This is a genomic window from Pantoea vagans (assembly GCF_001506165.1).
Taxonomy (GTDB): Bacteria; Pseudomonadota; Gammaproteobacteria; order Enterobacterales; family Enterobacteriaceae; genus Pantoea; species Pantoea vagans_C.
On sequence record NZ_CP011427.1, the window covers coordinates 3,160,056 to 3,390,741 of the forward strand.

A 230,686-nucleotide genomic window follows, 5' to 3' on the forward strand; every position below is an offset into this window, starting at 1 on the left:
GATTTTCGATCCAAATCTTCGTCGTGATAAAGAGCTCAGCACGATCAATAGCGCTTTCTGCGATAGCCTGACCAACAGCAGCCTCATTTTCATAGATTTGAGCCGTGTCGATCGCACGATATCCCAGTTCCAACGCGGTCTTAACCGAATGGATTACTACATCATCTTGCAGGCGGAAGGTGCCTAAACCAAAGGCAGGAATAGTCATAATGTCCTCATCGTAGAATGTAATGTTTCGATGGGATGCATTGTGGCAGTTTTACTATTGCTGAAAAATCCGCTTATAAGCACAAGAATATTGCATTTCCGTCAACAATAGGGCGGGAATTTTGGACATGAAAAAGCCCTGACTTATTAAGTCAGGGCTTATCAATTAAGTGGCGGAACGGACGGGGCTCGAACCCGCGACCCCCTGCGTGACAGGCAGGTATTCTAACCAACTGAACTACCGCTCCACCGATACTGTACTGAAGTCAGAAAAACGTTCTGATTTCAGGTGTTTCGCCCTTTCAGTGTCAATTGAAAGGTCACGACCCGATAACGAGTCTTAAATTAATGCCTGGCAGTTCCCTACTCTCGCATGGGGAGACCCCACACTACCATCGGCGCTACGGCGTTTCACTTCTGAGTTCGGCATGGGGTCAGGTGGGACCACCGCGCTAAAGCCGCCAGGCAAATCTTGGTGTTCTGTCCTGTGTCTTTTGCACTGCTGCTGCGTTGGCTGCGTTCGCGCTGCTCAGTCACATACTCATGTATGCTCCTTCACATCGTCTCGCTTGCCGCCTTGCTTCAGCGCAAAATCCTTCGGACTCATGTCCGCAGAACAAAACTAAATCTAAAATCCGGTGAATCAAGCTGAAAATCTACTTTGCGTCTCTTCAAAAACGCCTCTGGCGTTGTAAGGTTAAGCCTCACGGGTCATTAGTACCGGTTAGCTCAATGCATCGCTGCACTTACACATCCGGCCTATCAACGTCGTCGTCTTCAACGTCCCTTCAGGAGCATCAAGTGCTCAGGGAGAACTCATCTTGGGGCAAGTTTCGTGCTTAGATGCTTTCAGCACTTATCTTTTCCGCACTTAGCTACCGGGCAATGCCATTGGCATGACAACCCGAACACCAGTGGTGCGTTCACTCCGGTCCTCTCGTACTAGGAGCAACCCCCCTCAATTCTCCAGCGCCCACGGCAGATAGGGACCGAACTGTCTCACGACGTTCTAAACCCAGCTCGCGTACCACTTTAAACGGCGAACAGCCGTACCCTTGGGACCTACTTCAGCCCCAGGATGTGATGAGCCGACATCGAGGTGCCAAACACCGCCGTCGATATGAACTCTTGGGCGGTATCAGCCTGTTATCCCCGGAGTACCTTTTATCCGTTGAGCGATGGCCCTTCCATTCAGAACCACCGGATCACTATGACCTGCTTTCGCACCTGCTCGAGCCGTCACTCTCGCAGTCAAGCTGGCTTATGCCATTGCACTAACCTCCTGATGTCCGACCAGGATTAGCCAACCTTCGTGCTCCTCCGTTACTCTTTGGGAGGAGACCGCCCCAGTCAAACTACCCACCAGACACTGTCCGCAACCCGGATTACGGGTCTACGTTAGAACATCAAACATTAAAGGGTGGTATTTCAAGGATGGCTCCACGCAGACTGGCGTCCACGCTTCAAAGCCTCCCACCTATCCTACACATCAAGGCTCAATGTTCAGTGTCAAGCTATAGTAAAGGTTCACGGGGTCTTTCCGTCTTGCCGCGGGTACACTGCATCTTCACAGCGATTTCAATTTCACTGAGTCTCGGGTGGAGACAGCCTGGCCATCATTACGCCATTCGTGCAGGTCGGAACTTACCCGACAAGGAATTTCGCTACCTTAGGACCGTTATAGTTACGGCCGCCGTTTACCGGGGCTTCGATCAAGAGCTTCTCCTTGCGGATAACCCCATCAATTAACCTTCCGGCACCGGGCAGGCGTCACACCGTATACGTCCACTTTCGTGTTTGCACAGTGCTGTGTTTTTAATAAACAGTTGCAGCCAGCTGGTATCTTCGACTGCCTTCAGCTCCGTCCGCGAGGGACTTCACCTACCGACAGCGTGCCTTCTCCCGAAGTTACGGCACCATTTTGCCTAGTTCCTTCACCCGAGTTCTCTCAAGCGCCTTGGTATTCTCTACCTGACCACCTGTGTCGGTTTGGGGTACGATTTCGTGTTACCTGGAGCTTAGAGGCTTTTCCTGGAAGCAGGGCATCAGTTACTTCATCACCGTAGTGACTCGTCATCACACCTCAGCGTTAAAAGAGTTCCGGATTTACCTAAAACTCCCGCCTACATGCTTAAACCGGGACAACCGTCGCCCGGATAACCTAGCCTTCTCCGTCCCCCCTTCGCAGTAACACCAAGTGCAGGAATATTAACCTGCTTCCCATCGACTACGCTTTTCAGCCTCGCCTTAGGGGTCGACTCACCCTGCTCCGATTAACGTTGAACAGGAACCCTTGGTCTTCCGGCGAGCGGGCTTTTCACCCGCTTTATCGTTACTTATGTCAGCATTCGCACTTCTGATACCTCCAGCAACCCTCACAGGCCACCTTCAACGGCTTACAGAACGCTCCCCTACCCAACAACGCCTAAGCGTCGCTGCCGCAGCTTCGGTGCATGGTTTAGCCCCGTTACATCTTCCGCGCAGGCCGACTCGACCAGTGAGCTATTACGCTTTCTTTAAATGATGGCTGCTTCTAAGCCAACATCCTGGCTGTCTGTGCCTTCCCACATCGTTTCCCACTTAACCATGACTTTGGGACCTTAGCTGGCGGTCTGGGTTGTTTCCCTCTTCACGACGGACGTTAGCACCCGCCGTGTGTCTCCCGTGATAACATTCTTCGGTATTCGCAGTTTGCATCGGGTTGGTAAGCCGGGATGGCCCCCTAGCCGAAACAGTGCTCTACCCCCGAAGATGAGTTCACGAGGCGCTACCTAAATAGCTTTCGGGGAGAACCAGCTATCTCCCGGTTTGATTGGCCTTTCACCCCCAGCCACAAGTCATCCGCTAATTTTTCAACATTAGTCGGTTCGGTCCTCCAGTTAGTGTTACCCAACCTTCAACCTGCCCATGGCTAGATCACCGGGTTTCGGGTCTATACCCTGCAACTTAACGCCCAGTTAAGACTCGGTTTCCCTGCGGCTCCCCTATACGGTTAACCTTGCTACAGAATATAAGTCGCTGACCCATTATACAAAAGGTACGCAGTCACCTAACAAGTAGGCTCCCACTGCTTGTACGTACACGGTTTCAGGTTCTGTTTCACTCCCCTCGCCGGGGTTCTTTTCGCCTTTCCCTCACGGTACTGGTTCACTATCGGTCAGTCAGGAGTATTTAGCCTTGGAGGATGGTCCCCCCATATTCAGACAGGATACCACGTGTCCCGCCCTACTCTTCGAACTCACAGAAGGTGTGCTTTTGTGTACGGGAGTATCACCCTGTACCCTGCGACTTTCCAGACGCTTCCACTAACACACCAGCTGATTCAGGTTCTGGGCTGCTCCCCGTTCGCTCGCCGCTACTGGGGGAATCTCGGTTGATTTCTTTTCCTCTGGGTACTTAGATGTTTCAGTTCCCCAGGTTCGCCTCGTAACACTATGTATTCATGTTACGATGATGCACAGAGTGCACCGGGTTTCCCCATTCGGACATCGTCGGCTGTAGCGGTTCATATCACCTTACCGACGCTTTACGCAGATTAGCACGTCCTTCATCGCCTCTGACTGCCAGGGCATCCACCGTGTACGCTTAGTCGCTTAACCTCACAACCCACAGGCGTTTTACAACGCATGCAAGCTGCAAGCATTTGAGAGACTCGAACATGTCATCATTCATTTCTTATTACGGAGAAATGAACCGACACGTCGTTTCAATTTTCAGCTTGTTCCGGATTGTTAAAGAGCAATATCTCAAACTCGACGTTACCGTCAGTTTTGAGATATTTCGTGGAGACACCTTTCACCTGTCACCAAGCAAGTGGCGTCCCCTAGGGGATTCGAACCCCTGTTGCCGCCGTGAAAGGGCGGAGTCCTAACCGCTAGACGAAGGGGACACATACATGTCACGACTTCGCAGCCGTCTTGCTCATTACTTTTCTATCAGACAATCTGTGTGAGCACTGCGCGGGAAGGTATCTTCAGGTAAGGAGGTGATCCAACCGCAGGTTCCCCTACGGTTACCTTGTTACGACTTCACCCCAGTCATGAATCACAAAGTGGTAAGCGCCCTCCCGAAGGTTAAGCTACCTACTTCTTTTGCAACCCACTCCCATGGTGTGACGGGCGGTGTGTACAAGGCCCGGGAACGTATTCACCGTAGCATTCTGATCTACGATTACTAGCGATTCCGACTTCATGGAGTCGAGTTGCAGACTCCAATCCGGACTACGACGCACTTTATGAGGTCCGCTTGCTCTCGCGAGGTCGCTTCTCTTTGTATGCGCCATTGTAGCACGTGTGTAGCCCTACTCGTAAGGGCCATGATGACTTGACGTCATCCCCACCTTCCTCCAGTTTATCACTGGCAGTCTCCTTTGAGTTCCCGGCCGAACCGCTGGCAACAAAGGATAAGGGTTGCGCTCGTTGCGGGACTTAACCCAACATTTCACAACACGAGCTGACGACAGCCATGCAGCACCTGTCTCAGAGTTCCCGAAGGCACCAAAGCATCTCTGCTAAGTTCTCTGGATGTCAAGAGTAGGTAAGGTTCTTCGCGTTGCATCGAATTAAACCACATGCTCCACCGCTTGTGCGGGCCCCCGTCAATTCATTTGAGTTTTAACCTTGCGGCCGTACTCCCCAGGCGGTCGACTTAACGCGTTAGCTCCGGAAGCCACTCCTCAAGGGAACAACCTCCAAGTCGACATCGTTTACGGCGTGGACTACCAGGGTATCTAATCCTGTTTGCTCCCCACGCTTTCGCACCTGAGCGTCAGTCTCTGTCCAGGGGGCCGCCTTCGCCACCGGTATTCCTCCAGATCTCTACGCATTTCACCGCTACACCTGGAATTCTACCCCCCTCTACAAGACTCTAGCCTGCCAGTTTCGAATGCAGTTCCCAGGTTAAGCCCGGGGATTTCACATCCGACTTGACAGACCGCCTGCGTGCGCTTTACGCCCAGTAATTCCGATTAACGCTTGCACCCTCCGTATTACCGCGGCTGCTGGCACGGAGTTAGCCGGTGCTTCTTCTGCGGGTAACGTCAATCGATGAAGCTATTAACTTCACCGCCTTCCTCCCCGCTGAAAGTACTTTACAACCCGAAGGCCTTCTTCATACACGCGGCATGGCTGCATCAGGCTTGCGCCCATTGTGCAATATTCCCCACTGCTGCCTCCCGTAGGAGTCTGGACCGTGTCTCAGTTCCAGTGTGGCTGGTCATCCTCTCAGACCAGCTAGGGATCGTCGCCTAGGTGAGCCATTACCCCACCTACTAGCTAATCCCACCTGGGCACATCCGATGGTGTGAGGCCCGAAGGTCCCCCACTTTGGTCCGAAGACGTTATGCGGTATTAGCTACCGTTTCCAGTAGTTATCCCCCTCCATCGGGCAGTTTCCCAGGCATTACTCACCCGTCCGCCACTCGTCACCCGAGAGCAAGCTCTCTGTGCTACCGTTCGACTTGCATGTGTTAGGCCTGCCGCCAGCGTTCAATCTGAGCCATGATCAAACTCTTCAATTTAAAGCTTGATTTGCTGCAACAAGTGCAGCGATGCTCATCTGTAAAACGTCATAATGAATTTCATTATGTGTTCACTCGTGAGACTTGATATTTTTTACGTCCGGAGACGTTGATATCAATCCTGCGAGTGCCCACACAGATTGTCTGATAAATTGTTAAAGAGCGGTGCAATCAGCGCCTTAAGCTGCTGTTGCGAGGTGGCGTATATTACGCTTTCCTCCTTCAGAGTCAAACACTTTTTTCAGCGTTTTTCATCTGGCGGGGTGAATCACTTCACTCCCTGCTGAGCCGTCTGCGTTGCCGCTTTGCCGTCTCAGTGGTGGCGCATTATAGGCAGACTCTGAGGAAGCGCAAGCGTAAATTTCAACTTTTTTACTGTTCGATTAAGTTTTGTGCAAAAGGCCCGTTTTTAGGCCTTTTTCAGTCGTCCAGGTAACTCTGCCAGACTATTAAGCACCCAATCGGCCGCAGCCTCACCTTCGGCAGTTACCGGTTTTCCGCTGCGCACCAGCACTTTTGTACCCACACCCGCCGCCTGCGCAGCCTGCATATCTTCTATTTTGTCACCTACCATATAAGAAGCAGCCATATCGATGTTCAGATGCTTCTGTGCAGACAGCAGCATGCCGGGTTGCGGCTTACGACAATCACACGCCTGGCGATACTCTTCTACTTTTGCATCGGGGAGATGCGGACAGAAATAGATACCGTCGAGATCGACATCGCGATCCGCCAGCGACCAATCCATCCATTCGGTGAGCTGCATAAACTGGTCTTCAGTAAACATGCCGCGCGCAATACCAGATTGGTTGGTCACCAGCACCAATGCGTAACCCATCTTTTTAAGCGCCTGTAACGCTTCAATGGTGCCATCAATAAATTCAAAATTATCGATTTCATGGACATAGCCGTGATCGACATTCAGGGTGCCATCACGATCAAGGAAAATAGCCGGGACTTTGTTCGTCACGTAGAAACTCCTGCTGCAAATAGTGCCGCTCAGTATCGCATGATTGCGTATAGCGAGAGAATGGCAGATTGAATGACTTCGATTGATTTAGCCGTCTGGATGCCTTAACATCCATCCAAATTTCACGCTGCACAACAGCATGAAACCCGATACACCACGGACAACGCAACACGATAACTATTAAACTAATGATTAAACTCGAAAATATTACCAAAGTGTTCCAGCAAGGTTCACGCACTATTCAGGCGCTGTCAAACGTCAGCCTGCATGTGCCTGCTGGGCAGATTTATGGCGTCATCGGTTCTTCCGGTGCCGGTAAAAGCACGCTCATTCGCTGCGTTAACTTATTAGAACGTCCAACTTCTGGCCGCGTATTGGTTGATGGCCAAGAGTTAACCGCCCTCTCCTCCGGGCAACTCACGCTGGCTCGCCGCCAAATTGGCATGATCTTCCAGCATTTTAATCTCATGAACTCACGTACTGTATCTGGCAACGTCGCACTCCCGCTTGAGTTGGGCAATCTGTCACGTGACCAGATTAAAAAACGTGTGACTGAGCTGTTAGAGTTAGTTGGACTGGCGGATAAACACGACAGCTGGCCAGCCAATCTCTCTGGCGGTCAAAAGCAGCGTGTCGCCATTGCGCGTGCACTGGCAAGTAACCCGAAAGTTCTGCTGTGTGACGAAGCCACCAGTGCACTGGACCCGGCCACCACGCGTTCAATCCTCGAACTGCTGAAAGACATCAACCGCCGTCTTGGTATTACCATTCTGTTGATCACGCACGAAATGGACGTGGTAAAACGCATCTGCGATCAGGTTGCGGTAATCAGTAATGGTGAGTTGATTGAGAAAGACAGCGTCAGCGAAGTGTTCTCGCACCCTAAAACTCCGCTGGCTCAGCAATTCATTCAGTCCACGCTCCATCTGGATATCCCGGACGATTATCAGCAGCGTATGACACCACAAGCCACCGCCGAGAGTGTGCCTCTGCTGCGCCTGGAATTCACCGGCAAATCGGTAGATGCGCCGCTGCTTTCTGAAGCCGCTCGCCGTTTTAATGTGAATAACAACATCATCAGTGCCCAAATGGATTACGCCGGTGGCGTGAAGTTCGGCATCATGCTGGCCGAAATGGATGGCAGTGAAACAGATACACAGGCAGCGATCGCCTGGCTGCAAGAAAATCATGTGAAAGTAGAGGTACTGGGTTATGTCTGAAGCGATGATGTGGTTACTGACGCGTGGCGTCTGGGAAACGCTGATGATGACCTTTGTCTCCGGTTTCTTTGGTTTTGTTCTTGGCCTGCCAGTAGGCGTGTTGCTGTACGTTACGCGCCCAGGACAGATTCTGGCGAATGGTGCGCTTTATCGCGTGTTGTCTGCGCTGGTGAATATCTTCCGCTCAATTCCCTTCATTATTCTGCTGGTATGGATGATTCCGTTCACGCGCGCCATTGTGGGCACCTCGATTGGTCTACAGGCCGCCATTGTGCCACTGACGGTCGGCGCGGCTCCCTTTATTGCACGTATGGTTGAGAACGCCTTGCTGGAGCTGCCTACCGGTTTGATTGAAGCCTCACGCGCCATGGGCGCCACCCCGCTGCAAATCGTGCGTAAGGTGTTGCTGCCGGAAGCCCTGCCGGGTCTGGTGAATGCCGCTACAATTACCCTGATTACGCTGGTCGGCTATTCCGCCATGGGCGGTGCCGTGGGTGCTGGCGGTCTGGGTCAGATTGGTTATCAGTACGGTTACATTGGCTATAACGCCACCGTGATGAATACCGTACTGATTTTACTGGTTGTTCTGGTGTACTTAATTCAGTTCTGTGGCGACCGCATTGTACGTGCTGTGTCCCATAAATAAGCAAACAACATCAATAGTCCTCTATTAAGGAAAGGATATGTCTTTCACATTTAAAAAGATTGCCGCTGTGGGTGCTCTGATTGGCGCAATTGCGCTGGCAGGATGCGATCAGAAAGCTAAAGATCCAAACCACATCAAAGTGGGTGTGATTGTCGGTGCTGAGCAGCAGGTTGCAGAAACCGCTGTTAAAGTTGCCAAAGAGAAATATGGCCTGGATGTCGAACTCGTGACGTTCAACGACTATGTGCTGCCAAACGAAGCACTGAGCAAAGGCGATATTGATGTTAATGCCTTCCAGCACAAACCGTACCTGGACCAGCAGATCAAAGATCGTGGTTATAAGCTGGTTCCAGTCGGCAACACCTTTGTTTACCCGATTGCTGGCTACTCGAAAAAAATCAAATCTCTGGATGAACTGCAAAACGGTGCGCAGATTGCTATCCCTAACGATCCAACCAACCTTGGTCGTTCTCTGCTGCTGCTGCAGAAAGTGGGCCTGATCAAACTGAAGGATGGCGTTGGCCTGCTGCCAACCTCACTGGATATCGTTGAGAACCCGAAAAACCTGAAGATTGTTGAGCTGGAAGCGCCGCAGCTGCCACGTTCACTGGACGACCAACAAATCGCCCTGGCCGTGATCAATACCACCTACGCTAGCCAGATTGGCCTGACGCCAGCGAAAGATGGCATCTTTGTGGAAGATAAAGATTCTCCATACGTCAACCTGATCGTCAGCCGTGAAGATAATAAAGATGCGGAGAACGTGAAGAAATTTGTTCAGGCTTATCAGTCTGATGAAGTTTCAGAAGCCGCGAATAAAATCTTCAACGGCGGTGCAGTGAAAGGCTGGTAATTTTCTCCTTTCATGCCATGCAGGGCGGCTTCGGCCGCCCTTTCTTTTTGCTGACTTGTTATTTAATCCGGTCCTTGATTCAATAACGCCACTTTTTATTTATGAGGATGTTGATATGCGTTTTTTACCGCTCTGCTTGTTGGCATTAATGCTAACAGGGTGTGTACGTGAATATCACCCGATAAGCAGCGCCCCAGTTCGTCCACAGGCGTCATCCAGCGAACCTGAACGCAAACCCACTCCACGCCCTGCGCCGGTGAAAATTTATACCGACGCTACCGATCTGGTCAGCAACCCGTTCCGCGATCTGGGTGAAGTTTCCGCTGATGATTGCCAGAGCAGCAGCCAGGATTCGCCACCCAACATCAACACCGCGCGCAAGCGTCTGCAGATCAAAGCGGCGAACATGAAAGCCAATGCGGTATTGCTGCACAAGTGCGAAATCGTCACCAGCACGCCGGGCTGCTATCGCCAGGCGATTTGCCAAGGCTCTGCACTGAAAGTTTCCAATCAATGAGTGATTTTGCCTTTGCGCAAATCGGCGTTATTCGTTCGCCGTGGAAAGAGAAATTTGCCGTGCCACGCCAGCCCGGCTTAGTGCAGGATGGTAGCGGCGAATTGCACTTGCTGCCGCCCTATAATCAGCCGGAGGCGGTGCGCGGGCTTGAAGACTTTAGTCACCTCTGGGTGCTGTTTGTCTTCCACCAAACCATGGAAGGTGGCTGGCGTCCAACCGTGCGCCCACCTCGCTTAGGCGGCAACGCCCGCATGGGAGTATTTGCCACGCGCTCAACGTTTCGCCCCAATCCCATCGGCATGTCGCTGGTCGAGTTAAAAGGCATCCGGTGTGAAAAGCAGCAGGTGATTTTGCAGCTTGGCAGTCTGGACTTAGTTGATGGCACACCCGTAGTGGATATCAAACCCTACTTGCCATTTGCTGAAGCCCTTCCCGATGCACGCGCAGGATTTGCCCAAAGCGCTCCGGATGCGAACATGCCGGTGCGCTTCTCCGCGTTAGCGCAAAGCCAAATCCAGCAGCAGAAAAAGCACCCACAGCTGGCGCGATTTATTGCTGAAGTATTGGCGCAAGATCCCCGCCCTGCCTATCGAAAAGGTGAAGCGGAAGATCGTGAGTATGCCGCCTGGCTACTCGACTTTAATGTGCGTTGGCGTATTGATGAGGCCGGCACCGAAGTGATCGCCCTCGATCCGCGCTAAAACAAGCTTTTGAGTGATTGGTCTCGCTGGTACACTAGCCGCCAGAAAAATTTTTGTCAGTGTCCTTCCGTACAACTGGAATCGTAATCAATGCGTACTACTCAATATCTGCTCTCTACTCAGAAAGAGACGCCTTCCGATGCGGAAGTGATCAGCCACCAGCTGATGCTGCGCGCCGGGATGATCCGTAAACTCGCTTCTGGCCTTTACACCTGGTTGCCGACCGGTGTCCGCGTCTTGCGAAAAGTTGAAAACATCGTACGCGAAGAGATGAACAATGCGGGCGCGATTGAGATCTCGATGCCGGTGGTTCAGCCTGCCGATTTGTGGGAAGAGAGCGGTCGTTGGGAGCAGTACGGCCCGGAACTGCTGCGCATTAAAGATCGCCACGACCGTCCATTCGTATTGGGTCCAACCCATGAAGAAGTAGTGACCGATCTGATCCGCAACGAGCTGAGCTCCTACAAACAGCTGCCGCTGAACCTGTATCAGATCCAGACCAAATTCCGTGATGAAGTTCGCCCGCGCTTTGGTGTGATGCGCTCGCGCGAGTTCATCATGAAAGATGCGTATTCGTTCCATACCTCGCAGGAATCGCTGCAGGAAACCTATGACGCGATGTACCGCGCATACAGCCAGAGCTTCAGCCGTATGGGTCTGGATTTCCGTGCGGTTCAGGCTGACACCGGCTCCATTGGCGGTAGCGGCTCTCACGAATTCCAGGTTCTGGCACAGAGCGGTGAAGATGATGTGATCTTCTCGAGCGAGTCCGATTATGCTGCCAACATTGAAAAAGCAGAAGCGGTTGCGCCAGCAGGCGATCGTCCAGCTGCTACGCAGGAACTGACGCAGTTCGCGACGCCAAATGCCAAGACCATTGCAGAGCTGGTTGAGCAGCATCAGATCCCGGTTGAAAAAACCGTGAAGACGCTGATTGTCAAAGCAACTGAAGAGAGTGGCCATTCGCTGGTTGCGCTGTTGGTGCGCGGCGATCATGAACTTAATGAGATCAAAGCAGAACATCTGGATATCGTTGCCTCTCCACTTGAAATGGGCAGCGAAGAAGCCATTCGTGCCGCAATCGGTGCCGGTTTCGGTTCTCTCGGCCCTGTTGGCCTGAACATGCCCGTGATTGCTGACCGCACCGTGGCCAAAATGAGCGACTTCTCAGCGGGCGCTAACATTGATGGTCAGCACTTTGCCGGCATCAACTGGGTCCGTGATTTACCAGAAGCACGCGTGGAAGATATTCGTAACGTGGTGGAAGGCGATCCAAGCCCAGATGGCAAAGGCACGCTGCAGATCAAACGCGGTATCGAAGTTGGTCACATCTTCCAGTTGGGTACCAAGTACTCAGATGCGATGAAAGCGGCAGTACAAGGTGAAGATGGCCGTAACCAGATTATGACCATGGGTTGCTATGGTATCGGCATCACCCGTGTTGTGGCGGCAGCCATTGAGCAGAACCATGACGAGCGCGGTATCATCTGGCCAGCCGCACTGGCACCGTTCGAAGTCGCGATTCTGCCAATGAACATGCACAAATCTTTCCGCGTGAAAGAACTGGCGGAAGAGCTGTACAACGAACTGCGTGCTAAAGGCATCGATGTGATTCTGGACGATCGCAAAGAGCGCCCTGGCGTGATGTTCGCTGATATGGAACTGATTGGCGTGCCGCACACCATCGTGATTGGCGATCGTAACCTTGATAATCAAGAGATCGAGTACAAATCGCGTTCAGCCAGCGAGAAGCAGATGATTAAGCAACACGACATCGTCAACTTCCTGGCAACAGCCCTGAATAAGTAACAGTGAGCGCCTCCTTTGGGAGGCGTTTTTTATTGCACCTTCCCACGCATCGCCTTCACATTACTGCGTCGTGTTTTACTCTCCAGCCTGCGCTCTTTTGATGCGCGTGTCGGACGCGTTGCCCGCCGAGCCTTTTCAACCGTAGTAAGTTCACGAATCAGATTGATTAACCGCTGCAGGGCCGCCTCGCGGTTCATTTCCTGGCTGCGGTATTCCTGTGCTTTGATAATCACCACGCCTTCTGCAGTGATCAAATGGTGGCTTGCCGCAAGGAGTCTCTCCTTGTAAAACGGCGGCAACGACGATGCGTGAATGTCGAAACGTAGATGAATGGCGGTGGATGTTTTATTCACATGCTGGCCGCCCGCGCCCTGTGCGCGGATGGCACTGAGCTCGACTTCATTATCGGCAAGTGAAACCGTTCGAAACAGCACGATCATCTGTCACCTGCCGTTAGGTACGACGTTGTGTCGTGTAATAAGCTATTCATCAACTTAACCTTTTGTGCGCCGTCTAAATGCTTAAGACCAGCGCTATCTGTCACTTTTACACTTTTCTTTGCAAACATCCCGCGCCCCCCTGGCTGATTTCCATGAAAATCCTGTGATATAGTCGCGTATCAACCAGAGTATTTAAGCTCTGCTGAGGAGGTGTATGTGCAAAAGTATTGTGAGTTAGTTCGCCAGAAGTATGCCGAAATTGGTAGTGGCGACCTGGGGTATGTGCCAGACGCGATAGGTTGCGCGCTAAACGCACTCAACGATATTGCCGCTAATTCTGCGCTAAACTCTTCTGTCAGGGAACAAGCAGCTTACGCTGCTGCAAACTTATTGGTGAGCGACTATGTTGACGAATGAAGCCTACAAACCCATCAACTGCGATGACTACGATAGCCTCGAACTCGCCTGCACCAAACACTGGACGCTGTCTTTGGAGTTAAAAAGCGGCGATCAGCTCAAGGCGAAAGCCGTGGACATGGTCTCACGTAAAAACGTGGAGTACCTGACAGTCGATCTTTCCGGTGAAATCCGCGAACTTCGGCTGGATCACATCGCCAGCTTTAGCCATCCCGAACTGGGCACCGTCATCGTCAGCGAAGACGAATAGTCCCCTGCATCTGGGCGGGAGCCCTTCCCGCCCTCCTCATTTAAGGCTTTAACGACCCATAGTAAGCCGCCAAATCTTCCATATCCTGATCGCTCAGTCCCGCAACAAAAGCTTTCATCACTTCGGCCTGTCCGCCACTGCGCTCGCCCTTTTTATAGGCTTGCAACGAATGCAGTAGATAGGGCGCATGTTGTCCCGCGAGATTAGGATACAGTGGCACCGCACTTTTCCCTTCCGCGCCATGGCACGCCAGACAAGTGGCCGCTTTCTGCGCCCCCGCATTCACATCGCCGTCGGCAAAAACCGGCAACGCAGCAGCCAGCAACGCGGTTGCCATCCAGTATTTCATCATTGCTCTCCATCTTATTGTTGTTTTGACCAGATCGCCTGCCAGCCTCGCTCATTGCTGGCAGCACCTTCACGGGTAACAAAGATTCCCGGTGCGCAAATCAGCGTCTGGTTGTAATAAATCAAGGGGATACGCTCACGTTGCCACGGCGGCACACCTAATTCCTGCCACAGTTTTTTCATGTCGCGGCCACCTGCACGCCCTTGCAGATGATAATAGCCGCGCGCCTGAAAACGAATGTTGATCGATTCGCCTGCGGAAGGTTGTCGTAAAAGGGCCATTGCCGTATCGGCCTGCAATTCTCCTATACCACCGGGTAATGGCAGCGAGTAGCTGCGGTCATGCCAGGTTAGCGAGTGCTGACTTAGCGATGGCTGTGAAGTGAGCCAATAGAGTCGTTCACGATAACGATGAAGTTCAAACAGGCCAAAACGCAGGCAAGGATTCGCATCTCCACGGCTGAGCATTACCTCGTCGGTAATACGTTTTAACGCTGAACGTGAAGGCATTGTGCCCCCCTGCAATGCAATCCAGCGCCGCAGCAGCGCATGCCGTCGCGCTTCGCTCATCGCTAACAGCGGAGTAAAATGCAGTGCGTCTTGGCCGTCGGTAAGTTGTGTTAACTGCTCCGCCAGCAATTCATCCAGCAACTGCTCTTGCTCGCCACAAAGGGCGGCACTGCGCGCGCTGGCTGCACTGAAATGCGGCCAGCGCGCCTGCAACAACGGCAGAATCTGCTGACGCAAAAAGTTGCGGTCATAACGGCTGTCGGCGTTACTTTCGTCTTCAATCCAGCTTAACTGCTGTTCTGCCGCATAGGCTTCAAGCTGTTCACGGCTTACATCCAGTAGCGGGCGCAGATGGAGATGCCCCTCAATTTCGCGCTGCACCGGCATCGCGGCTAATCCAGCCGGACCACTGCCACGTTTGAGTGCCAGCAGCAGCGTTTCGCATTGATCGTCGAGGTGCTGAGCAGTCAGTAAGCACTCACCGGGTTGCAGCTGTTGAAACAGGATTTGATAGCGCGCCTCACGCGCTGCAGCCTCGATACCCTTAGCGGAACCGTCAACCTGTACATGCAGCACTTCGCAGGGAATGCGCCACTGCTGACAGATCTGCAGGCAGTGCGCGGCCCAACTATCGGCATTCGGGCTTAATCCGTGGTGAACATGTAACGCACGCACGTAAAGCTGCGGCAGTTGGCGTTGCCAACTGACCAACTGATGCAGCAAGACCGTGGAGTCCAGTCCGCCACTGAACGCCAGCACACAGCGGGCGTCGGGTGTCAGCAACGAAGCAAGATGGGAAAAAGACATAGCGCGTTCCATCAAAGCGGGCCGCCTGATTGCGACCCACAGCGGACGCTAGTTTACGCCTGATACAGCTCCAGCGGCAAACCGTCTGGATCGGGGAAGAACGTGCAGGCTTTACCGGTTAAGGCATCAATACGGATCGGTTCGCACACCACGCCTTTCTCCGCAAGGGCGGCAATCGACAGCTCCACGTCATCAACACAAAAAGCCAGATGGCGCAGACCACAGGCTTCCGGGCCACTGACGCGCGCAGGAGGAGTGGGGAACGAGAACAGTTCAATGGTGTATACGCCATTCAGCCCCAGGTCCCCTTTCCACGAGTCGCGCTCGGCTCGGTAGTATTCGCCCAACAATTCAAAGCCTAACACGTCACAGTAAAACGCCTTACTGCGCTGGTAGTCGGTGGCAATAATGGCAATGTGGTGGATCTGTTTTATCTGCAGCATAGCGGCTCCGGTTTTCACGTTAGCCGCATACCCTACGTGCTCTGCGCGGCGCTGAAAAGAGGCAATTATCCGAACTTAGTCAACGTTCTCCTCCCGTAGCACACGAACCAGGTAACGGCCATCTTCGGTGAGCGTTGCCCCATGAATATCGGTTTCAAATCCAGGATAGTGCCGCCCGATAGTGCAGAGCATCAACAGGAAATCGAGTACGGCCCGGCTCTCCTCGGTGACCATTTCCCCTGGCATCACCAGCGGCACGCCCGGAGGATAAGGCAGAATCATATTGGCGGAAATGCGTCCCACCAACTCGCGGATATCCACCGTTTCAACGAATCCCTGCACCTGACGTTGAAATGCCTGGTGAGGTGTCATCTTCGATTCTGGCAACACATCGAAGGCTTTAAGCATCAGGCGCGGCAGATCGTGTTGTAGGATCAGTTGGTGAATGCCCTGCGCCAGGGTCTGAATGCGCATATTACGGTAGAAGTCGGGATCTTCCGCATACAGATCCGGCAACATGTTTTTTACCCGCAGGTTGAGATCGTAGGCGCGTTTAAACTCGGTCAAACCGCGCAGTACGCTCATGGCCTTGGTTTTATCGATGCCAATACTGAACAGGAACAATAAATTGTATGGTCCCGTTTTCTCGACCACTACCCCACGTTGATCGAGGAATTTCGCCACCAGCGAGGCCGGAATGCCCTCTTCCGCCATGTGGCCCAGTTCACTCATGCCCGGTGTCAGAATGGTGACTTTAATCGGATCGAGATACATGTGATCGCGATCGGCATGCGTAAAGCCGTGCCACTCCTCTTCGCCCGGCTGGATCGGCCAACACTCGGCTTCATCAATCTGTTCCGGTTGCCAGATATCAAAGAACCAGCCGTCACACTCTTCGCGTAGACGCTGTATTTCACGCCGGAAATGCAGGGCTCGCTCTACCGAGCGATTAATCAGCCGTTTGCCCGGATTGCCACGCAGCATCGCCGCGGCGGTTTCGATGGATGAGACTATCGCGTAACTCGGCGATGTCGTGGTGTGCATCATGTAGGCTTCGTTAAAGGTGTCATGATCGTAATCGCCTTTGATGTGAATCAGCGAAGCCTGTGAGAAAGCGGCCAGCAGTTTGTGTGTTGATTGGGTCTCATAAATCACCTTACCGGGAATGCGATCCCCGCTCATGCCACTTTTACCGGCGTAAATCGGATGGAAATTGGTATAGGGCACCCACGCAGAGTCGAAGTGGATCGATGGGACATCCAGCGTTTGTTTGATGTACTGCGTGTTGTACAGCAGCCCATCATAAGTAGAGTTGGTGATCACCGCATGCACCGGCCAGTTGGCGCGTGGCGTGTTGTTTACCTTTTGCTGAATGCTGTCACGGGTGAACTCACGCTGTGGAATGCCGCCGAGAATACCGAGCGCATTGCGGGTCGGTTTGAGCCAAATCGGAATGATGTCGCTCATCATCAGCAAATGCGTGAGTGATTTATGGCAGTTGCGGTCAATGAGTACTGTGCTACCCGCTGGCGCGGCATACATCCCCACAATTTTGTTCGACGTCGATGTACCGTTGGTCACCATGTAGCTTTGTTCTGCGCCGAAAGTTCGCGCCACATACTCTTCTGCTTCAAGATGCGGACCGGTGTGGTCGAGCAGCGAACCGAGTTCCGTTACCGAGATCGACACATCCGCCTTGAGGGTATTGGCACCAAAGAAATCATAAAACAGACTGCCCACCGGGCTTTTCTGGAACGCGGTACCGCCCATGTGGCCAGGTGTGCAAAAGGTGTATTTGCCCTCTTTCACATAGGTGAACAGCGCCTTGGTCAGCGGCGGCATGATTTTGTCGATGTATTCATCGGTGTATTGGCGGATATGCAAGGCGATATCGTCAGCCGCATTGAGCGCGTACTCGAAGAACTGCAACGCCATGCGCATTTCATTAATGCTGACATCCATTTGCGAATGGGTGTTGATGAAGGCGTAGAGCGGCAAATATTCATTGAGCTGATTGATGTCGCTACACAGCGCCAGACTGTAATCGTCCCAGTCAAAAATCACGCCACAGATGCGCGGATTGTGTTCAATAAGCTTGAGCAGGTCGCTGGCATTGTTGGGATAAACGGTCTGGAAGCCTTGTAATTTGAGCGCTGCGTCCAGTTCGCGAATCGGTTCATCTTTGTAGAACGCGCCGTGCGGTCCCATGATCGCAATAATATTCAATGCTCACCTCCTGTGGTGTTATGGCACTGAATAAGGATAGCGAAAACTGGCGGGTGAATGTTCTGGAAAGGTGTGCTGTTAATGAGAGGTTTCGCTGTAAGTCGTGTGCAAGGTCCAGAGTAGGCCAGCCCGATCGCAAAGGAAACACGCATCCATGCAGATCTGCCGGGCCGTCCATGGCCCGGACGCTTTGCTATTCGGGCTGGCCTTCTCTGGCCGGTTAGATTGTTATTGCTGCCCAATCCACAGTCGTCTGTTTGAGCCCCTCATCATTTAGGACAGTTCAAGGAGTAAATGGACGCCTTGCACTTCGGACTGGCCTTTACTGGACCACGCAATGAGCGCATAGCAACGACACCTAAACTAAAGACATAAAAAAAGCGGACCTCAGTCCGCTTCTCTTCACTCATTACAGCTTGCTTTATGCGTAGCCGTAGCTCATCAGACGCTGATAGCGACGGTTAAGCAACTCTTCGGTGCTCAGCACGTCGAGATCGGCCAGATCGGCTAACAGCTGTTTCTTCAACGCCCCAGCCATGTCGACTGGATGACGATGCGCGCCGCCCAGTGGCTCTGGAATGATTGAGTCAATCAGCTTCAACTCTTTCAGACGATCGGCAGTGATGCCCATCGCTTCCGCAGCCAGTGGCGCTTTATCGGCGCTTTTCCACAGAATCGACGCACAACCTTCCGGTGAGATCACCGAGTAGGTGCTGTACTGCAGCATGTTCACTTTATCGCCCACGCCAATCGCCAGCGCACCACCGGAACCGCCTTCACCAATCACGGTACAGATGACCGGGATTTTCAGGCCAGACATCTCACGCAGATTACGCGCGATAGCTTCGGACTGACCGCGCTCTTCTGCGCCCACGCCCGGATATGCACCCGGCGTGTCGATGAAGGTAATCAGTGGCATCTTGAAGCGTTCAGCCATCTCCATCAGTCGCAACGCTTTACGATAGCCTTCTGGAGCGGGCATACCAAAGTTACGACGGATCTTCTCTTTGGTTTCACGACCTTTCTGATGGCCAATCACCATCACTGGACGACCATCAAGACGGGCAATACCGCCGACAATCGCTTTGTCATCGGCATAGGCGCGGTCGCCTGCCAACTCATCGAAATCATCAAACGCGTTGCGGACATAGTCCAGCGTGTAAGGGCGCAGCGGGTGACGCGCGAGCTGCGCAACCTGCCAGGCACCTAAATCGGAGAAGATTTTACGGGTCAGCTCAACGCTTTTTTCACGTAGACGCTGCACTTCTTCATCCAGATTAATATCGTGTTTCTCATCTGAACGGCCAATTGACTTCAGCGAGTCGATTTTCGCTTCCAGTTCTGCGATTGGCTGTTCAAAATCCAGGTAATTAAGACTCATAATGTTCCTGTTTTAGTCAAACTCCAGTTCCACCTGCTCCGATCCTACTAACGACCGCAAATCGTTGAGTAAACGATCGCTGGGCGAAATTCGCCACGCTGCACCAAAGCGCAGCTTCGCCCGCGCATCTGCTCTCTGATAATAGAGATGCACCGGAATGGTCCCGGAACGATGAGGCTCCAGAGACTGGCGGAGACGGTTTAAAAGCTGGTCATCAATTTGCCTGTCCGTCAGCGAGATAGCAAGTCCGCGCGCGTATTTTTCCCGCGCTTCGTCGATGTCCATCACTTCTCGAGCGGTCATTTTAAGGCCACCGCTAAAGTCATCAAAGCTGACCTGTCCACTGACGATCAGGATACGGTCTTTCTCCAGCAACTGCTGGTATTTATCTAACGCATCGGTAAATAACATCACTTCCAGACGACCAGAACGATCGTCGAGAGTACAAATACCAATTCGGTTGCCGCGCTTGGTGACCATCACGCGGGCGGCAATCACCAGCCCCGCGGCGATGGTTACTTTACCACGATCCGTTGGATGCATGTCCTTCAGGCGCATGCCGCCAACGTAGCGATCGATCTCTTTCAAATACTGATTGATGGGATGACCCGTGAGGTACAGCCCGAGCGTCTCACGTTCGCCATCCAACTGAATTTGTTCAGGCCAGGGCGTAATATTGGTATAGGACTTCTCAACCTGCTCTGGCTCTTCTGCCAGCACGCCAAACATATCCGCCTGACCTGTGGCTTCCGCTTTCGCGTGCTGGTCCGCCGCTTTCAGCGCATCGCTGAGCGCACTCATCAAGGCGGCACGATGCGGGCCCAGACGATCGAATGCGCCCGACATGATCAGCTTTTCCATCACACGTCGGTTGATCTTCTTGGTATCGGTGCGCGCACAGAGATCAAACAGCTCTTTGAAGTAGCCGCCTTCGTTTCGCGCTTCAATAATCGCTTCGATCGGACCTTCACCTACGCCTTTAATCGCGCCGATGCCGTAAACGATCTCACCTTCATCATTGACGTGGAACGGATACAAGCCGGAGTTAATGTCTGGCGGCAACACTTTCAACCCCATGCGCCAGCACTCATCCACCAGACCAACCACCTTCTCGGTGTTATCCATATCCGCGGTCATCACCGCCGCCATAAACTCGGCGGGATAGTGCGCTTTTAGCCATAGCGTTTGATATGACACCAAAGCATAGGCTGCCGAGTGCGACTTGTTAAAGCCATAACCGGCGAATTTCTCTACCAGATCGAAGATCTTCATCGAGAGTTCGCCATCAACACCCATGCTCTCGGCACCGTCCTGGAACACTGAACGCTGCTTGGCCATCTCTTCGGGTTTCTTTTTACCCATAGCACGGCGCAGCATATCCGCACCGCCCAGGGTATAACCCGACAGCACCTGAGCGATCTGCATCACCTGTTCCTGATACAGAATGATGCCGTAGGTCGGTTCCAGCACCGGCTTCAGGGTTTCGTGCTGCCACTGAATATCCGGATAGGATATCTCTTCACGACCGTGCTTACGGTCAATGAAGTTATCTACCATGCCTGATTGCAGCGGCCCCGGACGGAACAGCGCCACCAGTGCGATCATATCTTCAAAGCAGTCCGGCTTAAGACGTTTGATCAAGTCTTTCATGCCGCGCGATTCAAGCTGGAATACCGCCGTGGTTTCCGAACGCTGCAGCATATCGAAGCTTTTCTTGTCATCCAGCGGGATGGCGGCGATATCGATCGGCTCCAGCCCCTCTTTGGCGCGGCGCGGGTTAATCATCTTCAGCGCCCAGTCAATGATGGTGAGCGTGCGTAGGCCAAGGAAGTCAAACTTCACCAGCCCGGCATATTCCACATCATTCTTATCAAACTGGGTGACCGGGAACTGGCCGTTTTCATCGCAGTAAAGCGGGGCGAAGTCGGTGATTTTGGTTGGCGCGATCACCACACCACCGGCGTGTTTACCGGCGTTACGCGTGACACCTTCCAGCTTACGCGCCATATCAATCAGCGCTTTGACCTCTTCATCTGCCTCGTAGATTTCCGGCAGTTGCGGTTCCGCTTCAAAGGCTTTTTCCAGCGTCATGCCGGGATCGGGCGGGATCAGCTTGGAGATACGATCGACAAAACCATACGGATGACCGAGCACGCGCCCCACGTCGCGGATAACCGCTTTCGCCGCCATGGTTCCGAAGGTGATGATCTGTGATACCGCTTCACGGCCATACATCTCAGCAACGTGATCGATGACCTGGTCGCGCTTCTCCATGCAGAAATCGACGTCGAAGTCAGGCATCGACACACGCTCTGGGTTGAGGAAACGTTCGAACAGCAGGTCAAACTCCAGCGGATCAAGGTCAGTGATTTTCAGCGCATAGGCCACCAATGATCCTGCACCTGAACCACGGCCCGGCCCAACCGGAATGCCGTTATCCTTCGACCACTGGATAAACTCCATCACGATCAGGAAGTAGCCCGGAAATCCCATCTGGTTGATAACGTTAAGTTCAATCTCCAGACGTTCATCGTATTCTGGTCGCTTTTCAGCACGCAGTTTGTCATCCGGGAACAGGAATTCCAGACGTTCTTCCAGCCCCTCGCGCGATTTCATCACCAGGAAGTCTTCGGTACTCATTTCACCGGTGGGGAACTGTGGCAAGAAGTACTCACCAAGGCGAACCGTGACGTTACAACGCTTAGCAATCTCTACGCTGTTTTCCAGTGCTTCTGGGATGTCCGAGAACAGCTCGCACATCTCCTCTTCACTGCGCATATATTGCTGAGGACTGTAATTGCGCGGACGCTTGGGATCGTCCAGCGTATAGCCATCGTGGATGGCAACGCGAATTTCATGCGCGTCAAAGTCTTCCTCGTTGAGGAAACAGACTTCATTGGTCGCCACCACCGGCACGCCCTCGGCAATCGCCAACTCAACGGCGGCATGCAGATAGGTCTCTTCATCGGCACGCCCGGTGCGCGTCAATTCAAGGTAGTAGCGGTTTGGGAAATGTTCCTGATAAAAACTGAGACATTGCGCCACCAGCGCGCTGTTACCACGTAGCAGACTCCGGCCAACATCACCACGGCGTCCACCGGAAAGCAAGATGAGCCCTTCGCCTAATTCAACCAGCCAGTCACGATCGATAATCGGCCCTGCGATGCCATAGCCACGTTGATAGGCTCGTGAAATCAGCAGCGTCAGATTTTGGTAACCGGTGTTATTGGCGGCGAGTACCGTCAGTTGGGTCAGCTCATCACCCATCAATTCACTGGCAACGTGGAAGTCCGCACCGACGATCGGTTTTACCCCTGCATCGTGCGCGCTACCGTAGAATCGCACCAAACCACAGAGGTTGATGTAATCGGTGATGGCAATCGCCGGCATGCCGAGCGCAGCCGCCTTTTTGACCAGCGGCTTGGTTTTCGCCAGGCCATCCACCATGGAGTAGTCGCTATGGACGCGCAGATGTATAAAACGAGGATCAGCCATATCAGTTTCCGGTTAAAACAGCGTCAGGCTATTAAAGCGTAGTTGGCTGACGCGCGGCCAGCACATCAGCATCAATCAAAGCATTACGCACCGGCGCAAAGCTGCGACGGTGATGAGGCGTGGCACCAAACTGCGCCAGTTTTTCCATGTGCAACGCGGTCGGATAGCCTTTATGTTGGGCAAACCCATATTCCGGAAACAGCAGATCCAACTCTGCCATTTCACGGTCACGCGTCACTTTGGCGATAATCGATGCAGCGCTGATCTCTTGCACCAGGCTATCGCCCTTCACCACTGCCTGAGAGGGCATCGGCAGCGCCGGGCAACGGTTACCATCGATCAACACAAAATCTGGCGTGACAGACAAGCCCGCAACGGCACGCTGCATCGCCAGCATGGTAGCGTGCAAAATATTCAGCTGATCAATCTCTTCAGGCTCGGCACGGCCAAGACTCCAGGCCAGCGCCTTTTCTTTGATCTCGTCATACAAAGCCAGACGACGTTTCTCAGAAAGCTTTTTTGAATCGGCCAAACCCACGATTGGATTAGCGGGATCGAGGATCACGGCAGCCGTAACCACCGCACCAACCAGTGGACCGCGTCCGACTTCATCAACGCCCGCAATACATTGTGCGTTGGGATAGATAAACTCAGCCATTGGCGATCTCCAGCACGGCATCCGCGGCCTGCTCATCGGCGTTCCAGCGAATCTGTTGGTGTAATTCATTGAAGGTGTGCATCAGTGCATCACGCTCTGGCCCTGCATGAAGCAGAGGTTCCAGTGCTGCGGCCAGCGATTTCGGCTGACACTCATCCTGCAGCAACTCTTTGACCAGCTCACGGCCCGCCAGCAGATTAGGCAATGATACGTAGGGTGTTTTTACCAACCGCTTTGCCAACCAGAAGGTGAACGGCTTCATGCGATAGCCCACCACCATCGGACACTTCGCCAGCATGCACTCCAGGGCGGCCGTCCCCGATGCCAAAATTGCAGCATCGCTGGCGATCATCGCCTGGCGACCTTTGCCATCCAGCAAATGCATCGGTAGCTCTGGCGCAACCTCGGCTTTGATATGCTCAAACTGCTCACGACGCTTGGCATTCACCAGCGGCACGACAATTTCCAACGTCGGATATCGTTGGCGCAGCAACTGCGCCGCACGCAGGAAATCAGCGCTGAGCATTTCCACTTCCGCACCGCGGCTACCAGGCAGCAAACCAAGGCAAATAGCATCATCAGCAATACCTAACTCACGGCGTGCTGCAGACTTATCGGGCTGCAGTGGCATCGCATCCGCCATGGTGTGGCCAATAAACCGGCACGGTACGTTGAAGCGATCGTAAAACGCTTTTTCGAACGGCAGGAACGCCAGCACCAGATTGGTGTTGCGACCAATCTTGAATACACGTTTTTGACGCCATGCCCAAACTGACGGACTGACGTAATGAATGGTGCGAATACCCGCGCGCTTGAGGCTACCTTCCAACGTAATGTTGAAATCCGGTGCATCAATGCCGACGAACACATCTGGTTTGAGTTCGGTTAAGCGCTGCGTTAAATCTTTGCGAATTTTTAGCAAGCGGCGCAAACGGCCGAGCACTTCGACAATGCCCATGACCGCCAGCTCTTCCATCTCATACCAGGCTTCACAGCCTTCGGCTTGCATCAATGGGCCGGCAACGCCGACAAAGCGGGCATCGGGATGGCGCGCTTTCAACGCACGAATAAGACCTGCACCAAGAATATCGCCGGAGGTTTCTCCGGCGACCAAGGCAATCGTTAAGGGACGCACTGACATGGATTAACGAATCAATCCACGCGTTGAACGAGCAAAGAAGTCGTAGAAAGGCTGCACTTCGCTGTGTTGTTTCGCCAGTTCTTCGATCTCTGGTTTCACTTCATCCAGCGTTTTGCCGCTGCGGTACAGTAATTTGTACGCATTACGAATCGCGTGCAGGGCTTCTTTGCTAAAGCCACGACGCTTAAGCCCTTCGATATTAATGCCGAACGGTGTCGCGTGGTTACCCTGCGCGATAACATACGGCGGGACATCCTGCGCCACGCCTGAACAACCGCCCACCATCACGTGCGCACCAATGGTGCACCACTGATGCACTGCCGTCATGCCGCCGATAATCGCAAAATCATCAACCGTCACGTGGCCGCCCAGGGTCGCGTTGTTGGCGAAGATGCAGCGATTACCAATCACGCAGTCATGGGCAATGTGCGCATTGACCATCAGCAGATTGTCACTGCCAATTTTAGTCAGGTTGCCACCTTGCGTGGTGCCACGATGAATGGTGACGCTTTCACGAATACGGTTGCGTTCGCCGATTTCAACACGCGTTGGCTCACCGGCATATTTCAGGTCCTGATTCACTTCGCCAATTGAAGCAAACTGATAGATCTGATTGTCTTTACCGATACGCGTATGGCCATTCACCACCACGTGCGATTTGAGCACCGTACCTTCACCAATCTCCACGTTAGCACCGATAAAGCAAAACGGGCCGATGTGAACATTGGCGCCAATAACGGCACCCTCTTCAATAACAGAACTGGGATGAATACTGGCGGTTGAATCAATCACTAATTATGCCTCCCGGCTACGGGCACACATCATGGTCGCTTCACAGACAATCTTGCCGTCTACTGTTGCCACGCCTTTGAAGCGTGTCAGACCACGACGAGTTTTCTCGAAGGTCACTTCCATGATCATCTGATCGCCCGGTACTACCGGACGCTTGAAGCGGGCTTCGTCGATACCAGCGAAGTAATACAGCTCACCGGGTTCCAGTTTCCCAACGCTTTTAAACGCCAGAATACCTGTTGCCTGCGCCATAGCTTCCAGAATCAGAACGCCTGGGAAAATCGGCTTACCAGGGAAATGTCCCTGGAAAAACGGTTCATTAACAGAAACGTTCTTCACCGCACGCAGGTATTTATGCTCTTCAAATTCCAGCACGCGGTCAACCAGCAAGAATGGATAGCGGTGCGGCAGCAGTTCTAAAATCTCTTCGATTTTCAGAGTATGCGTTTCAGTTGTCAAAATACTCTTCCTGTCCTAAAAAATCTGATGGCAATAATAACACGGCCTGCACAGATCAAAATGATCCTCCGCAGGCCGCAAATCAGTTCGTTGGCGTAACGCTTTCTTGAGAGACTTGTTGCTTCGTTCGGGTTAAGCCGATGAAGAGACAAAGTACGCTGCTTTATTATGAAAGCGGGTCGCGGAGATGCGTTTAGTCGTCTTTGCCGACCTTACGTTCGATGGCTTTTAAGCGTTTGCTCATTTCATCGATGTTCATCACCAGCGCTGCCGTTTTACGCCAGGTTTTGTTGGGTTGCAGTGGAATACCCGAAGAGTAAACCCCTGGTTCTGTGATTGGGCGCATCACCATGCCCATACCGGTAACGGTCACTTTGTCACAGATTTCCATATGGCCGTTAATGACGCTGGCGCCGCCAATCATACAATAACGACCAATCTTCAGACTACCCGCCATGATCACACCACCAGCAACGGCAGTGTTATCACCAATCACAACGTTGTGTGCAATCTGACACTGGTTATCTATGATAACACCATTGCCGATCAGAGTGTTATCCAGAGCGCCGCGATCAATGGTAGTACAGGCACCAATTTCTACCCGATCACCTATCACAACGGTACCCAACTGCGGAATTTTAACCCAATTACCACGGTCGTTAGCATAACCGAAACCATCAGCACCGATCACGGTACCGGACTGAATCAGACAATCCTGACCGATCTGGATCTCATGGTAAATCGTGACGTTAGCCCACAAACGGGAGCCACGGCCGATACGCGTCTGCTTACCAACAAAACATCCTGCGCCAATCACGACGTCGTCACCCAGCTCAACGCCGGATTCGATCACCGCATTTGCACCCACCGACACGTTCTTACCCAGCTTCGCAGTGGGATCGATTACCGCACTAGGCGCGATATTTTGCGCGGGCTGCGGCGTTGTGTCCAGCAGTTGTGCCATACGGGCATAGGTCAGGTAAGGATTTTTCACCACCAGGGCGGCCGTTTTACACCACTCCAGATCCGCTTCCGTCAGCACCACGGCTGAAGCCTGGACAAGAGCGAGCTGCTCGCGGTAGCGGCTGTTTGCAAGAAAAGTGATTTGACCAGTGGTGGCGGATTGCATAGAAGCAATGCCGGAGATGGCGATATCGCCATCTCCGTGCAATTCTGCATCCAACTGCTGGGCTAAATCAGCCAGTCGAATTGAAGACATCAATTATTTAACCTGTTTTACAACGTCAGCAGTGATGTCTTTAGCATCAGCAGAAGAGTACAGCACAGCCTGAGAGTCCAGCACCAGGTCGTAACCTTCGCTTTTCGCTACAGACTGAACAGCGGTCTGGATTTTAGCCAGCAGCTTGTTACGCTCCTGCATCTGACGAGACTGGTTGTCTTTGTCGAAAGCCTGCGCTTTCTGTTCAAAGGCAGCACGCTCAGAAGCAATCTGCTTCTCTTTCTTGGTACGGTCGCTTGCCTTCATGGTTGACGCATTACGCTGCAGATCCTGGATTTCGCCCTGGATTTTCTGCTGTTGCGCCTGGAGGTCAGAAGCACGGCCTGAGAACTCACCCTCAAGCTGCTTAGCAACAGCGGCACGCTGCGGAGACTGCTGGAAAACCTGGCTCAGGTTCACAACGGCGATTTTATCGGCCGCTTGGGCACCCGCAGAAGCAGCTAATGCAACACCCAGAGCAGCAGCACAGAACAACTTTTTCACTATAAACTCCTTACCTCAACGTGTGTGTTTGCAGCGTGTCACGCGTCAGCGCGACACGGGTGCAAGACGATATTTTCACTTCCTTGTTCAGAACTTTACCAGGTTTTACCAATGTTAAACTGGAACTGCTCTGACTTGTCTCCCTCGACTTTCTTCATCGGCTGGGCATATGAGAATACCAGCGGACCTAACGGCGACATCCATTGCAGGGCAACACCTGCAGAGACGCGAATATTATTCGGATCGCTGTAGTCCGGAATGCCAGCCGCACGTGTTTCTGCGGTATTCTGCCATTTCGTATCCCAGACCGTACCGGCATCCATAAACACCGAGGTACGTACTGAGTTAGCATACTTCTCGCTCAGGAACGGCGTAGGCGTGATCAGCTCGAGGCTGGCAATCGCCATGGCGTTACCGCCCACCGCATCATCTGACTTACAGATACCGTTAGGATCCGTCAGATTACAGGTGGATGAGTGATCGTTCAGGTACGCAGCTTTAGGACCAATGGTGTTGGACTGGAAGCCACGAACCGTACTTGAACCACCGCCGTAGAAGTTCTCATAGAACGGCATCTCTTTTCCACCGAGTCCGTCACCATATCCGACACGGCCACGGCCCAGCACTACCCAGGTACCGTCACGGTTCAACGGCACGTACTGCTGAGAATCCAACGTTGCTTTGTAGAAGGCGTTATCAGAACCCGGAATCGTCACTTTGCCGTTCAGGTTGGTGCGGTTACCCTTGGTAGGGAAGAAGCCGCGGTCCAACGTGTTGTACGTCCAACCGTAGTTGAAGGTGAAGTCATCTGCTGAGAAATCACCGTCATCATTCAGACCCTGATGACGACCTACCGAGTCAAGATAACGCCACATCGCAACCTGCGGCTGCATATTGGACAGATCGTTATGTACATATCCTAAGCCAACACGCAAGGTGTTGTTTTCGTTAACTGGGAAGCCCAGCGTACCGTCTACACCATAACTTCTGTTGGTGTAGTCTGACAGGTCCGCATCATCGGCTTTAAAGTCGTTATAGAATACGCGGCCACCCAGGCTGACACCGTCGACCGTAAAGTACGGATCGGTCAGTGAGAATTCAGCATAGGTTTGGTAATCGTTCTTCGTCCCGCTGATGCCAACGGTATTACCGGTGCCCAGCCAGTTTTCCTGGGTCACACCCACCTGGAAGCTGACGCCACTTTCCGTACCGTAACCGACACCAAAGTTGAACGTACCGGTGTTACGCTCTTTGACCTTGTAGACCACATCAACCTGGTCCGGAGAACCTGGTACACGCTGGGTGTCTACATCGACCGTTTCAAAGTAACCGGTTCGGTTCAGACGCTCTTTACCCTGGTCAACCAAGTCGCTGCCTAACCACGCACCTTCCATCTGACGCATTTCACGGCGCAGAACCGCATCTTTGGAGGTGTCATTACCTTCAAAGCGAACTTTGCGCACGTAGTAACGGTTACCTGCATCAACATTGATGTGCAGCTTGACAGTTTTGTCCGCATCGTTAATTTCTGGCTGTGTCACCACACGCGGATAGGCGTAACCGTAGCGACCCAACAATTTTTTGATGTCATCTTCCATCTGGGTCACTTTGGTGCCGTTATACAGCTCACCCGATGGAATACGCGTCATTTTTTCGATTTCAGCCGAATGACCCGCCATGCTGCCGTTAACAATCACGCCAGCAATTTTGTACTGATCGCCTTCAGTCACGTTCACGGTGATATAGATGCCTTTTTTATCTGGCGTCAGGCTCACTTGCGTTGAATCGATATTGAAGCGCGCATAGCCGCGATCCAGATAGAAGCTGCGTAAGGTCTCAAGATCCCCAGCCAACTTCTGTTTCTGGTATTTGCGATCGCCCACTACGTTCCACCACGGCACTTCATCACGCAATGAGAAGCGCGAGATCAATTCGTCGGAGCTAAATGCTTTGTTACCGACAATATTGATCTGCTGGATCTGTGCAGATACGCCTTCCTGGAAGACAAATTTCAAGTCCACGCGGTTACGTGGCAGCGGCGTCGCAATGGCTTTGACGCTGGCGGTGTATTTACCGACGCTGTAGTAGAAATCTTCCAGACCCTTCTCAATAGAAGAGAGCGTCGTGCGGTCAAGTGCTTCGCCGACACGCACACCGGAGGCTTCAAGGTTCTGCTTCAGCTGATCTTCTTTCACCGCTTTGTTACCGGAGAAAGTGATGCTGGCAATGGTCGGACGCTCTTTCACCTGAACAATCAGGGTATTTCCGTCACGCAGAACCTGGACATCTTCAAAGTTGCCGGTGGCGAACAGTGAACGAATGGTGTTTCTGACATCGTCATCAGAAACCGTATCACCGACACGTACCGGCATGCTGAGCAGAGCCGCGCCGACGGCGACTCGCTGGAGACCTTCGAAATGAATGTCCTTCACTACGAAATCGTCTGCACCGTACACGGTGGCGCTGCTAAACAGCAGCGACGCTATGAGCAACTTTTTCATCGCCATCGTTGTTATGCGTTTTCCTAACACATCCCGCGCCTGTCTGCGTTCCAGCTATTACAGGCGTGAGAAATCATTGAAAAGTGCAAGCCCCATTAATAACACCAGCAGTATTGAGCCAATGCGATAACTGAAGTCCTGAACTCGCTCGGACACCGGTCCACCTTTGATCTTTTCGATCGCCAGAAAGAGCAGATGTCCACCATCTAATACCGGCAGAGGGAACAGGTTGATGATGCCCAGGTTGACGCTGATCAGCGCCAGGAACATCAGATAGTAAATCACCCCGTACTCAGCGGATAACCCAGCACCTTGCGCAATCGAGATTGGCCCGCTCAGGTTATTCAGCTTCACATCCCCGGTTATCAACTTGCCCAGCATTGAGACCGTTAACTTCATCAGCTGCCAGGTTTTGACACTGGCTTCACCGATGGCGGCAAAAGGTCCATACTGCCTTACCGTTTTGTACTCGTCTGGCAGCGGAATCACGCGTGGAATGACCCCCGCAAAGCCTTCCGCATCATTTCCCGGTTTCGCTTCCGGCGTTAACGTCAACGCCACCGATTCGCCGTTTCGTTCGACTTCCAGCGCCATGTTTTTGCGCGGATTGTCGCGTACCTGTGCCGCGAAAGCCTGCCATTGCGTTAACGGCTGACCATCGACTTTAACGATCCTGTCGCCTGCTTGCAAACCGGCAACGCTTGCCGGTGAGTTTGCCTGAACTTCCGCTAAGGTCGTTTCAATCTGCGGCCCACGTGGACGAATACCTAACGCCACGACCGGGTCCTGCTTATCGGGCTCAAATTGCCAGTCGCGCAAATCCAACTGCTTTTGCTGCGTGGCATCTTCACCAAATTGCGAGACGGTAAGCGTGGCATTGTTGTCGCCGATTTTACCGATCAGCGCCATACGCACAGCATCCCAATCAGGCGTTTCGATACCATCTACTGCTTTAAGTTCCATCCCGGAGGTAATTTGCGCTTCTGCAGCCACCGAACCGTTCAGAATTTCGCCAACAACAGGACGTACGCCAGGTACACCGTGGATGAATACCACCCAGTAGGCGAAAACGGCAAAGATGAAGTTGGCGACAGGACCGGCGGCAATAATGGAAGCGCGTTGCAGCACGGTTTTGTTGTTGAAAGCCTGATGACGTAGCTCGGCAGGGACGCTCTCGACACGTTCGTCGAGCATTTTGACATAGCCGCCAAGTGGGATAAGCGCAATGACGTATTCCGTTCCCTGGCGATCACTGCGGCGCCATAGCGCCTTACCAAAGCCAATAGAGAAGCGTTCGACTTTCACGCCGCAGCGGCGGGCCACCCAAAAATGGCCGAATTCGTGAACGGTAATCAGCACGCCAAGCGCCACGATAAAGGCGACAAAACTCCAGAGTATGCTCAACATGGTTGCTAATCCTCAGAGGGTGCGGAACACCAGCAGCAGCAAGCAGGCAAACACCGGCACCGCAGCTGTCAGGCTATCGATACGATCGAGGATACCACCGTGCCCCGGAATCAAGTTACCGCTGTCTTTGATACCCGCTTCACGTTTAAACATGCTTTCGGTCAGGTCACCCAATACCGAAGCCAGCGTGGCAATCACGGCGCAGATGACCAGCGTGCCTGGCGCCACCGTCAGCGGCGCTAGCATCGCAAACAGCCAGGCAATAATAGCGGAGGAGAGCAGGCCACCAAAGAAGCCTTCCCAGGTTTTTCCCGGTGAGACTTTCGGTGCCAGTTTGTGTTTGCCGAACAGACGCCCAAACATGTAGGCGCCGGAATCAGCCCCCCATACGATGAACATCACGAACAGCAGCCACCATGCACCCGCGAAGTGGTCAGTATCATAGTGATATTGACGCAACGCCATCATGCCCCAGAAGAAGGGGATAACCGTGAGGAGACCAAAGATGAGGCGCAGCGGGCGCGAATGGCGCCACAGTGCAGCCGAAGCAGGATAGAAAAGCACCAGAACCAAGGCGACGATCCACCAGCCCAGAGAAACCCATAGCGAGCCTTCCATCTGGTATTGATGCAGATTACGTTGGTAGGGTTGCAGGGTAAACAGCATCGCCGCCAATAACAGGCCGCAAAGCACCGCCAGCCAGATACGTTGCTGACGCGATGCCATACCGGCAAACTGCCCCCATTCCCAGGCGGCCAGCATGCAGATGATGATCGTTATAATCGCAAAACCAGACAGCGGTAACCAAAACAGTGCAGCGATCACCAGCGGAATTAAAATAAACGCGGTAATCAGACGAGACTTCAGCAAAGGTTACCCCCAGATTGCTCAGGCGCCACCTGGTGCAGCGCCGCCGTAGCGTCGCTCCCGCGTAGAGAATGCATTCAGTGCACCTTCAAAAACGTGTTCATCAAAATCAGGCCAAAGAACATCGGTAAACCAAAACTCAGCATAGGCGATCTGCCACAGCAGGAAGTTGCTAATCCGATGCTCTCCCCCGGTCCTTATCACTAAATCCACCGGCGCCAACTCCTGCATACACAGATAAGGAGCTAAGCTTTCTTCGGTTATTTGGTCAGGACGTAACAAACCTTCCTGAACCTGTTCAGCCAGTTTTCTGGCACCCTGGATAATATCCCAACGTCCACCATAGTTGGCAGCAATGTTGAGGGTCAGTCCATTATTTTGCTGAGTCAGTTCTTCGGCGCGGCGAATGCGTTCCTGAATACGATTGTTAAAACGACTGATATCGCCAATGACGCGCAGACGCACGTTGTGTTTGTGCAGGCTTTTGACTTCGCTGTCGAGCGCCCAAACAAACAACTCCATTAATGCCGTCACTTCCTGTACTGGTCGGCTCCAGTTTTCACTGCTAAACGCATAAAGCGTGAGCGCTTCCAGCTTGTGGCTAACCGCAAAGCTGACAGCCCGGCGTACTGATTTTACCCCGGCTTTGTGGCCTGAAATACGCAGTTTGCCCTGATTTTTTGCCCAGCGACCATTACCATCCATAATGATGGCCACGTGACGTGGCGTACAGTACGACTCGTCATCGATTGTGTTGTGATTGTTGGACGACATAACGCGTAATAATTCCTTTCATCAGAAATGCTGTGGTTTCTGAATACATTGCGCCTGCGGCAAACTCCAGCCATTCTGCCGGATGACATCGAAACAATGTCGGGCCATGAAACGCGAGCGAGCGACTATACCATTTTCACCTTGAGCGAACAAATAGCGGTAAGTATCAACCTGCTAAACGAAAGCGTGGTAGCAATTCATTGGCACAGATTCGGGCTAACCGATCGATTTCCATCACATCATCAATGTTGCTCGGTTCCTGGCACTGCAGAGAGGCCAGCACTTCGCTATTCATGGCTGCAATATCGGTAAAACGAATCTGATGCTGTAAAAATGCCGCCACGGCCACTTCATTCGCCGCGTTCAGCGTTGTCGTCGCCGCCTGCCCTGTTGAGCACGCATCAATGGCCAGCTTCAGGCAGGGGTAGCGCGCATAATCCGGTTCATCAAACGTCAACGCCTTCATTCGGGTGAAATCAAGCGGCGTGACACCGGCTGAGATACGCGCTGGCCATGCCATGCTGTGCGCTATCGGCGTTCGCATATCGGGCGAACCTAACTGCGCCAGCACACTGCCATCGCAGTAACGCACCATAGAGTGAATCACCGATTGCGGATGCAGGATAACTTCCATTTGTGCGTCAGTGGCATTAAACAGCCAGCGGGCTTCAATGTATTCAAGACCTTTATTCATCATGGTGGCCGAATCAACAGAGATTTTACGCCCCATTGACCAGTTCGGATGTGCACATGCCTGGTCTGGCGTCATGGCCGCCAAATCGGCTAATGGAGTGTCACGAAAAGGACCACCCGATCCCGTAAGGAGAATGGAATCAATGCCATTTCCCCGCAGATCAGCGTACCCCAACTGATGCTGTATGGAAGCGGGTAAACTCTGAAAAATGGCGTTGTGCTCGCTGTCGACCGGCAGCAATTGAGCCTGATGATGGCGCACCGCCTCCATAAACAGACGGCCGCATGTGACAAGGGATTCTTTATTGGCAAGCAGCACCGTTTTGCTGGCACGAATCGCGGCCAGTGTCGGCTGGAGACCCGAGGCGCCAACAATCGCCGCCATCACCTGATCGACCTCATCCAACGCAGCCAGTTCGCAGGCTGCCTGAACGCCGGAGAGCACTTCAGTTTGAAGGTTCAGTGCTCTCAGTCGCTCACGCAGGGCCTGTGCCGAGGTCTCATCCGACATCGCGGCATAACGCGGCTTAAATTGCTGACACTGTTCTGCCATCAGCGCCACATTCTGGCCGGCAACCAGCGCGGTGACCTGATACAGGTCTGGATTTGCCGCCACCACTGCCAGCGTGCTGGTGCCAATCGAACCCGTGGAACCCAGCAAAGTTAATCGCTTCATCATGCTATCCCTGTGAGGTTGTGAACCGTGCCCGCAACTGCGCCGGGCACAATGTAAAACGCCGCCAGAGTCGCACAACGTCTCTGAACGGCGTTTTATACCCGTCATAGTAAAAATCACATCCAGATTGGCTGCGACTCATACCATTTCGGGTATAGATAACTTGATGGAATTAGAAATCCATCAGTTCCTTTTCTTTGTCGGCCAGTGCTGCATCAACGTGTTTGATGTATGCATCGGTCATTTTCTGGATCTCATCCTGCGAGCGACGTTCGTCGTCTTCGCTGATCTCTTTGTCTTTCAGTAGTGCTTTGATCTTATCGTTGGCATCACGGCGCACATTACGGACAGAAACACGGCCCTGCTCCGCTTCACCGCGCACGATCTTGATCAGATCTTTACGACGCTCTTCCGTCAGCGCTGGCAGTGGCACACGAATATCGCTGCCTGCTGAGCTCGGGTTAAGCCCCAAGTCAGATGCCATAATGGCTTTCTCAACGGCTGCGCCCAATGAACGATCAAACACGTTGATTTTCAGCGTACGAGAATCTTCTACCGTGACGCTCGCCAGCTGACGCAGTGGCGTAGGAGTACCGTAGTAAGGCACCATAATGCCGTCGAGCAGTGAAGGCGAAGCACGACCGGTGCGTACTTTGCTGATTTGGTTTTTAAATGCATCCACACATTTTTCCATGCGCGTGTCAGCATCTTTTTTAATGTCGTTAATCACGTTAAAACCCTTGGATTCGGTTTGACCTGGCCACATCCGGCGTTCCAGAAGTGGTATCGATAAACATCGATCATCCTGTTACCCACCATAATTCGAGCTGCAAACGCATTGTTGACACTGAAATTATGTGAAGTAATGGCGCGGTGACCCAGCATCGCGCCCACAGAATATACCTTATTTTATCCTGCGTCGGGTATTAATGCGTAATCAGGGTGCCTTCTTTTTCACCCATCACCACGCGACGCAGCGCGCCAGGCTTGTTCATATTGAAGACACGGATCGGCAGCTGATGGTCGCGCGCCAGTGTAAAGGCGGCCAGATCCATCACTTTCAGCTCTTTATCCAGTACTTCGCCATAAGACAGCTGCTCGTACAGCGTAGCATCCGGGTTTTTCACCGGATCATCCGAGTAAACACCATCGACTTTAGTGGCTTTCAACACCACATCCGCTTCGATTTCAATGCCGCGCAGGCAAGCAGCAGAGTCGGTAGTAAAGAACGGGTTGCCCGTACCCGCGGCGAAGATCACCACACGGTTGTTACGCAACAGGCTGATGGCTTCTGCCCAGCTGTAGTTATCACACACGCCATTCAGCGGAATCGCGGACATCAGTCGTGCGTTCACATACGCACGGTGCAATGCATCACGCATTGCCAGGCCGTTCATCACGGTTGCCAGCATACCCATATGGTCACCGACCACACGGTTCATACCTGCCTGTGCCAGGCCAGCGCCACGGAACAGGTTACCGCCACCAATAACCACACCCACCTGGATGCCCAGCTCAACCAGCTCTTTCACCTCTTGCGCCATACGGTCAAGCACGCTCGCGTCAATACCAAAACCTTCGGCACCTTGCAGTGCTTCGCCACTCAGTTTTAGCAGGATACGTTGATATACAGGTTTTGCGTTGGTCGCCATGGTCAATTCTTCCTGGAAGATATGATGAATGAGAAGTTAAATCTGATCGATCATCCGCTTAGCAAGCGAGAAAAGCTATTGGGATGAGACTGAAAAGTGGTCCACGCAAAACGCAGACAAAAAAGAACCGCCTTCCGGCGGTTCTTTCGGAACATTAAGACTGTTTGGACATTGCAGCAACTTCTGCTGCGAAGTCAGCTTCAACTTTTTCAATGCCTTCACCCACTTCGAAGCGGATGAAGTTGATGACGTCTGCGCCTTTCTCTTTCAGAGCCTGGCCAACGGTTTTGCTTGGATCGATAACGAAAGCCTGACCGGTCAGAGACACTTCGCCGGTGAATTTCTTCATACGGCCATCAACCATTTTCTCTGCGATTTCTTTTGGCTTGCCAGACTGCATGGCGATGTCCAGCTGTACCTGGTACTCTTTCTCTACCACGTCAGCAGACACGTCTTCTGGCTTAACGAACTCTGGCTTGCTTGCAGCAACGTGCATAGCAACTTGCTTGCTCAGCTCTTCATCAGCACCGGTGGTTGAAACCACAACGCCGATACGTGCACCGTGCTGGTAGCTGTTCAGCTGAGCACCTTCCAGGATAGCAACACGACGGATGTTGATGTTCTCACCGATTTTAGTAACCAGCGCTACGCGTTCTTCTTCGAACTGCGCTTTCAGAGCTTCAACATCAGTCACTTTACCTGCAGTGGCTGCATCCAGTACTTTGTCAGCGAAAGCCTGGAAACCAGCATCTTTAGCAACGAAGTCAGTCTGGCAGTTAACTTCCAGAATCATCGCGTAACCGTCAGCGATTTTAGTTTTGATCACGCCATCAGCAGCAACGTTGCCTGCTTTCTTAGCGGCTTTGATCGCGCCAGATTTACGCATGTTCTCAATCGCCAGCTCGATGTCGCCGTTTGCTTCGGTCAGCGCTTTTTTGCAATCCATCATGCCTGCGCCAGTACGCTCACGCAGTTCTTTTACCAATGCAGCGGTAATTTCAGCCATTCCAGAATCCTCGATTCGTCTCTGTGTGCGTTCACACTGTCAGAAACTTGTTGCGGAAAATTTACTCTGCCCCGCTTACCCAAAGGAAGCGTGACAAACTTAGATAAATAAAAGGGGCCTGTGCGGCCCCCTTAACAGATATATCCAGCATATTTCGCATGGCAGATGCGTTGGCTGCTCTCGTTCACCCACATCACTGACTCAAGTCAGCTCAGTGGGCTTCTCTCGGTTGCCGCCTTCCTGCAACGCGAACTATTTTGGATAAAACATCTGATGTCTAAGGGCTCTCAGAAAGAGCGAACCTTATTAAGCTTCAGCAGCTTCTTCTGCCTGCTCAGCCAGATCCTGTGAACGGCCTTCGCGCACGGTAGTCGCAACAGCAGTCAGGTACAGGCTTACAGCACGGATTGCATCGTCGTTACCTGGGATAACGAAATCAACGCCGTCTGGATCAGAGTTGGTATCAACGATAGCAAATACTGGGATACCCAGGTTGTTTGCTTCTTTGATAGCAATGTGTTCGTGATCAGCGTCAACGACGAACAGTGCATCCGGCAGACCGCCCATATCTTTGATACCGCCCAGGCTGTTTTCCAGCTTGGCCAGTTCACGAGCACGCATCAGTGCTTCTTTCTTGGTCAGTTTGTCGAAAGTACCGTCCTGAGACTGAGTTTCCAGGTCTTTCAGACGTTTGATTGACTGGCGAACAGTTTTCCAGTTAGTCAGCATGCCACCCAACCAGCGGTGGTTAACGAAGAACTGGTCGCAGCTCAGAGCTGACTCTTTTACCGCTTCGGCAGCAGCGCGCTTAGTACCAACGAAAAGGATTTTGCCTTTACGTGAAGAGATCTTCTGCAACTCAGCCAGAGCTTCGTTGAACATTGGTACAGTTTTCTCAAGGTTGATGATGTGAACTTTGTTACGAGCGCCGAAGATGAATGGCTTCATTTTCGGGTTCCAGTAACGGGTTTGGTGACCAAAGTGAACACCAGCCTTGAGCATGTCGCGCATTGAAACAGTTGCCATGATTACCTCTAAAGTATGATTGGGGTTGGGCCTCCATGTATCCCATACAACCGACCTCTTTCAAGGCACCCCGGCGTATGTGTCGATACATGTGTGTTTTAGTACACAAAGTGAGTTTTATGCGTTTCTCGCCAACCACGAAGGTGACAGAGAATCGTCGGCGCGCTTTATACCATAATGCGCAGGAATACGCCAACAGAAGTTCGCGGCGTCAGGCGTGAACAATCCCGATTTGGCAGCCTAATTGCTGGCTGCTAACATGACTGCCACAGAACTCATTATTGTCGAAAATTTCGGCGATTGCGGATTATTTAATGGCCATTTCAATCAAAACCCCTGAAGAAATCGAAAAAATGCGTGTGGCAGGCCGTCTGGCAGCTGAGGTGCTGGAAATGATCGCACCGCACGTTGTGCCTGGCGTGACCACCGGTGAACTCGACCGCATCTGCCACGATCACATCACCAATAAGCAGCAGGCCATCTCGGCTTGTCTGGGCTATCACGGCTTCCCGAAATCGGTATGTATTTCGGTTAACGAAGTGGTATGCCACGGTATCCCCAGTGACGATCGCGTATTGAAAGATGGCGACGTAGTGAACGTTGATGTCACAGTGATCAAAGACGAGTATCACGGCGACACCTCGAAAATGTTCATTGTGGGCAAACCCACCATCCAGGGTGAGCGTCTGTGTCGTGTGACCCAGGAAAGCCTGTATATCGCCTTGCGCCTGGTGAAGCCGGGCATTCGCTTACGCGAGCTGGGCCGTGCGATTCAACAGTACGTTGAAGCACAGGATTTCTCCGTGGTGCGTGAATATTGCGGACACGGCATCGGTAAAGGCTTCCATGAAGAGCCACAGGTGCTGCACTACGATGCGGATGACGGCGGCGTGGTGTTGCAGGCTGGTATGACCTTTACCGTTGAGCCGATGGTGAATGCGGGTGATTACCGCATCCGTACCATGAAGGACGGCTGGACCGTAAAAACCAAAGATCGCAGCTTGTCCGCGCAGTATGAGCATACTATTGTGGTGACAGAAAACGGCTGTGAGATTCTAACGCTGCGTAGCGATGACACCCTTCCTGCGGTGCTTGAAAACAACGCGTAAAATTCTCCAACACAGTACCAAGCCGGCCAATAGCCTGTTACCCCTCGCGCAAGTGATGGGTATCAGGTTTAGAGTCGGCTTTTTTTATGGCGCAGATTGAGGCATGTCGATGAGTGGTAGCGTGACCGAAGCAGTACACAAAGGCCTGACCGATTCCCCCGCCAGCTGGCCAGATGAAGCCCTGACCCGTGACAAACTAAAACTCTATCTTGAGCAATTCCAGCAGCATCTGGGCGTGGCCTTTGATGCGGGAACGGATGTGGAATCGCTGATTGATGTCCGTACGCTGTTTATCGATCGCTTGCTACGCCGACTGTGGCGCTTCTATGGATTCGATAAATTAAAAGAGATCGCCCTGGTCGCGGTGGGTGGCTATGGTCGCGGCGAACTGCATCCGCTCTCCGACATTGATGTGTTGATCCTCAGTCGTCAGCCATTAGATGACGCCACCGCGCAGCGCACCAGCGAGCTGTTAACGCTGATGTGGGATTTAAAGCTCGAAGTCGGTCACAGCGTGCGCACGCTGGAAGAGTGTTTGCTGGAAGGCTTATCAGACCTGACGGTAGCGACCAATCTGATTGAATCGCGCATGCTCACCGGCGATGTAGCGCTGTTCCTTGAACTGCAAAAGAACATTTTCAGTGATGGCTTCTGGCCATCTGCGCGCTTCTTCGCGGCCAAAATAGAAGAGCAGCAAGAGCGCCATCATCGCTATCACGGCACCAGTTATAACCTCGAACCGGATATCAAAAGCAGCCCCGGCGGCCTGCGCGACATTCATACCTTGCAGTGGGTGGCGCGGCGCCATTTCGGTGCCACCACTATGGATGAGATGGTCGGATTTGGCTTTATCACCGAAGCCGAACGCAACGAAATCAATGAGTGTCAGACATTCCTCTGGCGCATTCGCTTCGCCCTTCATCTGACCCTGACGCGCTACGACAATCGCCTGCTGTTTGATCGCCAGCTCACCGTTGCCCAACGGCTCAACTATCTGGGCGAAGGCAATGAGCCGGTTGAGCGCATGATGAAGGATTTCTACCGTGTAACGCGTCGTATCGGCGAACTCAATCAGATGCTCCTGCAGCTGTTTGACGAAGCGATTCTTGCCCTCTCCACCACCGAAAAACCGCGCAGTATTGACGATGATTTTCAACTGCGCGGGAATTTGATCGACCTGCGCGATGCCACCCTGTTTGAGCGCGAACCGCAGGCAATTCTGCGAATGTTTTATGTGATGGTGCGCAACGAAAACATCACCGGCATCTATTCCACCACGCTGCGCCAGTTGCGCTACGCGCGACGCCACCTGAAACAACCGCTGTGTCAAATTCCGGAAGCACGCGAAACCTTTATGGCGATCCTGCGACACCCCGGCGCGGTGAAACGCGCGCTGGTGCCGATGCATCGCCATAGCGTTCTGTGGGCCTATACGCCGCTGTGGGGCAATATTGTCGGCCAGATGCAATTTGACCTGTTCCACGCCTATACCGTTGATGAACACACCATCCGCGTGCTGCAAAAGCTTGAGAGCTTTGCCAATGAAGCCACGCGCCCGATGCACCCGCTGTGTGTGGAACTCTGGCCGCGCCTGCCACAACCTGAGTTACTGCTGATGGCGGCCTTACTGCACGATATCGCCAAAGGACGCGGTGGCGATCACTCCATCCTCGGCGCGCAAGATGCGCTGGAGTTTGCCGAACTGCATGGCCTTAATTCTCGTGAAATGCAGTTGGTGGCTTGGCTGGTACGCCATCATCTGCTGATGTCGGTGACGGCTCAGCGCCGCGACATTCAGGACCCGACGGTGATCCAGCAATTCGCGGAAGTGATGCAAAATGAAAATCGCCTGCGTTATTTGGTGTGTCTGACCGTTGCTGACATCTGCGCCACCAACGAGAGTTTGTGGAACAGCTGGAAACAGAGTCTGCTGCGTGAGTTGTTCTTTGCCACCGAAAAACAGCTGCGTCGTGGTATGGAAAACAGTCCCGATTTGCGCGAGCGAGTCCGCCATCACCGCTTGCAGGCGCTGGCGCTATTGCGCATGGAAAACCTCGACGAAGAGCGTTTGCATCATATCTGGAGCCGCTGCCGTGCAGATTACTTCCTGCGTCATACGCCGAATCAGCTGGCATGGCATGCGCGCCATTTAATCGATCATGACCTCAGTAAACCGATGGTGCTGGTCAGCCCGCAGGCCACACGCGGGGGCACTGAAATCTTTATCTGGAGTCCAGATCGCCCTCATCTGTTTGCCGCGGTGGCAGGCGAACTCGATCGCCGTAATTTAAGCGTGCATGACGCACAAATCTTCACCAGTCGTGATGGCATGGCCATGGACACCTTTATTGTTTTAGAGCCCGACGGCAGCCCGCTGGCCGCCGACCGCCATCCGATGATCATGCAGGCGCTGGAGCAGGCGATCACCCAAACCGAATGGGTACCACCGCGCACACGCCGCCAGTCGGCACGCCTCAAACACTTCAGTGTGGATACCGAAGTGAATTTCCTGCCAACGCACACCGACCGGCGGAGTTATCTGGAATTGGTGGCGCTGGATCAGCCAGGTTTGCTGGCGCGTGTGGGTGAAGTGTTTGCCGATCTGGGCGTGTCACTGCACGGTGCGCGCATCAGTACGATTGGCGAACGGGTTGAGGATCTTTTCATCCTGGCGGACAGCGAGCGACGCGCACTTGATGTAGAAATGCGCAATGTGCTGAAAGAGAGGTTGACAGAGGCCCTTAATCCAAACGATAAACTGTGACCTACCCGTCATCATTCAAACTGTAGGCGCGTTGGCTCTCCTCGCTCGGCCTGGTCACATACTGATGTATGCTCCCAGGCACTCGCTGCGTGGCCGCCTTCCTACAGCCTGAATGATTTAGGGTAGGCAATAAATTACTCATGTCCGAATTTACGGACATTCCGCTATGACAGACTCAGGAATTAAATATGCAACAGTTACAGAGCGTTATCGAATCTGCCTTTGAGCGCCGCGCCGACATCACGCCTGCCAGCGTAGACAGCGCGACCCGTGAAGCCATCGAACAGGTTATCGGCCTGCTGGATAGCGGTGAGCTGCGCGTGTCTGAAAAGATCAACGGCGAGTGGGTAACGCATCAGTGGCTGAAGAAAGCAGTGCTGCTGTCTTTCCGCATCAATGACAACCAGGTCATTGATGGCGCTGAAACCCGTTTCTACGACAAAGTGCCAATGAAGTTTGCCAACTGGGATGAAGCTCGCTTCAAAAATGCCGGCTTCCGTGTTGTTCCTCCAGCAGCCGTGCGTCAGGGCGCATTCATTACACGTAACACCGTACTGATGCCTTCGTACGTCAACATCGGCGCTTACGTTGATGAAGGCACCATGGTGGATACATGGGCAACCGTGGGTTCCTGTGCACAGATCGGTAAAAACGTCCACCTGTCTGGCGGCGTGGGCATCGGCGGCGTACTGGAGCCACTGCAGGCTAACCCAACCATCATCGAAGATAACTGCTTCATCGGTGCACGCTCTGAAATCGTTGAAGGCGTTATCGTCGAAGAAGGTTCAGTGATCTCAATGGGCGTCTACATCGGCCAGAGCACCAAAATCTACGATCGCGAAACCGGCGAAGTGCATTACGGTCGCGTACCAGCAGGTTCTGTGGTGGTTTCAGGTAACCTGCCATCAAAAGACGGCAGCTACAGTCTGTACTGCGCCGTGATCGTGAAGAAAGTGGACGCGAAAACCCTGGCAAAAACCGGCATCAACGAGTTGCTGCGTACCATCGACTAAACTTTCGCACAGGTATAACCTCCTGCCAACGGGTCCGTATTCGGGCCCGTAATTTTTTGTTTACACTCAGATGACAATTACCTGTTTCGCGCCGCGAATTAACAGGTGCGTTTATTTTTCAAACAGTTCATAATCCGCGCCAGTTAACTCCGGTCGCGCACTGTTCATCCCGGTTTTTGTGTCTACAGTTGATTAAGTATGCCGTAAGCGTTCCGGTTGCCGCGTTTTTTGCTGCATCCCGAATGATGATGATAGTCCTGCGCGCTCACCCACTCTTAGATGGAATATAAACGCTATGTACGACAACCTGAAAAGCTTAGGTATCAGCAACCCTGACGACATCGACCGTTACAGCCTGCGTCAGGAAGCCAGCAACGACATTCTGAAAATCTACTTCCGCAAAGACAAAGGTGAGTTCTTCGCCAAAAGCGTGAAATTCAAATATCCACGTCAACGTAAAACCGTTGTCGCTGACCACACCAGCCAGGGTTATAAAGAAGTTCAGGAAATCAGCCCGAACCTGCGCTATGTGATCGACGAGTTGGATCAGATTTGCCAGCGTGACCAGGTTGAAGTGGATCTGAAACGCAAAATTCTCGCGGATCTGCGCCACCTGGAAAACGTGGTGTCGAATAAAATCGCTGAAATCGAGTCAGATCTTGATGAATTAACCCGTAACGGTCGTTAATTCCTGCCACGATTATCAAGGCCAGCCTATGCTGGCCTTTTTGTTTGCTGAAATCAGTCTCTTCTTAGTCTCCCCGCGCTTTCTGAATCCCTGATGCCTGGTTACTATTGGTCTATGTCTGACTTCCGGTATGACTATGACAATGCAATTTGCAGCTATCACCTCCGGCCAACGCGGCCTTGATATCCATATTGCCAGTGACCTCGCGCGCAAAATCTTGTCTGGAACACTGAAAGTCGGTGATGTCCTTCCCAGCGAAGTCGAGTTATGCGGTCGGTTTGGCGTTAGCCGCACTGCGCTGCGTGAAGCACTTAAACTGCTCTCGTCCAAAGGTTTACTGGAATCTCGCCCCAAACTCGGCACGCGTGTGCGTGAGCGCGCCCATTGGAATTTACTCGATGTGCAGTTGCTGGAGTGGATGGAAGGGATTGAATCGACGGAAGAGATGTATCAGCAATTTTTGGCATTTCGCCAGGTTATCGAACCGCAGGCAACGCGGCTGGCCGCCCTGCACGCTACGCATGATCAACGTGTTGAGTTATCGCATTTGTTCCGCGAAATGAGCGCGGTTTGCGCCGCCCAACCTTTTGACCTGGTGCGCTGGCTGGAAGCAGACAGTGCCTTTCATCGTCTTATTTTCCACGCCACGGATAACTGCTTCTTTACGCCGTTCGGCAATTTGCTGGCGACCACCTTTAAATGTTTCTTCACCTGGCCGACCAGCGCACAAGAGATCTTTCTCGACGAGCACCGCAAAATCTATGAGGCGATCATGATGGGTGATGCTGATGCCGCCCAGCAGGCGTCCACCGTTTTAATGCTTCACAGCCCACGCACGCCCACCTCTTAAGGCTGCCGCGGCAACGACAATAGCCAGGTGTCACGCTGCGCCTGCATCACCGCACCCTTGAAGTGGATGTTTCGGGAAGCGACCAGCTTGCGTGGTCGATCCAGCGTTGGTAACGATGGCTCTTCAGACTGTTATCCGCCAGCGACAACAGCGGAATCATCCTGACGCTCACCCGGTCACGATTTTTCCACGGCCAGGGTTTACGGTCATCGCTGTAGGGTGCCATGTAATCCAGTGCATCGATCAGTGAACCGCCCTGCTGATGGTAATGCCACAAATCTCCCGCCCCACTTCGCTGCACCAGCTGCGCCACACTGGTCAACGCTTGCAGATTGAAATAGCTGTAATGGAAAGAGCGCGTGCGCGCCAGTTCAAATGGCTGGGTGCCGTCCGCACGGATCTGCCCATCAATTTTTTGCCGTGTCAGTGCAGCCATCTGCTTAATCACCTCAGGCTGCTGCAAATACCAGGCAATACCGGCGACCTGCGCAGCGTACCAACTTCCGTGATTGTTGGGCGCATCGCGTTCGCCCTGTGCCAGTTTGCTGTGCTGCAGCCAGTGCAGATAATCACGAAACCAGGCGTGCAGTGCGGCCTGATCCTGCGCTCGCCAGCCGGGGGAATCTTGCAGCAGCAACAGCGCATCCACCACGCGCGTGGCGAAATAGCGCCCATCCAGCACGCCGGTGTGCCTGCCTTGCGCTTTGCCCGGCACACCCTGCGCATAATTGAGGTTGGGGTTCATGCGGGTTGCAGGATCGATAAACCATGTCCGCGCCATGGATTGGGCTTTTGCCGCATAGCGTGTTTCACCGGAAAAATACCAGGCCAGGGTGAGGGTCTGCAGATCGGCAGTAAAGCGCGCCAGACGCACACCATCGCTTTGATCGTTTTTACTGGCAGGATTCACCTCTCCGTCATGGCGAATCCACGGTAAGCCCGCCTCCTTCGCCTTATCCGGCCACCAGTAAGCACTCAGGCTGAGATAATCATGTCGCGATCCGCTGGGCGGCAACATCCCTTTTTGCGTAACGGACGGGTTTGGCTGGTGCAGGGCGCGGTCGGCCGCGTGCTGCAACTGCTGCCACGCGGCGAAAGTCTGAGGAGCCGCGCTTTTGCTGTGCAGTGCATCTCGCGCCTGCTGCAGCTGCTCGCCTGATAAGAATGCCAGCACCGGCGTCTGTGCCCGGCAAGACACCGCGATCGTCAAACCCAGCAGTAACCAAAGCGTCCGCGACATCAATGCATGCATCACCCTCTCCCAACCGCTGCTATTACTTAACTTTGCTCATCCAGTTGCAATGCAACGTACAGCAATAAACGATCGTCGAAATTACCCAGATTCAACCCGGTCAGCTCGGAAATACGGTTGAGGCGATATTCCAGCGTGTTGCGATGAATAAACAGCGCCCGCGCAGTGGCACTGGGTTGCACATTATGGTTGAACCACGCCACCAGGGTGCGGCGCAGCAATCCATTGTTGTCATTGGTTTTCAGCTTCGCCAGCGGCCGCGCCAGTTCGTTAGCTTGCCATCCGCCACGTAAACTATCCAACAACACGGGTAATACCAAATCCTGATAGAAAAAGCTGCGCTGTTCCGGCATACGCTGCTTGCCCACCATCATGGTGGTGCGCGCGGTGCGGTAGGATCGTGCGATGCTGCCAGGACCAGTGAAAAAATTACCCAGCGCGATGCGCATCCGCACCTGGCCGCTCTCTTTCATACGTTGCAGCAGTTGGTCGACACGCCGCCGATGATCGTCCTGATCGTAACGCCCATGCGCATTTAGAGCCGGTTTCAGCACCACCATCTCGGTGAGTGAGACGATGGCAATGAGATTGTCACGATCGGGCGTGGTGAGCAGCGTTTGCAACTGCTGCAATTCAGACATCGCACTATCAACGCCGAGTTGGCCGCTGTCCACTTCCACCACCGCCACCACGCGCGGTTGATTGAGATCGATCCCCAAACGCTGCGCCCACTCGTTTAACGCGGGCGAGAGCGTCTCACTGCGAATCAGGTTGAGCACTAACTCCTCACGCAGGCGGCTATCTTGCGCCAGCATATGCAGCAATCGCGCTTGTTCCAGCATCATTTCTGCCGTCATACACACCAGTTCACCGTAGTGACGTAGCGCCGCGGGTTGCCCGGTCAAACCAATCACGCCGACAATGCCGCCATCGATACGCAGAGGCAGATTAATACCCGGCCGCACGCCGTGCAGATGTTTAGCCACGGCTTCGTCGATGTCCACCACCCTTCCCTGTGATAGCACCAGCAGCGCACCTTCGTGCAATTCGCCAATACGCTCGCGATCGCCGCTGCCAATAATGCGGCCGCGCGCGTCCATCACATTGACATTGCTGTCAATAATTTGCATGGTGCGGGCAACAATATCCTGAGCCAGTCGCGCATCGAGATGATAGGTGGCCATCAATAGCTCCATAGATAAAGAGGAACTGACAGAATACGCATCCCCACCACGCCTGACATTGTGCAACTGCACATAGCCGGATGGATAATGCGGGAATTGAGGCGAGCGTCACATTGCGACACGGACATCTGCACAATTTGATACAAAGCATCGTGGTACTAATGCTAACCGCGGGGCGGGATCATAACGAAAAAAGGCGAGCCGAAGCTCGCCTGTGATTAACAACGTAAAACCTTACTGCATCAGCAGATAAAGGCTGCTGTCGCCGCGCTGCACGTTCAATGCCAGCACGGATGGCTTGGTATCGAGGATTTTGCGCAGTTCACCGAGGTTCGCGATGGCCTGCTGGTTGACGCCCATGATCACGTCACCTTTCTTCAGACCAATTCGCGCCGCCGCACTGCCCGCCTTCACGTTATCGACTCGCACGCCCTTCTGACCATTGCTATCGACATTGCTCAGGTCGGCACCTTCAATACCGGTGTAAATGGTGGCCGACTGCACTTTTTCCTGCGAGCTCTGCTGGAGTTCTACCGTGATATTCACGGGTTTGCCATCACGCAGCAGGCCCAGTTGCAGTTTGGTTCCCACTGGCAGTGAACCGACTTCGGCACGCAGCGCCGCAAAGCTGGTCAACGGTTTACCATTCATCGACACCACAACATCACCGGCTTTCACACCCGCTTTTGCTGCCGCAGAGTTTGGCAACACCTGGCTGACGAAAGCACCGCGCTGCGCATCGACTTTCATCGCTTTCGCCAGTTCGGAGTTCAGCTCGGTGCCCATGATACCCAGTTCACCGCGTTTCACCTGGCCGTACTCGATCATCTGTGCGGTGAGGTTTTTCACCATCGCACTTGGGATCGCGAAGCCGATACCGATGTTACCGCCATCCGGTGCGAGGATCGCGGTGTTAATCCCGATCAATTCACCGTTCAGATTCACCAGCGCGCCACCGGAGTTACCGCGGTTGATCGCTGCATCGGTCTGGATAAAGTTTTCATAATTTTCGACGTTCAAGCCGCTACGGCCCAATGCCGACACGATGCCGGAGGTGACCGTTTCACCGAGTCCGTAAGGGTTACCGATCGCCACGGTGTAATCGCCTACGCGCAGATCGTCAGAATCGGCGATCTTAATGGCGGTCAGATTCTTGGCATCCTGCAGCTGGATCAGTGCGATATCCGATTGCGGATCTTTACCAATCACTTTGGCGTCATAACGACGACCATCACTCAACTGCACCTGAATTTTGGTGGCGTTGTCGACTACGTGGTTGTTGGTCACCACATAGCCTTTATCCGCGTTGATGACTACGCCCGAACCCAGCGCACGGAATTTCTGCTGCTGCGTATTGGCTCCGCCGTCACCACCACCCTGGCTGCCATCACCGCCGCCCTGGCACATTGGCGAGCTTTGGAATGGCGAACCGTCCTGGCAGAATGGCGAATTATCACCAAAGAATTGCTGGAATTGTTGCGGCATCCGCGGTGTTTTCACGGTGGTACTTCCTTCAACGCTGATACTCACCACGGAAGGCATCACTTTTTCCAGCATCGGTGCCAGGCTTGGCAACTGTTGGCTCGAGGAGGAAGCAGATTCCGCCGCGAAAACACTCACAGGGCTCAATGCCATGCCCAGACTAAGCGCCAGCGCACTTAACATTAAGGTGCTTTTTTTCATTTGTCTGTGTCTCTCTAAGATTTACGGCCAGACCATTGCTGTGGTCGTGATGGTGAGATTAAGTTTTTAGCGCGAAGTTCCTAATGAAGTTTTGGGCAAAGGTAAAAATTTATTCTTCATCTTTACAAAACTCGGATTATTCCACCGCCATTAAACGACGATATTCATCCCACGCATAATTATCTGTCATACCGCTGATATAGTCCTGAATCAGCCGCGAACGATAATAGCGTTCCCATAACAAGCGTTGATATTTATGTTCGACGATAAGCGCGCGCATCTGCTGTTGATACGCTTTGCGATGTTTTCCGGAGAGTTTATGAAACAGTCGCGTCTCGATAGGATGCTTAGGGAGAAAATCATCGTTCATCAGCGTGGTAAACTGCTCGTAATCCAGCAACATCAATGACTGATATATTTCCAGCAGCCCTTTAATCACGCGATAACCCTGTAATTCCAGCTGCTCAACTTCAGGGTGATTAAAGACTTGCTGACGTGCCACAGTTTTAAATAGCTTCAACAATCGGCCTTCATCGCCATCATCTTCCAGCAAAGCGTGGTTAAAGCTGCCCTCGTAAATAGCAGGCAAATTATCCACAAAGCGGCGAACCGCATGACTCACCAAGACATTTTGTACATTAACGCGTAACGACATAAAAAACTGATCGCTGATACTGCGGCGTTTTTTCTGATTCGCTTCTTTCCAGGCTTCACCGACCGTGCGACTAAAGGCATCGCCACTATTTACCGGGCCCCAGGCGTTGAGTAAATATTTATATAGGGTTTCAACATCAAAAATATCTTTCTCAACGGCATCATCCAGATCGGCAATGCAATAGGAGATATCATCGGCGGCTTCCATTATCCACGTCAGTGGGAAGCGATGATGTTCAGCCATATTGGTCGCCGCACGCAGCTCGGCAACATATTCGCGTTCAGATAAATAGAAACCCGGCTTCTTCATTAATACGCTAAATTCAGCCGGCTTATCGCCCTGCCACCATGCGGGGGCGGTATATTTCAGGATGCAGGCGACCTGGGCATAGCTCAGATTAAGTTGCAGCAGCGTATGCACCAGACGAATCGCTTGTGCATTACCTTCGAAGTGGCACAAATCCTGACGAATCATTGCATTCAGCTGGTCAAAATCTGCTCGCTGAATATCATCAGCAACGCCCGCCACCAGCGGATCCACCAGTTCAGCAGGCAGGTTATCATCGAACCAGTCATTAATCGCCGCTTCGCCGAAGTGACCAAATGGCGGGTTACCGACGTCATGAAGCAGGCAAGCCATCTCTATCAGGCTTTCAAATGCCCCTTCAAACTCATCCAGACCATATTTTGCCAACCCACCGCCTTGAGTCTTCAGGGCTTGCAGAATCTCTTTAGTGATGTAGCGCCCGGTTTGCTGTACTTCCAGCGAGTGAGTCAAACGCGAACGCACGGCGGCATTGCGCTCCAGGGGAAATACCTGGGTTTTTTGTTGCAGGCGGCGAATAGCCGCAGAGTTAATAATGCGCCCGCGGTCGCTTTCAAAGTGACGCGTAATAAAGTATTCGCCTTCCGGATCTTTGCGACTGGTATAAGGGCGGGTAAAACTGATCTTCTTCCTGAAATTGATCGTTGCCATCATGACCCCTTATTTTTTGGTGAATTCATCCTCAGTCAGCCATGGTAGACTATGCCTCACTTTTGAGGTTTACATCCATCATTACAGCGAGATTCTTTATGAAAGCAGGCATTATTGGCGCGATGGAGCAGGAAGTTACCCTGCTGCGTGACAAAATCGAAAACCGTCAGACCCTGACGCTCGCCGGCTGCGAAATTTACACCGGTACGCTGAACGGTGTTGAGGTGGCTCTGCTGAAGTCAGGTATTGGTAAAACCGCAGCCGCACTCGGCACGACTCTGCTGCTGCAGCTGTGCAAACCGGATTTCATCATCAACACCGGTTCAGCGGGCGGTTTAGCGCCAACCCTGAAAGTGGGCGATATCGTGGTATCAGATGAAGTGCGTTATCACGATGCCGATGTCACCGCATTCGGATACGAACCGGGCCAGATGGCCGGTTGCCCTGCGGCATTCGCCGCTGACGAGAAGTTAATTGCTGCTGCTGAACAGGTCATTAAACAGCTGGACCTCAACGCCGTGCGCGGCTTGGTGGTCAGCGGTGATGCCTTTATCAACGGTGCTGAGCCGTTGGCGCGCATTCGTCATACTTTCCCGCAGGCGATTGCGGTAGAGATGGAAGCCACGGCAATTGGCCATGTTTGCCACCAGTTCAAGGTGCCATTTGTGGTAGTACGCGCAATTTCAGACGTGGCAGATAAAGAGTCCCACCTGAGCTTCGATGAGTTCCTGGTCGTGGCGGCGAAGCAATCTTCCCTGATGGTAGAAAATCTGCTGGCACAACTGGCGCGTGGCTAAGTATTGGCTGCTCGGGCTATTGCTGATTGGCAATAGCCTGCTTGCCGCAGTTCCTCGCGTTATTACCCTCGCCCCGCATCTTACTGAACTCGCTTTTGCCGCAGGTATAACGCCCGTAGCGGTCAGTGCGTATTCGGATTACCCCGCCCAAGCCACTTCGCTTGAGCAGGTGGCGAACTGGCAAGGGATCAAGGTGGAACGCATCCTGCAACTGAAGCCGGATGTGGTGTTGGCATGGCGTGGCGGCAACCCGCAACGGCAAATCGAACAACTGCAACGATTGGGTATTAAAGTCGAGTGGATTGATCCACAAACCATTGATCAAATGATCGATGCGCTGGCCGCGTTACAGCAGTGGAGCCCGCAACCCAATCAGGCTGTCTCCGCCGCGCAAGCACTGCGCGAGCAGGAGAACGCCCTGCGCAAACAGTATCAGCGCCAGGCACCTACGCCGCTGTTTATGCAGTTTGGTCAGCAGCCGCTGTTTACCGCTGCGCGGAATACCCTGCAAAACGACGTGATCACCTTATGCGGCGGCAAGAATATCTTCGCCGATAGCAGCGTGAGTTGGCCGCAGGTGAGTCGTGAGCAGGTGCTGGCTCGTCATCCGCAGGCGATAGTGATTGGCGGTGACAAGGCTCAGGCCGCGAATATCGTGAAATTCTGGCAGCCTCAACTGGCGGTTCCGGTATTGGCTATTCACGATGACTGGCTAAGTCGGCCGGGTCCACGTATCTTGCTGGCAGCAAAACAGCTGTGCCAGGATTTACATCCGGTGAAAAATAACACCAATTAAGACTAAAGATTCGGCAAAAATTGTCGAAAATCAAAATACAAGGCACGGTAGCCACGTATGCTCTGTGCCCTTTTTGCGCTAAGCGCAATTTTGACTTCACCAGGAATTAGACATGACCAGAGCTCTGCTGCTGGCCATAGGACTCGTGATGGCTGTACCTGTTGGTGCGGCGACGTCAACAGGTTCTATTGCCGTCACGCTGACCTTGTTCTCTCGTTGCGATATTTCGCGTCAGAATGAGCAAACGTTGCCATCGATTGATTGCGGGCGTCATTTCAGCGCACAGCCGCGCGTCACAGAAAGCATATTGAAAAAGAGTGCTAAACGGCAGGTGGCGTCACGATTAGTGACCGTTGAATGGTAGTGTCTGACCGCCAGAACGGCGGTCAGAAGCGGTATCAGATGCTGAAGGAAGAGCCACAACCACAGGTGGTTTTTGCATTGGGATTGGTCACGATAAAACGCGATCCCTCCAGACCTTCGGTGTAATCCACAGATCCGCCTACCAGATATTGCAGGCTCATTGGGTCCACCACCAGCGCCACACCCTGTTTCTCAATGGTCATGTCGCCGTCATTCATTTGATCGTCGAAAGTAAAACCGTACTGGAAACCACTGCAACCGCCGCCAGTGATGTACACGCGCAGTTTCAGCTCTGGATTCTCTTCATCCGCAATCAGGTTTTTTACTTTTTTCGCTGCTGCTTCCGTGAATTGCAAAGGCAGTGCTGCTACGTCGTCACTCATCTTATACTCCGGGTAAACGTCCAGGTCAGAAAACAACCTCAATGCCACTATTATCTGCCAGCCGCCCAGTGCAATCAAGTGCCGTGCTTGACACTGAGTGCCGCCTGCGCTGCGTTAAAGTATAGCGTGACTCAGGGCTTTAGCACCGGAGCGCCTTTCACCGCAGCCCGTTCTTCCTTAGAATGGCGCCAGAATTTTTTTCCAGAACAGCAGGAGCCGATCAATGAGTAAGTCAGAAAACCTGTATGCCGAAGCGCAACGCCTAATCCCTGGCGGTGTGAACTCCCCGGTACGTGCCTTTACCGGTGTGGGCGGCGTACCGCTGTTCATCGAACGCGCCGATGGTGCGTATCTGTTTGACGCCGATGGCAAAGCCTATATCGATTATGTCGGTTCATGGGGACCGATGGTGCTTGGGCACAACAATGCCACCATCCGCAATGCAGTGATTGAAGCGGCATCACGCGGCCTGAGCTTCGGTGCGCCGACCGAGATGGAAGTCAAAATGGCGGAGTTAGTGTGTGAGCTGGTGCCAAGCATGGACATGGTGCGTATGGTCAACTCCGGCACTGAAGCCACCATGAGCGCCATCCGTTTAGCGCGCGGTTTTACCCATCGCGATAAAATCATCAAATTTGAAGGCTGCTACCACGGCCACGCGGATTGCCTGCTGGTGAAAGCCGGTTCCGGCGCGCTGACTCTGGGCCAGCCCAACTCGCCAGGCGTACCCGCTGATTTTGCCAAGCACACCCTGACCTGCACTTACAACGACCTCGCCACCGTGCGTGCGGCGTTTGAACAGTATCCAGAGGATATCGCCTGTATCATCGTTGAGCCGGTTGCCGGCAACATGAACTGCATTCCACCGCAGCCAGACTTCCTGCCGGGCCTGCGCGCGCTCTGTGATGAGTTTGGTGCCTTGCTGATTATCGATGAAGTGATGACCGGCTTCCGCGTGGCGCTGGGCGGTGCTCAGGCCTATTACGACGTGACGCCAGACCTGACTTGCCTGGGCAAAATCATTGGCGGCGGCATGCCAGTGGGCGCCTTTGGTGGACGTCGTGATGTGATGGAAGCGTTGGCACCGACCGGTCCGGTTTACCAGGCGGGAACGCTCTCAGGTAACCCGATTGCCATGGCCGCCGGTTTCGCTTGCCTGACGCAGATTGCCCAACCGGGTACGCACAGCACCTTGACCGATCTGACCACTCAGCTGTCTGAAGGTTTGCTGGCGGCGGCTAAAGCAGAAAATATCCCGCTGGTGATCAACCACGTTGGCGGCATGTTCGGTATTTTCTTCACTGAAGCGGACAGCGTGACCTGCTACGCCGATGTGACAAAATGCGATGTCGAGCGCTTTAAGCGCTTCTTCCATCTGATGCTGGCAGAAGGGGTATACCTTGCTCCATCCGCCTTTGAAGCGGGCTTTATGTCGCTGGCGCACAGCCAGGAAGATATTCAGCGCACCATTGATGCCGCACGTCGTAGCTTTGCTAAGCTGTAAGCTTTGGTCGCCATTAATCGCGTAATGCATCTCAGCTAAGCGCTTTCTGGTCGCCATAAATGGCAACCCTACGACGATCGAGCGCGGTTTTCGTAGGGTGCATATTCATACGCACCAAGGCATTGGCAAGCATACATATAAGGGTGCCATATTTCGTAGGGTGCGCATTCATGCGCACTGGTTAGAAATGCGCACCCTATTTATGTTATGCGCGGCGTAACAACCAAATAAAATAGGGCGCACCGAAGAAGGTGGCCATCAGCCCTGCCGGGATTTGATCCGGAAACGCCAGCATTCTGCCGCACCAGTCGGCAAACACCATTAAACCTCCCCCCAGCAAACCTGCCATCAGCACTTGCGGTAGCGCACGACGGAACCCCAGCATACGCACAATATGCGGTGCCATCAGGCCGACAAAACTGAGTGGCCCAATGGTCAGCGTGGCCGTGGCAGTCAAGGCCGCCGCCAGCAACAGCAGGCTCAATCGCGATCCCGTTAACGCCATGCCTGCCGACCGTGCCGTGGCACTGCCCAGCGGCAGCAGCGTTAGCCAGCGGCTGGCCAGAGGTGCCAGAGCAATCAAAATCATCCCCACTACCGCGCTTTGTACCGCCTGCTCAAGACTGATGTTGTAGGTCGAGCCTGAAATCCATGTCAGCAAGCCACTCATACGTGGATCACCGCTGGCCATCAGCACCATTAACAGGGTGACAAAGGCACTGTTCAGCGCCATGCCCGCCAGCAGCATACGTTCGGGCGAGAAGCCACCTCGACTGGCCACCAGCATGATGATCAGCAGCGTCAGGGCGGCTCCCAACGCACCTGCAGGCAGCAACCACGCCACCGCATCACCGGGCACAAAGAACATCATCACCACGGCACCGCATGCTGCCCCTGAGCTAATGCCTAACACTTCCGGGCTCGCCATTGGGTTACCGGTGAGACGCTGAATCAACGCGCCCGCCACGCCCAGCATCATCCCGACTACCAGCGCGGCCAGCACGCGCGGCACACGCCACGGCAGCAGCTGATGCAACATCTCGCCGCTGACCCACGTCCAGCTGTGCGCATCGCGGCCAAACGTCAGAGCGACAGCGCCCAACAGCGCCAGCATCGCCACGCCAAACAGACACCAGCGCACGACGTTTTGCCGCTCCGCCGGGACCTTATCCCCCATGTTCATCGCCGGGGGGACTGAACCGGTGCGCAAGCGCGGCAACAACCACAGCAGAATCGGCACGCCAATCAGCGCCGTCGCAGTGCCAGTTGAAACCTCACGCCAGTGGCTGGTGAGCCACAGCACACACTGATCGGCCAACCACAGCAGCAGCGCACCAATCAGTGGTGCGAGTAGCATGCGGCTTAACAAGCGACGGCCTCCCAGCATTTTCGCCAGCAGCGGGGCAAACAGACCGATAAAGCCAATGATGCCCGCCACATTTACCAGCTGCGCACTGAGCAGAATCGCCAGTGCCAGCGCACCGATACGCGCCGCTGACAGTGCCAGGCCAAGATTTTTCGCCACGCCATCGTCCAGCCCCATCAGGGTCAATGGACGTAACAGCGCCAGCGCCACCACAAAGGCCAGCAGCAGGCGCGGCCACAACATTGCCACGTTGTGCCCATCCATCTGATTCAACGCGCCCGTGCTCCACAAGAACATGTTCAGCAGCTGATCATGATTGAAGATGGCAAAGATTTGATTCACTGAACCGGCATAGAGGCTGAGCACCAGCCCGGCAAGGATCAGCGTCACAGGTGACAAACGTTTTCCCCACGCGACACCAAACACCAGCACACCGACCAGCACCGCACCGCCCATCGCCGCAAATTGTTGCGTCAGTTCCCCACCCGGCAGATGCCAAAGCGTGGCGACGGTGATGCCCAGCTGTGCGCCCGACGACACGCCAAGCGTGGTGGGTTCCGCCAGCGGATTACGCAGCACCTGCTGGAACAGCAAGCCCGCTAAGCCGAGGCCCGCCCCGACCAGCAGCGCCAGCGCAAGACGCGATAGCAGACTGTGGTGAAACACCACTTGCTGGATATTGTTGATGTCTGGCGCAATGATCGCCTGTGTCCACTGTGCCGTTGGCAGTGCTTCACTCAGGTTGATATAGGTTAACGCCAGTGCCAGTAAACACAGGCTACTCAGCAGCGCGACAGGAAAAAGACGATGGCGCATCATTGCGACTCCAGCGCGTGTTCCAGCACGCGAATAAACTTCAGCGCCGAATAGGTCGCGCCGTAATACCACACTGCAGGCACGCGCTGGAAACGGCCAGCACGGATAAACGGCAGCGCCTGCCACAGTGCCGTTTTCATCACGCGCTGCATATCGCGCTCGTTATCGTGATCGAAGCAAATGACCTGCACGTCGCCCACGTTTGCCAAACGTTCAAGCCCGACTACCGCGCTGCCCCAGAAGTTGGTTTCACCGTGCCAGGCGTTGGTCAGACCGAGGATCTCCATCACTTCCAGGAACAGGCTGTTGGCACCAAAGGTAATGGCGTGACGGCTGTCCATCAGTGACATCAATAATATCGGGCGACTCGCCCAGGGTTTAAGACGCTCACGCGCCGCCGCGAGCTGCTCGTCGAGGTACTGCAGATGCTGCACCGCTTGCTCTTCTCGCCCCAGCCGTGCGCCCAGTGCATGCAACGAATTGCGTGCCGTGGTTAACGGTTTACCGTCACCGCTGTTGAGATCAAACCCCATAGTGGGCGCAATGCGTTGCAGCTTATCCAGCGCCGGACCGTAGCCGTTGGAATGCAAAATCAGTGAAGGTTGCAGCTGCGTCATCAACTCCAGATTGGGTTCGGTACGCAAGCCAAGATCGATGGTGTTAGCGGGCAGCTGCGGCTCGCCCACCCAAATCCTGTAGTTACGCACATCGGCCACACCCAGCGGTGCCACGCCGAGCGCCATCATCAATTCAACGGGTAACCATTCCAGCGCCAGAATCCTTTGCAGATCGGGCTGAGACGCGCGCAAGGGCGCTACATTCATCAGGGGCGAAAGTGCCAGCGCCGTCAGTAAGCGACGACGGGAAATGTCAAACATGGCGAGGCCTCAGTAAACGAAACTGACGGGCGCACCGCCCTGGGGATGAGGCAAAATGCCCATCGGAATCCCGTAGATATTGCCCAGCACATCGGCCTGCATAATCACCTCGGGTCCACCCTCGGCAATCATCTCACCGCCGCGCAATGCCACCAGACGATCGCAGTAACGCGCTGCCATGTTGATGTCGTGCAGTACCGCGATCACCGTTAACCCGCGCTCACGGCTCAGGCGCTGAATCAATGCCAGCACATCAACCTGATGGGCGATATCCAGCGCAGAGGTCGGTTCATCCAGCAGCAGACAACGGCTGTTTTGCGCCACCAGCATCGCTAACCAGGCACGCTGACGCTCGCCGCCAGACAGGCTGTCCACCAGCCGTCCCGCGAAAGGTTTCAACCCCACCAGCGTAATCGCCTCTTCCACGCGGTCACGGTCTTCCTGGCCATAACGCCCTAGCGCGCCATGCCAGGGATAACGACCAATCGCCACCAGTTCGCGCACCGTCATGCCTTCCGCAGCAGGTAGCTGTTGCGGTAAATACGCCACCTGACGCGCAAAATCTTTGCTGCCCCAGTGATCGACCGCCTCGTCATTCAACAGCACCCGGCCTTCACTCGCCGCATGATGACGCCCAAGCATTTTCAACAGCGTGGATTTACCCGAACCGTTATGGCCAATCAGCGCCGTGACTTTGCCCGGTGCGAAGGTCAGCGAGAGGGGATGCAACAGCGTGCGCCCTGGCACACGAAAGCTGACGTTATCCAGCGTGAAGGTGGTTTCTGCGTGGTGCGGATGCTGCATGGTAATCCCTGGGTTGATTAATTCATTGCACATCGAATTCTGTAGGGGCGGCTCATGAGCCGCCTCTTGGTCAGCCTGAGGGCGGCCTGAAGGCCACCCCAACTCTTGTGGTTAGAAACGGAAGGTCGCCGTACCGACGATCTGACGCTCAGCGCCCCAGTAGCAAGCGTAATCACGGTAGCAGCTGGCAACGTATTCACGGTCGAACAGGTTGTTGATGTTCACACCCACGGTTGAACCCGGCAGGCCGAAACGACCGAGGTCATATTTCAGCGCTGCGTCCACTGTGGTGTAACTCGCCACCGCAAAGTTCTGATTGGCGTTATCTCCGCTTGCGTACAAGCCTTGGCTTTCACCGACATAACGCACACCTGCACCCAAGGTCACACCAGACAACGCCGTCTCATGGAAGGTGTAATCACCCCATAGCGATGCCATATGCTTCGGCACCTGAACCGGCGTTCTGCCCTTCAGCAGCGTGTCTTCGGTGTATTCCGCGTCGGTGTAAGTGTAAGACGCCGTCATGTTGATGTTGGCGTTCAAGGCCGCTTTCGCTTCCAGCTCAACACCGCGCGAACGAATTTCACCGCTCTGTACGCTGAAGTTAATATTGTTCGGGTCTGGCGTCAGGTTCTTGGTTTTGGTCAGCTGATAGATCGCCCCCGTAATCACAATTGGACGATCTTTCGGAACGTATTTCACCCCAGCTTCATACTGCTTCGCACGGGAAGGATCGAAGGTTTCACCGCTGGCTGTGGTACCCGCCGTTGGGATAAACGATTCGCTGTAGCTGAAGTACGGCGCAATACCGTTATCAAAGACGTAGTTCAAACCGCCACGCCAGGTGAAGGCCTGGTCATGGTTCTTCTCTTCGGTGTTGCCATTGCGATTCAGTGCTGAAGTCATCGCATAATCGTAACGGCCACCTAAGGTCAGCACCCAGCGGTTCCACTCCATCTGATCTTGGGTGTAGAGACCGGTTTGCTCTTGACGATTCAGATACTGATAAGGGAATGGCGTACCAATGATGGCATCGTTACCGTACTGAGGATTAATCGCACTGATTGGGGAGGCTGAGCCAAACGCCGCATCAATATCATTACGGGTGCGCTGATAATCCACCCCCATCAGCAGAGTATGATCCACCGCACCGGTGCCAAATTTAGCCTGTGCCTGAGTATCTACCGCAAATTGATTCAGTTTCTCATCAGAAACCGCTGAACCACGGGTAATTTCATTAGTCGCGGAGTTAAAGCCATTACCGTAAATACTGCGATAATTGGTTCTTAAATCCGCATAGCGCAGATTCTGGCGCACTGTCCAGGTGTCGTTAAAGCTGTGCTCGAAGTTGTAGCCCACCATCTTGGTGTTACGCGAGATCTTGTTGCTGTCTTCGCCTTCATCAAAATTGGTCGGCAACTTATAGCTGCTGCCATCCGGACGCGTGATCCCTACAACCGTGCCCTGACGTGGCAGCCAGCCGTAATAACCGGTTTCAGGCTCGTTCTGGAAATAGGTCAGCAGATCAAAACGGGTATTGGCATCTGGCCGCCAGCTGAACGAAGGTGCGATGGTGTAACGCTTCTCTTTGTTCATCTCCTGCTGTGCATCGGCGCTGCGGGCTAAGCCGGTCAGTCGATAGCTGTAAACGCCGTCATCATCCAGCGAACCACCAAAATCGAAACCGGTTGAGAACAGGTTGTCGGTGCCCATCTGGAACTGCACTTCGCGCAGCGTTTCCTGCGTCGGTCGCTTGCTCACCAGCGACACCACGCCGCCAGGGTTACTTTTGCCGTACAGGACAGAAACCGGACCACGCAGCAGTTCGGCGCGCTCCAGGAAGTAAGGATCGATAGCGAACTCAGAGTAGTTATCACCCTGCAATTTCAGGCCATCAAGATATTGGTTGGTGTTGGTTTCACTGAAGCCGCGAATCGACAGTGCATCGATTACATCAGAGCTGCCACGGTTGCCGGTCAACACACCAGGCGTGTAGTTGAACGCGCCTTTAACGCTGGTGACGGCATGCATTGCCATCTCTTCCTGCGTCACCACCGACACAGACTGCGGGTTCTTCTCAATCGGGGTATCGGTTTTGGTGCCGGTCGCACTGTGCTTGGCGGCAATGGTCGGTGCCGGGCCCCACGCGCTTTCCTGCGCGACGGTGTTACCGCCATTGGCAGTGACCACCACGGTATCTTCTGCCAGCGCCTGTGCGCTCAGCGTGCCCAGCGTTAAAGAAATCAATAAAGCGAGCGGACGACGGGAAGTCGCAGCACGTGCAGAACAAGGATTGGAATTTCGCGCATTCATAAAAGGATCTCTCAAAAAAGGGAACAATGCAGGCGAATGAAAACGAGAATGATTATTAGACGCACGGATTTTAGGCGAAGTTCGGCAAGATCCGCAAGATGTAATGCCTGATGGCGGTGCGTTTGCGACCAGATCGTGCATGTCCATGATCGCGATTAATAAATTGCAGACACGAAAAAGGGCGCCGAAGCGCCCTGTGATTTACACAGCTAACTACTTGCTGCCAAACATATCCTTGATCCAACCCGCTACGCCGTCAGCGTCTTTCTGCTCATCCTGCGGCTGTTGCTGTGGTTGCTGCTGTTGTTGCTGCTGGACCTGTTGCTGTTGAATTTGCTGTTGCTGCTGTTGGCAAAGCGCATTGGCATCCAGTGTCCACACCGGCATTGAACGCCAGGTGCTGCTGCCCGAACCGCAAACAAAGTTACCGGCAGAATCGACGTTCATCTGCGTGATATCTTCTGGCGGGGTCAGTTGCAGTGGCATCGGTGCCTGGTTATCGAGATAGCGACGATAAATCTGCATCGCACCGCTCGCACCATACAGCTTCGAGCTTTGGTTGTTGTCGCGGCCCACCCAGGTGATCGCCACTTCTTTGCCATCGATACCAGCAAACCAGCTGTCGATCAGGTCATTGGTGGTACCGGTTTTCCCGGCCAGATGGGCATTCGGGTAACGCGCACCAATCGCCCGCGCTGTACCGTGATCCACCACCTGCTGCATACCGTACAAGGTCAGATACGCCGCCTGCGCCGGCTCGACACGCTGGGCCTGCGGGAAGCTCTGATACAACACCGTGCCATCTTCTGCGATCACCGAACGCACCGCTGACAGATCGGCACGGTTACCGCCGCTGGCAATCGACTGGAACGCCTGAGCCGCTTCAATCGGCGTCAGGTTCAGCGCACCCAGCAACATGGCTGGCACCGGGTTGAGCTGATCTTTACCCACGCCCAGCTTGGTCCAGGTATCGACAACCGAAGCCAGCCCCAGCGTCATCCCCAGGTTTACGGTCGGGACGTTCATTGAGTTGGTGAGTGCATCCACCAGCATCACTTTTCCGCTGAAACGCTTATCGTCATTCATCGGCTTCCAGACAGAACCGTTTGGCTGCTTCAGCGCAATCGGTTCATCTGCCAGCCAGGTGTTGAGACGATAGCTGTTCGGCTGACTCAACGCAGTGAGATAGGTTGCTGGCTTAGCCAGTGAACCAATCGAGCGACGCGCTTGCAGTGCACGGTTGTAACCCGCAAACTGCGGGTCGGCACCACCGACCATGGCGCGCACTTCGCCGCTGAAGCGGTCCACCACCACCATCGCCGTTTCCAGGTCCTTCAGACCACGCTGTTTTTTCAGCGCTGGAATACCTTCTTCCACCGCCTTTTCAGCCGCATCCTGTGAGATCGGATCCAGTGTGGTGAAGATCTTCACGCCGGACATATCTTTCACTTTATCGCCCAGCTTGGCCTGCAGTTCGTTGCGTACCATCTGCATAAACGCAGGCTGAGGGGTGATCACTCCCCCTTTCGGCTGCACACCCAGCGGACGTGCCGAGAGCATGTCGTACAGCTCCTGGTCGATGACGTTCTGCTGTTGCAGCAGGCGCAGTACCAGATTACGACGCTCCAGCGCCAGTTTCGGGTTGCGCCACGGGTTATACAGCGAAGCCCCTTTCACCATGCCGACCAGCATCGCCTGCTGATCGAGGCTCAGTTCATCCACCGGACGCCCGAAGTAGTACAGACTCGCCAGCGGGAAGCCACGGATCTGATCGTTACCCGCCTGGCCGAGGTAAACCTCGTTGAGGTAAAGCTCAAGGATGCGATCTTTGCTGTAACGCGCATCCATGATCACGGCCATGTAGGCTTCACGCGCTTTACGCCACAGTGAACGCTCGTTGGTGAGGAACAGGTTTTTCACCAGCTGTTGCGTCAAGGTACTGCCGCCCTGCACCGCTTTACCCGCCGTGATGTTGGCAAGGAACGCACGGCCAATCGAGTAAGGGCTGATGCCATCATGCTCGTAGAAGTGGCGGTCTTCGGTGGCAATCAGCGTGCTGACCAGCAAATCAGGGAAGCCCGCTCGCGGCACAAACAGACGCTGCTCACCGTTCGGTGACTGCAACATGGTGATCAAACGCGGATCGAGGCGGAAGAAGCCAAAATCACGTCCGGTATCGAGGTTTTTAATCTCGCTCAGTTCGTTATTGCTGAACGTCAGACGCGCATTGATTTGCCCCTCTTTGCTGTCCGGGAAATCAAACGGACGACGCAGCAGGTCAATGGTATTGCCTTTAACACTGAACTCACCCGGACGGGTAATGCGCGACACTTCGCGATACTGCGTGCCTTCCAGCAGCGCAATCATCTCTTTTTTGTCGTACGACATCCCCGGTTCAAGGCTTACCATACGGCCGTAAACGGCGGCAGGCAGTTGCCACACTTTACCGTCGATGCGGCTGCGGATTTCTGAGTCGAGATAGACGCCCCAGGCAGCCATCACCACAACAAAGACCAGGAAGAGCTTGATCAGCCAGCCTAACCAACGACGTTTGCCGCGTGGCGGACGTTTTCCTTTACCTTTACCTTTTGCTGGCACCGGCGCACTCTCCTCATCATCTTCGTCAAAATCGTCCTGATCGATATCATCATCAAGTTCCCTGCGGCGACCCCGACGCGCAGTGCTGCGCGGCGGCTTTGGCGCTTTTCCTTTACGCCCAATAGGTTCGCGATCGTTCCCAGACATGCTTTTATTCTCCAGGCATAGCTACGGCTGCGGCCGTTACTCTATATACTTCATACTTCGATTTGCAGGTGCGTTGGCTGCTCTCGCTCACCCGAATCACTTAAATAAGTAAGCTCATCGGGATTCTCTCGTTTACCGCCTTCCTGCAAATCGAATTATTTAGTCTACAACTGCTTTCTCGTGCTGCGCATGGCAGAACCCTCTGAATTCGATCCACAGAGTGTCACGATGAAAATTTCTTGGTTCGCCTTGTCGGCAAGGCTTTGGCCGGATCGTCGGGCCAGAGATGTTTGGGATAGCGCCCTTTCATCTCTTTCTGCACCTCAGGCCAGGCACCTCGCCAGAACGCCGCGAGATCACGGGTGATCTGCAACGGACGCTGTGCCGGTGAAAGCAACTCCAGTACCAGCGGAATACGCCCTTCGGCCACCGCGGGATTTTGTGCCTCACCAAACATCTCCTGAATGCGCACTGCCAGCGCAGGGGGTTTATCCAGCGCGTAACGGATGGGCAGGCGACTTCCGGTCGGCACAGTGTAATGAGTTGGCAGCACAGTATCCAGCCGCTGACGTTGTGACCATGTCAGCAAATGTAATAATGCACTGACAAGACTGACGCTTTGCAGGCTTTTGAGATCGCGCACCGCGCCCATCTCCGGCAGCAGCCAACGCTCAAGTGAATCGAGTAGCGTTTCGTCGTCCAGCTGCGGCCACGCCTCTTCAGGCAGCCATTCAGCCGCACAGTATAAGCGCAGACGCAGCTGTTCCGCTTCCGGTGTCCAGCCGAGTACTGAGAGCCCTTTTTCGCGGATCCAGCGCAACATCGCCGGATGTAAAATATCCGCTTCGGGGCGCGCCTGCGGTTGCGCTTTTAGGACCAGCGAACCCACGAGTTCCCGCTTCCACGCACGCAGTGTGCCCTTCTCTTCGTCCCATTCCACATCAATACGTTGTGTCACCAGGGCCGGACATTGCTGGCGCAGATGCACCATATCCACCGGCAACGCCATCAGGATGCGCGCATCGGCGGCGCTGGCACCTTGCAGCAACATAGGGGCAATCAGCCATTCATTTCGACTCAGGCCATCCTGTTCATCCAGCATCGCGCCAAGGCCATTTGCCAGTTGATAGCGGGCACTGTCGCCGCGACGCAGCGCCAGACGGTCGGCAAACCCCGCCACCAGTAACGCCGGAAACAGATCGGGATTGACCTTGCCACCGCTGGCATTCAGCCGTTGCTGCCACTGGCGAGCGCGGCGCTGCCAGTGCGGCTGTGGTCGATTGAGCGCATCTCGCAGATCGGCGCTGCCACTGCGTGGGGGATCTTCCAGAATCGCGACCAGCAAGGCCGCACTGGCAATCGCATCACTGTCTTGCGCGGCACTTAATATCGCAGTCAAGCGCGGATCGCTGCCCAGCGCCGCCATTTTCCTTCCACGCGCATTCAGTTTGTCGCCTTCCAGCGCGCCTAAGTGGGTCAGCAACGTACTGGCCGCGCGTAAGCTGCGCACGGGCGGCGCATCCAGCCAACGCAGTTGCGACGCATCCTGGCAGCCCCACTGCAGTAAATCGATGTGCAACGAGGCGAGATCGCTGTTGAGTATTTCCGGCTCACTTTGTGCGGCGGCACGCATCGCTTGCTCTTGCGGCAATAAATGCAGGCAGATACCCGGTTCAAGACGACCGGCGCGTCCGGCGCGCTGCGTCATGGAGGCCTGGCTAATGCGCTGTGTTTGCAGCCGCGTGACGCCGCTGCGCACGTCGAACTGCGCCGAGCGTTCGAGTGCGCTATCCACCACTAACCGGATGCCTTCAATGGTCAAACTGGTTTCGGCGATATTGGTGGCAAGCACCACTTTACGCCGACCCGCAGGTGAAGGCAGGATGGCGCGACGCTGCGCCTCCAGCGATAACGCGCCATATAAAGGAGAGAGATCAACATCTTCACCAATGCGTGACGCCAGTTCACGCTTCACACGCTCAATCTCGGCCACACCGGGCAGAAAAAGCAGCAGTGAACCGGATTCTTCCCGCAGCAGTTGCGCCACTTCACGCGCCACCGCTTCTTCAAAACGTTGCTGCGTATTGAGCGAGGCATAGCGCCGTGTGACAGGATAACTACGCCCCTCAGAGGCGATAAAGGGGGCATCAGGCAGCAGTTGACGCAGGCGTTCATTATCCAGGGTCGCGGACATCAGCAAAATTTTCAGGTCATCACGCAACCCTTGCTGCACATCCAGCAGCAAGGCCAACGCTAAATCGGCCTGCAAACTGCGTTCATGGAATTCATCGAGGATCACCAGCGATACGCCTTCCAGCATCGGATCGCGTTGCAACATGCGCGTCAGAATGCCTTCCGTCACCACTTCAAGGCGCGTGTTGGGACCACAGCAGTTTTCACCGCGCATGCGGTAACCCACGGTTTCCCCCGGCTGTTCACCCAGCCCTTCTGCCAGCCGTTGTGCAACGTTGCGTGCCGCCAGACGGCGGGGCTCCAGCATGATAATCCGCCCCGGCAACCGTGCTTTTTGCAACAATTGCAACGGCAGCCAGGTGGACTTCCCCGCCCCGGTAGGTGCCGCTAACAAGACCTGCGGCGACTGCGCCAACGCCTCCAGCAATGCGGGTAGCACCTCGCTGACCGGTAATTCACTCACACTCAACTCCCACTGCGCCTGTGCTAAGATGGCGCGCATTGTAGCACTCAACGGCAACTCCATCATGACCACGCAACGTCTGTTCTTTGCCCTCGAACTGCCCGATCCGCTCCAGCAACAGCTGGTACAGTGGCGGGCGGAGAACTTTGCTGAAGAGGCGGGAAAACCGGTGGTTGCTGCGAATCTGCACCTGACGCTGGCGTTTCTGGGAGAAGTGAGCCGCGAAACCTCACAGCAGTTGCAGCAGCTTGCCGCGCGTATTGCTCAGCCTGGCTTTCATCTCGATATCGATGATGCAGGACACTGGCCTCGCCCCGGCGTAGTCTGGCTCGGCTGTCAGCGTGCACCACGCGGTTTATTACAGCTAGCGAGTTTGTTGCGTGCCCAAGCCGCGCGTCATGGCTGTGCGCAAAGTGCGCAGCCTTTTCATCCGCATATCACACTGCTGCGGCACGCTACACATAAGGTGGCCCTGCCTGCGCGCGGTTTCCACTGGCGTCTGGATGTCAGTCACTTCGCGCTGTTTTCATCAACCTTTAGTCAGGGTCGCACACGCTATCGACGGCTGGCCCGCTGGCCACTGTTAACCCCCCCAGGAGCATGAATGCAGTTTGAGCCCCCCTTAAAACCCGCCCGTTTAATCGCCCGTTATAAACGCTTTCTGGCAGACGTGGTCACACCTGAGGGTGAAACCTTGACGATCCACTGTGCCAACACGGGTGCGATGACCGGTTGCGCCACGCCAGGGGATACGGTGTGGTACTCCACCTCAAACAGCACCACGCGCAAGTACCCGCACAGCTGGGAATTGACCGAGACCCAGCAAGGTCACTGGATCTGTGTTAACACTCTGCGCGCAAATCAACTGGTGCGTGAGGCGTTAACCCTTGACGCGATTCCAGAATTATCCGCTTACAGCCACTGCCAACCCGAAGTGAAATACGGTACGGAAAAAAGCCGAATTGACTTCCTGCTGCAAGCGGAAGGGAGATCAAACTGCTATATTGAAGTCAAGTCCGTCACCCTTTTACAGCAGGGTAAAGGCTATTTTCCGGATGCGGTGACGACTCGAGGACAGAAGCATCTGCGCGAACTCAGCACCATCGTGGCAGAAGGTCATCGGGCCGTTTTATTGTTTGCGGTTCTGCACTCGGGGATTGAGGACGTCTCCCCGGCGCGCCATATTGACGCACACTACGCAGAACTACTGGAACAGGCGCAGCGCTGCGGTGTCGAAGTGTTAGCGTATCAGGCTCAGCTATCACCCGCTCAAATGTTACTCACTCGCACACTGAAAGTAGCAGTTTGAACAGAGTTGTAATATTTATAACAATTTGCTGTGATAGGAATGTGCTGGTCGGTGCGCTGATTACGCGGTTATTCAGAGGCTTGTCAAGGTGTGAACAGGAATAATTGCCAACCTTGACTGCTTCTGTTATTTATAGCGGCCTGTTTTTTTCCCTAATGGGAATCAATAAACCCTAAAAAGTTTGAGTTGCAGGCAGTAAGTGATTGAACACAGCAAAACATGCGACTTGAAACATAACGGGTAGTGCGTGTTATCCAGGAGAAGCAACATGCAAGAAGGGCAAAACCGTAAAACATCGTCCCTGAGTATCCTCGCCATTGCTGGTGTGGAGCCGTATCAGGTGAAACCGGGCGAAGAGTACATGAACGACGCCCAACTGAGCCATTTCCGCAAAATTCTGGAAGCCTGGCGCAACCAACTGCGTGATGAAGTCGACCGCACTGTGTCGCACATGCAGGACGAAGCGGCTAACTTCCCGGATCCGGTAGACCGTGCCGCGCAGGAAGAAGAGTTCAGCCTGGAATTACGTAACCGCGATCGTGAGCGTAAATTGATCAAAAAGATCGAGAAAACGCTGAAGAAAGTGGATGACGAAGATTTCGGCTACTGTGATTCCTGTGGTGTAGAAATTGGTATTCGTCGCCTTGAAGCGCGCCCAACCGCCGATCTTTGCATTGACTGCAAAACGCTGGCTGAAATCCGCGAGAAGCAGATGGCAGGCTAATGGCCGTGAGCAGACTGTCGCCGCACAGCCGGGAAAACCACTGTTTTCCCGACGTGCGGTACACTTCAAAATGACCGCTTCAACTTCTTCCTGTATTGGGCGTTTCGCTCCCTCTCCTTCTGGTGATTTGCACTTTGGTTCGCTGATAGCTGCGCTAGGCAGTTACCTGAGCGCGCGCGCGCAGCAAGGTCAATGGCTGGTGCGTATTGAAGATATCGATCCGCCGCGTGAAGTTGCGGGTGCTGCAACGCGTATCCTCCAGCAACTTGAACATTACGGCCTGCAGTGGGATGGCGAAGTGCTCTGGCAATCGCAACGCCATGATGCCTACCGCGCCGCACTGAGCTGGCTGCAGCAACATCGTCAGAGCTATTTTTGCACCTGCACGCGCAGCCGTATTCAGCAGATTGGTGGCTTGTACGATGGCCACTGCCGCAACTTGCATTTACCCGCAGAGAACGCGGCATTAAGGTTACGCCAGCATGCGCCTGTGTTCAGCTTTCACGATCGCCTGCGCGGCCACTTAGCTGCTGATACACAGTTGGCGCAGGAAGATTTTATTATCCATCGGCGGGATGGGCTGTTTGCCTATAACCTGGCGGTGGTGGTGGATGACCATTTTCAGGGCGTGACGGAAATTGTGCGTGGCGCGGATTTAATTGAGCCTACGGTGCGTCAAATTGCGCTTTATCAACAGTTTGACTGGCCAGTGCCGCAATACTTGCATCTGCCTTTGGCCGTCAATACAGACGGCAACAAGCTGTCGAAGCAGAATCATGCACCTGCCTTACCTACAGGGGATCCGCGTCCTGTGTTGGTGCAGGCGCTGCGCTTACTCGGTCAGCCTGTGATGCAGAGCTGGCAAGATTTATCGTTACCTCAGTTACTGACGCATGCTGTTGCGCAGTGGAGTATCCAACTGATCCCACAGCAGAACGCGCTAATGCCTGATGAAGCGACATCGCCATTCCTAAATGGTTCGCAACAGGCTATGATTAGCCGCTGATTTATTAACACCCATTTTCTCACTGTCGAGGTGTCCCATTTTTACCCGAGTCGCTAATTTTTGCCGGAGAGTCCTCAAGCGTGACGAGGAGGTGCCTGAAGAGGTGGAAACCGAGAGTCTGATGACCGTCATTCCCCGTGAAAGCCACAACATCTCACGCAAAGATATCAGCGAAAACGCCCTTAAAGTGCTGTATCGCCTGAATAAAGCCGGTTTCGAAGCATACCTGGTTGGCGGTGGCGTGCGTGATTTACTGCTGGGTAAAAAGCCGAAAGACTTTGATATCACCACCAACGCCACACCAGAGCAGATGCGCAAATTGTTCCGCAACTGCCGCCTGGTCGGTCGTCGTTTCCGCCTGGCCCACGTGATGTTTGGTCCGGAAGTGATCGAAGTGGCGACCTTCCGTGGTCACCATCAGGAAGAGAGTGAAGAGGATCGCAACAGCTCACAGCGCGGTCAGAATGGCATGCTGCTGCGTGATAACATTTTCGGCAGCATTGAAGATGATGCCCAGCGCCGCGATCTCACCATCAACAGCCTCTACTACAGTGTGGCGGATTTCACCGTCCGTGATTACGTGGGTGGTTTACAGGATCTTGAGGATGGCGTGATTCGCCTGATTGGCGATCCAGAAACCCGTTATCGCGAAGACCCGGTGCGCATGCTGCGCGTGGTGCGTTTCGCCGCCAAGCTGGAAATGCGCATTGCCGCTGAAACTGCCGAGCCGATTCCACGCCTGGCCACGCTGTTAAACGATATTCCGCCTGCGCGTATGTTTGAGGAGTCCCTCAAACTGCTGCAAGCCGGTTACGGTCTACGCACCTATCAGATGATGCGTGAATATCAGTTGTTCCAGCCGCTGTTCCCGATGCTGACGCGCGGTTTCACGGCCGAGAGCGACAGCTTGATGGAACGCATGCTGATTCAGGTGCTGAAGAACACGGACAACCGCATTCAGAATGATATGCGCGTCAATCCTGCCTTCCTGTTTGCCGCGATGTTCTGGTATCCACAGTTAGAGTCGGCAGAGCGTATTGCACAGGAGAGCGGGCTGACCTACTACGATGCGTTCGCCCTCTCGATGAATGAAACGCTGGATGAAGCCTGCCGCGCGCTGGCGATTCCGAAGCGCATCACCACGCTGATCCGTGATATCTGGCAGCTACAACTGCGCATGTCGCGCCGTCACGGCAAACGTGCATGGAAGCTGATGGAGCATCCAAAATTCCGTGCCGCGTATGATTTGCTGGCACTGCGTGCTGACGTGGAAAATAACCGCGAACTGCAGAGTCTTACCCACTGGTGGGGCGAGTTCCAGGCGGCGGCACCTGTGCAGCAGAAAAATATGATGACCACGCTGGGCGACGATCCGGCTCCACGCCGTAAACCGCGCCGCCCTCGCCGCCGTCCAACCGGTCCGCGTCGTGATACGAACAGCCCATCATGATCCGCGTTTATCTCGCACTCGGCAGTAATCTGGCCGATCCGCTGCATCAGGTTGATGCAGCGCTCGCCGCGCTCGATGCCCTTCCACACACCTCGCGCGTGGTGACCTCTTCGCTGTATCGTACCCCCCCTTACGGCCCGCCGGACCAGCCCGACTACCTGAATGCCGTCGTCGCGCTGGATACGTTGCTGGAAGCGGAAGCGTTGCTGGATCACACGCAACGCATTGAGCTGGAGCACGGCCGGGTTCGCAAAGCCGAGCGTTGGGGTCCGCGCACGCTCGATCTCGATATCATGCTGTATGGCCAGCAGACGATCCACACCCCGCGTCTCACCGTGCCGCATTACGATATGCACAACCGCGCATTTATGCTGGTGCCGCTGTTAGAGATCGCCCCTGCGCTGCGTCTGCCTAATGGTCAGCCGCTGGCCGGGATCCTGGCCACGCTCGATCGCAGCGCCATTCGTCCGTGGAATGTCTAGCCTGTAATAATCGCACTGTGTTCGTATCGCCTTTCCAGCCAATCCAGTAAACTGCGCGCATCTGAAAACGCTGGAGAGCGCGATGAAACCAACCACCATCTCCCATTTACGCCAGTTGAAAGCCAGTGGCCGCAAATTTGCCACCCTGACGGCTTACGATTTCAGCTTTGCCCGCCTGTTTGCCGATGAAGGCATTCAGGTGATGCTGATTGGCGACTCCCTCGGCATGACCGTGCAAGGTCATGAATCCACCCTGCCCGTGACCGTGGCAGATATCGCCTATCACACTGCCGCCGTGCGCCGTGGTGCGCCACAGGCGCTGGTGATGGCCGACTTACCCTTTATGAGTTACGCCACGCCACAGCAAACCTTTGATAACGCCGCACAGTTGATGCGTGCCGGTGCCAATATGGTGAAGCTGGAAGGCGGAGAGTGGCTGGCTGACACCGTGCGTATGCTGACGGAACGTGCCGTGCCGGTGTGCGGTCACCTTGGCCTGACGCCGCAATCCGTCAATATATTTGGTGGCTACAAGGTGCAGGGCCGTGACGAAGCGGGCGCAGAGCGTGTGCTGGCCGACGCGCTGGCACTGGAAGCGGCGGGCGCACAGCTGATGGTGCTGGAGTGTGTCCCCGTCGCGCTGGCGGCGCGCGTCACCCAGGCGTTAAGCATTCCGGTGATCGGCATTGGTGCCGGTAACGTCACCGATGGCCAGATTCTGGTGATGCACGACGCCTTTGGCATTACTGGCGGCCACATCCCTAAATTCGCCAAAAACTTCCTCGCGGAAACCGGCGACATTCGCGCGGCCATCCGCCAGTATATTGCCGACGTTGAGGCGGGCGTTTATCCTGCCGCCGAACACAGTTTCCAGTAAATCAGGAGATTTGCAGTGTTGATTATTGAATCGCTGCCGATGCTGCGCCGTGAAATTCGTCGCTGGCGGCAGGAAGGCAAACGTATCGCGCTGGTGCCCACCATGGGCAACCTGCATGACGGCCACCTCACCCTGGTGGACGAAGCGCGCGAACGGGCCGATATCGTGGTGGTGTCGATTTTCGTCAACCCGATGCAGTTTGAACGCGCCGATGACCTGGCGCGCTATCCGCGCACCTTGCAGGATGACTGCGAGAAGCTTAATCGCCATAGCGTAGATCTGGTTTTCGCACCGGCACCAGCGGATGTCTATCCCAAAGGGCTGGATAGCCAGACCTTTGTGGAAGTGCCGGGCTTATCTTCGCTTCTGGAAGGGGCGAGCCGTCCGGGGCATTTCCGCGGCGTCTCTACCATCGTGAGCAAACTGTTCAACCTGGTGCAGCCCGACATTGCCTGCTTCGGCGAGAAGGATTTCCAGCAGTTGGCGATTATCCGCAAGATGGTGGCCGATATGGGCTTCGACATCGAGATTGTTGGTGTGCCTACCGTGCGCGCGAATGATGGCCTGGCGTTGAGCTCGCGCAACGGCTATCTCACCGCTGAAGAGCGCGCTATCGCCGCCGGTCTGAGCCAGGTGATGAACAACATGGCAGCGCGCCTGAGCAACGGTGAACGCCATGTGGATGAGATTATCGAAAACGCCGAAGCCGCCTTGCAGGAGAAAGGATTCCGCCCTGACGGTTTGGCGATTTGTGATGCCGACAATCTGCAGCCGCTGACCGTAGACAGTCAGCGTGCCGTGATTCTGATGGCCGCATGGCTGGGCAATGCGCGCCTGATTGATAATCAGCAAGTGGATCTGACGGAGTAATTTCCGTTATTTATTAGAAGCTAACCAGGATTCTGTCGCTATGATTCGTACCGTACTTCAGGGCAAGCTGCATCGCGTGAAAGTCACTCAGGCAGATTTGCACTATGAAGGCTCCTGCGCCATTGACCAGGATTTTCTCGATGCCTCCGGCATTCTGCAATATGAAGCCATCGACATCTATAACGTCACCAATGGTCAACGTTTCTCGACCTACGCGATTGCCGCTGAGCGCGGCTCTAAAATCATCTCCGTGAACGGTGCCGCCGCGCGTTGCGCCTGCGAAGGCGATATCATGATCATCTGCTCGTATGTGCAGGTGGAGGATGAAGTCGCTCGCAGCTGGCAACCGAAAGTCGCCTATTTCGAAGGTGATAACGAGATGAAACGCATCGCCAAAGCGTTACCAGTGCAGGTCGCCTGATAACAACGGAACCTCTGTTCAGAGGTTCCGCCCTTTCCTCACACCGGCTTTACGATCTTTACCCTTGGTTGAGACTTCAGGGTAAACAGGAAGTTGAACCAACCGCGCTGGCGCAACAGGCACAGCGTCCAGGGGAAGATCATCGCCGCAATAAACGCCAGCACAAACAACAGGTCGTAAACCCAAAGCGACTGGGTATGCAGCTTGACGATTTTGCTAAAGAACTGAATCACCAAATAATGCGACAGGTAAAATACGATGGAATTGACGCCCACGTAATGCACCAGCCGTGAATTGAGTTTCAGCGATATCCAGACAAACACCGGAATCGATAACAGCGCCAATGCGGCAAGCAGAACGTGTGATGGCGGGCGCTCACTCAGCAGGTTGAGGCACACGAACAGCACCACGCTGGCAAAAGAGAGCAGCACCAGCAGCGTATTTTCAGCCAGTTTCGGCACATCATACTGCTTACGAACCAGCTGATCGCCCACGTAGAAGAAAATAAACAAGTTAACGGATTTATTGATGTGCGCATTATCGAAGCTGGCAAACATGCCATCCGCACTGAATTCAGGTAAGAAATAACTCAGCAGTAAACACGCGGGAATCACCAGCCAAAACGGCATTTGCCGTACCACAATGATGGCGAGGAAGAAAAAGAACAGTGAATGTAGGAACCAGGTGATATCACCGCCGCCGCTCAGATGCATAGCAATAACATGCAAGGGAGATTGCGGGTTATTCGCCATCGAGCTAAATAAGATTTTTAAGCCGCCATACACCACTACCCAGACGGCAAAGGGATATAAGATTGTCTGGACTTTGTTATTGATAAATGGTCCGAGTCCTTTCCGTAATCCGGCATCAACAAATAATCCCGACACAAAAAATACTAAGCCAAGAAATACTGGTATTAACAACGGATCCAGTACTGAGATCAGCGGTGCGAAGTGCCCAACATTGCCATTTACCGCAATAACGCAGTGCAGCAGAATAACAACAAGTACACCTATACCTCGCAGATTATCCACCCACGTTATCCGATTCATATTTTCCCCTGCCTGACAAAGATAATAAGAGCCATCTCTTTAAACAAACAGAGTGGCGCATTTGTTATGCGTTGCTGTGTGGTTGTGTAGCCTGAAAACAATAAGCAAGGCAATATTCTAATTACGGGGAATTAATGACAAGTTCAAAATTCTGCTTAAGCCCTGACAATTCCTTAACGCCTTGTAGATTAAGTAGTTACATTGCATCGTCATGACATTTATCAGAAAAAGTCGCAAAATATCAAAAAAGGTAAACAATGATTTAATATATATAAATTAATTCGCTGGCGCTGATTAATTTGGAATTTATCTTAAAGTGTACTTTGGAAGAAATGAATATATCACTATTCCAAAAACAAAAAATGCAGCCGTAGCTGCATTTTTAATAGCGGATGTGACTAGGTACGTAAGCCGCGTCCACGCTGAATCAGCGCATACACCAATACGTAAAACACCACGATAAACGCAATCAGCACCGACAAGGTGAACACCAGTGGCACATCATTAATGCCGAGAAAACCGTAGCGGAAACCGCTGATCATATACACCACCGGGTTCAGCTTCGACACCGCCTGCCAGAAAGGTGGCAGCAACGTCAGCGAATAGAACACCCCGCCCAGATAGGTCAACGGTGTTAACACGAAGGTCGGAATCAAACTGATATCGTCAAAGGTGCGCGCAAACACCGCATTCAGCAGACCCGCCAGCGAGAACAGAATCGCGGTCAGCAGCAGCGTCAGGGCCACCATCGACCAGGAATGCACGTGGAATGGCACAAAGAACAGTGAAATGGCGGTCACCAAAATCCCGACACACACGCCACGCGCCACGCCACCACCCACATAACCGGCAATGATAATATGCGTCGGCACCGGTGCCACCAGCAGCTCTTCAATATTGCGCTGGAATTTAGCGCTAAAGAACGATGAGGCTACGTTGGCATAGGCATTGGTGATCACCGCCATCATGATCAGGCCCGGTACGATAAACTGCATATAGCTAAAGCCATGCATATCACCAATACGTGAACCAATCAGATTACCAAAAATAATAAAATAGAGCGTCATGGTGATCACCGGCGGCACCAGCGTCTGAATCCAGATGCGTGCAAAGCGGTTGATCTCCTTGGCCCAGATACTCTTCAGTGCCACCCAGTAAAGATGTGTCATGCTTTTGCTCCTTTTCCCTGGGTCAGGCTGACGAACAGCTCTTCAAGGCGGTTCGCTTTATTACGCATACTCAACACCTGCACGCCCTGCGCGCTCAGTTGGCTGAACACGCTATTCAGACCCTGCTCACGCATCACTTCCACTTCCAGCGTAGAGGTATCCACCAGACGATACTGGAAACCTTCCAGCTGCGGCAGCGGGCTACGCGGCGCAAGATCCAGAATGAAGGTTTCTGATTGCAGCTTCGACAGCAGACCTTTCATCGAGGTGTTTTCCACCAGTTCGCCGCTCTGAATAATGCCGATGTTACGGCACAGCATTTCGGCCTCTTCCAGATAGTGAGTGGTGAGAATAATGGTGGTGCCTTTGATATTGAGATCTTTCAGGAAGGTCCACATCGAGCGGCGCAGTTCAATATCCACGCCAGCGGTGGGTTCGTCGAGGATCAGCAGCTTTGGCTCATGCATCAGTGCACGCGCAATCATCAGACGACGCTTCATGCCGCCCGAAAGCATACGCGCACGCTCGTTGCGTTTACCCCATAGATCGAGCTGGTTGAGGTATTTCTCGGCGCGCTTGTTGGCCTCACTGCGCTCTACGCCGTAGTAACCAGCCTGATTCACCACAATCTGCATCACGGTTTCAAACGGGTTAAAGTTGAATTCCTGTGGCACCAAACCGAGCTGGCGCTTGGCGTTGACCACATCTTTTTCCAGGTCATAACCAAATACGCGCACGCTGCCACCGGATTTATTCACCAGTGAACTGATAATGCCGATGGTGGTGGATTTACCCGCGCCATTCGGCCCGAGCAGTGCGTAAAAATCGCCAGCCTCTACGTTGAGATCCAGCTTCTTCAGCGCCTGTACGCCGCCGGGATAGGTTTTGGTCAGCCCGGAAAGTTCCAGTGCATAAGTCATTGCGAATCCATACCCTGTTGTAGTGACATCAAAGCCCTATGAAATGATAGTGCGCTCACAGCGAGCGTGCGGGGTTATTCAGAGATAATAAGTGAAAAATCAAAGATGAAGCGCCCGCCACACTTTACCACTCTGCTTGTCGCAGGGGAACGCGAGCATAGCCCGTAAGTCAGTGACTCGCGGGCTGCGCATCTTATCGCAGGCTAAAGGGATTAGCCTTGGAAGATTGTGCGGTTATTCACCGGTTGGGATAACTTTGCCGATGTACGGCAAATGGCGATAGCGTTGCGCGTAGTCGATACCAAAGCCTACAACGAACTCATCTGGAATGGTGAAGCCAACGTATTCAACGGTCACTTCGACTTCGCGGCGCTCGGGTTTATCTAGCAGGGTGCAGATGGCCAGTGATTTTGGCTCACGCAGACGCAAGATTTCACGCACTTTGCTTAGCGTGTTTCCGGAGTCGATGATGTCTTCCACGATCAACACATCTTTGCCACGAATATCTTCGTCGAGATCTTTAAGGATCTTCACATCGCGGGTGGATGACATACCGCTGCCGTAGCTGGACGCGGTCATAAAATCGACTTCGTGCGGCACATCAATCGCGCGACACAGATCGGCCATAAACATAAAGGAACCGCGCAGCAGGCCCACTAAAACCATTTCGCTGCCGCTGCTGCGGTAGTGTTCGCTTATCTGCTTGCCCAGTTCGGCAATACGGGTTGCGATCTCCTGCTCAGAGATCATCACGTCGACGGTGTGTTTCATTGCATTCGCCTGGTTAAGGTTTTTCAGAAAGCCACGAAGTCTATCATAGTCGAACCAACCTCTAACGCGGCGCACAGAACGCAAACGATACCGTGGCAAAATTTATTGCTCTGACCTTAACTACAGGAAACTTCCCGCCCTCTCACCGGTGACCTCTGGAGATCTTATGGCCGCTTCATCCAGTAAAAAAACGCAGATTAGCACCCACGATCTGCATCCGGAAACGCAAATGCTGAACTATGGCTACGATCCGCGGCTGTCCGAGGGCGCGGTGAAACCGCCGGTGTTTCTCACCTCCACCTTTGTGTTTAACAGCGCCGAAGAGGGGCAGGATTTCTTTGATTACGTGGCCGGACGTAAACAGCCGCCGGAAGGCAAAAGCGGCGGGCTGGTCTATTCGCGCTTTAACCATCCCAACAGTGAAATCGTCGAAGATCGGCTAGCGATCTATGAAGGTGCCGAGAGCGCCGCCCTGTTCTCATCCGGCATGTCAGCGATCGCCACCACGCTGCTGGCCTTCGCCCGCCCCGGAGAAGTGATATTGCATTCACAGCCGCTGTACGGCGGCACCGAAACGCTGTTAAGCAAAACCCTGCACGACCTTGAGATCAAGGCCGTGGGTTTCAGCGATGGCACCGATGAAGACAAAGTGTATGAGGCCGCCAAACTGGCATGGCAGCGCGGTCGGGTGGCGCTGATTCTGATTGAAACGCCCGCCAATCCCACCAACAGTCTGGTCGACATTCAATTGATGAAACAGGTGGCAGATGTCATCACGCAACAGCAAGGATCGCGGCCGATTCTGGCCTGTGATAACACCCTGCTTGGCCCCCTGTTCCAGCATCCGCTGCAGCACGGCGCAGACTTATCGCTCTACTCGTTGACCAAGTATGTCGGCGGCCATTCAGATTTGATTGCAGGGGCAGTGCTTGGCAACAAAGCCTTGGTAGGCAAAGTGCGATCGCTGCGCAGCGCCATTGGCACGCAGCTTGATCCCCATTCCAGCTGGATGATTGGTCGTTCGCTGGAAACGCTGTCGTTGAGGATGGAAAAAGCCGCCAGCAATGCGGAAAAAGTCGCGGCCTATTTGCGCGATCATGAGCAGGTGGAGAAACTGCACTGGCTGCCTTATCTCGATGAAAGCAGCCCAGCCGGCGAGACTTATCAACGTCAGTGCAGCGGTGCGGGTTCAACCTTTTCCTTTGATATTAAAGGCGGACAACCGGCGGCCTTCCGTTTTCTCAATGCGTTGGAGCTGTTTAAGTTGGCGGTGAGTTTGGGTGGCACTGAATCGCTCGCCAGCCATCCGGGCAGCACCACCCACTCGGGCGTGCCGCAGGAGGTGCGACAGCGCATTGGCATTACGGATGCCACGGTACGATTGTCGATTGGTATCGAGCACGCCGAGGATCTGATCGAAGATATCCGGCTGGCGCTGGAGGCGGCTCAATCAGCGTAATCTTTTCCAGTGCGCATCAATGCGCACCCTACGGTAAATCACACCGATTTTCGTAGGGTCGCCATTTATGGCGACCGAGACGTGCGCAATGATGAAACGGTGTTAGTTAACTGACCGTAAACCCGAGCATCATGCCGGTATCTTCATGCTCCAACAGATGACAGTGGGCCATATAGGCATTATCGGCATTAGCGACATAGTTGAACTGCACCAGCACTTCGCTGCGCCAGCCGTTGACGCTGACCATATCTTTCCAGCCGGCACGATGCGCTGCAGGCGGCTTGCCGTTTTCTGACAGAATGCGGAACTGTGCGCCATGAATATGGAAAGGATGCAGCATCGCGTCGCCCTCGCCGGAAATCGTCCACTTCTCCAGCTTGCCCAGTTCGGCATTAAACATCGGCTTGGTCATGTTGAATGCCTGACCGTTGATTTTATTGCCGTTATGGAAATCGTATCCAGCGGTTTTGCTCTCGCTGCCGTGGTCCATCGGCTTACTGCCATGGTCCATCTTCATCGCGCCGCCACTCATGTCCATACTGCCATGGTCCATTTTCATCGCGCCGTCACCCATGTCCATGCTGCCATGGTCCATCTTCATGTCGCCCATGGCTTTATGGCCGTAACGATCCATCAACGCCTGCATCCCTTGTTGATCCAACTGCGGGTCCATCATCAGCTGCAGCCAGCGGTTTTGCACCCCTTCGGCTGAAGGTAATGGCGGCAGATCCACCAGCTTATCCGGCAGGGAACCGCTCGCCATCACGCGCAGTGGCAAGATCTGCACCAGCGGCAAAGGCTGATCAAACGGGGCCAGCGTCATACCCATTTGTGTCACCGGCAGCGTCACCATATCGAAGGTTTTGCCATCGGAAGTATCAATCATCACTTCAAAGCGCTCACCCGGCAGCAACGGCAGGTGGTCAACCTTCACCGGCTCCGCCAGTAACCCACCATCGCTGGCAATGACATACATTGCACGGCGATCGCTGGTGGCGATATCCAGCGATCGCGCATTACAACCATTGAGTAACCGCAGACGTAACCAGCCGCGCGGCACTGCCTGCTGCGGATACTGCACGCCGTTGGTCAGCATCATGTCGCCAAACCAGCCCACCGCCGCACGCATGATATCGAGTTGATAATCGATGCGAGCGCCATCTTTGGTCAATTGTTTGTCCTGGAAAATCAACGGGACATCGTCTTCGCCCCACTGCATCGGCAGGCGCAATTTGCCAGAGTCTTCATCCTCGAGCAGCACCAAGCCCGCTAATCCTTGCGCCACCTGATAGCCGGTTTTGCCATGCTGATGGGGATGGAACCAGCACGTTGCGGCGGGCTGGTCTGGGGTGAAAGTCACTTGTCGTGATGCACCAGGCGCGATCACCGCCTGCGGGCCGCCATCCACGTCGCCGGGTATTTCCAGCCCATGCCAGTGCACCGTGGTGCCTTCAGCCAGGCGGTTATGAATATTGACGGTCACCGCTTTCTCACGCTGCAAGCGCAGTGCTGGACCAAGCAGATTACCGTTGTAGCCCCAGGTGGGGACCGCTTTGCCGTTCCATTGGCTGGTGCCGCTCATCGCCGTGAGCGTGTACTGCCCGTGGGCATCAGGCTGTAAAATAGAGGGAATCGGTAAGAGCGGGCGCGTAGCCGCCATTAGCGAGCGACTCCACAGCGGCAGCGCACCCGCAGCGCTGAGCGCAGCGGTCAACTTTAGAAAATGACGACGTTGCATATTCTTATCCTTGTCGTGAATAAGGGCACAGCGTAAACCTTTCCCCTGTGGGAGGGTCAAGCCCTGAAACAGAATGCACTGATAAAAACCGTGGGAATGGCCCATTTCGGCAAATTTAGCGGAATCCCTGCAATAACTGTGCTAACGTCAATAAATTGTCCCTTGTTGAGAATGATTATGACGAAAAGCATCAAGATCCTGCTGCTGGCGGGACTCCTTGGCTTCTCCTCCACCAGTTTTGCGCTGAGCGAATCCGAAGCAGAAGATCTGGCTGACCTCACCGCGGTGTTTGTCTACCTGAAGAATGATTGCGGTTATCAGGATTTACCGGATGCGCAGATTCGTAAAGCACTGGTGTTTTTCGCCCAGCAGAACCGTTGGGATCTGAGCAACTACAGTAACTACAATATGAAATCCCTCGGCGAAGAGAGCTATAAAGATTTGAGCGGTATCGCCATCACCAACGACAAGAAATGTAAGTCGCTGGCGCGTGATTCGCTGAGTCTGCTCGCTTACGTCAAATAGCCCACTACACCGCTCTCCTGCTGAAGATTTGACCGTGCAACCACGGTCATAATTCGCTATCCTTTTTTGTTCCATTTTCATGGCGATGACATTAGAGGAGAGCCCCATCATGGCCCAAAATGAAATGTGGTATGAGACGCTTCATGCCGGATTTGGACAGTATTTCACGGTAGATAAACTGCTTTATCGCGATAAGACCGCGCATCAGGATCTGGTGATCTTTGAAAATGCCGCCTTTGGGCGAGTGATGGCGCTGGATGGCGTGGTGCAAACCACCGAACGCGATGAGTTCATCTACCACGAAATGATGACCCACGTGCCGATTCTGGCGCACGGCAAAGCAAAACGTGTGCTGATTATTGGCGGTGGCGACGGTGCTATGCTGCGTGAAGTTTCACGCCACTCATCGGTTGAACAGATCACCATGGTGGAAATCGATGCGGGCGTGGTGAGTTTCTGCAAAGAGTACCTGCCGAATCACAGCGCAGGGGCTTTTGACGATACGCGATTGAACCTGGTGATTGATGATGGCGTCAATTTCGTTAATCAGACCGAAGAGAAGTTCGACGTCATTATCTCTGACTGCACCGATCCTATTGGGCCAGGTGAGAGTCTGTTCACCTCCGAGTTCTATGCGGGCTGTAAAAATGCCTTAAATCCAGGCGGCATCTTCGTCGCGCAAAATGGGGTCTGCTTCCTGCAACAAGAAGAAGCCATTAACAGCCATCGTAAACTCAGCCACTACTTCTCAGACGTCAGTTTTTATCAGGCGGCGATCCCTACTTATTATGGCGGCATCATGACCTTCGCCTGGGCCACGGACAACGAAACCCAGCGCCAGTGGGATGCAGCCACTTTGCAATCGCGCTTGGACGATGCGGACCTGCGCTGCCGTTACTACAATCCTGCGATTCATGTCGGTAGCTTCGCCCTGCCGCAGTACCTGCTGAATGCTTTGTCGTGTGAGGAGTGACGAAATTGCAAAAGCTGAAACTACACGGCTTCAATAATCTGACGAAAAGCCTGAGTTTTTGTATTTACGATATTTGCTACGCCAACAGCGAAGCCGAGCGTGATGGTTATATCGCGTATATTGATGAGCAATACAATGCCAACCGCCTCACGGAAATCCTGACGGAGACCTGTTCGATTATTGGTGCCAACGTGTTGAATATTGCGCGTCAGGATTATGAACCTCAGGGAGCCAGCGTCACGATTTTGGTGAGTGAGGAGCCGATCAACCCGCAGGATATTGATCAATCAGAAATCCCAGGTCCGTTGCCCAATTCGGTGGTAGCGCACTTAGATAAAAGCCATATCTGCGTACACACCTATCCGGAAAGTCATCCTGAAGGGGGTTTATGTACTTTCCGCGCCGATATCGAAGTCTCCACTTGTGGCGTGATTTCACCGCTCAAAGCGTTGAATTACCTGATACACCAGCTGGAATCTGACATCGTCACTATTGATTATCGCGTACGCGGTTTTACCCGCGATGTGAACGGCGTTAAGCACTTCATCGACCATGAGATCAATTCGATTCAGAACTTTATGTCCGAAGATATGAAGGCAATGTACGACATGGTGGATGTGAACGTTTATCAGGAAAATATCTTCCACACCAAGATGTTGCTGAAGGAATTTGACCTGAAATATTATCTGTTCAACACCAAGCCTGAAGAGCTGAGTCCGCAGGAACACAAGCGGATTACCAATCTGCTGTGGAAAGAGATGCGCGAGATTTATTACGGCCGCAATATTCCGGCGACGGGGTTGAAGCTGTTGTAGTTCGGTGGGTGCTAATACCCTCACCCCGCCCTCTCTCAATGGGAGAGGGAGTAAAACGTGTGAAATTTGGCATGTTCTGCGGGCGGTCCCCTCGCCCGCTTGCGGGAGAGGGTTAGGGTGAGGGAAATAGTCAGGCAGTCAGTTGCAGCCCTATCCCGCGCTCGCGCAGATCGCGGCACACCACTTCATCCAGACGGGCATCGGTCACCACATCGGTCAGGCTATCAATCGGCGCGGCGCAATACAGCGACCAGGAGCCATACTTACTGCTATCCGCCAGCAAAATCCGGCGACGTGCATTGGCCAGCAGATCCATCTTCAGCCCGGCTTTATCTTCCGTCGGCGTGGTAATACCGCGTTCGATACTCCACGAGTTACAGCTGACAAAAGCGATATCCGGATTGATACTGCGTAACAGACGGCGACCGTGTTCCCCAATGCAAGACTGGCTGGAATCATCAATACGGCCACCAATAATGGTGGTTTCAATCTGCTTAAATTCAGACAGGAATAACGCGATATGCAGGTCTGCGGTGATGACGCGCAACTGCAGATGGGTCAATTGACGCGCCAGCTCCAGCATGGTGGTGCCCGCATCCAGCACCACAGAATCGCCCGTCTTGACATAGCTGGCGGCAAACTGCGCGATGGCTTGCTTCTCAGCCAGATTACGCTGCATCTTCTCCAGCGTGGTGGGCTGAGCAGGAATGAAGCGATTAAGCGTCACACCGCCATGGCTGCGGCTAATGACGCCTTCCTTGTCGAGCTTGATCAGATCGCGGCGGATCGTCGCAGGCGAGGCAGAAATCGCACTCACCAGCTGTTCTACAGTGACCAGATTATGACTTTTCAAATAGTCCATAATCTGGTCGAGACGGCTTTGTCCCTTCATATTTCCCTATGCTAGCTGCATCGCGAGTTTAATGGAGATCGCCATGCTCGCAGAGTTCGCTTTACCTGTCCAGGCGATATCAAACGCCGTGCCATGGTCCGCCGAAGTACGGATAAAAGGCAATCCCGCAGTGATGTTGACGCCGTCATAAAAGCCTAATAGTTTCAGTGGGATATGACCTTGATCGTGATACATCGCCACCACCATATCGTACTGCCCCTGCTGACACTGCAGGAACACGGTATCCGGCGGGCAAGGGCCATAGACATCAATCCCCTTCTCTTTCATCACTTTGATTGCCGGCGCGACGGTAGTGATCTCTTCATCACCAAACAGACCGTTCTCACCTGCATGCGGATTCACACCGGCCACGGCAATACGAGGATTGTCAAAGCCGACGCGGCGCAGGAAACTATCCGCCATACCAATTACCGTCTGAATACGTTCGCCATTCAGGGTGTCGAGGAACTTACGCAGCGCAATGTGGGTGGTCACGTGAATCACCTTGAGGTGATCGGTGTACAGCACCATCGCGTAATTTTTGGTGTTGGTGAGTTGCGCCAACAGCTCAGTGTGCCCCGGATAAATATGCCCTGCTGAGTGCAGCGCTTCTTTATTCAGCGGTGCTGTGGCAATCGCATGGACGTCACCCGCCAGCGCCAGTTCAGTGGCACGCTTCACACATCGCCAGGCCAAATCGCCCGCTTCTTTCTGCACGACACCTGGCTTAAGGGCTTCAGGATTTGCCAGAGGTTCGTCAATCACGTTAATAATGCCGGGTGCAAAATGCGCATCTTTCACTTGATCCAGCACGCGCAGTTCAGCCTGCGGCGTAATGTTCAATCCCATCACCCGACGCAGCGTGCTGGCGCAGCCGATCACCACCGCGGGAATACCCGCCAGCTCGCCTTCTGCTAACGCTTTAATGATGATCTCCGGGCTGATGCCCGCCGGATCGCCCATGGTCACCGCAATAATTTTATTCACTCGACTTCTCCTCAATGAAACGGATGGCTTCTACCAGGGTGTTTTCGTCGCCAAAGCCACCCGCTTTGGTCATCACCGGCAGGTGTAATTCGCTATTAAGCAGAACCCCGTGCGGCACACAGCCTGCCACCAAGCCCTGAATCTGGAAACCGCTGGCGCCCAGCGCCTGTGCTACGGCAATGGCAACGTCGCCGCCAGAAAGATACAAACCGGCAGGCAACCCATGTCGGCATACCTTGCTGGTTAACTGTGCCAGGAACTGGCAAATGCGTTCACCTAATTCCTGGCGTGAAACCTGATGCTGCTGGCAGAGCTGTTCAATATCGTGACGCTGATCGGCATGCTGTGTGGTGCGCACTACACAATGCGCCCCGGCACTTATTGCTTGTTGCATGGCCTGTTGCCACACGTTAGCTTGCGGCCATGCGGGCTGCGCAAACAGCTGGCGAATATCGATGTCGATAATGCGGATCTCTCGCTGAGTACCGAGACGGGCAATCTGCTGCTGGGCAATCGCACTCATCGACCCCACCACCGCTAAGACCGGCCGTGCCGGACGTGCAGCCAGATACTCTCCCAGCGCGTCGCCCAGTCCCGATGCGCCCGCCAGTAGCGGTCTGATGGACAAGGTTGCTGCTGCCGCCATCAATAACGCAATATCCGCATCCTGTTCGGCATCCACCACCACCAGGCCCTGCTTAGTGGAGAGAACCTGTGCCAGTTGACCACTGCGCACGGTGGCCAGATCGAGCGTTTCGCCCGCCATTGCACTCTGCATTTGTAGCCGGGTTAACACATGGCTACTGGTGACGGGCGTTTTAGGATCGCTGGCAAATTCGGTATCGGTCAGGCGCTGCTGATTGATCCACACCTCTCCCTGACGGGTGGTGCGTCCCAACCTGGGTACCGCAGGCACCACCAACGCCAGAGTTTTCCCGCTGGCTGTTAATGCCGCTTCAATTTCAGCGCCTGGATTGCCGCGCAGTGTGGAATCGATCTTTTTAAACAGCCAACCATCCTGGGCAATCGCCTGATGCTGCTGTACGGCAAGCGTTGTACGATGCGCAGCATCTGCGGCGCTCACCGCTCGGCTATCGGTGCTGATCACCAGTACATCCGCACTGTTGGCATCATGTGGCGTGCTGCTATCAAACAGCACATGCACTTTTGCGCCCGCTCGCGCCAATCCGCTACCGGCATCATTGGCCCCGGTAAAATCATCGGCGATCACTAAGACTGGCGTTTTCCATGGCTGTGAAGTCATTCTCTTTCCTCTACCGGCAGCTCGCCGTGTTGAGATTGATTATATTCAATCATGATTGATTATATGTGAGCAAGATCAAATTATTTGAAATCAATTTGCCCTATAAATTTAGGCACTGTAGTGACAGAACCTGCACTGATTGAGCAAAGTTAATCATTCAGTACGAAAAAACCGCAATAAGGGTATGAAATGAATATCAACAGCACCGTGATCAGTGGCTTTCAGGCGCTTAATGACCTTAGCTATTTGCTGCAAGGTAAAGAAAAAGCGCTTCTGGTAACCGATAAGAATATTGAAGGCATTCCAGCGGTTCAGACGCTGATCGCGCAGCTGAAGCAGCAGATCAGCAGTTTAAGCATTGTAAACAGCGTCCCACCAGAACCGAGCCAGCATGATGTTGCTGCCATTGTTGCTGCGTTGCCCTCTACAGATGTGGACCTGGTGATCGGCGTCGGCGGAGGCAGCGTACTGGATGTCGCAAAGCTGCTGTCGATCCTGTGCGTTGACGGCGCACCCACGCTGGATGCGCTGCTGGCCGGTGAAAAACCACAAACCCGTACCACATCCCTGTTGATCCCGACCACTGCGGGTACAGGATCGGAAGCCACGCCTAATGCGATCCTGGCGATCCCTGAGAAAGAGACTAAGGTGGGCATTATCACACCGGTGATGCTGCCAGATTATGTCGCACTGGTCCCCGAGCTGACCACCAGCATGCCGCCACACATCGCCTCTTCAACCGGTATCGATGCGTTGTGCCATCTGATCGAGTGCTTTACCGCCACCGTGTCCAACCCGGTAAGCGATAACTATGCACTGATCGGCATGAAAAAGTTGTTCGCCAGTCTTGAGACCACCATTGCCGAGCCGGGCAACCTTGAGGCGCGCCTCAATATGCTGTGGGCCTCCTATTATGGCGGCGCGTCCATTGCTCATGCCGGGACGCATCTGGTCCATGCAATGTCTTATCCTCTGGGCGGCAAATATCACCTGCCACACGGCGTGGCGAATGCCATTCTGCTGGCCCCTTGCATGCGCTTCGTCCGCCCTGCTGCGGTGAGCAAATTCGCGCAAGCCTACGATTTACTGCCAGATGCCGATACCACACTGGATGAAGAAGCCAAATCTCACGCGCTGGTGGAGTATTTCGCCGCGCTGGTGAAGCGTCTCAAATTACCGGCCAGTCTGGAAGAACTGGGCATTGGCCCAGATCATCTGCCGTATCTGGTTGAAGCCGCGCTCGACGTGCAGCGTCTGATGAAGAATGTGCCGATGAAAGTCAGCGCCGATGACGTGAGAAACGTCTACCTGACGCTGTTTCCGGCTTTGAATCACTAAGGATTAATGAGGGAATCATGAGCAAGAAAATTCAGGGCGTATTAACCGCCATCGTCACCACTTTTGATAGCGAAGGTGCATTCAACCCAGCCGCGCAACGCGTGCAAGTACAACGCCAGCTGAGCGCAGGCAACGGTATTTTCTGCGGCGGCACCAACGGTGAATTCTTCGTGCTGAACGAGCAGGAGAAACTGGCGGTGACGGAAACCTGCGTCGATGAAGTGAACGGCGCGGCAGCGGTTGTGGCGCATATTGGTGAGATCTCTACCCGTGAAACCATTCGTCTGGGCAAGCAAATTGCCAAACTGGGCGTCGATGCCGTTTCGGTGATCACACCTTATTTCGTGCCACTGAAGCAGGAAGAGTTGATCGCTCACTACCGTGCAGTGGCCGATGCGATTGATGTGCCGCTTTATCTGTACAACATCCCTGCGCGTACCGGCAACACCCTGCAGCCGGAGACTGTGCGCACGCTGGCCGCGCACCCGAACATCATCGGCATTAAAGACAGTGCGGGCAGCTACGAAAGCCTGAGCGGCTTCCTGCAAGCAGCAGAAGGCATGGAAAACTTTAACGTGCTGACTGGCCCAGACTCGCTGATCCATCGCGGCTTTGTCGAAGGTTGCACCGCCTGTATTTCTGGCCTGGCCAACGTGGCACCGAAAGAGATCAACGCCATCTGGGCACGTTTCCACGCGGGCGATATTGAAGGTTCACGCCAGGCGCAAGAGAACATCACCGGTCTGCGTACCGATCTCTACAGCGTCGGTTTCCCACCGGCCACCGTGAAACGTGCGGTTTCACTGCTGGGTTCTGATGTAGGCAACAGCCGCTATGCAGTGAGCTTCTCTGCCGAAGAAGAGCAGAAGATCCGCCAGATCGTGAATCAGTATTTGCAGTAATGATTTTGGGCAGTCTTTTTGCCTTTTTACCACCTAAATACCCTAAATAATTCGAGCTGCAGGACAAATATGCCGCAGGCTTATTTGAACAGCGCTAGCGCTGGCCCGTAGGGTGAGGCTTTAGCCGAATCACGCGGCAAGTGAGTTAATCCCCAGGAGCTTACTGAAGTAAGTGACTGGGGTTAGCTCACGCAGCCAACGCACCTGCAGCTTGAAGTATGACGGGTATTAACACCGGGAAGAATCATGAAAGTCATCTGTACCTCACCTTCATTCGCCAAATACGACGCTGCCCCCATCGACACCCTGCAGCAGCACGGTTTTGAGCTGATTACCCTGCCCGCTGATGCACCGCTCAGCGCGCTGGAACCGCATCTGGCCGATACCGTGGCGATGATCGTTGCGTTCACTGACGTCAACGAAGCACTGCTGGAGAAAGCGCCACATCTGAAGATCGTGTGTAAGCACGGCGTTGGCGTTGACAACATCAATCTGGATGCCACCCGCGCGCGCGGCATTTATGTCACCAACGTGCCGGATGCCAATAAACATGCGGTGGCTGATTTTGCCTTTGCGCTGATCCTCAACAGCGCGCGCCAGATTACTCAGGCGGCGATTGAAACCCGGGCGGGCAACTGGCCACGCATCTTTGCCACCGACGTGTATGGCAAGACGTTGGGCATTATCGGCCTTGGCAATATTGGCAAGCAGGTGGCGTTGCGCGCCAAAGGTTTCAACATGCGCGTTATCGCTTTTGATTTTTATCCGGATGAGAAATTCGCCGCAGAACACGGTATCGAATTTGTCAGTCTCGACCAACTGACTGAAAGCAGTGATTTTATCACGCTGCATAAGCCGCTCACCGATAAAACCCAAAACCTGTTTGATGCTGCGCGCATCAAGCGCATGAAGAAAAGCGCTTTCCTGATCAACGCGTCACGCGGTGGCATCGTTAATGAGCAGGACCTCTATCAGGCGTTGCTGGATAACGTGATTGCCGGTGCGGCTGCCGACGTGTTCGAACAGGAACCGCTGGCGGAGCACCCGCTGTTTACGCTGAGCAACTTTATCCCGACCTCGCATATCGCGGGATATACCGACGGTGCCATCAGCGCTATTGGTGAACGCTGCGTGATGCAAATAGTGCAGTGCATTAAACAGGGCGAACGCCCAGTAAATATCATGAACGGGCTGGATTAACTTTTTCAAACCCCTATTTAATCCATTTTATATCCCAAGTCATTGGTGTTGTAGCAAGGCGGTAAATTCATTCATCCTCAGGAGCTTATTCCAGGGGGGAATGAATGCAGCCAACGCCGCTACAGCGCGAAGGACGCCGGGAAGGTGAAAATAATATGAATAACACCTCTCGCTCTACCCGTATTCGCTGGTGGATTGCAGGCCTGATGTGGCTGGCAATCGCCATTAACTATATTGACCGAACTGTACTCTCTGCGGCCGCTCCGCACCTGATTAAAGAACTTGATATAAACCCAGAGATGATGGGTTTTATTATGGCGGCATTTTTCTGGTCCTATGCACTCTTGCAGATCCCGGCCGGCTGGTTCGCCGATCGCTTTGGACAGAAAAAAGGTCTGGGTATTGCTGTTGCCTGGTGGTCGATTGCCACCATGGCGATGGGCCTGGCGACCGGCTTTAAATCCCTACTGGCGCTGCGTTTAGCGCTGGGTGTCGGTGAAGCCGCAGCTTACCCGAGCAACGCCGGTATTACCGCGCGCTGGTTCCCGGATCGCGAACGTGCCACGGTTTCAGGCCTGTTCGACAGCGCGTCGAAGTTTGGTGGTGCCGTTGCCATGCCGTTGATCGTTTTTATGATCGCCATGTTCGACTGGCGCATCACCTTCCTGGTGATTGGCTCACTCGGTGTGTTCTGGGTGATCGCCTGGTACTTCATCTATTCCGAGAACCCGGAAGATCATAAATCGATCAGCCAGGATGAAGTGCGATTCATTCGTGATGGCCAGGCGCAGAAACACGGCGATAAAAGCGTGAAACCGATGAAGTGGTATAAGCTGCTGCGCTACCGCAATATCTGGGCGATGTGCATTGGCTTTTTCACCATCAACTACACCTCCTACTTCTTTATCACTTGGCTGCCAACTTACCTGGTGAAAGATAAAGGCATGGATTTCCTCAAAATGGGGATGGTCGCTGCACTGCCACTGATTTGCGGCATGGTGATTGAAGTGCTGGCGGGTTGGGCATCCGATCGCATGGTACACAATAAAGTGCTGTCACTGACCGCCACCCGTAAGCTGTTCCTGACCATCGGTCTGCTGATGGCACTGTGTATCGGTTTTGCGCCGTTCACGGATTCCGTATTTATGACCGTGCTGCTGCTGTGTATCGCCAAATCCGGTACCACGGTAGCGGCCTCTCAGGTCTGGGCTCTGCCGGGTGATGTGGCACCACAAAACAGCGTGTCGATTGTGGCGGGCCTGCAGAATACCGTCTCAAACATGGGCGGCGCAGTCGGCCCAATTATTACCGGCGCTATCGTTGGCGCAACCGGCCACTTTACCTGGGCACTGGTGTTTTCTGCCGTGCTGGTGGTGATTGGTATTCTTAACTACCTGTTCCTGATGGGCAAAGTTGAACCTATCGTGGATGAGGAGCAGGTGCATCATTCACATTCCGTTGTGAGCGGCGCGTAAGTGCCAAACCCGCCGCATCGCCCTGATGCGGCGTTTCCCCTACAGAAAATAAAAAACAATTGGAGGCGACATGTCGCTGAATTCCAATGGATCACCTGCTGCAATTCAGGCAAGTAAAGCGAAAGGGAAATTTCGTTTCGTCATTCTCACGGTGCTGTCCGTCGGCATCGCCATTAACTATATCGATCGCGCCGCCATGAGTGTCGCCATGCCGTTTATGAGCCAGGAGTTGCACTTCTCGCCCACTGACAGCGGCTTGTTACTCTCGGCGTTTTTCTGGAGCTATGTGCTGTTCCAACTGCCCGGCGGCTGGTTAGTCGATAAGCTGGGTCCCCGCATCACTTTTGCAGTCAGCAGCCTCGGATGGGGATTAGCCACCGCGGCTTGCGGCCTCGCCAGTTCGATTGCGGCGCTGGTGGGTTTCCGGTTTGTGCTGGGCGCAGTGGAAGCCCCCAGCTATCCCGCCAGCTCCTCAACGGTGACGCGTTGGTTCCCGCGCCAGGAGCGCAGCTTTGCCGCTGCCACCTTTAACAACGGCAGCAAAATCGGTGGCACGCTGGCGATTCCGATCATCTCCTTCCTGATTGCCTTGATCGGCTGGCGCATGACGTTTGTCATTTCGGGTGTGGTGGCGGTGGTTTGGGCGCTGGCCTGGTATCTGTGGTATCGCGATCCGCGCGATCATAAAACCGTTTCGCATGAAGAAGTCGAATTCATTGAAGCGAATCAGGATCCGCAAACCGGTGAGCCGATGAGCGTGCGACAGTTGCTGGGCCAGCGCGCCGTGCAGGCGATGATGGCGGGCTTCTTCTGCATCAACTTTGTCTCTTACTTCTTCTTCACCTGGTTCCCCACCTATTTAGTGGAAACCTTCCATCTGTCACTGATGAAGTTTGGCTTACTGGGCATGCTGCCGGGACTGGCGGCGATTGTCGGCGGCTGGTGCGGCGGGTTGCTATCCGATACCCTGGTGCGTCGCGGTTATTCCCTCAGCGTGGCCCGCAAGATCCCCTTGGTGGGCGGCATGCTGGGCAGTGCGACCATCGGCCTGGCGGCGTTTTCACCGACGGTGGGATTAGCGCTGGCGGCACTCTGTTTTGCGAATTTCGCCGCCACCTTTGCCTCCGCAGCCTTGTGGGCGTTGCCTTCTGATGTCGCGCCGAACCGCGCTAATGTGGCCACCATTGGCGGTATTCAGAACATGGCCGCCAATCTGGCAGGCATCATTTCGCCGGTGATGATCGGCGTGATCATGCAGTACACCCACTCCTTTGTCATCCCGCTGGAGATTGCCGGTGTGATTGGTGTGGTCGGTGCATTGATTTATGCCTTCTGGTTACCGCGTGTGCAGCCGATGGGCATGGACACCGCTACCGCACTGGATGGAAATTTAAGGAGAGAGGTATGAATCCTCGCTGGAAGCAACGCCCGACACACTCAACCTGGGGCGATTTTGGCCCGGACGATCAACTGGGTCGGCTGAATCTGCTGACTGCGCAGAAGGTGCTGGAAGGGGTGACGGAAGTCAAAACCGGACAAACTTTCTGCCTGAGTTTGCCGCTTGATTTGCCAGGAGGGACGGCGATGAATCCACGCCGTCCACCACCGCAACTCAATGCCACACGGCGCGGCGAACACGCCAACATGACCTATCCGTTATCGCGTGATAATCCGTTGCTCACCGATGTGATCTGTGATGATACCGTGACCCTGGCGCTGCAATATTCGACCCAGTGGGACAGTCTGGCGCACATGGGGCAGTGGTTTGACGTTAACGGCAACGGCGAACCGGAGATGGTGTTCTACAACGGCTATAAGGCGAATGTGGATATCATCGGTGAAACCGATTATCGCGGTGGTTGTGGCTGCAATCACGGCAGTCATTTAGGGGCCAGGAAACTCGGTATTGAGAATGTGGCGCAGCATGGCATGCAGGGCCGCGCGGTGATGATTGATATCAAACGCCATTTCGGTACTGAGCGGTTTGCCTTTGGTTATCAGCATCTGCAACAGATTCTGCAAGCGGATGCGATTGAAGTCCGTCCTGGCGACATGGTCTGTTTCCGCACTGGCATGGATGAAGCAATTCTGGCCATGCAGGGTGAGCCGGATATGACCTTCCTCAATAGCCATTTTGCCGGACTGGATGGCAGTGATGAGCAGTTGCGTAATTGGGTGGTGGAGAGTGGTGTGGTGGCATTGATTGCCGATAATCCGGCGGTAGAAATTCTACCGGCGCGCCCGATGAACGATGATTTTTATCCGTCTCATCCACTGCATGATTTGTGCCTGTTCCGTTTAGGCGTATATCTCGGCGAGCTGATGTTGCTAAGCCCGCTGGCCGACTGGCTGGCACAGCATCAGCGCCATGCGTTTCTGCTCACGGCACCGCCGCTGCGTTTACCTGGTGCGGTAGGATCGCCCGCCACGCCGATTGCCACGGTGTAAACCGCCACATACCGTAGCGGCGCGATTTATCGCGCGGATGTTTAAACATGCGCAATTAATTGCGCCGCTACGGGACCTGCGATAAAGGCGGCTATTTGCCCGCCATAAATTGCCGGTACGCTGCAATCACCGCGAGAAAATCCTCCACCCCGCAAAAGGAGAGGCTCTCTTCGTCGTAATAGGTCATCCCTTCCTCAATACCGTCATCTTCCAGCGCCAGCTGATTGGCGCGGATCATCACCTCTTCCTCATCCAGCCAGATCGTGTACTCGTGTCCGACACGCTGCCACTGGTTGATGGTGCCCTTCACCTCGCGAGCCGCGACCTCGACCTCATCCAACAGGGCCAAATTATCTTTCACTTCTTCGTTGAACCAGTGCCCCACCGCTTCGTGGTCCATCGACATACGGACTTTGACCTGACCCGTCAAATCACGCAGAAATTCATACTCCATGGGGTTCGCCTCGTGTAGCTAATGGCGCAACTTACAGCACCGAATAAGTGCATTTTGTGCGTAGCGCGCTGAATAAAGTGGGATCACGCTCGCATTATGCCAGAAGCTACCGCTCAATAGGTGACGGTGACCGTCACAGTATCGCTATAACTGCCCGCAGGCTGGTTGGTCTGATCCGGATTTACCTTGGCGGTGTAATTGATGCTTTGCGTTGCCCCCGTGCCGGTTTCGCTCAAGTCATTACTGGCGGTCCAGGCTGAGCCATCAGGCTGATAAAGCTGATATTGCAACAGCGAGGTGCCATTGATCATTTGTCGCCAGTCACCGCTGGTGGCATTACTGCTGGCAAGATTGACGCTGTAGGCCGCATTCAAGGTGCAGCGTATGCCCAGTGTCGAGGAGATCGTGCCAAAACTGGCTGGCAGTGAGGCACTGCCAAAATCCACATCGGGCGCGCTGTCGATGGCACAGTCATTAGTAACTGCAAACTGTAGCTGGATAGTCGAGGTTACCGTGCCCGTGGTGTAAGAACATATCCCCAATACGCCGACAAAACAGATACTGTAGTTCCAGGTGATCGTCAGTGTGTCGGTGTAGGTTCCCGCAGGCACATTGGTGCCGGTGGCGGTTTTTAAGTAGAGCGGCAGTGTGCCGTCGCTGGCGTTGAACAATCCCAGCAGCCCCAGCAATGAAGTCGAACTCCAGGTTTTGCTGCTACCAATGCTGTAGACCGTACTACAGCCACTGTCACCGCAAATGCTGTAAGGCACATAACTGCCCGTGCTGCTGTTATAAAATTGTGGCGTGGTCCCCAACGCATTGGCTGAACGGGTCATGGTGCCTGTCACCGTATTGGTGCTGAGAAGTGAAAGCGCACTGCCCGAACAGGTGAAGCCGGTGCCGGTTTCCACCACCTGAGCGGTGCTGGCCAGCGTAAACGAACTCAGACTGCCAAAGTCCGTGCTGCTGGAACTGGCAGTGCACGCTGCCCACAGCGAACTGCTCCAGCCTGCCAGCAGTATCACCAGGCTAATCAGTATCCTTTTCATTGCTGCCTCTCCTGTTTATCACGCATCGCACATACCAGCGGTCCAACGAGGCACTGGGCTTGCTTACCGTCCAGGACTAGCGCGTGACGACACTGGCCACCGGGGAGCGAAACCGCGATATCACTGTGCTCCGGCACATCGTCAAACCACGCCTGACCGCCATAGCCCATCTGCGTGGTTTGACCGCTGTGAATTTCCGTCACCAGGGTGCCGGGGGGTAAAGGATGATGTTGGCCATCGACCAACGTCAGTAACAGTGGACGGGTTTTACGCAGTGGAAAATTCACCAGTGCGCCGCTGGCCTCGCGCACCGCCACCCGTTGCTCCACTTGGGGTGTATTAATATCCGCCGGTAAATTCAGGGGATCGATAGTCAGTTTGGCGGGATACCATGCGCTCACCCACGGCACCAAAATGTGGCCTCCGCTGTCCGTCTCACCCAATAACTGATTTTCATAACGTACAGGCACGCCGCTGTAACCCGAGGTGCTGACCACGATAAAGGCATCATTGATTTTGCTGCTGGCAAACAAGGCATTATCCATCCACACCAAGGCACCACTGGCATCAAACCATTGGCTACGATCGCCGGATGATCCATAGATACCGCCACTCAACACGCTATAGCGATTCTTCCAGGTCAGATCGGCCTGACGATAGCCTTCAGCGTTAGGGGATGCCGCCAGATTCCAGCCCAGTCCCCCCCCGGCGGGCGCGGCGCGGCTGTAACTCATTGTCTGTGTCGTCTCGCCGTTGCTATCCCGCTGGCTGGAGAGGGAGAGCGATCCAGACTGATCAAAAGGAATGAGCAACTGGATTTGCGCCGCCATTCCCCGGTCTCCCAGGGTCTTATTCAGTGTCAGATGCAGGCTGCTGTTCGCCCACAAGCCATGGCTCCAGGAGAGATTGGCTAACCGGGTGCGCGTGCCATCATGCGCGGTGATATCAAAATAACCCACGCCAAAGGTACCCGCCCAGCGACCAAAAGGGGCCAGGCTGAGGGTGGCTTGTTCAGCACGGCGGCTCAGCGTGGTACTGGTGTGATAGACCGACAGATCGCTAAACCCCGCAGTGCGTTGTACATGGCTGACACTGAGGCTGAAGCTGGGTGCATACCAAGAGTAACCGGCGGAATATTGCTGCCCGCTCTGCCCGGATTGAGACTGACTGGCGCTTAGCGAAAGTGTGCCTAAACGTGCAACGGCCATATCCGCACCCGCGCCCATACGCGCCAGGCCGCCACGGCCCTCGCCTTGCAGCGCCAACGTCAGATGATCATTAAAGCCATAGCGATAAAACCCGCTGACCGCTGCTGCGTCATAATCCGCACTGCGTATGCCATAGTTTTGCCGCAACGCCCCCGCACTGAAATCAAAATCACTCAATCCGCTGCGCAACAGTTGATTCGAGACATAAAACGGAATGCTGGTCTCGACCTGCCGGCCCAAAGCATCCGTGGTCACCAGCGTGGCTTCACCTGCACCGTTAATATAGGGCGTACTGGTGAGTGTCCAGGGACCGGCATTCAGGCTGTTGCTGCTGGCTTTATAGCCATTAATAAACACGTCCACGCTGCCGGGAACGGCTGCGGTCCCCGACCAGTTCAGCATCGGATAGGTCACCAGGTCGGGACGCACCGCAAAACTGCGGCTGATACGCAGGCCACCTAATCGCACCGAATTACTCCAGCTGAGCGAGTTGCTGATCACATCGCCCATCTGATAACTCACCATGCGATCAACATCACTGTATTTCCAGGTGGTGTCGTAACGCAGATAGCCCTCACGGCTATCGCTGTCACCTTTCGACTGCCAGTCTTGTCGCCAGGTGCCGGTATTGGAGAGATAGCCCGAAGCCGAAAACACACGCTGTTCCAGCCAGACCGCGCTGTAGCCGCTGCTATTCGTGCTTTTTACGCTGTAAGCGTCGTAATTGAGCAGCATTCCGGGGGAACTGGTCGCCCGGAATGCCGCATTTTTCTGCTCGCCGAGCACTTGCCGGGGTAACCAACTGTCCGGCACCTGCAACTGCAATATCTGATGCACGCTGTCATAGCGGGCAGTGATCTGCGCCAGAGCACTCACATCCTGCATGCCGCTGGCGGTGTCGGCTAACCGGATGTGATTGCGCCTCAGTACTGCCGCATCCAACAGATAGTGCGTACCCTGCACCGTCACCGGCACCACGCTGCCGTCATTACGACCATTGACACTCAGCGTCAGCCACAGCATGTATTCCGTCGGCGCACTCTGTAACGCACGTGGCGGAGGCAAACCATCGTAAACTTCCGCGTTAGCCTCCATCACGCCGCACAACAGCAGGCCAGGCAGCAGCGCCAGCCTTCGCGTTGGCGCTGAAATCATTGGCTGATGGCTACCGCTGGGCCATTATCGGTGAGTTTGGTATACAGCGAGATCCCCATTGGCACCGTTTTCCCCGGCGGCAGAGGGAACTGCATACTCTGACCCGCTAGCACATAGCCGAGAAAACCTTTTGCCAGCGTGAACGACGCTGTATTGATATCCGCATCGCGGCCCCAAAATACCTGGCTCAAACGTGCATGCACTTTGCCGGCGTTGCGAATGCGCAGCACGGTTTTACCCTGCACATTGATCAGCTGCCAGCTTAGATTTGGCTGACTTGCCGAGGCGGGATCGCGCCGAATATCACTGCGTGTCTGGGTCCAGACGCCTTGGCTATCGAGAAACAGAGGCAGTACATATCGCATCTGCAAACGCAGGCCTGCGCTGTTTTTCACCACGGGAACATTCGCATCTGGGATCTCATCCAGAATGATACGGTAGGCTTTTTCACCCTCAGCTGGCGCTGGGCCAGTGCGAATTAAGCGCACCAGTTGTCGCTGTTGCGGCGGCACAGTGGCAAACGGTGGACTGGCGATAACGTCACTTTGATCGGCGTAGCGGTCGCGATAATCCTGTTGTTGCCAACTTAACAGACGAATTTGCAAACGCACCGGCTGGCTTCCCCGATTCTCCAGCCACAAGGCACTGCCGTGTTGGTCAGCTTCAATGACCTGGAAAATCGGCCAGACTAACACCGAGCTTGCTGCATGGGACACACAACTCTGTAACGCCAGCAACGCGATAACGATCAGTTTTTTCATGATTCAGTAGGTCAAGGTGACAGTTACGGTATCGCTGTAAGTGCCAGAAGCGGGCAAGCCCGACGTGGCAAACAGGCGTCCATAAATGGTGTAAGTTTGTGTGCTATCAGGAAACGACGACACGCTATACGCCAGCGCATCGCTGCCCCACACCGTGGTGTGTGCCGCATCCTGATACAGTTGATAAGCCAGAGTGGCGCTGCCATTGCTCAGGTAGCGTGAACTGGCACTGCCGCCATGTTCGCCGTAGTCCAAAGCCAGCGTAATGGCAGTGCCCGGCGTGCAGGTCACCACTATCGATCCCGCCCCACTGCTGCTCGACACATCAACAGGCGTGCTGATGGCAGACATCGTGCCAAAATCCAGCGTGCCGAAGTCTGCACTGGCGCTGCTATTGCTGCCAAAAGCGCAGCCGCTGGTGATGGCAGCCATCACCTGGAAACTATCAGTGGTGCTGCTGGCAAAGCAGGGCCACGAACTCCATAAGCAGAGGCATGCGATAAGGTGCCGTCCCATGGCGCTCGCCGTGTTACCAGGCTAACGTCGCCGTGACCGTATCAACATAGGTGCCGGAAGCCGGTGAAGTGGTGCTTTGGTCCGAAGGCAAAATGCGGCCGTAAATCGGTACATCCTGTTCGGTACCGTCGGCAGTTAATGACACGCTGCCGTTCACAGCAATTTCAGTGCTGCGTGAGGAGTCAGAATAGAGGCGATAAGGAATTAACGTGGTGCCCGATGTCATATTACGCAGGGTACTGCTGCCGTTGAGGCCGCCATCCAGCGTTAATGTCGGAGATAATCCACTGGTACAGGTGACCGTCACGCTGCTGCTGCCGTCAGACCCTAATACACTGCCATCAATAATATTGGCGAGATCGGCATAGGTGCCAAAATTAATTGAGCCCCAGTTGTTGGTTGACCCGCTTGAGTCATTATTCCCGACGGTACAACCGTCGCTAATCACCACTTGAATCCCCACCTGGCCCGTGAGCGTACCGGCGGCACTGGCCGCCAAGGGTGTTGTTAATACAGTTGCGATAGTAAGTGCATAGATGGCGGTTTTGAATTCCATTTTGACCCCACACAATGACAGCATTGTTGTTGAGCCCGCGATATCTGGAAACAATTAAACAATCTTAAACATGACCCAATCGCAACCGATCGAGCTTTAAACAAGCATTAAGATTTGATTATTGAATATCGGGACGTTATGCAAGTGAAGCGTGCATAAGCCAAATGGCCGCTGTCACTTTTTTTAAACATAACCGTGTGATGAAAAATAAGATAGCGAGGAGATAGGAATATTCTTAAAACGCATTTATACCCTTAATTTGATCTTATCCATGGCATTTAATCTGCGCTAAATCGATTTTAAGTAGAATTTTTCTTTGTTAATTCGATTCATTAAAAAAAAGCCCTTTGCACCCAACCAATAAAACTTAACAATAAACAAGCAATATCCTTAATTAAAACTGCTTACATTGATAAATTATAACGGAAATGACGAAACCAATTAATGAAATAACACAATAAAACTAATCATGATGAGTTATTATTAATCATTCGAAAAAGTATGATGAAATTGACGTTTTCGGAAAATTATCCAGAAAAGAACCAATAAAAAAGGGACGATTCACATCGCCCCTTTTTCTCATTCCTGCCGCTGATTAAACTGCGGTCTGGAAGATCACACCATCAGCTTTCTCAGTGTACTGACCGAGTTGGTCAAAGTTGAGGTAGCGGTAGGTATCAGCCGCCGTCTTATCAACCTGCACCATGAACTGCTGGTATTCGTCTGGCGTTGGCAGTTTGCCGAGCAGTGAAGCCACTGCCGCCAGTTCTGCTGACGCCAGGAAGACGTTCGCGCCGGTACCCAAACGGTTCGGGAAGTTACGGGTTGAGGTGGAAACCACCGTTGCACCGTCTTTCACGCGCGCCTGGTTACCCATGCACAGTGAACAACCTGGGATTTCGATACGCGCACCACTTTTACCAAAGACGCTGTAGTAGCCCTCTTCAGTCAGCTGTGCGGCATCCATCTTGGTCGGTGGCGCAACCCACAGGCGAGTTGGCAACTGACCTTTGTGCGCATCCAGCAGTTTACCTGCTGCACGGAAGTGACCGATGTTGGTCATGCAAGAACCGATAAACACTTCATCGATCTTCTCGCCCTGCACATCAGACAACCAGCGCGCATCATCTGGGTCGTTCGGCGCACATAGAATTGGCTCTTTGATTTCTGCCAGATCGATCTCGATCACCGCAGCGTATTCCGCATCCGCATCGCCTTCCAGCAATTGCGGATCCGCCAACCATTTCTGCATGCCTTCAACGCGGCGCTCTAGCGTACGACGATCGCCGTAACCTTCAGAGATCATCCACTTCAGCAGCACGATGTTTGAGTTCAGATACTCAATAATCGGCTCCTGATCCAGCTTGATGGTACAACCTGCAGCAGAACGCTCTGCAGACGCATCGGTCAGTTCGAAAGCCTGCTCAACTTTGAGTTTTGGCAGACCTTCAATTTCCAGCACGCGGCCAGAGAAGATGTTTTTCTTCCCTTTCTTCTCAACGGTCAGCAAGCCCGCTTTAATCGCATACAGTGGAATTGCATGCACCAGATCACGCAGAGTGATACCTGGCTGCATTTCACCCTTAAAGCGCACCAATACTGATTCTGGCATATCCAGTGGCATCACGCCGGTGGCAGCAGCAAACGCCACCAGACCTGAACCCGCCGGGAAGGAGATACCGATTGGGAAACGGGTATGTGAGTCACCACCGGTACCAACGGTATCTGGCAGCAGCATACGGTTCAGCCAGCTGTGGATAACGCCATCGCCCGGACGCAGTGAGACACCGCCACGGTTCATGATGAAGTCAGGCAGCGTATGGTGAGTGGTCACATCCACTGGCTTCGGATAAGCAGCGGTATGGCAGAATGACTGCATTACCAGATCAGAAGAGAAGCCCAGGCACGCCAGGTCTTTCAGTTCATCACGGGTCATTGGACCGGTGGTATCCTGAGAACCCACCGAGGTCATTTTCGGCTCGCAGTATGCGCCAGGACGAATCCCTTCTACGCCGCACGCACGGCCAACCATTTTCTGCGCCAGCGAGTAACCGCGGGTGCTTTCCGCCACATCTTTGGCTTTTACAAACACATCGCTGTGCGGCAGACCCAGCGACTCACGCGCTTTGGTGGTCAGGCCACGGCCGATGATCAGGGGAATACGGCCACCGGCACGCACTTCATCCAGCAGGACTTCGGTCTTCAGCTCGAAGCTCGCCAGCAGTTCGTTGGTTTCATGATTGCGCACTTCACCTTTGTACGGGTAAACGTCAATCACATCGCCCATTTCCAGACGATCAACGTCGACTTCGATCGGCAGCGCGCCAGCATCTTCCATGGTGTTGAAGAAGATAGGTGCAATTTTACCGCCGAGACACAGACCGCCGCCTTTTTTGTTTGGCACGTACGGAATGTCATCGCCCATGAACCACAACACCGAGTTGGTCGCGGATTTACGGGAAGAACCGGTGCCGACCACGTCACCAACGTACGTCAGCGGGAAGCCTTTTTTCTGCAATGCTTCGATCTGTTTGATCGGCCCAATGTTGCCAGCATCGTCGGGTTCGATACCATCACGTGGGTTTTTCAACATCGCCAGTGCGTGCAGTGGAATATCCGGGCGAGACCATGCATCCGGTGCCGGAGAGAGGTCATCGGTGTTGGTTTCGCCGGTCACTTTAAACACGGTGGTGGTGATTTTTTCTGCCAGCTTAGGACGCTTAAGGAACCACTCTGCATCAGCCCATGACTGGATGATTTTTTTCGCGTGTGGGTTGCCTGCTTTGGCTTTCTCATCGACGTCGTAGAAGTTATCGAACATCAGCAGCGTGTGGGACAGGGCTTCTGCGGCAATTGGGGCCAGCGCTTCGTCATCCAGTGCTTCAATCAACGCATGGATGTTATAGCCGCCTTGCATGGTACCCAGCAGTTCAACTGCTTTTTCACGAGTTACCAGAGGAGAGAGGGCTTCGCCCTTAACTACTGCGGCCAGGAATCCGGCTTTGACATACGCCGCTTCATCAACACCTGGCGGGACACGGTTGACCAATAAGTCGGTCAGGAATTCTTCTTCACCCGCTGGCGGGTTTTTCAGCAGTTCAACCAGCGCGGCCATTTGGGATGCATCTAACGGCTTAGGTACGATTCCCTGGGCAGCACGCTCGGCAACGTGCTTACGGTATTCTTCTAGCACGACGTTCTCCTCGCTCTCATTGTATAGCTTTCCGGTGCACCCCTTGAGCTGTCAAACAGTAGGGTGAGGTGCCCGGTTCCGCGTCGGCCAGCATAGCAGCATTTCGGCTGATTGTTAATCTGTTTACAAAAAAGCAACATCCGCGCGTTAATTAGCAGATTTATCTGGCTGTTGAGCGGGATCACATAAAAAAAGCAGGCAACCGGTGCCTGCTTTTGATCAGTGCAGAGAGAAAGATTAGCGATCGACCATGCTGAATTCGTTGGCGGTGTAGCGCTCGCCTTGAATATTTTTCGCATCAAACAGCGCATCCAGCGCCGTGATATCCGTTGCTTGCAACACCAATGACGCCGCAGCACAGTTTTGTTCCAGGTTGACAATTTTGCTGGCACCTGGAATCGGCACAATATCATCACCTTTCGCCAGTACCCATGCCAGCGCCAACTGTGCCGCCGTAGCGTCATAACCTGCAGCCATCTCTGATAACTGGTTCACCAACTTTTGGTTATGTGCCTGTGCATCCTGCTGGAAACGCGGTAATCCGCGACGAAAATCATCCTCTGCCAACGTGGCTGCGGCCGGGAATTTTCCGGTGAGGAAGCCACGACCCAGCGGGCTATAAGGTACAAATCCAATATTGAGTTCACGGCAGGTGGCGAGGATCTCTTCTTCCGGATCGCGTGTCCACAGCGAATATTCACTCTGCAAAGCCGAAATAGGATGCACTGACTGTGCCCGACGCAACGTGGCAGAGGAGACTTCGGACAATCCGAGATATTTCACTTTGCCTTCCCGCACCAGGTCGGCCATCACACCGACAACGTCTTCAATCGGCACGGCGGGATCGATACGATGCTGATAGAGCAGTTCAATGGTTTCAACGCCCAGTCGCTGTAGTGAACCTTCAACGGCACGGCGAATATGCGCCGGTTCGCTGTTTGCACCGGTAATGCGCTCCCAGCCCTCGCCATGTTCAGTAATGCGAAAACCAAATTTGGTCGCCACTTTAATATCGTGACGTCCCTTAATCGCTTTCGCCAGCAGTGTCTCATTGGTGAAAGGACCGTAAACTTCTGCGGTATCGAGGAAATTCACCCCCAACTCAAACGCCCTTGCCAAGGTATCCAGCGCCTGTTTTTCATCATTTTGCCCATAGGCGAAACTCATGCCCATGCATCCCAAACCCAGTGCTGAAACCATTAATCCCTGACTGCCCAATTGACGCTGTTGCATTGTTCCATCCTCTTTGCTTTCGGTGTTAATGTTATAAACCTCAGCAATTACCACAACAATTGCGCTATTTTCGTTGATTTAGTGAGTAAAACTCAGCAATGAATAAATACCGAGCCACCCTGCAGGAACTGGAGATGTTTGCCGCAATTGCACAGCATCTCAGCTTTCGCAAAGCCGCCGAGGAGCGCAACGTCACGCCCTCCAGCTTGAGCCATGCCATGCGCCATTTTGAAGCGCGCCTGGGCGTCCGCTTACTCACGCGCACCACGCGCAAAGTCGCGCTGACAACAGCAGGCGAGCGCTTTTTGCTGCGCATTCAGCCCGCGTTAGCCGATTTGTCGCAGGCGGTGGATGAGTTGAATGACTGGCGTGAAGAACCGGGCGGGATACTGCGTATCAGTATGCCACGATCAGCAGAAGCACTGTTCTTCCCGTCTTTGATACTGCCGTTTGTGCAACGCTATCCCGAGATTACGCTGGAGATCGACAGCAATGACGCGTTGGTCGATATCGTGGAAGCGGGCTTTGATGCCGGTGTACGCTATGGTGATGTGCTGGCGCAGGACATGATCGCCGTGCCCTTTGGCCACCCCATGCGCGCGCTGGCCGTCGCCAGCCCGGATTTCCTTGCTCAGCATGGCATCCCCCAATCCCCTGCCGAGTTATTACACTTCCCCTGCATTGAGCGACGCTTTCCCAGCGGGCGGCGTTATCGTTGGGAATTTTGGCAGGACGGCCGTAAACAGGAAGTCGCGGTAAAAGGCTCGCTGGTACTGGATAATAATGATCGCATTCTACAAGCAGCACGGGCTGGATTGGGCATCGCTTTTATACATCAGGATGCCGTCAATAATGCGCTGGCGAGTGGAGAGTTAATTGAGATTCTCACTGAATATACGCAAGTTGAAGAGGGATTCTGGCTTTACTACCCCAGCAGGAAATATATTTCAGCGCCACTCAGGCATTTTATAGACTGGATAAAAAACAACGAAAACATATTAAGATAAATATTTAAAAAAACAAATAACAGAAACCACTAACAATGAAGTAATAAATTAAAAATAAACAAAATGGATGCGTGAAATATAAATAAAATCGCGTAGACTGCCTGCGGGCGCTTGAGGCAATCTGCCTTAAGCATAGTTATTTAGAGGTAGGTTGTGGAGAGTTTGCTCGCAGAGTCAATGTTAATTATCCCTGCGAGCGAGCCGACTACCCTACACGTAAGAAATGTCAGGTTAGTCGCTCGCTCGTGCTAATGCAAGAGGTAAGTGACTATGAAGTCGATATTCAAAATACATTGTTCTTATAATAAAAAACGGCTCCTAAAAGGAGCCGTTTTTCTATTTACCGCAAAAACTTATTTCTTTTTCGCTTTAGGGTTTGGCAGGTCAGTAATGCTACCTTCAAACACTTCAGCCGCCAGGCCAACAGACTCATGCAGCGTTGGGTGGGCATGAATGGTCAGTGCGATGTCTTCTGCATCACAGCCCATTTCGATCGCCAGACCGATCTCACCCAACAGCTCGCCGCCGTTGGTGCCGACAATTGCACCACCGATCACACGGTGAGTCTCTTTGTCGAAGATCAGTTTGGTCATGCCATCTGCACAGTCAGAAGCAATCGCACGGCCAGAGGCTGCCCACGGGAAGGTGGACACTTCGTAGCTGATGCCTTTCTCTTTAGCTTCTTTCTCGGTCAAACCTACCCATGCAACTTCTGGCTCGGTGTACGCGATAGAAGGAATCACTTTCGGGTCGAAGTAGTGCTTCAGACCAGAGATAACTTCTGCCGCCACGTGGCCTTCGTGCACACCTTTGTGCGCCAGCATTGGCTGACCAACGATATCGCCGATTGCAAAGATGTGAGGCACGTTAGTGCGCAGCTGCTTGTCGACACGGATGAAACCGCGATCGTCCACTTCAACGCCCGCTTTACCCGCATCCAGGCCTTTACCGTTTGGTACACGGCCAATGGCCACCAGCACGGCGTCGTAACGCTGCGCTTCTGCAGGGGCTTTTTTACCTTCCATTGATACGTAGATACCATCATCTTTCGCTTCAACAGAGGTGACTTTGGTCTCCAGCATCAGGTTGAATTTCTTGCTGATACGTTTGGTGAACACTTTCACTACGTCTTTATCAGCAGCAGGGATAACCTGGTCAAACATCTCAACCACGTCGATCTCTGAACCCAGCGCATGGTAAACGGTACCCATCTCCAGGCCGATAATCCCACCACCCATCACCAGCAGGCGCTTAGGCACTTCTTTCAGTTCCAGCGCGTCAGTTGAATCCCATACACGTGGATCATGGTGTGGGATGAATGGCAGTTCGATTGGGCGAGAACCCGCCGCGATAATCGCGTTGTCGAAGTTGATGGTGGTTGCGCCACCCTCACCTTCCACCACCAGCGTATTCGCACCGGTGAATTTACCCAGACCGGTAACCACTTTCACTTTACGGCCTTTGGCCATACCGGCCAGACCGCCAGTCAGTTGGGTGATAACCTTCTCTTTCCAGGAACGAATTTTGTTGATGTCAGTTTGCGGCTGGCCAAACACGATACCGTGCTCTTCCAGCGCTTTCGCTTCTTCAATCACTTTCGCAACGTGCAGCAGCGCTTTTGACGGGATACAGCCCACGTTCAGACAAACACCACCGAGGGTGCTGTAACGCTCAACGATTACGGTTTCCAGACCTAAATCAGCGCAACGGAAGGCTGCAGAGTAACCTGCAGGACCTGCCCCAAGTACCACGACTTGAGTTTTAATCTCTGTACTCATCATGACCTCTTATTAGATTGCCGGCGGTCAAAAGCGAGCCCGTCCCAGGCTCCGCATGCCCTTTATCCACCGGGACATTTCACCGCAAGAGTTTACAGAATTGTTAATAAACTGCCAACCGCGGCAACTCTGAATGCTTACAACAAGGCCGGCATTTGCCGGCCTTGGTTAACTTCACATCACCAGACGGCGAATGTCGGACAGTGTGTTATTGATGATGGTGATAAAGCGCGCACCATCTGCACCGTCGATCACGCGGTGGTCGAAGGAGAGTGAGATTGGCATCATCAGACGCGGCTCAAACTCTTTACCGTTCCACACCGGCTCCATCGCTGACTTGGAAACACCGAGGATAGCCACTTCCGGCGCATTAACAATTGGCGCAAAGTGCGTGGTACCCAAGCCACCCAGGCTGGAGATGGTGAAGCAACCGCCCTGCATATCGCTGGCGGTCAGCTTGCCATCACGCGCTTTCTTAGAAATCGCCATCAGTTCACGCGACAGTTCAGTGATGCCTTTCTTATTCACATCTTTGAACACTGGAACCACCAGACCGTTTGGCGTATCCACCGCCACACCGATGTTGATGTATTTCTTCAGCGTCAGTTTCTGTGCATCTTCAGACAGAGAACTGTTGAAACGTGGCATCTGCTCCAGCGCGGCCGCAACAGCTTTCATGATGAACACCACCGGGGTGAACTTCACATCCAGCTTACGTTTTTCCGCTTCAGCGTTCTGCTGCTTACGGAATGCTTCCAGATCGGTGATATCGGTCTTATCGAAGTGCGTAACGTGTGGGATAACCACCCAGTTACGGCTCAGGTTGGCACCCGAGATTTTCTGGATACGGCCCAGTTCCACTTCTTCAACTTCACCAAACTTGCTGAAGTCTACTTTCGGCCAAGGCAGCAAGCCTGGCAGGCTTCCGCCGCTTGCCGCAGCAGCCGGTGCTGCTTCCGCACGTTTCACCGCATCTTTCACGTAAGACTGCACGTCTTCTTTCAGAATGCGACCTTTACGGCCAGTGCCTTTGACTTTCGCCAGGTTGACACCGAACTCGCGTGCCAGACGACGAATCACTGGCGTGGCGTGCACGTAAGCATCGTTCTCAGCAAACTCGCCTTTCGCGTCCGCTTTAGCCGCTGGAGCAGCCGCAGGTTTCGCCGCTGCCGGTGCTGGAGCCGCTTCCTGTTTCGCCGCAGGTGCCGCAGCAGCAGGCGCAGCGCCTTCGACTTCAAACACCATGATCAGTGAACCGGTGCTGACTTTGTCGCCCGTGGACACTTTCAGTTCTTTTACAGTACCGGCGAATGGCGCAGGCACTTCCATCGATGCTTTGTCGCCTTCAACCACGATCAGTGACTGTTCAGCGGTGACTTTGTCGCCCACTTTTACCAGCACTTCAGTGACTTCAACTTCATCGCCGCCGATGTCAGGCACGTTCACGTCTTTCGCGCCACCCGCAGCTGCAGGGGCTGCAGCTGGAGCCGCTTCCTGCTTCGCTGCTGGTGCGGCAGCCGGAGCGGCACCTTCCGCTTCGAAGATCATGATCAGCGAACCGGTATTCACTTTATCGCCAGTGGCGATTTTGATCTCTTTCACCACGCCCGCGAACGGTGCAGGGACTTCCATTGAAGCCTTGTCGCCTTCAACGGTGATCAGTGATTGTTCCGCTTCAACTTTGTCGCCAACTTTCACCAGGATCTCAGTGACTTCAACTTCATCACCGCCGATGTCAGGCACGTTGACTTCTTTGCTGACCGCAGCCGCCGCTGGGGCTGGCGCCGCTTCGGCTTTTTTCTCTTCTGCTGCCGGTGCAGCCGCCGCGCCTTCTGCGTCGAAGATCATGATCAGTGAACCGGTATTCACTTTGTCACCGGTGGCGATCTTGATCTCTTTCACTACGCCAGCCTTCGGCGAAGGCACTTCCATTGAGGCTTTATCGCCTTCCACGGTGATGAGCGACTGTTCAGCTTCAACTTTGTCGCCTACCTTCACCAGGATTTCGGTGACTTCAACTTCGTCTGACCCGATATCTGGTACGTTAATTTCGATAGCCATTACTCTCTTACCTCTTAAGCCAGACGCGGGTTAACTTTATCGGCATCGATATTGAACTTAGTGATCGCATCCGCCACCACTTTCTTATCGATTTCGCCGCGTTTAGCCAGTTCACCCAGTGCAGCAACAACCACGTATGATGCATCCACTTCGAAGTGGTGACGCAGGTTTTCACGGCTGTCAGAACGACCGAAGCCATCCGTACCCAGTACGCGATAGTCGCTGGCTGGAACGTAGCTGCGAACCTGTTCAGCGAACAGCTTCATGTAGTCGGTTGAGGCCACTGCAGGCGCTTCGTTCATCACCTGAGCGATGTAAGGAACGCGCGGTGCTTCAGTCGGATGCAGCATGTTCCAGCGCTCACAATCCTGGCCATCACGTGCCAGTTCAGTGAACGAGGTGACGCTATACACATCAGAACCGATGCCGTAGTCGTTAGCCAGAATCTGTGCCGCTTCACGCACGTGACGCAGGATAGAACCTGAACCCAGCAGCTGCACTTTACCTTTGCTACCTGCTACCGTTTCCAGCTTGTAGATACCCTTACGGATACCCTCTTCCGCACCCTGCGGCATCGCAGGCATGTGGTAGTTTTCGTTCAGCGTGGTGATGTAGTAGTAGATGTTTTCCTGCGCTTCGCCATACATACGCACCAGGCCATCCTGCATGATGACAGCCACTTCGTACGCGTAAGACGGATCGTAAGAGATACAGTTCGGGATAGTCAGCGACTGAATGTGGCTGTGACCATCTTCATGCTGCAGACCTTCGCCGTTCAGCGTCGTACGACCAGAGGTACCGCCGACCAGGAAGCCGCGTGCCTGTTGGTCGCCCGCCAGCCACATCAGATCGCCGATACGCTGGAAGCCGAACATTGAGTAATAGATGTAGAACGGAATCATCGGCAGGTTGTTGGTGCTGTAAGAGGTCGCCGCCGCCAGCCAGGATGAACCTGCGCCCAGCTCGTTGATCCCTTCCTGCAGAATCTGGCCTTTCTCGTCTTCTTTATAGTAAGCAACCTGCTCACGGTCCTGCGGGGTGTATTGCTGGCCGTTCGGGCTGTAGATACCAATCTGACGGAACAGACCTTCCATACCGAAGGTACGTGCTTCATCCGCAAGGATTGGCACCAGACGATCTTTGATCGACTTGTTCTTCAGCATCACGTTCAACGCACGCACGAAGGCAATGGTGGTCGAGATCTCTTTGTTCTGCTCTTCCAGCAGCGGCTTGAACTCTTCCAGCGTCGGCATTTCCAGCTTCTCGCTGAATTCCGCCTGACGCGTTGGCAGATAGCCACCCAGCTTCTCGCGCTGACCGTGCAGATAGTTGTACTCGTCGGAACCTTTCTCGAAGGTGACGTAAGGCAGGGATTCGATCTTATCGTCAGCCACTGGCACATTGAAGCGATCGCGGATGTAGCGAACGCCATCCATGTTCATCTTCTTCACCTGGTGCGCGATGTTTTTACCTTCCGCGGTGTCACCCATACCATAACCTTTGATGGTATGTGCCAGGATCAGAGTCGGCTGACCTTTGGTGTCCTGCGCTTTTTTCAGTGCCGCGTAGATTTTCTTCGGATCGTGACCGCCACGGTTCAGGGCGAAGATCTCTTCGTCTGACCAGTCTTTTACCAGCGCAGCCGTTTCCGGATATTTACCGAAGAAGTGTTCACGCACGTATGCGCCATCACGGGATTTGAAGGTCTGGTAATCGCCATCAACGGTTTCGTTCATCAGCTGGATCAGCTTGCCGCTGGTGTCCTGCTTCAGCAGTTCATCCCAACGCGCGCCCCAGATCACTTTGATCACGTTCCAGCCTGCACCCGCGAAGATGCCTTCCAGCTCGTTGATGATCTTACCGTTACCGGTGACCGGACCATCCAGACGCTGCAGGTTACAGTTGATGATGAACACCAGGTTGTCCAGCTTCTCACGGGTGGCGATGGTGATCGCACCTTTAGATTCTGGCTCATCCATTTCACCGTCACCCAGGAAGGCATAAACGGTCTGGTTTGAGGTGTCTTTCAGGCCACGGTGTTCCAGATACTTCAGGAACTTCGCCTGATAGATCGCATTCAACGGACCCAGACCCATTGATACGGTCGGGAACTGCCAGAAATCTGGCATCAGTTTCGGGTGCGGGTAAGAAGACAGACCTTTACCGTGAACTTCCTGACGGAAGTTGTTCATCTGCTCTTCAGTCAGACGGCCTTCAAGGAAAGCACGTGAGTAGATGCCCGGAGAAATGTGACCCTGGAAGTAAACCAGATCGCCGCCGTCTTTATCACTGCGCGCACGGAAGAAGTGGTTAAAACACACTTCATAAATGGTGGCAGAAGACTGGAAAGATGAGAGGTGACCGCCCAGCTCCAGATCTTTCTTCGACGCACGCAGCACCGACATGATGGCGTTCCAGCGAATTGCGGAACGGATACGACGTTCAAGAGAGGTGTTGCCCGGATAGTCCGGTTCATCTTCAACAGCAATAGAGTTAATGTAGTTGCTGATTGCAGAAGCACCGCCAGCGACTTTAACGCCACCTTTGCGTGCTGTGTTCAATACCTGATCAAGCAGATACTGCGCACGCTCAACACCTTCTTCACGGATGACCGATTCGATCGCCTGTAGCCAGTCACGAGTTTCGATCGGATCCACGTCATTCTGTAAACGTTCTGACATGGGGTGTGTTCCTTATCTGTGTCTAATACGTTGAATTATCAGGAGCCTGTCTGCTTGTGCTTTGCTTCTTATTCACAGCACAAGAAGACAGGTCCGTCGTTTGTTTTCCGCACGTTCGTTGCCGTGCGTTATTCCTTACGTTGCTGTAAACGACGCAGGGAGCGTTCACGACGACTCTGCTCCCGACTTCTGTCCAGCAAGATTTCCTCAATGAACGCCAGGTGACGATGAGATGCCTCGCGCGCTTGTTCTGGCTCACGAGCCACAATCGCCTCAAAAATACTGGCGCGGTGACCACTCACTTTCGCCAGCATTTCCCGGCGAGCGTAGAGCAATTCAAAATTCTGGCGAACGTTTTGTTCCAGCATAGGGCCCATAGAGCGCAGCAAATGCAACAGCACCACATTATGAGCGGCTTCTGTGACAGCGATCTGATACTTCATCACTGCATCGGCCTCGGCATCCAGATCGCCACTGTCCTGTGCCTGCTGAATATGAACATGGCAGTCACGGATACGCTGCAAATCTTCATCTGTGCCACGCAGCGCGGCGTAATACGCAGCCACACCTTCCAGTGCGTGACGGGTTTCCAACAGGTCAAACTGAGATTCTGGATGCTCAGCAAGCAGACTGACCAGCGGGTCACTCATGCTCTGCCAGAGATTCGTTTGCACGAAGGTACCACCGCCCTGACGGCGCAGCAGCAGGCCTTTGGCTTCAAGGCTCTGGATCGCTTCGCGCAGGGATGGACGTGAGACATCGAACTGTTTCGCCAGTTCGCGTTCGGGGAGCAGCTTTTCACCCGGCTGAAGTGTCCCCTCCATAATGAGGGACTCCAGCTGTTGCTCAATCGCATCGGAGAGCTTGGGTTGGCGAATTTTACTGTAAGCCATCTTCCCTTCTTATCAGCCAAACGTCCGGAGTAAATTGGTAATACCAATTGAAAAATAGTGCCCGTAAAGTAACAAAGTATTCACCTTGTGTCTATATGGCCCCCATCACACTTCAAGGGTATATCGCTGTTGCCGCACGCTAACTCACCGTGTTAAAGGCATAAATTTGCCGGCAAAGTGAATTGTTAACAGATTTCACTTTTACTAAACCTTACACAGGGTTAGCCGTTGCAGCGTCGCTAAACCATAAGGCAAAGCTATTCGTGTTTATTGTTTATTCATGTCAGAAATATCTTGGGTGCTCCACAGAGGATACTGCTGCTTTTTCAGCCATCTCTCAGCACAAAAAGCAAAAGCAGGTGCAAAGCGGCGCGCTTATCACTATTCTGGACGCCATGGTAGCCGGGACATGCACACAGCACGCCAGATACCGTAAAGAAAAGAATACATTAGGTAAAAACAGCCTTACAGTGCGCGCACTGCAGGTGCACAATAACAACATCACGAGGTTTGTATGGAACAACAGCATGGCGAGTCGCTGCATCGCGGCCTGAAAAATCGCCATATTCAGCTTATTGCGCTGGGCGGTGCCGTGGGTACCGGTCTGTTTCTGGGCAGCGCATCAGTGATTAAATCGGCCGGCCCGGCCGTGATTCTGGGTTATGCCATTGCCGGTTTTATTGCCTTTCTGATTATGCGTCAGCTGGGCGAAATGGTCGTAGAAGAGCCGGTTGCCGGTAGCTTCAGCCACTTCGCTTATAAGTACTGGGGCAACTTCGCCGGTTTCGCCTCTGGCTGGAACTACTGGGTGCTGTATGTGCTGGTTGCCATGGCCGAATTAAGCGCCGTCGGTAAATACATTCAGTTCTGGTATCCCGAATTTCCCACCTGGGCCAGTGCCGCCATCTTCTTCGTGGTGATTAACGCCATTAACCTGACCAACGTTAAAGTGTTTGGTGAGATGGAGTTCTGGTTCGCCATTATTAAAGTTGTGGCAGTTGTCGGCATGATCCTGTTCGGTGCCTGGTTACTGTTTGGCGGTCACGCCGGTCCACAAGCCACCGTTCGCAACCTGTGGGAACAGGGCGGCTTTATGCCAAATGGCTGGTCTGGACTGGTGATGATGATGGCCATCATCATGTTCTCCTTCGGTGGTCTTGAACTGGTCGGTATCACGGCGGCAGAAGCGGATAATCCTCAGGAGAGCATTCCTAAAGCCACCAACCAAGTGCTGTGGCGTATTCTGATCTTCTACATCGGTTCACTGGCTGTTTTGCTTTCACTGCTGCCATGGACGCGTGTAACGGCAGACACCAGCCCGTTCGTGCTGATCTTCCATGAACTGGGTGATGCGCTGGTCGCCAACGCGCTGAACGTGGTGATTCTGACGGCTGCGCTGTCGGTCTATAACAGCTGCGTATACTGCAACAGCCGAATGTTGTTCGGCTTAGCACAGCAGGGTAACGCCCCGAAAGCGCTGTTAAACGTTGACCGTCGCGGCGTACCGGTAGCCACTATTATGGTCTCCGCGGTGGCAACCGCTTTGTGTGTACTGATCAACTACCTGATGCCAGGTGAAGCCTTTGGCCTGTTGATGTCGCTGGTGGTGTCTGCGCTGGTGATCAACTGGGCAATGATCAGCCTCGCTCATATGAAATTCCGTAAGAAGAAAGACCAACAAGGTGTGACCACGCGCTTTAAAGCGGTGCTCTATCCGCTGGGGAACTGGATCTGCTTGCTGTTTTTGGCGGCAGTACTGGTCATCATGGTCATGACCCCAGGTATGGCGATCTCTGTCTGGCTGATTCCGGTCTGGCTGGTGATCCTGGCTGTGGGTTACGCCATCAAGAATAAAGTACAAAAAGCCTAATGTTTGTCTCTGCCCGGTGTCCCGTCACCGGGCAGTTCTTCTGATCTGCCTCACACTTTTCTCCGCCCACCTGTTTTGTCCATCTACGTAACCAAATCCTCCCCACCATGTTACTGATTTAACGCTAATAATTTCGTCTCACCTTGCAGATGGAGACGAACAATGAAAGGAGCCGCCCTCTCGTTCAGGGAGAAACTGGGATATGGCATGGGCGATGCCGGATGCAACATGATCGGCGGTGCCATCATGCTGTTCCTTAACTATTTCTACACCGACGTGTTTGGCCTCGCCCCGGCGCTGGTCGGCACCCTTCTGCTTTCTGTGCGCGTGCTGGATGCGGTGACCGACCCCATCATGGGTGCGATAGCGGACCGCACACAAAGCCGCTGGGGCCGTTTCCGCCCGTGGCTGTTATGGGTGTCAGTACCCTATGTCCTGTTCAGCGTACTGATGTTCACCACACCGGACTGGAGCTACGAAAACAAAGTCATCTGGGCATTTGTCACCTACTTCCTGATGTCGCTCACCTACACGGCAATCAACATCCCTTACTGCTCTCTGGGCGGGGTGATCACTAACGATCCGCGTGAACGCGTCTCTTGTCAGTCCTATCGGTTTGTCATGGTGGGTGTAGCCACACTGATCCTGTCACTCTCCATTTTGCCCATGGCCGAGTGGTTCGGAGGGGACAACAAAGCGCGCGGCTATCAAATGGCGATGAGTGTACTGGCGCTGATTGGCCTGGCCATGTTTCTGTTCTGTTTTGCCACCGTGCGCGAACGTATTCGTCCGGCAGTGCCGAATAATGATGACCTGAAAAAAGATCTGCGCGACGTGTGGAAGAACGACCAATGGGTACGTATTTTGCTGCTGACCTTCTGTAACGTATGCCCCGGTTTTATCCGCATGGCGGCCACCATGTACTACGTCATTTGGGTGATGGGGCAATCCACGCACTTCGCTACGCTGTTTATCAGCCTGGGCGTGGTGGGCATGATGTTAGGCAGTACGCTGGCTAAAGTCCTTACCGATCGCTGGTGCAAACTGAAAGTGTTTTTTTGGATCAATATCGCGCTGGCGCTGTTTTCCTGTGGCTTCTATTGGATTGATCCACAGGCAACCGTTGCGGTGGTCATCGCCTATTTCCTGCTGAATATCCTGCATCAGATCCCGTCGCCTCTGCACTGGTCATTGATGGCGGACGTTGATGATTATGGCGAATGGAAAACCGGTAAACGCATCACGGGCATGAGTTTCTCTGGCAACCTCTTTTTCCTGAAAGTGGGGCTGGCGGTGGCAGGTGCGATGGTCGGTTTCTTGCTCTCCATTTATGGCTATGACGCTGGGGCGAAGCAGCAATCACCGACCGCCATTAACGGCATTGTGCTGCTGTTCACTGTGATTCCCGGTGTCGGCTATCTCATCACCGCAGGAGTTGTGCGCTTGCTGAAAGTTGATCGTCAACTGATGCGCACAATTCAGGATGACCTTGCACTTCGGCGTGCAAGCCATCGTGAACCCTCTCAAGCCACACCGTCTGCCACCTCACTTCCAGGAGAGATCAAATGAACTGGCCAAATCCCTTTATTACCCAACGCGCCGATCCCTTTATTCTGCGTCATGGTCAAGGCTACTATTTTGTCGCCTCGGTGCCGCAGTATGACCGCCTGGAAATTCGCTATGCAGAGACGTTAGCGGACCTGATTGAGGCAGAAGCGGTAACGGTATGGCACAAACCCGATACCGGGCCTTTTAGTGCACTGATCTGGGCGCCTGAGCTCCATCATATTAATGGGCAGTGGGTGATCTATTTTGCCGCAGCTCCCACGCGCGACATTAAAGACGGGTTGTTTCAACATCGTATGTACGCGCTGGTGTGTGATGACAGCGATCCGCTCTCGGGTCGCTGGCAGCCCGCGCGTCGCGTGTTTACCCCCCTCGACTCCTTCTCCCTTGATGCCACACATTTCGTGCATCAAGGCAAAAACTGGTATCTGTGGGCGCAAAAAGATCCCGCGATCCCCGGTAATTCCAACCTCTATCTGGCGGAATTACTCAACCCCTGGACCTTAAAAAGCGCCCCCGTGATGCTAAGCCGGCCAGAGTATCAGTGGGAGTGCGCAGGATTTAGCGTCAATGAAGGCCCAGCAGCTATCCGCCATGGCGATCGCTTGTTTGTGACCTACTCTGCCAGCGCGACCGATGAAAATTACTGCCTTGGCATGTTGAGTATTGATGCGCTGGCCGACCCGTTCGACAACAGCGCATGGCAGAAATCAGCGCGTCCAGTCTTCACCACCAGCTGGGAAAATCAACAATATGGACCGGGGCATAATAGCTTTACAGTTGATGAGCAAGGAAAAGATGTTTTGGTGTATCACGCACGGAACTACACCGAAATCGAGGGCGATCCGTTATGGGATCCGAACCGCCATACGCGTTTGAAGTACCTGGAATGGCGCGAAGACGGCACACCGGATTTTGGCGTGCCGCCAGCCGATCACACCAGCGTGCCGTAAATCGTCAACAGTGCCACGACCACAACCAGTACCAGAGAAATACGCTTTGCCAACGCCACGGCGACACGTGGCGTTTCAACTTTGTCCATGTGCGGATCGCGTGCCAGTGAGAACTGCGCCAGGCTGGTCAGCACTTGATATTGCGAACGATGGCGATCGCTCAACGAAGCGAACCACGCAGGCAATGCCCGCTCACCATGACCGAGTAACGCATAAGCCACGCCTGCCAGGCGTACCGGGATCCAGTCCAGCACATGCAGGACGCGATCGACGCCTGACTGCGCGCGCTCAAGTGGCGAGTGATGTTTCGCCAGCCAGGTCTGCCAGGCGCGCAGAAAAGCATATCCCACCAGCAGAACCGGGCCGTATGGCCCACCGACCACAAACCAAAACAGCGGAGCAAGGTAGAAACGGAAGTTAATCCAGATCAACGCATTCTGCAGTTCACGCAAGAATTCACGCTCACTGCACTCAACAGGCACACCATGAATCAGCGTCAGTTCGGCAGCCATGGCCTGATGCGCCGCTTCATCGTCATGGCTCGCCGCTTTCAGGTAGCTGTGATAATGCAAACGCACCGAGCCCGCGCCGATGCACAGCAGCCCCACCACAATCCAGAAAGCCAGTTGCGCCACGCCAAACAGAATGCCTTTGAGGCTCCAGACCAACAGCCAGACAATCAGCATGGCGACGAGGGTCATCAATAACGTGCGCAACAGCGAGAAGCGCTGGCGTCCACGGAACAGCGGTTCCAACCGATGATCCAGTTGCCAGTGCTCACCCAATTTAAAAAGGCGCTCCCAACCTAAAACTAATAACAAGCTAAACAACGTCATACCTGCTCCTGCGGTTTCAAGGATTCTCCTGCCTGATAGCATCTTTATAGCGCATCCAGTCAAAAGCGGGACCGGGATCGGTTTTACGCTGCGGTGCGATATCACTGTGACCGGTAATACGATCCATCGTCAGCGGATAATGCTGAAGCAGCAAGACACTAACCTGCTGCAAAGTCTCATATTGTGCATCGGTATAGGGCAGCGTATCAGTCCCTTCAAGCTCTATACCCATCGAAAAATCATTACAGTTTTCTCGACCTTCAAACTGCGAAACGCCAGCATGCCAGGCGCGCTGGTCAAAAGAAACGTACTGCACCAGTTCACCATCACGGCGAATCAGGCAGTGTGCCGCCACGCGTAAATGGGCGATATCGGCAAAATAGGGGTGAGCATCCGGGGGTAAGGTCCCGGTAAACAATTGATCAATCCACGGACCGCCAAATTCGCCTGGCGGCAAACTGATATTATGGATGATTAACAGCGACGGAATTTCGCATTCCGGACGCTGATTGAAGTGCGGTGAGGGCACTTTGCGCGCGCTGGTGATCCAGCCATCTTCCAGTTTCATGCCTTCAATCCTTAGCCAAACTTTGCCGAGAATACCATGATTCCCCCTGCGCGCTTGCGACTTAATGCGCAGGCGACCTCGTGTTAAGGATACTAAACATTTCATTCAGCGGTGTCTGGCAATCGTCAATAAATCAGGCTAAGGTGGGCGCACAAAATTCCGACTAGTGGAGTGGCATCACCATGGCATCGCGTCGTTACGACCCCGATCATCGTCGTCAGGAACTGATTAAACGCATTGAACAAGATATCCCAGAAGCCGTGTCCCGCGCGCTTCAGGAGGACTTAGGTGGCGAAGTCGATGCCGATCGCGACATAACCGCCTTGCTCTTGCCTGAAGACAAGCAGGCTGAAGCGCAGATCATAACGCGCGAAGCCGGTGTTTTCTGTGGTAAACGTTGGGTCGAGGAAGTCTTTATCCAACTGGGCAATAAAGTCACTTTCATCTGGCATGTCGAAGACGGCCAGAGTGTGGTCGCTGACCAACTGCTGTTTGAATTGCAAGGCCCGGCGCGTCTGCTGTTAACCGCAGAGCGTACCGCACTGAATTTCATGCAAACCCTGTCCGGCGTGGCGACAGAGGTCAGTCGTTATGTTGCGCTACTGGACGGCAGCGAAACCCAGTTGCTGGATACGCGCAAAACCTTGCCAGGCCTGCGCACTGCATTGAAATATGCCGTGCTCTGCGGTGGTGGCAACAATCACCGCCTCGGCCTTTCTGATGCATTCTTGATCAAAGAAAACCACATTATTGCCAGCGGTTCTGTACGCAAAGCGGTTGAGAAAGCGCTGTGGCTGGAGCCCGATGTGCCGGTGGAGGTGGAAGTAGAGAGTCTGCAGGAATTACAGGATGCGCTTGATGCCGGAGCCGATATTATCATGCTCGATAACTTCAGCTTTGAGATGATGCATGATGCCGTGGCACTTACCGCGAAACGGGCTTTGCTTGAGGTTTCTGGCAATGTCACTGAAACCACCCTGCCGCAGATTGCCAAAACAGGCGTTGATTTCGTCTCTGTGGGCGCGCTGACCAAACATGTTCGCGCCCTTGACCTCTCCATGCGCTTCCGCGAACACGGATAACCTCGCGGCCGCCGCCGTACTTTAGTGCGGCGGTTTGTGCACTCTCCCCGATTAATAGCGAAACCTTGTGCAACAACCTCGATTTAACGCGTAACGTTTTCCACTTCGTCACAGTCCTGCTTTCGCTGCCCACTGACGTTGCCTACCTTAGCCGCTCCACAACAAGGAGCCTGACGATGGAAAGACAACGGGGTTTTACCCTAATCGAATTAATGATTGTGATTGGCATTGTGGCCATTCTTAGCGCAATCGGCCTGCCCAGCTATCAAAACTACCTGCAACGTGCGGCGCTCACCGACATGCTGCAAACCATGGTGCCCTATAAAACCGCGGTGGAACTCTGCGCCATTGAGCGTGGCGATCCGGCACAGTGCCAGGCGGGGACAGGAGGTATTCCTGCGGCCAAAGGCTCGCGTTATGTCGCAACATTGAGCGTGGCTAATGGAGTGATTTCCTTAGCCGGTCAGGAGAGTCTCAGCGGGTTGCAGGTGGAGATGACGCCGACCTGGAATGCCACAGAAGGCACAATTGACTGGCAACGCAGTTGCACCAGCACCAACGCCAGCTTGCGCGATAGCTGCCTGGAACAGTTTCGTTTTGCCGATAAGGACAGCTAACAATGGAGCATTCTAATCCGGCATTGCAGAGCTTGTGCGCGCGCTATCAAGCCGTGATGCTGCAACACGACGCGACATTACTGCGCGTCGCCGTTGCAGAGACCCCCGACCCGCTCCTGCTTGAGGCGCTGCAATTCGCCAGCCAGTGCAAGGTTGAAGTCGAGTGTTGGCCCGCCGCGCGATTGGAGCAGTTACTGCATAACCCCGACGCCGCTGCTGTCACACGTGAACCTGCTACGTCAGAGTCTGCGATCAACGCCGTGGAAAACATTCTGCGTCAGGCGAGCCATCGGCGCGCTTCGGATGTGCATTTTGAACCACAACGCCATGGCTTACGCATCCGTCTGCGCATTGATGGCGTGCTGCATAAATTGTCACAACTGCCTGATGCACAACCTGCTGCAGTGCTGGCTCGGCTCAAAATTCTGGGTGGTCTGGATATTGCCGAACGCCGTCTGCCACAGGATGGTCAATTTACGTTGCCGATCGATGAGCAGATGATGGCCTTTCGCCTCTCCACGCTCCCTACCAGCCACGGCGAAAAAGCGGTGGTCAGGCTGCTGCAGAGTGAAAACAGCGCCATCACGCTGGATAAGCTCGGTATGCCGCTCGCGCAATTGCGTCTGTTGAAAAATGCCCTGGCTAAACCTCAAGGGCTGATTCTGGTCACCGGACCGACAGGCAGTGGAAAAACCTTCACGCTTTACAGTGGATTGAGCGCGCTGAACGTGCCGGATAAGAATGTATGCAGTGTTGAGGATCCGGTCGAGATCCCACTCGATGGCATCAATCAGACTCAGATCCATCCACGCAGCGGCCTCGATTTTAACCGCGTGCTGCGCGCACTATTACGGCAGGATCCTGATGTCATCATGGTGGGAGAGATCCGCGATGCCGAAACCGCCAGCATTGCCGTGAAAGCGGCACAGACTGGGCATTTAGTCCTCTCGACCCTACACACAAACTCTACCGCAGAAACCCTCACACGCCTGCGGCAGATGGATATTCCCGGCTATCTGCTCGGCCCGGCATTGCAGTTGGTCGTGGCGCAGCGTCTAGTCAGGCGCCTGTGTACACATTGCCGCCAGCCAGCACAGGCGATTGCCCACTTACCCCATGAAATGTGGCCGGGCACATTGCAAACCTGGCGCGCACCGGGATGTGACCACTGTTTTTCCGGCTATTACGGTCGTGTTGCGCTGTTCGAAATTCTCCCGATGAGTAATAAGTTGCAAAACGCGATATCCGCCGATATGCCGCTGGAGCACGTTATCGCGCTAGCCAATGAGCTGGGGATGAAAACCTTGCTCACCGCTGGGTTGGATGCGGTAAGTCGGGGAGAAACGTCTTTCGAGGAGATGCAGCGCGTCGTGGGATTGGGTGATGGCTAATCTCTATTCTTACCGCTGGCAGGCGCTCGACACTATGGGGTTGTTACTGGACGGCACCTCGCTAGTGGCAAACCAGGATTCGCTGCTTAATCAGCTCTCGGACCGCGGAATGCTGCCGGTCAACTGGCATCGCGGCCGATGCTGGCGTGCTCGGGACTGGAAATGGCAACAGAAAATCGACCTGGTTCGCCAGTTGGCCACTTTGCTGAAGGCAGGCTTGCCGCTGGCGGAAAGCCTGACCTTGCTGGCAGAGGGCCATCCGCATGCGGGATGGCGCGTGTTGCTGGGTGAATTACACCGCCGGGTTATAGCGGGAGACACTTTCTCGCAGGCACTGCGTGCCTGGCCGCAGATATTTCCGCCGCTCTTTCCAGCATTAATGGAGGTGGGGGAACTGACAGGCCAACTCGATGAGTGCTGCAGACAGTTGGCGCTCCAGCAAAGTAAGCAACAGCATCTGCGCCAGAAAGTGATTAAAGCGCTGCGTTATCCGTTGTTTATTCTGCTGGTTGCGATGGCGGTCAGTGCCGGTATGCTGCTGTTTGTCCTGCCAGAATTCGTCTCCGTGTATGCCAGCTTTAATGCCCCACTTCCCGCTTTCACTGCGGCAGTCATCGCGCTGTCGGAAGGGTTACAGCAGGCTGCCGTTCCCCTTTCGCTGCTCATCGCCGCGCTGATATTGATCGGCAAGTGGCTTTATCGTCGCTCAGTGCCATGGCAACGGCGTGTGCAGCGTGGGTTATTGCGCCTGCCGCTGTTATCTCCACTGTGGCGCGGAGGGCAACTGAGTCAGATCTACGCCATTATGCACCTGACACAGCAGGCCGGTTTAACCCTGCTGCATAGCCTGCAGGCGGTAGAAGTCACCTTGTCTTCATGTCTGTGGCGTGAGGATATTGTCGCACTGCAACAGCATATCGCCGCTGGCGCACCGCTGCATCAGGCACTGCAACAACATGCACTCTTCACCCCGCTGTGTGCTCAACTTATTCGCGTCGGAGAGGAAGCGGGAGCGCTGGATGTGATGCTGGCGCGTCTGGCTGAATGGCATGAAGCTCAAACGCTGTCTCGTGCGGATACCCTTGCGGCATCGCTGGAGCCACTGATGATGGTGGTGATAGGCGGCATCGTTGGAACGTTGGTGATTGCAATGTACTTGCCGGTATTTGGCCTGGGAGAGGCTATCCGTTAGCAGGTGCGCACCGCGCACCTGTTTCCGGCACTAGCGTGTGAACACCCGGTTTTCCTGTTCTGCTACACGGATGAAGGTGGTGCGTTTTGTCAGCTCTTTCAGCCGTTCTGCCCCAACGTAGGTGCAGGCAGAGCGTAATCCGCCGAGGATATCTTTCACCGTCTCTTCAACCGGGCCACGCAGCGGCAGCCGCACGGTTTTACCTTCTGCTGCGCGATATTGGGCAACGCCGCCCACGTGGCGTTTCATCGCCGACTCCGAACTCATGCCATAGAACAGCATAAATTGCTCGCCATTCTCTTCAACGATGGAACCTTCGCACTCATCATGCGCCGCCAACATTCCGCCGAGCATGACGAAATCGGCTCCGCCGCCAAAGGCTTTCGCAATATCACCAGGCACAGAACAGCCACCATCACTGACAATCTGTCCACCGAGTCCATGTGCGGCATCAGCGCACTCAATTACCGCGGATAACTGTGGATAGCCGACGCCGGTTTTGACGCGGGTGGTGCACACAGAACCAGGCCCAATGCCAACCTTGACGATATCCGCACCAGAGAGAATCAACTCTTCAACCATCTCACCGGTTACTACGTTCCCCGCACAGATAGTCTTACCGGGGAAACTTTCCCGCACTCGCTGCAGGAATTCAACAAAGTGCTCTGAATAACCGTTAGCGACATCGATGCAGATAAAATTGAGTTGCGGCGTCAATGCCAGGATCGCGCCCAGCTTGGTGAAGTCAGATTCTGAAGTGCCGGAAGAGACCATCACATGGCGCAGTACCGTTGGTGAGACACGCTGAATGAATGCCTGCCAGGCGTCAACGCTGTAGTGCTTATGCACCGCCGTCAACACGTTGAAACTCGCCAAGGCCTCGGCCATGGTAAAGGTACCAACGGTGTCCATATTGGCGGCAATTATCGGCACGCCCGTCCAGTTCAGGCCAGAGTGTTTGAAGGTGTAGGTGCGTTCAAGTTCAACCTCAGAACGGCTTTTTAAGGTAGAGCGCTTGGGCCGGATTAAAACATCTTTAAAGCCCAGCTTTAAATCTTCTTCAATACGCATAGCAGGATGTCCTGGTTAGTGACGACGAACCGCAGTTCGGGTAGCGCTCACGGCTCCAGTCTCGTTATCATACGCGCCATTACTGACGTGACAAGACTGCGAATTTCACTTTATTTAGGCTACAATCCCTTAAATTTAGCTGAGAAAATTGATTGTGATCATGCTCTCATCTTGCTGCGACCTGTGGTCGCCGATGAGACACATTCCGAGAGAACGCGATGCCTTTTACCGTTGCGCTCACCGGAGGTATTGGCAGCGGTAAAAGCACCATTGCCAACGCTTTCGCGGCGCTGAGCGTTGATATCATTGACGCCGATGTGATTGCCAGAGAAGTGGTTGAGCCCGGCACCCCGGCCTTATCGGCGATAGTTAAGCGCCATGGTGAGTCGATCCTGACGGCAGAAGGAACGCTGTATCGCGCTCGGTTGCGAGAAATTATTTTCCAGCAGCCAAAGGAGAAAAACTGGCTTAATCAGTTACTTCATCCGCTCATCAATGCGCGAACACATCAGTTAAAATTACTCGCGACTTCACCCTATGTATTGTGGGTAGTGCCACTGCTGGTGGAGAACGGCTTACAACATCAGGCCGATCGCATTCTGGTCGTCGACGTGGATGAGGCAACGCAACTTCAGCGAACGCAGTCTCGGGATGGCATTACGCTCAGCCAGGCGAAAAATATTCTTGCCGCGCAGGCCAGTCGCGAACAGCGCTTAGCCTGTGCGGATGACATCATTGATAATAGCGGTACACCCGAGCAGGCGTTACCGCGCGTTGCTGAACTTCACCAGTGCTATTTACGCCTGGCAGCAACCCGACAGGATTAACATCATGAGCACAGTTGTTCTATTTGAGCACCCACTGAATGAGAAGATGCGCACCTGGTTGCGTGTCGAGTTTCTGCTGAACCAGTTACATGAAACGGTCCCTGTTAGCGGCTCGGTATCTGCCCTGGCAGTGTTTCGTATTATGGGTGATTTGCTGGATATCTTCGAACGCGGGGATATGCGCACCGAGTTACTCAAAGAACTGGAGCGCCAGCAGCAAAAGCTTCGTGCCTGGCTGGATGTGCCCGGTGTCGACGAACAAACCATTGTCAGTTTGCGCGATCGTTTAAAACGCCAATCCACTGAATTAATGGCTGCCCCACGCATGGGACAACAGTTACGTGAAGATCGCCTCATCGCGCTGGTGCGCCAACGCTTGAGCATACCCGGCGGTTGCTGCAGTTTTGATTTGCCCAGCCTGCATATCTGGCTCCATCAGGAACAGTCACTGCGGGATACTCAGGTGAACGGCTGGCTGGCGTCCCTGATGCCGCTGCGCAATAGCCTGACCCTGATCCTCGATCTGATTCGCCAGTCTGGTGCCTTTCGCCATCAAACCAGCCTCAACGGTTTTTATCAGGATAATGCTGAAGGCTCTGACTTACTGCGCCTGCAACTCACGCTGGAAGATGCGCTTTACCCGCAAGTCTCAGGCCATAAGAGCCGTTACGCTATTCGCTTCCTGCCACTTGATAGCGAACGAGGGGAAGTCCCCGCTCGACTGAATTTTGAATTAGCCTGTTGCTAGAGGATGTTATGCAAGAAGAGATGATTACCGTACCCTGCCCTAACTGCGGTAAAGACGTGATGTGGGATGAGTTGAGTCCGTGGCGCCCGTTTTGCAGCAAACGTTGCCAGCTGATTGATTTGGGCGAATGGGCAGCGGAGGAGAAACGCATCCCCAGTGACAGCGATCTGACCGACAGCGATGACTGGAGTGAAGAGCAGCATTGATGCGCAAGGGGCACCGCCCCTTGGCTTAAATCTCGCCAGCGACTAACTGAGCAATCAGTTGGTGGTTTGCGGGAGGAAATTCATCCGCGACCAGATCCCGCTGCTCGACCCAGCGTTGTGGCTGACCTTCTCGACCATACGGCTCACCGTTCCATCCTTCCACCAGAAAGAAATGCAGCGTGACGCGCAGGTCATCATAGCTGTGATCGGCTAAACCGATGGCTTTGGCTGCCGTCACATCAATGCCTGTTTCTTCCATCAATTCACGCTTTAGAGCTTGTTCCGCGGTTTCATCCTGTTCAATTTTGCCGCCAGGAAACTCCCATTTATTGGCCATATATGAGCTTGCTGCGCGCTGAGCAAGAAAGATCTGGTGACTGGCATTGCGAATGATGCCCACCGCGACCTGCAGGTGTTTCATAAGCTGAATTCCGCTTTTAATAAGTGAACGCTGATTTTAAAGCAGTCGCCCAGTAATGTTAACCCGATGCCGACACTCAAATAAAAAAGGAGCCCGCAGGCTCCTTGTTCATCAGGCCAGACGGCCGTGACACTGTTTGTATTTCTTACCGGAACCGCATGGGCACAGATCGTTACGCCCGACTTTGCGCTCTCCGCCCTGTGCAGCCAGTGCAGCGGCAGCCGCCGTTTCATCATCAACATGACTCAACTGTTGCTGCTGTGCCAGACGTTCCGCTTCTTCACGACGCTGCTGCTCCATCGCTTCAACTTCTTCTGGCATGCGTACCTGTACCTTGCTCAGGGTGCTGATCACTTCATATTTCAGTGATTCCAGCATCGAAGCGAACATAGAGAAGGATTCACGCTTATATTCCTGCTTCGGATCTTTCTGCGCATAACCACGCAGATGGATACCCTGGCGCAGATAATCCATCGCCGCTAAGTGCTCTTTCCACAATGAGTCCAGCGTCTGAAGCATTACGCCTTTCTCGAAGTTACGCATCATCTCAGCGCCCACCACTTCTTCCTTGGCGGCATAGCTTTCGTGTGCATGAGTCATGATACGCTCACGCAGCGTCTCTTCATGCAGATCTGGCTCTTTGTCCAGCCACTCTGCAATCGGCAGATCGAGGTCGAAATCGTTACGCAGACGCTCTTCCAGCGCCGGAACATCCCACATTTCTTCCAGAGACTGTGGAGGAATGTAGGTATCGATGGTCGCTTTGAACACATCTTCACGGATGCTGTTGATGGTTTCGGACACATCGGACACATCCAGCAGCTCATTACGCTGACTGTAAATGGCGCGACGCTGATCGTTAGCCACGTCATCGTATTCCAGCAGCTGCTTACGAATATCGAAGTTGCGGCTTTCAACTTTACGCTGTGCGTTAGCAATCGCTTTGGTTACCCATGGGTGCTCGATCGCTTCGCCCGGCTTCATACCCAGTTTGCGCATCATATTAGAGACACGATCCGAGGCGAAAATACGCATCAGCGCATCTTCCATCGACAGGTAGAAGCGAGAGGAACCGGCATCACCCTGACGACCGGCACGGCCGCGCAGCTGGTTATCGATACGGCGAGATTCGTGACGCTCAGTACCGATAATGTGTAAACCGCCCGATGCCAGTACTGCATCGTGACGCAGTTTCCACGCCTCTTTAATTGCCTGGATTTGTTCTTCAGTTGGTGCTTCCAGCGCGGCAACTTCTGCCTGCCAGCTACCACCGAGTACGATGTCGGTACCACGACCAGCCATGTTAGTCGCGATAGTCACGGCTGCAGGCTGTCCCGCCTGAGCAACAATATCCGCTTCGCTGGCGTGGAACTTAGCGTTCAGTACGCTGTGCTTAATGCCCGCACGCGTCAATTCCTGGGAGACCACTTCTGATTTTTCAATTGAAATGGTACCGACCAGCACCGGCTGACCTTTTGCTGTGCAGTTACGGATGTCTTCAATGATGGCATCAATCTTCTCTTTCTCGGTCATGTAGACCAGATCGGCCATGTCTTTACGCACCATCGGACGGTTGGTTGGCACCACGATGGTATCGAGCTTGTAGATAGAGCTGAATTCAAACGCTTCGGTATCTGCAGTACCCGTCATACCGGCCAGTTTTTCGTAGATACGGAAATAGTTCTGGAAGGTAATGGATGCCAGCGTCTGGTTTTCGTTCTGGATCTCGACGCTTTCTTTGGCTTCAACAGCCTGATGCAGGCCGTCTGACCAGCGGCGACCCTGCATGGTACGCCCGGTGTGTTCATCAACGATGATGACCTCACCGTCTTTAACGATGTAGTCAACGTCGCGGGTAAACAGCGCGTGGGCACGCAGCGCAGCGGTAACGTGGTGCATCAACATAATATTGGTTGGGGAGTAAAGTGACTCACCCTCTTCCATGATGCCCTGGCTGACCAGCAGCTCTTCGACCTTAACCAGGCCGCGCTCGCTCATGTGAGCCTGACGTGCTTTTTCATCCACCCAGAAATCACCTTCACCCTGGAAGGTGTCAGAGTCTTCTTTCTCCTGACGCACCAGGTGCGGGATGATTTTGTTTACTTTGGTGTAAAGCTCAGAGCTGTCTTCCGCCGGTCCGGAAATGATCAGCGGTGTACGCGCTTCATCGATGAGAATGGAGTCAACTTCATCCACCAGCGCATAGTGCAGTTTGCGTTGAACGCGCTCTTCAGGGCTGAACGCCATGTTGTCACGCAGGTAGTCAAAACCGTATTCGTTATTGGTACCGTAAGTGATATCAGCGGCGTATGCGGCGCGCTTCGCCACAGCAGGCATATTCGGCAGGTTGATACCGATAGACAGGCCGAGGAACTCGAACAGTGCGCGGTTGTTTTCCGCATCACGCTGGGCCAGATAGTCGTTGACGGTAACAACGTGGACGCCTTTGCCGCTCAGCGCATTCAGATAGGCCGGTAGGGTTGCGGTCAGGGTTTTACCTTCACCGGTACGCATCTCCGCGATGCAACGCTCATTCAGCACCATACCGCCGATCAGCTGCACATCGAAGTGGCGCATGCCAAACACACGCTTACTGGCTTCACGCACGGTGGCAAAAGCTTCTGGAATCAGGCTTTCAAGGCTCTCGCCTTTTTTCAGACGCTCGCGGAACAGATCGGTTTTGGCTTTCAGCTCATCATCTGACAACTTAACGAAATCCGGTTCCATCTTGTTGATGACGTCAACAATTTTGCGCATACGGCGCAGAGTACGATCGTTACTGCTGCCAAAAACCTTGGTTAATAATTTGATTAACATGATAAATTTTTCTCAATTCAGCCGTAATTTACGGTCTGGAAAATCTAAAACAGGATGTGGAAAAAAGTTAGCAGTTAAGCGTTGAGTGGCCCAGCGCGGATGCCATGGATAGCAGCCTGCCAGTCAGCAGAAGTCGGGATTGAGAGGTCGTGATGACCTGGGGTTTTCTGCGCGTCAAGCGCCAGAGCGGGTTGTGCAGGCGATGTCAGCAGCGCCTGCAACGAATCAATTAACGCCAGCTTTTGCGCCGCCAGCGGCACAGCTTGCTCAGCCTCCGCTTCTGCGGGCGGTGTCATGCTAAATGAAAGGTGGCGAATGACGGTACGGATCGCATGCTGGTGCCAGTAATCGACGTTAAAGTTCAGTCGACGCGCACTTTCCTGCAGGCGAATCAAATGATCGAAGTGTACAGCGTTGCCGACAAACAGGCTGCTAATGGGCGAGTCAGTCGCCGTGGGCTCCGCACTTTGCGCACAGGCAGGCAAGCCCAAACTGGCCGCCACCATCCCTAACAAGAGATGAGGCCAGAAATAGCGTCTGCCTAATTGTCGCCAGCGTGAGAAAATCCCGATCACAACCTGTCCAGAGTTTAATTAAATAAGTAATGAAGCTGCCGTGGTCATCCACGACCCTACTCATACGAGCGCCAGATAATAGCACTTATGTGGGGCAACGACACCAGTGTTTAAAGGGCTTACGGGGGAATTCACGTTTTTTTGTACAGGCTTTCGCCAGTCTGAGTGAAGAATTGCGAGCGGTCTTGCAGGATTGATTATCAGGCAATAAAAAACGGCAGGCTCGGCTGACCGGAGAGGGTGTCAGCGAGACCTGCCGTTTTTACGTCTGGCTTACGCCAGCACTAAATTTGGTGCTTTGAATGCCAGCGGCAGTTCAGCTTCGTCTTCGAAGGTTGCCCATTCCCAGGCTTCCTGCTTAGCCAGAACCGCCTGCAGTAATTTATTGTTCAGCGCATGGCCCGATTTGAACGCAGAGAATGCGCCAATCACGTTATGACCACACATGAACAAATCACCGATAGCATCCAGCATTTTGTGACGAACGAATTCATCTTCAAAGCGCAGACCATCTTCGTTAAGTACGCGGAAATCATCGAGTCCAATCGCACAGTCTAAGCTACCGCCCAGGCACAGGCCTTTAGACTGCAGATATTCAATTTCACGCATAAAGCCAAAAGTGCGCGCGCGGCTGATTTGGCGAACAAACGCCTCAGCCGAGAAGTTCAGCTGGTAACGCTGCGAGCTTGAGTCAATCGCTGGGTGTTTGAAGTCGATAGTAAAATCGAGCGAGAAACCGTTGTACGGTTTGATCTCAGCCCACTTATCGCCATCTTCCACACGCACCGTTTGCTTAACGCGGACGAATTTCTTCGCGCTGTTCAGCTCTTCGATGCCTGCATCCATCAGCAAATAGACAAAAGGCGCGGCACTGCCATCCATAATTGGAATTTCTGGCGCATCGACTTCAACGATAATGTTATCAATGCCCAGGCCAGCCAATGCTGCATTCAGGTGTTCAACCGTCGAAATACGCACGCCTTCATCATTCACCAGGCAAGTACTCAGCATGGTGTCGCGCACGTATTTTGCATCAGCCGGGAAATCAACCGGTGGATTCAAGTCAGTGCGACGATAGATGACCCCGGTATTAGCCGACGCAGGGCGTAAGGTCAGCGTGACTTTCTTGCCGGTATGTAAACCGACACCTGTCGCCTGAACAATACGTTTTAATGTCCTTTGTTTGATCATCGCTTTATCTCGCAATATTACCCATCCGACCGCCAGTATAAATTACCGGCGGGCGAACACTTTAGCACAAAGAGCGGAGAATCCCAATTATCAGGATATTCTTAGTCAGCCTGCTTACGCAGGAAGGCTGGAATATCGAGGTAATCTGGCTCTTTGTTAGATGATGCAGGCTGGTCATTGACCACTTTTGCCGCAGGTTTTTGTTCCTGAGGCAGCGGTGCCATACCGTGCTGCTGGTAACGATGGTCCATCACTGGCTGAGTGGCCGGCTTGTTGGTGACAAGGGTAATTTCTGGACGCTTGTCCATACCAATACCGGTTGCAACAACAGTCACGCGCAGCTCATCGTTCATCTCTGGATCCAGAGAAGTACCGATCACCACGGTTGCATTGTCAGAGGCGAAGGCGCGGATAGTGTTACCCACAGTTTCGAACTCATCCAAACGCAGGTCGAAGCCCGCCGTGATGTTGACCAGCACGCCGCGCGCACCTGACAGGTCGATGTCTTCCAGCAGTGGGCTGGAAATCGCCATTTCGGCCGCTTCTTCAGCACGGTCTTCACCGCATGCCACGCCTGAACCCATCATCGCGTAGCCCATTTCTGACATCACGGTGCGCACGTCAGCGAAGTCAACGTTCATCAAGCCCGGGCGAGTAATCAGCTCAGCGATACCCTGCACCGCGCCTTTCAGCACGTCGTTAGCTGCGCCGAACGCATCCAACAGAGAGATACCGCGACCCAGCACTTTCAGCAGCTTATCGTTAGGAATGGTGATCAATGAATCAACATGCTTAGACAGCTCTGCGATACCCTGCTCAGCAAAAGCCATACGCTTTTTGCCTTCAAAGTTGAATGGCTTAGTCACCACCGCAACGGTCAGGATACCCAAATCTTTTGCTACTTCAGCCACCACTGGCGCTGCACCGGTACCGGTACCGCCGCCCATGCCAGCAGCAATAAACACCATGTCTGCCCCTTCCAGCGCAGAACGCAGTGCTTCGCGATCTTCTTCCGCTGAGGTACGACCGACTTCCGGATTGGCACCCGCACCGAGACCTTTGGTGATACCGGTCCCGATCTGAATCGTCTGGCCAACCGCTGTTTTACGCAACGCTTGTGCGTCGGTGTTTACAGCGAAGAATTCTACACCTTCGATACGCTCGCGTACCATGTGCTCTACGGCGTTGCCACCGCCACCGCCGACGCCGATGACTTTAATCACCGCGTCATTGGTTAATTCCATAGGTTCAAACATGATTTCTCTCCGTTATGTGCCTGTCGCCTGGAGACCATAAACATTGCCTGCATGGTCTCCTTTTTCAAAATTAAAACTCTTTCTTCAGCCAGCTATTGATACGTTTAAACCAATTGCCCACTGAAGCACGTTTTTCCGTTTCTGCATCACCGTTCATATGTGACTCTTTGCCGTAATGCAGCAGACCGACTGCAGTTGAGTAATACGGCTCCTGCGCGTAATCCGTCAGGCCAGTGATGTTAAGTGGCTGGCCAATACGCACCTGTGTGTGGAACACACGCTGTGCACAAGCGGCCAGGCCTTCAATCTGCGCCGCACCACCGGTCAGCACGATACCGGCCGCCAGATGATGTTTCACGCCCTGCTGGCGCAGTTGCTCCTGCAGTTGCAGAATCTCGTCATTCACCAGATTCAGCAGTTCGGTGTAACGCGGCTCAATCACTTCCGCCAGCGTTTGACGTTGAAGGCTGCGCGGTGGACGTCCACCCACACTTGGCACTTCGACGTTTTCGTCTTTGCCTACAATCGAGCCCAATGCACAACCATGACGGACTTTAATGGCTTCCGCATCAGTTGGCGGCGTACCGAAGGCATACGCGATATCACTGGTCACCACATTCCCTGCATAAGGGATCACTTTGGTGTGACGTAGTGCGCCGCCAGTATAGACTGCGATATCCATTGTACCGCCACCGATGTCAACAACACAGACTCCCAGCTCACGTTCATCTTCTGTCAGAACTGAAAAACTGGATGCCAGTCCGGCAAAAATCAGTTGGTCAACTTTCAGGCCGCATCGTTCAACGGCTTTAACAATATTTTTTGCCATGTCGTTGTGGCAGGTGATCAAGTGCACCTTTGCCTGCATACGCACGCCAGAAAGCCCCACCGGGTTCTTGATGCCTTCCTGATAATCAATGGCATATTCCTGAGGAATGACATGCAGGATACGATGTTCATCGCGCACGCGTACGGATTTCGCCGTATGTACCACGTTCTCTACATCATCCTGAGTGACTTCCTCTTCCGAAATCGGAACCATCCCGATTTCGTTCTGACAACTGATATGTTTGCCCGATAAAGCAAGGTAAACCGACGAAATCTGACAATCAGCCATCAGTTCAGCCTGGTCGATGGCGCGCTGAACGCATTTCACCACTGACTCAAGGTCGTTTACGCCACCTTTATCCATACCACGAGACGGGCAACTGCCCACCCCAATAATGTTGACCATACCATCAGGCAGAATTTCCCCAACCAGGGCGGCAACCTTGGCGGTGCCGATTTCAAGTCCTACTACCAGTTTTCTGTCCGTTGCCTTGATCATTGTGGTTTAGCCTGTGCCTGGTTTTGTTGCTGATTACTGTCCTGTTGCTCCAACGGAGCCGCTGCCCAGCCTACTGCGGCACCCGAGTCATAGCGCAAATCGACATACGCAATGCGCTTGTTTTGACTCTGGCCCTGCTGTTGCAGCTCCGGATAGAGCTCAATAAAACGGTTAAGACGCTTCATGGTGTCGCTGCGACCCAGCTCGATGCGCACATCGTCGCTGGTCACTAACTGCCACGAGCGCCGCGCCGTCATCGACGCGACCTTCAGGGTAAACTTGCTGGCCTGGAGCACATCACGCATGGTGTGATAACCGGCCAGCACCTCTGTTTCACTGCCTTCCGGGCCATACAACATCGGCAGTGTTTCTTTACCGATGTGGCTGGCCGGGACGCTGAAGGAGACGCCATCGGCGTCAACCATGTGGGAGTCATTCCAGCGAGCCACCGGAACATACTCTACCAGGTTAATCTTCAGCTCATCAGGCCACTGCTTACGCACACTGACCTGCTTAATCCACGGTAAACGCTCAATCTGCTGCTGGATGATGTCCACGTTTTGCGACATGAACGTCCCCGGCGCGCCAAGCGACAAAATGGCCTGGCGAATATCATCGTGCGTGGTGTAGTGGGTTTCCCCCGTCACCACCAGTTTCGATAACGGCAGGCGCGAAGCATCATTCATCCACTTCAGCACCACCAAGCCGCCCGCCGCCATGATGCCCAACACCATCAGCAGGAACACGATGCCAAACAGCCGTGCACCGTTGCTACGCCCGGTGCTGCTTCGCTCCTGGGGTTCGCGATTTCTAACGCGTAGGGCCGCCTGAGACATATCAGTCAGCCAGCTCCAGAATTCGGGCGACCAACTGCGGGAAACTGTATCCCGCCTGTCGGGCCGCCATCGGCACCAGACTATGACTGGTCATGCCAGGGGAGGTGTTCACTTCCAACAACTGGAAATGACCCTCACCGTCAGCCATCACATCCACGCGGCCCCAACCGCTGCATCCCAGCGCACGCCATGCCGCCAACACTAATGTCTGCAATTCTGCTTCTTTCTCTGCGCTTAAACCGCTCGGGCAGAAGTATTCAGTATCGTCAGAAATGTATTTAGCTTCATAGTCATAGAACTCGCTGGCGGTTTTTATTCTGATGGATGGCAGAATTTCATCCCCCAGGATACCCACGGTGTATTCGGCACCGCTGAGAAAAGCTTCGATCAGCACGTCATTATCGTGACGGAATGCCTCTTCCAGCGCGGCAGGCAAGGCTTCGACGCTGTTAACACGGCTAATGCCTACGCTTGACCCTTCACAGCTTGGCTTCACAAACAACGGCATACCTAAGGCGGCGATCGACGCCTGCGTTGCCGCATCCAAACCGGCATCGTGCTGCTGACGCGTCAGCCAGACAAATTTGCCCGATGGCAGTCCCCTGCCCTGCCACAGCAGTTTGCTGCGCAGTTTATCCATGGTGATGGCCGAAGCCATTACGCCGCTACCGGTGTAAGGCATTTGCAGGAACTCCAGCACCGCTTGCAGCGTGCCGTCTTCACCGCCACGGCCATGTAATGCAATGAACGCTTTGGCAAAACCCTGCGCTTTCAGGTCGAGCACCGAGACATCACGGGTATCAACACCGTGCGCATCAATGCCCATTTCGCGCAGACCCGCTAATACCGCGCTGCCCGAATTGAGCGACACATCGCGCTCTGCCGAGGTTCCGCCCATCAGGACGGCGACTTTCTCAGCCATGACGTGCCTCCGCTTTTGCAGCAGGCTGCAATTCGATTTCAGCCAGTTTACGGGCGATTTTGCCGATATTGCCTGCGCCCTGCACGATCACCAGATCGTCGCCAGAGAGCAGCGGTGCCAGCGCATCCGGTAATGCGTCATGTTCGGACACCAGAATCGGATCAACCTTGCCACGGTTACGGATGGCGCGGCACAGTGAGCGACTGTCTGCGCCCGGAATTGGCGCTTCACCGGCCGGATAAACGTCCAGCATAAGCAGGACATCCACCTGTGACAGCACATTCGCGAAGTCATCAAACAGATCGCGCGTACGCGTGTAGCGGTGCGGCTGGAATACCATCACCAGTTTTTTATCTGGCCAGCCCGCACGGGCTGCTTTGATGGTGACGTCTACTTCGGTTGGGTGATGGCCGTAATCATCAACCAGCATCGCACTGCCAGGATTGCCGTTGACGGCAGCGGTGTCAAACTCGCCCAGCACGTCGAAGCGGCGTCCTGTGCCCTGAAAACTCTCCAGCGCCGCGAGGATGGCGTTGTCTTCAATGCCCTCTTCGCTGGCAACTGCTACGGCAGCCGCCGCATTTAATGCATTGTGGCGTCCCGGTGCATTCAGGGTCACTTTCAGCACTGGCTTATCCTGGCGAATCAGCGTGAAGTGCCCTTGCGCACCACGCTGCTCGTAGTTTTCAATGCGGACGTCAGCATCATCACTGAAGCCGTAAGTGGTGACCTGACGCCCCACGCGTGGAATCAGATCGCGAATCACCACATCATCGACACACATCACCGCACGACCGTAGAACGGCAGGTTATGCAGGAAGTTAATGAATGTCTGCTTCAGGTTTTCGAAGTCGCCCTGATAGGTGTCCATATGATCCGCTTCGATGTTAGTGACGATCGCCACCATCGGCTGCAGATGCAGGAAGGAAGCGTCGCTCTCATCGGCTTCCGCAATAAGGTAACGGCTGGTGCCCAGGCGCGCATGTGTGCCCGCCGCTTTCACTAACCCGCCGTTAACGAAGGTAGGATCTAATCCGCCTTCGGCATAAATACTGGTCACCATCGCCGTGGTGGTGGTTTTACCGTGCGTGCCGGCAATCGCGATGCCGTGACGGAAACGCATCAATTCAGCCAGCATTTCGGCACGGCGAATCACCGGGATACGCTGTTCACGTGCCGCAACCAATTCTGGGTTGTCCTGTGCAACCGCAGTTGATACCACCACAACACTCGCATCGGTCACGTTTTCAGGACGATGGTTGAAATAGATTGTCGCGCCTAGCGCGGCCAGATGCTGGGTCACCGGGTTAGGTGCCAGATCGGACCCGCTAATGTGATAGCCTTCGTTCGCCAACACTTCGGCAATACCGCCCATGCCAGCACCACCGATGCCGACAAAGTGAATGTGCCGGACGCGACGCATCTCGGGCACAATAGAACGCAGTTTTGCCAATTGTTGTGTATTCATCTGTCTCAATTACCTGTTTATCCCGTTTGTACCTGCATTCAGGTACGGGTCAGTCAAACCAACCTGTTAACTTACTTCGCGACGCGTGCGACTTCTTGCGCAACCCGATCGGTTGCATCAGGAATCGCGACCTGACGGGCTTTTTCAGCCATCACCAATAGTGTGGTGCGATCCCAATCGCGCAACGTGCCCGCGACCGCAGCGGCAGTAAATTGCGGCTGCTCGAAAATTTTGGCCGCGCCCGCTTTTTCAAGCGGCAGCGCGTTCCAGTACTGCTGACGATCTTTGTGCTGGAAAGGCACAAAAATGGCCGGTAAACCTGCGGCAGCCACTTCGCTCACCGTCAATGCGCCCGAACGGCACACCACCACATCGGCCCATGCGTAGGCTTCAGCCATGTCATCGATAAACTCGGTGACTTTATGCTGTGGCTGTCCTGCATCGCGATAAGCCTGTTGCACCGTCTCTAGCCCGCCCTTACCGGTTTGATGCCAGAGGCTGATCGCTTCACCCAGCTGCGCGGCAACCTGCGGCATCGTCTGGTTAAGAATACGCGCCCCCTGGCTGCCACCGACCACCAGCACGCGAATCGGACCCATGCGGCCACTCAGACGTTCTGCGGGCAAAGGCAGTGCCAGCACATCGGTGCGCACTGGGTTGCCAACGACATCCGCGGTGGGAAATGCACCCGGAAAAGCTTGCATCACTTTGGTGGCGATTTTCGCCAGCCATTTATTGGTCAGCCCGGCAATACCATTCTGCTCGTGCAGTACCACAGGGATACCGCAGCTCCACGCCGCGAGACCACCCGGTCCGGAAACATATCCGCCCATACCGAGCACCACATCCGGCTGCCAGTTTTTCATGATGCGGCGCGCCTGACGCCATGCATTGAAAATTCTGACCGGTGCCAGTAACAAAGCTTTCACGCCTTTTCCGCGTAAACCGCTGATGCGGATAAACTCAATCTCGATGCCATGCTTCGGTACCAAATCCGCTTCCATGCGATCAGCGGTTCCCAGCCAGCGTACTTGCCAGCCCTGTTCGATCAGGTGATGGGCCACTGCCAGACCCGGGAACACATGTCCTCCGGTTCCGCCGGCCATCACCATCAGCCGCTTGCTACTCATCGAGCACCTCGGGTAAACGCCTGTGCTTTTGCCAGACGCGTTTCATAATCAATACGCAATAAAAACACGATGGCAGTCGACATGATGATCAGACTCGAACCACCGTAACTGATCAGCGGCAATGTCAGACCTTTGGTCGGCAGCATACCTGCAGCTGCACCGACGTTAACCAGCGCCTGGAAGCTAAACCACACGCCAATTGAACAAGCGAGGAAGCCCGAAAAGCGCTGATCGATCTCCAGAGCACGGCGACCAATCGACATCGCGCGAAAAGCGACGAAGAATACCATCAACAGCGCTAAAACCACACCGACATAACCCAACTCTTCACCAATAATGGAGAAGATAAAGTCGGTATGTGCCTCCGGCAGATATTCCAGTTTCTGCACCGAGTTGCCTAAGCCCTGTCCCCAGAATTCACCTCGGCCAAAGGCCATCAGGGACTGCGTCAGCTGGTAACCGCTGCCGAAGGGATCTTCCCATGGGTTCCAGAAGGAGGTCACACGGCGCATACGGTAAGGTTCAGCGATAATCAGCAGGACCACGGCGAAAATACCGGAGCCGATAATCGCCAGGAACTGCCACATCTTCGCCCCCGCGAGGAACAGCATCGCCAGCGTGGTGACGAACAACACCACCACGGTGCCGAGGTCAGGCTGTGCCAACAGCAAGACGGCCAGCACCACCATCACGCCCATTGGCTTGCAGAAGCCCCAAAAGTTATTTCGCACCTCTTCCACCTTGCGCACCAGATAACTGGCGAGATAGCAGAACAGCGAGAGCTTCGATAACTCCGCGGGCTGAATACGTAAGGGGCCGAGCGCGATCCAACGTGATGCACCGTTAACGGAGCTGCCAACCACCAGCACGATCAGCAGCATCACCACCGATGCCATCAACATCACGTTGCTGTAACGCTGCCAAAAATCCATTGGCACGCGCAGTGTCACCAGCGCCATCCCCAAAGCGAGCGCGATGTAAAACGCGTCACGCTTGGCAAAGTAGAACGGGTCTTCATTCAGACGCTGCCCAACCGGCATTGACGCCGACGTCACCATCACAAAACCAATGATCGCCAGGCCAAAGGTCAGCCACAGCAGCGTGCGATCGTACAACACTACCGGCGCGTCATCATTTTCACGACCGCCCATCACCCAATCGCGTAAGCGAACGGAGAGGAAGCTGGCAATACTGGCACCCGGAATGCGCATCAGCTCAACTCCTTCGCCAGTTGCGCGAACTGATCGCCGCGCTGTTCAAAATTACGGAACTGGTCAAGGCTGGCACACGCAGGGGAAAGCAGCACCATATCGCCGGCTTTAACCTGAGGGGCAATCAACGCCATCGCTTGCTGCATGGTCTCAGTGCGCGTGGCAATCTCCGGGCGCAGCGCGGCGAGTGCATCACCGTCGCGACCGAAGCAAAACAGCTGTACGTTGTCACCCTGCAGATAAGGCGTCAGGGTATTGAAATCAGCCGACTTGCCGTCACCGCCCATCAGCAGCCACAACGTGCCTTTCACCTGCAAGCCGTTGAGTGCCGCTTCGGTGCTGCCGACGTTGGTGGCTTTGGAGTCATTAATCCAGCGCACGCCGTTAGCTTCATGCACCAGTTGGAAACGGTGCGCCAGGCCGGTGAAGGTGGTTAACGCTTTCAGGCTTGATGCGCGTGGAATATTGACGGCATCAGCCAGCGCCAGTGCAGCGAGGGCGTTGGTGTAGTTATGTTGCCCCACCAACGTCATCTCATCGGTGTTCAACACGCGTTCGCCCTGGGCACGCAGCCAGGTGCTGCCTTGCTGTTGCGTCAGATGGTAGTCGCCAAGGTTAATGCCGAAACTGACACAGCGCACGTCAACGCCACGAACGGGCATGGTCATGCCATCGTCGGCATTCACCACGCAGATGCGGGCATTTTCATAAATGCGCAGTTTCGCCGCGCGATACTGCTGCATACCCAACGGATAGCGATCCATATGATCTTCAGTCACGTTGAGGATGGTCGCCGCTGCGGCCTTTAAGCTGTAAGTGGTTTCGAGCTGGAAGCTGGAAAGCTCCAGTACATACAGCTGCGCCGGGGATTTCAACAGGGTGAGTGCGGGCAAGCCAATATTGCCGCCCACCCCTACCTGCCAGCCTGCCGCACGCGCCATCTCGCCCACCAAGGTGGTGACGGTGCTTTTGCCGTTCGATCCGGTGATGGCGACAATCGGTGCCTGCGCTTCACGGCAGAACAGTTCGATATCGCCGACGATTTCAATCCCGGCATCCGCAGCTTCACTCAACGCCGGATGCGCTAACGCGATGCCCGGGCTGGCGATGATCAAATCAGACGCCAGCAACCAGTCACTGTTGATACCGCCAACATAGCGTTCTACCGACTCAGGCAGTTTATCGAGGCCCGGCGGAGACACACGGGTATCCATCACGCGAGGCGTAACGCCCTGCGCGAGGAAGAAATCAACACAGGATAGGCCGGTAATGCCTAATCCGATGATGACGACTTTTCTGCCCCGATAGTCAGCCATGATTAACGTACCTTCAGCGTTGCCAGGCCAATCAGCACCAGCATCAGTGAAATAATCCAGAAGCGCACAATCACGCGCGGCTCCGGCCAGCCTTTTAATTCATAGTGGTGGTGAATCGGTGCCATGCGGAAAATACGCTGACCGCGCAGCTTGAACGATCCCACCTGCAAGATCACCGACAGGGTTTCAACCACAAACACGCCGCCCATGATCACCAACAAGAACTCCTGACGCAGCAGCACCGCGATGGTACCCAGCGCGCCACCCAGCGCCAGTGAGCCGACATCACCCATAAAGACTTGCGCCGGGTAGGTGTTGAACCACAGGAAGCCCAGCCCGGCACCGACGATGGCGGTACACACAATCACCAGTTCACCCGCGTGACGCAGATACGGAATATGCAGATATTCAGCAAACTTCACGTTACCAGTCGCCCATGCCACCAGCGCAAAGCCTGCGGCGACAAACACGGTTGGCATGATTGCCAGACCATCCAGACCATCGGTAAGGTTTACGGCATTACCGGTACCGACAATCACAAAGTAGGCCAGCAACACATAAAACAGGCCCAGCTGCGGCATGATGTCCTTAAAGAACGGCACCACTAACTGCGTGGCTGGCGTGCCGTGTCCTGCGGCATACAGGGCAAAAGCCACGCCCAGCGAGATCACCGACATCCAGAAGTATTTCCAGCGGGCAATCAGACCTTTGGTGTCTTTGCGTACCACTTTGCGATAATCATCGACAAAACCAATTACGCCAAAGCCCACCAGCACCGCCAACACACACCACACATAAGGGTTGGAAGGATAAGCCCACATCAGCACCGAAACGGTAATCGAGGTGAGGATCATGATGCCGCCCATGGTCGGCGTACCACGTTTACTGAAGTGCGACTCTGGACCGTCGTTACGTACCACCTGGCCAATCTGCAATTTCTGCAGCCAGGCAATCAAACGCGGTCCCATCCACAGCGAAAGGAACAGAGCGGTCAGCAGGCTGACAATGGCGCGAAACGTCAGATACGAGAAGACGTTAAAGCCGGAATAAAGTGCGACCAGATGTTCGGCCAGCCAGACTAGCATGTTCCTTTCTCCTGTAAGCTCTCGACGACCTGCTCCATGGCGGCGCTACGTGAGCCTTTAACCAAAATAGTGATGTCCCGATGTTGGGACAGCAAAGTGCGTAAACGTTCCGTCAGATCGGCTTTAGTGGCGAAATGTTCGCCTTTACCGCTGCTTTCACCGATCAATCGGCTCAGCGTGCCGGTACTCAACACACAATCAATACCCGCTGCCTTCGCGGCTTCCCCTACCTGCTGATGACATTGTTCGGCTTCATCGCCCAACTCGGCCATATCCCCGACCACCATCACGCGATAGCCCGGCATATCGCCTAACACTTGCGCAGCCGCCGTCATGGAACCGACGTTGGCGTTGTAGCTGTCATCGAGCAGTAACTGATTGTCAGCAAGACGAATCGGGAACAGGCGGCCCGGCACGGGCTGCAGGGTTTTCAGGCCAGATTGAATCGCGCTCAGCGGCGCATCAACCGACAGTGCCAACGCTGCCGCCGCGAGTGCGTTGGCAATGTTGTGACGTCCGGGTAAAGGCAACGCCACAGCAATGTCACCGCGCGGAGTAAGCAGGGTAAACAGCGTGGCATCCGCACGCAGCACAATGTCGCTGGCGCGGAATTCCGCCTCTGCCATCGGTTGCGGGGAGAAGCGCCACAGCGTTTTATCGACAAACTGTGATTGCCAGTTGGCGAGGTCATTGCTCTCGGCATTCACAATCGCGGTGCCATGTACTGGCAATCCGCCAAAAATTTCGCCTTTGGCTTTCGCCACGCCAGCCAGTGAACCGAATCCTTCCAGGTGCGCCGCGGCCAGGTTATTCACCAGCGCGGTTTCAGGGCGCACCAGATCGGTGGTGTAAGCAATTTCGCCTTGATGATTGGCACCCAGCTCAATCACTGCGTAATCATGATCCTGCGTCAGGCGCAGCAGTGTCATCGGCACGCCAAAATCATTGTTCAGGTTGCCCGCGGTGTACAGGGTCTCACCACACTGACGCAGAATTGCCGCCGTCATCTCTTTGACGGAGGTTTTGCCAGATGAACCGGTCAACGCCACCACACGGGCTTTCGACTGCTGACGTACCCAGGCACCTAGCTGACCAAAGGCAATACGCGTATCCGCGACCACCACCTGTGGCACATCCACCGGCAAGTGCTTACTTACCAGCAGTGCCTTGGCACCATTAGCGATGGCATCCTTCGCAAAATCATGTGCATCAAAACGTTCACCCACCAGCGCCACAAACAGACTGCCGTCGGCGACCTTACGCGTGTCGCTCGTCACATCCGCAATGGTCAGGTCTGCGCCCAGCAATTCACCGCCGCTAATCTCTGCCAGTGTTTTCAATGAAATCGGAATCATGCCATCACCCCCAGCAAGCGGGCGACAGTTTCACGGTCGGAGTAATCAAGGCGGCGGTTGCCAATAATTTGATAGTCTTCGTGGCCTTTACCGGCCACCAGCACGATGTCATCAGCGCTGGCTTGCATCACCGCGTTAGTGACCGCTTGCGCACGTCCTGCAACGATGCGAGCGCGGCCGGGATCGAGCAAGCCAGTCAGAATATCGTTAACAATCGCGCCAGGCTCTTCGCTACGCGGATTGTCGTCAGTGATCACCACAATGTCAGAGAACTGCTCGGCAATCGCGCCCATCAGTGGACGTTTGCCTTTGTCACGATCGCCGCCACAGCCAAACACGCACCACAGCTTGCCTTTGCAGTGCAAACGAGCGGCTTCCAGCGCTTTTTCCAGCGCATCGGGAGTGTGAGCATAATCCACCACTACCGTGGGTTTTTCTGGCGCGGTGAATACTTCCATGCGACCGCATACCGGCTGCAACTGCGAGGCGCTTGAGACCAGCGCCTCCAGCGGATAATCGAGCGTCAGCAAGGTCGCTAAGGCCAGCAACAGATTGCTGACGTTGAATGCGCCCATCAGGCGGCTGTCAAATTCACCGTTACCCCAGCTTGAGCTGAACTGAATATGCGCACCGCCATCGTGATAGTTCACTGCGGTGGCTTTAAGCCAGCGACCACGGCAACCCGGCTGCAAATTGTCGCCCATGGTAACGGCAACCGCATCCGGTAATTTTTCCAGCCAGCGGCGGCCCACTTCGTCATCGGCATTGACGATCGCAGCGTTCACCAGATGCTCAGAGAACAGCAGCCATTTCGCCGCTTCGTAGCTCTGCATATCGCCGTGATAGTCAAGATGATCGCGGCTGAGGTTGGTGAACACGGCGGCGGCAAACGGCAGCGCAGCCACACGGTGTTGCACCAGACCGTGTGAAGAGACTTCCATCGCCGCCAGAGTTGCGCCCTGCTCGACCAGATCATTCAACACATGCTGCACATCAACCGCAGAGCCGGTGGTGTTTTCGGTAGGCACCAACTGACCATACAGGCCATTCCCCACCGTGCCCATCACTGCGCCGGTTTCGCCTAGCAGGTTGGCCCACTGAGCAATGAGCTGTGTTGTGGTGGTTTTTCCATTGGTACCCGTCACGCCGATCAATTTGAGTTTTTCAGCAGGCTGCTGATAAAAGCGCCCGGCCAGTGCAGAGAGACGCTGCTGCAACTGCGCCAGATAGATAACCGGGACGCCGTGCATCTCGCGGATATCTCCATCGCTGGCTTCGCCCTCGGCTTCGGCAATCACTGCCGCTACGCCCTGAGCAATAGCTTGCGGAATAAAACGACGTCCATCAGCATGATGGCCCGCCACGGCGATAAACAGATCGCCAGCAGCCGCTGCGCGGCTATCCAGTGTCATGTCACGGAGTGGACGCGCCGGCGCACCCGGCACCCACGGGGCCAGTAATTCGCGCAGGTTACGATCGGTCACTTGATTCCTCACTTCTGTTCTTCACCAACTCGTTCTTATCAATTGTTGGCAACGCATCAGGCTCGATGTTCATGGTACGCAGCACACCGCCCATGATGGCGCCAAACACCGGTGCAGAAACCGCACCACCATAATATTTACCGGCCTGGGGATCGTTGATCACCACCACCAGTGCAAAACGAGGGCGACTGGCAGGCGCAACGCCTGCGGTGTAAGCAATGTATTTATTGACGTAGCGTCCATCCGGCCCGACCTTTTTGGCGGTACCGGTCTTGATAGCGATGCGATAGCCTTTGATAGCGGCTTTCACACCACCACCGCCAGGCAATGCAACGCTTTCCATCATGTGCATCACCGTTTTCACCAGGTCTTCCTGGAAAACGCGTTCACCCGCCACCGGCGGGTCAACTTTGGTGATCGACAGCGGGCGATTGATGCCATAGCTGCCAATGGTTGCGTAGACTCGCGCTAACTGTAACGGCGTTACCATTAGCCCGTAGCCGAAAGAGAAGGTGGCCCTCTCTATGTCAGACCACCGTTGTTTTTGAGGGTATAAGCCACTACTTTCCCCGACCAGCCCCAAATTGGTCGGTTTACCCAGTCCAAAGCGCGCGTAAGTTTCTACGAGTGCTGAGGAGGGCATCGCTAACGCCAAACGTGAAACCCCGACGTTACTCGACTTCTGTAAAACCCCGGTAAGGGTCAATTCGTTATAGCGCGCCACGTCTTTGATCTCATGACCATTCACGCGGTACGGCACGGTATTCAGGACGCTGTTCTCTTTCACCACACCGCGTTGCAGTGCGGTCATCACCACCATCGGCTTCACTGTGGAGCCTGGCTCGAAGATGTCGGTAATCGCGCGATTACGCATCACATCTTTCGGGGTGTTGCTGAGATTATTGGGGTTGTAGGCTGGGCTGTTAGCCATCGCCAGCACTTCACCGGTGTTCACATCCACCAGAACCGCGGTACCCGACTCCGCTTTGTTAAACGCCACAGCATTATTCAGTTCACGGTAAACCAGCGCCTGCAAACGCTCATCAATGCTCAGTGTCAGGTTGTGAGCAGCGCGGCTGTCTACCGAAGAAATATCTTCAATCACGCGGCCATTGCGATCTTTACGCACGGTACGTTCGCCCGGTGCACCGGTCAGCCATTTGTCGAAGCTTTTTTCGATTCCTTCGATGCCCTGACCATCAATGTTGGTAAAGCCAATCAGATGCGCGGTGACCTGGCCTGCAGGGTAATAGCGGCGTGACTCTTCACGCAGGTAAATGCCTGGCAAACGGAGTTTTTTGACATACTCACCAATCGCCGGGTTGACCTGACGTGCCAGATAGATAAAGCGCCCTTTCGGGTTTGCGTTGATGCGTGCAGCCAGTTGATCCAGTGGGATCGATAGCGCATCGGACAGCGCTTTCCAGCGGCTATCCAGAGAGACCCCGCCATGTTCTGCCAGCTCTTTGGGATCGGCCCAGATCGCATTCACCGGCACACTCACGGCTAAAGGACGACCTGCACGATCGCTTATCATCCCACGAGCAGTAGGAACGGATTGCACACGCAGGGAACGCAAATCCCCTTCTTTCACCAGCTTGTCAGGATTGATCACCTGCAACCACGCAACGCGTGACAGCAAGCCGCCCAGAGCCAGTAAAATACAGCCGCACAGCAACGCAAAACGCCAGCTTATAAAGCTGGCCTTATCTTCCTGTTTTTTTAACTTCAGCGTTTTGCCTGCGCCGCTCATTGAAATCTGCGATTCCTTATTTCTGCACCACAATATTTTCCTGTGAAGGATCAACATGCTGCATCTGCAGCTTATCGGTTGCTATCCGCTCTACCCGGCTGTGATCGCCAAGCGCATTCTCTTCCAGAATCAGGTTACGCCACTCGATATCGAGGGCATCGCGTTCTAATACCAATTGCTCACGCTGTGCCGTCAACAGACGGGTTTTATGCGTGGTGGTCACCACCAGAATCGAGGACACCAGCACCGCAACCAGCAGCAACACCGGGATCTTGCCGAATCGCAGCAAGTCACCCCCAATGACGCCGGGCAGGCTATGTCGCTCGTTTCCAATCATGTCGCGGTCCTTTCAGCAATACGCAGGACTGAACTGCGTGCGCGTGGGTTTTCATTCACTTCAGCTTCGCCAGGAATCAGCTTGCCCAGCGTTTTCAATTCGCGTCCACCCAGCGCTTTTAGCTGGCTTTCAGTCATTGGAATACCCGCTGGCACTTGTGGGCCTCGGCTTTGATCGCGCATAAAGCGTTTCACTAAGCGGTCTTCCAGTGAGTGGAAGCTGATAATGGACAACCGACCACCCGGTGCCAGTACCGACATCGCGCCTTTCAACGCGGTATCAATCTCTTCCAGTTCGCTGTTGATCCAGATACGGATCGCCTGGAAGGTGCGCGTTGCCGGATGCTTAAATTTGTCTTTGACTGGCATCGCAGCGGCAATCACCGTGGCTAACTCTTTGGTACGCGTCATTGGCTGTTCGCGGTTGCGTTCCACAATGGCGCGTGCGATGCGTTTGCCAAACTTCTCTTCACCGTAGGTCTTAATCACAAAAGCGATATCGGCCTCTTCCGCGCTCATCAGCCACTCTGCGGCAGATTGTCCCCGCGTCGGGTCCATGCGCATGTCCAGTGGGCCATCACGCATGAATGAAAAACCGCGCTCTGCATCATCTAACTGGGGTGAAGAGACGCCCAGATCCAGCAATACGCCATCGATCTTGCCCGTCAGGCCACGCTCTTCAACATAGTCAGCCAGGGCGGAAAACGGCCCGTGCACAATCGAAAAGCGCGGGTCCTGGATTTCAGCGGCAGCAGCGATGGCTTGCGGATCGCGGTCAATCGCCAGTAACTGTCCATTCGCGCCAAGCTGCGAAAGGATCAGGCGTGAGTGACCGCCGCGACCAAAAGTGCCGTCAATGTAAATGCCGTCTTCCCTGATATTGAGGCCGTTAACCGCCTCATCCAGCAGCACTGTGGTGTGTTTAAAATTATCCTGCATAGCTATAGCGACAAGTCCTGCAACCGCTCAGATAAAGGCTCCTGAGCTGACTGTTCTGCGTCAATATCGTCCTTAACTTGTTGATACCAGGTCTGTTCATCCCACAGCTCAAACTTGTTGAACTGTCCAACCAGCATCACTTCTTTGGTGAGGCTCGCATGTTGGCGTAGCGTATTGGCCAGCAACAAACGACCTGCATTATCCATCTGACATTCACTGGCATGCCCTAACAGCAGTCGCTGCACGCGACGTTCATTCGGATTCATGCTGGATAAGCGCGCCAGTTTTTTCTCAATGATTTCCCATTCGGGCAGGGTATAAAGCAACAGGCAGGGCTGATGGAGGTCAATGGTGCACACCATTTGACCCTGAGACTCTGCGACGAGCAAATCACGATAGCGCGTAGGTACCGCCAGTCGGCCTTTGCTGTCGAGATTGACTAACGTTGCCCCACGGAACATGCCAGCCTTACCCCTCAGTCACCCGTTTTCACCACTTTATCCCACTTTTTACCACGAAACGAGTTTACGGAGCCTATGAAATCCTTGTCAAGCCGCAACGACAAGTGAATATCACTCTTTACAAGGGATAGAATTATTTAGTGGAGGGAAATGACAGCTGAAGAATGGCAAAATAAAAAATTAACCTAATGAATAATGGAATAAAAATTTTCACGATTTGAGAAATGGTGAAAAATAAAGCGCTTTTACCGCGAAAGATAATTATCCCGGGATATGCGACAGCGGCTGCATTTTAGGGGATTTCTGAAAGGAAGCCCAGCACCATCGCGCCAGCTCTGCTACGCATCACTGTTGAAGATGTAAACAAGTAAGAAAATGTAGCGCTGTTAATTCGTTAGCAGAGGTGGCGATAATTTACGCTTTTTTACCGCAATCCGCTGGCAATAAAATATTTGCAGGATGAATAAACGCGGGCAAGCTTCTGCCCACGATTTCATTTTGTGCGACGACTTAATTGTCCTCGGCGGAATAAATTTCGACGAATGCGGGTTAATCCCGGCTTGGGTTTCCGCGGTTCATCCAGCGAGGCTAATACTAATTCCAGCACGCGCTCGGCCACATCACGGTGACGCTGCCCAACGGCCAGCACCGGACACTCAAGGAAGTCCAGTAATTCGTGGTCGCCAAAGGTGGCGATCGCCAACTCAGTCGGCAAGCGTCCTTCACGTTTCAGTGTGACGTCCATCACGCCCTGCAACAGACCAAAAGAGGTGGTAAACAGGGCTTCCGGCATCGGATGATCTTCGAGGTATTTCTCGAAAAGCGTGGCAGCAGCGGCACGGTCAAAGCTATTACAGTAGAGGTAATCGATAGGACGTTCGTCATCTTTCCACGCATCACGGAAGCCCATCTCACGCAGAAAACTTACCGATAGCTCCGGAAGCGCCCCGAGGAATAGCACATTCTTCACCGGAAGCTGACGCAATTCAGCGGCCAAAGCATGTGCATCGTCCTGATCGGCTCCCACCACGCTAGTGAAGTGTTCACGATCCAGCGCACGGTCAAGCGCGATAATTGGCAGTGGATCGTTGATCCAGCGCTGATAGAACGGGTGCTCAGGAGGAAGTGAGGTTGAAACGATAATCGCATCCACCTGACGCTGCAGCAGATGCTCGATACAGCGCATTTCGTTATCAGGCTGATCTTCTGAGCAGGCAATCAGCAATTGATAGCCACGCTGACGCGCCTGGCGCTCAAGGTAGTTCGCGATACGCGTGTAACTGGTGTTTTCCAAATCAGGTATGACTAAGCCAATCGAACGCGTTCGACCCGCGCGCAGGCCCGCCGCAACGGCATTGGGGTGATAATTGTATTCACGCACCACCGCCATCACTTTTTCAACGGTTTTGTCGCTGACACGATACTGCCGCGCTTTGCCATTAATGACATAGCTGGCCGTGGTGCGCGACACGCCCGCCAGGCGCGCAATTTCATCCAGTTTCACGATGACACCTTAATTCTGATTAGCTATGGCTGGCGGAAATGTCCGCAGTGTAGCTAGGGGTAAAACATTTGTAACATCTAACCGCAGAAAACTACGCTGAGCAACCGCTTTTATCTGGCAGCTATCACAAGCGCATAAAATAAAAAAAACCCGGCATTACGCCGGGTTAGCTTTGATACACAATGGTCACATGGCGGAATTAACGCATCACGCGGTCGCCACGCGAGACGCCAACAATACCCGAGCGTGCCACTTCAACGATCTCAGCGACGTCGCGCACCGTGTTGAGGAAGGCGTCGAGTTTATCACTGGTGCCCGCGAGCTGAACCGTGTACAGCGTTGGTGTGACGTCAATAATCTGACCACGGAAAATCTCCGCGCTACGCTTCACTTCTTCACGGCCATAACCGCTCGCCTGGATTTTCACCAACATGATTTCACGTTCAACGTAGGCACCCTGCCCCAGTTCGCTGACACGTAACACGTCCACCAGCTTGTGCAGTTGCTTCTCGATTTGCTCCAGCACTTTCTCGTCGCCGACGGTCTGAATGGTCATGCGTGAAAGTGTAGGATCGTCCGTTGGTGCAACCGTCAGGCTTTCGATGTTGTAGCCGCGCTGAGAGAACAGGCCCACCACGCGAGACAATGCGCCGGATTCATTTTCCAGCAGAACTGATAAAATACGACGCATAATTATGTCCTCTCCGTTTTGCTCAACCACATCTCGTCCATCGAGCCACCACGAATCTGCATTGGATACACGTGCTCGCTGCCATCAATATTCACATCCACAAACACCAGACGCCCTTTCGCCAGGGTATCCAATGCCAGCTGTAGCTTCTCTTCCAGCTCGGCAGGATGGGCAATCGAAATCCCCACATGGCCATAGGCTTCCGCTAAACGCACGAAGTCAGGCAGAGATTGCATGTAAGATTGCGAGTGGCGACCGGAATAGATCATGTCCTGCCACTGCTTCACCATGCCGAGGAAGCCGTTGTTCAGGTTCAGCACCAACACCGGCAGATCGTACTGCAGCGCGGTCGACAGCTCCTGAATATTCATCTGGATACTGCCATCGCCGGTAACACAGATAACGGTTTCATCAGGCAGCGCCATTTTCACGCCCAGCGCCGCTGGCAAGCCGAAGCCCATGGTGCCGAGACCGCCGGAGTTGATCCAACGACGCGGCTTGTCGAACTGATAGTAAAGCGCAGCAAACATCTGATGCTGACCCACGTCAGAGGTGACGTAAGCATCGCCTTTGGTCAAACGCCAGATGGTCTCAATAACTGCCTGCGGTTTGATCTTGTCACTGGTGCGGTCAAACTCCAGACACTTGCGGCTACGCCAGCCATCAATGGTCTGCCACCAGTCACGCAGGCTATCCAGCTCTTGTTTGGCATCGCTTTGCGCCAGCATTTCCAACATCTGAGACAGCGTTTGTTTGGCATCGCCAACAATCGGAATATCCGCGCTCACCGTCTTCGAAATCGACGTTGGGTCAACGTCGATATGCATGATGGTGGCGTTCGGGCAGTATTTCGCCAGATTGTTGGTGGTACGGTCATCAAAACGCACACCAATGCCGAAAATCAGGTCGGCATTGTGCATCGTCATGTTGGCTTCATAAGTCCCGTGCATGCCGAGCATGCCCACACACTGACGGTGTGTGCCAGGGAACACGCCCAGCCCCATAAGCGACGTGGTCACTGGGATGTTCAGCTGTTCTGCCAGTTGCAGCAGTTCCGCTTCACAGCCTGACATAATTGCGCCACCACCGGCGTAAATCACCGGTTTGTGTGCGGCCAGCAACGTTTGCAGAGCACGCTTGATTTGCCCTTTGTGACCCTGAATGGTCGGGTTATATGAGCGCATGCTCACTGTTTCCGGCCAGACATACGGTAATTTGTTCGCAGGATTCAGGATATCTTTTGGCAGATCGATCACCACCGGGCCTGGGCGACCACTTGCTGCCAGCCAAAAGGCTTTTTTCAGCACGGTTGGGATCTCTTCCGCGTTTTTCACCAGGAAGCTGTGCTTCACCACTGGACGGGAAATCCCGACCATGTCGCACTCCTGGAACGCATCGTAACCAATCAATGAAGAGGGTACCTGTCCCGACAGAATCACCATCGGAATAGAATCCATGTACGCGGTAGCAATACCGGTAATCGCATTGGTTGCGCCCGGGCCTGAGGTGACCAGCACCACACCGACTTCGCCGGTTGCGCGCGCCAGACCATCAGCCATATGCACTGCGCCTTGCTCATGGCGAACCAGTACGTGGTCAATACCACCGACCGTTTGCAGCGCATCATAAATATCGAGCACCGCTCCGCCCGGATAGCCGAATACTTGCTTAACGCCCTGATCGATTAACGAACGGACGACCATTTCGGCTCCTGACAACATCTCCATTTTCTGCCTCCAGGCTTGAGGATCAGCACCCAGCAACGCGAATTATCCCTGCGCGACTGGCATACCGCTCTCTATTCGCCAATTAAGATCAAAATCTTATGTTTATGCTCAGAACACAGAATTCATTTCTGTCTTCCAGGTACAGGGAATCTACTTTTAGGCTGCGTCCCGCCATTATTCGCGGTGCCGTCACATCCCAAAAAGCCGTTATCAAGGCGGAGGGTGAAGGCCATAGTGGGCCTATGGCCAAACCCGACAACGATGAGAACGGCTTTTTGGGATGCGACCCGTAGGGCTGGAGCTAAATGGCCTTGCAGCTGCGTTATTCATCACGTATTTGGACCCACCAAACCTCGTGATTCATGCCTTGCCGCAAGGCCATTTAGCATCCAGCGGCATCCACGAATAATGGCGGGACGCAGCCTGAATTCTTTTAAGAGTAGGTCGATTACCATAACCGTAGAAAACCCGCCCTGCAAACGTCAGGACGCCACGGCGCGCTTAATCCGGCAGAAAAGGCACTGACGCGTGATAATTGCTCGCGAGGATTAAACTAATCGGACTGCACAACCACAGAGGAATATGCTGGTTTGGCGATTATTTGCAGCGTGTTCTAAGAAATATGATTTTCATATTGCCTGACCGCTCAGTCCACAATTTCCCCTGAGAATTACTTTCTGGCGTGATTAACTTTGAAATCCTGTATTCGCATGACATTGTGCTATGCAATGCGCTGAACGCTCTGTATAAAACCACATCTATCACCAAGAAAAACAATTAAAATTCAACACCTTAAAATTAATTGGCTTTTTTAAAAGATTTTTTAGGATGATTAACCCCTTCAGGCAGCAGCTAATTAACGCCAATGCTCTGCACAGCCAGATATTCACAGCAGATCGCCCTTAGCCACCTTAAGAAATACCCTTTCACTTAGGGTTGACTTCCCGCCGCAATCCCAGTATCAATATGGGCAACACAAAATTTACGAGGTTCGAATCATGTCCCGTTCTTTCCGTCTACTCGGTCTACTACTAAACGCATTCAGTTTGCGCGGTAGACTTGTGGGCGGAATCAATCACTGATTCGAACCTGAAGAAGTTTAAGAAACCCGCGCCGATGCGCGGGTTTTTTTATGCTCGCAACGGCGAAGTTAAAGCAAAAGGAAGATGACCATGAGCCAGCAAGTTATTATTTTCGATACCACTCTGCGTGACGGCGAACAAGCATTACAGGCCAGCCTGAGTGTTAAAGAAAAACTGCAGATCGCCTTGGCACTGGAACGTATGGGCGTGGATGTAATGGAAGTCGGTTTCCCTATTTCCTCACCTGGCGATTTCGAATCGGTACAGACCATCGCCCGCTCGGTGAAAAACAGCCGTGTTGCCGCTTTGGCGCGTTGCGTCGATAAAGATATCGATGCCGCTTACGAAGCACTGCGCGTTGCAGAGGCATTTCGTATCCACACCTTCCTCGCCACTTCGCCGATGCATATCGCCACCAAATTGCGCAGCACCCTGCCCGAGGTGATTGAGCGCGCGGTAGCCTCTATTAAACGTGCCCGTAACTATACCGACGACGTAGAGTTCTCTTGTGAAGATGGTGGACGCACGCCGATCGACGATTTGTGCCGCGTGGTCGAAGCCGCTATCAACGCAGGCGCCACCACCATCAACATTCCGGACACCGTTGGCTACACCTTGCCGCATGAATACGCCAACATCTTCAGCCAACTGCGCGAACGTGTACCAAATATCGATAAAGCGATTTTGTCGGTTCACACCCACGATGACTTAGGTATGGCCACCGGCAATGCGGTTGCCGCAGTATTGGCCGGTGCTCGCCAGGTTGAAGGCACGATCAACGGTTTAGGTGAGCGCGCCGGCAACTGTGCGTTGGAAGAAGTGATCATGACGATTAAAACCCGCCAGCAGATCATGAACCTGCACACCAATATCCATCATCAGGAAATCTACCGCACCAGCCAGTTGATCAGCCAGATCTGCAACATGCCGATTCCGGCCAACAAAGCCATCGTCGGCACCGGTGCTTTCGCCCACTCTTCTGGCATCCACCAGGATGGCGTGTTGAAGAACCGCGAGAACTACGAAATCCTGACGCCAGAATCTATTGGCCTGCACAAAATCCAGCTGAACCTGACCTCTCGTTCAGGCCGCGCGGCGGTAAAACATCGCATGGAAGAGATGGGCTACAAGGATTCCGACTACAACGTGGATGCTTTGTACGATGCCTTCCTGAAGCTGGCGGACAAAAAAGGTCAGGTGTTCGATTACGACCTGGAAGCCTTGGCCTTCATTAATAAGCAGAACGAAGAGCCTGAATATTTCCAGTTGAAAGAGTTCAACGTGCAGACCGGTTCGAGCGTCACTGCTACCGCCTCTGTCCAACTGGGCTGTGGTGAAGAGATCAAAGCGGATGCAGCGACCGGTAACGGTCCAGTTGATGCGGTTTATCAAGCCATCAACCGCATTACCAGTTTTGAAGCTGAACTGGTGAACTACAAATTAACAGCGAAAGGTCACGGCGAAAATGCCCTGGGCCAGGTCGATATCGTCGTTAATTACAACGGTCGTAAATTCCATGGCGTAGGTCTGGCGACTGATATCGTCGAATCTTCTGCTAAAGCGATGGTGAATGCCCTGAACAACATCTGGCGTGCCAAGCAGGTAGAAAAAGAATTGCAGCGTAAATTTAAAGATCAGAAGGAAACGGTGTAACTATGACTCAGTCTTACCATATTGCGGTAATGCCCGGCGACGGAATCGGCCCGGAAGTAATGGCGCAGGCCATGAAAGTGCTCGATGCGATTCGCGCGCGTTTCGACATGCGCATCACCACCAGCGAATATGACGTGGGCGGTATCGCCATCGATCGTCACGGTGAACCTCTGCCACCGGCCACCGTTGCGGGCGCTGAGCAGGCCGACGCGATTCTGTTCGGTTCAGTGGGTGGACCAAAATGGGAACACCTGCCACCAGCCGGTCAGCCTGAGCGCGGTGCACTGCTGCCGTTGCGTAAGCACTTCAAGCTGTTCAGCAACCTGCGCCCTGCTGCCCTGTACAAAGGTCTGGAAGCGTTCTGCCCACTGCGCAGCGACATCGCAGCACGCGGTTTCGACATTCTGTGCGTGCGTGAATTAACCGGCGGTATCTACTTCGGTCAGCCAAAAGGTCGTGAAGGCAGCGGCCCACACGAGCGTGCTTTCGATACTGAGGTGTATCACCGCTTTGAGATTGAACGTATCGCCCGTAACGCCTTTGAAGCTGCACGTAAGCGCCGTAACAAAGTGACTTCCGTTGATAAAGCCAACGTGTTGCAGACCTCCGTAATGTGGCGTGAAATCGTCAACGAAGTGGCAAAAGATTACCCGGATGTGCAGTTGAGCCATATGTACATCGACAACGCCACCATGCAGCTGATTAAAGATCCATCACAGTTTGACGTGCTGCTGTGTTCTAACCTGTTCGGTGACATTCTGTCAGATGAGTGCGCAATGATTACCGGCTCGATGGGCATGCTGCCTTCTGCCAGCATGAACGAAGAGAGTTTTGGTTTGTATGAGCCCGCAGGCGGCTCTGCGCCAGATATCGCCGGTCAGAATATCGCTAACCCGATTGCCCAGATTCTCTCACTCTCTATGCTGTTGCGTTACAGCCTGAATGCGGATGACGCAGCGAACAGCATCGAGCGTGCGGTGAGCCGTGCGCTGGAAGCGGGCCATCGCACCCGCGATTTGGCCGGCAACGGCCCAGCCGTGAGCACAGATGAGATGGGCAGCATCATTGCCGGTTTCATCGCTGAGGAAAAATAATAAAATGAAAAGCTTATACCAGAAGTTATTTGATGCACATGTCGTCCACGAAGCACCAAACGAAACCCCGTTACTGTACATCGATCGCCATCTGATCCATGAAGTGACGTCACCGCAGGCCTTTGATGGCCTGCGCGCCCACGGCCGCAAAGTGCGCCAGCCGTCAAAGACGTTCGCCACCATGGATCACAACGTTTCAACCCAGACCAAAGACATTAATGCGTCGGGTGAGATGGCGCGTATTCAGATGCAAGAGCTGATCAAGAACTGTGCTGAGTTCGGTATTCAGCTGTATGACCTGAATCACCCGTTCCAGGGCATCGTGCACGTGATCGGGCCTGAACAAGGCATGACGTTGCCAGGCATGACCATTGTCTGCGGTGACTCTCATACCGCCACGCATGGCGCGTTCGGTTCACTGGCCTTCGGCATCGGGACCTCTGAAGTGGAGCACGTCTTCGCCACACAGACCCTGAAACAGGGTCGTGCCAAAACCATGAAGATTGAAGTCCAGGGCGAAGCTGCCACGGGCATCACCGCAAAAGACATTGTGTTGGCGATTATCGGTAAAACCGGCAGCGCCGGCGGTACCGGTCATGTGGTGGAGTTCTGTGGCCCGGCGATTGAAGCGCTGAGCATGGAAGGCCGTATGACGCTGTGTAATATGGCGATTGAAATGGGCGCGAAAGCTGGCCTGGTCGCGCCAGACGACACCACTTTCGCGTATCTGAAAGATAAGCAGTTCGCGCCAAAAGGCGAGCAGTGGGAAGAGGCCGTAGCTTACTGGCGCACCCTGAAGTCCGACAGCGATGCCAAATTCGATACCATTGTCACCCTGAACGCGGCTGATATCGCACCACAGGTGACCTGGGGCACCAACCCAGGCCAGGTGATGGCGGTGGATCAGGCTATCCCGAATCCACAGTCCTTCGCCGATCCGGTTGAGCGCGCCTCTGCCGAAAAAGCCTTGGCTTATATGGATTTGCAGCCAGGCATCAAACTGACCGACGTAGCCATCGATAAAGTGTTTATCGGTTCCTGCACCAACTCACGTATTGAAGATCTGCGTGCGGCTGCCGCTATCGCTAAAGGCCGCAAAGTGGCACCAGGCGTCGTCGCGATGGTGGTACCGGGTTCCGGTCCAGTGAAGGCGCAAGCCGAAGCGGAAGGTCTGGATAAAATCTTCCTGGAGGCGGGTTTTGAATGGCGTCTGCCGGGTTGCTCCATGTGTCTGGCGATGAACAACGACCGTCTGAATCCAGGCGAGCGTTGCGCATCCACCAGCAACCGTAACTTTGAAGGTCGTCAGGGCCGTGGTGGTCGTACTCACTTGGTGAGCCCGGCGATGGCTGCAGCTGCGGCGGTAACCGGTCGTTTTGCCGACATTCGTGAATTGACTCAGGGAGCTTAAGCCATGGCGAACAAATTTACTCAGCACACCGGGATTGTGGCCCCACTGGATGCCGCCAACGTCGACACCGATGCCATCATCCCTAAGCAGTTCTTGCAGAAAGTGACCCGCACCGGGTTCGGCGCGCATCTGTTCCACGACTGGCGCTTCGAAGATGACGCCGGCACCGTGCCCACCGCCAGCTTCGTGTTGAATAAACCGGAGTTTAAAGGCACCAGCATTCTGTTGGCGCGTGAAAACTTCGGCTGTGGCTCATCCCGTGAGCACGCTCCTTGGGCACTGACTGATTTCGGTTTCCATGTAGTGATTGCACCAAGCTTCGCGGATATTTTCTACGGCAACAGCTTCAACAACCAGTTGCTGCCAGTGAAATTAAGCGATGAAGAAGTTGATGAGATGTTCAAACTGGTTGCCGCGCAGCCGGGTGTGACATTCACGGTTGACCTGGAAGCGCAGACGGTGACGGCGGGTGATAAGACCTATAGCTTTGAAATCGACAGTTTCCGTCGCCACTGCATGATCAATGGCCTCGACAGCATTGGCCTGACGCTGCAACACGAAGCGTCCATTGCCAACTACGAGACCAGCCAGCCCGCGTTTTTACGTTGATATAAACAGGTGCGCATGATGCGCACCCTACGTAAAATGTGCCCTAAGGTCGCCATTTATGGCGACCTTTATTTATTGCGCATCCCGCACGCGTGACGCCAGTCCCAACGCGACTATCGCCATTACCAACGCCAGCCAGTACACCGATTCATGTCCGAAGCGCTCACTGAGCGTGCCTTGGATCAATCCCGCAATGATTAGACCGGTCGAAATGGACGTGGTGAACATTGTGGTAGCCGCACCGGCGCGTCCCGGCATCAAATCCTGGAACCACAGCATGCCAATCCCCGCCACAATGCCGATAAACGCGGCATTAAACAGTTGCAGCACCATCAACGCCGTGCGCGAATGGAACAGCACCAAACCGAGATAAAACAGAATGGCCGCCACCAGCGCCAGCAGCACTAACTTGCGTTTGCCAAACCGTTTTGCGTAGTGACCGGCCAATAGCATGATAGGGATCTCCAGCCCAGCCGCGGTACCCATCAACAGACCTGCCAGCTTTTCCGGCAGGCCCAACGTTGCGCTGATATACAGCGGCATATCGATGATATACATGGTGTTACACGCCCACATCACCACCGATGCGATGAATAGCATGCGCACCTGGCTGTCTTTCCATGGGCTGAGCTGGGTCAGCACTTGCTCGGGTGTGGCTGCAACACGCGGCACTGATGGCAGCGTGCGCCAGATCAGCAGCAAACTCAGCAGGAAAATCGCGGCCGCCACGCAAAACAGCGTCACGAAACCGTAGTTGAGCGCCAGTGCAAAAGAGAGCGGCGGGCCAATCACCCACGCCAGGGACAGCTGCGCACGCATCACCGAACTGAACATCACCACTTCACGTGCCGACTGATCGGCATACTCACGTGCCAAGGCAAAGATCTGCGGAATCGCCACGCTAGCCAGTCCTGACAGCAATACGCCCACACTAATTAACGTCAGATAGTGACGGTTAAAGGCGAACAACAGGGCATTGAGCACCGCCATCAGACAGCAAAAAAGGATCAAATTACGCCGGTCACCCCGGCTGTCCGAGCGCTTCGCCATCAACAGGCTAATCACAATCCCGGCTATGGCGTTAATGGTGAAAAACAATCCCACCCAAAACGGCCGCACCTGCACTTCACGCGTCAGGAACAGACTGAGCGTGGGTGCCTGTAAGGCCCCTGCCACACCCGTCATAAAGGACACAGCCATAAAAGAGAGATAAACCGGATTGAGACGGCGCTGGCGCGTTAACAGCGATTTCATGCAGAAATCCCTTTGAGGAGAATCGGACAACAGAAAAGAGGGTAGAAGATTCCACAGCAAAACGAAAAAAGCCAGCAGAGAAAACGCTGCTGGCGGTGAAAATGCACCCTACTCAGAAAGAGGTTCTACGTCGGCAGAACCGCTGGCAGAGCGCCATTCATTGCTGAATGCCTCCCGCTCTTCCATTGCTGGGCAGTATGCCTCTAATATGGGGCAGGAAAAACTGAGCGATTCTGAGAAGGAGTTCCCCTTTTATGTCCTCTGCGCGACTGCAACAGCAGTTCATCCGCCTGTGGCAAAGCTGCCAGGGCCAGGATCAGGAAACCACACTAAGCGAGCTGGCCGATCTTTTACACTGTTCACGACGCCATATGCGTAACCTGCTCAATGCCATGCAGGCCGCAGGTTGGCTGATCTGGCAGGCAGAGGCGGGGCGCGGTAAACGCTCCACTTTAAGTTTCAATTACACCGGTTTGGCACTCCAGCAGCAGCGCGCCGAGGATCTGCTGGAGCAGGATCGCATCGAGCAGTTGGTGCAACTGGTGGGTGACAAGGATCAGGTGCGCCAGATGATCGCCGCCCACCTTGGGCGCAGTTTCCGTCAGGGGAAACACATCCTGCGCGTGCTCTACTACCGCCCATTGCCTAATCTGCTGCCCGGCTCGCCGCTGCGTCGCTCTGAAACCCATCTGGCGCGACAAATTTTCAATGGCCTGACGCGAGTAAATGAGGAAAAGGGGGAAGTCGAACCGGATATCGCCCATCACTGGCAGCAAACCTCACCGCTGCACTGGCGATTCTTTTTGCGACCGGCGATTCGCTTTCATCATGGTCGTGAACTGGAGATGGAAGATATCATCGCCTCGCTGGACCGCGTGCGCACCCAGCCGCTGTTTTCCCATATCGAGAATTTGCATTCCCCGGCGCCCTGGACGCTGGATATCCACCTGAGCCAACCTGACGATTGGTTGCCCTGGCTGTTGGCTAGCGTCAGTGCCATGATCCTGCCGCGCGAATGGCCCACGCTGCGCCATTTTTCACGCCAACCCATCGGCACCGGACCCTACAGCGTGGTGCGTAATCAGCAGACACAGCTAAAAATCGCCGCCTGGGATGACTATTTTGGCTATCGCGCCTTAATTGATGATGTGTCTATTTGGGTATTGCCTGAGATCAGTGATGAACTGGTGTACGCCGGGGTGAAACTGCAGGGTGAAACCGCGGATGAGAAGTCCGAAGAGAGCCGGCTTGAAGAAGGCTGCTATTTTCTGCTGTACGATCAGCGGTCCGAACGTGGACGCGATGCCCATTTTCGCCGCTGGGTCAGCTATCTGTTCAATCCCATCGCCCTGCTGAACCATGCAGGAGTAGGTTATCAGCGCTACTGGTTCCCGGCGTACGGTTTACTGCCGCGCTGGCACCATCGTCGCGACCTGACGCCTGCCACAAAACCTGAAGGGTTAACGCAACTGACACTCAGTTGGTACAGCCATCATGTCGAACATGAGGGCATCGCAAATGCGTTACGTCCGCTACTGGCGGAACAAGGTGTTGAGCTAATTACCCAAGAACTCAGCTATGAAGCGTGGTTCGAGGGCGCGGGTGAAAGCGATATCTGGCTCGGCAGCGTCAATTTTACGTTACCACTGGACTACGCACTGTTTGCCCAACTGTACGAGCTGCCGCTGATGCATCACTGTGTGCCCATTGACTGGCAAGCCGATGCTGAACAGTGGCGACAAAAAAACCTGCCTCTGGCCGAATGGAGCAAACATCTGGTCAACAATGACTTCATCCATCCGCTGTTTCACCACTGGTTATTGCTTGAAGGTCAACGCAGTATGCGTGGGGTGCGCCTGAACACGCTCGGCTGGTTTGACTTTAAATCGGCCTGGTTTGCGCCGCCGGAGTTGTGAGGCTTTCACGCTGTCACAGAAGTGTCTAAACTAGGCCGTTCTCAACGGGGTGCCCTTTCCGGGCTGAGATAAACCCGTCGAACCTGATCCGGTTAATACCGGCGTAGGGATTTGAGATGTCCATTAACTCAGATCCTTTGCGACTCGAACTTATTATTCTCCTTAAGGAGCGCAAAGTGTTAAACAAAGTCCTGCCTCTGGTCCTGCTGGTTGCTGCCCCGGCTTTCGCCGCCAAACCGGTACTCACCGTGTATACCTATGATTCCTTCTCTGCGGACTGGGGTCCGGGCCCGGCGGTTAAAAAAGCCTTTGAAGCTGAATGTGGCTGCGAGCTGAAATATGTCGCTCTGGAAGATGGTGTGTCACTGCTCAACCGCGTGCGCATGGAAGGCAAAAACAGCCAAGCCGATGTGGTGCTGGGCCTCGATAATAATCTGGTGCAGGCCGCAGAGAAAACCGGCTTGTTCGCCAAGAGCGCCGTGGACACCAGCAAACTCCAGTTACCGGATGCCTGGCACAACGACACCTTCATTCCGTTTGACTACGGCTACTTCGCATTCGTTTACGATAAGAATAAGCTGAAGAACCCGCCGAAAAGCCTGAAAGAGTTGGTGGAAAGCCCTAAGAAGTGGCGCGTGATTTATGAAGATCCGCGCACCAGTACGCCAGGCCTCGGTTTACTGCTGTGGATGCAGAAAGTGTACGGCGATCAAGCACCTGACGCCTGGCAGAAGCTGGCAAAAAAGACCGTCACGGTCACCAAGGGTTGGAGTGAAGCCTACGGTTTGTTTCTGAAAGGGGAAAGCGATCTGGTGCTGAGTTACACCACCTCTCCGGCTTACCACATCATTGAAGAGAAAAAAGAGAACTACGCGGCAGCACCTTTCAGCGAAGGGCACTATTTGCAGGTGGAAGTTGCAGCTCAACTCGCCAGCAGCAAGCAACCGAAACTGGCGCAGCAATTTATGCAGTTTATGGTCTCTCCGGCCTTCCAGCAGACCATTCCCACCGGCAACTGGATGTATCCAGTGATTAAAAGCGATCTGCCAGCGGGTTATCAGTCATTGTCCAAACCGGCGACGGCGCTGCAGTTCACACCTGCACAAGTTGCTGACCATCGCGCCGATTGGATCAGCGCATGGCAACGCGCCGTTAGCCAATAATGCCCGGTTGGTTGATTCCTGGCACGGCCATCGCACTCCTACTCTGTGCGGTGGCGCTGCTGGCCTTTGGCGCGCTGGTCGTGGCCGCGCCAGTGACAGACTGGTGCGCCCTGCTCACTGACAGTTATCTGCATCATGTGCTGGCGTTCTCCTTTGAGCAGGCGCTGCTGTCGGCCCTGTTCTCCGTGCTGCCCGCCATTTTGCTCGCGCGGGCGCTCTATCGCCGTCGCTTCCCCGGACGAACGCTGTTGCTACGCCTTTGCGCCATGACGCTGGTGCTGCCGGTGCTGGTCGCGGTGTTCGGGCTGCTCAGCGTCTACGGTCGCAGCGGCTGGCTGGCCCAACTCTGTGCTCTGTTGGGCCTTGATTACCGCTTCTCACCTTATGGTTTGCAGGGCATTCTGCTGGCGCACGTGTTCTTCAATCTGCCTTTGGCCACGCGCATGCTATTGCAGGCGCTGGAGAATATTCCCGGTGAACAGCGCCAGCTGGCCGCACAGCTTGGTCTGCGTGGCTGGAACCAGTTTCGTCTGCTGGAGTGGCCGTGGTTGCGCCGCCAAATCCTGCCCACCGCCGCGCTGATCTTTATGCTGTGCTTTGCCAGTTTCGCCACGGTGCTGGCGTTGGGTGGTGGCCCGCAAGCCACCACGCTGGAGTTGGCGATCTATCAGGCGTTGAGTTTCGATTACGATCCCAGCCGGGCGGCGCTGCTGGCACTGCTCCAGCTCGGTTGCTGCTTAATGCTGGTGCTGTTAAGCCAGCGCTTTAGCAAAGCCATCCCCACGGGCAGCCAGAACATTCGCGGTTGGCGTGACCCGCAGGATTCCTGGCAGGCACGCATCAGCGATACCCTACTGATTGGCCTTGCGCTCTTGCTGCTCCTGCCGCCCTTAGCCGCAGTGGTTGTTGATGGCTTACGCGGCGGCGTGGCGGGCGCGCTGCAACAACCTGCGCTGTGGCAGGCGACCTTGACGTCACTGCGCATCGCGCTCGGTGCCGGGCTGCTGTGCGTGATACTGACCATAATGCTGCTGTGGAGCAGCCGAGAATTACGCCAGCGCCAACGTAAGGTGGCGGCTCAGGCGATGGAACTGAGCGGTATGCTGATTCTGGCGATGCCCGGCATCGTGCTGGCCAGTGGATTCTTCCTGCTGTTCAACGCCACGGTCGGTTTGCCACAGCGGGCCGACGGGCTGGTGATTTTCACCAATGCGTTGATCGCCATCCCTTATGCCATGAAAGTGCTGGAAAACCCGATGCGCGATATCAATACGCGTTACAGCCAGCTCTGTGCTTCGCTCGGCATTGCCGGGTTTAATCGCCTGAAAATGATTGAACTGCGCGCGCTGAAGCGCCCATTGGCCCAGGCGCTGGCATTTGCCTGCGTGCTCTCCATCGGCGATTTCGGTGTGGTCGCGCTGTTTGGCAGCGCCGATTTCCGCACCCTGCCGTTCTATCTGTTCCAGCAAATTGGGGCCTATCGCGGTGAGGATGGTGCCGTAACGGCACTGCTGCTGTTATTGCTGTGCCTGTTACTCTTTACTATGATGGAAAAATTGCCGGGTCGCCATGCTGACACTGAATAACCTCACCTACCTGTACCAACACTTGCCGATGCGCTTCCGTTTCGAGGCGCAGGCGGGTGAGCGCCTGGCGATCCTTGGCCCCAGTGGCGCGGGTAAAAGCACCTTACTGAGTCTGCTGGGCGGCTTCCTGCCCGTCAGCCAGGGAACCTTGATCATGAATGGCGTCGATCACACGCGCAGCGTCCCCTCGGCGCGACCGGTATCGATGCTGTTTCAGGAGAACAATCTGTTCCCGCACCTCACGGTGCAGCAGAATCTGGGATTGGGTTTACACCCCGGCCTGAAACTCACGCCGCAACAGCAGCAACAGATCGCCGCCATCGCCGAACAAACCGGTTTGCAAAGCCTGCTGACGCGCTTACCCGATCAGCTGTCAGGCGGTCAGCGTCAACGCGTCGCGCTGGCGCGCTGCCTGCTGCGCAATCAGCCAATCTTACTGCTGGATGAGCCTTTTTCCGCGCTCGATCCGGCACTGCGCGGTGAGATGCTGCAACTGGTGCGCTCGGTGTGCGAAAGTCGCAACATTACCTTGCTGATGGTGTCGCACAGTCTGGAAGATGCGCAACAGATTGCCCCACGCAGCCTGGTGGTGGTGGATGGTCGGATTTACTGGGATGGCAGCACAGAAAGTTTGATCAACGGTGAGAGTGAAGCGGCCGCCATCCTTGGCGTGAGAAAGTCTTAAGCGAAGAACACCTTCCACAGCAACTGACGGAAGATCGGCATCATCGGGTGGTATTGAATGGCAATAAATGCCGCCACGCCGATGGCTGCCGACAGCGGTGCCAGCCAACGCAGACGGGCGAGCGGCAGATATTTGGTCGCCCAATCGATCGTTTTGCCACTGCGATACCAACGCCACAGCAGCCAGCAACCCAGCCACACCAGCACCGCAACCAGCAACAGCAGCCATTTGAAGTTGCCTCCTTGCGCCGCCTGCGGCACATCAATCGCCACACCCGCCAAAATACCCGGCATCAGATAGGCGGGCGGCCAGAGAATACAGCCGATCAGGTTAGGCGGCAGGAACTTGCGTACCGGCAGCTCCAGCATGCCCGCCGCCAGTGGAATCAGTGGTCGGGTCGGACCGACAAAGCGCCCCACCAGGATGGTGAACATGCTGTGTTCGTGCAGAGCATGCTCGGTTTTATCCAGCAAGCCTTTATACTTTTTCAGATATTTCCAACGATGCAGCGGCCCCTGAAACTTCCAGCCGATACCGTATGACACCCAATCGCCGATTAGACAACCGGCAAAACCAGCCGCCCAGGCGGGATAAAGGCCAATCTGTCCGCTACCGACCAGCGCCCCAAGGCTGGCCATCAATACGGTGCCTGGTAACAGCAATCCCACGAACGCCAGCGACTCCAGAAAGGTGACCAGCGCCACGGCAAAGAGGGCGAACTCCAGCGATTGCGTAAACAGGTGTTGAATCCAGGCTTCCATAACTATCCTCTGCGGAATATAGAGGCTGGATTGTCCGGAGCCAGCGCCACAGCGTCAAGCCAAGATTTGTACGTCAATATTGACAATTCAGCCAACAGCACACTGTATAAACATCCATGATATACTCAATGTAATTCAATCTCTGGAGTTCACGTGACCGATCCGCGCGCAGGTTTTCTACTCACCCGACACTGGCGAGACACGCCAACCGGCAGCGAAGTGGTGCTGTGGCTGGCCACCGACCAAGGGCCACAACGCCTGGTGCTGCCCGCGCAGGAGTCCGTGGCGTTTATTCCGGAAGAGTTTCGCAGCCAAACCGAAGCGCTGATCGCTGATGAGCGCCATACGCATCTGCAAGCACTGACCCTGAAAGATTTTCGTCGCCGTCCGGTATTTGGTCTCTATTGCCGCAGCAACCGCCAGCTGCAAAATCTGGAAAAGCGCCTGCGCGAAAATGGCATCTCCGTGTATGAAGCGGATATTCGGCCGCCTGAACGCTATTTAATGGAGCGTTTTATTACCGCGCCAGTGTGGTTCAGCGGTGACGTTCGCGGCGACAGCGTGGTCAATGCGCGCCTGAAACCGCATCCTGATTATCGTCCACAGCTGAAATGGGTGTCGCTGGACATTGAAACCACCGAGCACGGCGAACTCTACTGTATCGGACTTGAAGGCTGCGGTCAGCGCCAGGTTTACATGCTCGGTCCGCCAAACGGCGATGCCAGCGCGCTGGATTTCGACCTGATCTATTTGGACAGTCGCCCGCAATTGCTGGAGCAGCTCAATGCCTGGTTTGCGCGTCACGACCCGGATGTGATTATCGGCTGGAGTGTGGTGCAGTTTGACCTGCGCGTGCTGCAAAAACATGCCGACCGTTATGGCATTCCGCTGCGTTTAGGCCGGCAAAATCAAGCGCTGGAGTGGCGCGAGCACGGTTTCAAACCGGGTGTGTTTTTCGCCCAGGCCCAAGGGCGGCTGGTGATCGATGGCATTGAAGCGCTTAAATCAGCGTTTTGGGATTTCCCCTCATTCAGCCTCGAAGCGGTGTCACGTCAATTGCTCGGTGAAGGCAAAGCCATTGATAACCCCTGGCAACGCATGGAAGAGATCAACTGGCGTTTTGCCCATGACAAACCGGCGTTGGCGAAGTACAACCTGAAAGACTGCGAGCTGGTGACGCGCATCTTTCAGCACACTGCCATCATGCCGTTTCTGTTGGAACGCGCCACCGTCAATGGCCTGGCGGTGGATCGCCACGGGGGCTCGGTGGCCGCGTTCGGTCACCTCTATATTCCGCGCATGCATCGCGCCGGATTTGTCGCACCTAATCTCGGTGAAGTGGCCCCCGAAGCCAGCCCAGGCGGCTACGTAATGGATTCTCGCCCCGGCCTGTATGATTCGGTACTGGTGCTGGACTACAAAAGCCTCTATCCCTCGATTATTCGCACGTTCCTGATCGATCCGGTGGGTTTGGTTGAAGGGCTGGCACATCCAGATGATGCCGATTCGGTGCCCGGTTTCCGCCATGCGCGCTTCTCGCGCCATACACACTGCTTACCGGCGATTGTGCAGCAGATTTGGCAAGGGCGTGAAGCCGCGAAGCGCGAGGGTAATCAACCTTTGTCGCAGGCATTAAAGATCATCATGAACGCCTTTTATGGCGTGCTCGGCACCAGCGCCTGCCGCTTCTTTGATCCTCGCCTGGCGTCATCGATCACCCTGCGCGGGCACGCCATCATGCAGCAAACGCGTCAACTGATTGAAGCCGAAGGTTTTGATGTGATTTACGGCGACACTGATTCGACCTTTGTCTGGTTAAAGAGCGCGCACAGCGAAACGGATGCCGCGGCAATTGGCCGTCGCCTGGCAGAACAGGTCAACAGCTGGTGGCAGCAACATCTGCAGCAAACCTACGGGCTGGAGAGTGCACTGGAGCTGGAATACGAAACCCATTTCAGCCGCTTCCTGATGCCGACTATTCGCGGGGCCGAGCAAGGCAGCAAAAAGCGTTACGCCGGGATGATTCGTACCGACGGCACGGAACGATTGGTGTTCAAAGGGCTGGAATCGGTGCGCACCGACTGGACGCCGCTCGCACAGCAGTTCCAGCAAAATTTGTATGGTCGCATTTTCCGTGGCGAGCCCTGGCAAGACTATATCCGTGAAACGGTAGCCGAGTTGCTGGCGGGCGAACTGGATGATCAGTTGATCTACAAAAAACGGCTGCGTCGGGCGTTAAAAGATTATGAAAAAAATGTGCCGCCACATGTACGTGCAGCACGTATTGCCGATGAGCACAATCGGAAACTACAGCGCCCGCTGCAGTATCAAAATGGCGGCTCCATTCGCTATGTGATGGCGACCGCTGGCCCGGAACCGCTGGAAGCACGCAGCACGCCCTTAGACTATGATCACTACGTCACCAAGCAGTTACAGCCGGTGGCGGAAGGCATTTTACCCTTCGTTGGCGATGACTTTGCTACACTCATTACTGGGCAGTTGGGGCTTTTTTGACAGGTGACGAATGCCTTGCCATCCAGTACCATAGCGCCCTTCCTGATTCTCACCGCAGATACAATCTGACCAAACTCTCGTTTGGCGGCGATGTATTGCCTGAGTACAGGTGAACTTCTTTATGGCATGTCAGAGAGTCGAGCTAAAAATATATGGTTTTTACACTGGGTCAACGCTGGATTAGTGATACAGAAAGTGAACTGGGACTGGGAACGGTTGTGGCGATTGATACGCGCATGATCACCATGATGTTTCCGGCTACCGGCGAAAACCGCCTGTATGCCCGCAATGATGCGCCTGTCACGCGTGTGATTTTTAATCCGGGTGACACCATCACCAACCACGAAGGTTGGCAGATGAGCGTCGATGAAGTCCGTAACGATAACGAATTAATGACTTACATCGGCACACGTCTCGACACCGCAGAAAGCGGCGTGGTGATGCGTGAAGTGATGCTGGATAGCAAACTGGTATTCAGCAAACCTCAGGACCGTCTGTTTGCCGGTCAGCTCGACCGCATGGACCGCTTTGCGCTGCGTTTCCGCGCGCGTAAATACCAGAGTGAGCAGTATCGCCTGCCGATCAGCGGCTTACGCGGGATGCGTACCAATCTTATCCCCCATCAGCTGCACATCGCCCATGACGTGGGCCGCCGTCATGCCCCTCGCGTTTTACTGGCCGATGAAGTGGGCTTAGGTAAAACCATCGAAGCCGGCATGATCATCCAGCAGCAGTTGCTGGCTGGCCGCGCCGAACGTGTGCTGATCGTGGTACCGGAAACCTTGCAGCATCAGTGGCTGGTTGAGATGTTACGTCGCTTCAACCTGCGCTTTGCGCTGTTTGATGATGACCGTTACACCGAAGCGCAGCACGACAGTGACAACGCCTTCGAAACCGAGCAGCTGATTATCTGCTCACTGGACTTCGTGCGTCGTAATAAACAGCGTCTCGAATTACTGGCCGATGCCGAATGGGATCTGTTGGTGGTCGATGAAGCCCACCACCTCGCCTGGAGCGAAGATGCACCCAGCCGCGAATACCAGGTAATTGAGCAGTTAGCAGAGAAAACCCCAGGCGTGCTGTTGCTGACCGCCACACCAGAACAGTTGGGCCTGGAAAGTCACTTCGCACGTTTGCGTCTGCTGGATCCTAATCGCTTCCACGACTTCAGCCAGTTTGTGGCTGAGCAGCAGAACTATCGTCCGGTGGCCGATGCCGTCAGCTCGCTGCTCGCCGACCACGCGATCAGCAAAGAAGAGATGAACCTGATCAACGACCTGATCGGCGAGCAAGATATTGAGCCGCTGCTGCAGGTCGCCAATAGCGATCGCGACGGCAAAGAGGACGCGCGCAAAGAGCTGGTTTCCATGCTGATGGATCGCCACGGCACCAGCCGCGTCCTGTTCCGTAACACGCGTAATGGCGTGAAGGGCTTCCCAAAACGCGAACTGCATCAGATCCGTTTGCCACTGCCCGCGCAGTATCAAACTGCGATCAAAGTCTCTGGCATCATGGGAACGCGTAAAAGTGCTGAAGAGCGCGCGCGCGACATGCTGTATCCAGAGAAGATTTACCAGGAGTTTGAAGGTGATAGCGGGACCTGGTGGAACTTCGATCCTCGCGTTGAATGGTTGATGGGCTATCTGACCAGTAACCGTAAAGAGAAAGTGCTGGTGATCTGCGCCCAAGCCGCCACTGCACTGCAGCTTGAGCAAGTGCTGCGTGAGCGCGAAGGCATTCGTGCTGCGGTGTTCCACGAAGGGTTATCGATTCTGGAACGCGACCGCGCAGCGGCTTTCTTCGCCTCTGAAGAAGAAGGTGCGCAGGTGCTGCTGTGCTCTGAAATCGGATCGGAAGGCCGTAACTTCCAGTTCGCCAGCCGCCTGGTGATGTTTGACCTGCCATTCAACCCGGATTTGCTGGAACAGCGTATTGGTCGTCTCGATCGTATCGGTCAGATGCACGATATCCAGATTCTGGTGCCGTGGCTGGAAAAAACCGCACAGGCGGTGCTGCTGCGTTGGTACAACGAAGGGCTGGATGCGTTTGAGCATACCTGCCCAACCGGTCGCACCATTTACGACAGCGAATATAGCAAACTGATTGAATTCCTCGCGGCACCAGAGAACCCGCAAGGTCTGGATGAGTTCATCACAGAAAGCCGGAAACAGCACGACGCGCTGAAAGCCCAGCTGGAACAAGGCCGTGACCGCTTGCTGGAGTTGAACTCAAACGGTGGTGAAGCGGCGCAAGTGCTGGCGAATGCGATTGGCGAGCAGGATAACGACACCGATTTGGTCAACTTCGCACTGAATCTGTTTGATATCGTCGGTATCAATCAGGAAGACCGCAGCGACAGCTTAATCGTGCTGACCCCCTCCGATCACATGCTGGTGCCGGATTTCCCAGGCTTACCAGAAGACGGCTGCACGGTCACGTTCAACCGTAACCAGGCGCTGTCACGTGAAGATACCCAGTTTATCACTTGGGAACATCCGCTGATCCGCAACGGTCTCGACCTGATTCTGTCGGGCGATACCGGCAGCTGCGCGCTGTCGCTGTTGAAAAACAAGGCGCTGCCAGTGGGCACGCTGCTGGTTGAGATGATTTACGTCGTGGAAGCCCAGGCGCCGAAGAGCCTGCAGCTCACCCGCTTCCTGCCGCCGACACCGGTACGTTTGCTGATGGACCGTGCCGGTAACAACCTGGCAGGCAAAGTGGAGTTTGAAAGCTTCAACCGTCAGCTGAATGCCGTTAATCGCCACACCGGCAGCAAGCTGGTTAATGCGGTTCAGCAGGAAGTGCACGAGATTCTGACGCAGGCCGAGAAGATGATTGTGCCGGAAGCACAGGCATTGATCGCTGCCGCGAAAGTGGAAGCGGATGAGAAGCTGAGCGCCGAGTTGTCACGCCTGGAAGCGTTGAAAGCGGTCAACCCTAACATCCGTGATGATGAGGTTGAAGCGCTGGAAAGCAATCGCGAGCAGGTGCTGGAAAGCCTGGGCGATGCGGGCTGGCGTCTGGATGCGCTGCGTCTGATCGTCGTGACGCACCAATAATCGCTTAAGGTCACTACGACATGTTGATGGAAGCCTACAATCCGCCGCTGGAACCCTGGTTACATATTCTGTATCAGGACGAGCATATTATGGTGGTGAACAAGCCAAGTGGCTTGTTGTCCGTGCCGGGCCGGCTTGAGGAGCACAAGGACAGCGTGATGACGCGCATCCAGCGTGATTTTCCTCAGGCGGAATCGGTACATCGACTGGATATGGCGACCAGCGGTGTGATCGTAGTGGCGCTGAATAAAGCGGCGGAGCGAGAACTAAAGCGTCAGTTCCGTGAGCGGGAACCTTCTAAATACTATGTGGCCCGCATCTGGGGCCATCCTGCTGCTGAAGAGGGTTTGATCGACCTACCCTTAATTTGTGACTGGCCAAATCGGCCAAAGCAGATGGTGTGCTTTGAGAATGGTAAAGCCGCGCAGACCGAGTATCAGGTGCTGGAGTATGAGGCAGGAAACAGTGCTCGCGTGCGGCTTAAGCCGATTACCGGACGCTCGCATCAACTGCGCGTGCATTTGCTGGCACTGGGCCATCCGATTCTGGGCGATCGTTTTTATGCCCACGAAGAGGCATTAGCCATGGCCGAGCGTTTGCAGTTACATGCGGAGTCCCTGACTATCACCCATCCGGCATTCGGCAATAGCATGACGTTTAAGCAGCCGGCGGATTTTTAACGGTTTCCCTCATCCCAGCCTTCTCCCGCAAGCGGGAGAAGGTGACGTACAGTGTGATGTGTCAGTCTGAAGCTTTAACAGAAATTCGCTCGATCAGTTCCCTCGCCCGCTTGCGGGAGAGGGTTAGGGTGAGGGAAAATTACTCTACTTAAATCCCTTTTCCTTGCGAATCAGATCATAAGCCGCCTGAATCTCCTGCGCTTTCTGCTTCGCCATTTCCATCATTTCCGGCGGCAACCCTTTCGCCACCAGTTTATCCGGATGGTGCTCGCTCATCAGTTTGCGGTAAGCCCGTTTGATGGTGGTGCTGTCATCACTGCTCTTCACGCCGAGCACGCTACACGCATCCTCTAACGTTGGCCCACGTTTCGCCTGCTGATAGGCACCGCCGTAAGACGAACCACCGCCGCCGAACTGTTGCCCGCCTTCCATCATGCGCAGGAACTGATCGAACTGAGTGCGCGAAATACCCAGCTCTTCAGCGATTACATACAGCACCTGACGCTCGTTGGGATGCAGCGATCCATCGGCGAACGCCGCCTGAATCTGAATTTCCAGAAACATCCTAATCAGATCGAAACGGCCAAAGCAGGCGCTGCGCAGCTCACGCAATTTATTACGCAGCGGATAGTCACTCTGCTTGCCTTCGCGGAATGCCCTTTGGGCAGCCACGCGTGCATCACCATGCAGCTGCATACGATCCATAAATAAAGAAGCAATCTGAATATCGGCTTCGGTGACGCGCCCTTTTGACTTGGTCAAATGGCCCATCACTTGAAAAGTGGTACTGAAAAACAGCGTTTGTCGCGCCTGATTGTTGGCGAAATAACCCTGTCCTTTTACACTGCGCACCTTGTCAAACATATGGCCAATGAGCAGACCCAGTACAATGCCCCAAAAGCCTGCCCCGGAAAGTAAGCCGAGAGCCAGACCAATAACTTTTCCCCAGTAGCGCATAAACTCCTCAATTCGCCATGCTTGCGGCTGAAAATTGCATTATCATACCTTTCATTTACTTCAGTGCCTAACAGCAACGCGATCAGACAAGGATTAACACTGGCACAACGCCGGGCAGTAAGTTAGTCTCTGAGCCGATTGTCGGCATGATGCCCGTTCTCATGGAAATCCCGAACCGCGTATGAAAAAACAGATACCTACCCTGCTGGCAACCATGATTGGTGCAGCGCTCTACAGTCAGCAGACGTTCGCCGACGACCTTATGTCGCAGTGTATGTTGGGCGTGCCGAGCTACAACCGTCCACTGGTCAGTGGCGATACCAATTCGTTGCCTGTCACCATTCACTCTGACTCGGCCAAGGGTAACTACCCGAATGACGCGGTTTTTACTGGCAATGTTGACGTGCAGCAGGGCAATAGCCGCTTACGCGCCGATGAGATGCAACTGCATCAGCGCCAGCAGGATGGGCAAACCACGCCAGTACGTACAGTCGATGCGCTGGGTAATGTGCACTATGACGACAATCAGGTCATCCTGAAAGGTCCGAAAGCATGGTCCAATCTTAATACTAAAGACACCAACGTCTGGAACGGTGACTATCAAATGGTCGGCCGTCAGGGGCGTGGCGTCGCCGATCAGATGAAACTGCGCGGTGATAACCGCTATACCATTCTGGAAAACGGCAGCTTTACATCGTGCTTGCCGGGTTCCAACAGCTGGAGTGTGGTTGGCTCCGAAGTGATCCAGGATCGCCAGGAAGAAGTGGCCGAGATCTGGAATGCGCGCTTCAAACTGGGCAATGTCCCGGTATTCTATAGCCCGTATCTGCAGTTACCGATTGGCGATCGCCGTCGTTCTGGTTTCCTGATCCCCAACGCGAAGTACGGCAGTAACAATGGCTTCGAGTTCATGCTGCCGTATTACTGGAACATCGCGCCGCAGGCAGATGCCACCATTACGCCGCATTACATGAGTAAACGTGGTCTACAACTGCAGAATGAATTCCGCTATCTAACCGTGTTCGGTGCCGGTTTGATGGAACTGGATTATCTGCCTTCTGATAAGCAGTACGACAACGACAAAGCGGTGCGTGGAATCGCCGAGAATGACAGCTCCGATCGCTGGCTGTTCTATTGGCAGCATGCGGGCGTTTATGAGCAGCACTGGCGCTTCAACGCTAACTATACCAAGGTGAGCGATCCTTACTACTTCAACGATCTCGACTCGAAGTATTACAGCTCTACCGACGGTTATGCGACGCAGAAATTTAGCTTTGGCTATGCCGATACCAACTGGGATGCGACGTTGTCGACCAAAGACTTCCAGGTCTTTGGCACCACGGATTCCACCAACGTGTATCGTGCGATGCCACAGCTGGATCTCAACGCTTATCAAAACGATATTGGTCCGTTTGATGGTCGCATTTACGCACAGGCAGTGAAATTCACTAACGTGAACAGCAAAATGCCTGAAGCGACCCGTCTTCACATTGAGCCAACGTTGAACCTGCCGCTGTCGAATGGCTGGGCAAGCCTGGATACCGAAGCCAAATTCCTTGCAACGCACTACCAGCAGGACAATATCGATCGTTATAACAATAACGAAATCTCGGGCGTAGACAGCACCGGTAATCGGTTGGACAGCTCGGTGAACCGCACCATGCCACAGTTCAAAGTGGATGGACGTCTGGTATTTGACCGCAATATGGATTGGGAGCCGGGCTACACGCAAACCCTGGAGCCGCGTGTTCAGTACCTTTACATTCCGTATCGCAACCAGAGCAATATCTATCCGTACGACTCCACCCTGCTGCAAACGGACTACACCGGTTTGTTCCGCGATCGTACTTACAGTGGTCTGGACCGCATCGCTTCAGCGAACGAAGTCGCAACCGGTTTGACCACACGAATTTATGATAACGATCTGGTTGAACGTTTTAACGTTTCTGTAGGTCAAATCTACTCGTTTACCCCGTCTCGTACCGGCGTAAACCAGACAAGTGACGAAGATGATACCGGCAGCCTGGTGTGGGCTGGCGATACGTACTGGAAAATCAGCGATCGCTGGGGTGCGCGCGGCGGACTGCAATATGACACCCGCCTCGATAACGTCGCTCAGGGTAATGCCATTCTGGAATATCGCCAGGATGCCGATCGTATGGTGCAGTTAAGCTACCGTTACAGCAGTCCGGAGTATGTTGCTCAGGCCCTGAACAACTCCAGCTTGCTGACTAACCCGATTTATAAAAACGGGATTTCACAAGTGGGCGCGACCGGGAGCTGGCCGATTGCCGATGCCTGGTCACTGGTGGGGGGCTATTACTACGATACCCGCAACAGTCGTCCGGCTGAGCAGCTTATCGGCCTGCAGTACAGCTCGTGCTGCTATGCCATTCGTCTGGGTTACGAGCGCAAGATCAACGGTTGGGAAAACAACGACAGTAAGTACGACAACCAAATCTCATTCAACATTGAGCTACGTGGTCTGAGTTCTAACTATGGCTTAGGCACCAATGAAATGCTGCGTCAGGGCATCATCCCTTACCAGCGCGCTTTCTGATGTTGTGATGTTTGACAGGCTATCCCGCAGTGCGGAAACAACAATGGATAAAGTATGAAGAACTGGAGAATGCTGATTCTTGGTGTAGCGATTACCGCTAACACTGCGTTCGCAGCCCCACAAGAGGTTGATAAAGTTGCCGCAGTCGTGAACAACGGTGTGGTGCTGGAAAGTGACGTTGATAACATGATGCGCACCGTGAAATCACAGGCGCAGCAGGCACATCAGCAGTTACCTGATGACAAAACCTTGCGTCATCAGATCCTTGAGCGTCAGGTCATGGATGCCATCATTCTTCAGATGGGTGAAAAAGCCGGCCTGCAGGTCAGCGATCAGCAGCTGGATCAGGCGATCCAGAACATTGCCGCACAGAATAAGATGACCATGGATCAGTTGCGCAGCCGCCTCGCCTATGACGGTATGAATTACAATGCTTACCGTGCGCAGATTCGCCAGGAGATGCTGATTTCTGAAGTGCGTAACAACGAAGTGCGCCGTCGTGTGACCATCCTGCCACAGGAAGTTGATGCGCTCGCCGCTCAGGTTGGTTCACAAAACGCCCAGGGTACGGAGCTGAATGTCAGCCAGATCCTGCTGCCGCTGCCCGAAAATCCAACCCAGCAACAGGTGGACGATCAGGAAGCGCTGGCGCGTCAGCTGGTGGGACAACTGAAAGGCGGTGCCGACTTCGGTAAACTGGCGGTCACCTACTCTGCCGATCCACAAGCGCTGAAAGGCGGCAACATGGGCTGGGCAAAAATTGAAGAACTGCCAACCCTGTTCTCGCAGGCACTGAGCACCGCGAAGAAAGGCGACATCGTTGGCCCAATCCGTTCCGGCGTGGGCTTCCACATCCTGAAAGTGAACGATCTGCGCGGTGAGAGTAAAAATATCTCGGTAACCGAAGTACATGCGCGTCACATTCTGCTGAAGCCGTCACCGATTCTCACTGACGCGCAGGCGCAGGCGAAGATCGAGCAGATCGCTGCTGATATCAAAAGTGGTAAAACCACCTTTGCCGCCGCAGCAAAACAGTTCTCTGACGATCCCGGTTCGGCTAACCAGGGTGGCGATCTCGGCTGGGCAACCCCAGAAATCTACGATCCGGCATTCCGTGATGCACTGCTGAAGTTGCAGAAAGGCCAGATCAGCGAGCCAGTACACTCATCCTTCGGCTGGCACTTGATTCAGCTGCTGGATACCCGCCAGGTGGACAAAACCGATGCAGCGCAGAAAGAGCGTGCTTATCGCCTGTTGTTCAACCGTAAATTTGCTGAAGAAGCACAGACCTGGATGCAGGAACAGCGCGCCAGTGCTTACGTGAAAATTCTGGATGGCAATGGCCAGTAACTATCGTGTGGTGATCACGCCCGGCGAACCCGCCGGGATTGGTCCTGATCTCACCGTTCAACTGGCCCAGCTTGACTGGCCAGTTGAGCTGGTGGTGTGTGCCGACGGTAATCTGCTCCGCCAACGCGCCAGCCAACTCGGCTTGCCGTTAACGCTGCGTGATTACCAAGCAGGTGTAGCCGCGCAACCGCAGCAGGCGGGTACGTTAACGCTGTTGCAGGTCGATACCGCTCAACCCGTGACGCCCGGTGAGCTCACCGTCGCAAACGGTCACTATGTGCTGGAGACGCTGGCACGTGCCTGTGATGGCTGCCTGAATGGCGAGTTCGCTGCGCTGATCACCGGTCCGGTTCATAAAGGTGTGATCAATGATGCCGGCATTCCGTTTACCGGCCATACCGAATTCTTTGCCGATCGCGCAGGCGGAGACCGCGTGGTGATGATGCTGGCAACGGAAGAGTTACGCGTTGCTTTGGCGACCACCCATCTGCCATTAAAAGATGTCTCCAATGCTATCACCCGCGACAGCCTGCATGAAGTGATCACCATTCTGCATCAGGATTTACAGCAAAAATTTGGCTTAGCGCAGCCACACATCTTTGTTTGCGGCTTAAACCCTCATGCTGGCGAAAGCGGTCACATGGGTCGCGAAGAAATTGATACCATTATTCCGGCGCTCGACGAACTGCGTCAGCAAGGCATTCAGCTCACTGGCCCTTTGCCAGCGGATACCTTGTTCCAGCCGAAATATTTGCAACATGCCGATGCCGTCCTGGCGATGTATCACGATCAGGGCTTACCGGTGCTAAAATTTCAGGGGTTTGGTCGTGCGGTGAATATCACCCTTGGCCTGCCCTTTATCCGGACCTCTGTCGACCACGGCACCGCGCTTGAATTAGCCGGCCAGGGCAAGGCAGAACCGGGCAGCTTTATCACGGCGCTTAATCTCGCCATCACTATGATCAAGAGCAGTAATGAATAATCGCGTCCACCAGGGGCACTACGCCCGTAAACGTTTCGGGCAAAACTTCCTGAACGATAAGTACATTATCGACAGCATTGTCTCCGCTATTCACCCGCAGAAGGGAGAAGCTATCGTGGAGATTGGTCCCGGCCTTGGCGCCTTAACGGAGCCCGTCGGCGAACGTCTCGATGCATTGACCGTTGTTGAGCTGGACCGCGACCTGGCCGCGCGTTTACAGACCCATCCGTTCCTCGGCCCTAAGCTGACCATCTATCAGCAAGATGCGATGACCTTTGATTTCTCCGCTCTGGCGCAAGAGAAAGGTCAGCCGCTGCGTGTGTTTGGCAACCTGCCCTACAATATCTCCACGCCGCTGATGTTCCACCTTTTCAGCTATACTGGTTCGATTAAAGATATGCACTTCATGCTGCAGAAAGAAGTGGTTAACCGTTTGGTTGCCGGACCAGGCAGCAAAGCCTATGGTCGTCTGAGCGTGATGGCGCAATATTACTGCCAGGTTATTCCGGTGTTGGAAGTGCCACCTGAATCCTTTACCCCACCACCTAAAGTGGATTCCGCCGTGGTACGTTTGATGCCTTATGCACAACCACCGCATCCGGTCAGCGATATTCGTCTGCTGAGCCGTATTACCACGGAAGCGTTCGGTAAACGTCGTAAAACTCTGCGTAACAGTCTCGCACATATGTTTGCGGCCGGTGCGCTGGATCAACTCGATATTGATGCCTCGCTGCGTGCAGAAAATGTCACCGTGGCGCAGTATTGCCAACTGGCCAACTGGCTGGGTAACCATCAGGCTGAAACGCCGGAGAGCTGAGTGTATGAGTGAATTGGCCCGCGTCTGTGTCCATGTATTGAGCCAATATGTGGAATCGCAATCCTTGCCCGACGAGGATCGCTACGTGTTTGCCTACACCATCACCATTCGCAATCTGGGGCGTAACAGCGTGCAGTTGCAGAGCCGCTACTGGCTAATCACCAATGGCAACGGTCGCGAGACGGAAGTACAAGGTGAAGGCGTGGTAGGCGAGCAACCGCACATTGCTGCTGGCGGAGAGTTCCAATACACCAGCGGTGCGGTGCTTGAAACACCAATGGGCACCATGCAAGGTCACTATGTGATGATCGACGAAGAAGGCGAAGAGTTCCACGTCGAGATTCCGGTGTTCCGACTCGCAATACAAACCCACATTCATTAATCCTCCTCCGCCCGGCCAGTCCGGGCGGCGCGTTTTGATCGGACTGACGTAATGAGCACATACCTGATTGGCGATATCCACGGCTGTTATGACGAATTACGTGCGCTGTTGGCGCGCGTTGATTTCGATCCACAGCAAGATGAGCTGTGGCTAACGGGCGACTTAGTCGCGCGCGGACCGGGTTCGCTAGACGTCTTACGCTACGTGAAATCGCTGGGAGATTGCGTGCGCCTGGTGCTGGGCAATCACGATCTGCACCTGCTGGCTGTTTATGCGGGCATCAGCCGTAACAAGCCGAAAGATCGCCTGACGCCGTTGTTAGAGGCTGCCGATGCGGATGAACTGATTAACTGGTTGCGTCGCCAGCCGCTGCTGCAGGTTGACGAAGAAAAGAAGCTATTGATGGCGCATGCGGGCATCACGCCGCAATGGGATCTCGATACCGCGAAACTGTGCGCGGCTGAAGTGGAAGCGGTGCTTTCCAGCGATACCTACCCCCTGTTCCTGGATGCAATGTATGGCGACATGCCAAACAACTGGACACCGGAACTGACGGGTCTGGCACGCCTGCGATTCAGCACCAATGCGCTGACACGCATGCGCTTCTGTTTCCCCAACGGTCAGCTGGATATGATCTGTAAAGAAGCGCCGAACTCTGCCCCACCGCCACTCAAACCCTGGTTCAATGTTCCCGGCAAGATTGGCAGTGAATATACGCAAATATTTGGTCACTGGGCCTCGCTGGAAGGCAAAGGCACGCCGAGCCATGTGATTGGCCTTGATACAGGCTGCTGCTGGGGCGGCACGCTGACTTTATTGCATTGGGAAACCATGCAGTATCACGTGCAGCAATCCAATCGCGTGCAGGCGATGGCAGAAAGCGCAGTCAGCGCACATCCACCACTCAGTGACGCGCAGTAAGTAAAAAGCTCCGCCAGTTGAGCGGGGCTTTTTTTCGGTCGCCATAAATGGCGCCCCTACGATGACGCTGCACGACCTTCGTAGGGTGCGCATCAAGGCAGACGCAGCACGGCCTTTGTAGGGTGCGCATTGATGCGCACCAGGCAAAATTAGCGGCGGCGGTCCAGAATCTCAAAGCAGTAGCTGTGTGAATTCTGCGCATCCGCATCGTGGAATTCACTAAAGGTAGACTGCCACTCATCCGGCTCGTAATCCGGGAATTGGGTATCGCCTTCTACTTCCGCATCAATATGGGTCAGATACAGACGATCCGCACGTGCCAGCATCTGTTCATAAATGCGGCCGCCACCGATCACCATTATCTCCTCGACGTCGCCGGCAGCTTTAACCGCCTCATCCAGTGAAGTGACCCAAGTGACGCCTTCATGCGTCCCCGGCTGGCTGCTGACCACAATATTCAGACGACCCGGTAATGGGCGTCCAATGGATTCAAAGGTCAGGCGACCCATAATCACCGGCTTATTCAGCGTATGACGTTTAAACCACGCCAAATCTGCTGGCAGGTTCCATGGCATGGCGTTTTCCATACCAATAATGCGATCGGCTGCCAGTGCCGCGATGAGACTAATCATGTTAAAAGACCTACAGGAAAAAAATTGGCGCCATCATACGTAAAGGCGAAAGTTTCGTCGATAGGCCGACCCCGCTATTTGCGTAAAGCTCCTATGCCACCGCATTTTTGTTATTGGACAGAGTTTTACACCGAGTTTCGCAGCATATCTGGGAAGAGGCGCCAGAATAGTTCGGCGAAGCGGCACAATTCAGGGTGAAAACAGGGATTGATGGGATGGAGTGTAAAGAAAATCGCACTCTATGCGACAAAGAAAAACGGCTCCCGCAGGAGCCGTTAAAACCACGATTAGAAGTCGTAGCGCACACGCACCAGGTTCATGTTACCCAGTGATTTATCGGTGCTGGAGGTAATCACATATTCGTAATCAATCTGGAAGCCGTAGTCCAGCTTGGTGCTGATACCTACGCCGTTATCGATACGCTTGTAGTTACGTCCGTTGACGAATTCCAGACGGTCGCCCATGAAGTATGGCTGGATAGATTTAACCGCATACTGGCCGATTGGGAACTTGTAACCCGCGAAGTATTCCACGCCCCACGCATCATCCGCGAAGTAGTTATTCACGGTGTTACGTTTGGTTGGTGAGAAGTTCTGATACCAGCCGCCGCCTGCAGACAGCGTCCAGTTATCTGGCGTCCAGCTCAGCGCGGTGCCATAGATGTTCTGGTCGTAATCTTTGCTTTCGCCAGTGCCTGGGTTGTGGATATCAGCACGCGTGTAGTTCCACGCGGTGCCCCATGCCAGATCTTTGGTGATGTGATAGTTCACGCCCAGTGAGCCGCCGCCTTTACGCTTGTAGCGCAGGCCGTTACCTGGCAGGTAGTTGTTATCTTCAAACAGGTATGACGCATAAACATCTACATCGCCGAAGGTGTTTTTGTACTTCAGCATCTTACGTGAGCGATAAGAACCGTCGTAGTCGCCGTTGATACCGTTGCCTGGTGCCTGGGCCAGCATGTCGTAGTCCCAGATATCGGTCTTCGCGCCAACCACATCATAGTAAATGCTGTTCTGCTGACCAAAGGTCAGCTGACCCCAGGTTTTGCTTTTCAGACCGGTATACAGCTGACGACGCGTGGTGTTGTGAGCGCCATCTGCATAGTGGTTATCCCAGCCCCACCATGCCGGGAAGTTCACACCCAGCTCGTAGTAGCTGACCCAGCTGATGTCATCAAACAGGTAGTAATCAGCAGAGAAACGGAAACGTGAACCGCCATCAAAGCCATTACGCTTGTAAGACTTGTCGTTCACACCTGCCTGATGCTGGAACTGTGGACGAATACTGCCGCCCACTTTGAAATCAAGACGGCTGAGTGGATCGCCCGCCTGCGGATCCTGCTTGAGCAGGGTAATTTCCGCCTGGCTGGCGAGAGGAGCAGCAACTAACAATGCAGCCACTGCACTGAGGGTGAAAGCACGCATTTTCATTTTTTATATCCCAGTTAAGGTGAGCGCTCTATTAATGAGCGTGCGAAATAGTACGGTGCGCTGCCCGGGATCTTATTTATAAATTTGTGCGAATAATCCGAGGTGTAACCGGTATCGCATCAACTGATAAAAACTATGTCAAATCAATAGATTTTTAACACATAACGATATTCAACCAGGGGAAAACAGGCGAAAAAAAACGGCCCTTTTAGGGCCGTTTTATTCAGGTCAATCGCGGGATTAACCTTTGATTTGCGCGTGCATTTCCTGCACAGAAATCACTTTCTCGGTTGGGTCAGCGTTCAGCGCCATGGCTGTAGCGAATCCACCGTTCAACGTGGTGTCATAGTGCACCTTATATTGCAGCGCACTGCGGCGAATCAGTTTTGAATCTTCAATCGCCTGACGTCCTGCGGTGGTGTTCACGATGTAGGTGTATTCACCGTTCTTCAGGCGGTCCTGGATATGTGGACGGCCTTCATGCACCTTGTTCACCAGACGTGGGTTGATACCCGCTTCGCCCAGCACCACGGCGGTACCGTGCGTGGCATCTAACTCGAAGCCAAACTTCTGCAACTTAGCGGCCAGGTCAACAATACGCTTCTTATCACCTTCGCGCACTGACAGCAGGGCACGACCGGTTTTCTTCATATTGCTCTGCGCACCCAGCATCGCTTTGGCGAAGGCTTCAGCGAAGGTACGACCAACGCCCATTACCTCACCAGTAGAGCGCATCTCTGGGCCAAGGATAGGGTCAACACCCTGGAACTTGTTGAACGGCAGTACCACTTCTTTAACAGAGTAGTAAGGTGGAATCACCTCTTCCGTTACGCCCTGCTCGGCCAGCGTTTTGCCTGCCATCACGCGTGCGGCCACTTTCGCCAGCGGTACACCCGTGGCTTTTGACACAAACGGCACGGTACGCGCGGCACGTGGGTTCACTTCAATCAGGTAAACTTCGTTGTCTTTCACCGCAAACTGCACGTTCATCAGACCGCGCACGTTCAGCTCAAAGGCCAGTTTCTCCACCTGCTGACGCATGACGTTCTGAATATCAGTGCTTAAGGTGTAAGCCGGCAGTGAACAGGCAGAGTCACCAGAGTGAACACCCGCTTGTTCGATGTGCTCCATGATGCCGCCAATCAGCACGCGCTCACCGTCGCAAATTGCGTCAACGTCGACTTCCACCGCATCATCCAGGAAGCGGTCCAGCAGTACCGGCGCATCGTTAGACACAGAGACGGCGGTCTGGAAGTAACGCTTCAGGTCGATTTCATCGTAAACGATTTCCATCGCGCGGCCGCCCAATACATAGGAAGGACGTACCACCAGCGGATAGCCGATACCGGCCGCTTTCTCTACCGCTTGTTCCAGGGTAGCAACGGTGGCGTTAGCCGGTTGCTTCAGGCTCAGGCGATCAACCGCCTGCTGGAAACGTTCACGGTCTTCGGCACGGTCAATCGCATCCGGGCTGGTACCAATCACTGGCACACCGGCTGCTTCCAGCGCACGCGCCAGCTTCAGTGGAGTCTGACCACCGTACTGCACGATCACGCCTTTTGGCTTCTCAATGCGCACGATTTCCAGCACGTCTTCCAGCGTTACCGGCTCGAAGTACAGACGGTCTGAGGTGTCATAGTCCGTCGATACGGTTTCCGGGTTACAGTTCACCATAATGGTTTCGTAACCGTCTTCGCGCAGCGCCAGCGCCGCATGTACGCAGCAGTAGTCGAACTCGATACCCTGGCCGATACGGTTTGGACCGCCACCCAGAATCATGATTTTGTCACGATCCTGGTTTGGATTGGCTTCACACTCTTCTTCATAGGTTGAGTACATGTACGCGGTATCGGTTGAGAATTCCGCCGCACAGGTATCCACGCGTTTGTAAACCGGATGCAGGTTGAACTGCTGACGCAGTTTGCGGATTTCGCTCTCAGCGACGCCCGCCAGGTTTGCCAGACGCACGTCAGCAAAGCCTTTGCGCTTCAGAGCACGCAGGAAATCAGCGTTCAGTGAGTTCACACCTTCACGGGCAACCTGCTCTTCCAGACGCACCAGCTCTTCGATTTGCACCAGGAACCAGCGGTCAATGTTGGTCAGGTTGAACACGCCATCCACAGACATACCCGCACGGAATGCATCCGCGATGTACCAGATGCGGTCAGAACCGGCATCTTTCAGCTCGCGGCGGATACGGGTCAAGGCTTCTGCGTCATCCAGATCCACTTTCGGGTCGAAACCGTTCGCACCGACTTCCAGACCACGCAGTGCTTTCTGCATTGACTCCTGGAAAGTACGGCCAATCGCCATCACTTCACCCACCGACTTCATCTGCGTGGTCAAACGGTCATTCGCGCCCGCAAATTTCTCGAAGTTGAAGCGAGGAATCTTGGTAACAACATAATCGATTGAAGGCTCGAACGACGCTGGGGTACGACCACCCGTGATATCGTTCATCAACTCGTCGAGCGTGAAGCCTACCGCCAGTTTCGCCGCCACTTTTGCAATCGGGAAGCCGGTGGCTTTAGACGCCAGCGCTGATGAGCGTGAAACACGCGGGTTCATCTCGATAACAATCAGGCGACCATCTTTCGGGTTCACCGAGAACTGCACGTTTGAACCACCGGTTTCCACACCGATTTCACGCAGTACCGCCAGCGAGGCGTTACGCATGATTTGGTACTCTTTGTCCGTCAGGGTTTGTGCTGGCGCCACGGTGATGGAGTCACCGGTGTGGATACCCATCGCATCGAAGTTTTCGATGGAGCAGACGATGATGCAGTTGTCGTTTTTATCACGCACCACTTCCATCTCGTACTCTTTCCAGCCAATCAGCGACTCATCAATCAGCAGCTCATTGGTCGGCGACAGGTCAAGGCCGCGCTCACAAATCTCTTCAAACTCTTCACGGTTATAAGCGATACCGCCGCCGGTGCCGCCCATAGTAAAGGAAGGACGGATGATGCAAGGGAAGCCAACATCTTCAGCCACGACCAGCGCTTCTTCCATGGTATGTGCGATACCTGAACGCGCGGTGTCCAAACCGATGCTCTTCATCGCAACGTCGAAACGGCGACGGTCTTCGGCTTTATCAATGGCGTCTGCGGTGGCACCAATCATGGTGACACCGAACTCTTCCAGTACACCCTGACGCTCCAGCTCCAGCGCGCAGTTCAGCGCGGTCTGACCGCCCATAGTTGGCAGCACTGCATCCGGGCGCTCTTTTTCGATGATTTTGCGCACCACTTCCCAGTGAATTGGCTCGATGTAGGTCGCATCGGCCATTTCCGGGTCGGTCATGATGGTAGCCGGGTTGGAGTTGACCAGAATGACGCGGTAACCCTCTTCACGCAGCGCTTTACAGGCCTGCGCACCGGAGTAGTCGAATTCACATGCCTGGCCGATAACGATCGGGCCAGCGCCAAGGATCAGGATGGATTTTATGTCTGTACGTTTTGGCATCGTGGGCTCCTGATTACTTCGCGTTAGAACGGTAAGCTTCGATCAGTTCGATAAAGTGATCGAACAGCGGCGCCGCATCGTGCGGGCCTGGGCTCGCTTCGGGGTGTCCCTGGAAGCTAAAGGCCGGTTTATCGGTGCGATGAATACCTTGCACAGTCTGGTCGAACAGCGACACATGCGTAACACGCAGATTCGCCGGCAACTGGCTGTCATCAACGGCAAAACCATGGTTCTGCGCGGTAATCATCACCGTGTTGTTATCCAGGTCTTTCACCGGATGGTTGCCGCCGTGATGACCAAGCTTCATCTTAATGGTCTTAGCACCGCTGGCCAGCGCCAACAGCTGATGGCCGAGGCAAATACCGAACACGGGAATATCGGTTTTCAGGAACGCCTGAATGGCGTTGATGGCGTAATCGCACGGTTCCGGGTCACCCGGGCCGTTTGACAAGAAGATGCCATCGGGATTGAGTGCCAGCACCTCTTCAGCGCTGGTTTTCGCTGGGACAACCGTCAGGCGGCAGCCGCGATCCACCAGCATGCGCAGGATGTTGCGCTTCGCACCAAAGTCATAAGCAACAACATGGAATGGCAGCTCTGCGGCAGTTTTCTGCTCTGGCAGATCACCTTCCAGCGTCCAGCTACCCTGTTGCCACGCGTAGGTTTCCGCGGTGGTCACTTCTTTTGCCAGATCCATGCCTTTCAAACCCGGGAACGCCTGTGCCTTTTGTAGCGCCAGTGCGGCGTCTGGGTTATCCCCTGCAATGATGCAGCCACTCTGTGCGCCCTTCTCACGCAGCAAACGGGTCAGTTTGCGCGTATCAATATCGGCGATGCCCACAATGTTATTGCGCTGCAAGTAAGCTGACAGGCTCTCTTCACTACGGAAGTTGCTGGTGATCAGCGGCAGGTCGCGAATGACAAGGCCTTGAGCATGGATTTGGCTGGATTCTTCATCGGCGGCGTTAACGCCAACATTGCCGATATGGGGATAAGTAAGGGTAACGATTTGGCGGGAATAGGAAGGATCAGTGAGGATTTCTTGATAACCAGTCATTGACGTATTGAAAACGACTTCCCCCACTGCCGACCCCGTTGCCCCGATGGCCCGACCGTGGAATTGGGTTCCGTCTTCCAGAACCAAGAGCGCTGACTTAATCAAAACATCCTCCAGGGAATAAACAGTCACAATATTTGCATATTAATTCAAAATACATGCCCGAATCAATGCAAAATCCGCCTGACTGCTCGAATTTTGGCAAATTGCGCGCATTCTAATGATCGACCTGCAGCTTGTCTACCCTGAGTGGTTATTTTTTTGTATTTTTAGCGCACTTGAATGTTAAAAACTGAGAAAGGCGATAAAAGAGTAAGGAAACTGGGAAAAATAAACGGTTGCTGAGCGGAAATAATCGGAAATTCGTGCTACACCGCATAAATTTTTGACCAAATGGTCAAAATTGGCATCATTTTGAATAAAAATAGATCGCAAACTCATTAAAACAATGACCTCAGCCAATTAAGAAGCCCAAACCATCATTTTAAAGACAAAATAAAGGGCAATGAAAACATTGCCCTATTCAATCAACATCTTACCGATTGAAATAACCACATCACGATGGTTCACAACACTCACAACATCGATAAATCCAGCACATCACGCATATCATAAAGGCCAGATTTCTTAGTCTTTAGCCAACTTGCCGCTTTAACCGCGCCATTTGCGAAGGTCATACGGCTGGAGGCCTTGTGGGTAATCTCTACGCGCTCACCAATATCGGCAAACATAGCAGTGTGTTCACCTACGATATCGCCAGCGCGCACCGTGGCAAAACCAATGGTTTGCGCTTTACGCTCACCGGTATGGCCTTCCCGCGCGTAGACCGCGTGTTCGTCCAGTTTCCAGTTCATCGCATCGGCAATCGCTTCACCCATTGCCAAGGCTGTACCTGATGGTGCATCAACTTTATGACGATGGTGCGCTTCAACGATTTCAATATCGGTATAGTCGCCCATCACCTTCGCCGCCTGCTGTAACAGGTTCAGCACCAGGTTGACGCCCACGCTGAAGTTGGCGGCGAACACGATGCCAATCTCTTCCGCCGCAGCGCGAATCGCGTCTTTTCCTGCTTCATCAAACCCAGTGGTGCCAATCACCATCGCCTTTTTGTGCTCACGGCAGAACGCCAGATACTCCAGCGTGCCTTCCGGGCGGGTAAAGTCGATCAGCACATCGAAATCATCTACCACTTTCAGCAAATCGTCGGTCAGGGTCACACCGATTTTACCGATGCCCGCCAACTCTCCAGCATCAGTCCCCAGCAGCGAAGAACTGCTACGGGCCAAAGCGGCGCCTAAGGTTACGCCTTCCGCCTGCTGCGCGGCCTGAATCAAATTGCGTCCCATGCGGCCCGGCGCACCAACGATAGCAATGCGGATATCACTCATATTTATTCATTCCTGATACAAATCTATGCATGCAAAGCGTAAACAGGTTAACGGTCAGATAACAGTCACGCCACAATAAAAAAGGGATAATAAGAATTTTACGCCAGCCGCCAAACATTATCAGTAATTGCAATCCCACCTGCTGGAAGTGGTCTTTGGCATGGCGACAGACAAAGAAAAGGCCGAACAATGTCGGCCTGATTGTGAAACAGCGGTTGTCATCGCTTACTGCACGTTGCGCACTTCGACGCGCAGCTCTTTCGGTACTTCAAACACGATATTCTCTTCACGGCCAATCAACTCGATGGCTGCTTCACCGCCCAGTTCACGCAGGCGTTGAATCACCTGCTGCACCAGAATATCAGGCGCTGAGGCACCGGCTGTCACACCAATGATCTGTTTGTCTTTCACCCACTCTTCCTGGATGTCATCCGCTGAATCAATCAGCTTCGCCAGTTTCCCTGCACGCTGTGCCAACTCAGCCAGGCGATTAGAGTTAGAGGAGTTTTTCGAACCGACCACCAGTACCACTTCAGCATCACGCGCCAATACACGCACCGCTTCCTGACGGTTGGTCGTGGCATAACAGATATCATCTTTGCGCGGCCCGATAATCGCCGGGAAGCGCTGGCGCAGTGCATCGATCACGTCCGAGGTATCGTCAACCGACAGCGTGGTCTGCGTCATAAAGCACAGATTGCCTTCATCTTTGACGCTCAGCTTAAACACATCTTCCGGCGACTCCACCAGATACATGCCACCCTTAGGGTTGTTGTACTGCCCCATGGTGCCTTCCACTTCTGGATGACCGGCATGACCAATCAGAATGGCTTCAACACCTTTACGGCTGGCACGTGCGACTTCCATATGCACTTTGGTCACCAGCGGGCAGGTGGCATCAAACAGCATGGTGAGGTTACGTGCTTTGGCTTCAGCACGAACGGCCTGAGAAACCCCGTGCGCTGAGAAGATCAGGATGGCGTTATCGGGCACTTCGCTGATCTCTTCGATAAAGATCGCGCCGCGCTCACGCAGGCTGCTCACCACGTAGCGGTTGTGCACCACTTCATGACGCACGTAGATAGGCGCGCCGTACATCTCCAGCGCGCGCTCCACGATACTGATGGCGCGATCCACGCCAGCACAGAAACCGCGAGGGTTAGCTAACAGGATTTGCATCACTACCCTCCAGTACCGGATCAATCTCCAGCACTTCAATTTCAAACTGAATGCGCTGACCGGCCAGCGGATGGTTGAAATCAACGGTGATTGAGTCACCGGAAACTTCACGGATTACGCCGGGCATTTCACTGCCACCCCGACCGCTGAACAGCATGATGGCCCCGACTTCCGGCTCACCTGCATCCTTGAAATCACGACGCGAAAAGTACTGGATCAGGTCCGGGCTGGTGCCACCAAAGGCATCATCCGGTGCCAGTGTAAAGGTGTGCTTATCACCGACTTTACGCCCAAGCAGTTCCTTTTCTAACGCACCAGACAGGCTGCCATCACCCAGACGGAACAGCGCTGGTTTGCCGTTGGCGCGCGTGGATTCGGCGGTTGAGCCATCTTCCAGCTTCAATGTGAAATGCACCAGCAACGCGCTATCGCGCTGAACGGAGTCCATCATCTGTTGTTACCCTTTCTCTTTGACCTGTTTATCTTTCGGCGTAAGGAAACCTTCCAACACCACCAAGGCAGCACCGATGCAAATTCCGCAGTCGGCGATATTAAAGGTGGCGAAGTGCCAGTCGCCGACATAGAAGTCGATGAAATCGACCACGAAGCCGTGATAAGCACGATCAAACAGGTTTCCCAACGCTCCGCCGATAATCAGCGCATAAGCAATATTAGTTAATTTGTTGCTGGCGCGGTTGCGATACATCATCACCACCAGCGACACGACAATCGCAATCGCGATGCCGGCAAAGAACCAGCGCTGCCAGCCGCCTTTGTCCGCCAGGAAACTGAACGCCGCGCCATAGTTGTGCGCGTAGAACAGATTCAAAAACGGTATCAGCGGCTTGGTCTCGTGCAGCATCATGTTGTTCATGATCCACTGCTTGCTGGCGAAATCGATCACGATCACCACCAGCACCAGCCACAACCAACGCAATCCGGTAGAGCAGAGTTTACTCATCAGGCAAATTTCCGCACTTCACCGTTGCCGGCTACGTTGGTGTAACAACGACCACAGACCGCAGCATGCTCCGGATTCTGGCCAACGTCGGTAGTGTAATGCCAGCAGCGCGGACATTTCTCGCCTTCTGCTTTATGCAGCGCAATTTTCAGACCTTTCAGTACTTCGCTCTGCTGCGCTTCAACACTCGCGGTAGCGTAATCGGCCACGATCGCGCCTGACGTCAGCAACACAAAGCGCAACTCATCGCCTAATGCCTGCAACTTGGCCGCCAGCTCAGCGTCTGCGTACAGCGTGACGGTGGCTTCCAGTGCACCGCCGATGCGCTTGTCGCTACGTGCCTGCTCGATCACTTTGTTGACTTCACCGCGCACTTTCAGCAGGTCATCCCAGTAAGCATCGTTCAGAGCTTCGTTATCGGCCAGATCAAACAGACCTTGGTACCACTCTTCGGTGAACACGTATTTCGCGCGATCGCCCGGCAGGTAGCCCCAGATCTCATCGGCCGTGAAGGACATGATTGGTGCCATCCAGCGTACCAGCGCTTCAGCGATGTGCCACAGCGCGGTCTGGCAGCTGCGACGCGCCAGGCTGTCACCTTTAGCGGTGTACTGGCGATCTTTGATCACATCCAGATAGAACGAGCCCATTTCGATGGAGCAGAAATGCATCAGACGCTGCACCACTTCGTGGAAATCGTAGTTGTCATAAGACTGGACGATATCTTGCTGGGCTGCCAGCGCACGGCCAACGGCCCAACGATCCACTACTACCATCTCTTCTGGCTTCACGCAATCAGTGGCCGGGTTAAAGCCTGCGAGGTTAGCCAACAGGAAGCGCGCGGTGTTACGGATACGACGATAGCTGTCCGCCGCACGCTTCAGGATTTCATCGGAAACCGCCATTTCACCGGAGTAATCGGTTGAGGCCACCCACAGACGCAGAATGTCCGCGCCGAGTTTGTCCATCACGTCTTGTGGTGCCACGGTGTTACCGATGGATTTCGACATCTTGCGGCCCTGACCATCCACGGTGAAGCCGTGCGTCAGTACCTGACGATAAGGCGCTTTGCCTTTCATCGCCGTAGATATCATCAGAGAAGACATGAACCAGCCGCGATGCTGATCGGAACCTTCCAGATACATATCCGGCGTATGGCCGCCGAATTCAGGGCGCGCATCCACCACGGAATAGCTGGTTGATCCAGAGTCGAACCACACATCCAGCGTATCCGGCACTTTGACGTAGTTGTCTGCGTCATCGCCCATCAGATCGCGTGGATCGAGATCCCACCAAGCCTGAATACCATCCTGCTCAACGCACTTGGCCACTTTCTCCATCAGCTCAAGCGTATCTGGATGCAGCTGCTCGGTCTCTTTGTGTACGAACAGCGCCATTGGCACGCCCCACGTACGCTGACGTGAGATACACCAGTCAGGACGATTCGCCACCATCGCTTCGATACGCGCCTGGCCCCAGTCTGGGATCCACTGCACGCCTTTGATCTCTTTCAGCGACTGCGCACGCAGACCTTTCTGATCCATGCTGATGAACCACTGCGGGGTCGCGCGGAAGATGATCGGCGTTTTATGACGCCAGCAATGCGGATAGCTGTGCAGCAGTTTCTCAACGTGCAGCAGTGCACCTTTTTCTTTTAACAGCTCAACGATCATGTCGTTGGCTTTAAACACATTTACGCCATCCAGCGTTGGATAAGTACCTGGCAGATACGCGCCATCTGGACCCACTGGGTTAGCGGTTTCCAGACCGTATTTCTGACCAATCACATAGTCATCCGGACCGTGGCCAGGTGCGGTATGTACCGCACCGGTACCCGCTTCCAGCGTCACGTGCTCGCCTAACACCACTTTGGATTGAATCTGCTCAAGGAATGGATGCTGGAACAGCTGCAGCTCAAGCGCGGCACCGTTGCATTCGCCCAGTACCGTCCACTCAGCGATGCCCGCGCGCTTCATCACGCTCTCAACCATCTCTTTAGCGAGGATCAGGCTACGACCTTCGATCTGCAGCAGCTGGTATTCGAACTCTGGATGCAGAGAGATACCGCGGTTAGCTGGCATGGTCCACGGCGTAGTGGTCCAGATCACCAGTGAAACCGGACCTTCTGAGGCTGCAACACCAAACTTGGCACGCACCGCGTCCGCATCGACGGCGTTGAACATCACATCGATAGAAGGAGAGGTTTTGTCGTAATACTCGACTTCAGCTTCAGCCAGCGCTGAGCGGCAATCCATGCACCAGTGCACCGGCTTCGCACCTTTGTGCAGATGGCCGTTGCCGATGATTTTACCCAGCGCACGAATGATGTTGGCTTCAGTTTTGAAGTTCATGGTCAGGTACGGACGATCCCAGTCACCCAGCACGCCCAGACGGATGAAGTCTTTCTTCTGACCTTCAACCTGCTCTGCGGCATAGTTGCGGCAGGCTTCACGGAACTCCGCGGCGCTGACTTTCTCGCCCGGCTTACCGATCATCTGCTCAACTTTGTGCTCAATCGGCAGACCGTGGCAGTCCCAACCTGGCACATACGGCGAGTCATATCCCGCCATGCCTTTCGACTTAACGATAATGTCTTTCAGAATCTTGTTAACGGAGTGACCAATATGAATGCTGCCGTTCGCATAAGGAGGGCCATCATGCAAAATAAAGGTTTTTTTCCCTTTTTTGGCTTCGCGGATGATGCCGTACAGGTTGTCATCATACCAACGTTGCAGCATTCCCGGTTCGCGTTTGGCCAGATCGCCACGCATCGGGAACCCCGTTTCCGGCAAATTCAGGGTAGATTTATAGTCACTCATCAGATTCTCGGTTCCGTATTTCGGTCATTAAGCCGGTGCGTTAAGCCCAAAGAATTGGCGGGCCGTCACCACATCTTTCGCAATTTGTTCTTTCAGCGCGTCCAGCGAAGCGAAACGCTGTTCGTCGCGAATCTTCTGTTTCAGCACCACATCAATGTGATGCCCATAGAGATTCATATGTGTGTCAAGCAGGTGAACTTCAAGCTGCTGACGCAGACCTTTTACCGTCGGACGTGTGCCAATGTTAGCCACGCCGGGAATGGGTTGGTCACCCAGGCCTAAAACTTCAACCGCAAAAACCCCCTTCACCGGCGTTACCGTGCGGCGTAAAGGAATATTCGCGGTGGGAAAACCAATCGTGCGGCCCAGTGCATCACCGTGCACCACGCGGCCTGAAATGCTGAACGGATGGCCCAACAGCGCCTGTGCCTGCGCAAAATCATCCTGCGCCAGCGCCTGTCGTACCGCAGTGCTGCTGATACGTTTGCCGCCATCACAATAAGACTGGGTGCTGATGACTTCGAAGCCATACTCGACACCGGCTTTCTGTAATAACAGGAAATCCCCCTGGCGACCAGCGCCAAAGCGGAAATCATCCCCCACTGCGAGGAACTTCACATCGAGCTTATCCACCAACAGTTCGGCAATAAAACTTTGTGCGGAGTGCGCGGCAAAGCGGCGATCAAAACGGACACAGAGCACGGCATCAACGCCAGCCTGTTCGAGATACTTTAGTTTTTCGCGCAAACGCGTCAGGCGCGCTGGCGCTTTATCACCAGCAAACAACTCAAGCGGTTGCGGCTCAAACAGCATCACCACCACCGGCAGGTTGCGTTTACGTCCCTCAGCAATCAATTCCGCCATCAAAGCCTGATGGCCGCGATGGACGCCGTCGAAATTGCCAATGGTCAGGACGCAGCCGCGATGCTGCTCTTTCAGATTATAAATACCGCGGATAAACTTCATGGCTGACTCAAACCGGTGGAAATCGGCGGATTATACCCTTGAATGGCCCTCAGGTTAACCCGTATACGTGCCTTTCCTGTGTATGGTGCAGCTTAAAGCGCACGCAACCCATTGCTCAGGCAGGTAATGAAGATTTTTAGTGCGAAATACTGTATTCAGCGACGGGTTGCTGGTAGAATCCTGCGCCATCAATTACGTAATCAAGCGCCGTTGCTAAAACGACGCTTATTTGCACAAATCCATTGACAAAAGAAGGCGCAAAAGGCATAGTCCTCGGCCTTTGATTTGTCCATATAGATCACATTTGGGAGTTGGACCTTGGCTAATATCAAATCAGCTAAGAAACGCGCCGTAACATCTGAGAAACGTCGCAAGCATAACGCAAGCAACCGTTCAATGATGCGTACTTTCATCAAGAAAGTATACGCGGCTATCGCAACAGGCGACAAAGCTGCTGCGCAGAACGCATTCAACGAAATGCAACCAATCGTGGACCGTCAGGCTGCTAAAGGTCTGATCCACAAAAACAAAGCTGCACGCCATAAAGCAAACCTGGCTGCACAGATCACCAAACTGGCTTAATCGCCTGTTAGGTTATCGCTTTGTCGAAAGAACCGGCGCTTAGCCGGTTTTTTTATGCCTGCTATTTCGCATTAAACAAGTCGCTGAAATCCCGATTGCAGATGCGCTGCACCGCCGGATGTTGAATCATGCGCTCGGCAAAGATCACGTGATACTCCTCCATGACCGCCTCTAACCGCCCTATCTCACGAATCGAATTGTCGTGATACCTCTCTGAGCCGTACAGCGTCGGCGCCACGAAAATCGCGTTGTTTTGCGCGCCAAAGGCCTTCATTAATGCCGCATCATCAAACTCACCGAGAACCTCGACCTGCAATCCCTGATGGTGAATCCAGTTCAGTAACTTGCGCCCCAACATCGATCGACGCCCCGGGAGCAGCAAACGGCGCTGCTCTAAGCAAGCGGGAAACGGGCGATCCGGTAGGGGGTCGTTGCACCAGAAGCTGATAGGGCACTCCCCGAGCTTCACCGAAAACAGCCCTTCCTGTTGCGTCGAGTCGATGGGGCAATCAGAGAGGATCATATCCAGCTTGTGCTGGCTTAACTGCTCCAGCAGCATCTCGTGCGTTGACTCAAAACAGCGCAGATGAATGCTCTCATCCGAGACCACAGCCGCTTCCAGTACTTTGCTCACTAATTGCTTGGACAGCGCATCCGCCACGCCCACATCAAACAGCACGTGAGACTCTTTGCGGTAGTTAACGATATCCAGCATCTCCTGGCTGAGCATGAACATGCGATCGGCATAGCGAAACACAAGCTGACCCAGCTCGTTAGGCACTAAACCGCGCCCTTGTCGACGAAACAGCGCGCCCCCTAACTGCAACTCCAGTGCTTTGATTTGCCCGGTGACCGTTTGTGGTGTGAGGCACAGTACATCGGCGGCACGCACCACCGAGCCGGTTTTACACACCTGCCAGAAATAATAGAGATGATTAAAGTTGAGCTGAATCATAAAAAAAGGAGGCTTTCGCCTCCTTCCCTGTTAGCGCAGTTTGATGCGCAGCAGTGTGTAGCCAATCACTGCCGACAACAGCGAACCACTGAGAATACCGAGTTTGGAGAAGGTCACCAGTTGCTCATGAGCGGCATCAAAGGCCAGCGAGCTAATAAATATCGACATGGTGAAACCAATGCCACAGAGCACGCCAATCGCCATGATATCGCGGATTCTGGTGCCGTTCGGCAACACGGCCAGCCGCCACTTCACCGCCAGCCAGCAGAACAGCGTAATACCTAATGGCTTACCAATTAGCAGACCAAGAATAATACCCAGTGGCTCCGGTGACAGCACATCACCAAAGGTAATGCCGCTCAACGAAATCCCGGCGTTGGCAAAGGCGAACAGCGGCAGAATCAACCAGTTCACCCACGGCATCAATCCGTGTGCCAAATGCTCTGCAGGCGAGTGGCCCTCCTTCTCTTCCAGTGGCACAAAGAAGCCGACAATCACACCCGCCAGCGTGGCATGGACACCCGATTTCAGCACCGCCGTCCACAGCACGATACCCACCAGCATATAGACTGCGATGTTACGCACGCCGCAGCGATTCAGGATCGCTAACAACACAACCGCGCCTGCCGCCACGCTAAGCGACAGCACAGAAAGATCGCTGGTATAGAACAGCGCGATAATCACGATAGCGCCGAGATCGTCAATAATCGCCAGTGCCATCAGGAAGACTTTCAGCACTGTAGGTACACGGCTGCCCAGCAACGCCAGCACACCGAGCGCAAAGGCAATATCGGTTGCGGTCGGAATCGCCCAGCCATTACGCGCGATCTCGTCACCGTGGTTGAAGTAGAGGAAAATCAATGCGGGCGCGACCATGCCGCCAAGTGCCGCAATCACCGGGAAGATGGCGCGATCACGGCTTGCCAGTTCACCGGTGATCAGCTCACGTTTGACTTCCAAACCAATCACCAGGAAAAACAGCGCCATCATGGCATCGTTAATCCACAGCAACAGGTTTTTGCTAATATCCAACGCGCCGAAGCGAATTTGCACCGGCTCCGCCAACAGCGATTGATAGCCTTGCGCGGTAGAAGGATTATTCGCGAGAATCATGGCCGCTACAGCAGCCAGAATTAATACAATGCCGGTGCTGGCATCGCTGGAGATAAAGCTTTTCAACAAGCTTCGAATACTACGAGGTTTGTTCACAACTCCTCCTGAGCAGGACAATTTTGACGGCTAGTGTAGCGGCGGACATACCTCGTTAAAAGCAGCTTATGTCTCGTTTATAGATCGGAAAAATCGATCTATTAACGTGCAGGCATAAAAAAAGCGGAGAGTCTCCTCTCCGCTTCATTGTGAACCACCATCCCGATTAACGAGTCAGATCGTCAAAGAACTTTTTCACACCGTCAAAGAAACTCTTGGAGCGCGGGCTATTTTTCTCACCCGTTGGGCCACCAAAGCTCTCTTCCAGTTCACGCAACAGCGCTTTCTGTTTGTCGTTGAGGCTAACCGGAGTTTCCACCACCACACGACACAGTAAGTCACCCACTGCACCGCCACGCACCGATTTCACGCCTTTACCGCGCATGCGGAACAGCTTGCCGGTTTGGGTTTCCGACGGCACTTTCAACTTAACTCGGCCATCCAGGGTCGGTACTTCAATCTCACCACCCAGCGCGGCCATGGCAAAGTTGATCGGCACTTCGCAGTACAGGTTGTTATCTTCACGCTCGAAGATTGGGTGTTTCTTCACTGAAACCTGAACGTAGAGATCGCCTGCTGGTGCACCGTGCTCACCGGCTTCACCTTCACCGCTCAGACGAATACGGTCACCGGTGTCAACGCCTGCCGGAATTTTCACCGACAAGGTTTTCTGACGCTCCACGCGACCATGGCCGTGACAGGCGTTGCAAGGATCTTTGATCACGGAACCCCGACCGTGACAGGTCGGACACGCCTGCTGCACGGTAAAGAAGCCCTGGCGCATCTGCACCTGGCCCGCACCATGACAGGTCGAACAGGTCTGTGGCTGCGTACCCGCTTTGGCACCGCTGCCGTGGCAAACGTCGCACTCTTCCAGGGTTGGAATGCGGATCTCTTTGGTCACGCCGCGTACCGCTTCTTCCAGCGACAGCTCCATGTTGTAGCGTAAATCGGCGCCACGGGCAGCACGCTGACGGCGTCCACCACCAAAAATATCGCCAAATACGTCGCCAAAGATATCGCTAAAATCAGCACCGCCGCCGCCGAAGCCACCGCCACCAAATCCACCGCCGCCCATGCCACCTTGTTCAAAGGCTGCATGACCATACTGGTCATAGGCCGCACGCTTTTGCGCATCGGTCAGGATCTCGTAGGCTTCTTTGATCTCTTTAAACTTCGCTTCGGCTTCTTTATTGTCCGGATTGCGATCCGGATGGTATTTCATCGCCAGGCGCTTATAGGCCTTTTTGATTTCACGCTCATCTGCGGATTTAGAGACGCCTAAGATCTCGTATAAATCACTCTTAGCCATATTTGTTCTGCCCTTAACATGATCGCACGGGCGTGGAGAGATCTCCTACGCCCGTGCTGGTTTCAACGACTGTCAGGCCAGCCGTTGTGCCCGGTCAGGGGCAATTATTTTTTGTCTTTAACTTCTTCGAATTCAGCATCGACAACATCGTCATCTTTCTTTGCTGAAGCGTCGCCCGCATCTGCTGCGCCCGCCTGGCCTTGCTGCTGTGCCAGTTCCATCAGTTTGCTTGAAACTTCCATCAGAGCCTGCATTTTGGCTTCGATGTCTGCTTTGTCTTCGCCTTTCAGCGCGGTGTTCAGCTCGGTCAGTGCAGACTCGATCGGTGCTTTGTCTTCAGCAGACAGTTTGTCACCGGCTTCATCCAACTGCTTACGGGTGCTGTGAGCAATCTGGTCACCCTGGTTACGGGTCTGTACCAGCTCTTCGAACTTACGGTCAGACTCAGCGTTAGCTTCCGCGTCACGCACCATTTTTTCGATCTCTTCTTCGTTCAAACCTGAAGAAGCTTTGATGGTGATCTTCTGCTCTTTACCGCTGTTTTTGTCTTTCGCAGACACGTGCAGGATACCATCGGCATCGATATCGAAGGTGACTTCGATCTGCGGCATACCGCGCGGTGCAGCCTGAATACCGTCGAGGTTGAACTGGCCCAGTGATTTGTTATCACCCGAACGCTTACGCTCACCCTGCAGCACGTGAATGGTCACGGCAGACTGGTTATCTTCAGCGGTTGAGAACACCTGGCTGTGCTTGGTTGGGATAGTGGTGTTCTTGCTGATCAGCGCCGTCATCACGCCGCCCATGGTTTCGATACCCAGTGACAGTGGGGTAACGTCCAGCAACAGAACATCTTTCACTTCACCCGCCAATACCCCCCCCTGAACCGCAGCACCAACAGCCACCGCTTCATCTGGGTTCACGTCTTTACGTGGCTCTTTACCAAAGAATTCGGTCACTTTGGCTTGAACCATTGGCATACGTGTCTGACCACCGACGAGGATCACGTCGTTGATGTCAGAAACAGACAGACCTGCATCCTGCAGCGCAACTTTCAGTGGCTCGATAGAGCGGGTCACCAGATCTTCAACCAGTGATTCCAGTTTCGCACGGGTCACTTTGATGTTCAGGTGCTTAGGACCGGTCGCATCTGCAGTGATGTACGGCAGGTTGACGTCGGTCTGCTGTGCAGAAGACAGTTCAATTTTCGCTTTCTCAGCGGCTTCTTTCAGACGCTGCATTGCCAGCGGATCGTTGTGCAGATCGATGCCCTGATCTTTCTTGAATTCTGCCACCAGGTAGTTGATCAGACGGCTGTCGAAGTCTTCACCACCGAGATGAGTATCACCGTTGGTTGCCAGAACTTCGAAGGTCTTTTCGCCATCTACTTCATCGATTTCGATGATAGAGATATCGAAAGTACCACCGCCCAGGTCGTATACCGCGATAGTGCGGTTGCCCTGGCCTTTATCCAAACCGTAAGCCAGTGCCGCTGCGGTTGGTTCGTTGATAATACGTTTTACGTCCAGACCCGCGATACGGCCGGCATCTTTGGTTGCCTGACGCTGTGCATCGTTGAAGTAAGCTGGAACAGTGATAACCGCTTCGGTTACCGCTTCACCGAGGAAATCTTCCGCGGTTTTCTTCATTTTTTTCAGCACTTCTGCAGAGATCTGCGGCGGTGCCATTTTCTGGCCTTTCACGTCCAGCCATGCGTCGCCGTTATCAGAACCGATGATTTTGTACGGCATGATTTTGATATCACGCTGCACTTCTTCGTCCTGGAAACGACGACCAATCAAGCGTTTGATTGCGAACAGGGTATTCTGCGGGTTAGTCACCGCCTGACGTTTAGCCGGCTGACCAACCAGAGTTTCGCCATCCTGTGTATATGCAATAATTGACGGTGTGGTGCGATCGCCTTCGGCGTTTTCAAGCACACGTGCTTTACCACCATCCATAACCGCAACACATGAGTTGGTTGTACCCAAGTCAATACCAATAATCTTACCCATCTAAACGTCTCCCACTTAAATTCTTGTCAATTAGCGTTGTTAGCAGAGATGCGGCCAAACTGGCTTTTTTCAACTGCTGTGTCAGGCATTTTTTTGCTGCCTGACATCACTCGATGACAACTAAATGGGGCCGCTTCAGAGCGCATCAAGGGTTAAAACTAAAATAATTTTAAAAAAATGCGGAAATGAAAAAGGCGCTTACGCGCCTTTGATTACACATTCACTTGATTCAGTATGGATTCGCGCTGCTTTTCACTCTGCAACCAGAGTCCAACCAATAGGCCAATCAGTGCCAGCGCCAGCACATACCATGCTGGAGCCATCGGCGTTAGCTGCATCATTAACGTCACGCTGATTGGCGTCAGACCACCGAAAATCGCATAGGCCACATTGTAAGAGAAGGAGATGCCGGTGAAACGTACCGCTGCCGGGAAGGCTTTAACCATCACAAAGGGCACCACACCCACCACGCCAACACTCAATCCCGCCAGTCCATACCAGACAAACAGCATCTCCGGTGAACCACCGAGTTGATGGAAGAAGTTCCAGCTAAAGATAGCGAGCAGCAAAGAGCCGATAATCAGCGTCAGCGGAGCACCAAAGCGATCCACCAGCCAGCCCGCTATCACACAGCCAAACAGCAGCATAATGGTGGCGACACTGTTGGCTTGCAGACTTAATGCCGCAGGGATGCCATGCTGTTTCTGCATCAAGGTTGGCGCCATCAGAATGACAACGACAATACAGGCAGAGAGCAGCCAGGTCAGCAACATTGAGATCACAATACCGCGTTTGTGGCTAGCGAGGATGGTTTGCAGCGGCAGCTTTTCAGACAGCGCTTTGCGCTGCTGCATCTGCTGAAACACTGGCGTTTCGTGCAGCCAACGGCGCAGATACATCGCCAGTAAACCAAACAGGCCACCGAGGAAGAATGGAATGCGCCAGCCGTGATCGCGAATCGCAGCCGGTGAAAGTGTGGTGTTCAGCACCGTCGCCACCAGCGAGCCGAGTAAAATTCCGGCAGTTAACCCGGCGGTCAGCGTGCCACAGGCAAAGCCGATGCGTTTTTCCGGCACATGTTCCGCCACGAAGACCCACGCACCTGGCACCTCTCCACCAATCGCGGCACCTTGCAGTACGCGCATCAGCAGCATCAGTAACGGCGCGGCGATACCGATGCTGGCATAGGTCGGCAGTGCCCCCATCGCCAGCGTCGGCAGTGCCATCAGCAGAATACTCAGGCTAAACATCTTCTTGCGCCCGACTTTGTCACCAAAGTGCGCCATGACAATGCCGCCTAATGGACGCGCCAGATAACCGGCGGCAAAAATGGCAAACGTCTGAACCTGACGCAGCCACTCTGGGATGTCGGGTGGGAAGAACAGCTCGCCAATCACGGCAGCAAAGAAAACGAAAATAATAAAATCGTAGAATTCCAGCGCCCCACCAAGAGCAGCCAGCGACAGAGTTTTGTAATCCTGTCCGTTAAGTCGACGCGTCGTATGTGCATCCATCATCGTGCGGTATCCAGAGGCAAATTCAGAATAGTTGTAAAGCTGGCCTTACTATACCGTCAATAATTTGCCACACCAGTATCGCTAGATTTTATGCCTCAAAACGGTGATTTTCAGACGTTTGTCTCACGACGTGCGCTTTTAGGGCGGAATGCTGCTACCACTTCAGGATTGGTCTCCACATAGGGCCCTTCCAGCAACTGTAAACAATAAGGTACAGCCGCGAAAATGCCGGGCACTTTTACTGTGCCATCTTCCGCTTTCAGTCCTTCAAGGGTTTCTTTAATGGATTTTGGCTGCCCCGGCAGATTGAGGATCAGAGACTGCTTACGGATCACCCCTACCTGGCGCGAGAGAATCGCGGTGGGCACAAATTGCAGGCTGATTTGGCGCATCTGTTCGCCGAAGCCCGGCATTTCACGGTCGGCCACCGCCAAAGTGGCATCGGGAGTGACATCACGGCGCGCCGGTCCGGTTCCGCCGGTGGTCAGCACCAGATGGCAAAACAGCTCATCGACCAGTTCGCAGATGGCCTGCTCAATCATTGGCTGCTCATCTGGCACCAGACGGGTTTCGATTTCAAACGGCGTGGTCAGCGCGGCAGCAAGCCAACTCTCCAGTGCCGGGATGCCCTGATCCTGATAAATGCCGTTAGCAGCACGGTCGGAAACGGAGATTAATCCAATACGTAAAGTATCCATTGAGTTATCGCTGTGGTTGACCGCAAGGCGGCAAAAAAAGGGGGATGCAAAGAGGATAATACAAAGCGGAGGCGAGGGAAAAGCGTAATACCGTGGCGACCGGTGCCGCCACGGCCAATCACCTTACAGCAGTTCGGCGATCATCTTCTCAAGTTTGCCCTGGTCGATGGCAAAGTTGCGGATACCTTCAGCCAGTTTGGTCACGGCCATTGGATCCTGGTTGTGCTGCCAGAAGAACTCAGCTTCGGTCATTTTCGCTGGACGCGCTTTGACTTCACCGGTGTAGCTCAGTTTGCGCTCAACCGCACCTTCGCTCTCTGCCAGCTCTTTCAGCAGGTTCGGTGAGATGGTCAGACGGTCACAACCGGCCAGCTCAATGATCTCGCCGACGTTACGGAAGCTGGCACCCATTACCACAGTTTCATAACCGTGCTGCTTGTAGTAGCTGTAAATTTCAGAAACAGACACTACGCCTGGATCTTCGTGCGCAGCGTACTCTTTCTTGTCGGTGTTCTGCTTGTACCAGTCGAGGATACGGCCCACGAATGGTGAGATCAGGAACACACCCGCTTCTGCACATGCACGCGCCTGCGCGAAGGAGAACAGCAGGGTCAGGTTACAGTTGATGCCTTCTTTTTCCAGCTGCTCAGCAGCACGGATGCCCTGCCAGGTTGAAGCCAGTTTGATCAGGATACGGTCGTTGCTGATGCCCGCATCGTTGTACAGTTTGATCAGGCTACGCGCCTTCGCGATGCTCGCTTCGGTGTCGTAAGAGAGACGTGCGTCAACTTCAGTAGAAATACGGCCTGGGATCAGTTTCAGAATTTCCAGACCAATGTTAACGGCCAGCTTGTCAGAAACCAGTGCCAGCTGCTCTTCTTTGTTGCTGCTCTGCTGACGTGCCCAGGTAATGGCTTCGTCAATCAGTTTGCGGTATTCAGGGATTTGAGCGGCGTTGAGGATCAAAGAAGGGTTGGTGGTCGCATCTTGCGGCTGATAAAGCTTCATCGCCGCGATATCACCGGTGTCGGCGACCACAGTAGTCAGCTGACGCAAGGAAGTAAGTTTGTCCGTCATGGTTCTCTTTCTCTTAGGTTGACTGTCAGGGTGTAAAAGGCTGTTGGGATAATATCACGCACAAATCAGTGCGCAACATCACGAAGTGCCTCATTACGATAGCGCCGACAAATGGGAGTGATTTGCCGATCCGTGCAGCTTTTTTGCTACACTCGTCGCAACTTAATTCCCACCAATCCCCTGTAAACAGGCGGGTCAACAAGGACAAACACGATGCTGATGGTTATCTCGCCAGCGAAGACACTGGATTTTGAAAGCCCGCTGGCGACACAGCGCTTTACGCAGTCAACCCTGTTAGAAAAATCACAACAGCTGATCGATGTTGCGCGCGATCTCTCACCCGCGCAGATCAGTTCGCTGATGGGCATCAGCGACAAACTGGCGCATCTGAATGCCGATCGCTTTAACCAGTGGCAGCCGCCCTTCACGCTCGACAATGCACGTCAGGCGATTCTGGCGTTTAAAGGTGATGTCTACACCGGTTTGCAGGCAGAGACGTTCAGTGAGGCAGATTTTGATTTCGCTCAGCAGCACCTGCGCATGCTGTCTGGTTTATACGGCGTGCTGCGCCCGCTGGATTTGATGCAGCCTTACCGTCTGGAGATGGGCATCAAGTTGGCCAACCCGGCAGCGAAAGATCTCTACGGTTTCTGGGGCGATTTACTGACGCAGAAGCTCAATGACGCGATGGCCGAGCAAGGCGATGAGGTGCTGATCAACCTGGCGTCCGATGAGTACTTCAAAGCGGTGAAGCCGAAGCAGTTGAACGGAGCGTTGATCAAGCCGGTGTTCCTTGATGAGAAGAACGGCAAGTTTAAGGTCATCAGCTTCTACGCTAAGAAAGCGCGTGGATTGATGAGCCGATTCGTGATTCAAAACCGCCTGAGCAAGCCAGAGCAGCTTAAAGAGTTTGATGTGGATGGCTACTTCTTTGCAGCTGACGAGAGCAAGGGTAACGAGCTGGTGTTTAAGCGCCGCGAGCAGTAGTCTGGCGCGCACATTCTGTACTCATGGAAAGCAGGTCGCCCCCATGGCGACCTGAACGAACCACCGACAGTTAACCGTAGCGGCGTGACTTATCACGCTTGCCTTTAGCGCAAATGCCCTTTCTGCCGTAGATGGCGCACCAGCACGCGGCCTTCGGGCATAAACTCGGTGCCAAAGCGCACCAGTCCCACCTGCTTCAACTCAGCTTCTAACGTATAGCGCAGATGTCCCGGTGTGCGCTGTTCCATTAAGGTCAGCTGGACCTCTTTAAGGCGGGGCTCATATTTCAGCAGCGTGTAGCGCAGGATCGCCATCAGCCGATGCGCGGTAGCGGGCAATCCCTGCAGGATCACACTCATGTCCGGCAGGCCATAATCAGGCAGATGCGCCAGCGATCCGGCGCGGCTGTTAAGAATACGCTGCATGTTATCCAGCACCGACAGGATCACCTGCTCCCGCTCATCCACCTGATTCAGATCTAACTCCCCCTCAAAGTTGAAGGAGAGCATTTCATACAGCGAAGGATTCATCGCTATTCCTTGTGCTTCAGCGCTAAATCGCCATTGCCTAGCACGATCACTCGCGCATCATCGGCGTCGAGATCGTTGCGATCCAGCACTAAACGCCAGCTGTTCTTTTGCAAATCAGGCGAGCGGAACAAGCCGACCACGGCAACGTATTTGGCCTCTTTATCCATCGGCACATCCAGTGACACGCTGCCGCCCGGCATCACAGTCACATCCCGCTGCGCCAGCAGGTCGCCTTTTAACGTGCTATCCGCCTGGGTTAACAGCGTCTGATAATCGGCTTTATCAAACGCCTGACGATCCTTCAGCTGATAGACCCGCAGTAGCGTGGCGAGTGGCACATCACCTTCATCGCTGTTAACGCCACTGCGCGTGGTGAAATCGAGATGCAGCGTAGTGATCTTCTTATAGAAGATGGAACGCGTCATTGAAGCCGTGCCTTCGGAAACGCTCTGCGTTAAACCACAACCGCTAAGCAGTGCCGCGCCAATCATCGTGACTGCCGCGAATTTAAAATTGATAACCGCCATCAATGGCCTCTCGTTGAACAGGATTAGGAGTCAGTCCCTGGTAGACATCCAGGTTTATCGTGATGTTGTCTGGCAGCGATGCCGGCTTACGTTTGGCGCTGAAGCCCAGAATCGCGCTGCGCCCCAACTGCACATGGTGACGCTGCAGCCGGGCATCGGGCAGTACACTGTGCGGTAACGTCAGCTGGAGTTTGGCGCTGCAGCGCCAGCCAAGGTAAACCCGCAGTAGCACCAGCAGGTCGCTGTGCAGTTGACCGCCGGGTTGCCAGCCGCGCGCCTCTTCGGCATCAGCGGTATAGAGCTTGAGCAGCAGCTGGCTGTTGGCATCGACGCCCACTTTGCCCAGCACCTGGCGCTGTGACAGTAAGGTGCGCCGCTGCGGATTAAAGCTGGCGGGTTGCGCCAGCGGCACCGATTGCGGCCAGTGGGCGATCACCCGCGCACGCGTATGCGGGGCCAGCAGCGTCACCAGCGACTGCACACCTTCAGCGGTGCGCGTTGGCAATCGCATGGTGCTGAGGAGCGCAAGAAAGCGCGACATGGGCGTGGCGATCTTGCGGGCCGATCCCGGAATGCCCAGGCCGATCAACCCCAGCAAACACTGTGAGGTGGCATCGCTGCCGCCCGCTTCATAGCTGGCGGGATAAGAGTATTTGCGCCAGATGCGATAAAACTGCGTCAGCATGCGGTGGTTGAAAATATCCAGAAAGCCTTCAATCGCCTGATGCCCTTCGCGCCGCTGGGCAATGTCATCGAGATAGCGCGTGGGTAGTGGCGAGTCCACGCCGTATAAGCCCAGGAAGGTGGTGCGCACCGAAGGCAACTGATCGGGGGTTTCTCCCCACTCGACACGTTTCATCTCACTGCTGGGAAAGCCCATACCCGGATGCGGTCGAAAACGCAGCGGATCGTCAGCGGGCGATGAGGTCGATCCCAGTGGCGCAGCACCGGCGTTGGCATTTTCCACCAACTGGCAGAAACGATAAAAATTGGTTTTGTGGATCACCGGCGCGACCCGCGCAATCACCCCGGAATGCGCTGACTGTGATTCTCTTTCCATCGCAGGCATCGTCCTCCTGGTTGCAATATCAAGGTCAACTGATTGAAAAGATGGATATCAGCGTAACGTGCAAAGAACTGATTCAGCATCTCGCCAAACAAGCAGATATCGCCCTCGCCGCTGAAGCCATCACTGTTGAGGGTCACTTCGATATCCACGCCGCGTAGCAAGAAGCCCTGTTCAAAGCGCTGAATCAGATGATGTTTCACTTCCACAATGGCTTCCAGACGGCGACGGTTCATCTCGCTGTCGGTCCAGTCATACAGCGCCAGCGTGCCGCGAAGCACTTCGGCATTGTCCATCATGCTGAGGAAGTTCGATCCCAGGTGACTCAGAATGCGCCAGTGAAAACGATCTTCTGCCGGTGGGTAGCATGGCAGCGTAGGCGCGCAGAGATTTTGCACCCGCAGCGGCACCTGGGTAGTTTGCAACGCGGTGTCGAGTAAGGTGCTGCGCAGCGCTTTGCGCGGTAACTGACCGTTGGTGCCGGTGATGCGCAGCGACAGGGTTTCGCCCGCCTGTTGCTTGTCGTCCTCAAACGCGTCGCCACCGAGAATGATCCAGGTATCGTGCAAACCGGATGGCCCGCGTCGCACGCGCGTGTGGAAATAACGCTCTGGCGCATTGTGCCGTAGCATCCCGCCACGATGGCGGAAGCTGGTGAAAGGCACATACTCCTGCTCGTTGGCACGTTTAGAGGATCGTACTGAATCCACCGAATAAATTTCGGTGTGCCCATCCTGCACGCGCAGTGGCCGCAGCAAGTACTCGTTTTCCAGCCCGGTGATGGTGAGCGGATCAGCATCCATCGTGAACAGATTCACCACGGGCACACAGTGCAGGCGGAAGCTGTCGCGGTTAAATGGCAGGTCATACTGCCAGTGCTCGCTCAATACAATATCGATTTCGAACCACGGCAATGAGGCGGGCAGCAGCACCTGTTCGAGGCCATTAAGCGCCACAAACATAAACTTCTCGCGAAAGGTGAAGTACTCCAACAGCAGTTGGTAGCCGCTAAATGCGGTGTCGCTTTTCGGCCACAGACAGTCTTCTGAGGCAAAACCCTTTGGCGAAAAATATCCGTTCAGTCGACGACGATCCGGTACTGGCTGTCCGGGGTAGCGCAGATAAATCGCGTGGGTCTGTCGGGTCAGCGCCAGGTGCAGTGCAGAAGACACGGGCGTATCGGCATTGAGATAGAGTGGCAAAGCGCTCAAATCCACTTCACGCCAGTCTGCTAAAGCACTGCAATCAAAGCGCAGACGGATCATCGAACGTCCATCTGCCTCGGTTTGTAGCGAGGCATCGCTCAGCGTCAGCGGATTGAGGGTCATGGGCTGCGTGGTGCGATAACGACAACGCGTCCCTTTGCTGCCCACCGGTTGCGACATCACTTCAAAGCCGCTGTCGAGGGTTTCACTGACTTTCATCGCCCGGTGCTGCGGCGCCAGTTCGACAATTGATAAAGATGGAATGGTACGCAGATAGTGCGGCCACAACAGGCTGACCAACCCTTCGGTGAGTTCTGGCAGGTCATCATCCAGCTTCTCTCTCAGCCGGCCCATTAAAAAGGCAAAACCTTCAAACAGACGTTCCACGTAAGGGTCGCGGTCACCCACTTTGTCCAGATTCAGCATCGCGGCACGATCGGGATGCGCTTGGGCAAACTCGTGTGCGGCCTCTTTCAGATAACGCATTTCCGCTTCGTAATAGCGCAGCGTTAAGTCATCCATGTAAACCTCATTGGTTCTTGTCGTATCAGGTGTTAAACAGCACCGCCGCTTGCACTGGGTCGATGGCGACCAGGCCCGCCAGCAGTGCGTCGATTTGTCTTGATAGCGCGGCTTTATCTCCTTCGCTGCGTTGCAGTTTCAGGCGCAGCAGCTTTAGCAAACGTGCTTTCACCTCAAACAACAACGTGGGTTCCCACTGATCCAGACGCAGCGACTGATCGCCCCGGTCCAGTTCGCTCAGCAGATGCTGTGCCATATCATTTTTGCCGCATGACTCCGCCACCCGCGCCATCAGCAAGCGCTGCAACCAGCGCTCCCGACGGGTGCTGACCTCCGGCGCGTCACTGATCCAGCGCAGCGCCGCATCCAGGCCATCGCTATCAGCGCGGGTCAGAGCCTCCTCTTCCAGCGCGGTGATGTCATAACCTGCGCCGCTGCTGACCACGCGCGTTTCCGGCTGCCAGCGCGGCTGATTACCCTGCACGTGCTGGGCAATCCACTGGCGCGTGGTGTCATCCGCGAAGGCGGTGCCATCGTTGAAGCGCTGGTTTTCCAGCTCGGGTAACCGTTCGAGGAACATGCCGAGGTCGCGTTTGGCGATTTCCGCCCACTGCGAATAGGGATGGCCAGATTTACTCAGCGCCTGATTGGCATACCAGTGCAGATCCAGCCAAAAGTGATTCACGCCTTCGATAAACATGCGTTCCACTTGCTCCAGCAACTCCATCCAACTCTGTTGCAGATGCAAGCGTTTCAGCTGGGCGCGGAGTTCGCTACGCGGCGGGATCAGGCGTGTATTGCCGCTGCTATCCTGTGCCGGAAGCTGATGTACCGTATCCCAGCGCACGCTGCGCATCATGCGCGAACTGGCTAGCCAGCCCTGAGGTTGGTCGCGCAGGTAACGGGTCAATTCTCGCGCCTGATCGAGCAGATCACGGCCCGACTGAATCCGGGTCACGGCAACCGGCGCACTCTGTACTGCCGCCGTCGATGACTCTGCGCCGGGTGTACCCTGTGGGCTTTGTTGGCTGGCACCGCCCGCCAGTTGCAGACGGGTTTCCAGCATTTTGACCAGCCCATCCAGATCGGGCTGATTGGTTGCCTCCCACGTGGCAAACTGGCTGTTGAGCAGACCGAGTGCGGCGATAGCTTGTTCTATTGCCTCGCGATTGGCCTCCGGAAACAGCGAAAGGCTGTCCTGGACTTTGCTCCCCGCCAACCACTCCAGCGCGACCTTACGGCTTTTGCCTCTGGCGGGCAACAGCTGCTCACCAAAGTTTGCCACCAGCCCGGACAGCAGCGTGATGCCTGCCGCCAGCCCGGCATCGCCCTGCTGATGCAATCTCGCCCAGCAGTAATAGGTGGCGACACGGACATCCTTGCACTGCTGCGTCAGCTGTTTTTCCGCCAGTTGCGCGATCAGTGCGGTATCCACGCCAGAGAGTTTATTAACTTCTTCGCGCATCAGCTGGAAATCATCTTCATACGAAGGGTCTTCACCAACGGGAGAGGATGCGCTAATGGGTTGCAGCCACGGCTGCCACGCTGCAAGCTGCTGTTGCGCCTGTTGATCGGCATCGCGCTGCCCGAAGCAGCGTTGAATCAGTTTTTGTAACATCATGATGGTGTTTAATCTGAAAAGGTGAATAGCGGTTCGAGGACCGTAGGGTTCGTGCAAACGATGAATACGATTATAAAGACGCCTTACTGTCAGGATTGGGCGCGCTGATAGAGTGACGCGTCGCCCGCATCACTCTGACCAGAAACACAATCAGCAACAGCAAGCCTGCCAGCATTACTAACTCGCCGGAAAACGACAGCATCCGCGCATTTTCAGGGTGTTGTGGATCATAGTAGAGGGTGACATGATTACCGCGTTGAACGCTGACGAGCCAACTGTTAGCACTCGTTTTGACGCGCCGGAGCTGACCATCTGCCGAGTGATATTCCACAATCGGGATGCGAGTGACGCGCTCGGAGCCAAAGTAACAGACGTCATTTTCGCAGGAGTAGTCACCGTCGCTTTTTGTCTTCCAACGTGTCCTTTCAATGTAATCGACAATCACACCTTCGGTTTTCTGCCAGTACATCATTTGGTGCCATGAGTGCCAAAGCCCCCTCACGCCAAAAAAGCCGAAAAACAGGATACCTATCAGTGCGCCAAAAAAGATCCCGCGCATAATACGTAGGTCTATACGCTGCTCGCGCTGCTTGCGTTTTAACCACTTACGGCGAACACGTTTTCGTGTGGATTTGTTCATGGAATATGAAAAGTCCTGTTGAGGTAGGTACTGTCTATTTCACGGAAGACATATTAAGAAAGAGAAATCAGCAAGCGTGCGAGAGGTGAAATTGAAACCTATCTATTAACAGGATAAGCAAGTGCCTAATTATTCATTACACAGCGTGCATTGTAATAGGGTAAGTACCAACTTCTGTTGCCAAGGGTAGGATCCTTTGAATTACGAAATACGGTCTGATTACTCAAAGCACCGCCTCCACCCTCATAACCTCTTATGACTTTTTTGGTTCCATTTTCAGGGCCTGTGGGGTTTTTCTTAGCTGAGTGGGAATAATAGTCTTTTGCGTACCAATCCTGCATCCAGTCCACTCCGTTCCCGGCCATATCATATAAACCCAATGGCGTAGGTGGATATTTCCCTACGGGATAATTGAACATTTCCCAGGTCATTTCTTCACGCTGTTCGGTTGAAGGAACATTCCTTCCCTCTTCATACTTCCCGTTATCCGTAGCATAAATTACATATTTACCACCATCACGGGCAGCATATTCCCATTGTGCTTCAGTGGGTAAGCCTACTTTTTTCCCAGAAACTTCACCTAACCAGTGACAATAATCCTGAGCCTGTTGCCAGTTTAAAGCAGCAGGCATATCGGGTGCCTGCAATTTCTCCCCGTCGTCTTCATTGCCTGGCGGCAAATCAGGCCGTGACAGGTTTTTCGCTTGTAAATAGACATCATAATCCTGCCAGGTTACTTTGTATTTACTGATGCTAAAATCATCGAGCGTAACTTTATGCAGCACTTTATCATCTTCGCCAAGTGAAATGGGCAATTTTTCATCAGTTAATGGGCCAAAATCCCCCATTTCAAACGTTCCACCTTTGACCTTAACCATATTAGCCAGCGAAGAAACAATTAGATTATGATACGCCTCTACTTTTTTATCATCTGTTCTATCACAGGCGCTCAACAATAATGTCAAAAGAATCATATAAAAATTACGCATTGTATTACCCCTAACATTCCGTTTAAATCCCTTTACTTATTAACTACGCAACGGGCATTATAATAAGGTAATACTTCTTTACTTCCACCTAATGCTGGATCCTCATACTGACGAAAAACAGTTTGATTTGAATATTCATCACCGCCACTTTGATATCCTCTAATCACCTTTTTAGTGCCAGAATCAGGGCCTTTAGGATTTTTTCTTGGCGAAACTTCATAGTAATTTTCCGAATACCAATCTTGTGTCCAATCCACTCCATTACCTGCCATATCATAGAGGCCCAATGGTGTTGATGGATACTTACCTACAGGATAATTTATTATTGTATCTGTCATTTCTCTTCTTTGTTTTGATGAGGCAAGGTTTTTACCTGGCTCATACTTTCCATTATTTGTTGCATAAATCACAAGTTTACCACCATCCCTCGCAGCATATTCCCATTGAGCTTCGGTGGGTAAATCAATTTTTTTATTTGTTGCTTTACCTAACCATTGACAATAATTTTTAGCCTGCTGCCAATTCAGTGAAGCAGGCATATTATCCGCTCTAACTTTATTTAAATCACTTTGATAAAGATAAACTACATCTGGAATAACTATGCCTTTTAACTTTGCATAAACTTTATAATCCTTCCAGGTCACCTTATACTTACCAATGCTAAAATCACTTAACGTGACATCATGCAAAAATTTATCATCATCGCCCAATGAGATAGGTCGCCTGTCATTTATTAAAGGACCAAAGTCACCCATTTTAAATGTACCCCCCTTAACCTCCACCATATTAGCCAGTGAGTGCCTGACTAAATCTTGCTGTACCTGAAAAGCATTATTATTTTTAGGATCACAAGCAGTTAAAATCAACGAAAAAAAAATCACTAAATACTTGCTCATTATTCATTCCAGTTATCAAAAACAGGTATGATCAATGACTAATTATTAATCACACAGCGTGCATTGTAAAAAGGTAAATTCCAGCTTCTGTTGCCACGAGTAGGGTAATTTGATTTGCGAAATACGGTCTGATTGCTCAAAGCACCGCCTCCACCCTCATAACCTCTTATGACCTTTTTGGTTCCCGTTTCAGGGTCGGTAGGATTTTTTTTAGCGGAGTGTGAATAATAGTCTTTTGCGTACCAATCCTGCATCCAGTCTACTCCGTTCCCGGCCATATCATATAAGCCCAATGGCGTAGGTGGATATTTCCCTACGGGATAATTGAACATTTGCCATGTCATTTCTTTACGTTGTGCTGTCGAAGGAACATTCTTTCCCTCTTCATACTTCCCGTTATCCGTAGCATAAATTACATATTTACCACCATCACGGGCAGCATATTCCCATTGTGCTTCCGTGGGTAAGGCTATTTTTTTTCCAGAAACTCCACCTAACCAGTGGCAATAATCCTGAGCCTGTTGCCAGTTTAAAGCAGCAGGCATATCGGGTGCCTGCAACTTCTCCCTGTCGTCTTCATTGCCTGGCGGCACATCGGGCCTTGACAGGTTTTTCGCGTGTAAATAGACATCATAATCCTGCCAGGTGACTTTGTATTTACTGATGTTAAAATCATCGAGCGTAACTTCATGCAGCACTTTATCATCGTCGCCAAGTGAAATGGGCAATTTTTCATCAGTTAATGGGCCAAAATCCCCCATTTTAAACGTTCCACCTTTGACCTTAACCATATTAGCCAGCGAGCGATCTACCAGATCCTGCTGTAAGTGAGCTGTTTTAACATCCTTGTTCCCGTCACAGGCATTTAGCAGCAACAGTGAAATGATGGCTAAATATTTAAGCATCTTTAGTTCCAGTTATTAAATACCAATCAAATAAATCACTGGTTATTCATTACACAGCGTGCATTGTAAAAGGGTAAGTACCAGCTTCTGTTGCCAAGAGCAGGATCAATTGATTTTCGAAATACGGTCGCATTAGAAAAAATACCGCCGCCACCCTCATACCCTCTTAGGACTTTTTTGGTTCCCGTTTCAGGGCCTGTGGGGTTTTTCTTAGCGGAGTGGGAATAATAGTCTTTTGCGTACCAATCCTGCATCCAGTCTACTCCGTTCCCGGCCATATCATATAAACCCAATGGCGTAGGTGGATATTTCCCTACGGGATAATTGAACATCATTCTCGTCATTTCTTCACGCTGTTCGGTTGAAGGAACATTCCTTCCCTCTTCGTACTTCCCGTTATCCGTAGCATAAATTACATATTTACCACCATCACGGGCAGCATATTCCCATTGTGCTTCAGTGGGTAAGCCTACTTTTTTTCCAGAAACTTCACCTAACCAGTGACAATAATCCTGAGCCTGTTGCCAGTTTAAAGCAGCAGGCATATCGGGTGCCTGCAATTTCTCCCCGTCGTCTTCATTGCCAGGCGGCAAATCAGGCCTGGACAGGTTTTTCGCGCGTAAATAGACATCATAATCCTGCCAGGTGACTTTGTATTTACTGATGCTAAAATCATCGAGCGTAACTTTATGCAGCACTTTATCATCTTCGCCGAGTGAAATGGGCAATTTTTCATCAATTAATGGGCCAAAATCCCCCATTTCAAACGTTCCACCTTTGACCTTAACCATATTAGCCTGCGAGCGCTCAATTAAGTAATGCTGCGCCTGCAAGGATTCCTTATCTTTTTTACCATCGCAGGAACTTAACAATAATGGTAAAAATATAATGGCGAAATATCGCGCCTTTTCATTTAATTTAAAATACATAATCCTATTCCCTAAACCATTCTCAACGCAAATCCCTTCCAATGTAAAAAAATGTTCTGCATTGCGCTCTATTTTATTTCCACTCCAAACAGCAAATATTTCCTTATTCAGGGTGGATTACAAAAAGATCTGCTGAGGTAATCGGAATCCTTTCAGCGCCAGCAGTGCTAACGGGCCGGAGCCGGCTTCAGTGCGAAGAATGTAGTTCAGCGGCAAGCCATCCTGTGCGGCGAAGGTCAACTGATAGCGACTGCTATCAAGTTGCTTCACCGTGGCGCGCTCCAGCAAGCGAATCAGCCCCCAACTTCCCTGATAATCGGCGTACTGGCGACTTCCGGCGTTGACACTCGACCAGTTCAGCAATACGCCAGGCTTAAAGACATTGCCCGGCCAGCTCACCGCGCTCCAGCTCTCCATCTGGTTAAAATACTTGATGTCTTGTCCATCAATGGTGATGTCGGTCTGCACCACATTGCGTGAAGGGCGTGCCATCAGCTCAAATCGCATTCCCGCATCACCGCTGGCAAACAGAATGTCGGAAAGCGCACTGAGTTGGTTGACCGCTTTCAGGAAGTCCGGGTTAATTTGCATGCCCTGGCTGTTGATGGCATCCGGCATCCACTGATTGCCTTCTTTGTGCAACACACCGCTCAACCTCGATTTGATAAAGGCATCGATACGCCCGGTGTCGCTGCGCAGGTATTTCGCCAACAGCGGCATAGAGGCATCGCTTTGGGTGGCATTAAATGGATAGCGCCCGGCAAAAGACTTCTCCCACTCGCTGACAATCGATTGCTGCCACTGGCTATTCAGACTTTCCGAAGTCGGTGACAGCACCTGCTGCCAGGCCTGCTCCAGCGGACGCACAAAGACATTGTCACCAAAGCCATTCCACTCCTGACCAAGGCTGGCTGACATCAGACTGCCGTAATCACGGGTGTCCGCCAAATCCCCCGATTTCCCCTGAAACACGCTTTGAGCAAGTGACTGCGCCATGGCCTGCGGATCGGCTGCGTTGGTGATCTGCTGCAGTTTCAGACGCACACGATTCACTCGCGTCATAAAGGTTTGCAGGCTGAGGTTATTGTTGCCCTGCCCGCCCGCATCGCCCTTGCTGAGCGCAAGCAGCGGGTCAAACGTCGCTGCCAGCGGTTCTGGCAACGTGGTGGGCGCTTTGCCTGCGGCGGCATCAGCGCTAAACAGGGTTTTAGCATCAGGAGCCAGCGCTTCACCCGCTCGAGCCTGATACTGTATCGTGCTCATCAATGCCACCAGTGGGGACTGGCGCGCATCGGTCATCAATGTCATCTGATCAATGGCATCCGCGAGGTTCTCCGCACTGTTCCAACGCAGGCTGTTGAGGAAATGCTGCCATGCATCCGCGTAATCGGTGAAGTAGCGCTGAGTGAGTCTCGCTTGTAGCGCCTGAGGCGACAAATCATCCGCTGCTGTTACGCTGTTATCACTCAGCACCCAATCGAAGGCTTCCCGACGCTGATCGACCCGTTTGGCAATAGCAGCCTTCACTTGTTGATCCCAGGCCTGACGCGTAAACACCCCCGGTACGACGTCATCGGTGGTGAACAGTGAAGCGGCATCAGTATCACCTACCATCTGGTTCAGGGTCATGTCGCTAAAGGCTGGAACGAGCTGATGCATCATCTGCTGATACAGCTTGTCTTCCAGACTACGTGCTGCGGTGGTGCGTAATAAGGTACGACGCGCGGCGCTAATTTGACTGGCATCTGGCGTGATACGCCACGCCGGATGTTGCGGCAGATTTTGTGCATAGAAGCCGTACAACGCCGGTGCGCTGCTGCGCCACAATCCTGCACCAACTTCTGCACGTTCAGGCCAACTGCTCAATAAGGTCTTGCTGAGAAATGCCGCATCACTCTTTTCTGGATGCGCCATCATCAGTAACGCTTTGAGATGGTTGTAATCACTGCGGCTAGCCACTTTTGGCATCGCAGCGAGTTGCTGCTCAAGATGAGATGCGGTGGCATCGCGCATCAACTCATTATTACTGCGCGCATACCATGGCCAGAGCGCGGCCAGTTGTTGGCGACTGCTATCAAGGCCAAAGCGTTGATACCAGGGTGCGCCCTGCGCGGCTTGATATTGCAAACGGGCAATCTGCTGCTGTAGTGCCAGTTGACGAATAATGTGGGTGTTAAGGGGTTGATTGCCCTCAACGGCAGCCTGCGCCAACTCCCTGCTATTTTGTAACTGTGCACGATTACTGGTGAATGATGTCACGCTGCCTAACGCCCAAGCGGCGGCCAAGCCCAAAATGCCCCACTGCACACTTTTCTCCCACGGCAAGCCTAGACGATGCGCACATTTATGTCGGGAATCTTCCAGCAAACTTTTCCAACCCGTGTCTGCCAGCCAGCTATGTGGTGCGGCTGCGGCGCCATTCGTGGCGGTGGGTAAACTAAACATCAATCCAGCCAGATGAAGTGACTGTGGTCCATTCATTAACGGCTGCAAACTTTGTTTAAAGCGCGTGCCTCCTCCGTTTGCCAGTTTTTGCGCCAACCGCAGAAGGAAGTCATGTTGTGGATTGAGCATCAATTGCTGCATACCCTGCCTGCTCAACATCGGCGTCAAAGACTCCAGGCCTTTCTCTAAATCTACAGGAGCACTGTGCTCCGCTAACAAACACCCAACTGATTGAGTCATTCGGTCATGTTGCTGCCAATCGCTGTGCTGCACTTCCCATAAATAAATCGGTATCCGCCAGCCGATGGAGTGATAGCGCTGATGGATTTTTCTGACGAGCCCATCGACTTGCGTTGCCTGGTGAAATTGTTGTCCATCACTGACCCAAATCATCGCGTCCAGCGGGCGGCGGCGAAGTTTCTTCAATGCACTCAATTGTTGATTTTCATCGGTAGTGTTCAGGGAGCCACTCCAAATGAGCACTGCACCATCTCCCTCAAGCCACTGATTAAATGATAAACCTGGCGCGACCTTGTCAACTGCAGCAGCATCACCTAAGAGATATAAGAATTGGACCTTCTGTCTCCAACTGCGGCCATAACGATAGCGGAGATGGTCACGCATCTCCTGGATCCAATCCGTCATGCTTGATGGCGTCGAATCGAGTACTGGCAGTTCCGCAGGGTCTTGTCGAAATTTCAAACCACCACGCCCCGCATTCATTGCCGCGTTGAACGCAGCAAGAATGGCACAACTCGCTCCCATGGCCATCAGCCACAAGTAAAACTGGCGTCTTGCTCCCCCCCAACCTAATGCGTCAGCAAAAAAATAGCTGAATGCAGCAGCGGCTATGCCTATGAACAATACGAAAAAAAACAATCCAATTGTTCGCCAAAAATTAAACGCTTTCATTTCAAGCCTGCTCCATGACTTTTGAGAAGGGAACTAACACATTGAGAATAATTCGCCCATTGGTTTCGCAGGCTACCAATTGAGATTCATGCTGCTTGTCTATTGCTGCCAATGCAAAAGCGAGGTTCAACCAAATACTGTTCCGCCTAATGGGCCCCAAAAATAAATTTAACTCTCTAATTGGCGGAATGAATTCATATTCATGAACTTTGTATTGCTGATTTACAGTTATCGTCAACTCAGCAAGTTGTTCGCTGGAAAGATTAGAACACCAGATATTTTTCGAATCTGACATGCACGATTGGTAATGAAGCATATCAGAAACATCTAAAGACAGATTTAATGGCTGGCTAATTTGGGGTCTCAATAAGCGAGCCTTATTATTCATCTTTTCCAGTTGCAGGTTATTTGAAAGCAGCAAGGCCGCGCCATACTCTGTTTCGACCCTGTCTCCATCCGGAAGATCATTCAAATGAACATCAATGACAATATAGGTTTTATTTGTTGCTCCCTTGAGCCAACATCCAATTTTTTCTTCATACTCTACAGGAATGAAATGGAAAGCCGATATTAAGTCTACCGAGAAGCCCATATCCTTCCAGCACGCAATAAAATCGGCCTGACTGGCTTGATCCGGCGCCCTAACAAAGCAAACATCAAAGTCTGTGAGTGCCACGATTTGCTGAAAACGCCCGCGTAAAGAGAATAGCAACTCCTGCATAATTTTTTGATTAGAAACAGTGTTGGATAGCGCTGAATTCAGCAAAGCTGCATTTTCTTTCCTGACCATGAAGTCTTCATTATCAATGAAGACATTCTTATCTACGGAGGGTGGGGTAATTAATTTAGCATCAATCACTATTAGGCTTTCATTACACCAGGCTTTCCAATGCTTTTCAACCTTGCCAGCTTGATCTAAGTAGTAATGATTGTAATCAATATCAGTACCATACTTGTAACATCGTAGTGACCAAGCAATCATCAGTAATATGACCACCCCAATAAAAGATGCTGTCAATAATCGGTATAATTTTGTTTCAGGATGGAAGTTATTGATGAAATAAAATGCTATAAAAAATGACACACCTACGAGCGTTATGGCGCGAATCCATCGCTGCCGGACAATTTTCTTCGGGTCCGCTGGCGGTATGACCTTTTGTATGGGCCAGGACATTCACCCACCTCCATTTTACATGTAAAATATATAGAAAATATTAGCATGGGTGTTGTGGAAATTGCTTTTGACAATCTTCAACAATTCTCGTCCAATCTATATTCTGCAGGAAATCGGCCATCGGCTGATAATTTTTATCGATTGATCTTTCCGTTCTGGCGATCATAACAGCTATATCTTCATGTAGATAAACAGAAGGATGTTGGGTCAAAATTGCGATACTTAGGGGCAAATATACTTCAGGCCGAGACCACACTGACGTATGAGAAAGGTCGTCCATTGCAGCCTCTAACCATAGTCTGGCGTTTTTTTCACTGACAAGTACTTCATTACGAGAGGTTTTGCGATAAGTGTTTAAGCAAATATTTAATACGCCTGCACGCTTTATCTTCTCCCATGTCGTTCCAGAGATAGATAGCGAGAAATCCAACTGCTCTTCTCCGCGATAATAGCCTTGCTGGCACATAACTTTTCCGTCTCCATCGAGGAAAAACCAGTCGTTTACTGCACCAAATAGTCTATTCCGCTGCCAATCATCTAAATGCTTTGAGGTCATCGCAATAACAGTAGGGTCGTAAAAACGCAGCATATACGTTCCCAAATCTAAGACAGGCTGTATCGAGGTCTCCGATATATGTCGTTTTAGATAATCTATCGATGCGGATGATATCAGCCACCCGCAAATGGTGCGCCCTCGACCCTGCGTCAGTTTTTTAGGCTTCAATTCATTCATCGCGGCCAACATACTCTCATTTAACAGCACATCATTGTCGGGCGTGATCGCCACTAACCATAGCTCCATCACCCCATCAAGATCTGGATGGGGGAAAAGAATTCTGTGGCAGTTCAATTCATCGACAATAGGCCACAAGTCGCTGTCTTCATGCAAAGTACGTAAAGTAGGATCGATAAGCAGCCAACATTTTTCATGTTTCCTAAGACTTCTCGCTTTAAGCCGAGCAAGGTTTTCACTCGTAATTAATTCGCCACTACAGGTCATGTCATTAAGCATAGTAAATTTCCTGACGCGTCTACCAGTTTAATAAAAGGTAATACTAATCAGCTCCAGATAATAAAACGCAGACACAAACAGCAGCGAGCTTATGACAAAAATGGCTGATAGTTTCAACAGGCGAATAAAATATGAAGTAGCCGGTGGACGTTCCTGCATGTTGCAGTCGAAGTTTTTAGCCATAAAAGGATAGGCGCTTAAAAACAAGCATAATGACAACACAAGAATCAATACCAGATCGCTATGAAAGTGTCCAATAGTGAGTCCTCTCACGCCATTGTTAAGAAGATTAAAAATGGAAACAAGAATGCCACAGAAGCCAATAACTGAAGGCCACATAAAATCGCTTACATAAAACATTTTCTTTATAAAGCGAAACTCAACCGTATCTCCTAAACCAATAAAGTTAAACCATTTCGATTTGCCTCCCTGGTTTTGATAAAAATGGGCAATCGCCGATCTCATTTCATCTAAAGGGGGCAGCCGTATTTTATCAGAGCAGGAGTAATACGTTTTTTCTAAAGTTGATTGTGTCATGGTGTTTTCCCTAACGGTTACATGGTGTATTTAATGATAAGGTCGCCGTCATTGTTCTTATCAATTTCGTAAATTTGTTTAGATGTAATCATCATGCCAGGCATAGTAAATGACGTTTCACACTTGCGATAAAATGGATTGTCATTTTCTTTCCCCACAGTTTAAATTGACTCAACATGTATTAATAAATCTTTCGTCTTCATACTATGTTGCATTAGCATCGTGGTTTTAAAGGCTAAATAGCTGCGCCTAATACCGCTACACTTTTGCCAGACCATGTTTCCCACCGGGGAAGGGGCTGGCAGTTTCCATAAAGTGCCGTACCTTTTTCAGCAACTGCCACATTGAATGGCACTGGTGATTGCGCGTTATTGTGTCATGAAGCGCCTGCCATAAGCGTTCAACGTGGTTCACCCATGGTGAGTAAACTGGCTGATAAATCACTCTGAACTTCGGATTCTCCTTTAGCCAACGCTGCGTTTTCCTGCTTTTATGGATGATGTAATTGTCCACGATGAGTGTTATCGTTTTTGCCCGTCGGTACGTGGCTTTCAGGTGTTTCAGCAGGCTAATAAACAACACCGAACTTTTAATGTTTCCGACAACGTAGCTCACTTTTCCCGTGCCGCTGTGTAACGCACCGACCAGACAGTATTTTTCATTCTGTCCCGGTGTGACGACGCGTTTTTGCTTCCCCCGAAGCTGCCAGTCCGCGCCGATTTTGGGATTGAGATGGATATCAACTTCATCCTCATAAAATACCGGATGTTCAGCACTGCATTTGTCCAGCGCTTTATGGATTGCCGCCATCTTTTCGTCTTTATGTGGGTCACGAATACGCAAGGTTGGCGCTGCTCTGCGCCACACAAGCCCGGCAGCATGCAACCTGCAGCCGGTTATGTCTTTAATTTTTATAGCTAACAATTCCGTACTCCAGCGTGAACGCTGATAACCAAAATCGCCGGGAGAGTGCTTTATCAGTTCGCGCAACAGCGTGCAGATATGCTCAAAGGGCCAGCGACGTGAACGCCCGGCAGGCAAGGATTTCAGTTCTTCAATACCCGACAGCGTAAACCAGTTAATCCAGCGCCCAATGGATGAACGGGGGCAGCAGAGGGTTTTGGCCACGTCGTTGACACGGTCACCACGATGCAGCATCAATATTGCGGTCAACCTGCGGGCGTGGTTCTTGTCATGCGTTTTATGTATCGCTTTCTGCATCAGGCGTCGTTCGTCGCGGGGGATTGGTGCTATGATCGGCATCGCTCAGTCCGGTTGGTGACAGGGTTGGTTTGGCGATTGATCAGATCGCACAATCCGGACTGAGTTCCCTCAAAGTGATCTACTATTCCGCGCAGCTATTTAGATGTTCGAAGGGATAAGGAATGAAGCAGCACACAAGTAGCAATGCGCTGCTTTTATCAATTAGCATTTTCTACTTTTAATTCAAATGGCTCAACTCATCACAACTCTTCTTATAACCTTTATCACAAGATGTCTTAAACATATCTATTGCCTTTTGTATGGATTTATTTACTCCCTGGCCATTTACATACATAACACCTAGCTGATACATAGCATCCAGTTGATAATCTTTGCCAAGATCATACATACCGCTATTAGTTAGTGTGGTTGAAAGAACTTGATAGTAATGAAATGATTTTTTAAAATCAATCTTAGGAAAAGATTCATTACTGTTATATGAATCGCGACCATGATAATAAAAATAAGCCATCTTGTGTACAGCTTGTAGATTGTGACGTTCTGCTGCTTTTTCTAAATATTCAGATGAACGAAGGGAGTCGGGTTCATGCTGATATTGATAATATTCAAAAAGAGCGTATGACGCGTTGGAATTGCCCTGTTTATCAGACTCAATTAGATATTTAAACGCCTTATCACGTTCAACTTTTACACTATTAGTTCCTCGAAGATAGATATATCCTATTTCATACTGTGCATCTGCATTACCTTCTTTAGCAGCCTTTTTCAGATAGTATATGTATTTTTTTTGATCGTATTTTTGAATTTTATCGTCACCACCATACATCAAAGCTAGTTTATAGGATGCATCGGCATTTCCATTATTGGAAAGACTCTCTAATTTAATTTTATTTGTCTCATGGAAATGTCTAAATTCTTCACCTGCACTTTTGAGATCATCATATTCAGCAAAATTATTTTCGAGCATAACCTTTATATTTAACACAGCCTTAAATTCACCTAACTGCGCTGCCTTATGAAGTAATTGTTTAGCTAATTTAACATTTCTTCCCTGAATTCCTTCCCCTGAATAATATAACAAACCTAATCCATTTAAAGACTGAGCATTACCTTTTTTAGACGATTCTTCCCATAGTGTCTTTGCCTTCTGAAAGTTCGGGGAAGCCCCTCACCTGTATAATACATCTTTCCTAAATTATATTGAGCTTGTGCATCACCATGTTCAGCAGCTTGCTGACATGCTTGCACATCAACCTGGCAGCTATCATAAGCCTCATATATCTCCTTATCACTTTGAGCACAGGCCGGACTACTAATCAGAAATACCTCTAACAATAACAAACTGCAATAAAGACTTTTTTTCATCATATTTACCTGCCTGTCATATAGGGAAGGAAAATACTACCCACTAATTATTTTTAGGATGGTAGCAATATTAACTAATATTCAAAATTATTTTTCAATGCAAATCTCTTTGACATTATTGTAGAGCCGGAAAATTAATACTCAAAGTTAAATGTGTATATTATCTTTTAAAATGCTTATTGCACCATAAGAAGAATGGATCATTTGTATCTTTATCTCCTGTTTCTGACTTCACTTTTACTATGGCAGATGCATCATGAAATTTTTATATACCAAATGAACGATTTGACCAATCAATAAATGATTTATTGCATTCTGCTTCTCGCGCCTTCTGGAGTAATTGCTTTGGATCAATTGCTTTTCTTTTCTCACGTTAGCCCCTTCACGATAGTGATTTGGCAGGTAAAAAACCTCACAAAAAATTAATAATTCACACCTATCAAATCTGAAACTTTAAAATAACCCAACGAGAACGAATCCATAATTACTATTAAGACCCCACAACTAATGATATGGGTTGAACTCTGTATTGTACTTACTCCTCAATCCTAAACATCAAAGCATTTTTTAATAATAGTACCAAAATTCCATAAAACCCACCCATGTTGTAGTTGGCCTTGGTGGATTACTTTTATCTCCTGGCGAATACCATCCTCCATTACGCTTAAGCTCTTTTTCTTTCTTGGAGGTTATAGCTCCCAGGCTAATGTTTTTTGGTTTCTTCCACTCATATGCATGAAATATATTTTCAGCAAAAGCACAGGCTATTTTAGCATAACCAAGATAAATACTATAAAAAAGAAGCCCGATAACCGAACCTCCGACCAAAACTATAGTTAACGTAAGAACATAGAAACTATGCTTGTTGTAAATAATGCTTTCATACATAAAATCAGAAACAGAACCTTTTATCATAGATATTTGTATTCCATGAATTATTATTAGCATCAAAAGCACAAACCAAACTGTGTGTTTTATTTTTAATTTAGCTTGAATATACCGGCCATGATCAGCTCTAGGACAGACTGAAACCACTCGCTCCGCAGGTAAAGCAATCGCATAAACCTGATAATGGTCATCCTGCCATTCTGCCGCCAATTCGACCTCATCACCGACCTTAAGATAAGTGAGTCCGACCCAACCTGCAAAAGGTTTACCGTTGATCATGCCCTTAATATAGTCCGCGTCACTGCTCATCGGCAGCTCTTCTTTTAGAGCCAATCCGGCCAGCGCAGGGCTGTCGAAAGCAATCGCCGCTGCACCCATTCCCGCTTTTTCACCGGAAGACATCTGGTGATAGGGGTGGCTGATATAGAAATCAGGCATGAAATCTGCCTTACAGCGTATGCGACTGAATTCCTCCAGTCGGCCAGTTATTTTTTCCAGCTGGCCGCGGGGTGGCAGTACTGGCGGCGGGGGAAGAGCTTCCAGCGCAGCCAGCGCTGACTCCAGTCGTGTCTGCGCCTCTATCAGGTCATTATGCGTTTTACCCGGCTCATTATTTCTAAGCTCATTTTCGATAAATAATTTATGGTATTCTGCTTCCCGCGCCTTCTGGAGTAATTGCTTTGGGTCGATTGGTTTTTCTTTTCTCATGACAGCCCCTTCACGATAGTGATTTGGCAGGTTAACTCTTTAAAGTAAAATTAATAAATCGCATCTTATACATTAAAAATATAGCAATCCAATGAAAATAAATTTATATCATTAAAAACAACCATTAATTGATAAAGAGATTGACTTTAATATTGTAGCCACCCCTATAGTTAAACTAAAATACCTAAAAGTAAATATCATCTTTCAGTAATAGTACCAATACTCCATATAACCTAACCCCTTCATTGTTGGGCGAGGTGGTTTGCTATTATCGTCAGGCGAATACCATTCCCCACTACGTTTAAGTTCTTTTTCTCTATTTAAGGTTAACGCCTCAAGATCTATTCCTTTCGGATTCTCCCACCCAAACGCTCTAAATACATTCTCAGCTAGCGCACAAGAGGTCTTAACATAGCCAAGATACATACTGTAAAATATCACCCCTATAATAGGAACTCCTACAGCCGTTTGAATTGCCGCGTACAAATAAAAACGGTCCTTATTATTAACTAAACTATCAAATACATTTTGTAAAAATGGACCATCGGCTAAAGAAATGTATATACCTTGAATGAGGACCAGCATAAAAGTCAAAAACCATATTGTATGTTTTAATTTCAATTTTGCCTGAATATAACTGCCATGATTAGCCCTTGGACAGACTGAGATCATTCGCTCGGCAGGAAGTGTTATTGCATAAACCTGATAGTGGTCATCCTGCCATTCTGCCGCCAGTTCGACTTCATCTCCTACCTTTAGATGGGTGAGTCCAACCCAGCCAGTAAAAGGCTTACCGTTGATCATGCCCTTAATATAATCCGCTTCACTCGTCATCGGCTGCTCCTCTTTTAGAGCCAGTCCGGCCAGCGCAGGGCTGTCGAAAGCAATCGCCGCTGCACCAATTCCCGTTTTTTCACCGGAAGACATCTGATGATTGGGGTGGTTGGTATAGAAATCCGGCTCAAAATCCGCCTTACAGCGGATGCGGCTGAATTCCTCCAGTCGGCCAGTTATTTTTTCCAGCTGGCCGCGGGGTGGCAGTACTGGCGGCGGGGGAAGCGCATCCAGGGCAGCCTTTGCTGCCTTTAGCCTCTCCTGAGCTTCAGTCAGGTCACTTAGCGTTGTCTCCGCGTCGTTATTCGCCAAGAGTTTTTCAATAAATGATTTATTGTATTCGGCCTCCCTCGCTTTCTGCAGTAGATCTTTTGGACTAATTGCTTTTTCTTTTCTCACATAATCTCCTTCAGAGTGGTCTGTAAACTGGTAAGTTGCTCGTCATAATTATCAAACCCAGGCTTTTGTCCAAACACACAATGGGTACACCAGACTTGTAAATCATCATCGGAAAATGAGGTGATTATCACTTGCAATAGAATTAAACCAACCTGAACTTGCCACGATGCCAGAATACCTAATAACCGTAGCGCCCCTGTTCGAGCAACGAAGCCAGCCCCAATTTTCTCTCCACTTTGCAATGCAAGTTGTGCTGCTCTGCCGCCACCACTTTCCCCCAGAGAAGCTAAAGTTCCTGCTGAAGATAAAAATTGTCCTAAATACTTCACTAAACCAACCACATCAACAACTGCTTTAATCGTATAAAAACAAACCATACCAAATCGGTTCTGATCAAATGACTTCTTACCATTCATCACATCAAGATATACAGTCGCCACAGATGCAGTCGCACCCAGGAGTGCCCCTGAAAGCTTTATGCTTTCAATGGTCTTTACTGCCGATGCCTCACCCTTTTCAAAAGCTGGTAGTATTAGGTCGCTGATAAGCGATAAAGCGCTTAACCCACTAGCAGCAAGCGCTGCCTGGCTTTTAATATCACTTTCTTTAACTTGACTCGTCAAATAAGCCAAATCCAAACCATTAAGGAATAACATTAATAGGCCAAGGCGGGAGGTTTTTATTGTTGTTGGCCCTCCATCGCTTTTAGAAAATTCATTCCAGGCATCATTTAACTTTGCGTACTCTTTTAACCGCTTATTATTCTCAGGCAGAAACCTCTTATCACTTTGTAGATCATGCAATATCTGGCTTCTGAGCTTTGGCATCTCCCTGAACTGGATATCCAGATGTGAGATAAAGTGTTGATAGGGTACGCCAGCTCTCAGTGAGAAGATGGTTTTATAGATAGTATGTACCAGACCATCTAATTTATTTCCTAAACGCCCAAAGTTAAAGACGCGCTCTCCGACAGTTGCTAAGAATAAGTCTGACTTACCAAATGCACGATTAAGCCAGTCGGCGTTTTCTGGCAGTGCTTTAGCAGACTCTTTGATCGCTTTAGAAACAAAGCCGGTGTATTTTTTCAAATCCCCGGCTTTTGCAACTACTGCCAATAAAACCGGCGTAGATGTCGGATCGGTATCGTTGTTATGGCTTTTCGCCGATGACAGCAGAACTTCAAGCTCACTCTTAACCTCAGGGTTATTCCCCGCCACCGTATTCCAGACCAGGTTGCTATCATTGGCGGTACTTTGCTCCTGCACCCAACGGTCCAGCAGAGCTACCCCCTGAGCGGTATTGCTTATACCGCTGATTGCTACGCTAACAATACTGGCGTAGCGGTAATTATCCATAAATTCGGTGGTCTTATAATCCTGCAGCGTGGCGATAAACAATTTTGCCTCAAGCCATTTCACTACATTCGCCACACGCGCTTCATATTCCGCTTTGACCTGCGCGCTAAAGGTGGTGTAACAATCCACAAACTTCTGTCGCTTCTGCGTATTCAATCTGGCTTCATATTTTTTCCAGCTGTTCTTGCGCCATTCTGCATCAATACCAGGGTAGGTTGCTTTCCACGCCTCAACTTTCTGTTTCAGCGCGGCAAACTGCCCTTTACGCACAGTCACATCTTTCATGTTGAAACGCATCATCTCTGATTGATACATGTCAGTCGGCACTTTCTCTAGCTGCCACTGCTCGACTTCATCGCATTCACTCAGCAATTGGTTTTGCATCTCAGGACGTTCGGCAAAATTACTACGAATGCCGGCACGCTGTTTAATCATCTGCTCTGAATCAATGCCACCTCGCGACAGCGCTGAACGTCTGTTACTCAAATCTGCACTGGCGGCATCGCTGAGTAATCCCTGTACGGTGGTGAGATCGGTGTGGGTTTTCAGCTCAAACGCTTTCTCTTCGAAAAACTGCGTCTGACGCCCTGCCACATCCATACTCCAGCAGTTTAGTTCGTGTACGATGCCTACTGCATCCCATAGTGGAAGCAGCAGCGGCGGGCACGCTTTGCCGTCTTTATTGAGGCTACGGCTTTGCATTTTTTCCGCAGTCACGGCACTTTTACTGCGACGAGTCAGTGCCCAAGGGTAAAGTGTTGAGACGCGCTCCAGTAAATGTTGATTAAAGCCGTAGTTATCGGCTCCGGCTCTGCTTTCCGCTTCTGACGGCGTACTAATGGTATTGCTCAGCACAAACGAGCGAAAGTTCACTGAGGGTAGAATGTTCTCAACCCCAACATCCTGATATTCAATCACACTCTGCAACGACTGAGCATTCGCTTGGGTAGCTCCAGCCTGCTGCGCTTGATTCATCCATTGTGCTGGCTGGATTTTTTGCATGCGTGCATCGCGGGCGCCACTCTCCTGCTTGTAGCGATTAAGTGTGGTTTCACTCCAGGCATGCTGACTGAAGGCCAGCCACACATCGCCGCATTTTTCCGGCTCCGCAATACAAAAAAACTCGACCATGGCGGCATCATGTTGCTTCGAATGGCAAGAGGGCGTGCTCTGCGCGACGGGTGCATCAGCATGTGTTTGCAACCAAAGCGAACCGTCATCAGCGATGCTATAACACTGCCAGTAATTGCTGCCCTGCGGCCCTTGCGCATAGAACAGATAGAGGAAGCCGCGTCGCATTGCCCTGAGTGCATACTGGTCGCCATGATCCAGCGGCACGCCGGTTACAGGTGCGCTTTGTGCCCATGCAGGCAACGTCGTGGGAATGGTTTTAGGAACGACGGCATAACGCACCGGCAAAATGGCCAGTCCGGTGGAATTACATTCGTTATTACAAGCCATGGTAGAGTCCTTTACGCTTCACGTTTATTTATTGAAGATTTGTGCTTGCGCCACGACGCGATGATCACTGCAACGGCACATGACCTTATCTTGATCCTGCACCAATCGAGTGGATCCATTCATTATGCCGTCACAAGTCCCCGATATCGGGAATGTGCCTTTGCAACTCAGGCAGCTTGCCATGTCTCCATGCTGTGCAACCTGTTTGCCCTGTTCGAAATAATTGGATGTCGCCGTGATAATGCTGCCATTGGTGGTGCGATCACCCATGCAGGCCAGTTTCTTTGTCATATTTTCTCCAGGCTTGTCTTATTCACTCAGAGTGACGAAAGATTCTTGCCCACGGGCAGCAGAAATCACGCCAGGAGCACAACCTTGCGGCAATTGCGCTGCTGCATTGAGGCTTGCTGAGCCCTGGCGTTGAATGGTGGGGGTTTTCATTACGACGTTACTGGGCGCACCCATCTCTATCTGACCATCTTTAATGCGGATGAAAGCACCGCCGCAGGTGAGTAGTAGTTCGGTTTTCGCCGTCACCACCACTTTGTCATCCTGGCTGGCAATCGTAAGCTGCTTCTGTGCAAGGAGGTCGAGTGCATCACTTTGTGCCTGAACTTCAACTTTTCCTTTTGCCGCAAACATTTTGATGCCTAACCGATGGGCAAACAGACTCAATGTATCCCCTACCGCCAACGTAAACTTTTTAGCGATGCTGATATCACCGTCGGCGCCAGAGGTGGCAATTAAATTTTCACCCGCTGAAAGCTGTAGGCTGCTGGGTGTCACCTGCGCAATCCCCTCCGGGGCTGACATGAGAAGCGTCCGTTGCTTGAGCTCTTTCAGTGATTCATTCATCAGTGCCGTTTGCTTTTCCAGATCGGCCAGCTCGGCTTTCGCGGCATCGGCTGCATGGCGTAGCCCTTGCGTAACCTGCCTGGCGTTTTCCAGTTCGCTTAATGCCGCCTGCATATCCAACGCCTGCCCCTGCGCCAGCTCCTGACCATCCGCACTAATAAACAGACCTTTCCCTGCACGAATCGCACCCCAGCTGTCACTGCGCAGTTCAAAGCCTTCGCCACGCTGGGTGCGTTCACCATCGACCAAATGGCCAAGGTTTAGCTGGCTTTTACCGCCGTATTCGGTGGAGAGTTTGATGTGCTCTTTGCCGCGCTCATCTTCCATGCGCAGCTTGTTGTTGGCCGGGGTGCGAATCACGTTGCGCTTGTGGTTGGCGGCACTGACGTGATCTTCATTGCGCGAGTCGTGCAGCGCATAAGCGATATAAGGACGATCGGGATTGCCCGCTTCGAAGGCGATCGCCACTTCGGTGCCCGCGATCAGCGGCATATGCCAACCGTAGGTATCGCCGCTGTACGGTTTCGCCAGACGCACCCACAGACTTTCGTAACCGGTTTTCCACTGCGTCAGGTCGAAGTCAAACTTCACCTTGTAGCGACCGCTCTCATCCAGATGCGCGTAGGTGTCATTTTCCGTCACGCTGGTAACGCGTGCCTGCAAGGTCCCGGCGATGGTGGGGCGTTTGAGCAGTGGCGGGCGGTAGCCCACAGTTTCGCTGTAAGGAATACCTTGCCAGCTGAGCGTAAATGACGCGTCACGGCCGCCCTGAGCGCTGATGGCGGTGATCACCACGCCCGCAGTAAACAGCGGTGGCACATCACCGATGATTTCCAGCATCTGCCCTGGTTGCAGTGTAGCCGCGTTGCTGGCACCGCTCAGTTGATGCTGGGCGTTGAGCAAACGTTCGTGGCGCAAACGGGCATAGAAGGCACCGGTTTCTGTTTCGGCGTCCTGCTGCGCGCCTTGCGTCAGGTAGTTATCGCTATAGCGATAGACTTCGCCATAAGCAGTGCTGTCGGCACCGGCATCACCGTCGGTGAGCAAGCCGTTTTGCGCATCGCGATAGTTGTAATCTTTGACTTTGACCGCCTGGCTCACCACCTGGTGGCTGCTGCTGAGCTTCCACACCGATTCGGTGGCGCCGTCGTTCATGCCCGAGAGAGCGCGCAGCGGCAGTGACACATCAAACTGATAGAACTGCTGGTCGTCAGCGAAAATCACGATCTCTTGCTGCATGCGGCTGTCGGCTGCAAAGCGATACCAGATGCCCACTTCAGACAGCAGACGCTCGATAAACGCCAGATCCGATTCTTGCCACTGCATCACCTGTTCGCGACGCGGATAAGTGCCACGCAGGCGGAACTCAAATTGCCAGCCTTCAAACTGGTGATTATCACGCAGGATCTGTTCAACGATCTCCGGTACTGACTGGTTCTGGAAAATCGCCGGACGGCTGGCATTGCCCAGCAGCGCCAGTCGTGGCTCCAGCGTGACCTGATAGCGGGTTTCATCCAGCGAAGAAGAGAGACGTTGGAATTGGGTGATCACGCCATGCACGGTACGCGGTGATTCCATGCCCGGCAGAGAAAAACCCGCGAGCTGCATACCCGGCGCATTGAAGCTGAAGCTGGCGTTTTTTAGCAGCATCTGTTGCGGCGTGATGCCGCTGTCGAGGCTGCTAAAAATGATCTGATAACCATAAAGACCACTCAGCGCTTCATCCCCTGTAAAGGATTCCACATCCAGCGCCGCTGCACCGCCCTCCACCTTAAGGTCATAACGGTTCATCGAGCCACTTAAGGTCTGGCCGATTTTTGTCGCGATATCTGCCAGCGCCATTATGCGTTCTCCCCATGCTGTGCCGTCAGGCTCAGGGTGATGCCGGTTTCATCATCGAAGCCCAGCGTCAGGTGCGTCGGTTTCTCCTGCTGCGCCAGTTGCTGCAGCAGCGTTTGCGACAGCACCGGCAAAATCTGCTGGTTCAGCAAGCTGTCGATGTTGCGTGCACCGCTGTCCGGCAGCAGACAAGCGCTGACCAGCGTGTCATACAGGCTCTCCTCGATGTGGCACTGCAGGCCGTAGTGACGTTGCAGCCGTTTGGCGACCTGCCCCAGTTTGATCCTGACGATTTCGCGCAGCGCCGCTGCATTGAGTGGGCGATAGATCACCGTCTGGAATCGCGCCAGCAGCGCAGGCTGGAAGTGACCGCGCAGGATTGGATGCAGCAGTTCATTGACTGTGCTGGCCGGAGCTTCCGGCTGCTGCTCCAGCAGTGCCATCAGTTCATCGCTGCCGAGGTTGGAAGTCATTAATATCACGGTATTGCGGAAGTCGATTTCACGCCCTTCGCCATCGCGCATCACGCCACGATCGAACACCTGATAGAACAGGTTGAGGACATCGCGGTGCGCTTTTTCCACTTCATCCAGCAGCACCACGCTATAAGGGCGTTTGCGTACCGCTTCAGTGAGAATGCCGCCCTGACCGTATCCTACGTAACCCGGCGGCGAGCCTTTCAGCTGCGATACGGTATGCGCTTCCTGATACTCCGAGAGGTTGATGGTGATCAGCGCACGTTCGCCGCCAAACAGCGTGTCGGCCAGCGCCAGCGCCGATTCGGTTTTACCCACGCCGCTCGGTCCCACCAGCAGGAATACCCCCAGCGGGCCGTTTTCTGCCGTCAGGCCGGTTTTCGCGGCACGCAGACGCTGAGCAATCGCGTGCAATCCGACATCCTGGCCAATCACCCGTTTGCCCAACTGCTGTTCCAGTTCGAGCAGGTTGGTCTGTTCATCTTTCAGCAAACTGCCCAGCGGCACGCCGGTCCAGTCGGCAATCACTTCTGCCACGCTGCGCGCATCCACATCCAGCGACAGCAGTGGCGCGTTGCCCTGCAGCGTGCTGAGTTGCTGCTGTAGATCGCTTAAAGTCGCGCCCTGCTCCGGCTGCTGGCGAGCTGTAAGGATCTGCTCTGCCAGCGTTTTTTCCTGCTGGAAGCGCAGTTCAAGCGCGGAGCATTGGGTTTGCAGCGCGCTGCGTTGTTCCGCCAGCGTGGTCAGGCGCGTGGCATCACCTTGGGGATTGAGTGCCAGATCGTCCTCAATCGCCTGTTGTTCCATCGCCAGTGCCGCGAGCTGCGCCTGCAACTGCATCAGCGCTTCTGGCTGCGTGTCGAGGCTCATGCGCACACGCGCACTGGCGGTATCCAGCAGATCCACCGCCTTATCCGGCAGTTGGCGGGCGGTGAGGTAACGACGCGAAAGCGTCACCGCTGCCTGAATCGCCGCATCCTGAATGTGTACGCCATGATGTTGTGCGTAGCGAGATTTCAGGCCGCGCAGCATCAGAGTGGCGTTGGCGTCATCTGGTTCATCCACTTTGACCATTTGAAAGCGACGCTCCAAAGCGGCATCGCGTTCGAAATACTGTTTGTACTCTGACCAGGTGGTAGCGGCGATGGTGCGCAGTTCGCCACGCGCCAACGCGGGTTTCAGCAGGTTAGCGGCATCCGCGCCACCCGCCTGGTTGCCCGCACCGATAAGGGTGTGGGCTTCATCAATAAACAGCAGCACCGGTTCAGGGGATTGCTGGACGGCATCGATCACGCTTTTCAGGCGCTGCTCAAACTCCCCTTTCACTCCCGCACCTGCCTGCAAAATACCCAGGTCAAGGGTGCGCAGTGAAACCGGCTTCAGGCTTTCCGGCACGTTGCCCTCGGCAATGCGCAGCGCCAGTCCTTCTACCAACGCGGTTTTACCCACACCCGGCTCGCCGACCATAATCGGATTGTTTTTGCGGCGGCGAGAGAGGATATCGATCATCTGGCGGATTTCATTATCGCGGCCAAGTACCGGATCGATGTTGCCTGCACGCGCCTGCGCGGTGAGGTCGTGGGTAAACTTGTTCAGTACCTGCTGCAGCGCGT

Annotated in this window: 189 protein-coding genes, 2 tRNA genes, 3 rRNA genes, 1 pseudogene and 1 riboswitch (2 of these 196 only partly in view); of the genes and pseudogenes, 67 read left to right on the forward strand and 128 right to left on the reverse strand. The window is 53.4% G+C overall.

All coding sequences use genetic code 11. The features are described from left to right. The 7 genes from dkgB to gmhB all read right to left on the reverse strand — a co-directional run. Window positions 1–208, reverse strand: partial view of a 2,5-didehydrogluconate reductase DkgB gene (gene dkgB / locus LK04_RS14805; protein WP_039337036.1) — the 5' portion only. It extends 596 nt beyond the left edge of the window; only the first 208 of its 804 coding nucleotides appear in the window; it begins with the start codon at window positions 206–208; its stop codon lies beyond the left edge, outside the window. A gap of 170 nt (window positions 209–378) precedes the next feature. Next, window positions 379–455: transfer RNA gene (locus LK04_RS14810), tRNA-Asp, on the reverse strand. 102 nt (window positions 456–557) lie between these two features. Next, window positions 558–673 (reverse strand): 5S ribosomal RNA (gene rrf / locus LK04_RS14815). Between the two features lie 227 nt (window positions 674–900). Then, window positions 901–3,806, reverse strand: a 23S ribosomal RNA gene (locus LK04_RS14820). A 215-nt stretch (window positions 3,807–4,021) separates the two neighbouring features. Then, window positions 4,022–4,096 (reverse strand) — tRNA-Glu (locus LK04_RS14825). 89 nt (window positions 4,097–4,185) lie between these two features. Further along, window positions 4,186–5,725 (reverse strand): 16S ribosomal RNA (locus LK04_RS14830). Together the 16S, 23S and 5S rRNA genes with 2 tRNA genes alongside form the textbook arrangement of a ribosomal RNA operon. A 409-nt stretch (window positions 5,726–6,134) precedes the next feature. Next, window positions 6,135–6,695 carry a D-glycero-beta-D-manno-heptose 1,7-bisphosphate 7-phosphatase gene (gene gmhB, locus LK04_RS14835; RefSeq protein ID WP_039331167.1) on the reverse strand — a complete coding sequence of 187 codons (561 nt, stop codon included), beginning with the start codon at window positions 6,693–6,695 and terminating at the stop codon, window positions 6,135–6,137. 188 nt (window positions 6,696–6,883) lie between these two features. On the opposite strand from gmhB, the gene metN reads away from it, so the two are divergent. The 6 genes from metN (at window position 6,884) to proS (ending at window position 12,441) form a co-directional block, all read left to right on the forward strand. Further along, complete coding sequence (metN, locus tag LK04_RS14840) at window positions 6,884–7,915, forward strand: methionine ABC transporter ATP-binding protein MetN (RefSeq protein WP_039331169.1); 1,032 nt, start codon at window positions 6,884–6,886, stop codon at window positions 7,913–7,915. Continuing rightward, window positions 7,908–8,561, forward strand: a complete 654-nt coding sequence (locus tag LK04_RS14845) for a methionine ABC transporter permease MetI (protein WP_039331171.1) — start codon at window positions 7,908–7,910, stop codon at window positions 8,559–8,561. Before metN ends, LK04_RS14845 begins: the two co-directional genes overlap by 8 nt. Before the next feature lie 37 nt (window positions 8,562–8,598). Further along, complete coding sequence (locus LK04_RS14850) at window positions 8,599–9,414, forward strand: MetQ/NlpA family lipoprotein (RefSeq protein ID WP_039331173.1); 816 nt, start codon at window positions 8,599–8,601, stop codon at window positions 9,412–9,414. 115 nt (window positions 9,415–9,529) lie between these two features. After that, on the forward strand, window positions 9,530–9,931 hold the full coding sequence (gene rcsF / locus LK04_RS14855) for an Rcs stress response system protein RcsF (protein WP_039331175.1): 402 nt from the start codon (window positions 9,530–9,532) through the stop codon (window positions 9,929–9,931). Next, window positions 9,928–10,632: a tRNA (N6-threonylcarbamoyladenosine(37)-N6)-methyltransferase TrmO gene (gene tsaA / locus LK04_RS14860; protein ID WP_039331177.1), complete on the forward strand. Its 705-nt coding sequence runs from the start codon at window positions 9,928–9,930 to the stop codon at window positions 10,630–10,632. Before rcsF ends, tsaA begins: the two co-directional genes overlap by 4 nt. A 90-nt stretch (window positions 10,633–10,722) precedes the next feature. Next, the gene (gene proS, locus LK04_RS14865) at window positions 10,723–12,441 is read left to right on the forward strand and encodes a proline--tRNA ligase (RefSeq protein WP_039331180.1); all 1,719 of its coding nucleotides are present in this window, start codon (window positions 10,723–10,725) and stop codon (window positions 12,439–12,441) included. 29 nt (window positions 12,442–12,470) lie between these two features. Here proS and arfB read toward each other — a convergent pair whose 3' ends face one another. Further along, on the reverse strand, window positions 12,471–12,881 hold the full coding sequence (gene arfB / locus LK04_RS14870) for an alternative ribosome rescue aminoacyl-tRNA hydrolase ArfB (protein WP_039331182.1): 411 nt from the start codon (window positions 12,879–12,881) through the stop codon (window positions 12,471–12,473). Between the two features lie 216 nt (window positions 12,882–13,097). Between arfB and LK04_RS14875 the strand changes: the two genes are divergently transcribed. Both LK04_RS14875 and rof read left to right on the forward strand, forming a co-directional pair. Then, the gene (locus tag LK04_RS14875) at window positions 13,098–13,298 is read left to right on the forward strand and encodes a YaeP family protein (protein WP_013507964.1); all 201 of its coding nucleotides are present in this window, start codon (window positions 13,098–13,100) and stop codon (window positions 13,296–13,298) included. Continuing rightward, window positions 13,285–13,548, forward strand: a complete 264-nt coding sequence (gene rof / locus LK04_RS14880; protein ID WP_039331186.1) for a Rho-binding antiterminator — start codon at window positions 13,285–13,287, stop codon at window positions 13,546–13,548. Before LK04_RS14875 ends, rof begins: the two co-directional genes overlap by 14 nt. A gap of 40 nt (window positions 13,549–13,588) precedes the next feature. On the opposite strand, the gene LK04_RS14885 is transcribed toward rof, so the two are convergent. The 21 genes from LK04_RS14885 to rpsB all read right to left on the reverse strand — a co-directional run bounded on the left by LK04_RS14885 (window position 13,589) and on the right by rpsB (window position 38,133). Then, window positions 13,589–13,897, reverse strand: coding sequence for a c-type cytochrome (locus LK04_RS14885; protein WP_039331188.1), 309 nt, complete (start codon window positions 13,895–13,897; stop codon window positions 13,589–13,591). A 14-nt stretch (window positions 13,898–13,911) separates the two neighbouring features. Beyond that, window positions 13,912–15,213 (reverse strand): tRNA lysidine(34) synthetase TilS, encoded by a 1,302-nt coding sequence (gene tilS, locus LK04_RS14890; RefSeq protein WP_039331190.1) that lies wholly within the window; start codon window positions 15,211–15,213, stop codon window positions 13,912–13,914. Between the two features lie 53 nt (window positions 15,214–15,266). After that, entirely contained in the window at window positions 15,267–15,656 is a 390-nt protein-coding gene (locus LK04_RS14895; protein ID WP_039331192.1) for a VOC family protein, read from the reverse strand. 75 nt (window positions 15,657–15,731) lie between these two features. Continuing rightward, window positions 15,732–17,882: a lysine decarboxylase LdcC gene (locus tag LK04_RS14900; protein ID WP_039331194.1), complete on the reverse strand. Its 2,151-nt coding sequence runs from the start codon at window positions 17,880–17,882 to the stop codon at window positions 15,732–15,734. Between the two features lie 421 nt (window positions 17,883–18,303). Beyond that, window positions 18,304–19,263, reverse strand: a complete 960-nt coding sequence (accA, locus tag LK04_RS14905) for an acetyl-CoA carboxylase carboxyl transferase subunit alpha (RefSeq protein ID WP_039331196.1) — start codon at window positions 19,261–19,263, stop codon at window positions 18,304–18,306. Between the two features lie 12 nt (window positions 19,264–19,275). Next, complete coding sequence (gene dnaE / locus LK04_RS14910) at window positions 19,276–22,758, reverse strand: DNA polymerase III subunit alpha (RefSeq protein WP_039331198.1); 3,483 nt, start codon at window positions 22,756–22,758, stop codon at window positions 19,276–19,278. 31 nt (window positions 22,759–22,789) lie between these two features. Beyond that, the gene (rnhB, locus tag LK04_RS14915) at window positions 22,790–23,416 is read right to left on the reverse strand and encodes a ribonuclease HII (protein WP_039331199.1); all 627 of its coding nucleotides are present in this window, start codon (window positions 23,414–23,416) and stop codon (window positions 22,790–22,792) included. Continuing rightward, a complete protein-coding gene (gene lpxB, locus LK04_RS14920) occupies window positions 23,409–24,557 on the reverse strand; it encodes a lipid-A-disaccharide synthase (protein ID WP_039331201.1) in 1,149 nt (382 codons plus the stop codon). The genes rnhB and lpxB overlap by 8 nt, the downstream gene beginning before the upstream one ends. A gap of 3 nt (window positions 24,558–24,560) precedes the next feature. Next, window positions 24,561–25,349 carry an acyl-ACP--UDP-N-acetylglucosamine O-acyltransferase gene (gene lpxA, locus LK04_RS14925; protein WP_039331203.1) on the reverse strand — a complete coding sequence of 263 codons (789 nt, stop codon included), beginning with the start codon at window positions 25,347–25,349 and terminating at the stop codon, window positions 24,561–24,563. A 3-nt stretch (window positions 25,350–25,352) separates the two neighbouring features. Further along, window positions 25,353–25,808: a 3-hydroxyacyl-ACP dehydratase FabZ gene (gene fabZ, locus LK04_RS14930; RefSeq protein WP_013507953.1), complete on the reverse strand. Its 456-nt coding sequence runs from the start codon at window positions 25,806–25,808 to the stop codon at window positions 25,353–25,355. A gap of 193 nt (window positions 25,809–26,001) precedes the next feature. Continuing rightward, window positions 26,002–27,027 (reverse strand): UDP-3-O-(3-hydroxymyristoyl)glucosamine N-acyltransferase, encoded by a 1,026-nt coding sequence (gene lpxD, locus LK04_RS14935; protein WP_039331205.1) that lies wholly within the window; start codon window positions 27,025–27,027, stop codon window positions 26,002–26,004. Between the two features lie 3 nt (window positions 27,028–27,030). Continuing rightward, entirely contained in the window at window positions 27,031–27,531 is a 501-nt protein-coding gene (locus LK04_RS14940) for an OmpH family outer membrane protein (protein ID WP_039331207.1), read from the reverse strand. 95 nt (window positions 27,532–27,626) lie between these two features. Next, a complete protein-coding gene (gene bamA, locus LK04_RS14945) occupies window positions 27,627–30,038 on the reverse strand; it encodes an outer membrane protein assembly factor BamA (protein WP_039331209.1) in 2,412 nt (803 codons plus the stop codon). 51 nt (window positions 30,039–30,089) lie between these two features. Beyond that, the gene (gene rseP / locus LK04_RS14950) at window positions 30,090–31,439 is read right to left on the reverse strand and encodes a sigma E protease regulator RseP (protein ID WP_039331211.1); all 1,350 of its coding nucleotides are present in this window, start codon (window positions 31,437–31,439) and stop codon (window positions 30,090–30,092) included. Window positions 31,440–31,451: 12 nt separating this feature from the next. Next, window positions 31,452–32,309: a phosphatidate cytidylyltransferase gene (cdsA, locus tag LK04_RS14955; RefSeq protein ID WP_039331213.1), complete on the reverse strand. Its 858-nt coding sequence runs from the start codon at window positions 32,307–32,309 to the stop codon at window positions 31,452–31,454. Window positions 32,310–32,327: 18 nt separating this feature from the next. Then, window positions 32,328–33,080: a (2E,6E)-farnesyl-diphosphate-specific ditrans,polycis-undecaprenyl-diphosphate synthase gene (gene ispU / locus LK04_RS14960; protein WP_039331217.1), complete on the reverse strand. Its 753-nt coding sequence runs from the start codon at window positions 33,078–33,080 to the stop codon at window positions 32,328–32,330. A 166-nt stretch (window positions 33,081–33,246) separates the two neighbouring features. Next, window positions 33,247–34,449 carry a 1-deoxy-D-xylulose-5-phosphate reductoisomerase gene (gene ispC / locus LK04_RS14965; protein ID WP_197063324.1) on the reverse strand — a complete coding sequence of 401 codons (1,203 nt, stop codon included), beginning with the start codon at window positions 34,447–34,449 and terminating at the stop codon, window positions 33,247–33,249. 172 nt (window positions 34,450–34,621) lie between these two features. Beyond that, window positions 34,622–35,179: a ribosome recycling factor gene (gene frr, locus LK04_RS14970; RefSeq protein WP_039331333.1), complete on the reverse strand. Its 558-nt coding sequence runs from the start codon at window positions 35,177–35,179 to the stop codon at window positions 34,622–34,624. Window positions 35,180–35,375: 196 nt separating this feature from the next. Then, the gene (gene pyrH / locus LK04_RS14975; protein WP_039331221.1) at window positions 35,376–36,101 is read right to left on the reverse strand and encodes a UMP kinase; all 726 of its coding nucleotides are present in this window, start codon (window positions 36,099–36,101) and stop codon (window positions 35,376–35,378) included. Window positions 36,102–36,255: 154 nt separating this feature from the next. Further along, window positions 36,256–37,107: a translation elongation factor Ts gene (gene tsf, locus LK04_RS14980; protein ID WP_039331222.1), complete on the reverse strand. Its 852-nt coding sequence runs from the start codon at window positions 37,105–37,107 to the stop codon at window positions 36,256–36,258. A gap of 306 nt (window positions 37,108–37,413) precedes the next feature. Then, the gene (rpsB, locus tag LK04_RS14985) at window positions 37,414–38,133 is read right to left on the reverse strand and encodes a 30S ribosomal protein S2 (protein ID WP_034829491.1); all 720 of its coding nucleotides are present in this window, start codon (window positions 38,131–38,133) and stop codon (window positions 37,414–37,416) included. Between the two features lie 314 nt (window positions 38,134–38,447). Between rpsB and map the strand changes: the two genes are divergently transcribed. The 5 genes from map (at window position 38,448) to LK04_RS15010 (ending at window position 44,557) form a co-directional block, all read left to right on the forward strand. Continuing rightward, window positions 38,448–39,242 (forward strand): type I methionyl aminopeptidase, encoded by a 795-nt coding sequence (gene map, locus LK04_RS14990; RefSeq protein ID WP_039331225.1) that lies wholly within the window; start codon window positions 38,448–38,450, stop codon window positions 39,240–39,242. Between the two features lie 109 nt (window positions 39,243–39,351). Further along, a complete protein-coding gene (gene glnD / locus LK04_RS14995) occupies window positions 39,352–42,006 on the forward strand; it encodes a bifunctional uridylyltransferase/uridylyl-removing protein GlnD (RefSeq protein WP_039331227.1) in 2,655 nt (884 codons plus the stop codon). 188 nt (window positions 42,007–42,194) lie between these two features. Further along, window positions 42,195–43,019 carry a 2,3,4,5-tetrahydropyridine-2,6-dicarboxylate N-succinyltransferase gene (gene dapD, locus LK04_RS15000; protein WP_039331230.1) on the forward strand — a complete coding sequence of 275 codons (825 nt, stop codon included), beginning with the start codon at window positions 42,195–42,197 and terminating at the stop codon, window positions 43,017–43,019. Between the two features lie 295 nt (window positions 43,020–43,314). Continuing rightward, on the forward strand, window positions 43,315–43,707 hold the full coding sequence (locus LK04_RS15005; protein WP_039331232.1) for a DUF3461 family protein: 393 nt from the start codon (window positions 43,315–43,317) through the stop codon (window positions 43,705–43,707). A gap of 136 nt (window positions 43,708–43,843) precedes the next feature. After that, window positions 43,844–44,557 (forward strand): FadR/GntR family transcriptional regulator, encoded by a 714-nt coding sequence (locus LK04_RS15010; RefSeq protein WP_039331233.1) that lies wholly within the window; start codon window positions 43,844–43,846, stop codon window positions 44,555–44,557. Here LK04_RS15010 and LK04_RS15015 read toward each other — a convergent pair. The 4 genes and pseudogenes from LK04_RS15015 to dgt all read right to left on the reverse strand — a co-directional run bounded on the left by LK04_RS15015 (window position 44,554) and on the right by dgt (window position 50,306). Further along, window positions 44,554–45,809 (reverse strand): annotated as a pseudogene (locus LK04_RS15015) (alginate lyase family protein). The gene LK04_RS15010 and the pseudogene LK04_RS15015 sit on opposite strands and share 4 nt — an antisense overlap. A 26-nt stretch (window positions 45,810–45,835) precedes the next feature. Continuing rightward, window positions 45,836–46,993, reverse strand: a complete 1,158-nt coding sequence (locus LK04_RS15020) for a CdaR family transcriptional regulator (protein WP_039331234.1) — start codon at window positions 46,991–46,993, stop codon at window positions 45,836–45,838. Between the two features lie 234 nt (window positions 46,994–47,227). Next, the gene (gene degP, locus LK04_RS15025; protein WP_039331236.1) at window positions 47,228–48,676 is read right to left on the reverse strand and encodes a serine endoprotease DegP; all 1,449 of its coding nucleotides are present in this window, start codon (window positions 48,674–48,676) and stop codon (window positions 47,228–47,230) included. Between the two features lie 136 nt (window positions 48,677–48,812). After that, window positions 48,813–50,306, reverse strand: coding sequence for a dGTPase (gene dgt, locus LK04_RS15030; RefSeq protein WP_039331238.1), 1,494 nt, complete (start codon window positions 50,304–50,306; stop codon window positions 48,813–48,815). Between the two features lie 98 nt (window positions 50,307–50,404). Here dgt and mtnN point away from each other — a divergent pair, with 98 nt between their 5' ends. The 3 genes from mtnN (at window position 50,405) to LK04_RS15045 (ending at window position 52,263) form a co-directional block, all read left to right on the forward strand. Beyond that, complete coding sequence (mtnN, locus tag LK04_RS15035; RefSeq protein WP_039331240.1) at window positions 50,405–51,103, forward strand: 5'-methylthioadenosine/S-adenosylhomocysteine nucleosidase; 699 nt, start codon at window positions 50,405–50,407, stop codon at window positions 51,101–51,103. Beyond that, the gene (gene btuF / locus LK04_RS15040; protein ID WP_039331242.1) at window positions 51,096–51,899 is read left to right on the forward strand and encodes a vitamin B12 ABC transporter substrate-binding protein BtuF; all 804 of its coding nucleotides are present in this window, start codon (window positions 51,096–51,098) and stop codon (window positions 51,897–51,899) included. Before mtnN ends, btuF begins: the two co-directional genes overlap by 8 nt. A 112-nt stretch (window positions 51,900–52,011) precedes the next feature. Beyond that, window positions 52,012–52,263 (forward strand): hypothetical protein, encoded by a 252-nt coding sequence (locus tag LK04_RS15045; RefSeq protein ID WP_039331244.1) that lies wholly within the window; start codon window positions 52,012–52,014, stop codon window positions 52,261–52,263. Between the two features lie 34 nt (window positions 52,264–52,297). Here the strand turns inward: LK04_RS15045 and erpA are convergent, their stop codons facing one another. Next, window positions 52,298–52,645 (reverse strand): iron-sulfur cluster insertion protein ErpA, encoded by a 348-nt coding sequence (gene erpA / locus LK04_RS15050; RefSeq protein WP_034829523.1) that lies wholly within the window; start codon window positions 52,643–52,645, stop codon window positions 52,298–52,300. A 223-nt stretch (window positions 52,646–52,868) separates the two neighbouring features. Between erpA and hemL the strand changes: the two genes are divergently transcribed. Then, window positions 52,869–54,149, forward strand: a complete 1,281-nt coding sequence (gene hemL, locus LK04_RS15055) for a glutamate-1-semialdehyde 2,1-aminomutase (RefSeq protein ID WP_039331246.1) — start codon at window positions 52,869–52,871, stop codon at window positions 54,147–54,149. A gap of 205 nt (window positions 54,150–54,354) precedes the next feature. On the opposite strand, the gene fhuB is transcribed toward hemL, so the two are convergent. The 6 genes from fhuB to hrpB form a co-directional block, all read right to left on the reverse strand. Further along, complete coding sequence (gene fhuB, locus LK04_RS15060; RefSeq protein ID WP_039331338.1) at window positions 54,355–56,331, reverse strand: Fe(3+)-hydroxamate ABC transporter permease FhuB; 1,977 nt, start codon at window positions 56,329–56,331, stop codon at window positions 54,355–54,357. After that, complete coding sequence (gene fhuD, locus LK04_RS15065; protein WP_039331248.1) at window positions 56,331–57,209, reverse strand: Fe(3+)-hydroxamate ABC transporter substrate-binding protein FhuD; 879 nt, start codon at window positions 57,207–57,209, stop codon at window positions 56,331–56,333. Before fhuD ends, fhuB begins: the two co-directional genes overlap by 1 nt. A gap of 9 nt (window positions 57,210–57,218) precedes the next feature. Next, window positions 57,219–58,013, reverse strand: coding sequence for a Fe3+-hydroxamate ABC transporter ATP-binding protein FhuC (fhuC, locus tag LK04_RS15070; protein WP_039331250.1), 795 nt, complete (start codon window positions 58,011–58,013; stop codon window positions 57,219–57,221). A 111-nt stretch (window positions 58,014–58,124) separates the two neighbouring features. After that, window positions 58,125–60,326, reverse strand: a complete 2,202-nt coding sequence (fhuA, locus tag LK04_RS15075; RefSeq protein ID WP_039331252.1) for a ferrichrome porin FhuA — start codon at window positions 60,324–60,326, stop codon at window positions 58,125–58,127. 213 nt (window positions 60,327–60,539) lie between these two features. Beyond that, a complete protein-coding gene (mrcB, locus tag LK04_RS15080) occupies window positions 60,540–63,071 on the reverse strand; it encodes a bifunctional glycosyl transferase/transpeptidase (protein WP_039331254.1) in 2,532 nt (843 codons plus the stop codon). A gap of 223 nt (window positions 63,072–63,294) precedes the next feature. Next, window positions 63,295–65,766, reverse strand: a complete 2,472-nt coding sequence (gene hrpB / locus LK04_RS15085; RefSeq protein WP_039331256.1) for an ATP-dependent helicase HrpB — start codon at window positions 65,764–65,766, stop codon at window positions 63,295–63,297. Window positions 65,767–65,791: 25 nt separating this feature from the next. On the opposite strand from hrpB, the gene thpR reads away from it, so the two are divergent. From thpR to panD, 9 genes are all read left to right on the forward strand, one after another. Continuing rightward, a complete protein-coding gene (gene thpR, locus LK04_RS15090; RefSeq protein ID WP_039331341.1) occupies window positions 65,792–66,331 on the forward strand; it encodes an RNA 2',3'-cyclic phosphodiesterase in 540 nt (179 codons plus the stop codon). Further along, the gene (gene sfsA / locus LK04_RS15095) at window positions 66,332–67,036 is read left to right on the forward strand and encodes a DNA/RNA nuclease SfsA (RefSeq protein ID WP_039331258.1); all 705 of its coding nucleotides are present in this window, start codon (window positions 66,332–66,334) and stop codon (window positions 67,034–67,036) included. A gap of 268 nt (window positions 67,037–67,304) precedes the next feature. After that, on the forward strand, window positions 67,305–67,760 hold the full coding sequence (gene dksA / locus LK04_RS15100) for an RNA polymerase-binding protein DksA (RefSeq protein WP_039331260.1): 456 nt from the start codon (window positions 67,305–67,307) through the stop codon (window positions 67,758–67,760). Between the two features lie 70 nt (window positions 67,761–67,830). After that, a complete protein-coding gene (gene gluQRS / locus LK04_RS15105) occupies window positions 67,831–68,766 on the forward strand; it encodes a tRNA glutamyl-Q(34) synthetase GluQRS (RefSeq protein WP_039331263.1) in 936 nt (311 codons plus the stop codon). 37 nt (window positions 68,767–68,803) lie between these two features. Then, complete coding sequence (pcnB, locus tag LK04_RS15110; protein ID WP_231568858.1) at window positions 68,804–70,216, forward strand: polynucleotide adenylyltransferase PcnB; 1,413 nt, start codon at window positions 68,804–68,806, stop codon at window positions 70,214–70,216. After that, entirely contained in the window at window positions 70,213–70,698 is a 486-nt protein-coding gene (gene folK, locus LK04_RS15115; RefSeq protein WP_039331265.1) for a 2-amino-4-hydroxy-6-hydroxymethyldihydropteridine diphosphokinase, read from the forward strand. Before pcnB ends, folK begins: the two co-directional genes overlap by 4 nt. 82 nt (window positions 70,699–70,780) lie before the next feature. Next, complete coding sequence (gene panB / locus LK04_RS15120; protein WP_039331267.1) at window positions 70,781–71,575, forward strand: 3-methyl-2-oxobutanoate hydroxymethyltransferase; 795 nt, start codon at window positions 70,781–70,783, stop codon at window positions 71,573–71,575. 15 nt (window positions 71,576–71,590) lie between these two features. Continuing rightward, window positions 71,591–72,445: a pantoate--beta-alanine ligase gene (panC, locus tag LK04_RS15125; protein WP_039331269.1), complete on the forward strand. Its 855-nt coding sequence runs from the start codon at window positions 71,591–71,593 to the stop codon at window positions 72,443–72,445. Between the two features lie 40 nt (window positions 72,446–72,485). After that, the gene (gene panD / locus LK04_RS15130; RefSeq protein ID WP_034829560.1) at window positions 72,486–72,866 is read left to right on the forward strand and encodes an aspartate 1-decarboxylase; all 381 of its coding nucleotides are present in this window, start codon (window positions 72,486–72,488) and stop codon (window positions 72,864–72,866) included. 38 nt (window positions 72,867–72,904) lie between these two features. On the opposite strand, the gene LK04_RS15135 is transcribed toward panD, so the two are convergent. The 4 genes from LK04_RS15135 to hpt all read right to left on the reverse strand — a co-directional run bounded on the left by LK04_RS15135 (window position 72,905) and on the right by hpt (window position 76,778). Beyond that, window positions 72,905–73,918 carry an acyltransferase family protein gene (locus tag LK04_RS15135; protein ID WP_039331272.1) on the reverse strand — a complete coding sequence of 338 codons (1,014 nt, stop codon included), beginning with the start codon at window positions 73,916–73,918 and terminating at the stop codon, window positions 72,905–72,907. Window positions 73,919–74,316: 398 nt separating this feature from the next. After that, entirely contained in the window at window positions 74,317–75,087 is a 771-nt protein-coding gene (locus LK04_RS15140; RefSeq protein ID WP_034829563.1) for an ABC transporter permease, read from the reverse strand. Continuing rightward, window positions 75,084–76,007 carry an ABC transporter ATP-binding protein gene (locus tag LK04_RS15145; RefSeq protein ID WP_039331274.1) on the reverse strand — a complete coding sequence of 308 codons (924 nt, stop codon included), beginning with the start codon at window positions 76,005–76,007 and terminating at the stop codon, window positions 75,084–75,086. The genes LK04_RS15140 and LK04_RS15145 overlap by 4 nt, the downstream gene beginning before the upstream one ends. 234 nt (window positions 76,008–76,241) lie before the next feature. Beyond that, window positions 76,242–76,778: a hypoxanthine phosphoribosyltransferase gene (gene hpt, locus LK04_RS15150; protein ID WP_039331277.1), complete on the reverse strand. Its 537-nt coding sequence runs from the start codon at window positions 76,776–76,778 to the stop codon at window positions 76,242–76,244. Between the two features lie 166 nt (window positions 76,779–76,944). On the opposite strand from hpt, the gene LK04_RS15155 reads away from it, so the two are divergent. Further along, on the forward strand, window positions 76,945–78,237 hold the full coding sequence (locus LK04_RS15155; RefSeq protein ID WP_039331279.1) for a cystathionine gamma-synthase family protein: 1,293 nt from the start codon (window positions 76,945–76,947) through the stop codon (window positions 78,235–78,237). A 106-nt stretch (window positions 78,238–78,343) separates the two neighbouring features. Here the strand turns inward: LK04_RS15155 and cueO are convergent, their stop codons facing one another. Then, window positions 78,344–79,975: a multicopper oxidase CueO gene (cueO, locus tag LK04_RS15160; RefSeq protein ID WP_039331282.1), complete on the reverse strand. Its 1,632-nt coding sequence runs from the start codon at window positions 79,973–79,975 to the stop codon at window positions 78,344–78,346. Between the two features lie 177 nt (window positions 79,976–80,152). Between cueO and LK04_RS15165 the strand changes: the two genes are divergently transcribed. The 3 genes from LK04_RS15165 to speD all read left to right on the forward strand — a co-directional run bounded on the left by LK04_RS15165 (window position 80,153) and on the right by speD (window position 82,288). Further along, on the forward strand, window positions 80,153–80,500 hold the full coding sequence (locus tag LK04_RS15165) for a YacC family pilotin-like protein (protein ID WP_007888732.1): 348 nt from the start codon (window positions 80,153–80,155) through the stop codon (window positions 80,498–80,500). Window positions 80,501–80,609: 109 nt separating this feature from the next. After that, entirely contained in the window at window positions 80,610–81,473 is an 864-nt protein-coding gene (speE, locus tag LK04_RS15170) for a polyamine aminopropyltransferase (RefSeq protein ID WP_039331285.1), read from the forward strand. Between the two features lie 5 nt (window positions 81,474–81,478). Then, the gene (speD, locus tag LK04_RS15175; RefSeq protein WP_039331288.1) at window positions 81,479–82,288 is read left to right on the forward strand and encodes an adenosylmethionine decarboxylase; all 810 of its coding nucleotides are present in this window, start codon (window positions 81,479–81,481) and stop codon (window positions 82,286–82,288) included. 130 nt (window positions 82,289–82,418) lie between these two features. Here speD and LK04_RS15180 read toward each other — a convergent pair whose 3' ends face one another. The 3 genes from LK04_RS15180 to dtnK are packed head-to-tail and all read right to left on the reverse strand — an operon-like array spanning window position 82,419 to window position 85,431. Then, on the reverse strand, window positions 82,419–83,180 hold the full coding sequence (locus LK04_RS15180; RefSeq protein ID WP_039331290.1) for a DeoR/GlpR family DNA-binding transcription regulator: 762 nt from the start codon (window positions 83,178–83,180) through the stop codon (window positions 82,419–82,421). A 6-nt stretch (window positions 83,181–83,186) separates the two neighbouring features. Beyond that, a complete protein-coding gene (locus LK04_RS15185; RefSeq protein WP_039331292.1) occupies window positions 83,187–84,167 on the reverse strand; it encodes a D-threonate 4-phosphate dehydrogenase in 981 nt (326 codons plus the stop codon). Next, window positions 84,160–85,431, reverse strand: a complete 1,272-nt coding sequence (dtnK, locus tag LK04_RS15190; RefSeq protein ID WP_039331294.1) for a D-threonate kinase — start codon at window positions 85,429–85,431, stop codon at window positions 84,160–84,162. The genes LK04_RS15185 and dtnK overlap by 8 nt, the downstream gene beginning before the upstream one ends. A gap of 189 nt (window positions 85,432–85,620) precedes the next feature. Here dtnK and LK04_RS15195 point away from each other — a divergent pair, with 189 nt between their 5' ends. From LK04_RS15195 to LK04_RS15220, 6 genes are all read left to right on the forward strand, one after another. Then, complete coding sequence (locus tag LK04_RS15195; RefSeq protein ID WP_039331296.1) at window positions 85,621–86,769, forward strand: iron-containing alcohol dehydrogenase; 1,149 nt, start codon at window positions 85,621–85,623, stop codon at window positions 86,767–86,769. A 17-nt stretch (window positions 86,770–86,786) separates the two neighbouring features. After that, window positions 86,787–87,671: a dihydrodipicolinate synthase family protein gene (locus tag LK04_RS15200; RefSeq protein ID WP_039331298.1), complete on the forward strand. Its 885-nt coding sequence runs from the start codon at window positions 86,787–86,789 to the stop codon at window positions 87,669–87,671. 246 nt (window positions 87,672–87,917) lie between these two features. Further along, entirely contained in the window at window positions 87,918–88,871 is a 954-nt protein-coding gene (locus tag LK04_RS15205; RefSeq protein ID WP_039331299.1) for a phosphoglycerate dehydrogenase, read from the forward strand. A 155-nt stretch (window positions 88,872–89,026) separates the two neighbouring features. Further along, window positions 89,027–90,346, forward strand: coding sequence for an MFS transporter (locus LK04_RS15210; protein WP_039331345.1), 1,320 nt, complete (start codon window positions 89,027–89,029; stop codon window positions 90,344–90,346). Between the two features lie 70 nt (window positions 90,347–90,416). Then, window positions 90,417–91,754 (forward strand): MFS transporter, encoded by a 1,338-nt coding sequence (locus LK04_RS15215; protein ID WP_039331300.1) that lies wholly within the window; start codon window positions 90,417–90,419, stop codon window positions 91,752–91,754. Continuing rightward, complete coding sequence (locus tag LK04_RS15220) at window positions 91,751–92,794, forward strand: cyclase family protein (protein ID WP_039331302.1); 1,044 nt, start codon at window positions 91,751–91,753, stop codon at window positions 92,792–92,794. The genes LK04_RS15215 and LK04_RS15220 overlap by 4 nt, the downstream gene beginning before the upstream one ends. Before the next feature lie 91 nt (window positions 92,795–92,885). On the opposite strand, the gene yacL is transcribed toward LK04_RS15220, so the two are convergent. From yacL to LK04_RS15260, 8 genes are all read right to left on the reverse strand, one after another. Continuing rightward, the gene (gene yacL, locus LK04_RS15225) at window positions 92,886–93,248 is read right to left on the reverse strand and encodes a protein YacL (protein ID WP_039331304.1); all 363 of its coding nucleotides are present in this window, start codon (window positions 93,246–93,248) and stop codon (window positions 92,886–92,888) included. Between the two features lie 113 nt (window positions 93,249–93,361). Beyond that, window positions 93,362–94,297, reverse strand: a complete 936-nt coding sequence (locus tag LK04_RS15230; RefSeq protein ID WP_039331305.1) for a spore coat U domain-containing protein — start codon at window positions 94,295–94,297, stop codon at window positions 93,362–93,364. Further along, window positions 94,294–96,660: a fimbria/pilus outer membrane usher protein gene (locus LK04_RS15235; RefSeq protein WP_039331308.1), complete on the reverse strand. Its 2,367-nt coding sequence runs from the start codon at window positions 96,658–96,660 to the stop codon at window positions 94,294–94,296. Before LK04_RS15235 ends, LK04_RS15230 begins: the two co-directional genes overlap by 4 nt. Beyond that, a complete protein-coding gene (locus tag LK04_RS15240; RefSeq protein ID WP_039331309.1) occupies window positions 96,657–97,421 on the reverse strand; it encodes a molecular chaperone in 765 nt (254 codons plus the stop codon). The genes LK04_RS15235 and LK04_RS15240 overlap by 4 nt, the downstream gene beginning before the upstream one ends. 3 nt (window positions 97,422–97,424) lie before the next feature. Next, complete coding sequence (locus tag LK04_RS15245) at window positions 97,425–97,937, reverse strand: spore coat U domain-containing protein (protein ID WP_039331311.1); 513 nt, start codon at window positions 97,935–97,937, stop codon at window positions 97,425–97,427. Window positions 97,938–97,950: 13 nt separating this feature from the next. Then, complete coding sequence (locus LK04_RS15250; protein WP_039331313.1) at window positions 97,951–98,493, reverse strand: spore coat U domain-containing protein; 543 nt, start codon at window positions 98,491–98,493, stop codon at window positions 97,951–97,953. Between the two features lie 595 nt (window positions 98,494–99,088). Beyond that, window positions 99,089–101,686, reverse strand: a complete 2,598-nt coding sequence (gene acnB, locus LK04_RS15255; protein WP_039331315.1) for a bifunctional aconitate hydratase 2/2-methylisocitrate dehydratase — start codon at window positions 101,684–101,686, stop codon at window positions 99,089–99,091. A 237-nt stretch (window positions 101,687–101,923) separates the two neighbouring features. After that, on the reverse strand, window positions 101,924–102,919 hold the full coding sequence (locus tag LK04_RS15260) for an aldo/keto reductase (protein ID WP_039331317.1): 996 nt from the start codon (window positions 102,917–102,919) through the stop codon (window positions 101,924–101,926). Between the two features lie 98 nt (window positions 102,920–103,017). Between LK04_RS15260 and LK04_RS15265 the strand changes: the two genes are divergently transcribed. Further along, window positions 103,018–103,926, forward strand: a complete 909-nt coding sequence (locus tag LK04_RS15265) for a LysR family transcriptional regulator (protein WP_039331319.1) — start codon at window positions 103,018–103,020, stop codon at window positions 103,924–103,926. A 353-nt stretch (window positions 103,927–104,279) separates the two neighbouring features. On the opposite strand, the gene lpdA is transcribed toward LK04_RS15265, so the two are convergent. The 4 genes from lpdA to pdhR form a co-directional block, all read right to left on the reverse strand. After that, entirely contained in the window at window positions 104,280–105,704 is a 1,425-nt protein-coding gene (gene lpdA / locus LK04_RS15270; protein ID WP_039331346.1) for a dihydrolipoyl dehydrogenase, read from the reverse strand. A 174-nt stretch (window positions 105,705–105,878) separates the two neighbouring features. After that, window positions 105,879–107,765, reverse strand: a complete 1,887-nt coding sequence (aceF, locus tag LK04_RS15275; RefSeq protein WP_039331321.1) for a pyruvate dehydrogenase complex dihydrolipoyllysine-residue acetyltransferase — start codon at window positions 107,763–107,765, stop codon at window positions 105,879–105,881. 14 nt (window positions 107,766–107,779) lie between these two features. After that, window positions 107,780–110,446 (reverse strand): pyruvate dehydrogenase (acetyl-transferring), homodimeric type, encoded by a 2,667-nt coding sequence (gene aceE / locus LK04_RS15280; RefSeq protein ID WP_039331323.1) that lies wholly within the window; start codon window positions 110,444–110,446, stop codon window positions 107,780–107,782. A 128-nt stretch (window positions 110,447–110,574) separates the two neighbouring features. Further along, on the reverse strand, window positions 110,575–111,339 hold the full coding sequence (pdhR, locus tag LK04_RS15285) for a pyruvate dehydrogenase complex transcriptional repressor PdhR (RefSeq protein WP_034829622.1): 765 nt from the start codon (window positions 111,337–111,339) through the stop codon (window positions 110,575–110,577). 514 nt (window positions 111,340–111,853) lie between these two features. On the opposite strand from pdhR, the gene aroP reads away from it, so the two are divergent. From aroP to LK04_RS15305, 3 genes are all read left to right on the forward strand, one after another. Further along, window positions 111,854–113,209, forward strand: a complete 1,356-nt coding sequence (gene aroP / locus LK04_RS15295; RefSeq protein WP_039331328.1) for an aromatic amino acid transporter AroP — start codon at window positions 111,854–111,856, stop codon at window positions 113,207–113,209. 162 nt (window positions 113,210–113,371) lie between these two features. Next, complete coding sequence (locus tag LK04_RS15300) at window positions 113,372–114,778, forward strand: glycoside-pentoside-hexuronide (GPH):cation symporter (RefSeq protein WP_059109810.1); 1,407 nt, start codon at window positions 113,372–113,374, stop codon at window positions 114,776–114,778. Then, the gene (locus LK04_RS15305) at window positions 114,775–115,728 is read left to right on the forward strand and encodes a family 43 glycosylhydrolase (protein ID WP_039329306.1); all 954 of its coding nucleotides are present in this window, start codon (window positions 114,775–114,777) and stop codon (window positions 115,726–115,728) included. The genes LK04_RS15300 and LK04_RS15305 overlap by 4 nt, the downstream gene beginning before the upstream one ends. Here the strand turns inward: LK04_RS15305 and ampE are convergent. Both ampE and ampD read right to left on the reverse strand, forming a co-directional pair. After that, window positions 115,710–116,564 carry a beta-lactamase regulator AmpE gene (gene ampE / locus LK04_RS15310; protein WP_039329308.1) on the reverse strand — a complete coding sequence of 285 codons (855 nt, stop codon included), beginning with the start codon at window positions 116,562–116,564 and terminating at the stop codon, window positions 115,710–115,712. The genes LK04_RS15305 and ampE overlap by 19 nt on opposite strands. Before the next feature lie 16 nt (window positions 116,565–116,580). Then, entirely contained in the window at window positions 116,581–117,132 is a 552-nt protein-coding gene (ampD, locus tag LK04_RS15315; RefSeq protein WP_039329310.1) for a 1,6-anhydro-N-acetylmuramyl-L-alanine amidase AmpD, read from the reverse strand. 182 nt (window positions 117,133–117,314) lie between these two features. Here ampD and nadC point away from each other — a divergent pair, with 182 nt between their 5' ends. The 4 genes from nadC (at window position 117,315) to hofC (ending at window position 121,414) form a co-directional block, all read left to right on the forward strand. Then, a complete protein-coding gene (gene nadC / locus LK04_RS15320; RefSeq protein ID WP_039329312.1) occupies window positions 117,315–118,214 on the forward strand; it encodes a carboxylating nicotinate-nucleotide diphosphorylase in 900 nt (299 codons plus the stop codon). A gap of 176 nt (window positions 118,215–118,390) precedes the next feature. Continuing rightward, entirely contained in the window at window positions 118,391–118,831 is a 441-nt protein-coding gene (gene ppdD, locus LK04_RS15325; RefSeq protein ID WP_039329314.1) for a prepilin peptidase-dependent pilin, read from the forward strand. Window positions 118,832–118,833: 2 nt separating this feature from the next. Further along, window positions 118,834–120,222: a type II secretion system protein GspE gene (gspE, locus tag LK04_RS15330; protein ID WP_039329315.1), complete on the forward strand. Its 1,389-nt coding sequence runs from the start codon at window positions 118,834–118,836 to the stop codon at window positions 120,220–120,222. After that, on the forward strand, window positions 120,215–121,414 hold the full coding sequence (gene hofC, locus LK04_RS15335) for a protein transport protein HofC (protein ID WP_039329317.1): 1,200 nt from the start codon (window positions 120,215–120,217) through the stop codon (window positions 121,412–121,414). Before gspE ends, hofC begins: the two co-directional genes overlap by 8 nt. A gap of 30 nt (window positions 121,415–121,444) precedes the next feature. Here the strand turns inward: hofC and LK04_RS15340 are convergent, their stop codons facing one another. Continuing rightward, the gene (locus LK04_RS15340; protein ID WP_039329319.1) at window positions 121,445–122,485 is read right to left on the reverse strand and encodes a GMP reductase; all 1,041 of its coding nucleotides are present in this window, start codon (window positions 122,483–122,485) and stop codon (window positions 121,445–121,447) included. 218 nt (window positions 122,486–122,703) lie between these two features. Between LK04_RS15340 and coaE the strand changes: the two genes are divergently transcribed. The 3 genes from coaE to yacG are packed head-to-tail and all read left to right on the forward strand — an operon-like array spanning window position 122,704 to window position 124,266. Then, window positions 122,704–123,312, forward strand: coding sequence for a dephospho-CoA kinase (coaE, locus tag LK04_RS15345; protein WP_039329320.1), 609 nt, complete (start codon window positions 122,704–122,706; stop codon window positions 123,310–123,312). 4 nt (window positions 123,313–123,316) lie between these two features. Next, window positions 123,317–124,060: a cell division protein ZapD gene (zapD, locus tag LK04_RS15350; protein ID WP_039329322.1), complete on the forward strand. Its 744-nt coding sequence runs from the start codon at window positions 123,317–123,319 to the stop codon at window positions 124,058–124,060. 8 nt (window positions 124,061–124,068) lie between these two features. Then, entirely contained in the window at window positions 124,069–124,266 is a 198-nt protein-coding gene (gene yacG / locus LK04_RS15355; protein ID WP_034829659.1) for a DNA gyrase inhibitor YacG, read from the forward strand. 25 nt (window positions 124,267–124,291) lie between these two features. Here the strand turns inward: yacG and mutT are convergent, their stop codons facing one another. From mutT to ilvI, 22 genes are all read right to left on the reverse strand, one after another. Then, window positions 124,292–124,687: an 8-oxo-dGTP diphosphatase MutT gene (gene mutT / locus LK04_RS15360; protein ID WP_039329325.1), complete on the reverse strand. Its 396-nt coding sequence runs from the start codon at window positions 124,685–124,687 to the stop codon at window positions 124,292–124,294. A 111-nt stretch (window positions 124,688–124,798) separates the two neighbouring features. After that, entirely contained in the window at window positions 124,799–127,504 is a 2,706-nt protein-coding gene (gene secA, locus LK04_RS15365; RefSeq protein WP_039329327.1) for a preprotein translocase subunit SecA, read from the reverse strand. 74 nt (window positions 127,505–127,578) lie between these two features. Continuing rightward, a complete protein-coding gene (gene secM / locus LK04_RS15370) occupies window positions 127,579–128,079 on the reverse strand; it encodes a secA translation cis-regulator SecM (RefSeq protein ID WP_039329329.1) in 501 nt (166 codons plus the stop codon). A gap of 273 nt (window positions 128,080–128,352) precedes the next feature. Further along, a complete protein-coding gene (lpxC, locus tag LK04_RS15375) occupies window positions 128,353–129,270 on the reverse strand; it encodes a UDP-3-O-acyl-N-acetylglucosamine deacetylase (protein ID WP_039329331.1) in 918 nt (305 codons plus the stop codon). 101 nt (window positions 129,271–129,371) lie between these two features. Beyond that, entirely contained in the window at window positions 129,372–130,526 is a 1,155-nt protein-coding gene (gene ftsZ, locus LK04_RS15380; RefSeq protein WP_039329333.1) for a cell division protein FtsZ, read from the reverse strand. A 70-nt stretch (window positions 130,527–130,596) separates the two neighbouring features. After that, entirely contained in the window at window positions 130,597–131,853 is a 1,257-nt protein-coding gene (gene ftsA, locus LK04_RS15385) for a cell division protein FtsA (protein ID WP_013507861.1), read from the reverse strand. After that, on the reverse strand, window positions 131,850–132,689 hold the full coding sequence (gene ftsQ, locus LK04_RS15390; protein ID WP_039329338.1) for a cell division protein FtsQ: 840 nt from the start codon (window positions 132,687–132,689) through the stop codon (window positions 131,850–131,852). Before ftsQ ends, ftsA begins: the two co-directional genes overlap by 4 nt. 1 nt (window position 132,690) lies before the next feature. Continuing rightward, entirely contained in the window at window positions 132,691–133,611 is a 921-nt protein-coding gene (locus tag LK04_RS15395; protein WP_039329339.1) for a D-alanine--D-alanine ligase, read from the reverse strand. Beyond that, on the reverse strand, window positions 133,604–135,079 hold the full coding sequence (gene murC, locus LK04_RS15400; protein ID WP_039329341.1) for a UDP-N-acetylmuramate--L-alanine ligase: 1,476 nt from the start codon (window positions 135,077–135,079) through the stop codon (window positions 133,604–133,606). Before murC ends, LK04_RS15395 begins: the two co-directional genes overlap by 8 nt. Window positions 135,080–135,150: 71 nt before the next feature. Continuing rightward, window positions 135,151–136,209, reverse strand: a complete 1,059-nt coding sequence (murG, locus tag LK04_RS15405) for an undecaprenyldiphospho-muramoylpentapeptide beta-N-acetylglucosaminyltransferase (RefSeq protein WP_039329342.1) — start codon at window positions 136,207–136,209, stop codon at window positions 135,151–135,153. Then, window positions 136,206–137,420 carry a cell division protein FtsW gene (gene ftsW, locus LK04_RS15410; RefSeq protein WP_039329344.1) on the reverse strand — a complete coding sequence of 405 codons (1,215 nt, stop codon included), beginning with the start codon at window positions 137,418–137,420 and terminating at the stop codon, window positions 136,206–136,208. The genes murG and ftsW overlap by 4 nt, the downstream gene beginning before the upstream one ends. Continuing rightward, window positions 137,420–138,736: a UDP-N-acetylmuramoyl-L-alanine--D-glutamate ligase gene (murD, locus tag LK04_RS15415; RefSeq protein WP_039329346.1), complete on the reverse strand. Its 1,317-nt coding sequence runs from the start codon at window positions 138,734–138,736 to the stop codon at window positions 137,420–137,422. Before murD ends, ftsW begins: the two co-directional genes overlap by 1 nt. A 2-nt stretch (window positions 138,737–138,738) precedes the next feature. Further along, a complete protein-coding gene (gene mraY, locus LK04_RS15420) occupies window positions 138,739–139,821 on the reverse strand; it encodes a phospho-N-acetylmuramoyl-pentapeptide-transferase (protein ID WP_039329348.1) in 1,083 nt (360 codons plus the stop codon). Beyond that, entirely contained in the window at window positions 139,815–141,176 is a 1,362-nt protein-coding gene (gene murF / locus LK04_RS15425; RefSeq protein ID WP_039329349.1) for a UDP-N-acetylmuramoyl-tripeptide--D-alanyl-D-alanine ligase, read from the reverse strand. Before murF ends, mraY begins: the two co-directional genes overlap by 7 nt. Next, entirely contained in the window at window positions 141,173–142,660 is a 1,488-nt protein-coding gene (murE, locus tag LK04_RS15430; protein WP_039329351.1) for a UDP-N-acetylmuramoyl-L-alanyl-D-glutamate--2,6-diaminopimelate ligase, read from the reverse strand. Before murE ends, murF begins: the two co-directional genes overlap by 4 nt. Continuing rightward, window positions 142,647–144,413: a peptidoglycan glycosyltransferase FtsI gene (locus LK04_RS15435; protein ID WP_039329353.1), complete on the reverse strand. Its 1,767-nt coding sequence runs from the start codon at window positions 144,411–144,413 to the stop codon at window positions 142,647–142,649. Before LK04_RS15435 ends, murE begins: the two co-directional genes overlap by 14 nt. A gap of 16 nt (window positions 144,414–144,429) precedes the next feature. After that, window positions 144,430–144,750: a cell division protein FtsL gene (gene ftsL / locus LK04_RS15440; RefSeq protein WP_039329354.1), complete on the reverse strand. Its 321-nt coding sequence runs from the start codon at window positions 144,748–144,750 to the stop codon at window positions 144,430–144,432. Beyond that, the gene (gene rsmH / locus LK04_RS15445; RefSeq protein ID WP_039329355.1) at window positions 144,747–145,688 is read right to left on the reverse strand and encodes a 16S rRNA (cytosine(1402)-N(4))-methyltransferase RsmH; all 942 of its coding nucleotides are present in this window, start codon (window positions 145,686–145,688) and stop codon (window positions 144,747–144,749) included. Before rsmH ends, ftsL begins: the two co-directional genes overlap by 4 nt. Window positions 145,689–145,690: 2 nt before the next feature. Next, window positions 145,691–146,149, reverse strand: coding sequence for a division/cell wall cluster transcriptional repressor MraZ (mraZ, locus tag LK04_RS15450; RefSeq protein WP_039329356.1), 459 nt, complete (start codon window positions 146,147–146,149; stop codon window positions 145,691–145,693). A gap of 493 nt (window positions 146,150–146,642) precedes the next feature. Continuing rightward, the gene (cra, locus tag LK04_RS15455; protein WP_039329358.1) at window positions 146,643–147,653 is read right to left on the reverse strand and encodes a catabolite repressor/activator; all 1,011 of its coding nucleotides are present in this window, start codon (window positions 147,651–147,653) and stop codon (window positions 146,643–146,645) included. Between the two features lie 199 nt (window positions 147,654–147,852). Then, on the reverse strand, window positions 147,853–148,344 hold the full coding sequence (ilvN, locus tag LK04_RS15460) for an acetolactate synthase small subunit (RefSeq protein ID WP_008108620.1): 492 nt from the start codon (window positions 148,342–148,344) through the stop codon (window positions 147,853–147,855). A gap of 2 nt (window positions 148,345–148,346) precedes the next feature. Then, window positions 148,347–150,071, reverse strand: a complete 1,725-nt coding sequence (gene ilvI, locus LK04_RS15465) for an acetolactate synthase 3 large subunit (protein WP_039329361.1) — start codon at window positions 150,069–150,071, stop codon at window positions 148,347–148,349. A 998-nt stretch (window positions 150,072–151,069) separates the two neighbouring features. Here ilvI and leuL point away from each other — a divergent pair. The 5 genes from leuL to leuD all read left to right on the forward strand — a co-directional run bounded on the left by leuL (window position 151,070) and on the right by leuD (window position 155,920). Further along, window positions 151,070–151,153 (forward strand): leu operon leader peptide, encoded by an 84-nt coding sequence (leuL, locus tag LK04_RS20955; RefSeq protein ID WP_153011429.1) that lies wholly within the window; start codon window positions 151,070–151,072, stop codon window positions 151,151–151,153. A gap of 90 nt (window positions 151,154–151,243) precedes the next feature. Beyond that, window positions 151,244–152,806 carry a 2-isopropylmalate synthase gene (gene leuA / locus LK04_RS15470; protein WP_039329363.1) on the forward strand — a complete coding sequence of 521 codons (1,563 nt, stop codon included), beginning with the start codon at window positions 151,244–151,246 and terminating at the stop codon, window positions 152,804–152,806. Window positions 152,807–152,808: 2 nt separating this feature from the next. After that, window positions 152,809–153,900: a 3-isopropylmalate dehydrogenase gene (gene leuB, locus LK04_RS15475; RefSeq protein WP_039329365.1), complete on the forward strand. Its 1,092-nt coding sequence runs from the start codon at window positions 152,809–152,811 to the stop codon at window positions 153,898–153,900. A 4-nt stretch (window positions 153,901–153,904) separates the two neighbouring features. Then, complete coding sequence (gene leuC / locus LK04_RS15480) at window positions 153,905–155,311, forward strand: 3-isopropylmalate dehydratase large subunit (RefSeq protein WP_039329366.1); 1,407 nt, start codon at window positions 153,905–153,907, stop codon at window positions 155,309–155,311. A gap of 3 nt (window positions 155,312–155,314) precedes the next feature. After that, the gene (leuD, locus tag LK04_RS15485) at window positions 155,315–155,920 is read left to right on the forward strand and encodes a 3-isopropylmalate dehydratase small subunit (RefSeq protein WP_039329368.1); all 606 of its coding nucleotides are present in this window, start codon (window positions 155,315–155,317) and stop codon (window positions 155,918–155,920) included. Window positions 155,921–155,992: 72 nt separating this feature from the next. On the opposite strand, the gene LK04_RS15490 is transcribed toward leuD, so the two are convergent. Further along, window positions 155,993–157,174, reverse strand: a complete 1,182-nt coding sequence (locus tag LK04_RS15490) for an MFS transporter (protein WP_039329369.1) — start codon at window positions 157,172–157,174, stop codon at window positions 155,993–155,995. A 254-nt stretch (window positions 157,175–157,428) separates the two neighbouring features. Between LK04_RS15490 and sgrR the strand changes: the two genes are divergently transcribed. The 4 genes from sgrR to thiQ all read left to right on the forward strand — a co-directional run bounded on the left by sgrR (window position 157,429) and on the right by thiQ (window position 162,524). After that, window positions 157,429–159,090, forward strand: coding sequence for an HTH-type transcriptional regulator SgrR (sgrR, locus tag LK04_RS15495; protein WP_039329371.1), 1,662 nt, complete (start codon window positions 157,429–157,431; stop codon window positions 159,088–159,090). Window positions 159,091–159,125: 35 nt separating this feature from the next. Next, a riboswitch (TPP riboswitch) is annotated at window positions 159,126–159,218 on the forward strand. Between the two features lie 48 nt (window positions 159,219–159,266). Beyond that, window positions 159,267–160,253, forward strand: a complete 987-nt coding sequence (thiB, locus tag LK04_RS15500) for a thiamine ABC transporter substrate binding subunit (protein WP_039329372.1) — start codon at window positions 159,267–159,269, stop codon at window positions 160,251–160,253. Beyond that, window positions 160,253–161,839, forward strand: a complete 1,587-nt coding sequence (gene thiP, locus LK04_RS15505; RefSeq protein WP_039329374.1) for a thiamine/thiamine pyrophosphate ABC transporter permease ThiP — start codon at window positions 160,253–160,255, stop codon at window positions 161,837–161,839. The genes thiB and thiP overlap by 1 nt, the downstream gene beginning before the upstream one ends. Beyond that, window positions 161,823–162,524: a thiamine ABC transporter ATP-binding protein ThiQ gene (gene thiQ / locus LK04_RS15510; protein WP_039329375.1), complete on the forward strand. Its 702-nt coding sequence runs from the start codon at window positions 161,823–161,825 to the stop codon at window positions 162,522–162,524. The genes thiP and thiQ overlap by 17 nt, the downstream gene beginning before the upstream one ends. Here thiQ and LK04_RS15515 read toward each other — a convergent pair. Then, entirely contained in the window at window positions 162,521–163,285 is a 765-nt protein-coding gene (locus LK04_RS15515; RefSeq protein WP_039329378.1) for a DedA family protein, read from the reverse strand. The genes thiQ and LK04_RS15515 overlap by 4 nt on opposite strands. A 153-nt stretch (window positions 163,286–163,438) precedes the next feature. Between LK04_RS15515 and polB the strand changes: the two genes are divergently transcribed. The 3 genes from polB (at window position 163,439) to rluA (ending at window position 169,538) form a co-directional block, all read left to right on the forward strand. Continuing rightward, on the forward strand, window positions 163,439–165,799 hold the full coding sequence (gene polB, locus LK04_RS15520; protein WP_039329379.1) for a DNA polymerase II: 2,361 nt from the start codon (window positions 163,439–163,441) through the stop codon (window positions 165,797–165,799). Window positions 165,800–165,951: 152 nt separating this feature from the next. Beyond that, a complete protein-coding gene (gene rapA / locus LK04_RS15525) occupies window positions 165,952–168,858 on the forward strand; it encodes an RNA polymerase-associated protein RapA (RefSeq protein ID WP_039329381.1) in 2,907 nt (968 codons plus the stop codon). 20 nt (window positions 168,859–168,878) lie between these two features. Then, entirely contained in the window at window positions 168,879–169,538 is a 660-nt protein-coding gene (gene rluA, locus LK04_RS15530; protein ID WP_039329382.1) for a bifunctional tRNA pseudouridine(32) synthase/23S rRNA pseudouridine(746) synthase RluA, read from the forward strand. Window positions 169,539–169,682: 144 nt separating this feature from the next. On the opposite strand, the gene djlA is transcribed toward rluA, so the two are convergent. Next, the gene (gene djlA / locus LK04_RS15535; protein ID WP_039329384.1) at window positions 169,683–170,495 is read right to left on the reverse strand and encodes a co-chaperone DjlA; all 813 of its coding nucleotides are present in this window, start codon (window positions 170,493–170,495) and stop codon (window positions 169,683–169,685) included. A 181-nt stretch (window positions 170,496–170,676) separates the two neighbouring features. Between djlA and lptD the strand changes: the two genes are divergently transcribed. The 6 genes from lptD to apaH are packed head-to-tail and all read left to right on the forward strand — an operon-like array spanning window position 170,677 to window position 177,507. Continuing rightward, window positions 170,677–173,055 carry an LPS assembly protein LptD gene (gene lptD / locus LK04_RS15540; RefSeq protein ID WP_039329387.1) on the forward strand — a complete coding sequence of 793 codons (2,379 nt, stop codon included), beginning with the start codon at window positions 170,677–170,679 and terminating at the stop codon, window positions 173,053–173,055. Between the two features lie 54 nt (window positions 173,056–173,109). Then, window positions 173,110–174,405 carry a peptidylprolyl isomerase SurA gene (surA, locus tag LK04_RS15545; protein WP_039329389.1) on the forward strand — a complete coding sequence of 432 codons (1,296 nt, stop codon included), beginning with the start codon at window positions 173,110–173,112 and terminating at the stop codon, window positions 174,403–174,405. Next, on the forward strand, window positions 174,395–175,387 hold the full coding sequence (pdxA, locus tag LK04_RS15550) for a 4-hydroxythreonine-4-phosphate dehydrogenase PdxA (protein WP_039329572.1): 993 nt from the start codon (window positions 174,395–174,397) through the stop codon (window positions 175,385–175,387). Before surA ends, pdxA begins: the two co-directional genes overlap by 11 nt. Beyond that, window positions 175,380–176,204: a 16S rRNA (adenine(1518)-N(6)/adenine(1519)-N(6))-dimethyltransferase RsmA gene (rsmA, locus tag LK04_RS15555; RefSeq protein WP_039329391.1), complete on the forward strand. Its 825-nt coding sequence runs from the start codon at window positions 175,380–175,382 to the stop codon at window positions 176,202–176,204. Before pdxA ends, rsmA begins: the two co-directional genes overlap by 8 nt. A gap of 4 nt (window positions 176,205–176,208) precedes the next feature. Continuing rightward, window positions 176,209–176,586, forward strand: coding sequence for a Co2+/Mg2+ efflux protein ApaG (gene apaG / locus LK04_RS15560; RefSeq protein ID WP_039329393.1), 378 nt, complete (start codon window positions 176,209–176,211; stop codon window positions 176,584–176,586). Between the two features lie 51 nt (window positions 176,587–176,637). Further along, window positions 176,638–177,507: a bis(5'-nucleosyl)-tetraphosphatase (symmetrical) ApaH gene (gene apaH, locus LK04_RS15565; protein ID WP_039329395.1), complete on the forward strand. Its 870-nt coding sequence runs from the start codon at window positions 176,638–176,640 to the stop codon at window positions 177,505–177,507. Window positions 177,508–177,656: 149 nt separating this feature from the next. Here apaH and folA read toward each other — a convergent pair whose 3' ends face one another. The 10 genes from folA to ribF form a co-directional block, all read right to left on the reverse strand. Beyond that, window positions 177,657–178,139, reverse strand: a complete 483-nt coding sequence (folA, locus tag LK04_RS15570) for a type 3 dihydrofolate reductase (RefSeq protein ID WP_039329396.1) — start codon at window positions 178,137–178,139, stop codon at window positions 177,657–177,659. A 287-nt stretch (window positions 178,140–178,426) separates the two neighbouring features. Further along, the gene (locus tag LK04_RS15575) at window positions 178,427–179,569 is read right to left on the reverse strand and encodes a porin (RefSeq protein ID WP_039329398.1); all 1,143 of its coding nucleotides are present in this window, start codon (window positions 179,567–179,569) and stop codon (window positions 178,427–178,429) included. Window positions 179,570–179,809: 240 nt separating this feature from the next. Further along, window positions 179,810–183,034, reverse strand: a complete 3,225-nt coding sequence (gene carB, locus LK04_RS15580; RefSeq protein ID WP_039329400.1) for a carbamoyl-phosphate synthase large subunit — start codon at window positions 183,032–183,034, stop codon at window positions 179,810–179,812. Window positions 183,035–183,047: 13 nt separating this feature from the next. Next, window positions 183,048–184,196 (reverse strand): glutamine-hydrolyzing carbamoyl-phosphate synthase small subunit, encoded by a 1,149-nt coding sequence (carA, locus tag LK04_RS15585; protein WP_039329402.1) that lies wholly within the window; start codon window positions 184,194–184,196, stop codon window positions 183,048–183,050. Window positions 184,197–184,666: 470 nt separating this feature from the next. Beyond that, window positions 184,667–185,482 carry a 4-hydroxy-tetrahydrodipicolinate reductase gene (gene dapB / locus LK04_RS15590; RefSeq protein ID WP_039329405.1) on the reverse strand — a complete coding sequence of 272 codons (816 nt, stop codon included), beginning with the start codon at window positions 185,480–185,482 and terminating at the stop codon, window positions 184,667–184,669. A gap of 225 nt (window positions 185,483–185,707) precedes the next feature. Next, complete coding sequence (ispH, locus tag LK04_RS15595; RefSeq protein ID WP_039329407.1) at window positions 185,708–186,661, reverse strand: 4-hydroxy-3-methylbut-2-enyl diphosphate reductase; 954 nt, start codon at window positions 186,659–186,661, stop codon at window positions 185,708–185,710. Next, window positions 186,642–187,112, reverse strand: a complete 471-nt coding sequence (gene fkpB, locus LK04_RS15600) for an FKBP-type peptidyl-prolyl cis-trans isomerase (protein WP_039329409.1) — start codon at window positions 187,110–187,112, stop codon at window positions 186,642–186,644. The genes ispH and fkpB overlap by 20 nt, the downstream gene beginning before the upstream one ends. A 6-nt stretch (window positions 187,113–187,118) precedes the next feature. Then, window positions 187,119–187,622 (reverse strand): signal peptidase II, encoded by a 504-nt coding sequence (gene lspA / locus LK04_RS15605; protein WP_039329411.1) that lies wholly within the window; start codon window positions 187,620–187,622, stop codon window positions 187,119–187,121. Continuing rightward, on the reverse strand, window positions 187,622–190,441 hold the full coding sequence (gene ileS, locus LK04_RS15610; RefSeq protein ID WP_039329413.1) for an isoleucine--tRNA ligase: 2,820 nt from the start codon (window positions 190,439–190,441) through the stop codon (window positions 187,622–187,624). Before ileS ends, lspA begins: the two co-directional genes overlap by 1 nt. Before the next feature lie 27 nt (window positions 190,442–190,468). Then, a complete protein-coding gene (gene ribF, locus LK04_RS15615) occupies window positions 190,469–191,407 on the reverse strand; it encodes a bifunctional riboflavin kinase/FAD synthetase (protein ID WP_039329415.1) in 939 nt (312 codons plus the stop codon). A gap of 318 nt (window positions 191,408–191,725) precedes the next feature. Between ribF and rpsT the strand changes: the two genes are divergently transcribed. Next, window positions 191,726–191,989 carry a 30S ribosomal protein S20 gene (rpsT, locus tag LK04_RS15620; RefSeq protein WP_034826107.1) on the forward strand — a complete coding sequence of 88 codons (264 nt, stop codon included), beginning with the start codon at window positions 191,726–191,728 and terminating at the stop codon, window positions 191,987–191,989. A 61-nt stretch (window positions 191,990–192,050) separates the two neighbouring features. On the opposite strand, the gene nhaR is transcribed toward rpsT, so the two are convergent. The 7 genes from nhaR to tal form a co-directional block, all read right to left on the reverse strand. Continuing rightward, a complete protein-coding gene (gene nhaR / locus LK04_RS15625; RefSeq protein ID WP_039329417.1) occupies window positions 192,051–192,944 on the reverse strand; it encodes a transcriptional activator NhaR in 894 nt (297 codons plus the stop codon). 30 nt (window positions 192,945–192,974) lie between these two features. Beyond that, a complete protein-coding gene (gene nhaA, locus LK04_RS15630; RefSeq protein ID WP_039329419.1) occupies window positions 192,975–194,153 on the reverse strand; it encodes a Na+/H+ antiporter NhaA in 1,179 nt (392 codons plus the stop codon). A 166-nt stretch (window positions 194,154–194,319) separates the two neighbouring features. Further along, on the reverse strand, window positions 194,320–195,465 hold the full coding sequence (dnaJ, locus tag LK04_RS15635; RefSeq protein WP_039329421.1) for a molecular chaperone DnaJ: 1,146 nt from the start codon (window positions 195,463–195,465) through the stop codon (window positions 194,320–194,322). Between the two features lie 104 nt (window positions 195,466–195,569). After that, window positions 195,570–197,480, reverse strand: a complete 1,911-nt coding sequence (dnaK, locus tag LK04_RS15640) for a molecular chaperone DnaK (RefSeq protein WP_039329423.1) — start codon at window positions 197,478–197,480, stop codon at window positions 195,570–195,572. 212 nt (window positions 197,481–197,692) lie between these two features. Continuing rightward, on the reverse strand, window positions 197,693–198,994 hold the full coding sequence (locus LK04_RS15645; protein WP_039329574.1) for an MFS transporter: 1,302 nt from the start codon (window positions 198,992–198,994) through the stop codon (window positions 197,693–197,695). A 113-nt stretch (window positions 198,995–199,107) separates the two neighbouring features. Further along, window positions 199,108–199,695 carry a molybdopterin adenylyltransferase gene (gene mog / locus LK04_RS15650; protein ID WP_039329424.1) on the reverse strand — a complete coding sequence of 196 codons (588 nt, stop codon included), beginning with the start codon at window positions 199,693–199,695 and terminating at the stop codon, window positions 199,108–199,110. Between the two features lie 123 nt (window positions 199,696–199,818). Continuing rightward, on the reverse strand, window positions 199,819–200,772 hold the full coding sequence (tal, locus tag LK04_RS15655) for a transaldolase (protein ID WP_039329426.1): 954 nt from the start codon (window positions 200,770–200,772) through the stop codon (window positions 199,819–199,821). Between the two features lie 213 nt (window positions 200,773–200,985). On the opposite strand from tal, the gene yaaA reads away from it, so the two are divergent. Beyond that, on the forward strand, window positions 200,986–201,759 hold the full coding sequence (gene yaaA / locus LK04_RS15660; RefSeq protein WP_039329428.1) for a peroxide stress protein YaaA: 774 nt from the start codon (window positions 200,986–200,988) through the stop codon (window positions 201,757–201,759). A gap of 104 nt (window positions 201,760–201,863) precedes the next feature. Here the strand turns inward: yaaA and tssE are convergent, their stop codons facing one another. The 23 genes from tssE to tssH form a co-directional block, all read right to left on the reverse strand. Continuing rightward, window positions 201,864–202,289 (reverse strand): type VI secretion system baseplate subunit TssE, encoded by a 426-nt coding sequence (tssE, locus tag LK04_RS15665; protein ID WP_182059038.1) that lies wholly within the window; start codon window positions 202,287–202,289, stop codon window positions 201,864–201,866. Window positions 202,290–202,291: 2 nt separating this feature from the next. Further along, a complete protein-coding gene (gene tssJ, locus LK04_RS15670; protein ID WP_039329430.1) occupies window positions 202,292–202,816 on the reverse strand; it encodes a type VI secretion system lipoprotein TssJ in 525 nt (174 codons plus the stop codon). Continuing rightward, window positions 202,797–203,876 carry a type VI secretion system baseplate subunit TssG gene (gene tssG, locus LK04_RS15675; protein ID WP_039329576.1) on the reverse strand — a complete coding sequence of 360 codons (1,080 nt, stop codon included), beginning with the start codon at window positions 203,874–203,876 and terminating at the stop codon, window positions 202,797–202,799. The genes tssJ and tssG overlap by 20 nt, the downstream gene beginning before the upstream one ends. Further along, window positions 203,840–205,609, reverse strand: coding sequence for a type VI secretion system baseplate subunit TssF (gene tssF / locus LK04_RS15680; RefSeq protein WP_039329432.1), 1,770 nt, complete (start codon window positions 205,607–205,609; stop codon window positions 203,840–203,842). Before tssF ends, tssG begins: the two co-directional genes overlap by 37 nt. 25 nt (window positions 205,610–205,634) lie before the next feature. Then, window positions 205,635–207,227, reverse strand: coding sequence for a type VI secretion system protein TssA (tssA, locus tag LK04_RS15685; RefSeq protein ID WP_081998075.1), 1,593 nt, complete (start codon window positions 207,225–207,227; stop codon window positions 205,635–205,637). A 73-nt stretch (window positions 207,228–207,300) separates the two neighbouring features. Further along, window positions 207,301–207,870, reverse strand: coding sequence for a DUF3592 domain-containing protein (locus tag LK04_RS15690; RefSeq protein ID WP_039329435.1), 570 nt, complete (start codon window positions 207,868–207,870; stop codon window positions 207,301–207,303). A 125-nt stretch (window positions 207,871–207,995) separates the two neighbouring features. Further along, complete coding sequence (locus LK04_RS15695; RefSeq protein ID WP_039329437.1) at window positions 207,996–208,859, reverse strand: formylglycine-generating enzyme family protein; 864 nt, start codon at window positions 208,857–208,859, stop codon at window positions 207,996–207,998. Window positions 208,860–208,891: 32 nt separating this feature from the next. Next, window positions 208,892–209,755, reverse strand: a complete 864-nt coding sequence (locus LK04_RS15700; protein WP_039329439.1) for a formylglycine-generating enzyme family protein — start codon at window positions 209,753–209,755, stop codon at window positions 208,892–208,894. A 38-nt stretch (window positions 209,756–209,793) separates the two neighbouring features. Continuing rightward, window positions 209,794–210,660, reverse strand: coding sequence for a formylglycine-generating enzyme family protein (locus tag LK04_RS15705; protein WP_039329441.1), 867 nt, complete (start codon window positions 210,658–210,660; stop codon window positions 209,794–209,796). Window positions 210,661–210,695: 35 nt separating this feature from the next. After that, window positions 210,696–211,589 carry a formylglycine-generating enzyme family protein gene (locus LK04_RS15710; protein ID WP_052205985.1) on the reverse strand — a complete coding sequence of 298 codons (894 nt, stop codon included), beginning with the start codon at window positions 211,587–211,589 and terminating at the stop codon, window positions 210,696–210,698. A 117-nt stretch (window positions 211,590–211,706) separates the two neighbouring features. Next, entirely contained in the window at window positions 211,707–214,517 is a 2,811-nt protein-coding gene (locus LK04_RS15715) for an ImcF-related family protein (protein WP_158649443.1), read from the reverse strand. A gap of 430 nt (window positions 214,518–214,947) precedes the next feature. Further along, entirely contained in the window at window positions 214,948–216,120 is a 1,173-nt protein-coding gene (locus LK04_RS15720) for a hypothetical protein (RefSeq protein WP_039329443.1), read from the reverse strand. A 40-nt stretch (window positions 216,121–216,160) separates the two neighbouring features. Further along, on the reverse strand, window positions 216,161–217,132 hold the full coding sequence (locus LK04_RS15725; RefSeq protein WP_039329446.1) for a DUF4123 domain-containing protein: 972 nt from the start codon (window positions 217,130–217,132) through the stop codon (window positions 216,161–216,163). Window positions 217,133–217,159: 27 nt separating this feature from the next. Further along, entirely contained in the window at window positions 217,160–217,669 is a 510-nt protein-coding gene (locus tag LK04_RS15730) for a hypothetical protein (protein WP_059109811.1), read from the reverse strand. A gap of 258 nt (window positions 217,670–217,927) precedes the next feature. Next, window positions 217,928–218,932, reverse strand: a complete 1,005-nt coding sequence (locus LK04_RS15735) for an IS630 family transposase (protein WP_039329450.1) — start codon at window positions 218,930–218,932, stop codon at window positions 217,928–217,930. Window positions 218,933–219,110: 178 nt separating this feature from the next. Then, window positions 219,111–219,974 (reverse strand): tetratricopeptide repeat protein, encoded by an 864-nt coding sequence (locus LK04_RS15740; RefSeq protein ID WP_039329452.1) that lies wholly within the window; start codon window positions 219,972–219,974, stop codon window positions 219,111–219,113. An 11-nt stretch (window positions 219,975–219,985) separates the two neighbouring features. Next, window positions 219,986–220,261 carry a sel1 repeat family protein gene (locus LK04_RS20695; RefSeq protein WP_156138045.1) on the reverse strand — a complete coding sequence of 92 codons (276 nt, stop codon included), beginning with the start codon at window positions 220,259–220,261 and terminating at the stop codon, window positions 219,986–219,988. A gap of 564 nt (window positions 220,262–220,825) precedes the next feature. Beyond that, window positions 220,826–221,854, reverse strand: coding sequence for a putative type VI secretion system effector (locus LK04_RS15745; protein ID WP_039329453.1), 1,029 nt, complete (start codon window positions 221,852–221,854; stop codon window positions 220,826–220,828). Between the two features lie 204 nt (window positions 221,855–222,058). Further along, window positions 222,059–223,087: a putative type VI secretion system effector gene (locus tag LK04_RS15750; RefSeq protein WP_039329455.1), complete on the reverse strand. Its 1,029-nt coding sequence runs from the start codon at window positions 223,085–223,087 to the stop codon at window positions 222,059–222,061. Beyond that, window positions 223,084–225,903 carry a T6SS effector BTH_I2691 family protein gene (locus tag LK04_RS15755; RefSeq protein WP_039329457.1) on the reverse strand — a complete coding sequence of 940 codons (2,820 nt, stop codon included), beginning with the start codon at window positions 225,901–225,903 and terminating at the stop codon, window positions 223,084–223,086. Before LK04_RS15755 ends, LK04_RS15750 begins: the two co-directional genes overlap by 4 nt. 24 nt (window positions 225,904–225,927) lie before the next feature. Beyond that, window positions 225,928–226,194: a PAAR domain-containing protein gene (locus LK04_RS15760; protein ID WP_039329458.1), complete on the reverse strand. Its 267-nt coding sequence runs from the start codon at window positions 226,192–226,194 to the stop codon at window positions 225,928–225,930. A gap of 18 nt (window positions 226,195–226,212) precedes the next feature. Further along, window positions 226,213–228,600, reverse strand: a complete 2,388-nt coding sequence (locus tag LK04_RS15765) for a type VI secretion system Vgr family protein (protein ID WP_052205989.1) — start codon at window positions 228,598–228,600, stop codon at window positions 226,213–226,215. Further along, a protein-coding gene (tssH, locus tag LK04_RS15770; RefSeq protein ID WP_039329460.1) for a type VI secretion system ATPase TssH crosses the window boundary here: on the reverse strand, window positions 228,600–230,686 show its 3' portion. Its footprint extends 559 nt past the window's final position; the window shows 2,087 of its 2,646 coding nt (coding positions 560–2,646); the start codon falls outside the window, past its right edge; its stop codon occupies window positions 228,600–228,602. Before tssH ends, LK04_RS15765 begins: the two co-directional genes overlap by 1 nt.

Coding starts and splice junctions, on each gene's coding strand:
- metN (WP_039331169.1), top strand. CDS start 6,884: ATGATTAAACTCGAAAATATTACCAAAGTGTTCCAGCAAGGTTCACGC.
- LK04_RS14845 (WP_039331171.1), top strand. CDS start 7,908: ATGTCTGAAGCGATGATGTGGTTACTGACGCGTGGCGTCTGGGAAACG.
- LK04_RS14850 (WP_039331173.1), top strand. CDS start 8,599: ATGTCTTTCACATTTAAAAAGATTGCCGCTGTGGGTGCTCTGATTGGC.
- rcsF (WP_039331175.1), top strand. CDS start 9,530: ATGCGTTTTTTACCGCTCTGCTTGTTGGCATTAATGCTAACAGGGTGT.
- tsaA (WP_039331177.1), top strand. CDS start 9,928: ATGAGTGATTTTGCCTTTGCGCAAATCGGCGTTATTCGTTCGCCGTGG.
- proS (WP_039331180.1), top strand. CDS start 10,723: ATGCGTACTACTCAATATCTGCTCTCTACTCAGAAAGAGACGCCTTCC.
- arfB (WP_039331182.1), bottom strand. CDS start 12,881: ATGATCGTGCTGTTTCGAACGGTTTCACTTGCCGATAATGAAGTCGAG.
- rof (WP_039331186.1), top strand. CDS start 13,285: ATGTTGACGAATGAAGCCTACAAACCCATCAACTGCGATGACTACGAT.
- LK04_RS14885 (WP_039331188.1), bottom strand. CDS start 13,897: ATGAAATACTGGATGGCAACCGCGTTGCTGGCTGCTGCGTTGCCGGTT.
- tilS (WP_039331190.1), bottom strand. CDS start 15,213: ATGTCTTTTTCCCATCTTGCTTCGTTGCTGACACCCGACGCCCGCTGT.
- LK04_RS14895 (WP_039331192.1), bottom strand. CDS start 15,656: ATGCTGCAGATAAAACAGATCCACCACATTGCCATTATTGCCACCGAC.
- accA (WP_039331196.1), bottom strand. CDS start 19,263: ATGAGTCTTAATTACCTGGATTTTGAACAGCCAATCGCAGAACTGGAA.
- dnaE (WP_039331198.1), bottom strand. CDS start 22,758: ATGGCTGATCCTCGTTTTATACATCTGCGCGTCCATAGCGACTACTCC.
- rnhB (WP_039331199.1), bottom strand. CDS start 23,416: ATGGCTGAGTTTATCTATCCCAACGCACAATGTATTGCGGGCGTTGAT.
- lpxB (WP_039331201.1), bottom strand. CDS start 24,557: ATGTCAGTGCGTCCCTTAACGATTGCCTTGGTCGCCGGAGAAACCTCC.
- lpxD (WP_039331205.1), bottom strand. CDS start 27,027: ATGTCTTCAATTCGACTGGCTGATTTAGCCCAGCAGTTGGATGCAGAA.
- bamA (WP_039331209.1), bottom strand. CDS start 30,038: ATGGCGATGAAAAAGTTGCTCATAGCGTCGCTGCTGTTTAGCAGCGCC.
- rseP (WP_039331211.1), bottom strand. CDS start 31,439: ATGTTGAGCATACTCTGGAGTTTTGTCGCCTTTATCGTGGCGCTTGGC.
- ispU (WP_039331217.1), bottom strand. CDS start 33,080: ATGTCGTCCAACAATCACAACACAATCGATGACGAGTCGTACTGTACG.
- ispC (WP_197063324.1), bottom strand. CDS start 34,449: ATGAAGCGATTAACTTTGCTGGGTTCCACGGGTTCGATTGGCACCAGC.
- pyrH (WP_039331221.1), bottom strand. CDS start 36,101: ATGGCGACCAACGCAAAACCTGTATATCAACGTATCCTGCTAAAACTG.
- tsf (WP_039331222.1), bottom strand. CDS start 37,107: ATGGCTGAAATTACCGCTGCATTGGTAAAAGAACTGCGTGAGCGTACT.
- rpsB (WP_034829491.1), bottom strand. CDS start 38,133: ATGGCAACTGTTTCAATGCGCGACATGCTCAAGGCTGGTGTTCACTTT.
- map (WP_039331225.1), top strand. CDS start 38,448: ATGGCCATTTCAATCAAAACCCCTGAAGAAATCGAAAAAATGCGTGTG.
- glnD (WP_039331227.1), top strand. CDS start 39,352: ATGAGTGGTAGCGTGACCGAAGCAGTACACAAAGGCCTGACCGATTCC.
- dapD (WP_039331230.1), top strand. CDS start 42,195: ATGCAACAGTTACAGAGCGTTATCGAATCTGCCTTTGAGCGCCGCGCC.
- LK04_RS15005 (WP_039331232.1), top strand. CDS start 43,315: ATGTACGACAACCTGAAAAGCTTAGGTATCAGCAACCCTGACGACATC.
- LK04_RS15010 (WP_039331233.1), top strand. CDS start 43,844: ATGACAATGCAATTTGCAGCTATCACCTCCGGCCAACGCGGCCTTGAT.
- LK04_RS15020 (WP_039331234.1), bottom strand. CDS start 46,993: ATGGCCACCTATCATCTCGATGCGCGACTGGCTCAGGATATTGTTGCC.
- degP (WP_039331236.1), bottom strand. CDS start 48,676: ATGAAAAAAAGCACCTTAATGTTAAGTGCGCTGGCGCTTAGTCTGGGC.
- dgt (WP_039331238.1), bottom strand. CDS start 50,306: ATGGCAACGATCAATTTCAGGAAGAAGATCAGTTTTACCCGCCCTTAT.
- mtnN (WP_039331240.1), top strand. CDS start 50,405: ATGAAAGCAGGCATTATTGGCGCGATGGAGCAGGAAGTTACCCTGCTG.
- LK04_RS15045 (WP_039331244.1), top strand. CDS start 52,012: ATGACCAGAGCTCTGCTGCTGGCCATAGGACTCGTGATGGCTGTACCT.
- erpA (WP_034829523.1), bottom strand. CDS start 52,645: ATGAGTGACGACGTAGCAGCACTGCCTTTGCAATTCACGGAAGCAGCA.
- hemL (WP_039331246.1), top strand. CDS start 52,869: ATGAGTAAGTCAGAAAACCTGTATGCCGAAGCGCAACGCCTAATCCCT.
- fhuB (WP_039331338.1), bottom strand. CDS start 56,331: ATGCGCCATCGTCTTTTTCCTGTCGCGCTGCTGAGTAGCCTGTGTTTA.
- fhuD (WP_039331248.1), bottom strand. CDS start 57,209: ATGTTTGACATTTCCCGTCGTCGCTTACTGACGGCGCTGGCACTTTCG.
- fhuC (WP_039331250.1), bottom strand. CDS start 58,013: ATGCAGCATCCGCACCACGCAGAAACCACCTTCACGCTGGATAACGTC.
- fhuA (WP_039331252.1), bottom strand. CDS start 60,326: ATGAATGCGCGAAATTCCAATCCTTGTTCTGCACGTGCTGCGACTTCC.
- mrcB (WP_039331254.1), bottom strand. CDS start 63,071: ATGTCTGGGAACGATCGCGAACCTATTGGGCGTAAAGGAAAAGCGCCA.
- hrpB (WP_039331256.1), bottom strand. CDS start 65,766: ATGCGCGCCATCTTAGCACAGGCGCAGTGGGAGTTGAGTGTGAGTGAA.
- thpR (WP_039331341.1), top strand. CDS start 65,792: ATGACCACGCAACGTCTGTTCTTTGCCCTCGAACTGCCCGATCCGCTC.
- sfsA (WP_039331258.1), top strand. CDS start 66,332: ATGCAGTTTGAGCCCCCCTTAAAACCCGCCCGTTTAATCGCCCGTTAT.
- dksA (WP_039331260.1), top strand. CDS start 67,305: ATGCAAGAAGGGCAAAACCGTAAAACATCGTCCCTGAGTATCCTCGCC.
- gluQRS (WP_039331263.1), top strand. CDS start 67,831: ATGACCGCTTCAACTTCTTCCTGTATTGGGCGTTTCGCTCCCTCTCCT.
- folK (WP_039331265.1), top strand. CDS start 70,213: ATGATCCGCGTTTATCTCGCACTCGGCAGTAATCTGGCCGATCCGCTG.
- panB (WP_039331267.1), top strand. CDS start 70,781: ATGAAACCAACCACCATCTCCCATTTACGCCAGTTGAAAGCCAGTGGC.
- panD (WP_034829560.1), top strand. CDS start 72,486: ATGATTCGTACCGTACTTCAGGGCAAGCTGCATCGCGTGAAAGTCACT.
- LK04_RS15135 (WP_039331272.1), bottom strand. CDS start 73,918: ATGAATCGGATAACGTGGGTGGATAATCTGCGAGGTATAGGTGTACTT.
- LK04_RS15140 (WP_034829563.1), bottom strand. CDS start 75,087: ATGACACATCTTTACTGGGTGGCACTGAAGAGTATCTGGGCCAAGGAG.
- LK04_RS15145 (WP_039331274.1), bottom strand. CDS start 76,007: ATGACTTATGCACTGGAACTTTCCGGGCTGACCAAAACCTATCCCGGC.
- hpt (WP_039331277.1), bottom strand. CDS start 76,778: ATGAAACACACCGTCGACGTGATGATCTCTGAGCAGGAGATCGCAACC.
- LK04_RS15155 (WP_039331279.1), top strand. CDS start 76,945: ATGGCCGCTTCATCCAGTAAAAAAACGCAGATTAGCACCCACGATCTG.
- cueO (WP_039331282.1), bottom strand. CDS start 79,975: ATGCAACGTCGTCATTTTCTAAAGTTGACCGCTGCGCTCAGCGCTGCG.
- LK04_RS15165 (WP_007888732.1), top strand. CDS start 80,153: ATGACGAAAAGCATCAAGATCCTGCTGCTGGCGGGACTCCTTGGCTTC.
- speE (WP_039331285.1), top strand. CDS start 80,610: ATGGCCCAAAATGAAATGTGGTATGAGACGCTTCATGCCGGATTTGGA.
- LK04_RS15180 (WP_039331290.1), bottom strand. CDS start 83,180: ATGAAGGGACAAAGCCGTCTCGACCAGATTATGGACTATTTGAAAAGT.
- dtnK (WP_039331294.1), bottom strand. CDS start 85,431: ATGACTTCACAGCCATGGAAAACGCCAGTCTTAGTGATCGCCGATGAT.
- LK04_RS15195 (WP_039331296.1), top strand. CDS start 85,621: ATGAATATCAACAGCACCGTGATCAGTGGCTTTCAGGCGCTTAATGAC.
- LK04_RS15200 (WP_039331298.1), top strand. CDS start 86,787: ATGAGCAAGAAAATTCAGGGCGTATTAACCGCCATCGTCACCACTTTT.
- LK04_RS15205 (WP_039331299.1), top strand. CDS start 87,918: ATGAAAGTCATCTGTACCTCACCTTCATTCGCCAAATACGACGCTGCC.
- LK04_RS15210 (WP_039331345.1), top strand. CDS start 89,027: ATGAATAACACCTCTCGCTCTACCCGTATTCGCTGGTGGATTGCAGGC.
- LK04_RS15215 (WP_039331300.1), top strand. CDS start 90,417: ATGTCGCTGAATTCCAATGGATCACCTGCTGCAATTCAGGCAAGTAAA.
- LK04_RS15220 (WP_039331302.1), top strand. CDS start 91,751: ATGAATCCTCGCTGGAAGCAACGCCCGACACACTCAACCTGGGGCGAT.
- yacL (WP_039331304.1), bottom strand. CDS start 93,248: ATGGAGTATGAATTTCTGCGTGATTTGACGGGTCAGGTCAAAGTCCGT.
- LK04_RS15230 (WP_039331305.1), bottom strand. CDS start 94,297: ATGAAAAGGATACTGATTAGCCTGGTGATACTGCTGGCAGGCTGGAGC.
- LK04_RS15235 (WP_039331308.1), bottom strand. CDS start 96,660: ATGATTTCAGCGCCAACGCGAAGGCTGGCGCTGCTGCCTGGCCTGCTG.
- LK04_RS15240 (WP_039331309.1), bottom strand. CDS start 97,421: ATGAAAAAACTGATCGTTATCGCGTTGCTGGCGTTACAGAGTTGTGTG.
- LK04_RS15245 (WP_039331311.1), bottom strand. CDS start 97,937: ATGGGACGGCACCTTATCGCATGCCTCTGCTTATGGAGTTCGTGGCCC.
- LK04_RS15250 (WP_039331313.1), bottom strand. CDS start 98,493: ATGGAATTCAAAACCGCCATCTATGCACTTACTATCGCAACTGTATTA.
- LK04_RS15260 (WP_039331317.1), bottom strand. CDS start 102,919: ATGCAACAGCGTCAATTGGGCAGTCAGGGATTAATGGTTTCAGCACTG.
- LK04_RS15265 (WP_039331319.1), top strand. CDS start 103,018: ATGAATAAATACCGAGCCACCCTGCAGGAACTGGAGATGTTTGCCGCA.
- lpdA (WP_039331346.1), bottom strand. CDS start 105,704: ATGAGTACAGAGATTAAAACTCAAGTCGTGGTACTTGGGGCAGGTCCT.
- aceF (WP_039331321.1), bottom strand. CDS start 107,765: ATGGCTATCGAAATTAACGTACCAGATATCGGGTCAGACGAAGTTGAA.
- aceE (WP_039331323.1), bottom strand. CDS start 110,446: ATGTCAGAACGTTTACAGAATGACGTGGATCCGATCGAAACTCGTGAC.
- pdhR (WP_034829622.1), bottom strand. CDS start 111,339: ATGGCTTACAGTAAAATTCGCCAACCCAAGCTCTCCGATGCGATTGAG.
- aroP (WP_039331328.1), top strand. CDS start 111,854: ATGGAACAACAGCATGGCGAGTCGCTGCATCGCGGCCTGAAAAATCGC.
- LK04_RS15300 (WP_059109810.1), top strand. CDS start 113,372: ATGAAAGGAGCCGCCCTCTCGTTCAGGGAGAAACTGGGATATGGCATG.
- LK04_RS15305 (WP_039329306.1), top strand. CDS start 114,775: ATGAACTGGCCAAATCCCTTTATTACCCAACGCGCCGATCCCTTTATT.
- ampE (WP_039329308.1), bottom strand. CDS start 116,564: ATGACGTTGTTTAGCTTGTTATTAGTTTTAGGTTGGGAGCGCCTTTTT.
- ampD (WP_039329310.1), bottom strand. CDS start 117,132: ATGAAACTGGAAGATGGCTGGATCACCAGCGCGCGCAAAGTGCCCTCA.
- nadC (WP_039329312.1), top strand. CDS start 117,315: ATGGCATCGCGTCGTTACGACCCCGATCATCGTCGTCAGGAACTGATT.
- ppdD (WP_039329314.1), top strand. CDS start 118,391: ATGGAAAGACAACGGGGTTTTACCCTAATCGAATTAATGATTGTGATT.
- gspE (WP_039329315.1), top strand. CDS start 118,834: ATGGAGCATTCTAATCCGGCATTGCAGAGCTTGTGCGCGCGCTATCAA.
- hofC (WP_039329317.1), top strand. CDS start 120,215: ATGGCTAATCTCTATTCTTACCGCTGGCAGGCGCTCGACACTATGGGG.
- LK04_RS15340 (WP_039329319.1), bottom strand. CDS start 122,485: ATGCGTATTGAAGAAGATTTAAAGCTGGGCTTTAAAGATGTTTTAATC.
- coaE (WP_039329320.1), top strand. CDS start 122,704: ATGCCTTTTACCGTTGCGCTCACCGGAGGTATTGGCAGCGGTAAAAGC.
- zapD (WP_039329322.1), top strand. CDS start 123,317: ATGAGCACAGTTGTTCTATTTGAGCACCCACTGAATGAGAAGATGCGC.
- yacG (WP_034829659.1), top strand. CDS start 124,069: ATGCAAGAAGAGATGATTACCGTACCCTGCCCTAACTGCGGTAAAGAC.
- mutT (WP_039329325.1), bottom strand. CDS start 124,687: ATGAAACACCTGCAGGTCGCGGTGGGCATCATTCGCAATGCCAGTCAC.
- secA (WP_039329327.1), bottom strand. CDS start 127,504: ATGTTAATCAAATTATTAACCAAGGTTTTTGGCAGCAGTAACGATCGT.
- lpxC (WP_039329331.1), bottom strand. CDS start 129,270: ATGATCAAACAAAGGACATTAAAACGTATTGTTCAGGCGACAGGTGTC.
- ftsZ (WP_039329333.1), bottom strand. CDS start 130,526: ATGTTTGAACCTATGGAATTAACCAATGACGCGGTGATTAAAGTCATC.
- ftsA (WP_013507861.1), bottom strand. CDS start 131,853: ATGATCAAGGCAACGGACAGAAAACTGGTAGTAGGACTTGAAATCGGC.
- ftsQ (WP_039329338.1), bottom strand. CDS start 132,689: ATGTCTCAGGCGGCCCTACGCGTTAGAAATCGCGAACCCCAGGAGCGA.
- LK04_RS15395 (WP_039329339.1), bottom strand. CDS start 133,611: ATGGCTGAGAAAGTCGCCGTCCTGATGGGCGGAACCTCGGCAGAGCGC.
- murC (WP_039329341.1), bottom strand. CDS start 135,079: ATGAATACACAACAATTGGCAAAACTGCGTTCTATTGTGCCCGAGATG.
- murG (WP_039329342.1), bottom strand. CDS start 136,209: ATGAGTAGCAAGCGGCTGATGGTGATGGCCGGCGGAACCGGAGGACAT.
- ftsW (WP_039329344.1), bottom strand. CDS start 137,420: ATGCGCATTCCGGGTGCCAGTATTGCCAGCTTCCTCTCCGTTCGCTTA.
- murD (WP_039329346.1), bottom strand. CDS start 138,736: ATGGCTGACTATCGGGGCAGAAAAGTCGTCATCATCGGATTAGGCATT.
- mraY (WP_039329348.1), bottom strand. CDS start 139,821: ATGCTAGTCTGGCTGGCCGAACATCTGGTCGCACTTTATTCCGGCTTT.
- murF (WP_039329349.1), bottom strand. CDS start 141,176: ATGATTCCGATTTCATTGAAAACACTGGCAGAGATTAGCGGCGGTGAA.
- LK04_RS15435 (WP_039329353.1), bottom strand. CDS start 144,413: ATGAGCGGCGCAGGCAAAACGCTGAAGTTAAAAAAACAGGAAGATAAG.
- ftsL (WP_039329354.1), bottom strand. CDS start 144,750: ATGATTGGAAACGAGCGACATAGCCTGCCCGGCGTCATTGGGGGTGAC.
- rsmH (WP_039329355.1), bottom strand. CDS start 145,688: ATGCAGGATAATTTTAAACACACCACAGTGCTGCTGGATGAGGCGGTT.
- mraZ (WP_039329356.1), bottom strand. CDS start 146,149: ATGTTCCGTGGGGCAACGTTAGTCAATCTCGACAGCAAAGGCCGACTG.
- ilvN (WP_008108620.1), bottom strand. CDS start 148,344: ATGCGTCGTATTTTATCAGTTCTGCTGGAAAATGAATCCGGCGCATTG.
- ilvI (WP_039329361.1), bottom strand. CDS start 150,071: ATGGAGATGTTGTCAGGAGCCGAAATGGTCGTCCGTTCGTTAATCGAT.
- leuL (WP_153011429.1), top strand. CDS start 151,070: ATGTCCCGTTCTTTCCGTCTACTCGGTCTACTACTAAACGCATTCAGT.
- leuA (WP_039329363.1), top strand. CDS start 151,244: ATGAGCCAGCAAGTTATTATTTTCGATACCACTCTGCGTGACGGCGAA.
- leuB (WP_039329365.1), top strand. CDS start 152,809: ATGACTCAGTCTTACCATATTGCGGTAATGCCCGGCGACGGAATCGGC.
- leuC (WP_039329366.1), top strand. CDS start 153,905: ATGAAAAGCTTATACCAGAAGTTATTTGATGCACATGTCGTCCACGAA.
- leuD (WP_039329368.1), top strand. CDS start 155,315: ATGGCGAACAAATTTACTCAGCACACCGGGATTGTGGCCCCACTGGAT.
- LK04_RS15490 (WP_039329369.1), bottom strand. CDS start 157,174: ATGAAATCGCTGTTAACGCGCCAGCGCCGTCTCAATCCGGTTTATCTC.
- sgrR (WP_039329371.1), top strand. CDS start 157,429: ATGTCCTCTGCGCGACTGCAACAGCAGTTCATCCGCCTGTGGCAAAGC.
- thiP (WP_039329374.1), top strand. CDS start 160,253: ATGCCCGGTTGGTTGATTCCTGGCACGGCCATCGCACTCCTACTCTGT.
- thiQ (WP_039329375.1), top strand. CDS start 161,823: ATGCTGACACTGAATAACCTCACCTACCTGTACCAACACTTGCCGATG.
- LK04_RS15515 (WP_039329378.1), bottom strand. CDS start 163,285: ATGGAAGCCTGGATTCAACACCTGTTTACGCAATCGCTGGAGTTCGCC.
- rapA (WP_039329381.1), top strand. CDS start 165,952: ATGGTTTTTACACTGGGTCAACGCTGGATTAGTGATACAGAAAGTGAA.
- rluA (WP_039329382.1), top strand. CDS start 168,879: ATGTTGATGGAAGCCTACAATCCGCCGCTGGAACCCTGGTTACATATT.
- djlA (WP_039329384.1), bottom strand. CDS start 170,495: ATGCGCTACTGGGGAAAAGTTATTGGTCTGGCTCTCGGCTTACTTTCC.
- lptD (WP_039329387.1), top strand. CDS start 170,677: ATGAAAAAACAGATACCTACCCTGCTGGCAACCATGATTGGTGCAGCG.
- surA (WP_039329389.1), top strand. CDS start 173,110: ATGAAGAACTGGAGAATGCTGATTCTTGGTGTAGCGATTACCGCTAAC.
- pdxA (WP_039329572.1), top strand. CDS start 174,395: ATGGCCAGTAACTATCGTGTGGTGATCACGCCCGGCGAACCCGCCGGG.
- rsmA (WP_039329391.1), top strand. CDS start 175,380: ATGAATAATCGCGTCCACCAGGGGCACTACGCCCGTAAACGTTTCGGG.
- apaG (WP_039329393.1), top strand. CDS start 176,209: ATGAGTGAATTGGCCCGCGTCTGTGTCCATGTATTGAGCCAATATGTG.
- apaH (WP_039329395.1), top strand. CDS start 176,638: ATGAGCACATACCTGATTGGCGATATCCACGGCTGTTATGACGAATTA.
- folA (WP_039329396.1), bottom strand. CDS start 178,139: ATGATTAGTCTCATCGCGGCACTGGCAGCCGATCGCATTATTGGTATG.
- LK04_RS15575 (WP_039329398.1), bottom strand. CDS start 179,569: ATGAAAATGCGTGCTTTCACCCTCAGTGCAGTGGCTGCATTGTTAGTT.
- carB (WP_039329400.1), bottom strand. CDS start 183,034: ATGCCAAAACGTACAGACATAAAATCCATCCTGATCCTTGGCGCTGGC.
- dapB (WP_039329405.1), bottom strand. CDS start 185,482: ATGAGTGATATCCGCATTGCTATCGTTGGTGCGCCGGGCCGCATGGGA.
- ispH (WP_039329407.1), bottom strand. CDS start 186,661: ATGCAAATCCTGTTAGCTAACCCTCGCGGTTTCTGTGCTGGCGTGGAT.
- fkpB (WP_039329409.1), bottom strand. CDS start 187,112: ATGATGGACTCCGTTCAGCGCGATAGCGCGTTGCTGGTGCATTTCACA.
- lspA (WP_039329411.1), bottom strand. CDS start 187,622: ATGAGTAAACTCTGCTCTACCGGATTGCGTTGGTTGTGGCTGGTGCTG.
- ileS (WP_039329413.1), bottom strand. CDS start 190,441: ATGAGTGACTATAAATCTACCCTGAATTTGCCGGAAACGGGGTTCCCG.
- ribF (WP_039329415.1), bottom strand. CDS start 191,407: ATGAAGTTTATCCGCGGTATTTATAATCTGAAAGAGCAGCATCGCGGC.
- nhaR (WP_039329417.1), bottom strand. CDS start 192,944: ATGATTCAGCTCAACTTTAATCATCTCTATTATTTCTGGCAGGTGTGT.
- dnaJ (WP_039329421.1), bottom strand. CDS start 195,465: ATGGCTAAGAGTGATTTATACGAGATCTTAGGCGTCTCTAAATCCGCA.
- dnaK (WP_039329423.1), bottom strand. CDS start 197,480: ATGGGTAAGATTATTGGTATTGACTTGGGTACAACCAACTCATGTGTT.
- LK04_RS15645 (WP_039329574.1), bottom strand. CDS start 198,994: ATGGATGCACATACGACGCGTCGACTTAACGGACAGGATTACAAAACT.
- mog (WP_039329424.1), bottom strand. CDS start 199,695: ATGGATACTTTACGTATTGGATTAATCTCCGTTTCCGACCGTGCTGCT.
- tal (WP_039329426.1), bottom strand. CDS start 200,772: ATGACGGACAAACTTACTTCCTTGCGTCAGCTGACTACTGTGGTCGCC.
- yaaA (WP_039329428.1), top strand. CDS start 200,986: ATGCTGATGGTTATCTCGCCAGCGAAGACACTGGATTTTGAAAGCCCG.
- tssE (WP_182059038.1), bottom strand. CDS start 202,289: ATGAATCCTTCGCTGTATGAAATGCTCTCCTTCAACTTTGAGGGGGAG.
- tssJ (WP_039329430.1), bottom strand. CDS start 202,816: ATGGCGGTTATCAATTTTAAATTCGCGGCAGTCACGATGATTGGCGCG.
- tssG (WP_039329576.1), bottom strand. CDS start 203,876: ATGGAAAGAGAATCACAGTCAGCGCATTCCGGGGTGATTGCGCGGGTC.
- tssF (WP_039329432.1), bottom strand. CDS start 205,609: ATGGATGACTTAACGCTGCGCTATTACGAAGCGGAAATGCGTTATCTG.
- tssA (WP_081998075.1), bottom strand. CDS start 207,227: ATGTTACAAAAACTGATTCAACGCTGCTTCGGGCAGCGCGATGCCGAT.
- LK04_RS15690 (WP_039329435.1), bottom strand. CDS start 207,870: ATGAACAAATCCACACGAAAACGTGTTCGCCGTAAGTGGTTAAAACGC.
- LK04_RS15695 (WP_039329437.1), bottom strand. CDS start 208,859: ATGCGTAATTTTTATATGATTCTTTTGACATTATTGTTGAGCGCCTGT.
- LK04_RS15700 (WP_039329439.1), bottom strand. CDS start 209,755: ATGAGCAAGTATTTAGTGATTTTTTTTTCGTTGATTTTAACTGCTTGT.
- LK04_RS15705 (WP_039329441.1), bottom strand. CDS start 210,660: ATGCTTAAATATTTAGCCATCATTTCACTGTTGCTGCTAAATGCCTGT.
- LK04_RS15710 (WP_052205985.1), bottom strand. CDS start 211,589: ATGTATTTTAAATTAAATGAAAAGGCGCGATATTTCGCCATTATATTT.
- LK04_RS15720 (WP_039329443.1), bottom strand. CDS start 216,120: ATGTCCTGGCCCATACAAAAGGTCATACCGCCAGCGGACCCGAAGAAA.
- LK04_RS15725 (WP_039329446.1), bottom strand. CDS start 217,132: ATGCTTAATGACATGACCTGTAGTGGCGAATTAATTACGAGTGAAAAC.
- LK04_RS15730 (WP_059109811.1), bottom strand. CDS start 217,669: ATGACACAATCAACTTTAGAAAAAACGTATTACTCCTGCTCTGATAAA.
- LK04_RS15735 (WP_039329450.1), bottom strand. CDS start 218,932: ATGCCGATCATAGCACCAATCCCCCGCGACGAACGACGCCTGATGCAG.
- LK04_RS20695 (WP_156138045.1), bottom strand. CDS start 220,261: ATGATGAAAAAAAGTCTTTATTGCAGTTTGTTATTGTTAGAGGTATTT.
- LK04_RS15745 (WP_039329453.1), bottom strand. CDS start 221,854: ATGAGAAAAGAAAAACCAATCGACCCAAAGCAATTACTCCAGAAGGCG.
- LK04_RS15755 (WP_039329457.1), bottom strand. CDS start 225,903: ATGGCTTGTAATAACGAATGTAATTCCACCGGACTGGCCATTTTGCCG.
- LK04_RS15760 (WP_039329458.1), bottom strand. CDS start 226,194: ATGACAAAGAAACTGGCCTGCATGGGTGATCGCACCACCAATGGCAGC.
- LK04_RS15765 (WP_052205989.1), bottom strand. CDS start 228,600: ATGGCGCTGGCAGATATCGCGACAAAAATCGGCCAGACCTTAAGTGGC.